The 225,690-nt window shown below is 72.2% G+C and carries 202 protein-coding genes, 1 tRNA gene and 3 pseudogenes (2 of these 206 only partly in view); 92 read left to right on the plus strand and 114 right to left on the minus strand.

Annotation, left to right across the window (positions count from 1 at the left end; translation table 11 throughout):
* On the minus strand, positions 1-36 hold the 5' end (the start) of the coding sequence (locus ACZ5XZ_RS06675; protein ID WP_468974993.1) for a helix-turn-helix transcriptional regulator. Its footprint begins 837 nt before the window's first position; the window shows 36 of its 873 coding nt (coding positions 1-36); its start codon is at positions 34-36; its stop codon lies beyond the left edge, outside the window.
* Positions 37-164: 128 nt separating this feature from the next.
* Here ACZ5XZ_RS06675 and ACZ5XZ_RS06680 point away from each other — a divergent pair, with 128 nt between their 5' ends.
* On the plus strand, positions 165-989 hold the full coding sequence (locus tag ACZ5XZ_RS06680) for an SDR family oxidoreductase (protein ID WP_468974994.1): 825 nt from the start codon (positions 165-167) through the stop codon (positions 987-989).
* An 18-nt stretch (positions 990-1,007) separates the two neighbouring features.
* Here the strand turns inward: ACZ5XZ_RS06680 and ACZ5XZ_RS06685 are convergent, their stop codons facing one another.
* Positions 1,008-2,825, minus strand: coding sequence for an SGNH/GDSL hydrolase family protein (locus tag ACZ5XZ_RS06685; protein WP_468974995.1), 1,818 nt, complete (start codon positions 2,823-2,825; stop codon positions 1,008-1,010).
* 214 nt (positions 2,826-3,039) lie between these two features.
* Between ACZ5XZ_RS06685 and ACZ5XZ_RS06690 the strand changes: the two genes are divergently transcribed.
* The 6 genes from ACZ5XZ_RS06690 (at position 3,040) to ACZ5XZ_RS06715 (ending at position 8,579) form a co-directional block, all read left to right on the plus strand.
* Positions 3,040-3,480, plus strand: a complete 441-nt coding sequence (locus ACZ5XZ_RS06690; RefSeq protein ID WP_468974996.1) for a DUF6278 family protein — start codon at positions 3,040-3,042, stop codon at positions 3,478-3,480.
* Between the two features lie 140 nt (positions 3,481-3,620).
* Entirely contained in the window at positions 3,621-4,364 is a 744-nt protein-coding gene (locus ACZ5XZ_RS06695; RefSeq protein ID WP_468974997.1) for an amino acid ABC transporter ATP-binding protein, read from the plus strand.
* Positions 4,365-4,377: 13 nt separating this feature from the next.
* A complete protein-coding gene (locus tag ACZ5XZ_RS06700; RefSeq protein WP_468974998.1) occupies positions 4,378-5,310 on the plus strand; it encodes a glutamate ABC transporter substrate-binding protein in 933 nt (310 codons plus the stop codon).
* A 19-nt stretch (positions 5,311-5,329) separates the two neighbouring features.
* Positions 5,330-5,974, plus strand: coding sequence for an amino acid ABC transporter permease (locus ACZ5XZ_RS06705; RefSeq protein WP_468974999.1), 645 nt, complete (start codon positions 5,330-5,332; stop codon positions 5,972-5,974).
* Positions 5,971-6,840 carry an amino acid ABC transporter permease gene (locus tag ACZ5XZ_RS06710; RefSeq protein ID WP_468975000.1) on the plus strand — a complete coding sequence of 290 codons (870 nt, stop codon included), beginning with the start codon at positions 5,971-5,973 and terminating at the stop codon, positions 6,838-6,840. Before ACZ5XZ_RS06705 ends, ACZ5XZ_RS06710 begins: the two co-directional genes overlap by 4 nt.
* 191 nt (positions 6,841-7,031) lie before the next feature.
* A complete protein-coding gene (locus tag ACZ5XZ_RS06715) occupies positions 7,032-8,579 on the plus strand; it encodes an alpha/beta hydrolase (RefSeq protein WP_468975001.1) in 1,548 nt (515 codons plus the stop codon).
* 85 nt (positions 8,580-8,664) lie between these two features.
* On the opposite strand, the gene ACZ5XZ_RS06720 is transcribed toward ACZ5XZ_RS06715, so the two are convergent.
* The gene (locus ACZ5XZ_RS06720) at positions 8,665-10,281 is read right to left on the minus strand and encodes a CocE/NonD family hydrolase (RefSeq protein ID WP_468975002.1); all 1,617 of its coding nucleotides are present in this window, start codon (positions 10,279-10,281) and stop codon (positions 8,665-8,667) included.
* A 206-nt stretch (positions 10,282-10,487) separates the two neighbouring features.
* On the opposite strand from ACZ5XZ_RS06720, the gene ACZ5XZ_RS06725 reads away from it, so the two are divergent.
* Positions 10,488-11,399 (plus strand): class I SAM-dependent methyltransferase, encoded by a 912-nt coding sequence (locus tag ACZ5XZ_RS06725; RefSeq protein ID WP_468975003.1) that lies wholly within the window; start codon positions 10,488-10,490, stop codon positions 11,397-11,399.
* Here the strand turns inward: ACZ5XZ_RS06725 and ACZ5XZ_RS06730 are convergent.
* A complete protein-coding gene (locus tag ACZ5XZ_RS06730; protein ID WP_468975004.1) occupies positions 11,374-12,180 on the minus strand; it encodes an alpha/beta fold hydrolase in 807 nt (268 codons plus the stop codon). The two genes, ACZ5XZ_RS06725 and ACZ5XZ_RS06730, sit on opposite strands and share 26 nt — an antisense overlap.
* A gap of 196 nt (positions 12,181-12,376) precedes the next feature.
* Between ACZ5XZ_RS06730 and ACZ5XZ_RS06735 the strand changes: the two genes are divergently transcribed.
* Positions 12,377-13,705, plus strand: a complete 1,329-nt coding sequence (locus ACZ5XZ_RS06735) for an aminotransferase-like domain-containing protein (RefSeq protein WP_468975005.1) — start codon at positions 12,377-12,379, stop codon at positions 13,703-13,705.
* 34 nt (positions 13,706-13,739) lie between these two features.
* Here ACZ5XZ_RS06735 and ACZ5XZ_RS06740 read toward each other — a convergent pair whose 3' ends face one another.
* Positions 13,740-14,039, minus strand: a complete 300-nt coding sequence (locus ACZ5XZ_RS06740) for a hypothetical protein (RefSeq protein ID WP_468975006.1) — start codon at positions 14,037-14,039, stop codon at positions 13,740-13,742.
* Between the two features lie 106 nt (positions 14,040-14,145).
* Complete coding sequence (locus tag ACZ5XZ_RS06745) at positions 14,146-15,201, minus strand: glutathione S-transferase family protein (RefSeq protein WP_468975007.1); 1,056 nt, start codon at positions 15,199-15,201, stop codon at positions 14,146-14,148.
* A gap of 383 nt (positions 15,202-15,584) precedes the next feature.
* Here ACZ5XZ_RS06745 and ACZ5XZ_RS06750 point away from each other — a divergent pair, with 383 nt between their 5' ends.
* Positions 15,585-16,526 (plus strand): hypothetical protein, encoded by a 942-nt coding sequence (locus ACZ5XZ_RS06750; RefSeq protein ID WP_468975008.1) that lies wholly within the window; start codon positions 15,585-15,587, stop codon positions 16,524-16,526.
* A gap of 91 nt (positions 16,527-16,617) precedes the next feature.
* Here the strand turns inward: ACZ5XZ_RS06750 and ligD are convergent, their stop codons facing one another.
* Positions 16,618-17,589: a non-homologous end-joining DNA ligase gene (ligD, locus tag ACZ5XZ_RS06755; RefSeq protein WP_468975009.1), complete on the minus strand. Its 972-nt coding sequence runs from the start codon at positions 17,587-17,589 to the stop codon at positions 16,618-16,620.
* A gap of 207 nt (positions 17,590-17,796) precedes the next feature.
* On the opposite strand from ligD, the gene ACZ5XZ_RS06760 reads away from it, so the two are divergent.
* Together ACZ5XZ_RS06760 and ACZ5XZ_RS06765 are read left to right on the plus strand one after the other, a co-directional pair.
* The gene (locus ACZ5XZ_RS06760; protein WP_468975010.1) at positions 17,797-18,390 is read left to right on the plus strand and encodes a TetR/AcrR family transcriptional regulator; all 594 of its coding nucleotides are present in this window, start codon (positions 17,797-17,799) and stop codon (positions 18,388-18,390) included.
* Positions 18,387-19,271: an alpha/beta fold hydrolase gene (locus ACZ5XZ_RS06765; protein WP_468975011.1), complete on the plus strand. Its 885-nt coding sequence runs from the start codon at positions 18,387-18,389 to the stop codon at positions 19,269-19,271. Before ACZ5XZ_RS06760 ends, ACZ5XZ_RS06765 begins: the two co-directional genes overlap by 4 nt.
* A gap of 21 nt (positions 19,272-19,292) precedes the next feature.
* On the opposite strand, the gene ACZ5XZ_RS06770 is transcribed toward ACZ5XZ_RS06765, so the two are convergent.
* Complete coding sequence (locus tag ACZ5XZ_RS06770; RefSeq protein ID WP_468975012.1) at positions 19,293-20,114, minus strand: alpha/beta fold hydrolase; 822 nt, start codon at positions 20,112-20,114, stop codon at positions 19,293-19,295.
* A gap of 161 nt (positions 20,115-20,275) precedes the next feature.
* On the opposite strand from ACZ5XZ_RS06770, the gene ACZ5XZ_RS06775 reads away from it, so the two are divergent.
* Entirely contained in the window at positions 20,276-21,013 is a 738-nt protein-coding gene (locus ACZ5XZ_RS06775) for an SDR family NAD(P)-dependent oxidoreductase (protein WP_468975013.1), read from the plus strand.
* A gap of 265 nt (positions 21,014-21,278) precedes the next feature.
* The gene (locus tag ACZ5XZ_RS06780) at positions 21,279-23,156 is read left to right on the plus strand and encodes an APC family permease (RefSeq protein ID WP_468975014.1); all 1,878 of its coding nucleotides are present in this window, start codon (positions 21,279-21,281) and stop codon (positions 23,154-23,156) included.
* Positions 23,157-23,191: 35 nt separating this feature from the next.
* Here the strand turns inward: ACZ5XZ_RS06780 and ACZ5XZ_RS06785 are convergent, their stop codons facing one another.
* Both ACZ5XZ_RS06785 and ACZ5XZ_RS06790 read right to left on the minus strand, forming a co-directional pair.
* Complete coding sequence (locus ACZ5XZ_RS06785; RefSeq protein ID WP_468975015.1) at positions 23,192-24,292, minus strand: calcium:cation antiporter; 1,101 nt, start codon at positions 24,290-24,292, stop codon at positions 23,192-23,194.
* 87 nt (positions 24,293-24,379) lie between these two features.
* Complete coding sequence (locus tag ACZ5XZ_RS06790) at positions 24,380-25,123, minus strand: hypothetical protein (protein WP_468975016.1); 744 nt, start codon at positions 25,121-25,123, stop codon at positions 24,380-24,382.
* A gap of 144 nt (positions 25,124-25,267) precedes the next feature.
* Here ACZ5XZ_RS06790 and ggt point away from each other — a divergent pair, with 144 nt between their 5' ends.
* Together ggt and ACZ5XZ_RS06800 are read left to right on the plus strand one after the other, a co-directional pair.
* Positions 25,268-27,100, plus strand: a complete 1,833-nt coding sequence (ggt, locus tag ACZ5XZ_RS06795; protein WP_468975017.1) for a gamma-glutamyltransferase — start codon at positions 25,268-25,270, stop codon at positions 27,098-27,100.
* A 174-nt stretch (positions 27,101-27,274) separates the two neighbouring features.
* Complete coding sequence (locus ACZ5XZ_RS06800) at positions 27,275-28,756, plus strand: amidase (RefSeq protein WP_468975018.1); 1,482 nt, start codon at positions 27,275-27,277, stop codon at positions 28,754-28,756.
* Positions 28,757-28,771: 15 nt separating this feature from the next.
* Here the strand turns inward: ACZ5XZ_RS06800 and ACZ5XZ_RS06805 are convergent, their stop codons facing one another.
* From ACZ5XZ_RS06805 to ACZ5XZ_RS06815, 3 genes are all read right to left on the minus strand, one after another.
* Positions 28,772-29,326 carry an isochorismatase family protein gene (locus tag ACZ5XZ_RS06805; RefSeq protein ID WP_468975019.1) on the minus strand — a complete coding sequence of 185 codons (555 nt, stop codon included), beginning with the start codon at positions 29,324-29,326 and terminating at the stop codon, positions 28,772-28,774.
* A 122-nt stretch (positions 29,327-29,448) separates the two neighbouring features.
* Positions 29,449-30,948: an MFS transporter gene (locus ACZ5XZ_RS06810; RefSeq protein WP_468975020.1), complete on the minus strand. Its 1,500-nt coding sequence runs from the start codon at positions 30,946-30,948 to the stop codon at positions 29,449-29,451.
* Positions 30,945-31,376, minus strand: a complete 432-nt coding sequence (locus tag ACZ5XZ_RS06815) for a MarR family winged helix-turn-helix transcriptional regulator (protein WP_468975021.1) — start codon at positions 31,374-31,376, stop codon at positions 30,945-30,947. Before ACZ5XZ_RS06815 ends, ACZ5XZ_RS06810 begins: the two co-directional genes overlap by 4 nt.
* A gap of 182 nt (positions 31,377-31,558) precedes the next feature.
* On the opposite strand from ACZ5XZ_RS06815, the gene ACZ5XZ_RS06820 reads away from it, so the two are divergent.
* Entirely contained in the window at positions 31,559-32,401 is an 843-nt protein-coding gene (locus ACZ5XZ_RS06820; RefSeq protein ID WP_468975022.1) for a nitrilase-related carbon-nitrogen hydrolase, read from the plus strand.
* A complete protein-coding gene (locus ACZ5XZ_RS06825; protein ID WP_468975023.1) occupies positions 32,398-33,720 on the plus strand; it encodes an aspartate aminotransferase family protein in 1,323 nt (440 codons plus the stop codon). Before ACZ5XZ_RS06820 ends, ACZ5XZ_RS06825 begins: the two co-directional genes overlap by 4 nt.
* A gap of 268 nt (positions 33,721-33,988) precedes the next feature.
* Here the strand turns inward: ACZ5XZ_RS06825 and ACZ5XZ_RS06830 are convergent, their stop codons facing one another.
* A complete protein-coding gene (locus tag ACZ5XZ_RS06830; RefSeq protein ID WP_468975024.1) occupies positions 33,989-34,873 on the minus strand; it encodes an ABC transporter substrate-binding protein in 885 nt (294 codons plus the stop codon).
* A 512-nt stretch (positions 34,874-35,385) separates the two neighbouring features.
* Between ACZ5XZ_RS06830 and hydA the strand changes: the two genes are divergently transcribed.
* Positions 35,386-36,777, plus strand: coding sequence for a dihydropyrimidinase (hydA, locus tag ACZ5XZ_RS06835; RefSeq protein WP_468975025.1), 1,392 nt, complete (start codon positions 35,386-35,388; stop codon positions 36,775-36,777).
* Positions 36,778-36,788: 11 nt separating this feature from the next.
* Positions 36,789-37,805 (plus strand): TIGR03842 family LLM class F420-dependent oxidoreductase, encoded by a 1,017-nt coding sequence (locus tag ACZ5XZ_RS06840; RefSeq protein ID WP_468975026.1) that lies wholly within the window; start codon positions 36,789-36,791, stop codon positions 37,803-37,805.
* Positions 37,806-37,831: 26 nt separating this feature from the next.
* Here the strand turns inward: ACZ5XZ_RS06840 and ACZ5XZ_RS06845 are convergent, their stop codons facing one another.
* The 8 genes from ACZ5XZ_RS06845 to ACZ5XZ_RS06880 form a co-directional block, all read right to left on the minus strand.
* Positions 37,832-38,257 carry a hypothetical protein gene (locus tag ACZ5XZ_RS06845; protein WP_468975027.1) on the minus strand — a complete coding sequence of 142 codons (426 nt, stop codon included), beginning with the start codon at positions 38,255-38,257 and terminating at the stop codon, positions 37,832-37,834.
* 123 nt (positions 38,258-38,380) lie between these two features.
* On the minus strand, positions 38,381-42,709 hold the full coding sequence (locus ACZ5XZ_RS06850; protein ID WP_468975028.1) for a golvesin C-terminal-like domain-containing protein: 4,329 nt from the start codon (positions 42,707-42,709) through the stop codon (positions 38,381-38,383).
* A gap of 207 nt (positions 42,710-42,916) precedes the next feature.
* Entirely contained in the window at positions 42,917-44,185 is a 1,269-nt protein-coding gene (locus ACZ5XZ_RS06855) for an ABC transporter permease (protein WP_468975029.1), read from the minus strand.
* Complete coding sequence (locus ACZ5XZ_RS06860) at positions 44,175-44,897, minus strand: ABC transporter ATP-binding protein (RefSeq protein WP_468975030.1); 723 nt, start codon at positions 44,895-44,897, stop codon at positions 44,175-44,177. The genes ACZ5XZ_RS06855 and ACZ5XZ_RS06860 overlap by 11 nt, the downstream gene beginning before the upstream one ends.
* On the minus strand, positions 44,894-46,213 hold the full coding sequence (locus ACZ5XZ_RS06865; protein ID WP_468975031.1) for a peptidoglycan-binding protein: 1,320 nt from the start codon (positions 46,211-46,213) through the stop codon (positions 44,894-44,896). Before ACZ5XZ_RS06865 ends, ACZ5XZ_RS06860 begins: the two co-directional genes overlap by 4 nt.
* Positions 46,214-46,217: 4 nt before the next feature.
* A complete protein-coding gene (locus tag ACZ5XZ_RS06870) occupies positions 46,218-47,105 on the minus strand; it encodes a hypothetical protein (RefSeq protein ID WP_468975032.1) in 888 nt (295 codons plus the stop codon).
* Between the two features lie 160 nt (positions 47,106-47,265).
* The gene (locus ACZ5XZ_RS06875) at positions 47,266-47,751 is read right to left on the minus strand and encodes a hypothetical protein (protein ID WP_468975033.1); all 486 of its coding nucleotides are present in this window, start codon (positions 47,749-47,751) and stop codon (positions 47,266-47,268) included.
* 867 nt (positions 47,752-48,618) lie between these two features.
* Positions 48,619-48,777 carry a hypothetical protein gene (locus ACZ5XZ_RS06880; protein WP_468975034.1) on the minus strand — a complete coding sequence of 53 codons (159 nt, stop codon included), beginning with the start codon at positions 48,775-48,777 and terminating at the stop codon, positions 48,619-48,621.
* A gap of 65 nt (positions 48,778-48,842) precedes the next feature.
* Between ACZ5XZ_RS06880 and ACZ5XZ_RS06885 the strand changes: the two genes are divergently transcribed.
* Positions 48,843-49,235 (plus strand): YunG family protein, encoded by a 393-nt coding sequence (locus ACZ5XZ_RS06885; RefSeq protein WP_468975035.1) that lies wholly within the window; start codon positions 48,843-48,845, stop codon positions 49,233-49,235.
* Between the two features lie 174 nt (positions 49,236-49,409).
* On the opposite strand, the gene ACZ5XZ_RS06890 is transcribed toward ACZ5XZ_RS06885, so the two are convergent.
* Together ACZ5XZ_RS06890 and ACZ5XZ_RS06895 are read right to left on the minus strand one after the other, a co-directional pair.
* Entirely contained in the window at positions 49,410-49,544 is a 135-nt protein-coding gene (locus tag ACZ5XZ_RS06890) for a hypothetical protein (RefSeq protein WP_468975036.1), read from the minus strand.
* A 542-nt stretch (positions 49,545-50,086) separates the two neighbouring features.
* Positions 50,087-51,621: pseudogene (locus tag ACZ5XZ_RS06895) on the minus strand (RHS repeat-associated core domain-containing protein); the annotation flags it as partial.
* 288 nt (positions 51,622-51,909) lie between these two features.
* On the opposite strand from ACZ5XZ_RS06895, the pseudogene ACZ5XZ_RS06900 reads away from it, so the two are divergent.
* Both ACZ5XZ_RS06900 and ACZ5XZ_RS06905 read left to right on the plus strand, forming a co-directional pair.
* Positions 51,910-52,061 (plus strand): annotated as a pseudogene (locus tag ACZ5XZ_RS06900) (dihydropyrimidinase); the annotation flags it as partial.
* A gap of 11 nt (positions 52,062-52,072) precedes the next feature.
* Complete coding sequence (locus ACZ5XZ_RS06905) at positions 52,073-53,074, plus strand: TIGR03842 family LLM class F420-dependent oxidoreductase (protein WP_468975037.1); 1,002 nt, start codon at positions 52,073-52,075, stop codon at positions 53,072-53,074.
* Between the two features lie 129 nt (positions 53,075-53,203).
* Here ACZ5XZ_RS06905 and ACZ5XZ_RS06910 read toward each other — a convergent pair whose 3' ends face one another.
* The 13 genes from ACZ5XZ_RS06910 to ACZ5XZ_RS06970 form a co-directional block, all read right to left on the minus strand.
* On the minus strand, positions 53,204-53,950 hold the full coding sequence (locus ACZ5XZ_RS06910) for a hypothetical protein (protein WP_468975038.1): 747 nt from the start codon (positions 53,948-53,950) through the stop codon (positions 53,204-53,206).
* A 139-nt stretch (positions 53,951-54,089) separates the two neighbouring features.
* A complete protein-coding gene (locus ACZ5XZ_RS06915; RefSeq protein WP_468975039.1) occupies positions 54,090-54,977 on the minus strand; it encodes a class I SAM-dependent methyltransferase in 888 nt (295 codons plus the stop codon).
* Positions 54,971-55,762 carry an alpha/beta fold hydrolase gene (locus tag ACZ5XZ_RS06920; protein WP_468975040.1) on the minus strand — a complete coding sequence of 264 codons (792 nt, stop codon included), beginning with the start codon at positions 55,760-55,762 and terminating at the stop codon, positions 54,971-54,973. Before ACZ5XZ_RS06920 ends, ACZ5XZ_RS06915 begins: the two co-directional genes overlap by 7 nt.
* Entirely contained in the window at positions 55,759-56,415 is a 657-nt protein-coding gene (locus ACZ5XZ_RS06925; RefSeq protein WP_468975041.1) for a LysR substrate-binding domain-containing protein, read from the minus strand. The genes ACZ5XZ_RS06920 and ACZ5XZ_RS06925 overlap by 4 nt, the downstream gene beginning before the upstream one ends.
* Positions 56,399-57,157 (minus strand): DUF6182 family protein, encoded by a 759-nt coding sequence (locus ACZ5XZ_RS06930; protein WP_468975042.1) that lies wholly within the window; start codon positions 57,155-57,157, stop codon positions 56,399-56,401. The genes ACZ5XZ_RS06925 and ACZ5XZ_RS06930 overlap by 17 nt, the downstream gene beginning before the upstream one ends.
* Positions 57,154-58,281: a hypothetical protein gene (locus tag ACZ5XZ_RS06935; protein WP_468975043.1), complete on the minus strand. Its 1,128-nt coding sequence runs from the start codon at positions 58,279-58,281 to the stop codon at positions 57,154-57,156. The genes ACZ5XZ_RS06930 and ACZ5XZ_RS06935 overlap by 4 nt, the downstream gene beginning before the upstream one ends.
* The gene (locus ACZ5XZ_RS06940; RefSeq protein WP_468975044.1) at positions 58,278-59,735 is read right to left on the minus strand and encodes an FAD-dependent oxidoreductase; all 1,458 of its coding nucleotides are present in this window, start codon (positions 59,733-59,735) and stop codon (positions 58,278-58,280) included. The genes ACZ5XZ_RS06935 and ACZ5XZ_RS06940 overlap by 4 nt, the downstream gene beginning before the upstream one ends.
* Entirely contained in the window at positions 59,732-60,589 is an 858-nt protein-coding gene (locus tag ACZ5XZ_RS06945; protein WP_468975045.1) for a class I SAM-dependent methyltransferase, read from the minus strand. The genes ACZ5XZ_RS06940 and ACZ5XZ_RS06945 overlap by 4 nt, the downstream gene beginning before the upstream one ends.
* The gene (locus ACZ5XZ_RS06950) at positions 60,586-62,283 is read right to left on the minus strand and encodes a GH3 family acyl-acid amido synthetase (protein ID WP_468975046.1); all 1,698 of its coding nucleotides are present in this window, start codon (positions 62,281-62,283) and stop codon (positions 60,586-60,588) included. The genes ACZ5XZ_RS06945 and ACZ5XZ_RS06950 overlap by 4 nt, the downstream gene beginning before the upstream one ends.
* Positions 62,280-62,909, minus strand: coding sequence for a hypothetical protein (locus ACZ5XZ_RS06955; RefSeq protein WP_468975047.1), 630 nt, complete (start codon positions 62,907-62,909; stop codon positions 62,280-62,282). Before ACZ5XZ_RS06955 ends, ACZ5XZ_RS06950 begins: the two co-directional genes overlap by 4 nt.
* Before the next feature lie 6 nt (positions 62,910-62,915).
* The gene (locus ACZ5XZ_RS06960; protein ID WP_468975048.1) at positions 62,916-64,409 is read right to left on the minus strand and encodes a class I adenylate-forming enzyme family protein; all 1,494 of its coding nucleotides are present in this window, start codon (positions 64,407-64,409) and stop codon (positions 62,916-62,918) included.
* A complete protein-coding gene (locus ACZ5XZ_RS06965; protein ID WP_468975049.1) occupies positions 64,406-65,257 on the minus strand; it encodes a holo-ACP synthase in 852 nt (283 codons plus the stop codon). Before ACZ5XZ_RS06965 ends, ACZ5XZ_RS06960 begins: the two co-directional genes overlap by 4 nt.
* Complete coding sequence (locus tag ACZ5XZ_RS06970) at positions 65,251-66,318, minus strand: ketoacyl-ACP synthase III family protein (protein ID WP_468975050.1); 1,068 nt, start codon at positions 66,316-66,318, stop codon at positions 65,251-65,253. The genes ACZ5XZ_RS06965 and ACZ5XZ_RS06970 overlap by 7 nt, the downstream gene beginning before the upstream one ends.
* 277 nt (positions 66,319-66,595) lie before the next feature.
* Between ACZ5XZ_RS06970 and ACZ5XZ_RS06975 the strand changes: the two genes are divergently transcribed.
* From ACZ5XZ_RS06975 to fabG, 3 genes are read left to right on the plus strand one after another with little or no spacing between them, the layout of a single operon-like run.
* Positions 66,596-67,033: a nuclear transport factor 2 family protein gene (locus tag ACZ5XZ_RS06975; protein ID WP_468975051.1), complete on the plus strand. Its 438-nt coding sequence runs from the start codon at positions 66,596-66,598 to the stop codon at positions 67,031-67,033.
* On the plus strand, positions 67,030-67,512 hold the full coding sequence (locus tag ACZ5XZ_RS06980; protein WP_468975052.1) for a hypothetical protein: 483 nt from the start codon (positions 67,030-67,032) through the stop codon (positions 67,510-67,512). Before ACZ5XZ_RS06975 ends, ACZ5XZ_RS06980 begins: the two co-directional genes overlap by 4 nt.
* 47 nt (positions 67,513-67,559) lie before the next feature.
* A complete protein-coding gene (fabG, locus tag ACZ5XZ_RS06985) occupies positions 67,560-68,300 on the plus strand; it encodes a 3-oxoacyl-[acyl-carrier-protein] reductase (protein WP_468975053.1) in 741 nt (246 codons plus the stop codon).
* A 303-nt stretch (positions 68,301-68,603) separates the two neighbouring features.
* On the opposite strand, the gene ACZ5XZ_RS06990 is transcribed toward fabG, so the two are convergent.
* From ACZ5XZ_RS06990 to ACZ5XZ_RS07015, 6 genes are all read right to left on the minus strand, one after another.
* On the minus strand, positions 68,604-69,203 hold the full coding sequence (locus ACZ5XZ_RS06990) for an RNA polymerase sigma factor (protein ID WP_468975054.1): 600 nt from the start codon (positions 69,201-69,203) through the stop codon (positions 68,604-68,606).
* An 85-nt stretch (positions 69,204-69,288) separates the two neighbouring features.
* Positions 69,289-70,464: a beta-ketoacyl synthase N-terminal-like domain-containing protein gene (locus ACZ5XZ_RS06995; RefSeq protein ID WP_468975055.1), complete on the minus strand. Its 1,176-nt coding sequence runs from the start codon at positions 70,462-70,464 to the stop codon at positions 69,289-69,291.
* Positions 70,461-71,693, minus strand: coding sequence for a beta-ketoacyl-[acyl-carrier-protein] synthase family protein (locus ACZ5XZ_RS07000; protein WP_468975056.1), 1,233 nt, complete (start codon positions 71,691-71,693; stop codon positions 70,461-70,463). Before ACZ5XZ_RS07000 ends, ACZ5XZ_RS06995 begins: the two co-directional genes overlap by 4 nt.
* The gene (locus ACZ5XZ_RS07005) at positions 71,690-71,962 is read right to left on the minus strand and encodes an acyl carrier protein (RefSeq protein WP_384436251.1); all 273 of its coding nucleotides are present in this window, start codon (positions 71,960-71,962) and stop codon (positions 71,690-71,692) included. The genes ACZ5XZ_RS07000 and ACZ5XZ_RS07005 overlap by 4 nt, the downstream gene beginning before the upstream one ends.
* 34 nt (positions 71,963-71,996) lie before the next feature.
* Positions 71,997-73,244 carry an NAD(P)/FAD-dependent oxidoreductase gene (locus ACZ5XZ_RS07010; RefSeq protein ID WP_468975057.1) on the minus strand — a complete coding sequence of 416 codons (1,248 nt, stop codon included), beginning with the start codon at positions 73,242-73,244 and terminating at the stop codon, positions 71,997-71,999.
* On the minus strand, positions 73,241-74,116 hold the full coding sequence (locus ACZ5XZ_RS07015) for an alpha/beta fold hydrolase (protein WP_468975058.1): 876 nt from the start codon (positions 74,114-74,116) through the stop codon (positions 73,241-73,243). Before ACZ5XZ_RS07015 ends, ACZ5XZ_RS07010 begins: the two co-directional genes overlap by 4 nt.
* Before the next feature lie 619 nt (positions 74,117-74,735).
* On the opposite strand from ACZ5XZ_RS07015, the gene ACZ5XZ_RS07020 reads away from it, so the two are divergent.
* The 9 genes from ACZ5XZ_RS07020 (at position 74,736) to lpdA (ending at position 84,415) form a co-directional block, all read left to right on the plus strand.
* A complete protein-coding gene (locus ACZ5XZ_RS07020; RefSeq protein ID WP_468975059.1) occupies positions 74,736-75,938 on the plus strand; it encodes a macrolide family glycosyltransferase in 1,203 nt (400 codons plus the stop codon).
* Between the two features lie 45 nt (positions 75,939-75,983).
* Positions 75,984-76,982, plus strand: coding sequence for an NAD-dependent epimerase/dehydratase family protein (locus tag ACZ5XZ_RS07025; RefSeq protein WP_468975060.1), 999 nt, complete (start codon positions 75,984-75,986; stop codon positions 76,980-76,982).
* Between the two features lie 14 nt (positions 76,983-76,996).
* Complete coding sequence (locus tag ACZ5XZ_RS07030; RefSeq protein WP_468975061.1) at positions 76,997-77,950, plus strand: 3-oxoacyl-ACP synthase III family protein; 954 nt, start codon at positions 76,997-76,999, stop codon at positions 77,948-77,950.
* Between the two features lie 3 nt (positions 77,951-77,953).
* Positions 77,954-79,225 carry a type III PLP-dependent enzyme gene (locus ACZ5XZ_RS07035; protein ID WP_468975062.1) on the plus strand — a complete coding sequence of 424 codons (1,272 nt, stop codon included), beginning with the start codon at positions 77,954-77,956 and terminating at the stop codon, positions 79,223-79,225.
* A 77-nt stretch (positions 79,226-79,302) separates the two neighbouring features.
* Positions 79,303-79,554 carry an acyl carrier protein gene (locus tag ACZ5XZ_RS07040; protein ID WP_384436271.1) on the plus strand — a complete coding sequence of 84 codons (252 nt, stop codon included), beginning with the start codon at positions 79,303-79,305 and terminating at the stop codon, positions 79,552-79,554.
* Positions 79,551-80,393 carry a hypothetical protein gene (locus ACZ5XZ_RS07045; protein ID WP_468975063.1) on the plus strand — a complete coding sequence of 281 codons (843 nt, stop codon included), beginning with the start codon at positions 79,551-79,553 and terminating at the stop codon, positions 80,391-80,393. The genes ACZ5XZ_RS07040 and ACZ5XZ_RS07045 overlap by 4 nt, the downstream gene beginning before the upstream one ends.
* A gap of 4 nt (positions 80,394-80,397) precedes the next feature.
* A complete protein-coding gene (locus ACZ5XZ_RS07050) occupies positions 80,398-81,678 on the plus strand; it encodes an MFS transporter (protein WP_468975064.1) in 1,281 nt (426 codons plus the stop codon).
* 42 nt (positions 81,679-81,720) lie between these two features.
* Complete coding sequence (locus ACZ5XZ_RS07055; protein ID WP_468975065.1) at positions 81,721-82,953, plus strand: MFS transporter; 1,233 nt, start codon at positions 81,721-81,723, stop codon at positions 82,951-82,953.
* A gap of 58 nt (positions 82,954-83,011) precedes the next feature.
* Positions 83,012-84,415 (plus strand): dihydrolipoyl dehydrogenase, encoded by a 1,404-nt coding sequence (gene lpdA / locus ACZ5XZ_RS07060; RefSeq protein ID WP_468975066.1) that lies wholly within the window; start codon positions 83,012-83,014, stop codon positions 84,413-84,415.
* A 137-nt stretch (positions 84,416-84,552) separates the two neighbouring features.
* On the opposite strand, the gene ACZ5XZ_RS07065 is transcribed toward lpdA, so the two are convergent.
* Positions 84,553-85,326: an SIR2 family NAD-dependent protein deacylase gene (locus ACZ5XZ_RS07065; protein WP_468975067.1), complete on the minus strand. Its 774-nt coding sequence runs from the start codon at positions 85,324-85,326 to the stop codon at positions 84,553-84,555.
* Positions 85,327-85,503: 177 nt separating this feature from the next.
* On the opposite strand from ACZ5XZ_RS07065, the gene ACZ5XZ_RS07070 reads away from it, so the two are divergent.
* The 7 genes from ACZ5XZ_RS07070 to ACZ5XZ_RS07100 all read left to right on the plus strand — a co-directional run bounded on the left by ACZ5XZ_RS07070 (position 85,504) and on the right by ACZ5XZ_RS07100 (position 93,806).
* A complete protein-coding gene (locus ACZ5XZ_RS07070) occupies positions 85,504-87,366 on the plus strand; it encodes a gamma-glutamyltransferase family protein (RefSeq protein ID WP_468975068.1) in 1,863 nt (620 codons plus the stop codon).
* 201 nt (positions 87,367-87,567) lie between these two features.
* Positions 87,568-88,401 (plus strand): inositol monophosphatase family protein, encoded by an 834-nt coding sequence (locus ACZ5XZ_RS07075; protein ID WP_468975314.1) that lies wholly within the window; start codon positions 87,568-87,570, stop codon positions 88,399-88,401.
* A gap of 49 nt (positions 88,402-88,450) precedes the next feature.
* Positions 88,451-89,863 carry a phytoene desaturase family protein gene (locus ACZ5XZ_RS07080; RefSeq protein WP_468975069.1) on the plus strand — a complete coding sequence of 471 codons (1,413 nt, stop codon included), beginning with the start codon at positions 88,451-88,453 and terminating at the stop codon, positions 89,861-89,863.
* A 112-nt stretch (positions 89,864-89,975) separates the two neighbouring features.
* On the plus strand, positions 89,976-90,515 hold the full coding sequence (locus ACZ5XZ_RS07085; protein ID WP_468975070.1) for an O-acetyl-ADP-ribose deacetylase: 540 nt from the start codon (positions 89,976-89,978) through the stop codon (positions 90,513-90,515).
* Between the two features lie 152 nt (positions 90,516-90,667).
* Positions 90,668-91,684: a prolyl aminopeptidase gene (pip, locus tag ACZ5XZ_RS07090; protein WP_468975071.1), complete on the plus strand. Its 1,017-nt coding sequence runs from the start codon at positions 90,668-90,670 to the stop codon at positions 91,682-91,684.
* 79 nt (positions 91,685-91,763) lie between these two features.
* Positions 91,764-93,236: an AlkA N-terminal domain-containing protein gene (locus ACZ5XZ_RS07095; protein WP_468975072.1), complete on the plus strand. Its 1,473-nt coding sequence runs from the start codon at positions 91,764-91,766 to the stop codon at positions 93,234-93,236.
* 9 nt (positions 93,237-93,245) lie between these two features.
* Positions 93,246-93,806 (plus strand): methylated-DNA--[protein]-cysteine S-methyltransferase, encoded by a 561-nt coding sequence (locus ACZ5XZ_RS07100; RefSeq protein ID WP_468975073.1) that lies wholly within the window; start codon positions 93,246-93,248, stop codon positions 93,804-93,806.
* A 60-nt stretch (positions 93,807-93,866) separates the two neighbouring features.
* On the opposite strand, the gene ACZ5XZ_RS07105 is transcribed toward ACZ5XZ_RS07100, so the two are convergent.
* Positions 93,867-94,520, minus strand: a complete 654-nt coding sequence (locus tag ACZ5XZ_RS07105) for a TetR/AcrR family transcriptional regulator (RefSeq protein ID WP_468975074.1) — start codon at positions 94,518-94,520, stop codon at positions 93,867-93,869.
* Between the two features lie 129 nt (positions 94,521-94,649).
* Here ACZ5XZ_RS07105 and ACZ5XZ_RS07110 point away from each other — a divergent pair, with 129 nt between their 5' ends.
* A complete protein-coding gene (locus ACZ5XZ_RS07110) occupies positions 94,650-95,285 on the plus strand; it encodes an NAD(P)-dependent oxidoreductase (RefSeq protein ID WP_468975075.1) in 636 nt (211 codons plus the stop codon).
* 19 nt (positions 95,286-95,304) lie between these two features.
* On the opposite strand, the gene ACZ5XZ_RS07115 is transcribed toward ACZ5XZ_RS07110, so the two are convergent.
* Positions 95,305-96,093 (minus strand): nucleotidyltransferase domain-containing protein, encoded by a 789-nt coding sequence (locus ACZ5XZ_RS07115; protein ID WP_468975315.1) that lies wholly within the window; start codon positions 96,091-96,093, stop codon positions 95,305-95,307.
* Between the two features lie 112 nt (positions 96,094-96,205).
* On the minus strand, positions 96,206-96,736 hold the full coding sequence (locus ACZ5XZ_RS07120) for an NUDIX domain-containing protein (RefSeq protein WP_468975317.1): 531 nt from the start codon (positions 96,734-96,736) through the stop codon (positions 96,206-96,208).
* Positions 96,737-96,929: 193 nt separating this feature from the next.
* Here ACZ5XZ_RS07120 and ACZ5XZ_RS07125 point away from each other — a divergent pair, with 193 nt between their 5' ends.
* Entirely contained in the window at positions 96,930-98,054 is a 1,125-nt protein-coding gene (locus tag ACZ5XZ_RS07125; protein WP_468975319.1) for a glycerate kinase, read from the plus strand.
* Positions 98,055-98,148: 94 nt separating this feature from the next.
* On the opposite strand, the gene pssA is transcribed toward ACZ5XZ_RS07125, so the two are convergent.
* The 9 genes from pssA to ACZ5XZ_RS07170 form a co-directional block, all read right to left on the minus strand.
* Positions 98,149-99,012, minus strand: a complete 864-nt coding sequence (pssA, locus tag ACZ5XZ_RS07130) for a CDP-diacylglycerol--serine O-phosphatidyltransferase (protein ID WP_451445921.1) — start codon at positions 99,010-99,012, stop codon at positions 98,149-98,151.
* The gene (locus ACZ5XZ_RS07135) at positions 98,999-99,646 is read right to left on the minus strand and encodes a phosphatidylserine decarboxylase (protein WP_030079423.1); all 648 of its coding nucleotides are present in this window, start codon (positions 99,644-99,646) and stop codon (positions 98,999-99,001) included. The genes pssA and ACZ5XZ_RS07135 overlap by 14 nt, the downstream gene beginning before the upstream one ends.
* Before the next feature lie 170 nt (positions 99,647-99,816).
* The gene (locus ACZ5XZ_RS07140; RefSeq protein WP_384432938.1) at positions 99,817-101,022 is read right to left on the minus strand and encodes an acyl-CoA dehydrogenase family protein; all 1,206 of its coding nucleotides are present in this window, start codon (positions 101,020-101,022) and stop codon (positions 99,817-99,819) included.
* A 6-nt stretch (positions 101,023-101,028) separates the two neighbouring features.
* Positions 101,029-101,553: a MaoC family dehydratase gene (locus ACZ5XZ_RS07145; protein ID WP_468975076.1), complete on the minus strand. Its 525-nt coding sequence runs from the start codon at positions 101,551-101,553 to the stop codon at positions 101,029-101,031.
* Positions 101,554-101,558: 5 nt separating this feature from the next.
* On the minus strand, positions 101,559-102,530 hold the full coding sequence (locus tag ACZ5XZ_RS07150; protein WP_468975077.1) for an HpcH/HpaI aldolase/citrate lyase family protein: 972 nt from the start codon (positions 102,528-102,530) through the stop codon (positions 101,559-101,561).
* Entirely contained in the window at positions 102,527-104,539 is a 2,013-nt protein-coding gene (locus ACZ5XZ_RS07155; protein WP_468975078.1) for a protein meaA, read from the minus strand. The genes ACZ5XZ_RS07150 and ACZ5XZ_RS07155 overlap by 4 nt, the downstream gene beginning before the upstream one ends.
* A 78-nt stretch (positions 104,540-104,617) precedes the next feature.
* The gene (gene ccrA / locus ACZ5XZ_RS07160; RefSeq protein ID WP_468975079.1) at positions 104,618-105,955 is read right to left on the minus strand and encodes a crotonyl-CoA carboxylase/reductase; all 1,338 of its coding nucleotides are present in this window, start codon (positions 105,953-105,955) and stop codon (positions 104,618-104,620) included.
* An 817-nt stretch (positions 105,956-106,772) separates the two neighbouring features.
* The gene (locus ACZ5XZ_RS07165; RefSeq protein WP_384432923.1) at positions 106,773-107,576 is read right to left on the minus strand and encodes a TetR family transcriptional regulator; all 804 of its coding nucleotides are present in this window, start codon (positions 107,574-107,576) and stop codon (positions 106,773-106,775) included.
* A gap of 136 nt (positions 107,577-107,712) precedes the next feature.
* Positions 107,713-109,533, minus strand: coding sequence for a 3-hydroxyacyl-CoA dehydrogenase family protein (locus ACZ5XZ_RS07170; protein WP_468975080.1), 1,821 nt, complete (start codon positions 109,531-109,533; stop codon positions 107,713-107,715).
* A gap of 395 nt (positions 109,534-109,928) precedes the next feature.
* Here ACZ5XZ_RS07170 and ACZ5XZ_RS07175 point away from each other — a divergent pair, with 395 nt between their 5' ends.
* Positions 109,929-110,624 (plus strand): HEAT repeat domain-containing protein, encoded by a 696-nt coding sequence (locus tag ACZ5XZ_RS07175; protein WP_468975081.1) that lies wholly within the window; start codon positions 109,929-109,931, stop codon positions 110,622-110,624.
* On the opposite strand, the gene ACZ5XZ_RS07180 is transcribed toward ACZ5XZ_RS07175, so the two are convergent.
* On the minus strand, positions 110,591-111,130 hold the full coding sequence (locus ACZ5XZ_RS07180) for a GNAT family N-acetyltransferase (protein WP_468975082.1): 540 nt from the start codon (positions 111,128-111,130) through the stop codon (positions 110,591-110,593). The two genes, ACZ5XZ_RS07175 and ACZ5XZ_RS07180, sit on opposite strands and share 34 nt — an antisense overlap.
* Positions 111,131-111,324: 194 nt before the next feature.
* On the opposite strand from ACZ5XZ_RS07180, the gene ACZ5XZ_RS07185 reads away from it, so the two are divergent.
* Both ACZ5XZ_RS07185 and ACZ5XZ_RS07190 read left to right on the plus strand, forming a co-directional pair.
* Positions 111,325-112,116: an SDR family NAD(P)-dependent oxidoreductase gene (locus ACZ5XZ_RS07185; RefSeq protein WP_468975083.1), complete on the plus strand. Its 792-nt coding sequence runs from the start codon at positions 111,325-111,327 to the stop codon at positions 112,114-112,116.
* Positions 112,117-112,204: 88 nt separating this feature from the next.
* Positions 112,205-112,564 carry a MerR family transcriptional regulator gene (locus ACZ5XZ_RS07190; protein ID WP_468975084.1) on the plus strand — a complete coding sequence of 120 codons (360 nt, stop codon included), beginning with the start codon at positions 112,205-112,207 and terminating at the stop codon, positions 112,562-112,564.
* 57 nt (positions 112,565-112,621) lie between these two features.
* Here ACZ5XZ_RS07190 and ACZ5XZ_RS07195 read toward each other — a convergent pair whose 3' ends face one another.
* Positions 112,622-113,659 carry an Rv2578c family radical SAM protein gene (locus ACZ5XZ_RS07195; protein ID WP_468975085.1) on the minus strand — a complete coding sequence of 346 codons (1,038 nt, stop codon included), beginning with the start codon at positions 113,657-113,659 and terminating at the stop codon, positions 112,622-112,624.
* A 157-nt stretch (positions 113,660-113,816) separates the two neighbouring features.
* On the opposite strand from ACZ5XZ_RS07195, the gene ACZ5XZ_RS07200 reads away from it, so the two are divergent.
* Together ACZ5XZ_RS07200 and ACZ5XZ_RS07205 are read left to right on the plus strand one after the other, a co-directional pair.
* Complete coding sequence (locus tag ACZ5XZ_RS07200; RefSeq protein ID WP_468975086.1) at positions 113,817-114,260, plus strand: SRPBCC family protein; 444 nt, start codon at positions 113,817-113,819, stop codon at positions 114,258-114,260.
* A gap of 303 nt (positions 114,261-114,563) precedes the next feature.
* The gene (locus ACZ5XZ_RS07205; protein ID WP_468975087.1) at positions 114,564-117,017 is read left to right on the plus strand and encodes an MFS transporter; all 2,454 of its coding nucleotides are present in this window, start codon (positions 114,564-114,566) and stop codon (positions 117,015-117,017) included.
* A gap of 71 nt (positions 117,018-117,088) precedes the next feature.
* Here the strand turns inward: ACZ5XZ_RS07205 and ACZ5XZ_RS07210 are convergent, their stop codons facing one another.
* From ACZ5XZ_RS07210 to ACZ5XZ_RS07220, 3 genes are all read right to left on the minus strand, one after another.
* Positions 117,089-117,964 (minus strand): class I SAM-dependent methyltransferase, encoded by an 876-nt coding sequence (locus ACZ5XZ_RS07210; protein ID WP_468975088.1) that lies wholly within the window; start codon positions 117,962-117,964, stop codon positions 117,089-117,091.
* A gap of 95 nt (positions 117,965-118,059) precedes the next feature.
* Entirely contained in the window at positions 118,060-118,935 is an 876-nt protein-coding gene (locus tag ACZ5XZ_RS07215) for a serine hydrolase (protein ID WP_468975089.1), read from the minus strand.
* Between the two features lie 135 nt (positions 118,936-119,070).
* Positions 119,071-119,949, minus strand: a complete 879-nt coding sequence (locus ACZ5XZ_RS07220; RefSeq protein WP_468975090.1) for a helix-turn-helix domain-containing protein — start codon at positions 119,947-119,949, stop codon at positions 119,071-119,073.
* Positions 119,950-120,320: 371 nt separating this feature from the next.
* On the opposite strand from ACZ5XZ_RS07220, the gene ACZ5XZ_RS07225 reads away from it, so the two are divergent.
* From ACZ5XZ_RS07225 to ACZ5XZ_RS07245, 5 genes are all read left to right on the plus strand, one after another.
* Positions 120,321-121,154: a M55 family metallopeptidase gene (locus ACZ5XZ_RS07225; RefSeq protein WP_468975091.1), complete on the plus strand. Its 834-nt coding sequence runs from the start codon at positions 120,321-120,323 to the stop codon at positions 121,152-121,154.
* A gap of 10 nt (positions 121,155-121,164) precedes the next feature.
* The gene (locus tag ACZ5XZ_RS07230) at positions 121,165-122,511 is read left to right on the plus strand and encodes a M20/M25/M40 family metallo-hydrolase (RefSeq protein ID WP_468975092.1); all 1,347 of its coding nucleotides are present in this window, start codon (positions 121,165-121,167) and stop codon (positions 122,509-122,511) included.
* A 43-nt stretch (positions 122,512-122,554) separates the two neighbouring features.
* Positions 122,555-124,582: a prolyl oligopeptidase family serine peptidase gene (locus ACZ5XZ_RS07235; protein ID WP_468975093.1), complete on the plus strand. Its 2,028-nt coding sequence runs from the start codon at positions 122,555-122,557 to the stop codon at positions 124,580-124,582.
* Positions 124,579-125,511, plus strand: a complete 933-nt coding sequence (locus ACZ5XZ_RS07240) for a S66 peptidase family protein (protein WP_468975094.1) — start codon at positions 124,579-124,581, stop codon at positions 125,509-125,511. The genes ACZ5XZ_RS07235 and ACZ5XZ_RS07240 overlap by 4 nt, the downstream gene beginning before the upstream one ends.
* Positions 125,512-125,672: 161 nt before the next feature.
* Positions 125,673-127,502, plus strand: a complete 1,830-nt coding sequence (locus tag ACZ5XZ_RS07245; protein WP_468975095.1) for a CocE/NonD family hydrolase — start codon at positions 125,673-125,675, stop codon at positions 127,500-127,502.
* Between the two features lie 13 nt (positions 127,503-127,515).
* On the opposite strand, the gene ACZ5XZ_RS07250 is transcribed toward ACZ5XZ_RS07245, so the two are convergent.
* The 3 genes from ACZ5XZ_RS07250 to ACZ5XZ_RS07260 all read right to left on the minus strand — a co-directional run bounded on the left by ACZ5XZ_RS07250 (position 127,516) and on the right by ACZ5XZ_RS07260 (position 128,873).
* The gene (locus ACZ5XZ_RS07250; RefSeq protein ID WP_384491206.1) at positions 127,516-127,710 is read right to left on the minus strand and encodes a ferredoxin; all 195 of its coding nucleotides are present in this window, start codon (positions 127,708-127,710) and stop codon (positions 127,516-127,518) included.
* A 36-nt stretch (positions 127,711-127,746) separates the two neighbouring features.
* On the minus strand, positions 127,747-128,157 hold the full coding sequence (locus ACZ5XZ_RS07255) for a hypothetical protein (RefSeq protein WP_468975096.1): 411 nt from the start codon (positions 128,155-128,157) through the stop codon (positions 127,747-127,749).
* Between the two features lie 110 nt (positions 128,158-128,267).
* Positions 128,268-128,873: a TetR/AcrR family transcriptional regulator gene (locus tag ACZ5XZ_RS07260; protein WP_468975097.1), complete on the minus strand. Its 606-nt coding sequence runs from the start codon at positions 128,871-128,873 to the stop codon at positions 128,268-128,270.
* A 45-nt stretch (positions 128,874-128,918) separates the two neighbouring features.
* On the opposite strand from ACZ5XZ_RS07260, the gene ACZ5XZ_RS07265 reads away from it, so the two are divergent.
* The 5 genes from ACZ5XZ_RS07265 to ACZ5XZ_RS07285 all read left to right on the plus strand — a co-directional run bounded on the left by ACZ5XZ_RS07265 (position 128,919) and on the right by ACZ5XZ_RS07285 (position 134,069).
* Entirely contained in the window at positions 128,919-129,839 is a 921-nt protein-coding gene (locus ACZ5XZ_RS07265) for a DUF2867 domain-containing protein (RefSeq protein WP_468975098.1), read from the plus strand.
* Positions 129,840-129,862: 23 nt separating this feature from the next.
* Positions 129,863-130,432: a GNAT family N-acetyltransferase gene (locus ACZ5XZ_RS07270; RefSeq protein WP_468975099.1), complete on the plus strand. Its 570-nt coding sequence runs from the start codon at positions 129,863-129,865 to the stop codon at positions 130,430-130,432.
* A 13-nt stretch (positions 130,433-130,445) separates the two neighbouring features.
* Entirely contained in the window at positions 130,446-130,844 is a 399-nt protein-coding gene (locus tag ACZ5XZ_RS07275) for a glyoxalase superfamily protein (RefSeq protein WP_468975100.1), read from the plus strand.
* Between the two features lie 141 nt (positions 130,845-130,985).
* A complete protein-coding gene (locus ACZ5XZ_RS07280; RefSeq protein ID WP_468975101.1) occupies positions 130,986-131,894 on the plus strand; it encodes an arginase family protein in 909 nt (302 codons plus the stop codon).
* 108 nt (positions 131,895-132,002) lie between these two features.
* A complete protein-coding gene (locus ACZ5XZ_RS07285) occupies positions 132,003-134,069 on the plus strand; it encodes a DUF5107 domain-containing protein (RefSeq protein ID WP_468975102.1) in 2,067 nt (688 codons plus the stop codon).
* 17 nt (positions 134,070-134,086) lie between these two features.
* Here the strand turns inward: ACZ5XZ_RS07285 and ACZ5XZ_RS07290 are convergent, their stop codons facing one another.
* Positions 134,087-135,415 (minus strand): aldehyde dehydrogenase family protein, encoded by a 1,329-nt coding sequence (locus ACZ5XZ_RS07290; protein WP_468975103.1) that lies wholly within the window; start codon positions 135,413-135,415, stop codon positions 134,087-134,089.
* A gap of 64 nt (positions 135,416-135,479) precedes the next feature.
* On the opposite strand from ACZ5XZ_RS07290, the gene ACZ5XZ_RS07295 reads away from it, so the two are divergent.
* Both ACZ5XZ_RS07295 and ACZ5XZ_RS07300 read left to right on the plus strand, forming a co-directional pair.
* Positions 135,480-136,133 carry a TetR/AcrR family transcriptional regulator gene (locus tag ACZ5XZ_RS07295; RefSeq protein WP_468975104.1) on the plus strand — a complete coding sequence of 218 codons (654 nt, stop codon included), beginning with the start codon at positions 135,480-135,482 and terminating at the stop codon, positions 136,131-136,133.
* A gap of 146 nt (positions 136,134-136,279) precedes the next feature.
* Positions 136,280-137,203, plus strand: coding sequence for an NADP-dependent oxidoreductase (locus tag ACZ5XZ_RS07300; protein WP_468975105.1), 924 nt, complete (start codon positions 136,280-136,282; stop codon positions 137,201-137,203).
* Between the two features lie 42 nt (positions 137,204-137,245).
* Here the strand turns inward: ACZ5XZ_RS07300 and ACZ5XZ_RS07305 are convergent, their stop codons facing one another.
* The 3 genes from ACZ5XZ_RS07305 to ACZ5XZ_RS07315 all read right to left on the minus strand — a co-directional run bounded on the left by ACZ5XZ_RS07305 (position 137,246) and on the right by ACZ5XZ_RS07315 (position 140,184).
* Positions 137,246-137,614: a VOC family protein gene (locus tag ACZ5XZ_RS07305; RefSeq protein ID WP_468975106.1), complete on the minus strand. Its 369-nt coding sequence runs from the start codon at positions 137,612-137,614 to the stop codon at positions 137,246-137,248.
* 162 nt (positions 137,615-137,776) lie between these two features.
* Positions 137,777-138,592 carry a class I SAM-dependent methyltransferase gene (locus ACZ5XZ_RS07310; protein WP_468975107.1) on the minus strand — a complete coding sequence of 272 codons (816 nt, stop codon included), beginning with the start codon at positions 138,590-138,592 and terminating at the stop codon, positions 137,777-137,779.
* A gap of 77 nt (positions 138,593-138,669) precedes the next feature.
* On the minus strand, positions 138,670-140,184 hold the full coding sequence (locus ACZ5XZ_RS07315) for a phosphatase PAP2 family protein (protein WP_468975108.1): 1,515 nt from the start codon (positions 140,182-140,184) through the stop codon (positions 138,670-138,672).
* Between the two features lie 48 nt (positions 140,185-140,232).
* Between ACZ5XZ_RS07315 and ACZ5XZ_RS07320 the strand changes: the two genes are divergently transcribed.
* From ACZ5XZ_RS07320 to ACZ5XZ_RS07330, 3 genes are all read left to right on the plus strand, one after another.
* Positions 140,233-140,676: a GNAT family N-acetyltransferase gene (locus ACZ5XZ_RS07320; RefSeq protein WP_468975109.1), complete on the plus strand. Its 444-nt coding sequence runs from the start codon at positions 140,233-140,235 to the stop codon at positions 140,674-140,676.
* A gap of 115 nt (positions 140,677-140,791) precedes the next feature.
* A complete protein-coding gene (locus tag ACZ5XZ_RS07325; RefSeq protein WP_468975110.1) occupies positions 140,792-141,994 on the plus strand; it encodes an aminotransferase class I/II-fold pyridoxal phosphate-dependent enzyme in 1,203 nt (400 codons plus the stop codon).
* 75 nt (positions 141,995-142,069) lie between these two features.
* The gene (locus ACZ5XZ_RS07330) at positions 142,070-143,320 is read left to right on the plus strand and encodes an MBL fold metallo-hydrolase (RefSeq protein ID WP_468975111.1); all 1,251 of its coding nucleotides are present in this window, start codon (positions 142,070-142,072) and stop codon (positions 143,318-143,320) included.
* 39 nt (positions 143,321-143,359) lie between these two features.
* Here the strand turns inward: ACZ5XZ_RS07330 and ACZ5XZ_RS07335 are convergent, their stop codons facing one another.
* Together ACZ5XZ_RS07335 and ACZ5XZ_RS07340 are read right to left on the minus strand one after the other, a co-directional pair.
* Positions 143,360-143,992, minus strand: a complete 633-nt coding sequence (locus ACZ5XZ_RS07335; RefSeq protein ID WP_468975321.1) for a DedA family protein — start codon at positions 143,990-143,992, stop codon at positions 143,360-143,362.
* A 53-nt stretch (positions 143,993-144,045) separates the two neighbouring features.
* Positions 144,046-144,822: an MBL fold metallo-hydrolase gene (locus tag ACZ5XZ_RS07340; protein ID WP_468975112.1), complete on the minus strand. Its 777-nt coding sequence runs from the start codon at positions 144,820-144,822 to the stop codon at positions 144,046-144,048.
* A gap of 146 nt (positions 144,823-144,968) precedes the next feature.
* On the opposite strand from ACZ5XZ_RS07340, the gene ACZ5XZ_RS07345 reads away from it, so the two are divergent.
* Positions 144,969-147,056, plus strand: coding sequence for a phage holin family protein (locus ACZ5XZ_RS07345; RefSeq protein ID WP_468975113.1), 2,088 nt, complete (start codon positions 144,969-144,971; stop codon positions 147,054-147,056).
* A 15-nt stretch (positions 147,057-147,071) separates the two neighbouring features.
* Here ACZ5XZ_RS07345 and ACZ5XZ_RS07350 read toward each other — a convergent pair whose 3' ends face one another.
* Entirely contained in the window at positions 147,072-148,052 is a 981-nt protein-coding gene (locus ACZ5XZ_RS07350) for an alpha/beta hydrolase (RefSeq protein ID WP_468975114.1), read from the minus strand.
* Between the two features lie 255 nt (positions 148,053-148,307).
* Here ACZ5XZ_RS07350 and ACZ5XZ_RS07355 point away from each other — a divergent pair, with 255 nt between their 5' ends.
* A complete protein-coding gene (locus tag ACZ5XZ_RS07355; protein WP_468975115.1) occupies positions 148,308-151,238 on the plus strand; it encodes an AfsR/SARP family transcriptional regulator in 2,931 nt (976 codons plus the stop codon).
* Positions 151,239-151,267: 29 nt separating this feature from the next.
* On the opposite strand, the gene ACZ5XZ_RS07360 is transcribed toward ACZ5XZ_RS07355, so the two are convergent.
* On the minus strand, positions 151,268-152,095 hold the full coding sequence (locus ACZ5XZ_RS07360) for a hypothetical protein (RefSeq protein WP_468975116.1): 828 nt from the start codon (positions 152,093-152,095) through the stop codon (positions 151,268-151,270).
* 370 nt (positions 152,096-152,465) lie between these two features.
* On the opposite strand from ACZ5XZ_RS07360, the gene ACZ5XZ_RS07365 reads away from it, so the two are divergent.
* Positions 152,466-153,830 (plus strand): amino acid permease, encoded by a 1,365-nt coding sequence (locus tag ACZ5XZ_RS07365; RefSeq protein WP_468975117.1) that lies wholly within the window; start codon positions 152,466-152,468, stop codon positions 153,828-153,830.
* Positions 153,831-154,549: 719 nt separating this feature from the next.
* On the opposite strand, the pseudogene ACZ5XZ_RS07370 reads toward ACZ5XZ_RS07365, so the two are convergent.
* Positions 154,550-154,660, minus strand: a pseudogene (locus tag ACZ5XZ_RS07370) (Rho termination factor N-terminal domain-containing protein); the annotation flags it as partial.
* 1,001 nt (positions 154,661-155,661) lie between these two features.
* On the opposite strand from ACZ5XZ_RS07370, the gene ACZ5XZ_RS07375 reads away from it, so the two are divergent.
* A complete protein-coding gene (locus ACZ5XZ_RS07375) occupies positions 155,662-155,973 on the plus strand; it encodes a 4a-hydroxytetrahydrobiopterin dehydratase (RefSeq protein WP_468975118.1) in 312 nt (103 codons plus the stop codon).
* Between the two features lie 16 nt (positions 155,974-155,989).
* Here ACZ5XZ_RS07375 and ACZ5XZ_RS07380 read toward each other — a convergent pair whose 3' ends face one another.
* Positions 155,990-156,934: a YihY/virulence factor BrkB family protein gene (locus tag ACZ5XZ_RS07380; protein WP_468975119.1), complete on the minus strand. Its 945-nt coding sequence runs from the start codon at positions 156,932-156,934 to the stop codon at positions 155,990-155,992.
* 200 nt (positions 156,935-157,134) lie between these two features.
* The gene (locus ACZ5XZ_RS07385) at positions 157,135-158,181 is read right to left on the minus strand and encodes a DUF1266 domain-containing protein (RefSeq protein ID WP_468975120.1); all 1,047 of its coding nucleotides are present in this window, start codon (positions 158,179-158,181) and stop codon (positions 157,135-157,137) included.
* A 120-nt stretch (positions 158,182-158,301) separates the two neighbouring features.
* Here ACZ5XZ_RS07385 and ACZ5XZ_RS07390 point away from each other — a divergent pair, with 120 nt between their 5' ends.
* A complete protein-coding gene (locus tag ACZ5XZ_RS07390; protein ID WP_468975121.1) occupies positions 158,302-159,216 on the plus strand; it encodes a class I SAM-dependent methyltransferase in 915 nt (304 codons plus the stop codon).
* Positions 159,217-159,318: 102 nt separating this feature from the next.
* On the opposite strand, the gene ACZ5XZ_RS07395 is transcribed toward ACZ5XZ_RS07390, so the two are convergent.
* The 5 genes from ACZ5XZ_RS07395 to ACZ5XZ_RS07415 all read right to left on the minus strand — a co-directional run bounded on the left by ACZ5XZ_RS07395 (position 159,319) and on the right by ACZ5XZ_RS07415 (position 165,251).
* On the minus strand, positions 159,319-160,110 hold the full coding sequence (locus tag ACZ5XZ_RS07395; RefSeq protein WP_468975122.1) for a VOC family protein: 792 nt from the start codon (positions 160,108-160,110) through the stop codon (positions 159,319-159,321).
* A 217-nt stretch (positions 160,111-160,327) separates the two neighbouring features.
* Complete coding sequence (locus ACZ5XZ_RS07400; protein WP_468975123.1) at positions 160,328-161,155, minus strand: aldo/keto reductase; 828 nt, start codon at positions 161,153-161,155, stop codon at positions 160,328-160,330.
* Between the two features lie 14 nt (positions 161,156-161,169).
* Positions 161,170-162,177, minus strand: coding sequence for a hypothetical protein (locus ACZ5XZ_RS07405; RefSeq protein ID WP_468975124.1), 1,008 nt, complete (start codon positions 162,175-162,177; stop codon positions 161,170-161,172).
* A 118-nt stretch (positions 162,178-162,295) separates the two neighbouring features.
* Positions 162,296-164,122: an AMP-dependent synthetase/ligase gene (locus ACZ5XZ_RS07410; RefSeq protein WP_468975125.1), complete on the minus strand. Its 1,827-nt coding sequence runs from the start codon at positions 164,120-164,122 to the stop codon at positions 162,296-162,298.
* A 265-nt stretch (positions 164,123-164,387) separates the two neighbouring features.
* Positions 164,388-165,251, minus strand: a complete 864-nt coding sequence (locus tag ACZ5XZ_RS07415; protein ID WP_468975126.1) for a LysR family transcriptional regulator — start codon at positions 165,249-165,251, stop codon at positions 164,388-164,390.
* Between the two features lie 140 nt (positions 165,252-165,391).
* On the opposite strand from ACZ5XZ_RS07415, the gene ACZ5XZ_RS07420 reads away from it, so the two are divergent.
* A complete protein-coding gene (locus ACZ5XZ_RS07420) occupies positions 165,392-166,597 on the plus strand; it encodes a bile acid:sodium symporter family protein (protein ID WP_468975127.1) in 1,206 nt (401 codons plus the stop codon).
* Here the strand turns inward: ACZ5XZ_RS07420 and ACZ5XZ_RS07425 are convergent.
* The 3 genes from ACZ5XZ_RS07425 to ACZ5XZ_RS07435 form a co-directional block, all read right to left on the minus strand.
* On the minus strand, positions 166,480-168,477 hold the full coding sequence (locus tag ACZ5XZ_RS07425; protein WP_468975128.1) for an exo-alpha-sialidase: 1,998 nt from the start codon (positions 168,475-168,477) through the stop codon (positions 166,480-166,482). The two genes, ACZ5XZ_RS07420 and ACZ5XZ_RS07425, sit on opposite strands and share 118 nt — an antisense overlap.
* 139 nt (positions 168,478-168,616) lie before the next feature.
* Positions 168,617-168,739: a hypothetical protein gene (locus tag ACZ5XZ_RS07430; protein ID WP_468975129.1), complete on the minus strand. Its 123-nt coding sequence runs from the start codon at positions 168,737-168,739 to the stop codon at positions 168,617-168,619.
* Complete coding sequence (locus ACZ5XZ_RS07435; RefSeq protein WP_468975130.1) at positions 168,736-169,677, minus strand: quinone oxidoreductase family protein; 942 nt, start codon at positions 169,675-169,677, stop codon at positions 168,736-168,738. The genes ACZ5XZ_RS07430 and ACZ5XZ_RS07435 overlap by 4 nt, the downstream gene beginning before the upstream one ends.
* Positions 169,678-169,838: 161 nt before the next feature.
* Here ACZ5XZ_RS07435 and ACZ5XZ_RS07440 point away from each other — a divergent pair, with 161 nt between their 5' ends.
* Positions 169,839-170,282, plus strand: a complete 444-nt coding sequence (locus tag ACZ5XZ_RS07440; protein ID WP_468975131.1) for a MarR family winged helix-turn-helix transcriptional regulator — start codon at positions 169,839-169,841, stop codon at positions 170,280-170,282.
* Positions 170,283-170,417: 135 nt separating this feature from the next.
* On the opposite strand, the gene fdhD is transcribed toward ACZ5XZ_RS07440, so the two are convergent.
* Entirely contained in the window at positions 170,418-171,275 is an 858-nt protein-coding gene (gene fdhD, locus ACZ5XZ_RS07445) for a formate dehydrogenase accessory sulfurtransferase FdhD (protein WP_468975132.1), read from the minus strand.
* A gap of 225 nt (positions 171,276-171,500) precedes the next feature.
* Here fdhD and ACZ5XZ_RS07450 point away from each other — a divergent pair, with 225 nt between their 5' ends.
* The gene (locus ACZ5XZ_RS07450) at positions 171,501-171,887 is read left to right on the plus strand and encodes a chorismate mutase (protein WP_468975133.1); all 387 of its coding nucleotides are present in this window, start codon (positions 171,501-171,503) and stop codon (positions 171,885-171,887) included.
* A gap of 187 nt (positions 171,888-172,074) precedes the next feature.
* Here ACZ5XZ_RS07450 and ACZ5XZ_RS07455 read toward each other — a convergent pair whose 3' ends face one another.
* Complete coding sequence (locus ACZ5XZ_RS07455) at positions 172,075-172,236, minus strand: hypothetical protein (protein WP_468975134.1); 162 nt, start codon at positions 172,234-172,236, stop codon at positions 172,075-172,077.
* A 159-nt stretch (positions 172,237-172,395) separates the two neighbouring features.
* Here ACZ5XZ_RS07455 and ACZ5XZ_RS07460 point away from each other — a divergent pair, with 159 nt between their 5' ends.
* On the plus strand, positions 172,396-172,866 hold the full coding sequence (locus ACZ5XZ_RS07460) for a pyridoxamine 5'-phosphate oxidase family protein (protein ID WP_468975135.1): 471 nt from the start codon (positions 172,396-172,398) through the stop codon (positions 172,864-172,866).
* 277 nt (positions 172,867-173,143) lie between these two features.
* Positions 173,144-174,703, plus strand: a complete 1,560-nt coding sequence (locus ACZ5XZ_RS07465) for an aldehyde dehydrogenase family protein (protein WP_468975136.1) — start codon at positions 173,144-173,146, stop codon at positions 174,701-174,703.
* A 107-nt stretch (positions 174,704-174,810) separates the two neighbouring features.
* On the opposite strand, the gene ACZ5XZ_RS07470 is transcribed toward ACZ5XZ_RS07465, so the two are convergent.
* Entirely contained in the window at positions 174,811-176,148 is a 1,338-nt protein-coding gene (locus ACZ5XZ_RS07470) for a DUF2254 domain-containing protein (protein ID WP_468975137.1), read from the minus strand.
* A gap of 105 nt (positions 176,149-176,253) precedes the next feature.
* Between ACZ5XZ_RS07470 and ACZ5XZ_RS07475 the strand changes: the two genes are divergently transcribed.
* Positions 176,254-176,341 (plus strand) — tRNA-Leu (locus ACZ5XZ_RS07475).
* Between the two features lie 392 nt (positions 176,342-176,733).
* On the opposite strand, the gene ACZ5XZ_RS07480 is transcribed toward ACZ5XZ_RS07475, so the two are convergent.
* Genes ACZ5XZ_RS07480 through ACZ5XZ_RS07490 form a run of 3 tightly spaced genes read right to left on the minus strand, consistent with a single transcriptional unit; the run spans position 176,734 to position 181,360 of the window.
* A complete protein-coding gene (locus tag ACZ5XZ_RS07480; RefSeq protein WP_468975138.1) occupies positions 176,734-178,296 on the minus strand; it encodes a GMC family oxidoreductase in 1,563 nt (520 codons plus the stop codon).
* 14 nt (positions 178,297-178,310) lie between these two features.
* Positions 178,311-179,894, minus strand: a complete 1,584-nt coding sequence (locus ACZ5XZ_RS07485; RefSeq protein ID WP_468975139.1) for an APC family permease — start codon at positions 179,892-179,894, stop codon at positions 178,311-178,313.
* Positions 179,891-181,360 carry an aldehyde dehydrogenase family protein gene (locus tag ACZ5XZ_RS07490; protein ID WP_468975322.1) on the minus strand — a complete coding sequence of 490 codons (1,470 nt, stop codon included), beginning with the start codon at positions 181,358-181,360 and terminating at the stop codon, positions 179,891-179,893. Before ACZ5XZ_RS07490 ends, ACZ5XZ_RS07485 begins: the two co-directional genes overlap by 4 nt.
* 216 nt (positions 181,361-181,576) lie before the next feature.
* Here ACZ5XZ_RS07490 and ACZ5XZ_RS07495 point away from each other — a divergent pair, with 216 nt between their 5' ends.
* Positions 181,577-182,110 (plus strand): DUF6314 family protein, encoded by a 534-nt coding sequence (locus ACZ5XZ_RS07495; protein ID WP_468975140.1) that lies wholly within the window; start codon positions 181,577-181,579, stop codon positions 182,108-182,110.
* A 27-nt stretch (positions 182,111-182,137) separates the two neighbouring features.
* Here ACZ5XZ_RS07495 and ACZ5XZ_RS07500 read toward each other — a convergent pair whose 3' ends face one another.
* Positions 182,138-183,022, minus strand: a complete 885-nt coding sequence (locus ACZ5XZ_RS07500) for a class I SAM-dependent methyltransferase (protein ID WP_468975141.1) — start codon at positions 183,020-183,022, stop codon at positions 182,138-182,140.
* A complete protein-coding gene (locus ACZ5XZ_RS07505) occupies positions 183,019-183,255 on the minus strand; it encodes a hypothetical protein (RefSeq protein WP_468975142.1) in 237 nt (78 codons plus the stop codon). Before ACZ5XZ_RS07505 ends, ACZ5XZ_RS07500 begins: the two co-directional genes overlap by 4 nt.
* A gap of 293 nt (positions 183,256-183,548) precedes the next feature.
* Between ACZ5XZ_RS07505 and ACZ5XZ_RS07510 the strand changes: the two genes are divergently transcribed.
* On the plus strand, positions 183,549-184,364 hold the full coding sequence (locus ACZ5XZ_RS07510; RefSeq protein ID WP_468975143.1) for an SAM-dependent methyltransferase: 816 nt from the start codon (positions 183,549-183,551) through the stop codon (positions 184,362-184,364).
* Positions 184,365-184,450: 86 nt separating this feature from the next.
* Here ACZ5XZ_RS07510 and ACZ5XZ_RS07515 read toward each other — a convergent pair whose 3' ends face one another.
* Together ACZ5XZ_RS07515 and ACZ5XZ_RS07520 are read right to left on the minus strand one after the other, a co-directional pair.
* On the minus strand, positions 184,451-185,356 hold the full coding sequence (locus tag ACZ5XZ_RS07515; protein WP_468975144.1) for a helix-turn-helix domain-containing protein: 906 nt from the start codon (positions 185,354-185,356) through the stop codon (positions 184,451-184,453).
* A 112-nt stretch (positions 185,357-185,468) separates the two neighbouring features.
* Complete coding sequence (locus tag ACZ5XZ_RS07520) at positions 185,469-185,711, minus strand: DUF397 domain-containing protein (RefSeq protein WP_468975145.1); 243 nt, start codon at positions 185,709-185,711, stop codon at positions 185,469-185,471.
* Positions 185,712-185,905: 194 nt separating this feature from the next.
* On the opposite strand from ACZ5XZ_RS07520, the gene ACZ5XZ_RS07525 reads away from it, so the two are divergent.
* Both ACZ5XZ_RS07525 and ACZ5XZ_RS07530 read left to right on the plus strand, forming a co-directional pair.
* Positions 185,906-186,457 carry an ATP-binding protein gene (locus tag ACZ5XZ_RS07525; protein WP_468975146.1) on the plus strand — a complete coding sequence of 184 codons (552 nt, stop codon included), beginning with the start codon at positions 185,906-185,908 and terminating at the stop codon, positions 186,455-186,457.
* Positions 186,458-186,502: 45 nt separating this feature from the next.
* Positions 186,503-187,405: a LysR family transcriptional regulator gene (locus tag ACZ5XZ_RS07530; RefSeq protein WP_468975147.1), complete on the plus strand. Its 903-nt coding sequence runs from the start codon at positions 186,503-186,505 to the stop codon at positions 187,403-187,405.
* Here ACZ5XZ_RS07530 and ACZ5XZ_RS07535 read toward each other — a convergent pair.
* The 4 genes from ACZ5XZ_RS07535 to ACZ5XZ_RS07550 all read right to left on the minus strand — a co-directional run bounded on the left by ACZ5XZ_RS07535 (position 187,402) and on the right by ACZ5XZ_RS07550 (position 193,059).
* Positions 187,402-187,758 carry a coenzyme f390 synthetase gene (locus tag ACZ5XZ_RS07535; RefSeq protein ID WP_468975148.1) on the minus strand — a complete coding sequence of 119 codons (357 nt, stop codon included), beginning with the start codon at positions 187,756-187,758 and terminating at the stop codon, positions 187,402-187,404. The genes ACZ5XZ_RS07530 and ACZ5XZ_RS07535 overlap by 4 nt on opposite strands.
* Before the next feature lie 173 nt (positions 187,759-187,931).
* Positions 187,932-188,933: a methylmalonyl Co-A mutase-associated GTPase MeaB gene (gene meaB / locus ACZ5XZ_RS07540; protein WP_468975149.1), complete on the minus strand. Its 1,002-nt coding sequence runs from the start codon at positions 188,931-188,933 to the stop codon at positions 187,932-187,934.
* 11 nt (positions 188,934-188,944) lie between these two features.
* Positions 188,945-191,155, minus strand: coding sequence for a methylmalonyl-CoA mutase (scpA, locus tag ACZ5XZ_RS07545; protein WP_468975150.1), 2,211 nt, complete (start codon positions 191,153-191,155; stop codon positions 188,945-188,947).
* Positions 191,155-193,059 carry a methylmalonyl-CoA mutase family protein gene (locus tag ACZ5XZ_RS07550; RefSeq protein ID WP_468975151.1) on the minus strand — a complete coding sequence of 635 codons (1,905 nt, stop codon included), beginning with the start codon at positions 193,057-193,059 and terminating at the stop codon, positions 191,155-191,157. Before ACZ5XZ_RS07550 ends, scpA begins: the two co-directional genes overlap by 1 nt.
* A gap of 143 nt (positions 193,060-193,202) precedes the next feature.
* On the opposite strand from ACZ5XZ_RS07550, the gene ACZ5XZ_RS07555 reads away from it, so the two are divergent.
* Positions 193,203-194,483: a hypothetical protein gene (locus tag ACZ5XZ_RS07555; RefSeq protein ID WP_468975152.1), complete on the plus strand. Its 1,281-nt coding sequence runs from the start codon at positions 193,203-193,205 to the stop codon at positions 194,481-194,483.
* A gap of 10 nt (positions 194,484-194,493) precedes the next feature.
* On the opposite strand, the gene ACZ5XZ_RS07560 is transcribed toward ACZ5XZ_RS07555, so the two are convergent.
* The 4 genes from ACZ5XZ_RS07560 to ACZ5XZ_RS07575 are packed head-to-tail and all read right to left on the minus strand — an operon-like array spanning position 194,494 to position 197,777.
* Positions 194,494-194,895: a DnaJ family domain-containing protein gene (locus ACZ5XZ_RS07560; protein WP_468975153.1), complete on the minus strand. Its 402-nt coding sequence runs from the start codon at positions 194,893-194,895 to the stop codon at positions 194,494-194,496.
* 37 nt (positions 194,896-194,932) lie between these two features.
* Positions 194,933-195,577, minus strand: coding sequence for a hypothetical protein (locus tag ACZ5XZ_RS07565; protein WP_468975154.1), 645 nt, complete (start codon positions 195,575-195,577; stop codon positions 194,933-194,935).
* The gene (locus ACZ5XZ_RS07570) at positions 195,574-197,061 is read right to left on the minus strand and encodes an ATP-binding protein (RefSeq protein WP_468975155.1); all 1,488 of its coding nucleotides are present in this window, start codon (positions 197,059-197,061) and stop codon (positions 195,574-195,576) included. Before ACZ5XZ_RS07570 ends, ACZ5XZ_RS07565 begins: the two co-directional genes overlap by 4 nt.
* Before the next feature lie 8 nt (positions 197,062-197,069).
* The gene (locus ACZ5XZ_RS07575; protein WP_384432714.1) at positions 197,070-197,777 is read right to left on the minus strand and encodes a response regulator; all 708 of its coding nucleotides are present in this window, start codon (positions 197,775-197,777) and stop codon (positions 197,070-197,072) included.
* 152 nt (positions 197,778-197,929) lie between these two features.
* Between ACZ5XZ_RS07575 and ACZ5XZ_RS07580 the strand changes: the two genes are divergently transcribed.
* Positions 197,930-198,706 carry a polysaccharide deacetylase family protein gene (locus tag ACZ5XZ_RS07580; RefSeq protein WP_468975156.1) on the plus strand — a complete coding sequence of 259 codons (777 nt, stop codon included), beginning with the start codon at positions 197,930-197,932 and terminating at the stop codon, positions 198,704-198,706.
* A gap of 122 nt (positions 198,707-198,828) precedes the next feature.
* Here ACZ5XZ_RS07580 and ssgD (ACZ5XZ_RS07585) read toward each other — a convergent pair whose 3' ends face one another.
* From ssgD (ACZ5XZ_RS07585) to ACZ5XZ_RS07595, 3 genes are all read right to left on the minus strand, one after another.
* Positions 198,829-199,242, minus strand: coding sequence for a spore wall synthesis regulator SsgD (ssgD, locus tag ACZ5XZ_RS07585; protein ID WP_468975157.1), 414 nt, complete (start codon positions 199,240-199,242; stop codon positions 198,829-198,831).
* Positions 199,243-199,377: 135 nt separating this feature from the next.
* Positions 199,378-200,982: a PH domain-containing protein gene (locus ACZ5XZ_RS07590; RefSeq protein ID WP_468975158.1), complete on the minus strand. Its 1,605-nt coding sequence runs from the start codon at positions 200,980-200,982 to the stop codon at positions 199,378-199,380.
* The gene (locus ACZ5XZ_RS07595; RefSeq protein WP_468975326.1) at positions 200,979-201,497 is read right to left on the minus strand and encodes a PH domain-containing protein; all 519 of its coding nucleotides are present in this window, start codon (positions 201,495-201,497) and stop codon (positions 200,979-200,981) included. Before ACZ5XZ_RS07595 ends, ACZ5XZ_RS07590 begins: the two co-directional genes overlap by 4 nt.
* Positions 201,498-201,657: 160 nt before the next feature.
* Between ACZ5XZ_RS07595 and ACZ5XZ_RS07600 the strand changes: the two genes are divergently transcribed.
* Entirely contained in the window at positions 201,658-202,287 is a 630-nt protein-coding gene (locus ACZ5XZ_RS07600) for a TetR/AcrR family transcriptional regulator (protein ID WP_468975159.1), read from the plus strand.
* A gap of 47 nt (positions 202,288-202,334) precedes the next feature.
* Here the strand turns inward: ACZ5XZ_RS07600 and ssgD (ACZ5XZ_RS07605) are convergent, their stop codons facing one another.
* Positions 202,335-202,760 carry a spore wall synthesis regulator SsgD gene (gene ssgD, locus ACZ5XZ_RS07605; protein WP_468975160.1) on the minus strand — a complete coding sequence of 142 codons (426 nt, stop codon included), beginning with the start codon at positions 202,758-202,760 and terminating at the stop codon, positions 202,335-202,337.
* Between the two features lie 400 nt (positions 202,761-203,160).
* Here ssgD (ACZ5XZ_RS07605) and ACZ5XZ_RS07610 point away from each other — a divergent pair, with 400 nt between their 5' ends.
* On the plus strand, positions 203,161-204,255 hold the full coding sequence (locus ACZ5XZ_RS07610; protein WP_468975328.1) for an oxidoreductase: 1,095 nt from the start codon (positions 203,161-203,163) through the stop codon (positions 204,253-204,255).
* Between the two features lie 151 nt (positions 204,256-204,406).
* On the opposite strand, the gene ACZ5XZ_RS07615 is transcribed toward ACZ5XZ_RS07610, so the two are convergent.
* Both ACZ5XZ_RS07615 and ACZ5XZ_RS07620 read right to left on the minus strand, forming a co-directional pair.
* Entirely contained in the window at positions 204,407-204,913 is a 507-nt protein-coding gene (locus tag ACZ5XZ_RS07615) for a MarR family winged helix-turn-helix transcriptional regulator (RefSeq protein ID WP_468975163.1), read from the minus strand.
* A gap of 193 nt (positions 204,914-205,106) precedes the next feature.
* The gene (locus ACZ5XZ_RS07620; protein WP_468975165.1) at positions 205,107-207,125 is read right to left on the minus strand and encodes an FUSC family protein; all 2,019 of its coding nucleotides are present in this window, start codon (positions 207,123-207,125) and stop codon (positions 205,107-205,109) included.
* A gap of 119 nt (positions 207,126-207,244) precedes the next feature.
* Here ACZ5XZ_RS07620 and ACZ5XZ_RS07625 point away from each other — a divergent pair, with 119 nt between their 5' ends.
* Entirely contained in the window at positions 207,245-207,862 is a 618-nt protein-coding gene (locus ACZ5XZ_RS07625; protein ID WP_468975167.1) for a TetR/AcrR family transcriptional regulator, read from the plus strand.
* A gap of 89 nt (positions 207,863-207,951) precedes the next feature.
* On the opposite strand, the gene ACZ5XZ_RS07630 is transcribed toward ACZ5XZ_RS07625, so the two are convergent.
* The 4 genes from ACZ5XZ_RS07630 to ACZ5XZ_RS07645 all read right to left on the minus strand — a co-directional run bounded on the left by ACZ5XZ_RS07630 (position 207,952) and on the right by ACZ5XZ_RS07645 (position 211,511).
* A complete protein-coding gene (locus ACZ5XZ_RS07630; RefSeq protein WP_468975169.1) occupies positions 207,952-208,266 on the minus strand; it encodes a hypothetical protein in 315 nt (104 codons plus the stop codon).
* A 488-nt stretch (positions 208,267-208,754) separates the two neighbouring features.
* Positions 208,755-209,558, minus strand: coding sequence for a DeoR/GlpR family DNA-binding transcription regulator (locus tag ACZ5XZ_RS07635; RefSeq protein ID WP_468975170.1), 804 nt, complete (start codon positions 209,556-209,558; stop codon positions 208,755-208,757).
* Positions 209,559-209,631: 73 nt separating this feature from the next.
* Positions 209,632-210,513, minus strand: a complete 882-nt coding sequence (locus tag ACZ5XZ_RS07640; protein WP_468975172.1) for a class II fructose-bisphosphate aldolase — start codon at positions 210,511-210,513, stop codon at positions 209,632-209,634.
* 92 nt (positions 210,514-210,605) lie between these two features.
* Complete coding sequence (locus ACZ5XZ_RS07645; RefSeq protein ID WP_468975174.1) at positions 210,606-211,511, minus strand: SIS domain-containing protein; 906 nt, start codon at positions 211,509-211,511, stop codon at positions 210,606-210,608.
* 403 nt (positions 211,512-211,914) lie between these two features.
* On the opposite strand from ACZ5XZ_RS07645, the gene ACZ5XZ_RS07650 reads away from it, so the two are divergent.
* Positions 211,915-213,381 (plus strand): sugar porter family MFS transporter, encoded by a 1,467-nt coding sequence (locus tag ACZ5XZ_RS07650; RefSeq protein ID WP_468975175.1) that lies wholly within the window; start codon positions 211,915-211,917, stop codon positions 213,379-213,381.
* A gap of 71 nt (positions 213,382-213,452) precedes the next feature.
* Here ACZ5XZ_RS07650 and ACZ5XZ_RS07655 read toward each other — a convergent pair whose 3' ends face one another.
* The gene (locus tag ACZ5XZ_RS07655; RefSeq protein ID WP_468975177.1) at positions 213,453-213,752 is read right to left on the minus strand and encodes a YciI family protein; all 300 of its coding nucleotides are present in this window, start codon (positions 213,750-213,752) and stop codon (positions 213,453-213,455) included.
* 135 nt (positions 213,753-213,887) lie between these two features.
* On the minus strand, positions 213,888-215,309 hold the full coding sequence (locus ACZ5XZ_RS07660; RefSeq protein WP_468975179.1) for an amidase: 1,422 nt from the start codon (positions 215,307-215,309) through the stop codon (positions 213,888-213,890).
* Between the two features lie 232 nt (positions 215,310-215,541).
* Between ACZ5XZ_RS07660 and ACZ5XZ_RS07665 the strand changes: the two genes are divergently transcribed.
* Complete coding sequence (locus tag ACZ5XZ_RS07665) at positions 215,542-216,246, plus strand: endonuclease V (RefSeq protein ID WP_468975180.1); 705 nt, start codon at positions 215,542-215,544, stop codon at positions 216,244-216,246.
* A gap of 29 nt (positions 216,247-216,275) precedes the next feature.
* Here the strand turns inward: ACZ5XZ_RS07665 and ACZ5XZ_RS07670 are convergent, their stop codons facing one another.
* Positions 216,276-217,466, minus strand: coding sequence for a saccharopine dehydrogenase family protein (locus tag ACZ5XZ_RS07670; protein WP_468975182.1), 1,191 nt, complete (start codon positions 217,464-217,466; stop codon positions 216,276-216,278).
* Between the two features lie 325 nt (positions 217,467-217,791).
* Here ACZ5XZ_RS07670 and ACZ5XZ_RS07675 point away from each other — a divergent pair, with 325 nt between their 5' ends.
* The 6 genes from ACZ5XZ_RS07675 to ACZ5XZ_RS07700 all read left to right on the plus strand — a co-directional run.
* The gene (locus ACZ5XZ_RS07675) at positions 217,792-219,303 is read left to right on the plus strand and encodes a sialate:H+ symport family MFS transporter (protein ID WP_468975330.1); all 1,512 of its coding nucleotides are present in this window, start codon (positions 217,792-217,794) and stop codon (positions 219,301-219,303) included.
* Positions 219,304-219,441: 138 nt separating this feature from the next.
* Positions 219,442-219,606 (plus strand): hypothetical protein, encoded by a 165-nt coding sequence (locus tag ACZ5XZ_RS07680; RefSeq protein ID WP_468975184.1) that lies wholly within the window; start codon positions 219,442-219,444, stop codon positions 219,604-219,606.
* A 177-nt stretch (positions 219,607-219,783) separates the two neighbouring features.
* Entirely contained in the window at positions 219,784-220,977 is a 1,194-nt protein-coding gene (locus tag ACZ5XZ_RS07685) for a CaiB/BaiF CoA transferase family protein (protein WP_468975185.1), read from the plus strand.
* A gap of 97 nt (positions 220,978-221,074) precedes the next feature.
* A complete protein-coding gene (locus ACZ5XZ_RS07690) occupies positions 221,075-222,217 on the plus strand; it encodes an acyl-CoA dehydrogenase family protein (RefSeq protein WP_468975332.1) in 1,143 nt (380 codons plus the stop codon).
* 49 nt (positions 222,218-222,266) lie between these two features.
* Positions 222,267-223,481 carry an acetyl-CoA C-acetyltransferase gene (locus ACZ5XZ_RS07695; RefSeq protein WP_468975187.1) on the plus strand — a complete coding sequence of 405 codons (1,215 nt, stop codon included), beginning with the start codon at positions 222,267-222,269 and terminating at the stop codon, positions 223,479-223,481.
* A gap of 33 nt (positions 223,482-223,514) precedes the next feature.
* Positions 223,515-225,690 carry the 5' portion of a 3-hydroxyacyl-CoA dehydrogenase NAD-binding domain-containing protein gene (locus tag ACZ5XZ_RS07700; protein WP_468975188.1) on the plus strand. It continues 29 nt past the right edge of the window, so the window shows 2,176 of its 2,205 coding nt (coding positions 1-2,176); the start codon lies at positions 223,515-223,517; its stop codon lies off the right edge, out of view.

Consider the following 225,690-nt stretch of genomic DNA (forward strand, 5'->3'; position numbering starts at 1 on the left):
ACGGAGGTACTCGCCGAGCGGGTTCGCGCTGTCCATGACCGCCACCCTAGGCGTGACGAAGCCGGTGGCGGGAGCCCGGAAGGTGGCCGTGGAACTCCCAGGATCGCTGCTCCCGGGAGAGGCGTTGCCTGGTCCCCGCGGCGGGCCCGCCGCAGGGTGAGGGCATGACTTCCCTCCCCTTGACCACCGCCTCTTCCTCCCTCACCACTGCCACCGGCGACGACCAGTTCATCCGGACCCTGACCGGCCGGGTCGCGGTCGTGACCGGTGCCTCCAGCGGGATCGGCGCGGCCACCGCCCGCCGCCTGGCCGCCGGCGGGGCGCATGTCGCCCTCCTGGGCCGCCGCGAGGACCGGCTGACGGACCTGGCTGATCGGCTCCGTCCCACGGCCGGGGGAGCCCTGCTGCCGGTGGCCGTCGATGTGACCGACCCCGAGGCCCTCGACACCGCCGCCCGCGCCGTCGTCTCGGCCCTCGGGCCCGTCGACCTCGTCGTGGCCAACGCCGGGGTGATGCTCGGCGCCCCCTTCGAGACCGCCCGGACCGACGAGTGGGACCGCATGATCGACGTCAATCTCCGCGGTCTGCTCCACACCGCGCGGGCCTTCACCGACGGCCTCCTGGCCGCCGCGGCCGACGGCCGTCCCGCGGATCTGGTGCAGGTGGGATCCGTCGCCGGCCACGCTCTCTACCCCAACTGGTCGGTCTACTGCGCCACCAAGTCCGCCGTCGCCCACCTGACCCGCAATCTGCGCGCCGAACTGGGGCCCCGCGGCGTCCGCGTGAAGAACGTGGAACCCGGCGTCACCGTCACGGAACTCGGCGCGGACCTGCACGACGCCGACCTGCGCACGTCATTGGCCCGTATGCGGACCGACCTGCGTCCGCTGGCCGCCGAGGACGTCGCCGAGGCCATCGCCTTCGCCGTCTCCGTCCCACCGCACGTCAACATCGCCGACCTGGTCGTCGTCCCCGTGCAGCAGGGCTGAGGCCCCGGGCGCCCGGCCTCACCCCCGCCGACCCGGCACCAGTGCCCGCAGGTCCACCGCATCGCCCAGCGCCTGCAGGCCCGCGTCGCCGGGGTGGAGGTGGTCGCCGCTGTCGTAGGCGGGCAGCAGGCGCTGGGGGCGCTGCGGATCGCGCAGTACGGCGTCGAAGTCCAGTGTCGAGTCGAAGACGGTGCCGGCGTCGCCGCGTACGAAGGCGTTGACGGCCTGGCGGCGGTCCTCCACCGCCGGGGTGCAGTCGCGGTAGCCCTCGCAGGGGGCGATGGTCGCGACCACGACCCGCAGTCCCCGCTCGTGCGCCCGCCGGGCGAGGGCCCGAAGGCCGGCGACGACCTCCTCGGCCGGGGTCCCCCAGCGCACGTCGTTGACACCCTCGAACACCACCACCGTCCGCACCGACGGCTGCGCCAGCACATCGCGCTCCAGTCGGTGCTCGGCGCTGACCCCGCCGGTGTCCGTGCTGACCCCGTCGCCCGGATAGCGGTCGGTGACGATCCGGTTCGCCGAGATGCCGTGGTTGAGCACGCCGTAACGGGGCAGCACGCTCTGGGTCTGGAAGCGGCGGGCGAGGACGTCCGGCCAGCGCCGGTTGGCGCCGCCGGTCGACTTCACCCCGTCGGTGAGCGAGTCGCCCAGCGCCACGATCGAGCCGGGCCCGCCGTCCACCTCGACACCCGTCAGGAACGGCCAGAAGGTCATCGTCTCCGGATAGCCGCCGCCCTCGGCGTCCGTCGTACGGTCCCCGCTGCCGTCCGCGCTCAGATACGACAGCTGGGCCGCCTCCTGGTGCACCGGCGCCGCCGTCACCGTGCCCGGCAGATGGATGCTCACCAGCAGATCGGTGCCGGCGGGGACGGCGAAGGGCGCCGGGTCGCTGAAGGCCTCGGCGCCGGCGGGTATCCGGGTGCCGGTCCGCCCCCGGCCGAAGGTCAGCGGCACGGGCTCGCCGTCCGCCGCCGCCCCCGCGCCGCGTACCGCGATGCTGGCCGCCCCGATGTCGACCGGCGCCGCCGCGAAGGTGTTGGCGATCCGGATCCGCGCCCGCGGCCCGCCCGCCCCGCTGTGGACGACCAGCCGCAGCGTACGGTCCCGCCAGGGGCCGACGGCTCGGTAGCCGGCAGTGCTGGCCGCCCAACTCCCGGTCCGGCCACGCCCGTCGTCCCGGACCGACACCGCGAAGACATGCAGTTCCGCACCCGTTTCCGGCGCCTTGGGCAATGCCACGGACGCCACCTCCCGCTCGGCCCGCAGCGGTACCGACACCGCGTACAGCCGCGCGGGCCCGACCGGCCCGCCGTCCGCGCCGTTGACGTGCGGCAGCGCCACCGCCTTGGTGCTGAGCGGGCCGGACAGCCAGTCGGGCGCGGTGAGTTCGTAGGAGCTGCGCGAGCCGTCCCGATAGCGCACGCTGCCGGTGCCGGACGCCGTGCCGCCCGTCCCGGCGACCAGGAACGTCAGCTTCGTGCCCCGCCCGCGCACGGCCACCGACTGCCCGTCCGCCCGCAGGTTGTCCGGTGTCCCGGCCGCTGTACGCGGCCAGGTGAGCCGTGTCGCGTCGATGGTCGGTGCGCTCCCGGGCGTCCAGCCGGCCGCCGCCAGGTCCTGCGCGGACAGCGAGTGGCCGGCGCCGTCGAAGTCGGCCGCGCCGGGTGCGGAGTCGTCGCTGACCGCCCTGTTGTCGAAGAGCCTCGCCAGCGGCAGCGGGTGGTGTGCCGGGCCGGGCGGGGTGGCCACGGCCGGGCCGGCGGAGATGGTGGCGGGCAGTGCCGTCGCGGTGAGCAGCAGGGTCAGGGTGGTTCCCCATCGTCGTGGGCGCATCGGTCGGTGTCCCTTCGGGAGCGTCAACGGGCAGGTGTGCACTGCGATCCGGCCGCTCCCTCAAGGCGCGAGGGGGCGGTGCCGGATCCGGCCGATCCGATCCGAGCGCCATGAAGGTAGGGAGGCCGGCGGGGAGCGTCAAGGTGACGAACCGGGTCCGCTCGCGCCGCGCGCCTGTGGCCCGCACCACAGGTCGGGTGGGACCCTGCACACCATGAACATGTCTTTCCTGGACAAGTGGCGTAGGCGTCAGCATGCGCACCGGTCCGTGCCGCTCGCGGAGTCGGTGCGCGCCGATCCCGGAAGCGTCGTCGAGCTGCTGTCCGAATGCGAGCTGCTGCGGGCCCAGGCCGCCACCGCGGGGGTGGAACTGGACGACTCCGTACGGTCGTTGGAGCGGCTGGACCAGTTGCAGCCGGTATGGCGGGATGATCCGGAGGTGGTGCCCTGGCTCGGCAACGACGCGGGTCTCTACCTCGGCACGGTCCTGGTGCGCACGGTGCGCGGCGCGGTCTGGCATGTCTGGCCCAACGGGCAGCCGGTGGTCCGGCTGGAGTCCGGGCGGGAGGTCGACGTGGTGGCGGCGGGCCATGAATGGGCCGATGTCGGTGCGCCGGAGCTGTCCCAGGTCTACGCCGAGGCCTCCGAGGCCTGACACCCGCCTGGGAGGTAACGGGCTTACCTGATTTATCCACTCCTATCCGCTGATACGTGCGTGTCAGCGAAGATGCGCCCCTTTCGCCCCGGTAGGTTGCGGGCTCCGCGCGGTACGGATGAGAGTGGGCAGGACTGCATATGGCCGGTGATGCGCTGATCGAGATGCGCGGGGTCAACAAGCACTTCGGAAATCTGCATGTCCTCCAGGACATCGACCTCACCGTCGGCCGCGGGGAGGTGGTCGTGGTCATCGGGCCCTCCGGGTCCGGGAAGTCCACCCTGTGCCGGGCCATCAACCGCCTGGAAGCCGTCGAGTCGGGCACCATCAAGCTGGACGGCCGACCGCTGCCCGAAGAGGGCCGCGCGCTGGCCCAGCTGCGTGCCGAAGTCGGCATGGTCTTCCAGTCGTTCAACCTCTTCGCGCACAAGACCGTGCTCGCCAACATCATGCTGGCGCCGATCAAGGTCCGTAAGAAGAAGAAGGACGAGGCCGCGCGGCGCGCCCGCGAACTCCTGGACCGGGTCGGGCTCGCCTCGCAGGCCGACAAGTACCCCGCACAGCTCTCCGGCGGCCAGCAGCAGCGCGTCGCCATCGCCCGCGCGCTCGCCATGGAGCCCAAGGCGCTGCTCTTCGACGAGCCTACCTCCGCGCTCGACCCGGAGATGATCAACGAGGTGCTGGAGGTCATGCGCCAGCTCGCCCGGGAGGGCATGACGATGGTGGTGGTCACGCATGAGATGGGCTTCGCCCGCTCCGCCGCCAACCGCGTGGTGTTCATGGCCGACGGCCGGATCGTCGAGGACCGCACCCCCGAGGAGTTCTTCACCGCACCGCGCAGCGAACGGGCCAAGGACTTCCTCTCCAAGATCCTCAAGCACTAACGGGGGCGCCGCGATGCCGCACCGTCATTCCACGCGCCTGCGCCGTGCCCTTGTGGCCTTCATGGCCCTCGCGCTCGCCGCGCTCGCCCTCGCGGGCTGCGGCCGGCCCGGCAGCCCGCCGGTCAAGGGCCCCAAGGGCAGCGAACTGCCCCAGTACCCCGTCGCCAAGGACTTCTCGCTGCCCGACTCCCCGACCTGGGCGCGGGCCAAGCGCCGCGGCCATCTCATCATCGGCGTCAAGGAGGACCAGCCCTACCTCGGCGAGCGGGACCCGGCCTCCGGCCGCTACTCCGGCTTCGACATCGAGATCGCCAAGATGGCGTCGGCCGCACTGGGCTTCCCGCCCAGCACCGTCGAGTTCAAGACGATCGCCTCCGCCAACCGCGAGACGGCCCTGCAGAACGGCCAGATCGACCTCTACGTCGGCACGTACACCATCAACGACAAGCGCAAGAAGCTGGTGGGCTTCGCGGGCCCCTACTACATGGCCGGCCAGTCGCTGCTGGTGCGCGCCGACGAGAACGACATCAAGGGGCCGCAGGACCTGGCCGGCAAACGCGTCTGCTCGGCCGCCGGCTCGACCCCGTACCAGCGCATGCAGACCGAGTACCCCAAGGCCGTCCTGGTCGCCTACGACACCTACTCGGTGTGCGTCGACAACCTGCTGACCTACCAGGTCGACGCGGTCACCACCGATGACGCGATCCTGCTGGGCTACGCGGCCAAGGTGCCCGACGAGCTGAAGGTCGTCGGCAAGCCGTTCTCCCAGGAGCCGTACGGCATCGGTGTCCCGCACGGCGACAACGCGCTGCGCTACGCGCTCGACGACGCGCTCGCCGCGGACGAGGCGAACGGCAACTGGCAGAAGGCCTACGACGCGACCCTCGGCCTGTCCGGGGTGCCCGCGCCCAAGCCGCCCCCGATCGACCGCTACCCGGCGGACTGAGGAGCCAAGGAACCGACCGATGAACGTTCTCCTCGACAACCTCTCCCTCTACGGGGAGGGCCTGCTGGGCACCGTCGAACTCACCGTCTACGCCTCGCTGCTCGCGCTCGGCCTGGGCTTCCTCATGGCGGCCTTCCGCGTCGCACCGGTCGGCTCGCTGCGGGCCCTGGGCACGGCATGGGTGATGGTGCTGCGCAACACGCCGCTGACGCTGCTGTTCTTCGCGGTGGTGCTGGGCCTGCCGCGCTTCGGCCTCGTACTGCCCTTCAAGCTCTTCGCCATCCTGGCGCTGGGCTGCTACACCTCGGCCTTCATCTGCGAGGCGGTGCGCTCCGGCATCAACACCGTGCCGGTCGGCCAGGGCGAGGCGGCCCGCAGCCTGGGCCTGACCTTTCCGCAGACCCTCGGCGACATCGTCCTGCCGCAGGCCTTCCGGTCCGTCATCCCGCCCATCGGCTCGACGCTGATCGCGCTCGCCAAGAACTCCGCGATCGCCGGCGCCTTCAGCGTCACCGAACTGCTCGGCGTCTACAAACCGCTCAGCGAGATGGGCTACAGCATCATCTGGTCCTTCGTCTGGATCGCCGTGGGCTATCTGATCGTGACCCTGTCCATCAGCGCGATCTTCAACGTGCTGGAGAAGCGCTTCGGAGCCGCCCGATGACCACCACCGCCCTGTACGACATTCCGGGCCCGCGGACCAGGGCGCGGCACCGGCTCTACGGCGTCGGGGCGACGGCCGTGATCATCGCCCTGGTCGTCTGGATCGTCTACCTCCTCTTCGACACCGGGCAGTTCACCGCGGCCAAGTGGAGCCCCTTCCTCTACAAGGGGATCCAGGAACTGCTGCTCACCGGTCTCGGCAACACGCTGCGGGCCTTCGGCCTCGCGGCGGTGTTCTCCCTGGCGCTCGGCGCGGCGCTCGCCACCGGCCGGCTCTCCGAGCACCGGATCGTGCGCTGGGTGTGCACCCTGGTGGTGGAGTTCTTCCGCGCGATGCCCCTGCTCGTCATGATCTTCTTCATCTATGTGGCGCTGCAGGTCGCGCCGCTGCCCGCCCTCGTCGCCGGCCTGACCCTCTACAACGGCTCGGTCCTCGCGGAGGTCTTCCGCAGCGGCGTCAACGCCGTCGAGCGCGGCCAGCGGGAGGCCGCGTACGCACTGGGCATGCGCAAGACCCAGGTCATGACGCACGTCCTGGTGCCGCAGGCGGTCCGCGCGATGCTCCCGGCCATCATCAGCCAGCTGGTGGTCGCCCTGAAGGACACCTCGCTCGGCTACCTCATCACCTACGAGGAGTTCCTGCACGCCGGCAAGCTGATCGCCTCCAACCTCGACTACGGCCTGCCGTTCATCCCCGTCGTCATGATCATCTCGCCGATCTACATCGGGATGTGCATGCTGCTGTCCTGGCTGGCCAACTGGGTCTCCCGGCGCCAGAAGCGCAACCCCAAGGTCGACGCCGCCGAGGTGGCCGCCGCCGAGCCCGGCACCCTGATGCCGGGGGACCACCGGCGCCACATGGGGTGAGCGCTTCAGGGCGCTGTCCCGGCACGTCGGTGCGCGAGGCACGGCCGTAGTGGTGCTGGTGCCACCCCGAGGACGGCAACCAGCATGATCGATCGAGGGTTCCCGGAGCGCGAACATCGCATCAGACGCCGCGCGGTCGAGCGCGGCCACCGGGAGGTTCGATGTCCACGTCCAGGAAACCGCGATGGCCCGTGGCCGCACTGTCGGGTGTGGTGGCCGCGGCCATCGCGAGCGCCGTCGCCCCGGCGGTCGCGGTGCAGTCCGCACCGGCGGGCGCCGCGGCCGGCGGCGTAGCGCCCGCGCCCGCGGCCGCGCGCTACGCCGGGCAGCGGCTCGACTGGAAGCCCTGCGAGCGGGAGCCCTCGCTGCAGTGCGCGGCGATGACCGTGCCCCGCGACTGGCACCACCCGGGGAAGGGCGCGGATCTGACCATCGCGGTGTCCCGGCACCGGGCCGCCGACCCGGCCAGGCGCCGCGGGGTGCTGATGATGGCCGCCGGCGGGCCGGGCGCCTCGGGGCTCACGCGGCCCGCGGGCTTCGTCAAGGCGTCGCCCGCGGTCGGTGCCGCCTACGACGTGGTGGGCTTCGACCAGCGGGGCGTCGGCAGCAGCTCGCACGCGACATGCCAGACCGACGCCGAGTTCCGCGACTTCTATGCCGGTGACTTCCGCGACCGCTCGCCCGCGGCGCTCCACGGCGTGGTGGACCGGTCCAGGCAGTTCTCCAAGGGCTGTCGGGAGCGCAGCGGCGACCTGGTCACGTACCTCACCACGGACCAGGCCGTACGCGACATGGACCTGTTCCGCGCACTGCTCGGCGTGCGGAAGATCTCGTACTACGGGCCGTCGTACGCCACCTGGCTCGGCGCGTACTACGCGACACGCTTCCCGCGGCACGTCGAGCGCGCCGTGCTGGACAGCAACCTGGCGTTCGACGGGACCTGGCAGCAGGCCGAACTCGGGCAACCGATGAGCTTCCAGCGCCGTTTCGAGCAGGACTTCCTGCCGTGGATCGCCCGGTACGACGCGGTCTACCACTACGGGAGCACCGCCGCCGAAGCGAAGGCGACGTGGGAGGCGCGCCGCCGGGCGCTGCACGACCGCCCGATCACCGTCGGCCCGCTGACGATCGGGCCCAACCAGCTCGACAACGCCACGCTCCAGGGGATGTACAACGCCGACCGGCAGTGGGACGGGCTGGCGACCGCGCTGGCCGCCCTGGAGCACTGGGAGACGGCGACGCCGGCCGAGCGCCGGCTCGCCCAGCAGGCCTTCGGCAGCTACCTGTCTCCCGGATTCGCCGCCACGTACTTCCCGGTCACCTGCAACGACACCCCGTGGAGCCGGGACCTCGGCTACTGGATACGGCAGAGCGCCAAGGACACCGAGAAGTACCCGCTGGTCGGGGCGCGGGAGCTGGCGTACGCCGCGACCTGCGTGTACTGGCCGGAGTCGGACGCGCCGCGGGTGAAGGTCACCGGCAAGGGCCTGCCGCCCACCCTGATGCTCAACTCCGAGCACGACCCGGCCACGTACTACGAGGGCGCGGTGCGGGCGCACCAGGCGCTGCGGGGCTCACGCCTGGTCACGGTCGCGGGCGGCGGCGACCACGGGCAGTACCAGAACGGCAATGCCTGTGTCGACCGCATCGTCGACGCCTACCTCCTGAACGGAACCGTCCCGGCGCACGACGCGACATGCCCCGCCAAGCCGCTGCCCGTACCGGCGCAGCGCGGGTAGGGGTGTTCCGTAGCTCGGAGGTCCAGGACGTGCCCTTAGGAACGTGCCCTTTGGAACGTGCCCTTCGGACCTCCGAGCCGCACCCTCAGTCGCGCACCGGCACCGACACATACGACGGGTCGTTCGCCGGGGAGGAGAACGTCAGCCGCGCGCCGCCCGGATTGTGCTCGATGTACAGCGGGTCGACGGTGTCCACGACCACCGCCAGCCGGTGTCCGGCGGGGACGTCGTAGGCCGTGGAGAAGAGATCCAGGTCCACGCCGAACGGCTGGCCGGGGGTCTTGTCGTGGAAGGTGAACGGCGCGTGGGTGACCAGCCTGCCGAGGCCCAGCGGCCCCACGTCGTAGAGGTAGGCGATGGCGGTGCCGCTCTCGGCGGTGCTGGTGAGGGTGGTGTGCAGCTTGGTGGTGCCGCGGACCCGCTGCCCGCTCTCGTAGCGCTCGGACTGCCAGACGGCGGCCAGGGAGCGCGGCAGCAGCGGGATCGAGGCCATCGGCGGCAACCGGAAGAACTGGTCCAGCATGCTGGAGAGGAAGATCAGCCCGCCGTTGGCGCCGGAGTCCCAGTTGGTGTTGATCTGCTTGCTGCCGCCCAGCTCGATCCTGCGCTGCGCGGACGGCACGTCCTGCCAGCTCTTGTAGCCCTCGTACGCGCCGGTGGAACGGGACTTGAGCAGCACCGGCGACTCGCGGTCGATGCCGTTGTCGGCGCCCTTGAGGTAGTGGTCGAACCACCGCTTGGTGTTGGTCCAGGTGTCGTTGGGCAGTCCGAAGAGCCCCGTCGCCTCGGCCGTCGCGTGGTCACCCGGGCGGAACTCCAGCCGTTTGGGGCCCTTGAGCTTCTCGTAGAAGTCGGCGTACTGGTTGGGCGGGAAGAGGGAGTCGCCCCAGGCGTTGCCGAGCATGATCGCGGCGCCGTTGGCGTTGATCTTGTCGAGGTAGGTGGCGGGGGAGCGCTTCTTGCCCCACGCGATCATGTCCTGTTCCTTGGCGAGGTTCGAGCCGAGGAAGTCCTTGAGGATGGTCCGCAGTTCGGGGCTCGGCCGTCCGGTCAGCTCGCCCGCACCGCCGAGCATCGCCGCCGCCTGCAGATGCTGGGTACGGCCGCTGTAGATCGAACCGATGAGGTCGCCCCAGCCGCTGAGCGCCGCGACCACCTTGATCCGCTTGTCGAACGCGGAGGCCAGCAGGCTGATGCCGGCGCCGTAGGAGACCCCGGCCATGCCGACCTTGTGCGGATCGGCCGGGGTGTTGGACAGCGCCCAGTCGATGACCTTCGACGCATCGGCGACGTCCTGCGGTCCGGCCGTCTCGATCTGCCCGCCGGACTGCCAGAACCCGCGCGAGTTGTAGCCGACCACCACATAGCCCGCGTCGGCCAGCTTCCTGGCCTGGGCCAGGTACTCGACCTGCGGCATGCCCCAGCTGGTCGGCAGCACGATGACCGGGTACCGGCGGGTCCCGTCGGCGCCGGCCGGGGTGAACACGTTCGCCTTGAGGGTGATCCCGCCGTCGCCCTCGATGTCGACGAACCTGACGGCGGACGAGGCGGCAACGGAGTCGGCGGACGCCGCCGTCGTGGGGACTGATGTCGGTGCCGCCGCCTGGGCGGTGGCCGGCGCACCGGTGAGAACGGTGGTGGCCAGCACTGCCGCCGAGACGGTGCCGATCGCGGCACGCAGAGTCGTGCGGGAGGGCGTCATCTTCTGCTCCAGATCTCGAAGCGAGCCCGCCGTACGCTGTCGGAAGACAGGAGGGGCGTACGGCGGCTCGAGTTGACTGGAGAGTAAGGTGCGGGCCTTACCTTAGGTAACCCGTCGGTAGGTTACGGGTGGGTAACGTCCTTGGGTCCAGGGGGAGTCGACGCGGCGGCGCGGCGGTGCGCGGGGCGAGGGGAGTGGGGAAGGCGATGGCCGACACGCCGTTCGACGACAGCGAGCGCCGGGTGTGGGCGGGGAGCGCGGCCGCGTACGAGGCCGGATTCGGCAGGCTCTGCGCGTATCCGGTCCCGCGGCTGCTGGACGCCGCGGGGGTGGGCGCGGGCATGCGGGTGCTGGACGTCGGGACGGGTACGGGAACGGTCGCCGCGGCCGCCGCCGTACGCGGGGCACGGGTGGTCGCCGTGGACGCCGAGCCCGATATGGCCCGGCGGGCCGCGCGCGCCGTCCCCGAGGCGTGCGTCCAGGTTGCCGCCCTGCCGCAACTCCCCTTCGCCGACGCCCGGTTCGACGCGGTCGTCGGCAACTTCGTACTCAATCACGTGGGGCGGCCGAGAGCGGCCCTCGACGAGCTGCGCCGGGTGACCCGGCCGGGCGGCCGGATCGCTCTGACGACCTGGGCGGTGCCCGCGGCGCCGGGGCAGGCGCTGCTCGGGCGCGCCGTGCGGGCGGCCGGGGTGGAGCGTCCGCCGCATCTGCCCGCGCTCGCACCCGAGGACGACTTCCCGCGTACGGTGCAGGGTCTGGTCGGTCTGCTCCGGGGCGCCGGTCTGGTGGACGCCGGCTGCCGTGCGGTGGTGTGGGACCACCGCACGACGCCGCGGGAGTGGTGGAGCGGGGCGGCGGCGGGAGTCGCGACGATCGGTCAGACCGTGATCAGCCGGGGGGCCGCCGTGGCCGAGCGCATCAGGCGCCGATTCGCCGTACTGGCAGGGGAGTTCACGGACTCCTCCGGCACCTTGGTGCTGCCGCATGCGGCGCTGCTGGCGTACGGGCGAGTGGCCGACGGGGATCGGGGAGACGGGGATCGGGGAGACGGGGATCGGGGAGACGGGCGCCGGTCGGCGCGTCCTGCCGTCAGGCGGTCCGTGGCAGGGTGCTGAGGAAGGCCTCCAGCGCGGCGTTGAACTCGTCCGCCCGCTCCAGGTTCGGCATGTGCGCCGCCTGCTCGATCACCGTCAACTGGGCGTGCGGAACGCGTCGGTGGATGTCGCGGGCGTCGCTCACCGGGGTGTACGCGTCCTCCGCGCCGACCGCCACCAGTACCGGAACCGATATCCGCGACAACAGCGCCGTGTAGTCGGGGCGTTCGGCGCGGCCGCGCAGCGCCGCCGCCGCGCCCTCGGGCGGCGTGCCCGTCATCATTCCCAGGACGTGCCGGGCGACGTCCGGCTGTGTGGCGATGGTGCGCGGCGAGATCATCTTCGGCAGGACCTCGTGTGCGTAGCCGGACATCCCCTCCCGTAGGAGCCGCTCCGCCATGTCGCGGCGCGCGGTCTTGCCGGCCTCGGTCTCCGCCGCGGGGAAGGTGTCCGCGAGCACCATGCCGCGGATCCGGTGCGGGAAGAGCCGCCAGAACTCCATGACGATCTGGCCGCCCATGGACAGCCCGCCGAGCACGAAGCGCTCGATGCCGAGACGGTCGAGCAGGGCGACGGTGTCGCGGACGAAGGTCTCCAGCGGGGTCGTGCCGGGGACGACGGAGCTTTCGCCGTAGCCGCGCAGATCCGGGGCGATCACCCGCCATCCGGCCCGGCTGAAGTGCTCGATCTGCGGGCGCCACATCGTGCGGTCGAACGGGTGGCCGTGCAGGAGCACCAGCGGCTCGCCGCTGCCCTCGTCCTCGTATCCGACGCTGATCTCTGCGAATCGGGCCGATCCCATGCCGTGCATCCCCTCTGCCGCTCAGTGGTTCCTCGATGCTATGAGGGGCAATCGCTCGGTGCAATATAAATAATGATCTCGGTGCAATGTCGCGTAAGGTGCATGTCGAGGAGCGCTCGTCGAGGGAGCGGGCGCGCTTGTTGAGTGACGGGCTCGGGTGCCTGACGGGCCTGTTGGAGGAGGAGCGGGAAGGGCGATGGACGACTATCGCGTGATCGCCGACGAGCTGGCGGCGGAGATCGCCGCCGGCCGGCTCCGGCCCGGCGACCGGCTGCCGCCGCTGCGCCGGTTCGCCCGCGACCGGCGGATCGCCGGCTCGACGGCGGCCCGGGTGTACCGGGAGCTGGGCCGACGGGGGCTGACGGTGGGCGAGGTCGGCCGCGGCACGTTCGTACGCACCGCCGCCCCGTCGGCCGAGCCCGCGCTCGCCGAGCCGGGCGATGCCAGGATCGACCTGGAGCTCAACTTCCCGGTGCTGCCGGAGCACCCGGCCCTGCTCGGCAGGAGCCTTGAGCATCTGCTGCGCCCCGACGCCCTGGCCGACGCGCTCCGCCCGGTGGGCGCCGCCGGTACGCCCGCGGCCCGGCAGGCCGCGGCGGCGCACCTCGCCCGTGCCGGCTGGGCCCCGGACCCCCGACGGCTGCTCTTCGCCGGCAACGGCCGGCAGGCGCTGGCCGCCGCGATCGCCTCGCTGGTTCCGGCCGGCGAGCGGCTCGGCGTCGAATCCCTCACCTACCCCGTCGTCAAGGGCATCGCGGCCCGCCTGGGCGTCACGCTGGTACCCCTCGCCATGGACGAGCACGGCCTGACGGCCGAGGCGCTCCGCACGGCCGCTCCACTGCGCGCCGTCTACCTCCAGCCGGCCCTGCACAACCCGCTGGGCATCACGATGCCCGACCCACGACGCCGGGAACTCGCCGGGATGTGGGGGGAGTTGGGCATCCACGCCATCGAGGACGCCATCTACGGATTCCTCCGCGACGATCTGCCGCCGCTCGCGGCGCTGGCGCCCGAACGCACCGTGGTCGTCGACAGCCTGTCCAAGCGGCTCGCCCCCGGCCTGTCCCTGGGGTTCCTCACGGTGCCCGCGGCCCTCACCCAGGACGTGGCGACGGCGCTGCGGTCGGGGACCTGGACGGCCTCCCGCTTCGCGCTCGACGCCGCGACCCGCTGGATGGCCGACGGGACCGCGGCGGCCGTCGAAGCGGACAAGCGCCGGGACGCGGCGGCGCGCCAGCGGATCGTCGCCGAACGGCTGGCCGGCTTCCGGGTGCGAGCCGACCCGCAGGCGTACCACTGCTGGTGGGAGCTGCCGGAGCCATGGCGCGCCGACACCTTCGTCGCGGCGGCCGCGCGTCGCGGGATCGCCGTCACGCCGTCGGGAGCGTTCGCGGTGGGCGCGGGCCACACGCCCAACGCCGTGCGGCTGGCACTCGCGTCGCCGCCCCTGGACGCCCTGGCCGAGGCGCTGGGCGTCCTGGGCGAACTGGCCTGCGGCACGCCGGAGGACGCCGGACCGGAGTGACGCGGACGGGCGGCGGGAGCGCCGGCGGGGGCGCTCAGGTGCCGCTCATCAGCTCACCGAGCCCCCTGCGCAGGTCGTCCGCGTTCATCACCGGCTGCAGGGTGACCTTGGCGTGCAGATCCATGAAGAACGACTCGACCAGAGCCGGCATCTGCGACGACTGCTGCATGTCGAAGTAGTAGAAGCAGGCACGGTCGCCGCCGTCGAGGGTGAAGTAGGCCGCCTCCGGTTGCAGCGCGGCGATCGCCGTCTCCAGGATCTTCGGCAGGGCGCCGTTCTTGATCAGTTCGTTGCCCACTTCGGTAGGTATGCGGGCCGTCAGAACCATCCTCATCGGGCTCACTCCTCGCGTGGATCTCGTGGAGTTCACAGTCCCTGTGTTCTCAGGGTCTCACGGTACGGGCGCGCCGGTCAGGCGGGCGGGGGAGCCGGGGCGGCGCTCAGGAGCCGAGCCGGAGGTGCTCGGGGCGGCCGCTCGGCGGTACCTCCTCGGCCGGCGGTACCGGCCCCGGCGGGGTGCCGTCGCCGAACGGCCGGCCGCCCAACTCCTCGCGGCGGTGCGGCGTCAGCCAGCCGGACAGGTCCGGGCCCAGGGCGACGATGCCGGTCGGGTTGATGCCGGTGTGCACCCGGTAGTAGTGCTGCTTGATGTGGTGGAAGTCGACGGTGTCGCCGAAGCCCGGCGTCTGGTAGAGATCCCTGGCGTACGCCCACAGCACCGGGGCCTCGGCCAGCTTGAACCGGTTGCACTTGAAGTGGCCGTGGTAGACGGCGTCGAAGCGAACTAGCGTGGTGAACAGCCGGATGTCGGCCTCCGTGAGGGTGTCGCCCACGAGGTAGCGCTGCTCGGACAGCCGCTCCGACAGCAGGTCCAGCCGCCGGAAGAGATCGCGGAAGGCGGCGTCGTACGCGCTCTGCTTCGTGGCGAAACCGGCCCGGTACACGCCGTTGTTGACGTCCCGGTAGACACCCGCCATGACCACGTCGATCTCCTCGCGCAGCCGCTCCGGATACAGGTCCGGAGCGCCCGGCCGGTGCAGCGCCGTCCACTGTGTCGACAGGTCGAGGGTGATCTGCTGGAAGTCGTTGGTGACCAGCTTGCCGCTGGGCACGTCGACGATGGCGGGGACGCTGACCCCGCCCGGGTAGCCTTTCTCGCGGGCGTCGTAGGCCTCGCTCAGGAAGCGGATGCCGAGTACGGGGTCGCGTCCGTCCGGATCGAGGGTGAAGCGCCAGCTGCGGTCGTCCTGGAGCGGATCGGGGATGGCGAGCGAGAGCGCGTCCTCCAGACCGAGCAGCCGCCGCACGATGACGGCGCGGCTCGCCCAGGGGCAGGCGCGGCTCGCCACCAGCCGGTAGCGGCCGGCCTCGACCGGCCAGCCGTCGCGGCCGTCCGCCGTGATGCGGTCCGCGAAGTGGCTCCGGGAGCGTTTGAAGGGCGCTCTGCCGTACTCGGTGTTGCCGCACCTGGCGTCGCCCTCGGTGGCGTGGGGCATCACCGGCTCCTTCCGTCCGGGCGTGGGTGGCTGCTCTTGTCGAGCCTTCCCGAACCGGCGCGGCCGTCCCGGTGCGTCAGCCGCCCGGCGCATCGCGCCGACCGGCGACATACCGGATATGGCGCACTCTGTCATTATCGCGCCGGTCATTCGGATGGATACGGATTGACGCGGAGCGATGCGGATTGACGCGGAGCGATACGGATTGACGCTGATCGATAAGGATTGCTGCGGATCGACAGCGGAATTGCGGTCCGGATGGGTATTCCGGCAGGAATCAGGAAATGGGGGGGGCGTCGGTGGATGATGATGGTCGTTGAATCTTTACGAAGTGCCCGTCGATCACTCGTCGGTAACCCCGGAATCCGCCCTACACTCGGCCGATGATCAAGAAAGTAATCAGTGCGGTCATAGCCGGCGCCACGCTCCTCGCGCCGGCTTCCGGTGAGCTGCCGGCGGACGACTGGCAGCGGGTCGGGGACGACATCACTTCCGGTGTCAGCGGCATCGTGGTCGACGGTCGCCGCGGCGATACCGTCGACGCCCTCGCCGTGCGCGACAACAAGGAGCCCGGCCAGCAGCGGCTGGTCGCCCTGCGGTCCAGCCGGCACGCGAAACCGCAGGTGAGGGCCGTCGAGTGGCTGGGTGAGCCGCCCGTCGACCTGGAAGCGATCGACGCCGTGCCGGGGCGGGAGGGGGAGTACGTGGCCCTCGCCAGCGACGGAACGGCGTACCGCGTCCGCCGGGAAAAGGGCGCCGTTCTCCGGGAAAACGGCGACCTTCGCCGGGTAAGGGACGCCGTACGCGTTATCCATGAATTCCGGCTGCCGGGCATTTCGCCGGACGGCAACTACGAGGGATTCGCGCTGGCCCGCACCGCCCGCGGCGGCGTCGTCGCGGTCTGGGCGGACCGGGGCGGCGACGATCGCCCGGCGAAGCTGACCGCGGCGACCTGGAATCCGGCCACCGACGCATTCGGCAAGCCCGATTCCGCGGAATTCAGCGTGCCCTACCCGGCCGAGAACGTGCGGCACGTCTCCGATGTGGAACTCTCCGCCCGCGGCGGACTGACGGTGTCGTCGGCCTCGGACCCCGGCGACGACGGGCCGTACGACTCCGCGCTCTACGCCGCCGGACGCCTCGTCGTCCGCGAGGACGGCGACGCCGAGCTGAGGCTGTCCGGCACGCCGGACCGGCTCACCACGTTCGCCGGGCACAAGATCGAGGCGCTGGCGTGCCTGCCGGATTCGCGCACGGGAATCCTCGGCACGGACGACGAGAACGACGGCGGCTCGGTGACCACGGCGACGTTCTGCCGCCCGTGACCTGACGGGGCCCTTAGGGCCTGTCCGATGGGTCATGGCCGGGTCCGCCCCGTTCCCGGGCCCTCCGGGGGCAGCCGTCCCTGCCCCCGCCTCAGCCCAGACGTGTCAGATCGGGCCGCAGCCGATGCCAGATCGGGTGCCGCAGCCGCCCGGCCGAGGTCCAGCCGGTGAGCATGACCTCGGCGACCAGCCGGGGCTCGGCCCAGTGCGCGCCCATGGTGTCCACCGGGTTGATGAACGGCGAACGGTCCATCGGGATCACCGCCAGGTACTGCGCCAGCTCCCGCCGTTCCCGGTCCGACAACCCCGAGCCCACGGAGCCGACGTACCGCAGCCCGGCCGGTTCCGCCACGCCCGCCAGGACGGAACCGGGAAGCCCCGCGAGAACGCCGTGCCCCTCCGTCCAGCCGCCGATGACCACGTCGAGGGTCAGCAGATGCTTCGTCTTGCGCCACTCGGGTGACCGGACACCCTGCAGATACGCCGAGTTCAGCCGCTTCGCCACGACCCCTTCGAGCCCGCCCTGCAGCGAGGCCTCCCACGCCTGCTGCGCATGGCCCCGGAGGTAGGCGGGCGAGGACCAGTTGGGGCCGCGCAGCCGCAGTCCGGACAGCACCGCCCGGCGTTCGTGATACGGCGAGCCGAGCAGCGACTCGCCCAGGTACATGAGGTCGAAGAGGACCAGGTGTACGGGGTGCTCCATGGCCAACCGGGCCGTACGCCGCGGGTTCACCACGCCCATCCGCCGCTGCAGCAGCCCGAAGTCCGGCCGTCCGCGCGCGTCCAGCACCACCACCTCGCCGTCGAGCACCGCCGGCCGGCCCCGCAACTGCTCGCCCAGCGGCGCCAGCTCCGGGTAGGTGCTGGTCGCGTCGTTGCCCGCCCGTGTGACCAGCCGGAGCGTGCCGTCTCCGGGGGTGTTGACGATGCAGCGCGCGCCGTCCCACTTGGCCTCGAACGCCCAGGCCGCCTCCTCGTCCTCGTCGGGCAGCGGCCCGACCGTGGCCAGCATCGGCCGGATCACGGGGTACGGGGTCGAGCCGTGCTCGGCGGTGGGGGCCATGGTTCGATGATCGGACGAGGCCGGGACGCCCGCAGATCGGCGCCGGCGCCACGACGCACGCGCCGCGTCCCTCTTCTTCCTCACCCTGCCTTCTCCCCTCCTTCTTCCCCCTCCTTGCCTCCCCTCCTTCCTCCCGTCTCGTCCGATTCCCGGTTGCCTTCCTAGGTGCCCTAGGATAAACCTAATACCCCTAGGAAGGAGTGGGCTATGGCACGGGCCGGGCTGACGGCGGAGCGGGTGACGATCGCGGGCGCCGAGCTGGCGGACGAGGTCGGGCTGGATCAGGTGACCATGTCGCAGGTGGCGCGGCGGCTCGGCGTGAAGGACGCGAGTCTGTACACGCATGTGCGCGGTCTGGAGGATCTGCGCGGGCGGATCGCCCTGCTGGCGGCGGACGAGAAGACCATCCGTATCGCGGAGGCGACCGCCGGACGATCGGGCAAGGACGCGCTGGTCGCGTTCGCCGACGCCTGGCGGGAGTACGCCCACGCGCACCCGGGCCGCTACATGGCGACGCAGACCCCCCTCCAGATCGATCCCGAGCTGGCCGCCGCAGCCCCAGGACCGCGACGCGCCGTCGAGCTGACCTACGGCATGCTGCGCGGCTACGGGCTGGCCGAGCCCGATCTGACCGACGCGGTCCGGTTGCTGCGCAGCACCTTCCACGGGTTCGTCGCCCTGGAGGCCGCGGGCGGGTTCGCGCACCAGCGCTCGCCGCAGCAGTCCTGGATCCGCGCCCTGGACGCCCTGCACTCCCTCCTGGAGCACTGGCCCCCGCTGACCGAAGGAGACCCCTCATGACCGACCCGACCATAGGCCGCCTGCGCGTGAACGGCGCGACCCTGCACTACGAAGTGCGCGGCCAGGGCCCGCTTGTGCTGCTGATACCCGGAGGGGCGGGCGGAGCGGCCGCCTTCGACGGCATCGCCGACGACCTGGCCACGGCATACACCGTCGCGACCTACGACCCGCGCGGTATGTCCCGCAGCACACTGGAGGACCCCGAGGCCGAGCAGTGTGTGGCCGAGCACGCCGACGACGCGTTCCGCCTGCTGGAGCTGCTGTCGCCCGGTGAGCCGGCCCGGGTGTTCGGCTCCAGCTCGGGCGCGATCGCCGCCCTGCATCTGCTCACCGCCCACCCCGACCGCGTCGCACGCCTCGTGGCGCACGAGCCGCCGGTGGTGGAGGTCCTCCCCGACGCCTTGGAACACCGCGCGCTCCTCGCGCGCGTGCAGGAGACGTTCCACGCGCAGGGACTCATGCCGGCGATGGAGGTGTTCGCCGCAGGGCTGAAGAAGGGCGAGGACACCACCGAGCCGAAGGCCGAGCTCAGGCTTCCGCCGCAGGCGGCGGCGCGGGCCGAGCAGACCATGGCCAACCTGCCCTACTTCGTCGGGCGCATCGTGCCCCGCTTCATGTCCTACGCCCCGGACGTCCCCCGGCTTCAGGCGCTCTCGGACCGGCTCGTCCTGGCCGGCGGCCAGGACTCCCGAGGCGAACTGCCCTACCGGTCGGCCGCATTCCTGGCCGAGCGTCTCGGCGCGGAATTCCGGCACTTCCCCGGCGGGCACACCGGCCTGACCACCCACCCCGCCGAGTTCGGCGAAGTCCTCCGCAAGGCCTTCGGAGGACAGGAGGCGTCCCGCCGCCCCATCGGCCCGCGGCCGGTGTCCATGACCTGAACCCGGGCCCGGCTCTTGGGGTCATGTCGTCGGTGCGTCGGTGAGGTGTGCGTGGGTGCGGTCCAGGAAGGATCGAATGGCGCGGGCGAACCCGTCAGGGTCGTCGGCGTGGAGCCAGTGTCCGCAGCCGGAGAGTTCGACCAGCTCCGTACCGGGCCGCTCCCGAGCCATCCGGCGGGCCGTTTCGCCGGTGAGGACGAAGCTCTCGCTCGCCCTGAGCAGCAGGGCGGGCTGCCTCGACGCGGCCCACGCGGCGGAGTGGTCCCCGGTCAGGGCGTGTTGAGAGGCCATCATCTCGGCGGTGTCGAAGAGCAGTCCGCAGCCGTCGTCGTACTCCGTCGCGCTGTCGAGGAAGTAACCGGCGTCGGGAACACCGTGCGCTTCGATCGCGGCGCGTAGTTCCTCGCGCGATGCCGCCCTGCGAGGCCAGCCCGAGACGTCGAGAACGGGGTGCGTCTCGGGCTCCTCGTTGCGAACGGTCATGTCCGCGACGACAAGTGCGGTGACGAGACGGGGGTGGCGCTCGGCGAGGAGGTAGGCGATGGCCCCGCCCATGGAGTGCCCCAGAACCGTGGCCGGCGCGAGATCCAGGGCGCGTAACAGGGCGGCCGCATCCTCGACGTAGTCGTCGGGAGTGAGCCCGCCGCCGTGGTCGGACAGGCCGTGGGCGCGCTGGTCGAGCGCGACGACGCGGTACCGTCCGGCCAGTGCCGCCGCCAGTGGGGCGAAGATCCGCCCCCTCCCGAAATGACCGTGCAGGGCGAGGACGACAGGTCCCGGGCCGCCGAAGTCCAGGAAGGCGAAGCGACGGCCACGAAGGTGGATGAACGACTCGGGCGGCATGGTGGGCTCCCTTGCTGTGGGTCGACGAGGCAGTGACCGGGTGATGGTGCACCCCCGGGTCGTGTCCGTCACGTGCGGCCCCCGCACTTCCCCGAGGTCCTGTCCTTAAGATCGTTTCCGGTACGGCAGGCGGAGATCGATGTGCTGAGGGAGGGCGTCCGATGAGCCGGGCGGTATTGGTGACGGGGGCTTCGCGGGGGATCGGACGTGCGGTCGCCGAGATGTTCGCGGCCGGCGGCGATCGCGTCGCGCTGCACTACTCCTCGCGCCGGGAGGCGGCCGAGGCCGCGTTCGGGGCGCTGGCGGGCAGTGGCCATGTGCTGGTGCAGGGCGATGTGCGGACGCCGGAGGGGGCGGCGGAGATCGTCGGGGCGGCGGTGGACGGGCTCGGCGGCGTCGATGTCCTGGTCAACAACGCCGCCGCGAACGTGGCGCACCCCCTGGACCGTACGTCGTTCGAGGACTGGCAGCGCGCCTGGCGGCAGGTCGTGGACGTGAACCTGCTGGGCGCGGCGAACGTCAGCTACTGCGCGGCGCGCAACATGATCGAGCGGGAGGTGGAGGGGCGGATCATCAACATCGGGTCGCGGGGAGCCTTCCGCGGCGAGCCGGACCATCCCGCCTACGGCGCGTCGAAGGCGGCCCTGCACGCGATGGGGCAGTCGCTGGCGGTCCATCTGGCGCCGTACGGGATCGGTGTGGCGTCGGTGGCGCCCGGGTTCGTGCAGACCGAGCGGGTCGCCGAGCGCCTCACCGACGAGGTGCGGCGGCAGAGTCCGTTCGGGCGGGTCGCGTCGCCGGAGGATGTGGCCTCGGCCGTCCACTACCTCGCCGCGCCGGAGGCGCTCTGGTCCTCGGGGACCGTGCTGGACGTCAACGGGGCGTCGCACCTGCGCTGAGAGGCCGCCGCGCCCGGACTCCGGGCGGTGCGCGCGCCCGGTACCAAGTGGGGGAGCCCCGGCCGAACGGGGGATTCCGGCCGGGGCTCGCAGCGGGCAGGGGGGAAGCGCCCGCCGCAATTGAACGATAAACCATCACGGGAATCGGCGGCCCGGCGGGTGGCCGCTCTCGCCCTCGGCACGGCTCCGCGAGCCTCCCTCCCGCCCCCTCCGACGGACCATAGTTTGTCCGGCTATGACCCCCCTTTTCTCCAGGACGAAGCGGATGATGGTAGGCCGCCCGCTGGACAGTGCGCGGCTCGGCGAGACGCTGCTGCCCAAGCGGCTGGCGCTACCGATCTTCTGCAGCGACCCGCTGTCCTCGGTCGCGTACGCCACCGAGGAGATCCTGCTGGTCGTGGGCCTGGGCGGGGTCGCGCTGCTGCATCTGACCTGGTACGCCGCGGCCGCCATCGTCCTGGTCCTGGTCGTCGTGGTCGCCTCCTACCGGCAGACCTGCTACGCGTACCCCGGTGGCGGTGGCGCCTACCTCGTCAGCGCGCAGAACCTCGGACGGGGCGCGGCGCTCACCGCGGCCAGTGCGCTGCTCGTCGACTACGTGCTGACCGTCGCGGTGTCCGTGGTCTCCGGCGTCGCCGCGATCACCTCCGCGATCCCCTCCCTCGGCGGCCACAACGTGGCGCTGTCCGTCGCGTTCGTGGTGCTGCTGACGCTGATGAACCTGCGCGGGGTGCGGGAGTCGGGCCGGATCTTCGCGCTCCCCACCTACGGCTTCGTCTTCTTCGTCTACCTGATGTTCGCGTTCGCCGCCGTACGGATGGCCACCGGCGCGACGATCCGCGCCGAGTCCGCGGACCTGCCGCTGCACGCCGAATCGGTCTACACGGGCCTGGCACTGGTACTGCTGGGGATGCGCGCCTTCGCCTCCGGGTGCACGGCGCTGACCGGAGTCGAGGCGATCAGCAACGGCGTGCCCGCGTTCCGCAGGCCCAAGAGCCGCAACGCCGCCACCACGCTGCTGGTCATGGGATTCTTCTCCGTCACCATGTTCGGCGGGATCACGATCCTGGCCATGCGCTACGACGTGCATGTCGCGGTGGACCCCACCGAGCTGGGGCTGCCGGCCGACACGCCGACCTCCACCGCGCTCGCCCAGATCGCCCGGGCCACCTTCGGCGACGTCGACGCCCTGTTCTACCTGCTGCAGGCCTTCACGGCCGGCGTGCTGATCCTCGCCGCCAACACCGCCTTCAACGGCTTCCCCATGCTGGCGTCGGTCCTCGCCGAGGACCGCTTCGCGCCCCGGCAACTGCGCAACCGCGGCGACCGACTGGTCTTCTCCAACGGGATCGTCCTGCTCGCGCTCGCCGCGATCGGGCTGATCGTGCTCTTCGACGCCGAGCTGACCCACCTCATCCAGCTCTACATCATCGGCGTCTTCGTCTCCTTCACCCTCTCCCAGACCGGCATGGTCCGGCACTGGCGGACGATCCTGGCCGCCCCGGGTCTGCGGCCCGGCGAACGGGCCCGACGCCGCCGTTCCCAGGCGATCAACGCGGTCGGCGCGGTGCTCACCGGGCTGGTGCTGATCATCGTCCTGATCACCAAGTTCACGCACGGCGCCTGGATCGTGGTGATCGCCATGCCGACGCTGTTCCTGGGGATGCGCGCGGTGCACCGGCACTACGAGCGGGTCGCGCGGGAGCTGTCGGCCACCCCGGACGCACGGCCCTGGGCGCCGGCCGGGAACGCGGTGATGGTGCTGGTCAGCGATCTGCACGTGCCCACGCTCAAGGCCCTGGGCTACGCCCGTACGATGCGCGCCACCTCACTGGAGGCGCTGACCGTCGCGATCGATCCCGCCGATGTGACGGGCCTGCGCGCGCAGTGGGACGCCCATGACATCGACGTACCGCTGCAGGTGCTCAGCTCGCCCTACCGGGACTTCACCCAGCCGGTGATCGACTACGTGGTCGGCGCCGGCGAGCGGTACCCCGGTGCCGCCGTCACGGTCGTCATCCCCCAGTTCATCGTCGGCCACTGGTGGGAGCAGCCGCTGCACAACCAGAGCGCCCTGCGGCTCACGGCGCGGCTGATGTTCACGCCGGGGGTGACCGTGGTCAACGTCCCCTATCGCCTGTAGCGGCGACCGCCGATGACGTGGGAGGCCGGCCGGCCCTACGGGCTCACCGCCAGGACGATGTAGGCCGCCAGCAGCGTGAGGTGCACACCGCCCTGGAGCAAGGTGGCGCGGCCGGGCACCACCGTCAGGGTGCCGACCGTCACGGTCAGCGCGAGCAGCACCAGGTGGCTGGGGCCCAGGCCCAGGACCAGTGGCCCCGGCAGCCGGGTCGTGGCGAGGGCGACCGCGGGGATGGTCAGGCCGATGCTGGCCATCGCCGAGCCGAGGCCGAGGTTCAGGCTCGTCTGGACGCGGTCGCGGCGGGCCGCGCGGACCGCCGCGATGGTCTCCGGCAGCAGCACCAGCAGGGCGATGACGATGCCCACGACCGACGCCGGCAGGCCTGCCGCGATCACCGCGGACTCGATGGTCGGCGACACCCCCTTCGCCAGTCCGACCACCGCGATCAGCGCCAGCGCCAGCAGCCCCAGGCTGCTCCACGCCGCCCGCGCCGACGGCGGGTCGGCGTGTTCCTCGGTGTCGATCACCTCGCCGGACGAGGTCACCGGCAGGAAGTAGTCCCGGTGCCGGACGGTCTGGGTGGCCACGAACAGCCCGTAGAGGATCAGCGCGGACAGCGCGGCGAAGACCAGCTGCGGGGTGGAGAACTGCGGGCCGGGGGCGCTGGTGGTGAACGTCGGCAGGGCCAGGCTCAGTCCGGCCACCGTCGCGACCGACGCCAGCGCCGCGCCGGTGCCCTCGGCGTTGAAGACGGCCACCCTCCGCTTGAGCGAGGCGACCAGCAAGGACAGCCCGACGATGCCGTTGCAGGTGATCATCACCGCCGCGAAGACGGTGTCCCGGGCGAGCGTCGCGCTCTTCTCGCCGCCGTCGGCCATCAGCGTGACGATCAGCGCCACCTCGATGATGGTCACCGCGACGGCGAGCACCAGCGACCCGAACGGCTCACCCACGCGCAGTGCGATCACCTCGGCGTGGTGCACCGCGGCCAGCACCGCCGCGGCCAGGAAACACGACACGAGGGCGACCAGGCCGCCCGGCAGCGACCGGCCCCAGGTCAGGGCCAGCAGGACCACCGCCAGCACCGGCAGCAGATCGCTCCAGTGCTGGGCGGTCGAACGGAGGCCGGCGATCATGCTGTCGAGCCTGGCAGATCGGCGGGGCACCCGCTCGTCCGGTCGGCCGGTCGGGCGGGTGCCCCGCCGCCCGACGGTGCGTCGGCCTCAGGCCGTCGCCCGGTGGCCCTTCACCTCGGCGGGCGTGATCGCGGCCTTGGTGACGTCGGCGACCAGCTCGACGACGTCCGGCCCGTACGCCTGCGAGTTGACCACCTTCAGCAGGAGGCAGAACTGGCCGTCGGTGCCGTGCTTACGGGCCAGCCGGGCACGGTTGCGTACCAGGTGGCGCACCGCGGCCCGGTGGGTGACCGGGCGCTGGCCGGCCGCCAGGAACACCGGACGGCCGCCTTCACCCGCCGTCAGACGGGCCAGCAGGACGTACTCCACCGCGCCGGGCTCCATCCGGTACGTCGAGCCGCCGACCGAGAAGGTTCCGCGGCCCGCACCGGATTCGTCACCCGGGTGCACCGCGATGCCCGGCAGCAGATTGGCCATATGGGCGGCCAGCCTGCGGTGCGCGGTGGGATCGCCGACGCAGAATTCGGTGCGCGCCCCGAAGCCCTGCAGGCCGGTGTCGTGCGGGGCGACCTCGGGGTGCGCGCCGCAGTTCTCCACCACCGCGGCCAGCCCCAGCAGCGCCAGTGCGTCATGGCGCGGGATGCTCCAGTGGGCCGAGGAGCTGTCCCGGTGGGTCACCAGGACGCACTCCGAGCCTTCCGGCAGCCCGAAGAAGCTCTGTTCCCGGGCGAGCTTCCGGCGGGCCGCCGCCGATTGCCCGGCCCAGCCGGCCGCCAGGCCCAGGACGAGGGCGGCGACCGCGACGGACAGGAGCAGCAGGGTGTCATCCATGGCCGGGGAGCGTAGCGGCTCTCCGGTTGTGCGTTCGAGGCCGGGGCCGGTAGCACCCGAAATGCCCCCTGTCGGCGCGCTGTTCGCCCGAGTAGGCTCCGGCCCCTGCCGTCCCTCGCGCACACCGTGGAGGAAACCCCGCTTATGACCAGATTCCGACGTCTCACCGTCCTGGGAGCGGCCGCCGCGCTGACCGGCTCCCTGGTGGCGGTCCCGGCCGTCGCCCAGTCCGCACCGCCGCGCCCGGCCCCCTCGGACCGGGACGGCGCCGCCCACGCCACACCGGACAAGACGCCGGTCGCCGTCGGCTACGGAGGGGCGGTCTCCAGCGTCGACCCGGACGCCTCGGCCGCCGGCATATCGGTGCTCAAGAAGGGCGGCAACGCCGTGGACGCCGCGGTCGCCACCGCCGCCGCCCTCGGCGTCACCGAGCCGTACTCCGCGGGCATCGGTGGCGGCGGCTTCTTCGTCTACTACGACGCCAGGTCCAAGACGGTGCGCACCCTCGACGGCCGGGAGACCGCACCGCGCTCCGCCGGCAAGGACCTGTTCCTGGAGAACGGCAAGCCGATCCCGTTCGACGACGCCGTCACCAGCGGGCTGGGGGTCGGCACGCCCGGCACCCCCGCCACCTGGGACGCCGCGCTGGACAAGTGGGGCAGCCGGTCCCTCGGCGACGTACTGGACCCGGCCCGCCGGCTGGCCTCCCGCGGCTTCACCGTCGATGCGACCTTCCGTCAGCAGACCGCCGACAACGAGGCGCGCTTCAGGGACTTCCCGGCGAGTGCCGGCCTGTTCCTGCCCGGCGGCAGGCTGCCGGTGGTCGGCTCGACCCTGAAGAACCCCGATCTCGCGCGTACCTACGCGGAGTTGGCCGAGCACGGAACGGGCGCGCTCTACAAGGGCGAGCTGGCCCGGGACATCGTCCGCACGGTCCGCAAGCCACCGGTGCGCGCAGGAGCCACCCGCACGGTGCGGCCCGGCGACCTCACCACGGACGACCTGCGGACCTACGAGGTGCTCAGCCAGGCGCCCACCCGTACGGCCTACCGAGGCCTCGACGTCTACGGCATGGCCCCCTCGTCCTCCGGCGGCACCAGCGTCGCCGAGGCGCTGAACATCCTGGAGAGGAGCGACCTCTCCCGGCTGAGCGAGAAGCAGTATCTGCACCGCTACATCGAGGCCAGCCGGATCGCCTTCGCCGACCGCGGCCGCTGGGTCGGCGACCCGGCCCATGAGGACGTCCCCACCAAGGGCCTGACCTCGCAGCGGTTCGCCGATTCCCGCGCCTGCCTGATCACCGACGACAAGGCGCTGACCAGCCCGCTCGCGCCCGGCGACCCGCGCCACCCCAAGCGCTGCGGCGCCACCGGCAAGGCCGCCCCGACGACGTACGAGGGGCCGAACACCACCCATCTGACCGTCGCCGACAAGTGGGGCAACGTCGTCGCCTACACCCTGACGATCGAGCAGACCGGCGGCAGCGGCATCGTGGTCCCCGGGCGGGGCTTCCTGCTCAACAACGAGCTGACGGACTTCTCGTTCGCGCCCGCCGACCCCGCGGTCCACGACCCCAATCTGCCGGGGCCGGGCAAGCGGCCGCGCTCGTCGATGTCGCCGACGATCGTGCTCCAGCACGGCCGGCCGGTGCTGGCGCTCGGCTCGCCCGGCGGCTCGACCATCATCACCACCGTGCTGCAGACGCTGCTGAACCACCTCGACCGCGGTATGCCGCTGGTCGACGCGATCGCCGCGCCCCGCGCCAGCCAGCGCAACGCGGCGGCCACCGAGCTCGAACCCGCTCTGTGGAACAGCCCGCTGCGCCGGCAACTCGAGGCGGTCGGACACGCGTTCAAACAGAATCCGGAGATCGGCGCGGCGACCGGTGTCCAGCGGCTGCCGGACGGCCGCTGGCTGGCCGCGGCCGAGAAGGCGCGCCGCGGCGGCGGCTCGGCGATGGTCGTACACCGGTCGTAACGCTCCCGGAACGGGTGCCGGACGCCACACCACCGACACCCGACCGGCCGCTGTGTGCCGTCCGTGTGTCGTCGATGTGCCGCGCCGCGCGGCGCCGTTGATGGGCACGGCGGCGACGATTAGCCTTGATGGGACCGTTCGTTCGAATGAGCGGTCCCATGGAGGGCACGCAGCGTGAGCGTTGACGAGAGCCAGGACAGGGAGACCGGGCCGGCCCCGGCACGGGACGTCGGAGCCGGCGAGTGGGAGGGCCTGGCCGAGCAGGCGCGGGCGCTGGCCCAAGGCAGGGTCACCTCGACCATGTTGGTGCGGCGGTCGCTGGAGCGCATCGCGGCCACCCAGGACACCGTCAACGCCTTCAAGCGGGTACGGGCCGAGGCGGCGATGGCGGAGGCCGCGGAGGCGGACCGCCGGCTGGCGGCGGGGGAGCGGCTGCCGCTGCTCGGGGTGCCCGTCGCGGTCAAGGACGACACCGATGTGGCGGGCGAGCCCACCGCGTTCGGCTGCGCCGGCGCGTTCCCGGTCAAGGAGCGCGACGCCGAGGTCGTCCGGCGGCTGCGCGCGGCCGGCGCGATCATCGTCGGCAAGACCAACGCCTGCGAGCTGGGGCAGTGGCCGTTCACCGAGGGCCCGGCCTTCGGCGACACCCGCAACCCGTGGAACCTCGCCCACACTCCGGGCGGCTCGTCCGGCGGCTCGGCGGCCGCGGTCGCGGCGGGGCTGGTGCCCGCCGCGCTCGGCACCGACGGCGCCGGCTCGGTCCGGATCCCCGCCGCCTGGTCCCATCTCGTCGGCATCAAGCCCCAGCGCGGCCGCATCTCCACCTGGCCGGACGCCGAGGCCTTCCAGGGGATCACCGGCATCGGCCCGCTGGCCCGTACGGTCGAGGACGCGGCGCTGCTGCTGGACGTGGCCAGCGGCAACCACGCCGGGGATCTGCACCGGCCGCCCGCCATCGCGGCGCGGCAGGCGGCCGGCCGCGACCCGGGGCGGCTGCGGATCGCGCTGTCCTGGAAGCCGGCCACGACATTCACGGCCAAGCCGCTGCACCCCGACGTACGCGCCGCGGTGACCGGCGTGGCCCGCACCCTGGCCCGCCTCGGCCACTTCGTCGAGGAGGCGGAGCCCGACTACGGGCTGGTCGGGCTGGCCTTCGTCCCGCGCGCCACCGCTGGGCTGGGGGAGTGGGCGGCCCGGGTGCCCGACCGCAGCCTGCTGGACCGCCGTACGCGGGGCGCGGCGCGGATGGGGCGGCTGCTCGGCGGGCCGGTGCTCCGTCGGGCCCGTTTGGTGGAGAAGCGCCAACAGCGGCGCATCGGCGCCCTGTTCGGCCCCTACGACGTGCTCCTGACGCCGACCACCGCCACTCCGCCGCCCCGGATCGGCACACTGGCCAAGCTCAACGGCTGGCGCACCGACCAGGCCATGATCGCCGCCTGCCCGTACGCCTGGCCGTGGAACGTCCTCGGCTGGCCGGGCGTGAGCGTGCCCGCCGGCTTCAGCACCGACGGCCTGCCCCTGGGCGCCCAACTCCTGGGCCCGGCCCATGGGGAGCCACGGCTGATCTCGTTGGCCGCCCAGCTCCAGGACGCGCTGCGCTGGCACGAGCGGCGCCCGGCCGGACACCCGGCGCCGCTCGACGGCGTACGGCGCTGAGGCGGGCGGTTCGCCTCAGCCGAGGAGCTTGATGATCGTCTCGGTGGTGTCGGTCTCGCCGAGCCGCGGGAAGATCTTCTCCAGGCTGTGGCGGTGCGCCGCCTCGTCCAGGTCGGTCACCGCGTCGGTGGCGATCGTGACGTGGTAGCCGTGCTCGTGCGCGGCGCGGGCGCCGGACTCCACGCCGATGCTGGTGGCGATGCCGGCGAGGACGATCTGGGTCACGCCGCGCCGGCGCAGCTCCAGATCCAGGTTCGTGCCGTAGAAGGCGCCCCACTGCTGCTTGGTGACGGTGATGTCGCCGGGCTGCCGGCCGAGCTCGGGCACCAGCTCGGCCCAGTCGGCGGGCGGGGTGCCGCCGCGCAGCACGGACTCCGTACGGCCCGGTGCGCCGCCCGTGACGTTCACCAGGACGACGGGCAGCGCGCGGGCGCGGAACGCGGCGGCCAGCCGCGCGCCGCGCTCGACGACCTCGGCGGAGGGCAGCGGAGCGGTGGGCAGACCGGCGATGCCCTTTTGAAGGTCGATCAGGACCAGGGCGGTGCGGGGGTCGAGGGCGGTGGCGGGCATGAATGCTCCCTGTCGTGGTGATGAGTGCGGATGCGTGGTGAATGAGGGCAGAGAAGGGGTGTGTGGGGGGCAGGGGACGGGCGGAGGTGTGAGCAGGTTGAACGGTCCGGCGGCGCGCGGACCTACGGCTGGTGGCCGGGGCGCAGGGCGCGGTCGGCGAGGGTCAGGGCGAGCAGCGGCAGCGCCAGTGCGATGCCGATCAGGGCGATCTCGTGCAGACCGGAGTCCGAGGCGCGCTGCCCGTACAGCAGCCCGATCAGACCAGCGGCGGTGATCGCGCCGAGGTACTGGGCGGTGCGCTGCAGCCCGGCGGCCGCGCCCACGCCGTCGGCCGGCGCCTGGGCGTAGACGGCGGCCTGGTTGCCGGTGGACGCCAGGCCCTGGGGGATGCCGAAGAGCGCCCCGGCACACAGCAGCGCGATCAGCGGACTGGTGCCCGCGAGCAGCAGGAAGACCGCGCTGCCGGCGGCGAGGCACCCCGCGGCGACGGTCAGCGGGGCCCGGATCCCCTTCGTCCGGGCGCCGGCCAGTGAGCAGCACGCGGCCGCGACGGACATCGGCAGCATGACCAGGCCGGCGTGGAACGGCGAGTAGCCGTGCGCCTGCTCCAGCCACTGACTGAAGCCGTAGAGCACGCAGTAGACGACCAGATACGTCAGGCCCTGCCGCAGGTAGGTGCGGACCAGCGCGCCGTTGCGGGCGAGCATCCGCAGGTCGATGAAGGGCTCCGGATGGCGCAGCTGCCACCACACCAGGACGGCGCCGAGTACGCCGGCGGGCGCCAGCAGCGGCCACGGTGGCTCGGCCGGCCGCAGCAGGAAGAACATCGCGCAGGTCAGCGCGCCGGCGAAGAGGGCGATGCCCAGCGGGTCGAGGGCTCCGGCGCGGCCGGCGGGGGAGGGTTCGCCGGGCCTGGTGCTTTTCTCGCCGAGCCCGGTGCCCGTCTCGACGCGGCCGGTGCTCCGGTCGGGCGGGAGCCAGGCGAGCGCGCCGGCGAGCGCGAGCAGCGCCAGCGGGACGTTGACCGCGAAGACCGCCCGCCAGCCCGCGGTCGCCGCCAGCAGCCCGCCGAGCGTGGGCCCGATGGCGGCGCTGGCCAGCGCGGCGAGCGAGAGCCGTCCGAGGACGCGGCGGGGGGTCGGCCGCCCCGTCCGGCGCGACTCGGCGCGCAGGATCGCCAGCGCCGCGGGGTAGGCGGCCGCGGTGCCGATGCCGAGGACGACCCGGGAGACGATCAGCAGCGCGAAGCCGGGCGCGAGGGCGCCGATGAGGCCCGCGGCGCAGACGGCCGACGCGCCGGCGACGAAGACCCGGCGCGGGCCGGCGCGGTCGGCGAGCCGCCCCATCGCCGGCTGGCCCACCGCGCTGGCGAGGTACATCGCGGAGATCAGCCAGGCGGTGTCGGCGGCGCCGACGTGGAAGTCCCGCCCGATGGCCACCAGGGCGGTGGCGATCATCGTCGAGTTGACGGGGTTCAGCAGCGAGCCGAGCAGCAGCGGCGTCATCAGACGGGCGCCGAAGGCGCGGCCGGGAGCGGCGGGCCGGCCCGGACCGTCCGGACCCTCCGGTGCGGCAGGAGCAGTCCGGGGCGTGGCCGCTGCCGCGGCAGCCGGGTCGCTCATTCCGGCATCAGCCGCCGGATCAGCGCGGTCGCCGCCGCCAGGGTCCGCTGCTCCTCGGGGCTGAGCCGGTCGGCGATGGCCACCGCGAGCCAGTTCTGCTTGGCCTGCCGTACGGCGGCGAGCATCCGGCGGCCCTCGTCGGTGAGCGCGAAGACCACTTGGCGGCCGTCGGTCGGATGCGGGCTGCGGGCGAGTATTCCGCGCTCCTCCAGCGCGCCGACGGTCAGCCGCATGGACTGCGGACGCACCAGCTCGGCGCGGGCCAGCGCCGCGATGGTGGCCGGTCCGCCGGTGTCGATCCGGGAGATCACCGAGCGCTGGGTGGGTGTCAGCTCGCCCTGCGGCGAGGCGGCGCGCAGATGGCGCATCAGCTGTGCGACGGTCGCGCCCAGATCCGTCGCCAGGCGTTCCTGGTCCTTTTCCGGCATATCTCCACCGTAGATATCAACAGGCAAACTTGCAAGTTTCCCTGTCGTGATCGTGGTGGAGACCTGGGCGCGCCACGGGGGAGATGGTCTTGCCACGGTGCGTGACGGGGCTTACGGTCACCTCCACACGCGTAGATCCCCCGCGTGGGCTGCAGGCAGACGCATCGACAAAGGAGCAGCTCATGGCCGATGTTGTGCGTGCCGCACTGGTTCAGGCGACCTGGACCGGCGACACCGAATCGATGATCGCGAAGCACGAGGAGTACGCCAGAGCGGCGGCCGCGCAGGGCGCGCAGGTGATCGGGTTCCAGGAGGTCTTCAACGCTCCGTACTTCTGCCAGGTCCAGGACCCGGAGCACTACCGCTGGGCCGAGCCGGTGCCCGACGGCCCGACCGTACGCCGGATGCAGGACCTCGCCCGTGAGACCGGCATGGTCGTCGTCGTACCGGTCTTCGAGATCGAGCAGCCCGGCTTCTACTACAACACCGCGGCCGTCATCGACGCCGACGGTACGGTCCTGGGCAGCTACCGCAAGCACCACATCCCGCAGGTCAAGGGCTTCTGGGAGAAGTACTACTTCAAGCCGGGGAACCTCGGCTGGCCGGTCTTCGACACCGCCGTGGGCAAGATCGGCGTCTATATCTGCTACGACCGCCACTTCCCGGAGGGCTGGCGGCAGTTGGGCCTCAACGGTGCCCAGCTGGTCTACAACCCCTCCGCCACCCACCGCGGGCTGTCGGCCTACCTGTGGAAGCTGGAGCAGCCCGCGGCCGCCGTCGCCAACGAGTACTTCATCGCGGCGATCAACCGGGTCGGCGTCGAGGAGTACGGCGACAACGACTTCTACGGCACCAGCTACTTCGTCGACCCGCGCGGCCAGTTCGTCGGCGAGGTCGCCAGCGACACCAAGGAGGAACTCCTCGTCCGCGACCTCGACTTCACGCTGATCGACGAGGTCCGCCAGCAGTGGGCGTTCTACCGCGACCGCCGTCCCGACGCCTACGACGGGCTGGTGCAGCCATGACCCGGACCCCCCAGGACACCGCGAGCCTGTACGCCCGTCACCAGGCCGTCCTGCCCTCCTGGCTCAGCCTCTACTACGAGCGGCCCATCGAACTCACCCACGGCGAGGGCCGGTACGTCTGGGACGCCGAGGGCAACCGCTATCTCGACTTCTTCGGCGGCATCCTCACCACCATGACGGCGCACGCGCTGCCCGAGGTGACCAAGGCCGTCAGCGAACAGGCCGGCCGCATCGTCCACACCTCGACGCTCTACCTCTCGCGCCCCATGGTCGAGCTGGCGGAGCGGATCGCCGCGCTCTCCGGCATCCCCGACGCCCGGGTCTTCTTCACCTCCTCCGGGACGGAGGCCAACGACACGGCCCTGCTGCTGGCCACCACGCACCGCCGCTCCAACCAGGTCCTGGCGATGCGCAACAGCTACCACGGCCGCTCCTTCTCGGCCGTCGGCATCACCGGCAACACCAGCTGGTCGCCGACCAGCCTCTCACCGCTCCAGACGCTCTACGTACACGGCGGGGTGCGCAGCCGCGGCCCGTACGCGGAACTCGACGACGCCGCCTACATCGCGGCCTGCGTAGCCGATCTGGAGGACATGCTCCAGCAGACCGCGGGCGGCGTCGCCGCGCTGATCGCCGAACCGATCCAGGGCGTCGGCGGCTTCACCCTGCCGCCCGACGGCCTCTACGCCGCCTTCCGGGAGGTGCTCGCACGGCACGGCATCCTCTGGATCAGCGACGAGGTGCAGACCGGCTGGGGCCGCACCGGCGACCACTTCTGGGGCTGGCAGGCGCACGACGCGAGCGGGCCGCCGGACCTGCTCACCTTCGCCAAGGGCATCGGCAACGGCATGTCCATCGGCGGAGTGGTGGCCCGCGCCGAGGTGATGAACTCGCTCACCGCGAACTCCATCTCCACCTTCGGCGGCAGCCCCGTCACCATGGCCGCCGGTCTCGCCAACCTCAACTACCTCCTCGAACACGACCTCCAGGGCAACGCCCGGCGGGTCGGCGGGCTGCTCATCGAGCGGCTGCGGGCGGTCACGGCCGGTCTCGACGTCGTACGCGAGGTACGCGGCCGCGGCCTGATGATCGGCGTCGAACTGATCCGTCCCGGCACCGACGAGCGCTCGCCGGAGGCCGCGTCGCTGGTCGTGGAGGCCGCCCGCGAGCGTGGTCTGCTGCTGGGCAAGGGCGGCCAGGGCGGGGCCTCGCTGAGGATCGCGCCCCCGATGACGCTGACCGTCGCGGAGGCGGAAGAGGGCGCCGAGCTGCTCGCGGAGGCGCTGCGGACGGCGCAGACGACACTCGCCGGGGCGTAGCCGGCGGCCCGGGATGCGCGGGCGGGGCGGTCGTCGCCGCTCCGCCTGACCGGTGTGCGCCCGGGGCGAGGGGCGCGCTTCGTGGCGGAAATCCGAGGTGGGGGGTGGCGTCGAAGCGGATGTTCGGATGCGCATGATGCGGATGACGTCTGGGACCGATGAGGATCGTTGATGACGTGAGCGATGTGAGCGACGTGAGCGACGTGAATGGCGTGACTGACGTGCGGTCAATCGCCGTCGCAGGCAGGGCCGTCGAGAACCCCCGCCGTCAGCCGCGCGCCGCGGCCTCGCGCACCGTGTCGGCGACCAGCGTGAAGAACCGGGTGTGCGCCCGGCGGCTGCACGGGGCCTCCGGGTTCCACGGCAGCAGCCGCGCCCCGGCCTCGATCGCCCGCCAGTGCTCGTCGGTTCGTAGCTCCTCGGGCCGGGTGGCGTTCGCCCGTACGTCCATGAGCACGATGTCCGGGGCCAGCGCCGCGGCCTCCGCCCAGCCGACCGTGGACCAGTTCACGCCGGCGCCCGCCGCCGGCTCCAGCAGGCCGACGCCGTGCTCGGTCAGCGCCCGCAGATCCGGCCAGGAGCTGGGCCGGGCCAGGTGCACCCGCTCCGGCCCCGCGGGCGACAGCGCCAGCACCCGGGGTCGTACCGTGCCCCCGGTCGCCTGCCGCAGCGCGTCCTCCGCGGCGTCCAACTCCCGTGCCGAGCCGAGGGGTTCGCCCCGTCCCAGCGACCCGGCCAGCGCCGCGAACCGCTCGCGTACCTCGGCAAGGCTCCGGCCCGGGCCGACCGCGACCGTGGCGAGCGGGACATGCGCCTCCAGCTCCAGCGCGGTCTTCTGCTCCAGCCCGTAGACCTGCTCTCCGTCGTAGGTCACCGCCACCACGAGGTCCGGCTCGGCCTCCAGCAGGGAGTCGGGGTGCAGCGCGCCACCCGAGCCGAGGTACGGGATCTCCGACAGCGGCAGCTCACCGCTCTTGGCGGGGTCGGGGGCGGCGCCGTCGTGCTGGGACCCGAAGAGTCCCACGGGGCGTATGCCGTGGTCCCACATCGTGGCCCCCGCCTGTATGTACGCGACGATCCGCAACGGCCGGCTCCCGGCAACCACCAGGCGCCCCCGGTCGTCGGAGAACTCCCACGGCGTGTTCCGCTCCATGACCTGCTGCCTTTCTGTATCGTTCCCAAGTCGTCCTGTCGTCCGTCCTGATGCTGTCCTGTTGTTCGTCAATGACGAATCGGCGCCGCGAGGATTGCCCGCCGGCGTCGGCGGATACCTGCCCATCCCGCCACCCCCGCACCCCTCCGGCGCGGCCCCCGCGTTGAACCGGCCGACTGATCGTCCGCGCAACACGAACGTCCTCGCCGATCTCCGGTCACGGTATTGCCACAGTGGGTGACATGCTTCTACGGTGTCTCCTTCTCAACCGGAATCTACGGGTGTAGACCAGCTGTGACGTGGCGTCAGGTAGGGAGCTGAGATGGTGATCGGTGCGAGTCGGTGTCTGCACGAGGCACAGCCGTCTCAGAGGCCGGAGTGTCACGACCGGTGTCAGGATCGGCTCCACCACCCGTACTGCGCCGCCCTCTTCGGGCACGCAGGACCACATTCGACTCGATGGCCGCATCGGGATCACGGAAGTACCCGGTGGGCGCAGGGAGGCGCGAAGGATGACCCGCACTCTGATCACTGGTGGCCTCGTCATCACGGCCGCCGAAGAGACCCACGCAGATGTCCTCATCGAAGACGGCCGCATCGTGGCCATCGCTTCCACCGGAACACAGCAGTGGACCGCGGACCGCGTCATCGACGCCACCGGCAAGTACGTCATCCCGGGAGGCGTCGACGCCCACACCCACCTGGACTTCCCCTTCGGCGGGACGTTCTCCTCCGACACCTTCGAAACCGGCACCCGCGCCGCGGCCTGGGGCGGCACCACCACCCTCATCGACTTCGCAGTCCAGTCCCGCGGCAAGTCGCTCCGTGCCGGCCTGGACACCTGGCACGCCAAGTCCGACGCCCAGTGCGCCATCGACTACGGCTTCCACATGATCCTCTCCGACGTGAACGAATCAACGCTGAGGGAGATGGACGGGCTCGTCGCCGAAGGAGTGAGCTCGTTCAAGCTCTTCACCGCATACCCGGGGGTCTTCTACAGCGACGACGGGCAGATTCTGCGGGCGATGCAGCGGGCCGCGGACAACGGCGGGCTGATCATGATGCACGCGGAGAACGGCATCGCGATCGACGTGCTGGTGCAACAGGCACTGGAGCGGGGCCAGACGGCGCCGCGGTACCACGGTGAGGTGCGCCGGGCGTTGCTGGAGGCCGAGGCGACGCACCGGACGATCCAGCTCGCCCGGGTGGCGGGTTCCCCGCTGTACGTGGTGCATGTGGCCGCGCAGGAGGCCGTCGCGGAGCTGACGGCGGCCAGGGACATGGGGCTGCCGGTCTTCGGGGAGACCTGCCCGCAGTACCTGTACCTGTCCACGGACAACCTGGCCGAGCCCGACTTCGAGGGCGCGAAGTACGTGTGCAGCACGCCTCTGCGGCCACGTGAGCACCAGGCCGCTCTGTGGCGGGCCCTGCGCACCAATGACCTCCAGGTGGTCTCCACCGACCACTGCCCGTTCTGCTTCGCGGGCCAGAAGGAGCTGGGCCGAGACGACTTCTCCAAGATCCCCAACGGTCTGCCCGGCGTGGAGAACCGCATGGACCTGCTCCACCAGGCGGTCGTGGACGGACACATCAGCCGCCGTCGGTGGATCGAGATCGCGTGCGCCGGCCCGGCCCGCATGTTCGGGCTGTACGGAAAGAAGGGCACGATCGCTCCCGGCGCGGACGCGGACGTGGTCATCTACGACCCGACCGCCGAGCAGGTCATGTCGGCAGCGACGCACCACATGAACGTCGACTACTCGGCATACGAGGGCAAGCGCGTCACGGGCCGGGTGGAGACGGTCCTGTCCCGCGGCGAATTCGTCATCGACCAGCGCAAGTTCACCGGGCACGCCGGCCACGGCCAGTACATGCCGCGTGCCACCTGCCAGTACCTGAACTAGGAGGCTCCACTGTGGATTTCGGACTCGTCCTCCAGACGGACCCGCCCGCGTCGACGGTCGTCGACCTGATGCAGCGTGCGGAGAACAACGGTTTTCGCTACGGCTGGACCTTCGACTCGGCGGTGCTCTGGCAGGAGCCCTTCGTCATCTACAGCCAAATCCTGGAACACACCACCGAGTTGACGGTCGGACCGATGGTGACGAACCCTGGGACGCGCACATGGGAGGTGACCGCGTCGACCTTCGCGACGCTGAACGACATGTTCGGCAACCGCACGGTGTGCGGTATCGGCCGGGGCGACTCGGCGATGCGGGTCGCCGGACGGAAGCCGAACACGCTGGCCACGCTCGGTGAGGCGATCCACGTCATCCGTGATCTGGCGGAGGGCCGCGAGGCCGAGGTGGACGGGCGGACCCTGCGGATCCCCTGGGTGCGCGACGGCCGCCTGCCGATATGGATGGCGGCCTACGGCCCGAAGGCACTGGCCCTGGCCGGCCGGCAGGCCGACGGCTTCATCCTCCAGCTGGCCGACCCGTATCTGACGGAGTGGATGGTGAAGGCCGTACGGGACGCGGCCGCTGCCGCCGGCCGCGACCCGTCCTCGCTGAGGATCTGCGTGGCAGCACCCGCCTACCTCACCGACGACACCTCTCCTGCCGCGCTGGCGCACGCACGCCAGCAGTGCCGCTGGTTCGGCGGCATGGTCGGCAACCACGTCGCGGACCTCGTCGCCAAATACGGCGAGCACTCCGCCGCCGTCCCCGAGGCCCTCACCGCCTACATCAAGGACCGCGACGGCTACAACTACGCCCACCACGGTCGCGCCGACAATCCTGACACCGCCTTCGTACCCGACGAGATCGTCGACCGCTTCTGCGTCATCGGCACCGAAGAGCAACACATCAACAAACTGCGGACGTTGCAGGCCCTGGGCGTCGACCACTTTGCGGTATACGCCATGCACGATGCCCGGGAGGACCTCATCGACGGCTACGGGGCGGCCATCATCCCTGCTCTGCGGCAGTGAGACCGGCGCCCCGACGTACCATTTTCCTACTCGTTCGCCATGCGCCCGCTTCTCTTCCGACGTCCATTACCGTCACGCCGGCGCAGCTCTGCAACCAGGTGGACCGTCGAGGCGAGTGCGCCTGGCCCGAAGAGCATGAGCCACAGGGCGATCACGTCGGGCTCCACGGCTGTGAAGCCGGCCGTCAGGCCTGTCTCTGTCAGCAGGACGGCGAGCAGCCACCGAACTCGGGCTGTGGGTGACTCGTGCGCGAACGGAGGAAAGGCGGCCAGCGCAACACCATATGCACTGATGGCGAACAGACTGGCCACTGGACCGATGAGGAAGGTGAGCATGAGAGCGCCCAGGGAAGTGGCGGCGATGGCCCATGCGAGATTCTTCAAGGTGCCTTGCGCTCCGATGGCCGTGACGGCGCCCCCCAGCCCGAGCAATGCGATGACGCTCAGTAGCAATTTTTCTCCCGATGACTCTTTGCTGAATTCTGTTGATCGATATGAAGGGGGGCCTGCCTGCGACTTCCACGCAGCAGGCGCAGGCAGGCCGAGCTCAGACCAATGGCCTTCGGCTAGTGGCCGCTAGCTACTGTAGTCGGTACTGCTTTCCAGGTTTTTGTCCAGGCAGAAGTGTGCTTTACCGGGATTGGTTCCGGGTGAGGCAGGTGGTATCGAGGTGATGTTCCACGGGTTTCCGCTCTTCCCGGTGGCCGCACCGCACGAACCGAATGGATTCGCCCAGAGCGGGAAATTGTCGTTTGGATCGGGGATCCTGCTGAACCGTTCGAAGTCGCCGTTGTTCACAGGCGCCTTCGAGTTGCTCGGACTGCCGTCCAGTCCCATGGCCTGACCATTGTGGTACAGGTACTGATCGGGCATGTGGCTGTACCGTAGCAGCGGGCGCTCACTGTTCTTCTTGATCGAACCATTGGCGCAGATCTTGAAGTTCAGTTCCTGCCAGATCGGCGGTGCCTGGCTGAAGACCGACCCGGTGGCCGGGCCTGTCAGGCCGCCGGTGTTGAAGAGGCCTTGGAACGTCTCCGTGGCCACCTTGACCATCGCGTGCGGGATCTTCTTGTTGTCGTAGACCCGCTTCTGCCAGTCGTCCATGGCCTTGGGGGCGGCCTTGGCGCCGATCATCGGCCGGTAGCCGATCGAGCCGCCCGAGGTGTAGAGCGCGGCGACACACGAGTTGTCGTCGGTGAGAACCGGGGCGCGCCCTGCGTATGCATAGGCCCGTCCTGGCATGACGCCGGTTTTGTTCGGTTGGGCAGTGGTCTTCTGACCGTTGTGAATGTTGAGATCCTCCGTGGTGTAGCTCAGGTCCGGCGGGGCGATGCCGTAGTCCTTCTGCAGGGCTTCGAACATCTCCGGCAGATAGCGAGGCAAGTGGGTATTGCCGGTGCGGTGCTCGTAAACGGCATTCTCACTGCCGTCGATGATCTTTCCGTCCTCGCCGACGACAAAGGACACGGTGGCCTTCGACTTGATCTTGTACGAGTTGTCGTCGCTGTCGAAGTGCGAAGGTTTCGCCGCGCTGGTCGGGCGGTCCTTGTAACTGTTCGCGAAGCCGATCCAGCGGGCGAGACTGGTACCGTCCGGGTGCTTCACGGGATCGGTTCCCGCCTCGGTGATCTGTTCTTTCCAGCGCTGCATCGCTTGCTTGCTGTACTTGCCGATGCACGTCGGGTCGTTGGCCGAGACGCTGCACTCCTTGAGGTTGGTCACACCCGAAGCGAGTCCCAGGCCCCAGTCGTAGAGCGACTTACGGGTCTTGAACGGGGAGTCGACGATCCAGGAGCTGGCGGTATCACCGTCGATGTTCTGGTTCTCATCGAATACGGCGACCGCTTCCACGCTGTGCTCGGCGTATTTACCCTTGATCGGTGCGACGGCCACGGCGTCGAACGCGACGTCCTGGTCGCCGGTGCCATCCGGGGTGATGCTGGTGAGCGTCACCTTCGGGTTGCCGTCGAAGAGGAAGGCTCCGATGGAGACCCAGCGGTTCTTGCCACCGCCGCCCTGGTTCTTCTGGTCGACGATGCGGGTGCGCTTGCCCTTGGCGGTGTCGACCTCGTACGCGGCGTACTTGGTCTGCGCACCGTGATCGGGGACGTGGACGAGCACCTTGGCCGGGCCGGAGACCTTCTGGTGGAAGTTCCAGGTGCCGGTCACCTTCATTCGGCGGCCCTCGGCGTCGTCCTTGCGGGTGTGGGCGAACCAGAAGTGGCTGCCATAGCCGGCGCCCAATTGCTGGAAGTCGATCCTCGCGGAGTCGGTGGCGAAGCCGAGGCGGAAGCTACCGCTGTTCTTCTTGGGCTGGGAGCAGCCGGGGCGGGCTATCGGGGTACCGTCGGGTACGTCATCGACGACCAGGGCATTGCCGGGAAGGCCGCTAGCGGCGCAATGCGGCGGGTAGGCGGTGCCATCCGGCTCTTCCTTGTACGTGTCGTTGAACCGGAGCAGTTCGTTGCCGCAGCCGCCCTTGTTGCAGTCCTTCCACTTGACGGGCCTGTTCCACCAGCACTTCAGGTCACCGCGGGTGCAGGCGCCCAGTCCCGGTTCGTTCTTGTCGTCAGGCCCGATCTTGCTGGGGTCGCACTCGTTGTCCTTGGTGCAGAACAGGTTCTCCGGTGGTTTGACCGCGGTGCGTGCGGGGTTGCTGGTCCACCAGGCGGCGCGGAAGCCGTGCACCATCTTGCCGGGGGACTCCAGTGCCTCCAGCGGGCGGGCGGCCCAGCCCAGGACCTTCTCCTGGTACGGCCAGTCCTGTGGGTGCGCGGCGTCCTTGTAGCTGTCTCCACCGCTCGGGCTCTCCAGGAAGGGAAGCCGGTTGGCCTTCCACAGCGGGTTGGCGGGGTTGTTGGTGAAGCCGACGCCCCACTTGCCGCCGTTCTTGCCCGCCTCCGACTTGGGGTAGTAGCCGGAGTTGTATGCCCACAGGGCGAAGAACCAGCTCTCCAGGTACTTCGGGTTGCCGCCGTTGATGGTCAGGCCGTCTTTGTGGGTCTGGTTCCACTTGTCGGCGAGGATGTTGACGCCGGCGGCGATGTTGGCGGTGTAGTCCAGTGCCGCGGCCTCTTGCTGCAGTTTGGTCAGCCGGCCCTCCTCAGGCTTCTCCTTTCCCCAGACGCGCATGCCGTCGGTGATCTGGGTGATGCCGTAACCGCAGTCGGCCTTGGCCCAGTTGATTCCCCACGGGTCGTTCTGCTGGCCGTTGGCCGCGTACTTGATGCCGTAGAAGTTGCCGACAAGCGGGTTGCCCGTGACGCCGGGGACGACGACGCGGGATGCCTGCCACATGTTGGATTCCTGTGCGGTGACGCCGAGCATCACTTGCGCCGGAATCCGTCCGCCGCCTTCCAGGAAAAGCAGGGGGAACAGGCTCTGCGGCTTGTAGGCGCCCATGCCCAGGTTCTTCCAGTTCGCCGGGCGCGAGATGTGCTTGTTCAGGTTGTTGGTGATGGCCTGGTCCACCGCCCACTCGACCTGCCGCGGCTTGGGCTGCATGGTCTGCTTGCGGGGGTCGTTGCGCGGCACCGAGCAGTAGCGTTGCGGCTCGGCGGTGTCGTCCAGGGATCCGGAAGCCGCCGCGGCGCGAAAGGCGGCCTGCTTGGCAACGGCACTCTGTGCGTGTGCGGGGACGGGCAGCGCCGGTGAGCGGTCGGCTCCCTTGGTGCCGTGCTCCTCGGGGGTGACGCGGAACTCGGCCTGCTTGCCGGTGTCGAGGACCTTCAGGTCGACATCGGCCGGGCGCGGGGCCATGGCCTCCTGCGGAGCGATGCGGGAGTCCTTGCCGTCCGACCACGCCGTCTTCGTGACCAGCGCCTCGCCGTGAGTGGAGGCGAGGGATTCCTTGGGAACGTCGGTACGGCGTTTGACGGGTGCGGGCAATGCCTGGCCGGGCTGAGTCCGGCCAGTGATGAACACCGTGCCGTTCGCGCTGCTGGAGACGTCCATCTTCGCCAGCGGGCCGTGGGCCAGCAACGGGGGTTTGGTCTTCTTGGCGTCCGCGGTGGCGATGTGCTGCGCGGTGATCCGCCGCACCTCGCCTTGGGCCCGGTCATTGGTCGGGGCCGGTGCCGCCGAGCGGAGCAGGGGAGAGGGCCCCGCCTTCGTCGTGGGGCGGTCCATGTAGACCACGCCGCCCTCAGCATCGGCCTTGAGCTGGAAGGGGATCTGCTCGGTTCGGGCGATGGTGCTGCGCTCGCCCGAAGTGGTGATCTTCACCAGCCGGTTGGTGTCGGCGGCGACGATGTCCTGGCCCACCGGTACTGCCGAGGTGACTTGCCCGTCCAGCTCGATCGGTGTGCGCATCTTCGCGGTTGCGGCGTCCACCTCGATGAGACGGGTGGCGTTCTTGTCCTCACCGCCTGCCTGGGTGAACACCGCTGTCTCGCCGGTGCCGCATCCGGGGCTGAAGTACGCCAGCGACGCCTGCCGATCCAGCTTCGTCACCTCACCGGAGCCGAGGTCGACCACGGCGGTGAACGCGCCGCGTGCCATCAGCTCCGGATTGTTGGTGAAGGCGCGAGGTGCGTACGCGACGACAGCGCGCTTGCCCGAACCGGTCACACACGCGTTGCCGATCCACATGTCGGCGTCGAAGCCGGGTTCCCGCAGCGTGGCCGCGGTGCGCCAGTTGTAGGCGTCCTTCTGGTCGGCGACCAGCACATGGAAGCCCTGCGCGTCGGCGCTGGTGGTCCAGGCACGGTCCTGGGAACGGTGCCAGTCCTTGCCCAGCACCTCGTCGCGATCGGCGTTACCGACGGCCGAGGGGCGGTCGAGCTTGGGGGATTCCGAGGGCGTGCTGTCGGCCGCCCAAGTGGCGGTCTGGAGGAGCGAGGTGAACATCGCGGTGGCTGCCGCCGCCGCGACAGGTGCCCGCAGTCTGGTGAAGCGGTGTCTCAAGGGGTGTCCTTCGTCGTCACGGCCAAGAGGGGCCATGTCGTACACGTGCCGTGGAGCAGACGAGGGCTCGGCGGCGCACGGGCACAACGCAACGGCATCAGGCGAGAACGCACCGAGGTCGTACGTGGGCAGGCTGGTGTGTGGGCAGGCGGCCGCAACAGAAACCCTTCGGTGAACGAGCGACAGTGATGGGCGGTCGGGGGCGGATCAGCGTCGGAGTGCTTCGGCCGGGGGAATGCGGGCGGCCCGCCAGGAGGGGTAGATGCCGGCGATCAGTCCGGTTGCCAGGCCCAGGACGGGTGCGACGGCGACGGCGAGCGGGTCGATCACGGGAGTCCACTGCCGGATGGCGGATACGACCACGACGGTCACGGTGCCCAGGGACGTGCCCACCAGTCCGCCGAGCAGCCCAAGTGCGGTGGATTCGGAGAGGAACTGGGTGGTGATGTGGATGCCACGGGCCCCCAGGGCTCTGCGCAGGCCGATCTCGCCGATGCGTTCCATGACCGCGACCAGGGTGGTGTTGGCGATGCCGACGGTGCCGATCACCAGGCACACTCCCGCCAGGAGGAGGAAGAGCTGGCCGAGGTCGCCGCCGACGGCCGAACGCAGGCCCTTGGGGTCGGGTGGTGAAAGGGCTCTGAAGTACTCCGGATGTTCGGGGCGTAGTGCTGTCGGGGCTTCGTCGGCTATCTGCTGGGCTGCGCCGAGACGGGTGGCGATCAGCATCGTTGCGCGTTCGTCGTCGGGTGGTCCCCAGATGCGTTCGGCGGTGGAGCGGGGCACCAGGACGGACATGAGCAGTTCGGGTTTGCGCTCGATGTCGTCGATGATGCCGATGACGGTGAAGGCGGTGTTCCCGATGAACACGGCGGGTCGGGTCTGCAAGGTGGTGATGCCCAGGCGGGCTGCGGTTGCGGAACCGATGACCGCGACCTTCTCGTGGCGGTGTTCGTGGAAGGTTTCGTAGGCACGACCTTGGGCGAAGGACGGGCTCACGGCCTGTAGGACTCCGGGGGAGGCGGCGACGACCTGGGTCTGCACGTCGCTGCCGCGCGTGTCGCTCGGTGCCGACCGGATGCGCTGAGTGGGGTCGAGGCGGATCTTCCAGTACACGCCGGCCGCGGTGACGCCGTTGAGGCGGCCGATCCGCGTGTCGGCATCGGCGGGGAAGGCGAGCGGGTCCGTGCTGGGGTCGGGGCCTCCCCTGTCCTGTACGGAGACCTCAGTTGCGGTGAGTTCGTTGAATCGTGTGTCGATCTGGGACGCCGCGGTACCGGTCAGGCCGAGCACCGCGATGAAGGAGCCCACACCCAGCACGGTTCCCAGCGCGGTAAGGGCCGAGCGAGCCGGACGTTGCAGGACGCCGGCCAGGGCTTCGGAGACCGCGTCACGGAGGGAGAGGGACGAGCGGCGAGGACGGCGCAGCCGCTGGGCCTCGACCGGTGCCTGGGAAGGTCGGCTGTCATCGCTCATGGGCGGTCCCAGCGCGGCTCGTGTCAGTGAGGACGCCGTCGTGGATGCTGACGGTGCGCTGCCCTCGGCGGGCGACATCCGGGTCGTGGGTGATGACCGTGATGGTCATTCCGTCGTGGTGGAGAGCGTCGAGGAGGTTCAAGATGGATTGGGCCGTCTCGGAGTCGAGGTTGCCGGTGGGCTCGTCACACAGCAGCAGGGAAGGGCCCGAGGCCACGGCTCGGGCGATGGCGACGCGCTGGCGTTCCCCACCGGAGAGCCGGCCGGGCAGAGCGTCCATACGGTGTGCCAGGCCCACCCGACGCAATGCGTGTTCGGCGCGTCCGCGGCGTCGGCGGCGGGGGACTCGCTGGTAGAGCATCGCCAGTTCCACGTTCTCCAGGGCGCTGCGGTGCGGCAGCAGGTGAAATGCCTGGAAGACAAAGCCGATCCGGCTCCCGCGCAGGCTGGTGCGCTGGGTGTCGCTGATCGCGCCGGTGTCGATGCCGTCGAGCAGGTAGCGTCCGGTCGTCGGCAGGTCCAGCAGTCCGACGATGTTCAAGAACGTGGATTTCCCTGACCCGGACGGGCCGACGACCGTGACGTACTCCCCCCGCTCGATCCGCAGATCGGCCGCCTGCAGAGCCTCCACCGGGGGCGGCCCGGGGTAGGTCAAGCCCGCTCCGCGGAATTCGACCACCGCGGGGGGCCCGCTGCCGTGTCCCGCCGTCACCGCGAGCTTCCTTCCGCGGAGTGCCGGGCATCGACGCCTACCACGGTCTGCTCACCCTCCGCGAGCCGTTCCCCGCCGACTGGGGTGACCTCGACGAACCCGTCTCCGGACATGCCCACCCTGACCTCGACTCGACGGCTTGTGCCGTTGCCCTCCCGCACGGTGACGGTCGTGCGGCCGTCTGCGCCGGTGGAGATGGCCGAGGACGGTACGGACAGCACCCTGGTGTGGGACGAGGCCGCCGAGATCGTCAGTCGCACGTCCTGGCCCGCCATGGTGACCGGGAGCCGACCGTTCGGCTTGATCTTCACCGAGTACTCCTCGGTGCCCCCGTTCTCTTCGCCCTCCTTGCCCTTCTTCACAGATGGCGCCTGCGCGACGGAGACCACCGACCCGGTTGCCCGTTCACCGGTGGACTCCGAGAAGATCTCCACCTTCTGTCCAGAGTGGATGAGCCCCTTCTCGTGCAAGCCGACGGCACCGTTGACCAGCAGATCACCGGCGGAAATCGTCATGAGCGTGCCGCTGGCCTCCGCACCCACCACGGCTGTGACTGAATCCGCCCGCGCCGGCGATGAGTTGAGGAACACCACCTCGGACACCGGCACCATGGGGCGCGTCGCAGTCGCTCCGGGCGCCTGCGGCGTCCCGCTCTCTGTTGCTTCCTTGCCCTCGTCAGCCGAGGTCGGCGAGTACCCCAGCCCGGTGTAGAGAGCCCGCACAGCACGTTCGGTGCCGGCGCCGAAGGCCCCTGTCCGGTCAGGCACGGTGGGATGGCCAACAGCAGCCAGAGCACGCTGGAGCTGTCGGACATCCTCCCCTCGGTCTCCCGGCTTCAGGTCCCGGTACGCCGGCAGTGCTCCCGGAAGGGCGAACACCGGACGCCCCGAGATCTCCAGCAACACCCGCCCGAACGCCACCGATTCACCGGACTTCACCCTCACCTTGGTCACCACCGAGTGCCCGGCACCCTCACCCGCCGGACCCGTCGAGGACACCTGCACTGACTGCGACGCCGAAACCTGTCCGCGAGTGACCACCGTCTCTGCCAGGACCTTGCGTTCCACCGCAGCGGTGAGCACATCCGGCGGTGGCGCCGATGTCTCTGCCGCCACCTGCGCCGGAGACTTGACGTAGGCAGCCGCACCCATGCCTGCGGCAGCAAGCAGCACGGCGCCGCCGCAGACACCGACGAGCACACGTCGACGGCGGCGTAGCGCCGAATGGTGGGGTGCGCAGCTCTTAGAAGGCTGCTGGGCCCTGCTGTCGCTGGGCACGGTGGGCAGTATCTCGGTGTCCGTGTCTTTCTTGGTCATTCTCTTACTTCGATCTGCCGAGCACCTGCGCTGCCTTCTTCACCGTGCTTGTCAAGTTCTTCTTGGCCTCAACCAGTTCCTCGGCATGCTTGTTGATAGCCTGTTCCTGAAGTTTGGACTCGACGTCGAACCAAGTCTTCGCGACGTGCGTCGTGCTGCGGCAGGCGATATCAGCCGTCGCGGTGGCAATCTCCAGCTTCGTCACCTCCGGTCCTGAAAACCGGGGGTCATCGCTGGCATCCAGTGGTGCCTTGTAGTTGTAGCCACGTTCCTTCATGCACGAAGACCACGCCGCGAACGCCTCGACAACCCTGCTGTCCTGCTTGGAGCGCAGAAACGCGTCATTGCTGAGCTCTTGCGCCTTGGCCGAGCGTTCCAGGGCACCGTCTGAGATCTCCCGGTTCGCTTGGCCGATGCAGCCGCCTGATGGGACGGACTTCCCGCTGACTTTCAGGGATCCGCCATTCAGGGCTTTCTCCTTGGCCCCGTCGTCAGTGGTGTCCTCCACCGCGCCTTCGTTCATGGCGCGGTCATAAGCAGCTTGTTCAGACGCATCCGGCCTGTATCCGCGCTTCTTCGCCAATACGACATCGTGGATTCCGTAACGCCAGTCAGTGAGTGTCTTGGGGCCAAGCTTTGGAAGATCAGGAGCGGGGCGCCACTCGAATCCGAAATCCTTCATGCAGTCGCCGATGAGGGTCGTTCTCGCTCTGCTCACCTGCCGCTCGTCATCGTCGGTAGGCAGGTATGCCTCAATCGGCAGCGTCCACGTCGCGGGGTCGGAGGCAACGAACTTCTTCTTCGGCGAGGTCGGTCTGTCCGCCGAGGCGACCTCACTGTGCCCCGGAGACCCGCACGCAGTGACCGCCAGGCCAACCAAGACTGCCGACACGACTCTCTTCCCGCCCGAAGTCTTCACTTCTACCTCTTCCGTATCGCATTCCGACTGCCGACGTATACGCAGGAACGGGACACCGCATCCCGCAACCATCTTGGGGACGGCGGGAGCAGCGAACTTCCGCTCCCGCCATCTGAGGCAACTTGAACCTGATTCAGCTCCACCTGAAGGATGCGTTGTTGTTGTACGTGTTCTTCAGCTTGGACATGGAACTGCCCGACCTCACACGGTCGGATGCCCCCTTGTAGCCGCTGTTGAAATACACCGTGGCGGCGTACTTGGAGTGCGTGTTCGATGCGGACGCCGCATTGTTCTTGATGGGCTTTCCGGCCCCGGTGCCGCCCGGGCAGAACTTCAGCGCATTTCCGCCGGACGGGTCGCCGGCCCCGATGTACACATGACTGAAGTCATAGACCGCGTAGCCGATGTTGCGGAACGCGCCAGTGTGCCCGGAGTTGTAGAAGACGTGGAACTTGAAGGACGAGGTCCCGGGGCTCTTGGAGCACGTTTCCATACTCTGCAGGTTCGCCGCTTCCTGGCTTCCCGCATAGGCGGCTGGTGCGCTCAGTCCTCCGACAACCGAGGCGGTGATGGTGCCGCACACGGCAAGACGGATGGTGCGCCTTGAAATCTTTGCCATAAGTGAATCCCGTAATGCTCTGTGTTGTGCAACCGAAAGGAATGCGGGGGCTCTTGGTGGCTGCCACGCCGTGCAGGGCCGAACGTGCGTCGACGCCGAAGCCGGCGCTTCGCACGCCACCGGTCGACTCGGATGCCGGAGCCCCCGTCTGAAGCGCCTCCGGTATGCCCCGAAGTGCGCGGATTAGCCCGATGGTCGGTCGGGCCGGGCATGACGTTAGGCGAGTCCAACATCCCACCCAAACGGTCAATTGGTGCAAGAGAAACCAAAGGGGGTGCATGGATGGAATCGTCCTATGTGGCTTGTCACGGTTGTGCCATCGCCGAACACGAACCCGTAACGGATCACGACAAACCGGCCGCATAGACGGTTTTCGCCCAATCAAGATGGCCGCGTAGTGCCGAGTTCGGAACGTCACAGGCTGCTGAGAGGCATCGAAGCGTGTCGGGTACCGACTGCCGGGGCCCCGTACTCCGTCATCGTGTGGGTTTCTGACCGGCCAGCACTTCCCAGCGCTCAGCTCCTGCCGGATGTACCGTCTTCCTGAGGAACTCGCTCAGCCAGGGGCCGGACCCGCCGATCGGTCGGTGGACGGACCCCGTTGCTGGAAACTGAGGCCGGGCCGGCTGGGTACGCTCATCGCCGTTGCCACGCCGGATCCAGCGGCCACAACGTGGGCCTGTGCGCCTTGGGGTTCCCATCCCTCGCTTGTGCGACGCCGTCCACCCGTTCAACTGATCGGCGAACCGGCCTCGGATCTGTTCCTGCACTTCGGGCCGACGTCATTCGAATCCATCGTCGGCCGGCATCGCCGCCTCACACACGCGCTTTCAGACTGGTGCCGCCGTGGCGGCTACTCAGTTTTGGTCATGGCCGGTTGGCGAGCTGGAACAGACGCGGCCGGTCACTGACCTGCTTGGCGATGCCCAGACCGACCAGCTTGTCGAGCGCGTCGGCCATGGTGCCTGAGGGCTGCGTTCTTCTCGTCACGATGCGGATGGCCTCCGCCGGTGTCGGCATCGTCATCGCGCTCGGTGCCCTGAGGTAGTTCGTCCTGGGCCGGGTCGGTTTCCTGCCCCATGCCAGTGTCCGTGCTGTCGGTGTCGGGTGCGGTGGTGTCCGCCCTGCCAGCCGGCTCGGCCGCCGACGCCTGCCCGCCCGATGACCTGGCCGACTGGCAGCAGGGCAACCAGGCCCGGGGGCACTGTGACATCACGGCATTGATCGTCAACGATGCCCTCGGCGATGACCTCATAGTCGGCGAGGTGCACCTTGACGGGATGCAGCACGGTTTCGACTGGTGGAACCGGCTGCACAGCGGAGTGCAACTCGACCTGACGCGCGAGCAGTTCCAGCACGGACAGACCGTCGCAGCCGCCCTGTCATCGAGCGCCCACCGGCCGCTGCCGCGTCGCTGGGAGGAGTACCTCGTTCTGCGCGAGCGCGTGATCAAGCACCTGGGCTCGCTGCCGGAGCCCGCCTGAGGGGGAGGGGTACGGGGGGCAGTGGAGCGGCAATCGAGTCGAAACCCGACGGGTGCAGGTTCGAGGTCACGCTCATGGGCCTGCGACCTTGTGGGTACAGCTGTGTCACATACCTTGCCACGAAAACGCGGATGAGTTCTGAAGCCCGTAGTAGAAATCTCATCCGAGATGAACTCAGTCTTTCGGGACCATGGAGATGCCGCCCGAGGCGATGGAGAATATTTTCGCAAGCGCCTTTCGAACCTGCGGATCCCGATCAATTCTTTCCATCGACGCGAGCGCCTCTGGGGCGATGTCGATTGTGGTCACGCCTCCTGCGGCATCCCCCTTCGCCGCCGGGAAAAGCACGAGGCATCGGTAGGCGTGAACTTCGCCATTTCGCTCCTCCCGCAATAGGGTGCAGAGAAATACGGAGTTCTCCTTCACCTGCCCACGCAGAGATTCCTCAGAGGACCAACGCGTTGCCCACCCTTCCCTCTCTGCCCGCGACTGCAGTTCGAGCAGATCCGTGAAGCGGACCTGGCACACGCGAAAATCAGGATCTGAAGACCGGACGAGTGACATAGGCGCTACTCCCCGCCAAGAACATCGACACGGATGGGAGTTTCGGGATCGATACGCCCATCGCCCACCCTGGTCATGAGCTCATCCCATCGGTGGTGCCCACCGAGCACTTGCCCTCCGGGTGAAACAAAGAATCCATCCCCTAGTCCAGCATTGTTGAATGACGCCACAAGCTCATCGTTACTCAGATACTCGTGATACCACTGTGAACTCGGATCGCGAGTACTCTGCCCTTCAGTGTACCGGGCAAGATCACGCGCTGGTTCATGGTGGCTTGAGAATTCGTCATCGTCTTCGCAGCCGAACAAGCCAAGGGGATCCCGCCAGCGTGAGGGGTTCAGCACATAGCTGATCGGATTGGGAGCCGGTCTGAGCCCGAGCGGGTCCGGGCTGGCGTACCGCCCGGTGCCCGGGTCGTAATGCCGGAAGAAGTTGTAGTGCAGCTCCGTCTCGGCGTCGGCGTACTGCCCGGGGTAGCGCAGGGGCGTGTACGCGGTGGCGTTGTGGTTCCAGGCGGCGGAACCCCAGGCGGTGGGGCGGGCTTGCCAGGCGACGTCGCCGTCCTCGCTGATGAGCTCCGTCGGCATACCGGTGAGGTCGGTGGCGATGGCGAAGAAGCGGGCGTCGACTTCGTCCTGGCAGAGGTGCTTGCGTTCGTACTGGGCGAGAGGGGTGTGTCCCTTGTGGTCCCAGGTGATGGTCGTTTGTGTGGAGTGGCCGTGGGTGATGGTGGTCTGCTCGCACAGCCTGGCGCCATCCCAGGTGAAGTTCACCTGCTCAGCGATGTTCTGGCCGTCGTCGGTCAGGCGTAGTTTGGCGGTGCGGCGGCCGAGGGGGTCATAGATGTAGCGCCAGGTCGTACCGTCGGGGGTTGTGCAGGCGGTCAGCCGGTTCTCGGCATCCCAGGTGTAGCGCCAGGTGTCGGGCTTGCGCGACAGGCGGGTCTTCTGGCGGAGGGTGGTGCGGCCGGCGGCGTCGTACTCGTAGCGGACGGTGCCGGCGCGGTTGAGGCGAGTCCCGGTGTAGGTGCGCTCGCCGCGGGCTTCGGGGGCGGGGTGGCGGTCGGGCCAGGTGGCGTGGGTTTGGTTTCCGGCGGTGTCGTAGGCGTAGGTCTCGGTCCAGTTGTGGGCCGAGACGGTGGTGACCCGGCCGATGGTGTCGAGTTCGAAGCGATGGGGGCCGTTGAGGTGGTCGTCGATGCCGGTGAGGTAGCCGTCGGCGCGGTAGGTGTAGGCGCGGTGCTGGAGGGTTTCGGCGGATGAGGTGACGTGTTGGTCGGTGAGGCGGCCGAGGACGTCGTAGGCGTGGGTGAACGTGATGTCGCCGATGGTGCGGGAGAGTTCCTGGCCGAGTGCGTCGTGGGCGAACGCCAGGGTGCGGCCGGAGGCATCGAGTCTGGTGCGCCGCCCCGCCACGTCGTAGGTCAGGTGCTGACCGCGCCGGTGGGGGTGGTGCGGGATATCCGACGGCCCAGGACGTCGTAGGTGAAGGTGGTGGTGCGGTCGTTCACCGTCTCGGCGACGACCCGGCCGACCTCATCCCGGCTGTAAGCGAGTTCGCTGTCCGGTCCAGTGATCCGAGCCGGACGGCCCGCGTCGTCGTAGGCGAAGGTGGTGAGCTGGCCGTCGACGTCTTTGGTGAGGAGCCGGCCAAGCGCATCGTGCTGGAAACGGGTGGTGTGGCCCAGCGGAGTGGTGCGGGAGGTCAGCCGCCCGGCCGCATCGTGTGCATAGCTCTGGGTGCGGTTGTCGAAGTCCGTCTCGGCGATCAGACGCCCGGCCTCGTCGTACTCATATCGCCAGGTCAGGCCATGCGGGTTGGTGGACCGGCCGCCTCGTCATGACGCCCACGGCCTGGATGCCGGACACGGCTGCGTCATCTGCGTGACCTCGCCGCCGTGTTGCTTCTTGGGACCCACCGATACGAGGGTAGGGTCCAAGAACTGCTTGAAGTGGTCCTTGATGGTCCTTGATGTGCAATCGCGCCTCGATAGCGTCAATAGCCTCAAGAACGATAAAAAGGCGGATCTGCTGGATCTCGTGGATATCAAGGTCCAAGTCGCCGGTGAAGTCCCGGCATGGTGCGGAGTGTCGGTTGCCCGTTCGAAGGAGTCGACTACTCGGCGTACGAGGGCAAACGGCTCACCGGCCAGGTCGAGACGGTGCTCTCGCGGGCGAACTCGTCATCGACCGGCGGGAGTTCACCGGGCGTGCCGGACGCGGCCAGTACATCCCGCGTGGCACCTGCCAGTACCTCATCTAAGGAGCGCCGCCGTGGACTTCGGAGTTGTCCTTCAGGCCGACCCGCCCGCCTCCGCCGTCGTGGCCCTGATGCGCCGTGCCGAGCGCAACGGCTTCCGCTACGGCTGGACCTTCGACTCGGCCGTGCTGTGGCAGGAACCGTTCGTCATCTACAGCCGGGTGCTGGAGCACACCGAGCGCCTGATCGTCGGCCCGATGGTCACCAATCCCTCCACCCGCACCCTCGAAGTCACCGCCTCCACCTTCGCCACCCTCAACGAGATGTACGGCAACCGCACGGTCTGTGGGATCGGCCGCGGCGACTCCGCGATGCGGGTGGCCGGCCGGCCACCCAACACCCTCGCCCGGGTGGGCGAGGCGATCGGCGTCATCCGCGACCTGGCCGAGGGCCGGGAGGCGGAGGTCGGCGGCCACCGCATCAAGATCCCCTGGATCAAGGACGGCCGGCTCCCGGTCTGGATGGCCGCCTACGGCCCCAAGGCGCTCGCCATGGCGGGCCGGCTGGCCGACGGCTTCATCCTCCAGCTCGCCGACCCCTTCCTCGCCGAGTGGATGATCAAAGCGGTACGGCAGGCCGCGGTGGACGCCGGACGCGATCCGGCCGCCCTCACGATCTGTGTCGCCGCCCCCGCCTACGTGGGCGACGACCTCGTCCACGCCCGGGAGCAGTGCCGCTGGTTCGGCGGCATGGTCGGCAACCACGTCGCCGACCTCGTCGCCCGCTACGGCGAGCACTCCGGCATGGTCCCCGACGAGCTGACCGACTACATCAAGGCCCGCAAGGGCTACGACTACTCCCACCACGGCCGGGCGGACAACCCCGACACCGCCTTCGTGCCGGACGCCATCGTCGACCGCTTCTGCCTGCTGGGCCCGGCCGCCGCCCACATCGACAAGCTGCGGGCGCTCCGGGAGCTGGGCGTCGACCAGTTCGCCGTCTACGCCATGCACGACGCCAGGGAATCCACCATCGACGCCTACGGAGCGGACATCATCCCCGCGTTCGCCGACTGAACGGGCGCCGCACGCCGCTGCCGCAGCCCGGACGCGTCTTCGCAAGCAAGCCGGGCTCTTTGGGAGCCCGGCTTGCCGCGGCGGAGGAACGCCGCTGAAGCGATCAGTCATCCCTCGACCTGGCCAGGCCTAGGCCAGGTCGAGCGTCTTGACTCCCGACAGGATGGGGACGAGGTTGTAGTTGCCGTCTCCCGCCCCGCAGTTCGGTTGGCTGTCCGCGGCGGCGGCGATGTTCGTTCCCGCCAGGAAGCGTCCGTCGCTGCTCGGCACCACCGTCGAGAAGTGGTTGGTGGCCGAGGCCGAGTAGTACATGCACTGGTGCAGGTTCACGTAACGCCCCGTGGTCAGGTCGAGCGTCTTGACTCCCGACAGGGTGGGGACGAGGTTGTAGTTGCCGTCCCCAGCCCCGCAGTTCGGTTGGCTGTCCGCGGTGGCAGAGACGTTCGTTCCCGCCAGGAAGCGTCCGTCGCTGCTTGCCACCACCGTCGAGAAGTGGTTGGTGGCCGAGGCCGAGTAGTACATGCACTGGTGCACGTTCAGGTAGCGCCCGGCTTGCCGGTCGAGCGCCCTGACCCCGGACAAGATCGGCACGAGCCCGTAGTTGCCGTCCCCGGCGCCGCAGTTCGGTTGGCTGTCCGCGGTGGCTGACGCATTGCTCCCGGCCAGGAAGCGTCCGTCGCTGCTTGGCACCACCGTGGTGAAGTGGTTGGTGGCCGAGGGCGAGTAGTACATGCACTGGTGCAGGTTGAGGTACCTGGCGGCGACTCGCCCGGGGTCGTGGGCGTGGGCCGTGCCCGGTGCGAGCAGCAGAGCTGCGGTGCTTAAGGTGGCGGCGAGGGCAGCCAGCCACGCCTTGAAGGGACCTTTCTTACGCACGATGTTCCCCCTCTCCAGTGCTCCTTCCGGTAAGGAGCAGGGAAAGCAGAGCACGGGGTGGTGCGCATTGACTGACGTCTGCTGTCCAATCCACCCAAAGGTGGGTAGTGCGGGCGATCACTGCAGGTCGGTCGCCGCGTCACGGGTTGCCGGTGGCCATCGGTGCGGTGCCGACGGTGATGACGTTTCCCTCGCTGATGTAGCCGAGCGGGTCGTTGAGTGGGTTGGTGGCGTCGTCGGGGTCCAGGAATGCCTGCCAGCCGCCGTCGAGGGCGGCGTCGGTGGCCTGTTGGGCTATGCGGGCGCAGGCGAGGCCGTAGAAGCGGCGGACGGCCGGGTCCATTGGGGCGTAGTGCTCCATCACGAGGGTGCGCTGTCGCACGCCTTGTAGTCCCGCCTCGGTCAGCCAGCGGTAGAGGTCGCGCGCCCGGAGGAGTTGGCGGGCGTATCCGGGGGTCCGTGCGGCCGTGCGGAAGAAGTCGGTGAAGAGGAAGGGGTCGGCCCCGGGGCGTGCCGTGATCAGGCTTGCGTCGAGGTCCTTGACGGCGACGACCCCGCCCGGGCGGACGACTCGGCGGAACTCCCTTAGTGCGCCGAGCAGTTCGGCGTCGTCCAGGTACTGGGTGGTGTTCGCGCACCAGACGGCGTCGAACGTTCCGTCCTCGTAGGGGAGGTTGAGGATGTCGCCCTGTTGGACAGCGGTGGGTGGGGTGGAGGGGCGGTCGCGCATCCGCTCGGCGGCCCGCGCGGCGTTCTCCTCGGCCAGGTCGATCGCCGACAGTCGGCCGGTGGGTCCGACCCGGTCGGCCAGCAGGGGGAGGAAGGAACCGCTGCCGCAGCCCGCGTCCAGTACGTGCCAGCCCGCCTCGATGCCCGCCTCGTCCAGGGCCTGGCGGTAGTACGGAGCGCAGGCCGCGAAGTGCGCCTCGACGATGTCGTTGCGGGTGAAACCCAGGCCGGTGGAGGAGGCGTAGCCCCAGGACTCGTGGTCGTCGCTCACCGTGCGTCCGCTCCCTTCCGTCAGCATGCGTCCGCTCCCTTCCGCTCCGCCGCACCGACGGTGTCGAGCAGCTCCACGAGGGCGTCCGTGGTGCGCTGCGGTGCCTCCACCGGCGGCAGGTGTCCGGCTCGGGCGACGGTGACGAGTCGTCCCTGTGGCAGCGCCGAGGCCAGCTGCCGCGCCTCGTCGAGGGAGACCAGCTCGTCCTCCTCGCCGGCGACGATCACGGCGGGTACCTCGGTCGTCCGCAGGTCGTCCAGGGCGCCCGGGCGGGCCGCGATGGCGCGCTGCGCCCAGGCGACGGCTTCCGGCGCCGCGGCCGCGGCCAGGGACACCACCCGTGCGACCGTGTCCGGTGCTTCGGCGCGGGTGGTGGCCCCGAGCAGCATCGGTGTCGTGTGGGCGACGAGTTGATCGCGCAGGGAGTCGTCGAGGATCCGCTCGGCGAACCCCCTCCGCTGGGCGGCGCCCTCCGCGGTGTCCGCGGTCCCCCTGGTGGACAGCAGGCCCAGACCGAGGACGCGGGCGCGGTGGCGGCGCAGGAAGGCCATCGCCACATAGCCGCCCATGGAGGCGCCGATGACGACGGCGCGGGGCATTCCCCGCTGGTCCATCCGGCGGGCGAGGTCGTCGGCCACCAGGTCGAGCGAGGGCGGGTCCGTGCCCAGGGGGGTGCCGCCGAAGCCGCGCTGGTCGTAGGCGAGCACCGGGTGCCCGCGTGCGCGGAGCCGGCGCGCCTGGGTGTCCCACATCGAGGAGTCGAGTGGGAGGGCGTGGAGCAGGACGACAGGGGGTCTGTTCGCCGGGGTCATCGTTGGGCACTCCGTTCGGCGTCGGTGATGAACTGCCTGACAGCAGTGGGTAGTTGTGCGTCGCGTCGCCAGGCGAGGGACACCGGGGCCGGTGGCAGGTCGTGGAGTGGGACGGCCCGGATGTGCGGGGGAAGGACGTCCCCGAGCGAGCGGAACGACGGGTGCACGGCGGTCGAGCGGGCGAGCAGGTCCACCATCTCCTCCACCGTGGTCATGGGATGGACCCGGCGCACCGGGCGGCCGCCGGGCGTGCGCGGCGGCACGACCTGGTCCCAGACGTACGGAGGGAAGTCGCCCGGGCAGCTGAAGGTGTCGTAGTCGGCGACCTCCTCGACCGACACGGTCGCGCGGGTCGCCAGGGGGTGGTGCGCGCCGAGGATCAGGGCCCGGCCGTCGAAGAGCACGGGTTCGCTGAAGGCGAGGTCCGGTTCCCGCAGCGCGTACTTGACGAGCAGGACGTCCATCTCGTCGGCGCGCAGCGGCCCGAACGGGTCGGCCAGGTCGTAGGGGACGAACTCCACGTCCCGCCGGTCGCGGCCCGCGGCGGCGACCAGCTCGTCGGCCAGGCGCGGTGAGCCGTGCGCGCCGAGGCGGACGGGGCGGCTCGCGGCGTCGGCGCCGGTGGTGGCGGTGGCGTCATGGGGAGGGGGCAACGCGGGTCTCCTCGGTCAGTCCGGCGTACGCCTGGAGCGCGTCCGGACGGTGGGTGTCGGTGTCGATCCGCAGGGCCGCGAACGGCTCGCCGACCCCGGCCAGCCGCGGCACCGCCCGCACGGTCAGCCGGTCCCCGCCGGCGATCAGCCCGTCCATGACGGACTCGGCGAGCAGATGGTTGAGCTGGACGAGCACCGTCGCGACGGTGGCCCCGGCCGTGGCGACGTACACGTCGCGGTGGACCGGCGCCCGCCCGCCCGGGACCGCGGCGGGGACGTCGACGGTCATCGGCCGCCAGGAGGCCAGCGGCTGCGGGCCGCTGAACGCCTTGAGCAGCCTGCGGAGGGTGGCCGTGGCGCCGTCCGGGGCGGGACGCGTCCAGGCGACCGCGCCGTCGTCGCCGATGTGGCCGAAGGCGAAGCGTTCCCGGAGGTTGTCGGGCCGGCCGGACAGGTAGACGGTGCGGGTGAACGAGCGCCGCCAGGCCGCGCTCTCGTCCGCCGGCAGGCCGAGCGCGAAGCGGCAGGTCTCCCGCACCCAGCTCCGCAGGTCGAAGCGGCTGACGACGGAGACGACCAGCGCCCCGTCGGAACCGTCCGGCCCGTCCAGGGCGGCGATCCGGCCCTTCGCCGCGCGCAGGGCCTGGGGGCTGGACAGGTCCAGGGGCCCGGAGAACTCGGGCCGGGCCGTGCGCAGGCGCTGCGCGGCCACACCGAGCAGGAGTTCGGGGGAGAGGGTCATAGGTACACCGTCGAGAGCAGTGCGCGGTCGGGGGCGGGGCCCTTCTTGCCGAGCAGGGACGAGGTCAGCCGGTAGGGGTCGACATAGGTGTGGTCGCGGCGGTGGCGGGCCAGGGCGGCCGGCACGTCGGGCGGGCCGTCGCTCCGCGCGGCCGCCTCCGACCGGTCGAGCAGCCGCTCGGCACGCAGCAGGCACTGCCGCAGGAGGTCGTGCCGGAACGACTGCGCCTGCCCCGGTCCCAGGGTCGCGATGAAGTACAGCCGTATGCCCAGGCGCCGTACCGCGGGTTCGTGGTCCTCGCCCACGGCCCGCAGCAGTGCGTCCACCGTGTAGGCGTGCCAGCCGCCGTGCCGGGCCGAGGTGATCTTCCCGTCGAGGGGTACCCGGCCGACCGGCACCCGGTGGACGGTTCGGTCCGGTCCGGCGAGCACCCGCTGCAACAGCTGGTAGTCGGGGTCGAGTTCGCGGTCGTAGAGCAACACGACCTCGTCGTAGTGGGGGACCAGTGGCAGCAGTTCGCGCAGCGCGCAGGCCAGGTAGTTGGGGCGCCCGTCGGGGGAGACGATCTGGCGCAGCGGCAGGCCGAAGCGCGTCGCGTCGAGGTAGACGGGGCCGCCGCAGTCCCGCTGGTCCAGCCCCGTGCCCGCCGAGACCAGTCGGCCGATCATCTCGTCGAGCCCTAGGCCGGGCGGCTGGTGCCGCTCCAGCCCCGGGTCGTGCAGCCCGAGCCGGGCGTAGTGGCCGGCCCACAGGCGCAGGACGCGCGCACTGGCGGGGTGCACCCAGCCGCCGCTCTCGACGGCCTCCTCATAGGGGCGCAGGTCCTCGGCGGGGGGACGGCGGCCCTCGGCCCGGTACCGGACGTAGAGCTCCCCGATCTCCTCCTCCGTGAGCGTGGTGTAGTCGGTGTCGCCGGCCGTGCGGTCCAGGAACTCCCAGAAGCCCAGGGTCTGTTCGGTGGGGTGGTAGGTGGTGTGGCTGTAGCGGTAGGTCACGTCGGCCAGCTGCGCGGTGGCCCGGAACATCACATCGGTCCACAGCAGGCCCTTGAGGTGGCTGGGGGTGAGCGGCTTGGCGGGGGTGACGGTGATCGGCGCCAGAAGCACGGTCGGGCGGCGGGTCACCGCTGCGCTCCTCGCCCGGTGGCCATGGCGTCCAGCAGTTCCTCCCGGGTCGGCGGCAGCGGTCCGGTCGGTTGGTCGCGGGGGCGGGCCCGGTGCACCCGTGCCCGGAAGTCGGGGTCGTCGAAGACCTCAGTGGGGGTGGCGAGGGTCATCAGCACGCGGGTGAGACCGCGCCACACGGTGAGGTCGGAGGCGGCCGCGGTCGCGATCGCCGCCATGGACGGCCGGGCGGTGGTGTCGGCGGTGCCCTGCCGAGGCGGTGGCGTCCCGTCGGCCGCCGCCCGCCACAGCGCGATACGCGTCAGGCCGTCCTGGGCCGCCTGCGCGTACCAGGGGCCGAACAGCTCCTCGGCGAGGTGCGCGGCCCGTTCGCTCTGTGCCGTGCCGACGGCCGGGTGGGAGTCCAGCAGGTCCGCCAGCGCGAAGGCGTGGGCGAAGGCGAGGGACACACCGCGTCCGTAGAGCGGGTCGGTGACACAGGCGGCGTCCGCGACCGGGAACAGCCCGGCCACCGGCTGCTGCCGGGCGGTGGCGGTGCCGCGCAGGATGTTCGGTGCGAAGGTGATCGCGCGCACGGCGGTGAGCGGTACGGCGACCCCGTCGGCCAACCAGGGCCCCAGGTACGGGGACAGCCGGGCGACGGCGGTGAAGGCGTCGGGGGAGGGGAGTCCCCGCGTCGCCGGGTCCCCGGTGAGCAGTCCCAGCGATACGGCGAACACGTCGCCGTCGGCGGGGTGCAGCACGGCGGCGTAGTGGCCGTAGATGCCGCCGGCCGCGTTGCCCCGGTTGAGCGGTCCGGGCCGCCCGGGGCCGGTCAGCCGGTAGAAGCGCGTGGCGGCGCGCACCGCCGTCGGGCTGGTCAGGTCCTCGGCCAGGGGGATGCCGGCGGCGTCGAGCCAGGACCGGGACGCGGCCTTGCGGCCGGAGGCGTCGACGACCACCCGGGCGGGGAGGTGCTCTCCCCGGTCGGTGACCACGCCGGCGACCGCGCGCCCGGACGGGGCCAGGAGGAGACCGCGGACCGTGGTTCGGTAACCGATCTCGATCCCGGGGGTGTCGCGCACCGCGCGGTGCAGCACCAGCTCCAGCACGGGGCGGCGCATGGCGAGCGCGACCAGGTGGTCGTCGGCCGGCTCCCGGGCACCGCCCGGTGCCGTGCGGGGCGCGGCGGCCGTGAGGTCGAGCGTATGGCCGCCCTCCGCCCGCAGGGCGTCGAGCAGGCCCGGCAGGCGCTCGGCCAGCACCCGCATGCCCAGGGAGGTCAGGACTTGGGAGTGGGCGCTCTGCGGCACGGTGGGCCGCCGCCACTCCTCGGCGGCCTTGGCGGCCGGTCCCTCCGGCGGCGGGCCGGACCGCTCCAGGATCCGCACGCGGTAGCCGCGCTCGCGCAGTGCCAGTGCCGTGGCGAGGCCGGCGATACCGGCCCCCGCTATGAGCACGGCGGGCGTGGTCAACGCCGCCGCCCGTGGACGAAGAACACCCGGCGGACGTCCCTGACGTCCCGCTCGGGCACCGGGTCCGGCCACCGGCCGAAGTCCGCCTCCGGCTCCCCCGGCTGTACCGCGCGGACCTCGTACCCGTAGCGGTCGAAGAGCGCCTCGGGCTCGTCGCTGCCGAACAGCCAGGGGCAGCCCCACCCCGCGAAGACGTTCAGCAGTCCCTGCATGTGGGGCAGGGTGAGGGCCGCCGCGTTGACGATGTCGGCGGCGATGCGGCTGCCGGGCGCGGTGAGGGCGGCGACCCGCTGCAGCATGCGGTGCGCGTCCGGCTCGGGGATGTAGTAGAGCAGCCCCTCCAGCAGCCAGGTGGACGGCAGGGCCGGGTCGTAGCCGGCCGCGACGAGCCGGCTCTCCCAGTCCTCGGCGGTGAGGTCGACGGCGACGGTGCGGTGGGCGACCCGTGGCGCGACGCCCCGGAGCCGCTGCTCCTTGAACGCCAGCACGGCCGGCCGGTCGACCTCGAAGTAGCGGATGTGGTCGGGCCACGGCAGCCGGTAGGCCCGGGAGTCCATACCGGCCGGGGCCAGCACGATCTGGGTCGTCTCCGGTTCCTGGGCGGCCTGCTGGAGGAAGTCGTCGAAGAACCGGGTACGGATCGCGTTGTAGTCGGGGGTGCTGGGAAGGGAGCGCGGCCGGTCGGGTGGGAAGGTCGCGGCACGGACCTCGGCGAGCAGTCCTTCCCCCGCCTCGCCCACGAGCCGGGCGGCGTAGGGGTCCTCGTACAGCCGGTCCGCGCGGCGGGTCTCCGCGGCGCGCAGGGCCGCGGTGAGCAGAGCGGTGCGCTCCACGGCGTTCAGCAGGTCGGTCATGCCGGTTCTTCCCCGTCCGTCGTGGTGTGGGTCAGGCGTTGCCAGAGCGCGTCGTCCTGCCGGAACATCCGGTCCTTGACCTGGGTCGGGCGGATGCCGCCGGCCACGGCCGTGTGCCAGTCGCGGTGGAAGGCGTCGCGGTCGAGGTGGCGCAGGACGGGGGCGTCGAGCCGGCCGTCGGCCCGCGCCCGCCCGTAGTCCGCGGACTCCGCGGTGAGGCCCTGGTCGAGCAGCGCGGCGAAGCGTGCGTTCTCCGCCGCGCTCCAGGGCGTGGTGGCGGCCAGGGCGAAGGTGTAGCGCACCGCGGCGCCGGCAGACGCCTCCACGCGGCAGGCGACATTGCGCAGTTGCAGGCCGGTGGCCCCCAGTGCGCGGTGCAGTGCCCGCACGACCTGGGCGTCGCGCAGCCGCTCCCCGGCCGCGTCGGAGCGGGTGTTGCGGCCGGCGTACTCCAGTCGCGGGACCCCGCGCACCCGGTCGACGACGCGCACCACGTCTCCGCCCGCGTAGCGGTACAGACCGCCGACGTGGCTGAAGACCACGTGGTAGTCACGGCCCGCTTCGAGTTCGTGCGGCAGCAGGGTCTGGGTGCCGGGCAGCAGGTCGTCGTCGGCGGGCACGAACTCGTAGACCGACGCGGACACCACCAGGCTCCCCGCCGAGCCGTGCCGGTCCAGCGCCACACCCGACGGCCCCTCAGACGCGGCCACCGGCGCCGGCAGTGCGGTGACGCCGGTCCCGAACTCCTCCCGCAGCGCGGGCATGTAGAGCGACGCCACTCCGGTCGTCCAGCAGAACAGGGCACGCAGCCGCGGCCACACATGGGCCGGGCGGACCACGCCGAAGTACTCCGCCAGCCGCTCCAGTTCGCGGGCGCGCTCCGGGTCGGGTGCCCGGTGGGCCACCCCGCCCAGGGTGCCGTCGCGCACCTCCCGCACGATCCGGGGCCACCACAGGTTCAGCTGGTACGGGACGGCGGCGATCATCGCCGGGTTGATGCCGATCAGGCAGCGCACATCGCTCTGCACCGCGAGCCGGAGCCGCAGATACATCTTCTGGAGGTGGTCGTCGGGAGCGACGTCGACCGGCAGGGTCGCCCAGGGCGCCTGCGTGCCGGGTTCGGCCGAGAGCGGTTCGCCGAACATCTCGCCGAAGTCCACCTGGCTGGCCCCCACATGCGGCCGCCCGTCCGCCGTGGTCGGCGGGGCCGACAGCGGGTCGTGCTTGAGGTTGAGCACGGCGTCCGGCCGGGCCAGCACCTCCGGGAAGTGCTCCAGCAGCGGTGCCCAGGCCGCGTAGTAGAACGGGAAGAAGGTGGTGCGCATGAAGCGCCGGGTGACCGGGATCTTCTTGTGCGCTCCGGTGCTGCCGCTGCTGGTGAAGTACACGACGGCCGGGTCCGCCGACAGCACATTGCTCTCACCCGCCGCCATGCGGTCGATGTAGGGGGCGTGCGCGGAGTAGTCCTGGAGGGGAACGGCCCTGCGGAAGTCGTCGATCGTCCGTATGCCGGCGAATCCGTGGCGCCTGCCGAATTCCGTTCCGGCGTTGAAGTCCAACAGGTCCTTAAGGACCCGCTGCTGCTCCTGCCGCATGTCGGCGAGCGACGCCATCAGGCGGTCTCGTTCCTCGAACACCCGCGCCCGGTACCGTTCGGCGTGGCCCGGGGCGCCCCATGATCCCGCCGTGTTCACCGGGACAGCACCTCCAGCACCTGCTCCGCGGTCCCCGCCACGCTGTCCTGCTCGTCGAGCATCTCCACCGGCAACTGCCGCACCTCTTCCAGCATCAGTTTCCGAAGCTGCTTCTGGTAGCTCTCGAAGCCGCCCCACACGGGGCGCGTTCCGAAGTACTCCAGGGGATTGAGCCGCGCCCCGTTCGCGCTGCGCCGCCAGGCGGACTCCGGCGCGACATCGAGGTAGAGGACCCCGCGCGGCTGCGGGAAGGACCGCCACCACGAGAACAGCGGACCGGCCCGCACGCCGGCCAGCCGGCACTTCGCCAGGATCTTGTAGTAGTAGGAGTCCATCAGGAGCGGGGTGCGGGGGTCCTGGGCGGCCATCTGGTCCCTCAGATGAACCACGGCGGTCTGCAGCAGACTCGCCAGGAAGTCGGCCGAGTACGCGCCGCCCAGTTCGGGCAGCACGTCCTCGACCACGTTGCGGCGCAACTGCGTGATCAGCGCGTACTTCTCGGCGGTGAGCTCCCGGTCCGTGGACAGGGTCCGCCACGCCGGCGCCCGCTTGGCGACCTCCGCCAGGACCGACGACTTCCCGGCGCCGTCCGGCCCCAGCAGAACGAAGAACTGGTGCTCCGTCACGGTGGCCTACCTCTCCGCCAGGGCCCGCAGGCGTGCGCGGTCGACCTTGCCGTTGCCGTTGAGCGGCAGTTCCGGCAGTAGCACGCAGCGGCGCGGGACCTTGAACGGTTCGATCTGTTGCCGCATCCGCTCCAGCACCTCCTCCTTGGACAGTTCGGTGACGGCGGCGAGCACGGAGGGGCGGCCGTCCGCCGGTGGCAGTACGGCGGCGGCCGTGACCTCCGCGATGCGCAGGGCGGCGGCCTCCACCTCGGTGCAGCTGACGCGGAACCCCCGCTCCTTGTAGAGGTCGTCGCGGCGGCCGGAGAAGTAGAGGTAGCCGTCCGCGTCGAGGTGCCCGTAGTCCCCGGTCCGCAGTTCGGGGAAGAGCCCCTCGCGGCGCCAGAAGCGCTGGGCGGTCAGTTCCGGGCGGCGCCAGTAGCCGGCCATGACGTGCGGGCCGCGGACGGCGATCTGCCCGATGTCGCCCGGTGGGAGTTCCGCGCCCTGGTCGTCGAGGATGACGATCTCCGTGCCGCGCAGCGCCCGGCCACAGGAGCCGGGCCGCTTCAGATCGCCGTCCGGCTCCATGATCGCCGCGCGTTTGCACTCGGTCAGCCCGTACATGACCTGGATGCGCAGCGCGGGCAGGTGCTCGCGCAGCTCGGCCATGGTGCGGGCGGGCAGGTCCGCGCCGGTGTTCGTCAGCAGCCGCAGCCCGGGCAGTGGCGTACCCGGGGCCCGTTTGGCCAGCCAGGCGAGGGTGCCGGAGACGGACGGGACGCCCGCCAGCACCGTGGCGCCGCTGCGCTGGAGGCTGCGCAGCAGTGGCGGGCCGGCCTCGGCGGTGGTCGCCAGCCGTAGTGTCGCGCCGCTGAGGGTGGCCAGGAAGAGCTGGTAGAGCCCGTAGTCGAAGGACAGCGGCAGCGGGCAGTAGACGATGTCGTCGGAGCGCAGGTGCAGTTCGGCCTGGATGGCCCGCATGGCGAACAGCATCTGCTGGTGCGTGCCGACCACGGCCTTGGGCAGCGCGGTGGTACCGGACGTGTAGATCAGGCAGGCCGGGTCGGTGGTGAGGGTGCCCGGGTCCGGCAGCTCGTCGGGGGCGCCGCCGGACCGCAGCTCCGCCGCGTGCAGGCTCGGCACATCCCGCTCGTGCGCGGTCCGTTGCGCCGCCTGGTCATCGGTGACCAGGAGGGTGGCTTCGGCGTCGTCGAGGACGTGGACGAGCGGCGCGCCGCGTACGTCCTCGTGGAGCACGCTGAAGACCGCGCCCAGGCGGGAGGCGGCGTACACCGCGGCGGCCACCGCATGCCCGTCCTCGGCGGAGACCAGGACCCGTGAGCCCCGCCGCACGCCGTGGGCGCGCAGGACGCTCGCGGCCGAGGTGCTGGCCGCGGCCAGTTCCCGGTAGGTGAGGGTGGTCTCCTGCCAGACGACGGCGGGCGCGTCGGGGTGGGTGCGGGCGGCGGCGTCGAGGATGTCGTGGAGGTGGACCGGTGTGGGGGGCTCCGGTGTCATCGCTGCTGCTCCTTCCGGGACGAGGCCGCGCCCATCGGCACGACGGTGGTGGCGGTCGCCCGGCAGACGAGTTCGGGCGCCGCGAGCAGCCGGGCGGCGCTGACCCGGTCGGCTCCGCCGGCGGCTATCACCCGGTGCGCCTCCAGGGCGACGACGCGGCGCAGCCGGGTCCGACGGACCAGGCGCGCGGTCGCCTCCAGGTAGTCGCCCGGGTGGACGGGGGCGGTGAAGCGGACGTCGGAGTACTGCGACAGCAGCCCTTCGTCGCCGTCCGTCCGCACGGTGATCTCGGTGAGCAGATCACCGAAGAGCTGCATGATCCGGGCGCCGTCGACCAGGCCGCCGCCGTAGTGGGCGTCGTGCGGGGCCATGCGCACCCGCAGGAACGCGGTGACGGGGGCCTCTTCGGCGGACGTCCGGGCCGGGGGGACCTCGGGTGTCGTGGACTGCGGTGACATGCCCTCTTCCTTTTGCGGGTGCTGGGTCGCCACGGCGGTGGCCACGACGAGTTCGTCCTTGTGGGCGATGGAGACCCTCATTTCCTGGAGGCGGAGCCGGGCGGCGATCCGCGCGGCCGCGCCGGACAGGTGGGCCGAGGGCGCCCCGTCCGTGGAGCGCCGTACGGTGACGTGGTGGGGGCGCACTCCGGAGCCGAAGCCGACGCCCAGGGCCTTGACCACCGCTTCCTTGGCCGCGAACCGGCCGGCGAGGAACTCCCGGGCCCGGGTGGGGCCGCAGGCCGCCGCGTGGTCGAGCTCTTCCGCGGCGAAGGCGTAGGCCCGGAACCAGGGGCGTTGCAGCAGCCGGTCCAGTTCCCCGATCCGCAGCACATCGACGCCGGTCAGCACGGTGCCGCTCCGTCCCCGGCGGAGCCGTCCGGCCCGGTGCCGCGGCCCACCACGGTGCACGACCAGGTGAATCCGCCCCCGCCGGACAGCAGCAGCGCCACCTCCCCGTCGGCGACGAGGGCTTCGCTGTGCACCACCGCGAGGTTGGCGAGGATGTCGCCGCTGCCCAGGTGCCCGGTGCGGGCGCCCGGCCGGTGCACGGTGGCGTGCGGCAACTGCCGCTCCAGGACGGGCAGGTAGGTGCGTTCCAGGGTCGCCGGGCCGAGCCGGGGGAGCAGCACATGCCGCACCCGGCGGTCGCCGGGCGCCAGGCCCGCCTGGGCGAGGGCGGCGGCGACCAGGTCGCCGATGGCGACCGGCGCCAGTTCCGCGAACCGGGCCATGCCGCCCGCCGCGGCGAACGCCTTCTTCGTGCGCCGGACGTCGACCGGGCGGCTGTGCTCCATGGGCGCCGGGCTGAAGGGGTCGTCCCCGCGGTACATGCTCTCCATGTCGGGGGCGGCGCGGACGGTCTGGGCCAGCAGCCGCAGGCCGCGGCCGGAACGGGAGAGCACCGCGGCCGTGGCGCCGTCCCCGTAGGCGACGTGCGAGTCGCTGGTCCAGCGGTCGAAGCCGGGCCGCTGGAAGCGGTCGCCGGTGGTCACCAGCGCGGCCCTGGCCGACGGGTCGGCGCACAGGTGCAGGGCGGCCTCGTGCAGGGCCATGGCGCCGCCGTGACACATCTGCGCGATGCCGACCGGTACCGCGTTGACCGCGCCCACCCCGTCGGCCACGTAGTGGGCCGGCGACCAGAAGTCGTGCCCTTGGTGGTAGGTCCAGCTGTGGAACAGCACATCGACGTCCGCGGGTGCCACCCCGGCCTGCCGCAGGGCCCGCCGTCCGGCCAGTACGGCCATCTCGGGTGCCGCGTGCGCGACGGCGACCGGCACCTCCACCACACCGGACTGCGCCGACTCCGCCGGGGTCAGCACGCCGTCGGACACCTGGGAGGCGGCGGACTGCCGGGTGGTGGGCAGCCAGCAGACGGCCGCGTCGATCGTCATGTTCTCGCCGAACCGCATGAGGGGGCTCCTGTGCTCCGGTCGTTCCGCGGAGGGTGGCTTCGCCTTTCGGGGATTCGCTGCGTCACTTACGCCACTACAGACCCGGCAGGCCCACCGGTGGATACACCCCCGGCCGTACGTTCCGGTGTGCGCGGCGACTTCGGGCCCGCGGTTCGCCGTTTCCCCCGCGGTGGTTTCTGGATGTATCCGGGTGACCGCCCGGCGGCTCTGTGTCAGAGGAAAGCCGCTCGGCGGGCTCTTTCGGCCCGTCGCAATCAAGGGAAAGGACCATCGAATGGCGCGCACAGCTGCCGAAGTGTGGGAAATCTGGCTGGAAATGTGGAACGAGGACCCAAAGGCCGCACTCAAGATTGTGGGCGACGACTTCCGCGTCCATCTGCCCTCCAAAGCGGCGGTCTTCGACACCTCGGGTATTCGTGACGGAGCGGCGCTGGCCGAATGGGTGGCCGGATTCCGGTCCAAGTTCGCGAGCCTGCGCTACGAGACCGACTTCGGTCCCGTACAGGACGGCGAACTGGCCGTCTGGCGCTGGTACGGCACCGCCGAGTGCCTCGGCCGCACGGGCTGGCCCTCCGACGTGCCCGGCGGGACCATCCACTGGTCGGGGGTGGACATCCTCCGGATCGTCGACGGCCAGGTCACCGAGGCCTGGACGCAGGGTGTGGAGACCGACGAGGTGCCCGGCACCCCCGCGGACCGGGAGCAGCGGTGAACGCGCGCGAGACCGCACGACCGCCGCGGGCCGCCGCCGACCTCTGGGAGCAGTGGCTGGGCATCTGGAACGGCCGCTACGACAACGCCGCGCGCATCGTCGCCGACAAGGTGACGCTGCACCTGCCCCGTTACGGGATGCCGGACCCCGCCGGCATCACCGACCGTGAGCGGATGGTCGCCTGGATCGACGCCTTCCGGTCCTCGTACGACCGGGCCCGGTTCCGCACCGCGCTGGGGCCGTTCACCGACGACGGCCACCTCATCGGCCGCTGGCGGTTCACCGGCGACTGGCGGTCTGGACGGCCCGAGGGCGCGACGGCCGCGCCCGGCACTCCCGTGGAGCAGCAGGGCGTCGACATCCTGCGCCTCGACGCGGCGGGACGGATCGCCGAGTACTGGCTCTCCGACGATCTGCTGGACGTCTATGTGCAGCTCGGGGCACCGCTGCCGGCGCACCGGACGGCGCCGGCCGAGTGAGGGCGCCGGCCGCGAAGGACAACCGCACATGTGCTGAGGAGGGAACCATGCCGGACAACCGGCGCCCCGTCGCCCTGGTCACCGGTGGTACGCGCGGCATCGGCCGGGCCGTTGCCCGCCGGCTCGCCGCGGACGGGTACGACATCGCCTTCTGCGGGCGCGGCGAATCCGCCGGCAGGACCGCGGAGTTGCTGACCGCACACGGCGCCGCCCACTTCTACCAGGCGTGCGACGTGGCGGACGGTGACGAGGTCGGGCGCTTTGTGAAGCGGGTCGGGCGGGAGCTGGGCCCGATCGACGTGCTGGTGAACTCGGCCGGCGTCGTCCGGGACCGGAATCTGGTGATGATGCCGTTCGAGGACTGGACCGAGGTCATCGACACGAACCTGACCGGCACTTTCCATTTCTGCCGGGCGGTGGGATTCCAGATGGTGCGGCGCCGCACGGGAGCGATCGTCAACATGTCGTCGGTGTCCGGTGTGCACGGCCACGCCGGGCAGGCCAATTACGCGGCGTCGAAAGGCGGCGTCAACGCCCTCAGCCGTTCACTCGCCAAGGAACTGGCCCGCTACGGCGTCCGGGTCAATGCCGTGGCGCCCGGATTCATCGAGAGCGATATGACGGACGAACTCACCGAGCAGACGAAAGAGCGCGCACTGGCCGGCATTCCTATGGCGCGATTCGGAACGACCGAGGAGGTCGCCGACCTGACCGCGTTTCTGGTCTCGGACCGGGCCGCCTACATCACGGGGCAGGTCCTGCAGATCGACGGCGGCATAAGTTTGTGAGGGCACCGGATCCGGGCACGCCGGAGGAGTCCGATGACACGGACGCCGACGGATGCGAAGACGAAGCGTGCGAGCCGGCGGACGAGGTGCCTCAGTACCTGGTCGAGTGCGTCGCGAGCTGGCCGATATCCGGCCGGTAGCCGGCGCCGGGTCCTCGACGGGCACCTGCGCCCGTCGCCCCGGCACCACGAGGGCGGGCCGCGCCTTCGGCCCCCTGCGCGCACACCGCGGTGGGGGGCCGAAGGCGCGGCCCGGTAGCCGGCTGACGGCTCTCGGCGGCCCCGCGCCCGAGGCGGGGCCGGTTCACCGCGTGGCGGACTCCGCGGAGGCGGCGGCCAGTTGCTTGGTCAGCCGCTGCAGCGCCCGCGCCCGCAGTGGGCCGACCGACCCGCGCGCCACCCCCAGCCGGCGGCTCACCTCGTCGTAGCTGCACTCCTCGTCGGCGCTGAGCATGCCCAGCAGCGCCTGGTCCCGGGCCGAGAGCCGGCCGAGGGCGTCGAGGACCTCGTCTCTGCGCTCGCTGGACAGCACCGCGTTCTCCGGGCCGGAGTCCGGGGCGGTGGGCCGGTCGAAGACCTCCGGCCCGCCCACCGGTACGTAACGCAGCGCGCGTTCACGCTGCTTGAGGCTCTCGCGCTTGGCGCAGGTGGTGAGCCAGGCGGCGAAGCGCTCGGGCGACTGCAGGGTGTGCAGCCCCTGGTAGGCGCGCAGCCAGGTCTGCTGGAAGACCTCTTCGCAGTCCGTTCTGCTCACCCGGTGCGAGCGGGCGACCGCCCACACCAGGGGCGAGAAGCGTCGCACCAGCGCCCCCCAGGCCGCCTGACTCCCCGCGCGGCAGGCCTCGATGAGGTCGGCGGTGGCGAGGGTGGTGGCATCGGACCGCTCCGTCAGCGACGGTGACATGGAATGTCCTTTCACAAGAGGTGGTGGATCGCTGTGGGGAGCGAAAGCCGCCGCCCGAAGTGCCGTGCTTCGTCGGGACGTCGTCTCACCTGGGATCGGCGCGGACCGCGGCGGCCGCGGGACCGCGCACCACGAGGCAGCCGACCGAGCCGTCGTGGCCCAGCGCAGTGATCAGCGCCGCCTCGCCGGACCGGGCGCCCCGCTGCCGCCAGGTCTCCACCAGCGCGGCGAGCTGGAGGGGGACCGTCGCGCTGAAGGTCTCGCCCACCGCCCGCCGGACGTCCACGGCCGACGGGAGGCCGGAGGTCCCCAGTGCCTGGCGCAGGGCGCGCAGTTCGAGGCGGTCGGCGCCGACCTGTCCCGTCGCCCCCGGGGCCACGGTCCGTACGTCGGCCGGCGCGACGCCGCTGCGCTCCAGCGCCCTGCCGATGCACCCGGCCAGGGCCGCGGTGCGGCGCCCGCGGGGCGCGAAGCCCACTTCGGCGGCGAGCACCCGGGCGAGGACCGGCCGGCCCGCGGCGCGGGCCCGCTCCTCCGGCTCGACGACCAGGGCGGCGGCGCCCTCCCCCAGCGGGAAGTCCGGCCGCAGCGCGCCGGAGCGCTGCCAGCCCCAGCCGCTCTGCGCGCTGAGCTCCTCCGCGCCGGCCACCAGGAGGCATTCGGCCTGCCCCTGCCGGATGGCGTTGCGCGCGTAGCGCACCGCCTGGATGCCGGCGAGCGCCCCGCCGGCGACGGTGGCGTTCACGCCGTGCAGTCCGTTGCGGATGGCGACCTGGCCGGCGGCGCAGTTCATCACGGTGTTGGGGAAGAGGCTGGGGTTGACCAGGTAGGGGCGGTCGGCCTGGAGGGTCCGCAGGGAGTACTCGCCGGAGCTGCGCACCGAGCCGCTCGCGGTAGCCATCACCACGCCCGCACCCGGGCTGACCGTCCCGGGGTACGACGCGAGCGCCATGTCGCACGCCACCAGGGCCAGCCGGGTCGTACGGTCCAGGTTGCGCAGGCCCTTGCGGCCGAGCAGCTCGTCGAACGCCAGCGGGGGGACGGCCCGCACGGGTCGCGGCGGCAGGGACTCCCCGCCGAGGTCCGGCAGGTCCTCGGCGGTCGCGGCGCCGGCGCTGTGGGTCCCGGCGAGGACGGCGGTCAGCGCGGCGCTGCCGACTCCGGCCGGTGACAGGGCCGCGGCGGAGGTCACGGCCAGCGTGGTCGGTGCCGGTGCGAGGTCGTCGGTGGACAGCGGGAGTCGGGCGGTGTCGGTGCTCATGCTGCCTTCCCCAGGATGACGATGGCGTTGTTGCCGCCGAAGGCGAAACCGTGGTTCTGGACCACCTGAGGCGCGGCCCGGCGCGCCGTGCCCGGCACCGGGTCGACGCCGGGACCCAGCTCCGGGTCCACTCGTCCGACGTTGGCCGTCGGCGGCAGAAAGCCGTCGTACAGGGCCCGGCAGCAGATCAGCGCCCCGAAGCCGCTGGCCGCCCCCATGGTGTGGCCGATCATCGACTTGATCGAGCTGATCGGCGGCATGCCGGACCCGAACACCTCGCGCACCGCGGCGACTTCGGTGGCGTCGTTGGTGCGGGTGCCGGTGCCGTGGGCGCAGATGTAGTCGATCTGCCCGGGGGTGACACCGGCGTTGTGGTGGGCCTGGCGGATGCAGCGGGCGATGGTGGCGGCGTTGGGGTGCACCATGTGGTCGGCGTCGCAGTTGAGGCCGTAGCCGAGGACTTCGGCGTAGATCCGGGCACCCCGTGCGACCGCCCGTTCGTACGGCTCCACCAGCAGGGCGACGCCGCCCTCGGCGGTGAGGATGCCGGCCCGTTCGGCGTCAAAGGGGCGACAGACCTCCTCGGCGAGGGCACCGAGCCGGTAGAACCCGGCGTGCGCCCAGCGGTTCACCGAGTCCGCGCCGCCGGCGAACATGTAGTCGGCCTCGCCCTGCGCGACCATGTCGCAGGCGTAGCCGAGCGCGTAGTTGCTGGCCGAGCAGGCGGTGGCGAGGGTCAACGCCTCGCCCTCCAGACCGAGTTCGGTGTTGACGGCGGCGGCGATCCGGCCCGCCGGCACCGACTGGACCACGGCCGGGGTCAGGGACTTCAGCCCGTCGCCGCGCCACTCGGCGACCAGCTGCTCGACGGCGGCCGACTCGCCGCTGGTGGTGCCCATGACCGAGCCCGCCCGGGCGCGGGCCAGGTCCTGGGGACCCAGGCCCGCGTCGCGCGCCGCCAGCCGGGCCGCGGAGGCGGCGAACTGGCTGCTGCGGCCCCACCGCTCGGGATCGACCCGCGACAGCCACTCCCGCGGCCGGAAGCCGGTGACCTCGCCGGCGTTGCGGTGGGGGAAGCCGCCGGCGTCGAAGCCGGTGATCGGGCCGGTGGTGCACCGGCCGGCCCGGATGGTCGCGGTGAAGTCGTCGGCGCCGATACCGGCACTGCTCACGGCCCCCAGCCCGGTGATCACCACGCGCCGGCCCGGCCGGGTCGCGGTCCGGGTCACCGGCCCGCACCCCTTTGGTTGCGGGCGAAGACGTCCCGCACACCGGTGAGGTTGACCATCTCCGGGAGCTGGTCCTGCGGGATCTCGACGTCGAGGTCCTGTTCGATGCGCGCGAGGATCTCGATGGCCAGCAGGGAGTCGGCCTCGTGGTCGTTGACGAAGTGGCTGGTCTCCGTCAGCTCCTCGGGCTCCAGCTCCAGGACGTCGATGACGATCTCACGCAGCTGCCGGGCCTGCTCTTCGGTCACGGCCGGGTGGGACGGGGTCATGGTTGCTCCTCGGGGTTCGGGGGATTCGGCGGGTTCACGCGCTGCGGTGCCGCAGGTTCACGGCGGCGGCCCGGCCGAGGGCGGTGGGACTGAGGAAGCGCGCCGGGCCGATCAGCCGGGACGCGAACAGGTGCATATGGCGAGCCATCGACGCGTCCCGGGCGGCGGCGGAGAACATCAGCCGCTCGAAGGGGTTGAAGGGGCGGGCCTTGGCGTAGTCGGCGGCGAGGAACTGGTGGCCGCGCAGCTGTCGCCGGTGGCGCCGGCGGTAGGTGTCGAGCGCCAGGTCCATGGCCTCGCGGCTGCCCGAGACGGCGGCCGCGCGGGCGGAGGTGGCGAGCCACTGCGCCGACTCGAGCGCCCATCCGCAGCCGACCCCCCACAGCGGGTCGCCGGTCAGGGCCGCGTCGCCGATCAGGGCGACACCCGGCGCGGTCACCTGTCGGCTGACCAGCGGGTAGTTGGTGGTGCCGACGATCTTCGAGACGCGTTCGGCGGCACTCAGGTCGGGGGCCTCGGGCAGCCGGCCGACGAAGTCGAGGAAGCTGCCTTCGAGGTCCGCCCGGAAGGCGGGCAGCCGCTTCTTGTCGGGGATGATGGCGATGACGGTGATCCCGTCGTCGTTCGGCATCGCATAGGCGACGTCCGGGTCGAGGAACCAGCAGTGCGACTCCTCACGCGCCATCCGCACGCCGCGGAAGTGCGCGAAGTAGCTGAACCGGTTGTTCTTGTGCGCGCGTTCGCGTACCCCGGCGAGCTTGGCGACGGTGGAGTCCTTCCCGTCGGCTCCCACCACCAGGCGCGCCCGGATCTCCTGCTCGCCCTCGGCGGAGCTGGTGCGCACACCCGCGGCGCGGGATCCGTCGCGCAGCAGCGCGGTGACGGTGTGCCCCGAGAGGAGGTCGACCCCGGGCCGGTCGGCGGCGTAGGAGCGCAGCAGCGGGTCGAGCGTGCTGCGCCGCACGTTGTAGCCGTGCGCCAGCGGTACGCCGTCCCGGCCGGGGCGCGGCTCGATCCAGCCCCAACGGGTGTACCAGCGCGGCTGGTTGGCGAGGGCGCCGGCCTCGCGCAGCAGGGGGGAGAGGCCCAGGTCGTCGAGCACCTGGTAGGCGCACGGCTGGAGGTAGTGCGTGCACAGGACCTTGTGCGCCTCGGGCGAGGAGCGCCGTTCGAGCAGGGCCACCCGCGCGCCGGCCCGGGCCAGGAGGACCGCGGCGGTGCACCCCGCGATGCTGGCACCGCTGATGGCTACGTCGTATTCCCTTACCTGTGGGGAGGTCACGCTGTCCTCATCTCCTCGGCTGAGTGGGGAAGTCGGAGCATCGGAAGGAAGTCGGTGAGCTGTTCGGCCACCTGGGCCGGCTGCTGGGTCTGGCAGAAGTGGCCGAGGTCCGGGGCCCGGTGGACGGTGACGTCGCGGGCGCGGCCGCGCAGCACTTCGAGGTCGCCGCCCGGCGCGGCGGTGTCACCCAGCCCGCTGATCACGAGCAGGGGCGCCACGATCTTCTCCACGGGCAGGTCGGGCAGCCGGGCCAGCTCCAGATAGAACTGCAGGAAGCCCTCCGGCTCGACGCGCTCCAGCACCTTGCCGGCCATGATGCGCAGCAGCTCGTCGTTCACCGTGCGGCCCCGGGTGTGGAGTTGGACCCGCAGGCCCTCGGTGATGGTGTGCCGGAACCGGGTCCTGGCCTCGGCGAAGAACTCGGGGGTCAGCGACGGATCGCCGACCCGCCACACGGGCGCCACCAAGGCGGCCGGGACGGCGCCGCACGGGTGGTCGGGGTGGCGGGCGAGCAGCTGGAGCAGGGCGCAGGCGCCGAAGGAGTGCGCGACGACCAGGTCCGGGGGCCGGTCCAGGGCGTCGAACGCGCGCAACAGCCAGGTGGCGGCGTCCCCGTGGCGCGGCCAGGTGTGCGCGGCGCCGGCCCGCCAGGGCAGCGAGAGCGCGGACGCCTCTACCGTCCGCGGCAGGTGCTCCAGCAGCGGTTTCCAGCCGTCCCAGCGCTCCTCGAAACCGTGGACGAGCACCACATGGGGCGCCGGCGCCGTCCCGGCCCCGGTGTCCTCCCGCCGCCCCCACACCGCCAGTTCCGTGCCGTCGGCGTGAACGGTGCGCTCCTGCCGCCAGCGGGCGGCGGTCACCGCGCGGTGCATCACGACGAGCGGAGCGCGGCCCGGGGGGACGCACCGCCGGTTCTCTTCGAGGCGGCTGCCGCGGCACGGCGCAACGGACTACGCGCAGCCTGCCGCGCGCTTTCCACAGGAATTTGGCAAAGCATTCTGCATCTGGAATACATAATCCCCCACAAAACCCTTTCCCCGTATGCGGTCGACCCGAATAACCGAGGCCCCGCGCCGCGGGGGAAGCGAGCGCAGGTGGATAGCTGAAAACGCGTCCGTGAGTTCGCAGAATGAATCCCCCGAGGCGAATGCAGCTTCACAAGGCGGCGCGGCACTGTCAAGGTGACGAAACCCATAGTTCAGGTTGCTGCCATCCGGTGGCCCAGCGGGTTTTCCGGCGGATCGAGAGACGCCGCAGGCGGCGCCGGGCCGCCCGGTACCACCGGCCCCGGCGCCCGGACTGCCGAAAAGAATCGGCCCTCGGGGTGTATCCAAAGGTGCTTGTGAATGCACTGTAGGGACGCAGGCTCTTCCCTCACGGATTTTCCCGCGAAGCGCTCTGGGCGCCAAAGGAAGGCCGTGGCATCCACTGTTCTCCACGATTCACGACGACCTACCGCGCAGTAACGACGAGTTCGCGAGGAGCCCGCAATTGACTTCGAAGTCGCACATCGCCTTCACGAATATCGGATTGCACGGCCATGTGCTCCCGACGCTGCCCGTCGCCCGTGAACTCGTCTCCCGGGGCCACCGGGTGAGCTACGCGGTGCCGGAGCGGTTCGCCCCCCTGGTCGAGGCGACGGGGGCCCACCCGGTCCCCTACCGCTCGGCCTGGCGCGCCGACGACGACGCGACGAAGTCGCTGACCGGTTTCACCGCGATCGTCTCCGCCATGCTGGACGAGGCCGAGTCCGCGCTGCCCCAGCTCGCCGGGGCCTTCGACACCGACCGCCCGGACGCGATCGTCTACGACGTCTTCGCCTACGGCGCACGCGTCCTCGGCCTGCGCTGGGACGTCCCCACCCTCAACTTCTGGCCGTTCGCCGCCCCCTACCAGGGTAAGGACAACGGCATCGCGGCGGTCTACCGCGGCCTGCTCGACGACCCCGCCGCCCACCGCCTGCGGGACCGCTTCTCCCGGTGGCTGGCCGGCAACGGCGTCGACATGACGGTGGCGGACTTCGGGCTCGTTCCCGAGCACGGCATCGCCTCGATCACCCGGACCCTGCAACCGCACGCCGACAAGGTCGACGCCTCCCGCTTCTCCTTCGTCGGACCGTGCTTCGGACCGCGCGGCGACACCGCGGCCTGGACCCCGCCCGCCGCCCGGCGCACCGTGCTCGTCTCCCTCGGCTCGACGTTCACCAACCGGCCGGACATCTACCGGCGGCTGGTGGCCGCGTTCGCCGGCTCCGACTGGCATGTCGTGCTCCAGACCGGCAAGTTCGTCGCCGCCGAGGCGCTCGGCCCGATCCCGGACAACGTGGAAGTCCACGAGTGGCTGCCCCAGCTCGACGTCCTGGCGCACACCGACGCCTTCGTCACCCACGCCGGGATGGGCGGCACCGTCGAAGCGCTCAGCCACGGGGTGCCGATGCTCACCCTCCCGCAGGGCGCCGACCAGTTCTTCATCTCCGACCGGCTCGTCGAACTCGGCGTCGCCAGGCGCCTGCACGAGGACGAGCTGACCGGGGGCACCGCCCGTACGGCACTGGAGGAGTTGCTCGCCCGCCCCGGGCTCACCACCCGGCTGCACCGGATGCGCGAGGAGATCCGCGCCTCCGGCGGCGCGCCGGCCGCGGCCGACCTCGTCGAGCGGCGCCTGCGCCGAGGGCCGCAGCACCCGCAGACCTGACCTCGCCCGGCCACACCTGGCCCTCTCCTGATGAACGGGGAAGACGTGACACTCAACATCGCGATCATCGGTGCCGCGGGATTCGTCGGCACGAACCTCGCACTCGCCGCCGAACAGCGCGGACACCGCCTCACTCTCGTCGACGTCAGCGACCGCCTGGGGCGCCTGGACGCCTCCGGCCTCCTGGAGCGCGCCGACTGCCACTTCCTGGACCTGTCGCGGCCGGGCGCCCGGATACCCGACTGCGACGTCATGATCAGCCTCGCGGCCCTGCCGCAGGTGGACTTCTCGCTCCACCACCCGGAGCGCACCTTCACCAACAACATCGGCATCATGTCCGCCGTCCTGGAAGCGGCCCGGCTGCGCCGGGTCCCGCTGCTCTTCGCCTCCTCCATCGAGGTGTACGGAGGCAACGACGGCGACCTGCTGACCGAGTCCAGCGCACTGCGGCCCCTGTCCCCCTACGCCGCCTCGAAGATCGCCTGCGAGAGCCTCACCGAGTCCTACCAGCACGTCTACGACACCGTGTCGACGACCGTGCGGCTCACCAACCTCTACGGACCGTGGCAGGCCCCGGACCGGATCATCCCCCGTATCACCGCCCAGGCGCTGCTCGGCATCGAGTCGGAGGCCGTCACCGGCCGCCTGCGGGACTTCCTCGCCGTCCAGGACGCCGTGGGCGTGCTGCTCGACCTCGCCGAGAACGGGCCCTGGGGCGAGACGTTCAACCTCGCCGCGGGCCGCCACACCCCGCTGGAGGAGGCGGCGGAGGCGGTGATCGGCACCGCCGGCCGTGGCGCGTTCGTGACCCGGGACGTGCCCCAGGCCGACGGCCGCGGCAGCTCCCTGGTGGCCACCTCCGCCCACCTGACCGAGGCCACCGGGTGGAAGCCCACCACGGACCTGTGGGACGGGGTGGGCCTGACCACGGACTGGTACCGCGACCACCGCGCGTGGTGGGCGCCCTTCGAGGCCCAGGTACGCGCCGACCGCAGCGGCCCGGACTTCCTCCTCGACCACGCCTTCCCGTTCTGGGCCAACTGACGAGGACACCCCACATGACGCACTCCCTCGTCACACTGGAAGACATCGCCGCGCACACACCGCAGCGCACGGTGACGGTGCAGGACCTGGCGGAACCTCTCGGGCTCAACCCGTCGAAGGTGCGCCTGTTCACCACCATGCAGGGGCTCAAGGAGCTGCGCCAGGACCCCGCGGCCGACCTCTTCCAGCTGGTGCTGCCCGCGGCCCGCCGGGTCCTCGACGCCCTGCCGTCGAAGGAACGGGTGACGTACCTGCTCTTCGGCCACGCCACCCAGCAGATCGCCCCGCACGGCATCTGCCCCGCGCGGGTCCTGCGCAAGGAACTCGGGCTGGACCACGCCGTCGCCTTCGCCGTCACCCAGCAGAACTGCGCGACCGGCATGGCCGCCATCGACATCGCCGGAGAGCTGCTCCGGTCGGACGGCGACCCGGACGCCAGGGCCCTGGTGGTCACCGGCGAGAAGTCCTTCACCCCCGGGGTGCAACTCGTCCCGGACACCGCGCTGATGGGGGAGGCCGCGGCGGCCTGCCTGGTGGCCGTCGACGGCCCCGGCGACCCCGTGCGCTCGTATGTGACACGGACCCTGGGCGCGTACGCCAACGGTGTCCGCCTCGGCAAGGAGAAGGCCGCCGAGCTGGGGCAGATCTACCCCGACCGGTTCGCGGACGTGATGCGCAAGGCCGTCGCCGACGCGGGCCTGACGCTCGACGACATCGACCTGCTGATCCCGCACAACGTCAACATGATGTCGTGGCGCCAGACGATCAAGGCGATGGGCTTCCCCCGGGAGCGGACCTACCTCGACAACATCCCCCGGTTCAGCCACTGCTTCGCCTCCGACGTACTGCTGAACTACACCACCCTCAAGGCAGAAGGGCGCCTGGTGCCCGGCCGCCACTACCTCATGGCCTCCGTCGGTGTCGGCACCACCTTCGCCGCCATGGTCTTCACCCACCGGGGGAGCTGACGGATGCCGGACACACCAGCGACGGTGCAGGGCATCGCCGTCACGGACCTGGCCGAGGAGTTCGGCACCCCCTTCTTCCTCTACGACGCCGACGTCCTCGAACGCGACTATCTTCAGGTCCGCCGACTGCTCCACCCCGGCGTGGAGCTGTTCTTCTCCCTCAAGGCCAACCCGAACGTCAGCGTGTGCGCCGTGCTCGGCGCGCTGGGCTCCGGCGCCGAGGTCTCCTCGCTGGCGGAACTCAGGACCGCGCTGTGGGCCGGCATCGCGCCGCAGGACGTGATCTTCCTGGGGCCCGGCAAGACCCCGCGCGAGATCGAGGCCTGTGTACGCACCGATCTGCGTGCCGTCGTCTGCGAGTCGCCGGCGGAACTGCAGCGGCTGGAGCGGGCGGCACGGGACGCGGGCCGCACCGACGTGCCGGTGCTGCTGCGCCTCAACCCGGACTTCACCACCAAGGGGTCGGGGCTGTCGATGGGCGGCAAGCCCCGCCAGTTCGGCATGGACACAGCGCAGCTGCGAGAGCAGCGGCACCTGCTGGGCGACCTGCGGCACCTGCGGATACGCGGCTTCCACGCCTACATGGGAACCCGCTTCCTGCGGCACGAGGACATCGTCCACAACACCCGCGAGATCCTGCGGCTGGCGGCGGAACTCGCCGCCGAACTGGACCTGCCCTGCGAGATCGTCGACATCGGCGGCGGGTTCGGGGTGGCCTACTTCGACAACGAGACGGACCTGGACCTGCCGGCCCTCGCAGCCGGCGCCGACGACGTCATCGGCGGCTTCCTCCAGGCACACCCCGGCTCCCGGGTGATCTGCGAACTGGGCCGCTACCTCACCGCGCGCTGCGGCACGTACGTCAGCCGGGTCCTGGACGTCAAGGAGTCGATGGGCACCCGCTTCGCCGTCACCGACGGCGGCACCCACCACCACATGGCCGCCGTCGGAGTGGGCAGCTTCGTCAAACGCAACTTCCCCATGCGCGCGCTGACCCGGCCCGCCGGGAGCGGCGAGCGGCCCTACACGGTCACCGGTCCGCTGTGCACACCGAACGACGTGCTCGGCAAGAACGTCCTCCTTCCCCCGCTCGAACCCGGCGACCTGATCGGGGTCGAGCGGTCCGGGGCCTACGGCCCCACCGCCTCCCCCGGGCTGTTCCTCAGCCACGGATTCCCCGCCGAGGTCATGGTCCGTGCCGGCCGCGCCCATCTGGTGCGGGTCCGCGACACGGTGGAGGACCTGCTGAGCCGGCAACGGCTCATCCCCGTGTGACCCCGGCCCGCCGGGCCGGCCCGAGCCGCCCGGCCGGCCGAGAAACCCCGCCCACCACCGAGAACGCAGGAGATGTGATGGACCGCCAGCAGATGGTCGGCACCATTCAGTCCGCCCTCAGCGGCGTCCTGGAGCGTGACGTGCCCGGAGTGTCGGAGGAGACGAGGTTCTTCGACGACCTCCACCTGGACTCCACGTCGATCCTGGAGTTGCTGATGGCCCTTGAGGAGGAGGTCGGCTTCACCGTCGACCCCGAGGAGATCGACATGGACGACTTCGTGTCCGTGGCGACCTTCATCGACTACCTGGAAAGGGTGCAGACCACATGATGCCCGGCCTGGAAGGAGCCGCGGCCGTCCTCGACCCGCCGGCCCGGCAGCACGAGGAGAACCCGCACAGCCAGGCGTTCTACCGCGATCTGTACGCCGCGTTCGACCAGACCGCCGACCTGGACCGGTTCGCCGCCGGACCGCAGAACACCCACCGGCACCTGACCGACCTGCTGGCCGGCCACCCGTCGCTGCGCGGGCGCTCGGCGGACCTCGTCGTCGTCGCACACGCGCTGCCCGACTCCCAGCCGTACGGGGTGACCGCCTCCTACGCGGGTCTGCTCTTCGGCGACGACTCCCACGGTTTCGCCGTCTCCGAGCAGGGGCCGGCCGCGCCCTTCACCGCGCTGCGCATCCTGTCCGGCTTCTGGCGCAGCGGGCGCACCCGGCGGCCCGTCCTGCTGGTACTGGAGCAGACCACGCTTCCGGTGCGCGACCCCGCCGTACACGGCGAGCGCCCCCTCGTGGACTCCGGCGCCCTGCTGGCCTTCGGCGGCGAGGGGCGCCTGGGGCTGCGGGACGCCAAGGACGTCCGTCTGGAGGTGACCCGCGAGGAACTTGCGGCCCGGCTCAACGCCCTGGTCGACCAGGACCCCCAGGGAACGCTGGTGGTGCTGGGCACCTCGGCGGCCCACCGCCTCGGCCCGGCCCTACGAGGGCGGAACCGCCACGAGGCGGCCCCCGGCACCCACGCCACCGGCGTCTGGGTGGCGCTCGCCGACAACTGGCTTGACTGGCAGGCCCGTTACCGCCGCATCGCGCTGTGTGATCTCGAACTCACCACGGATCAGGGGTGCATGGCCGTCCTATACGGTGATCCCGATGCATCGGGGGGTTGAGGCAGTGACCGCTGGGGAAGCCGCGAGCGCACCGCCGCAGACCCCGCCCGCCGCGGACGCCCGCCTCCCGGAGCGCACGGCCGGCCCCCTGCTCGTCGGGCTCTTCGCCGCGGCCTACTGCGGCGTGTACATCGCGCTGGTGACGCCCGTGACCGTCACCCTCGCGGTCAAGGCCCAGCAGATCGCGCCGCACGACAAACAGGCGGTGCTCTCGCTGGCCCTGGGGATCGGGTCCGTGCTGGCGATCCTGGGCAATCCGCTGTTCGGCAGGCTGAGCGACCGGACCACCTCGCGGTTCGGGATGCGCCGGCCCTGGCTGGTGGGTGGGCTCGCCGGCGGGCTGGCGGGCCTGCTCGTCTGCGCGACGACCCAGGACGTCGCCACCCTGGTGGCCGGCTGGTGCCTGACCCAACTCGGGTTCAACGCGGTGCTCGCGGCGCTGATCGCCGTACTGCCCGACCAGATACCCGAACACCGGCGGGGCGCCGTCTCCGGCGTCCTGGGACTGTGCCTGTCGGTCGCCCTGGTGGTCGGCAGCTTCCTGGCGCAGGCCGTCTCCTCGTCGGTGGTGCTGATGTTCATGGTGCCGGCCGGGGTGGGCGCGCTGACGGTGCTCGCCCTGGTCGCCGTACTGCGCGACCGCCGCCTCACCGAGCGCCCGCCCTTCGGCGTGCGGGAACTGGCGCGGAGCTACTGGGTGAGCCCCCGGCGTCACCCCGACTTCGGGTGGGCCTGGCTGAGCCGCTGCCTGATGTTCATGGGGACGTCCGTGCTCAGCGCCTACAAGACGTTCTACCTCTCCGACCATCTGGGATACCCCGCCGCGCAGGTGCCGCGGCTGGTGTTCTGGGCCCTGCTCACCCAGACCGCCGTCACCGTGGTCAGCAGCCAGCTCAGCGGCTGGCTCTCCGACCGGCACAAGCGGCGCAAGCCCTTCGTGGTCGGGGCGGCGGTGCTCTACGGGCTCGGTCTGCTGGTGATCTCACTGGCCGACTCCTTCGCGCTGTTCCTCCTGGGCATGGCCATCACCGGCATCGGCTTCGGAACCTACCTCTCCGTCGACCTCGCGCTGGTCACCGACGTCCTGCCGAGCCGCGCGACGGCCGGCCGGGACCTCGGCGTCTTCAACATCGCCACCGCGCTGCCGCAGTCCCTGGCCCCCACGCTCGCGCCCGCCGTCCTGGCCGTCGGCGGCGGCGAGAACTATGCCCTGCTGTTCCTGCTCGCCGCCCTGTGCGCGGTGGCGGGAGCGGCAGCACTTCAGCCCGTGCGGGCGGTCCGGTGAAAGGTCCGCCGCGCGGGTCGCACCTGATCCCAAGGAGTACACGTGACAACCTCTCCCCCCACCACGGCGCAAGGGGCACCCACCGACGCGAGGCGCTTCCCCCTGTGGCTGGTGTGCCTGTGCGTGGCGTCCTTCACCGCCGGTACCGACAACTTCGTCATCGCCGGTGTGCTGAAGGACATCGCCCAGGGCCTTTCCGTCTCGGAGGCCGTGGCGGGGCAGCTGATCACCGTCTTCTCGCTCACCTACGCGTTATCGGCGCCCTTCGTGGCCCTGCGGACCGCGCGCTACCCACGGCGGCGGGTGCTGATCACCGCGCTGGTGGTCTTCGCGGCGGCTAACGTGGGAGCCGCCCTCGCCCCCACCTACGGCGTGCTGGTGGTCTTCCGGATCCTCACCGCCCTGGCCGGTGCGTCGATCATGCCCGCGGCGTTCTCCACCGCCGCCGCACTGGCGCCCAAGGGGGCCGTGGGCCGCTATCTGGGCTCCGTCACCTTCGGGCAGTCCGTGGCCCTGGTCGTCGGCGTCCCGGTCGGTACGGCGATCGCCGGCGCCTTCGGCTGGCGCGCCACAATGATCTTCGTGGGCGCCCTGGCGCTGGTGGTGATCGCCGGAGTCGCGGCCTTCCTGCCCGCGCTGCCCGGCGTTCCGGCCATCCCGCTGCGCCGCCGGCTGGCCCCGCTGGGACACCGCCCGGTGCTGCTGGGCCTGGTGGGCACCGTCGTCGGCGCCACCGGCAACTTCATGACCTTCAGCTACATCGCGGTCATCGCCGACGACCTCGGCCGCTCCGGCCCCGGCCAACTGGCCTTCCTGGTCTCCCTCATGGGCATCGCCAGCGCCTGCGGCGCCCTGATCGGCGGGCGCGCCGCCGACTCCTGGGGAGCCGGCCGCACCATCGTGCTCGCCCTGTCCCTCCAGGTCTCCTCGACCCTGCTGCTCGCGGTCCTCGGCTGGGTCTGGCCGGGCGGCGTCTCCGTCGTCGCGGTGGCCCTGCTGCTGGCCGGCTGGGGCATCTTCGGCGGCGCGCTCAACCCGCCCCTGCAGACCCGGCTGCTGTCGCTCGCGGGCGACGCCGGCAACGAGGTGGTGGCGCTCAACAGCAGCTGCCTGTTCCTGGGCATCTCGCTCAGCGGCGGGCTGGGCGGACTGGTCCTGGCCGGCCTCGGGCCGGTCGCGGTGCTCGCCGCCGCCGGCGCGGTGGGAGCCGTGTCCGTCCTGATCCTGTCGTGGTCGATCCATGGGGACAAGGCGGCGAGGAGCCAGAATGCCTGAGAGGCCCTCAGGTCAGCACTCCGGCGCCCCGGCCGGGGCGGGAAACAAGGAGTTGTCGATGGTTGACCACTATGACGTCGTCGTGCTGGGCGCCGGTCCCGGGGGCTATGTCGCGGCCATCCGGGCGGCCCAGCTGGGACTGCGCGTCGCCGTCGTCGAGGAGAAGTACTGGGGAGGCGTCTGCCTCAACGTCGGGTGCATCCCCACCAAGGCCCTGCTGCGCAACGCCGAGTTGGCCCACATCTTCACCCACGAGGCCGGCACGTTCGGTATCAAGGTCGACGGCGAGGTGCGCTTCGACTACGGCGAGGCCTTCCGGCGCAGCCGCCGGGTGGCCGACGGCCGCGTCAAGGGCGTGCACTACCTCATGAAGAAGAACAAGATCACCGAATACGACGGCCGCGGCACCTTCGTGGACGCCACCAGCCTCCAGGTGGCCCATGCCGACGGGACCACCAGCACCGTCGGCTTCGACCACTGCATCATCGCCACCGGCGCCACCCCGCGCATGCTGCCCGGCACCGGCCGCACCGAACGGGTGGTCTCCTACCAGGAGCAGATCCTCGACGGGACACTGCCGGAGAGCATCGTGATCGTCGGCGCCGGTGCGATCGGCGTCGAATTCGCCTACGTTCTGCACAACTACGGCGTGCGGGTCACCCTCGTGGAGTTCCTCGACCGTATCGCCCCCCTGGAGGACGAGGAGGTCTCGGCGGAACTGGCCCGCCAGTACCGCAGGCTCGGCATCGGGGTCATGGCCGCCACCCGCGTCGAATCCATCGACGACTCCGGGCCCCGGGTCCAGGTGCACGTCCGCACGAAGGACGGCGCACAGCAGACCCTGGAGGCCGGCAAGGTGCTGGTGGCCATCGGCTTCCAGCCGAACGTCACGGGCTACGGCCTGGAGAACACCGGCGTCCGGCTCGCCGACGGCGGCGCCGTCGCGGTGGACGAACGGTGCCGCACCTCCGTACCGGGCATCTACGCCATCGGCGACGTCACCGCCAAGCTCATGCTCGCGCACGCGGCGGAGGCGATGGGGGTGGTGGCGGCGGAGACCATCGCCGGTGCGGAGACCATGGAACTGGACTTCCCCATGATTCCCCGCGCCACCTACTGCCAGCCGCAGATCGCCAGCTTCGGCTGGACGGAGGCGCAGGCCCGGGAGAAGGGCTTCGACGTGCAGGTGGCGAAGTTCCCCTTCGCCGCCAACGGAAAGGCCCATGGGCTGGGCGACACCACGGGCTTTGTGAAGATCCTCAGCGACGCCGAGCACGGCGAACTCCTCGGCGCGCACATGGTGGGCCCCGACGTCACCGAGCTGCTGCCGGAGTTGACCCTGGCCCAGCAGTGGGACCTCACCGTGCACGAGGTCGCCCGCAACGTCCACGCCCACCCCACGCTGTCCGAAGCGGTCAAGGAAGCGGTGCACGGCCTGGCCGGACACATGATCAACTTCTAGGGCGGGTCGGCCCCGGCGTCGGTCCGGTGGATCATGGGCCGGCGGGGACCGGGCGGCCGGCGACGGCATTACGGCGGGGCGCCGGGGCGGGCGGGAGCGCCGCCCGCCCCGGCCTCCGCCGCGCCGCCGGCCGTGCCTCAGGCGCGCTCCGCCAGCCCCGCCAGCAGCCGGGGCAGCGCGCTGCCGATCGGCTCGCGGATCACCTCGGCGGCCAGCTCGTCGTACGGCGTCGGTTCGGCATTGACGATGATCAGCCGCGCGCCGTGCTCGGCGGCCACCCCGGCGAGCGAGGCGGCCGGCTGCACCTGGAGTGTGGTGCCGACCGCGAGGAAGAACTCGGCGGCCTTGGCCACGCCCAGTGCCGTGCCGAGCACCTGCGGATCGAGCCGCTCGCCGAACATCACCGTCGCCGACTTCAGGATCCCGCCGCACACCAGGCACGGCGGATCGGGCTCGCCGGCGGCCACCCGCGCCAGTGCCCGGCTCATCGACGACCGGGCGTGGCAGCGGGTGCAGACGACCGCCCGCACGGTGCCGTGCAGTTCGAGCACCTTGCGCTCGGGCATACCCGCGCGCTGATGCAGCCCGTCGACGTTCTGCGTGATCACCCGCACCGGCGTCCCGGACCGCTCCAGGCGGACCACCGCCTCATGCGCGGCGTTCGGCCTCGCCCGGAAAGCCGGGCTCTCCTGCCGCATCCGCCACGACCGCCGCCGGATCTCCGGGTCGTTCATATACGCGTCGTAGGTGACCAGCTTCTCGGCCTCCGGGTCGCGCCGCCACAGCCCGTTCGGCCCGCGGTAGTCCGGAATGCCGGAGTCCGTGGAGATCCCGGCGCCGCTCAGGATCGCGACGAGGGGGCGGCGGGACGCCGGGACGTGGTGGTCGTGCGACGCATCGGTGCCGGTCATGCAGCGAGCGTACGCAGCCCGCCGCCTCGCCGTCCCGTCAAATATCTTGCCGATGGGCGGCCGCGCGCGGGGGAATGGGCAGCGAAGGATCAGGGGAGGTGTAGCCATCCGCGGACCGTCGGGCCACCCCACGCGCCACCGGGGCCTCAGGTGCCACCACTCGAAACAGGAGCCGCCGTGTTCACCACCCGCCCCACCCTGCAAGGCACCTTCGGGATGGCCGCCACCACGCACTGGCTGGCGTCCCAGTCCGCGATGGCCGTGCTGGAGGACGGCGGCAACGCCTTTGACGCGGCCGTGGCGGCCGGGTTCGTCCTGCACGTGGTGGAGCCGCATCTGAACGGGCCCGCCGGCGAGGTGCCGATCATCCTGGCCCCCGCGGACGGTCCGGTACAGGTGCTGTGCGGCCAGGGACCGGCGCCGGCCGGGGCGAGCGTGGCGCACTACACCTCGCTCGGACTCGACCTGGTGCCCGGTACGGGGCCGCTCGCCGCCGCGGTCCCCGGGGCCTTCGACGCCTGGATGCTGCTGCTGCGCGATCACGGCACCAAGACCCTCGCCGAGGTGCTCCGGTACGCCATCGGATACGCCGAGCACGGCCACCCCGCCGTCGAGCAGATCGGCGAGACCGTCGAGACGGTGCGGGAGCTCTTCGAGACGGAGTGGACGTCCTCCGCCGAGCTCTACCTCCCGGGCGGCACCTCCGTCGCCCCGGGCGGGCTGCTCAGGAACCGGCCGCTGGCGGCCACCTGGCGCCGACTGACCACGGAGGCCGAGGCCGCCGCGGCCGGCCGGGAGGCGCAGATCGACGCCGCCCGCCGCATCTGGCGCGAGGGCTTCATCGGTGCGGCGCTCGCCGCGTTCGCGGCCCGCCCGGCCATGGACACCTCCGGTGAACGGCACGCCGGCACGCTCACCGGAGACGACCTGGCCGCCTACTCCGCCACCTACGAGGCGCCCGCCACCTACGAGTGGAACGGATGGACCGTCGCCAAGGCGGGCGGCTGGTCCCAAGGCCCCGCATTCCTGCAGCAACTCGCCCTGCTGCCAGACGAGTTGCCCCCGTACGGCAGCCCCGCGTACGTGCATCTGCTCATCGAGGGCGGCAAGCTGGCGATGGCGGACCGGGAGGCCTGGTACGGGGACGCCGCGCAGGTGCCGCTCGACGCCCTGCTGAGCGACGGGTACAACGCCGCGCGGCGGACGCTGATCGGCGAGCACGCCTCGTTCGAGCTGCGCCCCGGCAGCCCCGACGGGCGCGCTCCGCGGCTGGGCGCACACGCGGCGGCGGTCGCGGCCGGCGCGGCCGGCGCGGCCGGGGGCGACGCGCGGGCCGGCGCCGCGAGCGGCGCGGGCGAGCCCACCGTCGCCCGCGCGGGCCGGCCGGTGGGCGCCCCCGCACAGACGGCGCCCGAGGTCGACCGCAGCGGTGCCACCCGGGGCGACACCTGCCATCTCGACGTCGTCGACCGCTGGGGCAACCTGGTCTCCGCCACCCCCTCCGGCGGCTGGCTGCAGTCCAGCCCCGTGGTCCCGGCCCTCGGCTTTCCGCTCGGCACCCGGCTGCAGATGACCTGGCTGGAGGAGGGCCTGCCCAACTCCCTCACCCCGGGCCGGCGGCCCCGCACCACCCTCTCGCCGTCCCTCGCGCTGCGCGACGGGGCCCCGGTGATGGCCTTCGGCACGCCGGGCGGTGATCAGCAGGACCAGTGGCAGGTGCACTTCTTCCTGGCCGTGGCGCTGCGCGGCCGGGTCCGCGGCGGGCTCGACCTCCAGGGCGCCATCGACGCGCCGAACTGGCACCAGGACTCCTTCCCCGGCTCGTTCTTCCCGCGCGGGATGTGGCCGGGGAGCGTGACGGTGGAGTCCCGGATCGGCGACGAGGTCATCGCCGGACTGCGACGGCGTGGCCATCTGGTCACGGTGGGTGACGCCTGGTCCGAGGGTCGGGTGTGCGCGGTGGCACGCGACCCGGAGAGCGGGGTGCTGTCCGCGGCGGCCAATCCCCGGGGGATGCAGGGGTACGCGGTCGGGCGCTGAGGCGGTGCGGCGCGGGAACCGCGGTCGCGCCACCGGCCGCCCGTCCGCCGCCCGCGCACCCTCGCCGTGCCCTCCGCAACACCGGGAGTTCACCTGCGATCCAGCTGCCGTGTCAGTGGCTCATGTTTCCATGGACACATGATCGAAGCACTTCGTACCGAAGTTTCGGGAGAGACCACGAACATCACCGATGCCGCCGCGATGCCCTTCTCGCCGGACCTGACCGGGTTGAACCTGGCCGCCGTCGAGGCCGCCGTCCGCCGCGCCGCGGCCGACGAGATCATGCCGCGCTTCCGCCGGCTCGCCGCCGAGGACATCGTCGAGAAGAACGGGCCGCACGACCTCGTCACGATCGCCGACCGGCTTGCCGAGGAGCACCTCACCATCGCCCTCACGACCCTGCTGCCCGGCTCCCGGGTGGTCGGGGAGGAGGCGGTGCACGCCGACCCGGCCGTGCTCGAGGCGCTGCGCGGCGACGACCCCGTCTGGATAGTCGACCCCGTCGACGGCACCCGCCAGTTCGTGCACGGCGACCCCGGCTTCGCCACGCTCGTCGCGCTCGCCCACCGCGGCGAGGTGCTGGCCTCTTGGACCTACGCCCCCGCGCTCGGTCTGATGGCCATCGCCCGCCGCGGCGCCGGCGCCCGGCTCAACGGCGTACCGCTGCGTGCCGGCAGCCCGTCCCCGGACGCGGTCCTCGATGTCGCCACCTCCCACTTCGACTTCACCGACGACGACCAGAAGCGGGTGCTGGCCGCGCTGGAGACCGGGGGCATCGCCCCGCGGCCGTGCGGTTCGGCGGGCCTGGAGTATCTGCACATAGCCCGCGGCGAGCTCGACGCCACGGCCTTCAGCTGGGAGAACGCCTGGGACCACGCGGCCGGGCTGCTGCTGGTCCATGAGGCGGGCGGCGCCAGCGGCACGGTCGCCGGGCAGCCGTTCCGCATCGAGGGCGGCAATGCGCTGCCCTTCACGGCGGCACGTGACGCCGAAACCGCGCGGCGTATCCTCGGACTGCTGGCGGCCGCCAACTGATCCTCACCGACGAGGGTCGGACACGAGGGGAGTGGCGCAGGTGCCGAGGATGCTCGATGCCGTGGTGATCGGGGCGGGACCCAACGGCCTGACGGCGGCCGTCGAACTGGCCCGCCGTGGCATGTCCGTTGAGGTCTTCGAGGCCCGCGACACCATCGGCGGCGGCGCCCGTACCGAGGAGCTGACCCTCCCCGGTTTCCGCCACGACCCCTGCTCCGCCGTGCATCCGACCGGCGTGGGCTCACCCGCCTTCGCCAGGATGCCGCTGGAGCGCCACGGTCTCGAATGGCTGCACCCGGACCTCCCGATGGCGCATCCGTTCCCGGACGGTACCGCCGCCGTGCTCGCCCACTCCGTCGGCGAGACCGCGATGTCCTTCGGCCCGCGCGACGCCGGCACCTACCGCAGGCTCGTCGCGCCGTTCATCGGCAAGTGGGAGGCCATGGCCCATGACTTCCTGCGCACCCAGTGGCTCGGCCTGCCCTCCGACCCGCTGACCTACGCCCGCTTCGGCCTGCTCGCGGCGCAGCCGGTCACCCTCCTCAACCGCCGCTTCCAGGACGAGAAGGCCCGCGGGCTGATGGCCGGCCTCGCGGCGCACGCCATCGCCCCGCTCGGCGGCGTCGGCACCTCCGGCATCGCCCTGATGTTCGCGCTCGCCGCGCACGCCAAGGGCTGGCCGGTGGCGCGCGGCGGCTCGCAGGCCATCTCCGACGCGCTCGCCGGGCTGCTGCGCGCCCACGGCGGAGCGGTGCACACCGACTTCGAGGTCAAGCGCCTGGACGACCTGCCGCCGGCCCGTGCGTATGTCTTCGACACCTCCCCGACCGCGCTGGCCCGCATCGCCGGCCTGGGCAACGCCTACCGCGACGTCACCTACGGACCCAGCGTCTTCAAAATCGACTACGCGCTCTCCGGCCCGGTGCCGTGGACGGCCAAGGCCGCCCACCGCGCCGGCACCGTCCACATCGGCCCCACCAGCGGCGAGATCTCCGCCGCGCTGGACGCCGCCAGCCGCGGCCAGGACCCGTCCGTACCCTTCCTGATCACCGCTCAGCCCAGCCTGATCGACCCCACCCGCGCCCCCGAGGGCAAGCATGTCTTCTGGGCGTACGGGCATGTCCCCAACGGCTGGGAGGGTGACGCGACCGAGGTCGTCGAGCGGCAGATCGAGCGCTTCGCCCCCGGCTTCCGCGACCTCGTGCTGGCCCGCGCGGTGGCCGGACCGCCGCAACTCGCCGCCCGCAACGCCAACTACGTCGGCGGCGACACCGCCACCGGCTCCGCGGCCGGCCTGCGGCTGCTGATCCGCCCGAAGCTCACCCGGGTGCCCTACGAAACCGCCCACCCCGCCGTCTTCCTCTGCTCCCAGGCCACCCCGCCCGGCCCGGGAGTCCATGGGATGTCGGGCCATTACGCGGCCAAGACCGTGTGGCGCCGGTTGCGCGCGGCTCGTCGTTAGGGTGCGGCAGCGCGTGGGGCGCAGGTTGCGCGCGGCCCGCCGTCAGGGCCTGTCCGAGGGGTCAGGGCCGGGTCCACGGACAGAGGCGGCCGAAGGCCTACGCTCGGACCCCATGAGCGCCAAGAGCACCTCCCTCACCCTCATCCAGGGCGACATCACCGAACAGGCCGTCGACGCCGTGGTCAACGCCGCCAACTCCTCGCTCCTCGGCGGCGGGGGAGTGGACGGCGCGATCCACCGGCGCGGCGGCCCGGAGATCCTGGCCGAGTGCCGTGCGCTGCGGGCCGCGCAGTACGGGCGCGGCCTGCCCACCGGCCAGGCCGTCGCGACCACCGCCGGGCGGCTGCCCGCGCGCTGGGTGGTCCACACCGTCGGCCCGGTGCACTCCGACAGCGAGGACCGCACCGACCTGCTCGCCTCCTGCTACACCCAGTCGCTCCAGGTCGCCGCGGGGCTCGGCGCCCGTACCGTCGCCTTCCCCGCCATCTCCACCGGCGTCTACCGCTGGCCGGTCGCCGACGCCGCCCGGACCGCCGTCGCCACCGTCCGCGCCGCGGTCGCCGCGTCCCCGGACGCCTTCGACGAGATCCGCTTCGTCGTCTTCGACGACCGCGCCCGCGAGGCCTACGAGGCGGCCCTGGCCGAGTCCTGACGACCACTCACATGCGGCGACGGACGGAGCGTCGTCAGGCGGTACCGCCCTCCCGCCGCCATGGTCTCCCGCCGCCATGGTCTCCTGCCGCCATGGCCCCCGCCGCCGTGGTCCGCCACCGGCCCGCATCGACGACATGACACCCTGTCGGCATGGTCGACGTGCAGGTGTCAACGCCCTCCGAAGAGACGCTCCGTGAGCCGTATCCGCCGCTGGAGCCCCACGACACCGGCATGCTCGACACCGGTGACGGCAACCTCGTGTACTGGGAGGTCTGCGGCAACCCGGAGGGCAAGCCCGCACTGGTCGTCCACGGCGGGCCGGGGTCGGGGTGCACCACCGGGGCGCGCCGGTACTTCGATCCGGACCGCTACCGGATCGTCCTGTTCGACCAGCGCGGCTGCGGGCGCAGCACCCCGCACGCGAGCGATCCGGCCACGGACCTGCGGCACAACACGACGGACCATCTGCTCGCCGACATGGAGCGGCTGCGCCACCACCTGGGCATCGACCGCTGGCTGCTGTTCGGCGGCTCCTGGGGCTCGACGCTGATCCTGGCGTACGCGCAACGCCACCCCGGGCGGGTGTCGCAGATCGTCATCCCCAGCGTCACCACGACCCGGCGCTCGGAGATCGACTGGCTCTACCGGGGTGTCGGCCGGTTCTTCCCCGAGCAGTGGGAGCGCTTTCTCGCCGGTGCGCCCGGGACGGACCGGGACGGTGACATCGTCGGTGCGTACGCGCGCCTGATGGCGGACCCCGACCCGGCGGTACGGGAGCGGGCCACTGCCGACTGGTGCGCCTGGGAGGACGCGGTGCTCTCCCTGGAGCCGTCCGGCCCGGCCAACCCGTACCGCGACCGGCCGTCGAGGGCGCGGCTGGCCCTGGTGCGGATCTGCTCGCACTACTTCTCGCACGGCGCCTGGCTGGAGGAGGGTGCCCTGCTGCGCGACGCCGGGCGGCTGGCGGGCATCCCCGGCGTGCTCGTCCACGGCCGCCAGGACCTGGGCACGCCCCTGCACACCGCCTGGGAACTGGCCCGCGCCTGGCCCACCGCCCGGCTGATCGTGATCCACGACGCGGGGCACAAGGGGAGCGGGATGATGCGGCACGAGGTGATCGGGGCGCTGGACCGCTTCGCGGCGAACGGAACACCTGAGCCCGGGTGACCTGGGCCAGTCCTGGTCACCCGACGTTGATGTCGGATTCCCGCCAGCCGTGACCCGCCCCCTGGGCAATCCTGGGGGCATGCACACCGACACCGAGCGCTGTCTGCGCGCCGTGCAGTCCAAGGACGCCCGCTTCGACGGCTGGTTCTACACGGCGGTGCTCACGACCCGTATCTACTGCCGCCCCAGCTGCCCCGTGGTGCCGCCCAAACCCGAGAACATGCGCTTCTACCCGAGTGCCGCCGCAGCCCAGCAGGCCGGGTTCCGGGCCTGCAAGCGGTGTCGCCCGGACGCCAGCCCCGGGTCCCCGCAGTGGGACGAGCGGGCCGATCTCGTCGCCCGCGCCATGCGGCTGATCGCCGACGGCATCGTCGACCGCGAGGGCGTCCCCGGCCTCGCGGCCCGGCTCGGCTACAGCACCCGGCAGATCGAGCGGCAGCTGCTGGCCGAGCTGGGCGCCGGGCCGCTCGCCCTGGCCCGCGCCCAGCGCGCACAGACCGCCCGGCTCCTGGTGGAGACCACCGCACTGCCGATGGCGGACGTCGCCTTCGCCGCCGGCTTCGCCAGCATCCGCACCTTCAACGAGACGGTACGGGAGGTCTTCGCGCTCTCCCCGACCGAACTGCGGCAGCGCGCCAGGCCCGGCCCGCGCGCGGCGGTCCCCGGCACGCTCGCGCTGCGACTGCCCTTCCGTCAGCCGCTGAACCCCGACAACCTCTTCGGGCATCTCGCGGCCACCGCCGTCCCCGGCGTCGAGGAGTGGCGGGACGGCGCCTATCGCCGCACCCTGAGCCTCCCCTACGGGCACGGCATCGTCGCGCTCGCACCCCGGCCGGACCACATCGACTGCCGGCTCGCCCTCACCGACCTGCGCGACCTGGCCGGCGCCATCGCCCGCTGCCGCCGGCTGCTCGACCTCGACGCGGACCCGGAAGCCGTCGACGGGCTGCTGCGGGAGGACCCGCAGCTGGCGCCGCTGGTCGCCAAGGCGCCCGGTCGCCGGGTCCCGCGCACCGTCGACGCCGCCGAGTTCGCCCTCCGCGCGGTCCTCGGCCAGCAGATCTCCACGGCGGCCGCCCGTACCCACGCCGGACGGCTGGTGCGCGCCCACGGCGAGCGGGTCGACGACCCGGGTGGTGGCCTCGGCCACCTCTTCCCGTCCGCCGCCGCGCTCGCCGAACTCGACCCGGAGTCACTGGCCATGCCCCGCACCCGCCGCGCCACGCTCACCTCGGTCATCGCCGCCCTCGGCTCCGGAGCGCTGCAACTCGGCGTCGGCAGCGACCGGGACGAGGCCCGCGCCCAGCTCGCCGCGCTGCCCGGCATCGGTCCCTGGACCGTCGAATGCATCGCCATGCGCGGCCTCGGCGACCCGGACGCCTTCACCCCGACCGACCTCGGACTGCGTCGCGCGGCCGCCGGCCTCGGCCTGCCGCACACCCCGGCGGCCCTGGTGCGGCACTCCGCGGTCTGGCGCCCCTGGCGTGCCTACGCCGTCCAGTACCTCTGGGCGACCGACGACCACCCCATCAACCACCTCCCGACGAACTGAGCCGCAGCCATGACCGTGCACACACCCGGACCCCGGGACGACACCGCCCCCCTCACCCACACCGTCCTGACCGGCACCCCGGTGGGAACCCTCACCCTCGTCGCCGCCGGAGCGGCGCTCACCGGCCTCTACATGACCGACCAGCGCCATCGCCCGCCCCAGGAGACCTTCGGCAGCCCGGCGGACCCCGGCGAGCCGCCGTTCGCCGCGGCCATCGCCCAGCTCCAGGCCTACTTCCGCGGCGAATCGACCACGTTCGACCTGCCGCTCGCGCTGCGCGGTACGCCGTTCCAACGCCGCGTCTGGGCGGCGCTGCGCACCATCCCGTACGGCGAGACGCTCTCGTACGGGGAGCTCGCCGAACGGATCGGGGCACCGTCGGCGGCCCGCGCGGTCGGCCTGGCCAACGGGCGCAACCCGATCGGCATCATCGTCCCCTGCCACCGCGTCGTCGGCGCCGACGGCAGTCTCACCGGCTACGGCGGCGGCCTGGACCGCAAGCGCCGGCTGCTCGCCTTCGAACGGTCCGAGGAGGCGGACACGCTGTTCCCGGCGGAGGCGTGCGGCTGACGTGAGCCCCGTGAGCCCTGTGCCACGGGGGCGCCCCCGGTGGGTCAGGCGAAGGCGCTCCTAGACCCGCGGGGTGAGGCCGTCGAGCAGGGCCCGTGCGGTCTGTGCCGCGAACTCCTCCTCGGTCTCGGGCAGCAGTGCGCCGGCCGGCGCCTCGGTGCCGAAGAACAGGTCGAGGAAGGCCCGGTGGAAGCAGGCCCCGATGAGCAGCGTGGCGGCCGCGTGCGGGTCGACGGCGGACGAGACCCGGCCCAGCGCCTGCTCGGCCCGCAGGTAGTCGGCCAGATGCTGGCTGGCGTTCTGCGGCCCGGCGGTGCCCAGCTCGTCCAGCTTGCGGCGGTGCGTCGCCAGCAGCTCCGGACTGGCGAAGAGCGACGCCGCCATCGGGAAGGCACGCCGGTAGAAGCGGACGGCCGCCAGCGCCACCTCCTGAAGGTGCCCGGACGGGCCGCGCTCGTCGCCCACGACGTCCGGCAGCTGCTCCAGCGCCGTGGAGAACCGCGGGGCGCGCTCGTGCAGCACCCGGACGAAGATCTCCTCCTTGTCGCGGAAGTGCTTGTACAGCGCCGCCTCGGAGCACCCGGCCTCCCGGGCGATCTGCTTCGTCGTCGTGCGGGTCAGCCCCACGGTCGCCATCAGCGCGGCGGCGGCGTCGAGGATGCGGGCGCGCGTGCGGGCGCCTCCGGTCAGGGGAGCGTCGGCGTCTTGGGGCATGGCCCCGATCCTACATTGACAGGTGAGTGGGTACTCACTCACACTGACGCAGGTGAGTGAGCACTTACCCACTCACCTGCGCGTGCGCATCCCGCATCCACGCGACACCCACTCATCCCCTGGAGAGGCATGAAGCTCACCGTTCTCGGCGCGTCGGGCGGCGTCGGCCGGCACCTCGTCCGCCACGCGCTGGCCGACGGGCACGAGGTGACCGCCGCGCTGCGCAGCCCGGAGAAGCTCACCGAGCGGCACGACCGCCTGACCGTCGTCCGCGCGGACGCGCTCGACGCCGCCTCCGTCGAGGCCGTGGTCGACGGGGCCGACGCGGTGCTCTCCGGTATGGGCCAGGCCGGCCGGCACGACCCGCTGCGGCCCGCTTCCACCTCCGCCCGCGCGGTGGTCGAGGCGATGAAGGTCACCGGCGTACGGCGCGTGCTCATGGTCAGCGCGGGCCCGCTCAACCGCGCCGGCACCGGCCAGCCGTTCGTCAGCCACCGGGTGTTCGGGCCCCTGCTGTGGGCGGTCCTCAAGGAGCTGTACACCGACCTGGAGCGCATGGAGGCCGTACTGCGCGGCAGCGGCCTCGACTGGACCGCGGTCCGCCCGCCCCGCCTGCTCGACAAGCCGGGCGAGGGCCGCTACCGCCACGCCGTCGAAGCCGGCCCGGCCGGAGCGTCCATCGCCCGCGCCGACGTGGCGCGCGCCATGCTCGATTTCCTCGCCGATCCGCAGACCTACGGCCACGCGGTCGGCGTCAGCCGCTGAGCCACCGCCGCCGCCGGGCTCAGTCCGCTGTTGACGCGGTGGGCGGACTCTGGCCGTCCACCACCGCCCGCACCTCCGCCACCAGCCGCTCCGCCCCCGCCAGCGCGCGGCGCAACTCCTCCTCCGCGGGCCCGAGCCGGGACAGCACGGCGGCGGCGCGGTCACCGAAGCCGGACGGGGTCTGCGGCAGCGCCGCGGCCGCCGCCAGCGCCCCCTTCTCGTTGAGGCACCAGACACCGTGGTGCGCGTGCAGCGCCTGGACGAGGTGGCCGACGGCGCGGGACAGGCACAGCGCCGCGTGCAGCACGTCCCGCGTCGCGTACGACCGGCCCGCCATCGCCGTCGAGAACCCGGCGTCCCAGACCGCGGCATCGGTCAGCGCCGTGCGCAGCGCCGGCGGGTAGTCCTGGGCCGCCTTCTTCAGACGGGCCAGCTCCCCGTCGGTGTCGGCGAGCACCCGGCCCAGCGCCGCCTCACCCGGGTAGGCGGGTGACCAGAAGCCGAGCGGATGACCGGCCTGGACGCCGATCTCGAAGCGGCCCGCGCGGCACTCGTCCCACACCCGCCACACCCGGTCGACGTCCCGCAGGATCCAGTCCATACGGCTCCCGTCGGGCAGTACGAGCCAGGCACCGCCGTTGACCCATGCCCCCCAGGACCCCGGCGCGTACACCTCGACGGGCTCGCCGGTCAGCTCCGCGGCCAGCGTCCCGAGCGCCGCCAGATCCGGCTCCCCCCGGTAGTAGAGCCCCAGGTCCCAGTCGGAGTCCGGTCGATGCGTCCCCCGCGCCCGGCTCCCCCCGAGCATCACCCCGACCACTCCGGGCACCCGCGCGACCTTGGCGGCGATCTTTCCCACGGTGTCTTCCACGCTGTCTTCCACGGGAGCAATCTAGGCGCGCGGGCAGCCGCCGCTCACGTCATTTTTCCCGGCTACCGCCGGCCCACCGTCCCCGTGCACCGCCGGCGACCACCGGTGGCACCCCGTCCTCCAGCTCCGCCGGTCCGAGGCCGTCCGCCAGGGCCCTGAGGGCGGCACCGATGCGCAGCGCCATCGCCCGGTTCACCAGGGTCTGGGCCTCGTCCCAATGGACCAGCCGCCACGACAGCAGCTCCTCCTCCTGCAGCCGGATGGCGGCGAGCCGGTCCGCGTCCAGCACTCCGCCGTCGAAGAGGTACGACACCAACGGCGGCCGCCCCTCCCCGCGCACCCAGTCGACGGCGAGCAGCGGGCCCAGCTCGACGTCCAGGCCGATCTCCTCGGCGGTCTCGCGGCGCGCGGCCTGGCGGGGCGACTCGCCGCGGTCCGACTCGACGGTCCCGCCCGGCAGGATCCAGGTGTCGCGATAGTTGGGCTCCACGAGCAGAATGCGACCCTCCGCGTCACGGAAGATCGCTCCCGCCCCCGTGAGAACACGGGGCAGACCGGCAAGGTACGTGGCGTAATCCATGGTCGTCACGGCGCGAGCCTAGAGCCTGCCCGGCTGATCTTCGAGGGCGCACTTCGGTGCGTTCGGGAGCGCCCGCGACCGATGTGCCCTGTTCGTCGGGCCGCTGGCCGGATAAGGTCACAGCGGCGCGACTGCCAGTTCGAAAGCAAGGGGAAACACGGTGGCGGACGCAGCAAGGACACACACAGCACATGTGCTGATCGCCGCGGACAAGTTCAAGGGTTCGCTCACGGCCGTCGAGGTCGCCGAGCACGTCACGGCCGGTCTGCGGCGCGTGGTCCCCGATCTGGACGTGGCGGCCGTCCCGGTCGCGGACGGCGGCGACGGCACGGTCGCGGCGGCGCTCGCGGCGGGCTTCACCCGCCACGAGGCGCGGGTCACCGGCCCCACCGGCGTGCCGGTGACGGCCACCTTCGCGCTGCGCGACGACGGCACCGCGGTGGTGGAGATGGCGGAGGCGTCCGGCCTCCAGCACCTGCCCGGGGGCGCCTTCGCCCCCCTGACGGCCACCACGTACGGCACCGGGGAGCTGCTGCTGGCAGCCCTGGACGCGGGCGCGACCACCATCGTCTTCGGCGTCGGCGGCAGTGCCACGACCGACGGTGGCGCGGGCATGCTCGCGGCGCTGGGCGCCCGCTTCCTCGACGCGGACGGTGCGCCGGTCGCCCCCGGCGGCGGCCCGCTGCGCGATCTGGCCACGGCCGACCTGTCCGGCCTGGACCCCCGGCTGGCCAAGACCGAGATCGTGCTCGCCAGCGACGTCGACAACCCGCTGACGGGCCCCAAGGGCGCCCCGGCGGTCTACGGGCCGCAGAAGGGCGCCAGTGCGGACGACGTGGCCACGCTCGACGCCGCCCTCGCGCACTACGCCGAGGTGCTGGCGCGCACGGTCGGCCCCAAGGCCGCCGAGCACGCCCTGGCACCCGGCGCGGGCGCGGCCGGCGGCATCGGCTACGGCGCGCTGGTGGGTCTGGACGCGGCGTTCCGGCCGGGCATCGAGGTCATGCTCGATGTGCTGGGCTTCGCCCCGGCCCTGGCGAAGGCCACCTTCGTGATCACCGGCGAGGGCTCGCTGGACGAGCAGACCCTGCACGGCAAGGCGCCGGCCGGTGTCGCCGCCGCGGCCCGGGCGGCCGGCCTGGACGTGGTCGCGGTCTGCGGCCGGCTCCAGCTGCCGCAGGAGGCCCTGAGCCGGGCCGGTATCCAGCGCGCGTACGCCCTGACGGACCTGGAGTCCGACCCGGCCCGCTGTATGGCCGAGGCGGGCCCGCTGCTGGAGCGGGCGGCACAGGACCTGGCCCGCGACTTCCTGGTCTGAGGCCGGCCCCGGCGCATACGCCGCACACGCCGAGAGCCCCGAGCGAACGATTCGCTCGGGGCTCTCGGCGTGTGTACGGGGCGCCGTGCCTGCGCTAGGGCAGCTGCGCGGCGCGCGACTCGGCCCGCGACTCGCGGCGGTTGTCGCGGAAGGTGTTGACCCTGCGGGCCGTCGCGAACAGCGGGATCATCGCGCCCAGGACCACCTGGAGGGAGCAGCCGGTCTGCAGCAGCAGCTGACCGCCGGGGGCGTCCAGCGCCCAGGCCGCGAGCATGCCCATGCTGAGCACGATCCAGCTGAGCATCGCCACCGCGAGCCTGCCGCGCGGCTTGGGGTACTCGACCCGGCTCACCATCAGCCAGGCCACCCCGATGATCGCCAGCAGCGTCGGCAGGAACGGCAGCTCCAGCAGCACGATCGCCACGACGGTCAGCGCACCGAAGGGGCTCGGCATGCCCTGGAAGATCCCGTCGCGCAGGGTGACACAGGAGAACCGCGCAAGCCGCAGCACCACCGCCAGCAGCACCACGACCGCGGCCACCAGGGAGACCCGCTGGTGCGCGTTTTGCAGGGCGACCATGCCCCAGGTCACGACGAAGTACGCGGGTGCCAGCCCGAAGCTGATCAGGTCGGAGAGGTTGTCGAGCTCGGCCCCCATCGCCGAGGCCCGCAGCTTGCGTGCCACCAGTCCGTCGAAGAGGTCGAAGACCGACGCGAGCAGCATCAGGATCACGGCCATGGCCGCGCTGTGCCGGGCCATCCCGCCGTCCTCGGTCCCCGTGAGGTGCGGGATGAGGACTCCGGTGGTGGTGAAGTACACCGCCATGAAGCCGCAGATCGCGTTGCCGAGGGTGAGGGTGTCCGCTATTGACAGCCGCGTGGACAGCGGCATGTCGTCCTCGTCCTCGTCGGTCTCGGGCGCCCAGCCGGCCTGTGTCTCGGGATCAATCACGGTCAAGTCGAGTCACCCCCGCGGTGGTGGCCTGGCCGACCTCGACCGCCACCTCGACGCCCTCCGGGAGGTAGACGTCGACGCGCGAGCCGAAGCGGATCAGACCGATCCGCTCGCCCTGCTCCACCTTGGTGCCCTCGGGCACGTAGGGGACGATACGGCGGGCCACCGCACCGGCGATCTGCACCATCTCGATGTCGCCGAGCTCGGTGTCGAAGTGCCAGACGACCCGCTCGTTGTTCTCGCTCTCCTTGTTGAACGCCGGAACGAACCCGCCGGGGATGTGCTCGACGGAGGTCACCGTGCCGGCCAGCGGCGCGCGGTTGACGTGGACGTTCAGCGGGCTCATGAAGATCGCGACGCGGGTGCGTCCGTCCTTCCACGGCATGATGCTCTGCACCACGCCGTCGGCCGGGGAGATGACGCGACCCTGAGCGATCTCCCGCTCGGGGTCGCGGAAGAACCACAGCATGCCCGCCGCCAGTGCGGTGGTGGGCACGGCAACGGCGGCCCAGCGACCCGACCGGCGGGACCGGGCGAGGCTGACCGCTGCCGTGGCAACGGTCGGCAGGAGCCACGGCGACGCTCCGCGCGCGAGGCGGACGCGACCGCGTTGTGCAGAGGATTGGCTGTGGGGCATGAATGACCTTCGTAGCGGAGGATGCCGCGTATGGATATGGGGGACGGCGGCTTTCCAAGGATGCTATCGGTTGCGAGCGGCAACTGGCCAAGAGCCAGAGCCAATCCGTGGCCGAAGTAGGATGACGGGGTGTGATCTTCGTCTAGGGTAAATCGGCCCAAACCGGGCGTTCACCCCTGGATTCGGTACTCCTCCAGTAGCCGGCGACCAATGATCATTTTCTGGATCTCGGCGGTACCTTCACCGATCAGGAGCATCGGGGCCTCGCGGTAGAGGCGCTCGATCTCGTACTCCTTCGAGAAGCCGTACCCGCCATGGATGCGGAACGCGTCTTCCACTACCTCCTTGCAGTACTCGGAGGCCAGGTACTTCGCCATGCCCGCCTCGAGGTCGTTTCGCTGGCCCGAGTCCTTTTTGCGAGCGGCGTTAACCATCATCGCATGGGCTGCTTCGACCTTTGTCGCCATTTCTGCCAATTTGAACTGAATGGCCTGATGCTGGGCGATCGGCTTGCCGAAGGTGTGTCGCTGCTGCGCGTAGGAAACGCCCAGCTCGAAGGCGCGCTGGGCGACGCCGCAGCCCCGTGCCGCCACATTGACCCGGCCGACCTCGACGCCGTCCATCATGTGATAGAAGCCACGCCCGGTCTGGCCGCCGAGCACCCGATCGGCGGGAATGCGCAGCCCGTCCATGATCAGTTCGGTGGTGTCGACGCCCTTGTAGCCCATTTTGTCGATCTTGCCCGGGATGGTCAGGCCGGGGCGCACCTCGCCGAACCCGGCCTCCTTCTCCACGAGGAAGGTCGTCATCGACTTGTGCGGAGCGGTGCCCTCCGGGTGGCCCTCGTCCGTACGGCACAGCACCGCCACGAGGGTGGACGAACCGCCGTTGGTGAGCCACATCTTCTGGCCGTTGAGGACGTAATCATCGCCGTCCCGCACGCCCTTGGAGGAGATGGCCGACACGTCCGAGCCCAGCGCCGGCTCCGACATCGAGAAGGCGCCGCGGATTTCACCGGCCGCCATCTTCGGCAGGAAGTAGTCCTTCTGCTCCTGCGTGCCGTGCTGCTTGAGCATGTACGCCACGATGAAATGGGTGTTGATGATGCCGGAGACGCTCATCCACCCGCGGGCGATCTCCTCGACGGTCAGCGCGTAGGTGAGCAGGGACTCGCCCAGCCCGCCGTACTCCTCCGGAATCATCAGGCCGAACACGCCGAGTTCCTTCAGTCCCTCGACGATCTGCGTCGGGTACTCGTCGCGGTGTTCGAGCTCGGTGGCGACCGGCAGGATCTCCTTGTCCACGAAGTCGCGGACGGTGGAGAGGATTTCCCGCTGGATGTCGGTCAGGCCCTCGGTCTGCGCAAGACGGCTCATGGTGACTTACTTCTCCTTCTTGGCCGGCGGGGCCTTGAGCTCCGGGCGGCCGGGCTGTTCGCCGCCGCGCTCCTTGATGTAGGTGGCCGTGGGGACCATCACCTTGCGCCGGAAGACGCAGATCAGGGTCCCGTCCTGCTTGTAGCCCTTGGTCTCGACGTACACGATGCCGCGGTCGGACTTGGACTTCGACGGCGTCTTGTCGAGCACCGTGGTCTCGCCGTAGATCGTGTCGCCGTGGAAGGTCGGCGCCACGTGCTTCAGCGATTCGATCTCCAGATTGGCGATGGCCTTTCCGGAGACGTCCGGCACCGACATGCCCAGCAGCAGGGAGTAGATGTAGTTGCCGACGACGACGTTCTTTCCGAAGTCGGTGGTCTGCTCCGCGTAGTTGCTGTCCATGTGCAGCGGGTGATGGTTCATCGTGAGCAGACAGAAGAGGTGGTCGTCGTATTCGGTGACGGTCTTCCCCGGCCAGTGCTTGTACACGTCGCCGATGGTGAACTCTTCATAGGTACGGCCGAACTGCATCGCGCTTATGCCTCCGGGGCCTCGAACTTGGACGTACGGATCATGCCGGCGGCCCGGCCCTTGCCGGCGATCACCAGCGCCATCTTCCGGCTCGCCTCGTCGATCATCTCGTCGCCGAGCATCGCGGAGCCCTTGGCTCCGCCCGCCTCCGAGGTGTGCCACTCGTAGGCGTCCAGGATCAGCTCGGCGTGGTCGTAGTCCTCCTGGGAGGGGGAGAACACCTCATTGGCGGCCTCGACCTGACCCGGGTGCAGCACCCACTTGCCGTCGAAGCCGAGCGCGGCGGCGCGGCCGGCCACCTCGCGATAGCCCTCAATGTTCTTGATCTGAAGGTACGGACCATCAATTGCCTGCAGATCGTAGGTCCGGGCCGCCATCAGGATGTGCATCAGAATGTAGTGATAGGCGTCCGCGCCATAGCCGGGCGGCTGCTCGCCGACCACCAGGGACTTCATGTTGATGGACGCCATGAAGTCGGCCGGGCCGAAGATGATGGTCTCCAGGCGCGGTGAGGCACCGGCGATCGCATCGACGTTCACCAGGCCCTTGGCGTTCTCGATCTGCGCCTCGATGCCGATCCGGCCGACCTCGAAGCCCATGGTCTTCTCGATCTGCGTCAGCAGCAGGTCCAGCGCCACGATCTGCTGGGCGTCCTGGACCTTCGGCAGCATGATGCAGTCGAGGTTCTGCCCCGCGCCCTCGACGACCGTGACGACATCGCGGTACGTCCAGTGCGTCGTCCAGTCGTTGACCCGTACGACCCGTGTCTTGCCGGTCCAGTCGCCGCCGTTCAGTGCGTCGACGATGGTGTGCCGCGCGCCCTCCTTGGCGAGCGGGGCGCAGGCGTCCTCCAGGTCCAGGAACACCTGGTCCGCGGGGAGGCCCTGGGCCTTCTCCAGGAAGCGCGGATTGCTGCCGGGGACCGCGAGGCACGAGCGGCGCGGCCGCAGTCGGCTGACAGGCGCTGGCGCTGTCATGCGGGGACCTCCAGGGGGTCGAGCTGGTTCGCTTTGCGGATCTCGTCGACGATACGGCCGATGATCTCCGTGATACCGAAGTCCTTCGGTGTGAAGACGGCCGCCACTCCGGCTTCCTTGAGCGCGGCCGCGTCGGCGGAGGGGATGATGCCGCCGACGATGACGGGCATGTCGTCCACGCCGGTACGGCGCAGCCGGGCCAGGACGTCCGGGACCAGCTCGGCGTGCGAGCCGGACAGGATCGACAGGCCGACGCAGTGCACGTCCTCGGCGACCGCCGCCGAGACGATCTGTTCCGGGGTGAGCCGGATGCCCTGGTAGATCACCTCGAAGCCGGCGTCCCTGGCCCGTACGGCGATCTGCTCGGCGCCGTTGCTGTGCCCGTCCAGGCCGGGCTTGCCGACCAGCAGCCGCAGCTTGCCGCTGCCGAGCTCGGCCGCGGTCTTGGCGACCTTCTCGCGGACCGCTGCCAGCGGGCTGCCCTCCTCGGCGGTGACCGCGAGGGGGGCGCTGGAGACACCCGTGGGTGCCCGGAACTCGCCGAAGACGTCGCGCAGGGCCCAGGCCCACTCGCCGGTCGTCACGCCGGCGCGGGCGCACTCCAGGGTGGCCGCGAAGAGGTTGGCGTCACCGGCCGCGGTCTTCTTCAGGGTCGACAGCGCCTCCTGGGCGCGCACCTCGTCGCGGTTGTCCCGCCAGTCGTGCAGGGCCTGCACGACCCGCGCCTCATTGGCCGGGTCGACGGTCATGATGGCGGTGTCGAGGTCCGCGGTGAGCGGGTTGGGCTCGGTGGACTCGAAGCAGTTGACGCCGACGATCTTCTCCTCGCCCGCCTCGATCCGGGCCCGCCGCTCGGCGTGCGCGGAGACCAGCTGCGACTTGAGGTAGCCGGACTCCACCGCGGCCATCGCGCCGCCCATCTCCTGGATCCGCTCGATCTCGGCGAGGCAGTCGGTGACCAGGGCGTCGACCTTGGCCTCGATGACATGCGAGCCGGCGAAGATGTCCTCGTACTCCAGCAGGTCGCTCTCGTGCGCCAGGACCTGCTGGATGCGCAGCGACCACTGCTGGTCCCAGGGGCGCGGCAGCCCCAGTGCCTCGTTCCAGGCCGGGAGCTGCACGGCCCGGGCGCGGGCGTCCTTGGAGAGGGTGACGGCCAGCATCTCCAGCACGATCCGCTGGACGTTGTTCTCCGGCTGGGCCTCGGTCAGGCCGAGCGAGTTGACCTGGACGCCGTAGCGGAAGCGGCGCTGCTTGGGGTTGTCGATGCCGTAGCGCTCGCGGGTGATCCGGTCCCAGATGCGGCCGAAGGCGCGCATCTTGCACATCTCCTCGACGAACCGGACGCCGGCGTTCACAAAGAACGAGATACGGGCCACGACGTCGCCGAACTTCTCCGGCGGCACCTGGCCGGAGTCGCGCACCGCGTCCAGCACCGCGATGGCGGTGGACATCGCGTACGCGATCTCCTGGACCGGCGTCGCCCCGGCCTCCTGCAGGTGGTAGCTGCAGATGTTGATCGGGTTCCACTTGGGGATGCTGGCCACCGTGTACGTGATCATGTCGGTGGTCAGCCGCAGGGAGGGCCCCGGCGGGAAGACGTGCGTCCCGCGCGAGAGGTACTCCTTGACGATGTCGTTCTGGGTGGTCCCCGACAGCTTGGTGATGTCGGCACCCTGCTCCTCGGCGACCACCTGGTACATCGCCAGCAGCCACATCGCCGTCGCGTTGATGGTCATCGAGGTGTTCATCTGGTCCAGCGGGATGTCCTGGAACAGCCGCCGCATGTCACCCAGGTGCGACACCGGGACCCCGACCCGGCCGACCTCGCCGCGGGCGAGGATGTGGTCGGGGTCGTAGCCGGTCTGCGTCGGAAGGTCGAACGCGACCGACAGCCCGGTCTGCCCCTTGGCGAGGTTGCGCCGGTACAGCTCGTTGGACGCCTCGGCGGTGGAATGCCCGGCGTAGGTCCGCATCAGCCACGGACGATCCTTCTGACGCTCAGTCATATCAGGCCCGAATCTTCGAGGTTCGAAACGTCCGAGGTGTCTCAGGCGTTCCGGCCGGTGTCTGTGGTTCCGCGCCGCTTACGCGTCGCGGAACCGGTTGATGGCGTCCAGGTGCTTGGCGCGCATCTCCTCGTCGCGCACACCCATACCCTCTTCGGGCGCCAGTGCCAGCACGCCGACCTTGCCCTGGTGCAGATTGCGGTGCACGTCGTACGCCGCCTGACCGGTCTCCTCAAGGGTGTAGGTCTTGGAGAGGGTCGGGTGGATCTTGCCCTTGGCGATCAGCCGGTTGGCCTCCCACGCCTCGCGGTAGTTCGCGAAGTGCGAGCCGACGATCCGCTTCAGCGACATCCACAGGTAGCGGTTGTCGTACTCGTGCATGTAGCCCGAGGTCGAGGCGCAGGTGGTGATGGTGCCGCCCTTGCGGGTGACGAAGACGCTCGCGCCGAAGGTTTCCCGGCCGGGGTGCTCGAAGACGATGTCGATGTCCTCGCCGCCGGTGAGCTCGCGGATGCGCTTGCCGAAGCGCTTCCACTCCTTCGGGTCCTGGGTGCGCTCGTCCTTCCAGAACTTGTAGCCCTCGGCGCTGCGGTCGATGATCGCCTCGGCGCCCATCTTCCGGCAGATCTCCGCCTTCTGCTCACTGGAGACGACACAGATCGGGTTGGCGCCGCCGGCCAGCGCGAACTGGGTGGCGTAGCTGCCCAGCCCGCCGCTCGCGCCCCAGATCAGGACGTTGTCGCCCTGCTTCATCCCGGCACCGTTGCGGGACACCAGCTGGCGGTAGGCGGTCGAGTTGACCAGGCCGGGCGCCGCCGCCTCCTCCCAGCTCAGGTGCTGGGGCTTGGGCATCAGCTGGTTGGACTTGACCAGGGCGATCTCGGCCAGACCGCCGAAGTTGGTCTCGAAGCCCCAGATGCGCTGCTCGGGGTCGAGCATGGTGTCGTTGTGGCCGTCGGAGGACTCCAGCTCGACGGACAGGCAGTGCGCCACGACCTCGTCGCCGGGGTTCCAGGCGTTGACGCCGGGCCCGGTGCGCAGCACGACACCGGCCAGGTCGGAGCCGATGACGTGGTACGGCAGGTCGTGCCGCTTGGCGAGCGGGGAGAGGCGGCCGTAGCGCTCCAGGAACCCGAACGTCGACAGCGGCTCGAAGATCGAGGTCCACACCGAGTTGTAGTTCACGGAGGAGGCCATCACGGCCACCAGCGCCTCACCGGGGCCGAGCTCGGGCACCGGCACGTCGTCGACGTGCAGCGACTTGCGGGGGTCCTTCTCCTTGGTGGTGAGGCCGTCGAACATCTCGACCTCGTCCTTGTGCACGGTCACCGCGCGGTAGGACTCGGGGATGGGCAGCGCGGCGAAGTCGGCGCTGGTGGTGTCAGGCGCGAGGATTGCGTCCAGGATTTCGTTCACGGGGTGCCTCCGGCGGTTGGGGCCTCCCCTCGCTCGAGCGCAGTGGAGCTTGGGGAACCGTTGAGGGAAACGGCTTGAGGGGACGTCGGGGGTGGAGCGGAGGGTGGTGCCGTCGGTTCGGCCGGGGGTGGCGCCGTTTCCGTCGTCTCCGCGGGGCGCGGAGTCGTCGGTCGCGGTGCCTGGCAGCGCTGGTGTGCGCGGGTCCAGCCGCAGCTGGGTTTTCGCCTGTGACGCAGGCGTCCGGGCGGACAGCCACGTAGGGCTGGTGGGACAGCCGGCGCGCGTGGGTTCGCTACGCGCCGGCCGCCCGGACACGCTCAAGGTATGACACCGCGTGCCAGTCGACAAGACACTGAGTGCCAAGAATTTCTCTCAGATGTCATCCGGGCGGCACGCATGAGCGACGGATGACCGGATCGGAGGCGTATTCGACACACAGGGAAATCATTCCTGTACCCGGCGTTAACACGGCAGCGGTTAGGCCATTCGGGTTACGGCCGGGTCGGCTCCGGGACCTCAGCCGCGCGCGGACCCCCGGCGAGCAGCGTGTGGAAGCGGTACAGGAAGACCGCGGCCGGATCGCCGAGCCGGCTGCCCCGGCTCTGCTGCCACGGCGCAGCGGGCGGACTTCAGCCGGCCGTACGCGGCGGCCGCGTGGTCGCCGCTCTTGGCCACCGCGGCCACCGCCGTCTGGTACGACCGCGCCGCGTCCTGGGCGCGTTCCAGCCGCCGGCCCCGAACGCCCGCCGCGCCGGGTCGAGTTCGGCGCGCCACGTGGACAGCACGAGCGAGCCGGGCCTGACAGGCCGTCAGGAGATCACTTACGGTCCTTGATCGCCTTGCGGATCGTGCGCATGACCTCGTCCAGCGGGGCGTCCGTGCGGGCCACCGCGACCAGGACCTCGCCCTCCCGTGAGACGGCCGCCGGGGGCTGCTCCCCCGTAGTGGTGCGGCCGGCGCCGATACCGGCGCCGAAGGTCTCGCGGACGATCTCGAAGGCGTGGTCCAGCTGCGCCTCGACGTCGCCCTCCGCGCCGGCCCGCAGCCAGCGGCGCAGTACGTGGTTGTGCGCGGTCACCACGGCGGACGCGGCGACCTCGGCCAGCAGCGGGTCGTCGTCGCCCTCGCGGTGGGCGCCCTCGTCGAAGTGCCCCAGGAGATAACGGGTGAACAGCCGCTCGTAGCGGGCCACCGAGGCGATCTCGGCCTCCCGGAGGGTGGGTACCTCGCGGGTCAGACGGTAACGGGCGACCGACACGGCCGGGGAGGCCGCGTACATCCGCATGACCTCCTTGATGCCGCGGCAGACCGTGTCGAGGGGGTTCTCGTGCGGCGGGGCGGCGTCCAGGACGGCCTCGGCGCGTACGAGGGTGTCGTCGTGGTCGGGGAAGATCGCCTCTTCCTTCGAACGGAAGTGGCGGAAGAAGGTGCGCCGGGCGACGCCCGCGGCCGCCGCGATCTCGTCGACCGTGGTCGCCTCATAGCCCTTGGTCGCGAACAGTTCCATGGCCGCCGCCGACAGTTCGCGGCGCATTTTGAGCCGTTGCGCGGCCGCCCGGCGGGTGCCGGGAGTGCTGGTCTCGGGGGTCTCGGAGGGCTGCGTGCGAGCGGGCTGGGACATGTGGGGACGGTACTGCATATCTACGCGACCTGCGGCATGAGGTGCCACCTCCGCCCTTGTGAGCGGGGGTGGACCGCCGTCGGGCTCCAGCAGTCCACCCCAGCCTCCCCCTCCCGGGCGGGGGCGCCGCCACGCGTCAGCGCCGGGCGTACTCACGGAAGCCGCGGCCGGTCTTGCGGCCGAGGCAGCCCGCGGCGACGAGGTGCTCCAGCAGCGGGGCCGGGGCGAGCCCCGGGTCGCGGAACTCGGCGTGCAGCACCTTCTCGATGGCCAGGGACACGTCCAGCCCGACCACGTCGAGGAGTTCGAACGGGCCCATCGGGTAGCCGCCGCCGAGCTTCATGGCGGCGTCGATGTCGTCCAGGGACGCGTAGTGCTCCTCGACCATCTTGATCGCGTTGTTCAGGTACGGGAACAGCAGCGCGTTCACGATGAAGCCGGCCCGGTCGCCGCAGTCCACCGGGTGCTTGCGGACCTTGGTGCACACCGCCCGCACCGTGGCGTGCACGTCGTCGGCGGTCAGGACCGTCCGCACGATCTCGACCAGCTTCATGGCCGGCGCCGGGTTGAAGAAGTGCATCCCGATGACGTCCTGCGGGCGCGAGGTGGCGCGGGCGCAGGCGACGACGGGCAGCGAGGAGGTCGTGGTGGCCAGGACGGCGCCCGGCTTGCAGACCTTGTCCAGCGCCTTGAACAGCTCCTGCTTGACCGCCAGATCCTCGGCCACCGCCTCGACCGCCAGGTCCACGTCGGCGAACGCGTCGAGCGAGCCGGCCGGGGTGATCGCCGACAGCGCGGCGTCCCGGGCCTCGGCGGTCAGCCGGCCCTTCTCCACCGAGCGGCCCAGCGACTTGGCGATCCTGGCCTTGGCCTTCTCGGCCTTCTCCAGGCTGCGGGCGGCCAGCACCACGGAGTAGCCGGCCTTGGCGAAGACCTCGGCGATGCCGCTGGCCATCGTCCCGGAGCCGGCGACGCCGACACGGGAGACCGCCCGCCCGGTGGCGTCCCCGCCGGCCGCCGCCGGGCTCTCGGCGTCCGGCACCACCGTGGGGCTGCCCGGAGCCTCGTACGTGTAGAAGCCGCGCCCCGCCTTGCGGCCGGTCAGCCCCGCCTCGGCCAGCTGGCCCAGGATCGGCGCGGGGGCGTGCAAGCGGTCGTGGGACTCGGCGTACATCGCCTCCAGGACCGTACGGGCGGTGTCCACGCCGATCAGGTCGAGCAGCGCGAGCGGGCCCATGGGCAGACCGCAGCCGAGCCGCATCGCGGCGTCGATGTCCTCGCGGGTCGCGTACTTCGCCTCGTACATCGCCGCGGCCTGGTTCAGATAGCCGAAGAGCAGGCCGTCGGCGACGAAACCGGGCCGGTCGCCGACCGAGATCGGGTCCTTGCCCAGGTCGTGGGCGAGCTGGGTGACGGCCGCGACGGCGGTCGGCGCGGTGAGCACCGAGGAGACCACCTCGACCAGCTTCATGGCCGGTGCGGGGTTGAAGAAGTGCACGCCGAGCACCCGCTCGGGGCGCTGCGAGTCGGCGGCCAGCCGTGTCACGGACAGCGCGTTGGTGCCGGTGGCCAGGATGGCGTCCGGACGCACGACGGCGTCCAGTCCGGCGAAGACCTGCCGCTTGAGCTCGTAGTCCTCGGGCACCACCTCGATGACGAGGTCGGCGTCCGCGGCGGCCTGCAGGTCGGTGAAGGTGCGGAAGCGGGCCAGGATGTCCTGGCGCTCGCGCTCGGTGATCCGCTCGCGCTGCACCGCGCGGGCGGTGGCGGCTTCGAGCGTGGCGACGGCGTGCCGGGCCGCGGCCTCGTCGGTGTCGATGCCGACGACCTCGCGGCCGGCTCGGGTCAGCACCTCGGCGATACCGGTGCCCATGGTGCCCAGACCGATGACGGCCACGGTGGAAAGGGACGGTGGGGAGGCTTCAGTTGAGCGATCTGGGGTGGACTGAGGGCCCATCGCGAGACTCCTGAGGGTGTTCCCCTGAAGGCAGGGGAGAAGTGACGACTGAGGGGTGTCCGCGCGGACGCGAGGCGTAGCAAAACGCAGCGGCGGGAAAATACGGCGGTGGGCCGAGAGAGCCGCAGCGCTGCTGGCAGCGCCGGCGGTGTCCGGAGGTGCGGCGGGCCCTGTCCCGGGGCCGTGCCGTCGCTCCGTACTGGTGTCGTGCTGTGCGGTGCCGAACCGACTTCACTCTGTGGCGGCTGCGTCACCAGGCCGCCTGAGCAGTGGTGCTGCTCGTTCCAGCAGGTTAACCGGTGGGTAACCGAAGCGCCAGGGGTAGTGCGGGTCATTAGGCTGTGGTGCAGGCCACGTCGCAGGGACCGGGGCGGCCCGGCGGGAGGGAGCGACAAATGGAAGAGGAATTCCACGAGTTGACGGACCGGGTGCGGGCCGAACTCCGCTCCCCGCAGGATCTGGTCGCCTACGAGCGGTTACTGGGGCTGGCCCGTAAGAACACCCCCGCCGGGCGGGAGGAACTGGCCCGGATGCTGGTCGCCGTCGAACGCCCTCTGTGGGCCCGGGAGATCGCCGCCTTCATTCTCGGCTGCGCCGGCGACAAGCGCGCCTTCGAGACGCTCGTACTGCTGCTGAACTACCGCGACCCGGTGCGCTGCGCCACCGCCGCGCACGCCCTGAGCCGGCTCGGCGACCCGCGCACCGCCCGCGCCGCGGCCGCGCTCGCCACCAACCCGCTGCGCACCGCCTACGCCCTGCACCCGGTCCGGCTGCTCGCCGAGCTCCGCGCGCCGCAGTCCGTACCGGCGCTGATCGCGACCCTGGAGCGGCTGCTGACCCCGCACAACCCCTATTGGCGGGTGGCGCTCGCCTGCGTCGAGGGCCTGGGGGCGCTGGGCGACCGGCGCGCCGTCCCCGCGCTGGCCGCCGCCGTCGCCCACCCCCGGCTCGCGGCGGCCGCGGCGGCGTCGCTGGCGCGACTGGGGGTCCATGAGGTGCCCGGGCAGGACGGGCCCGAGGCGAAGGGGGGCGGCGGCCGGGACGGGGCCGGCGACGCTCAGCGCGGGCCCGGCTCCAGCGGGCGCCAGTAGCGCACCTCCGGGACGCTGCTGCCCGCCACCTCGAACGCCTCCTGCGCCCCGTCCGGCATGAAGCCGGCCCGCTCGTAGAACCGCCGGGCGCGGGTGTTGTCGCGCAGCACCCACAGGTACAGCGCGCGGAATCCGCCCGCCCGTGCGCGTGCCGTACCGGCCGCCATCAGGGCGCGCCCGACACCGGTGCCGATCAGCCCCGGCGCCACATACAGGGCCAGCAGCTCGCCCGCGGCCGGGCGGGCCGCGGACGGCTCATCGGCGCCCGGGGCGACATCGGGGTCGCGGCAGGGCCCGACGCACGCCCAGCCGACGACCGCGCCGTCCCGCTCGGCCACCAGATCCGAGACCGCCGGCGATCGACGCGCGCACCACGAGCGCCGCTGCGCGGCATCCGCCGCCACGCTCATCGCGTCCAGATACGCCTGCGGCATCAGCCCCCGGTACGCGGCCTGCCAGCCGCGGACCCGCACGGCGGAGACCGCGTCGATGTCGGCCTCGGTCATCTCCCGTATCCGAACCCGGTGCGGTGCTCCCGCACCGGACCCGCCCCACGGTCCGTCCCGTTCCCCGTTCATGGACCCGTTCATGACGCACAAGCCTAGGAGGCCGGTCCAAGGGGTTTTCGGGCCGGGGAAAGCGCGCGGCCGCGGGTGTCCGCTTGACCTTGCCCCAGGCGTCAAGGTTCGAGACTCCCGGCATGGAACACCTCACGCACACCGGGCCGACCATGCCCGGAACGGACCACAGGGTCGTGATCATCACCGGGGCCGGCACGGGAATCGGGCGCGCCACCGCCCGCGCCTTCGCGGCGGAGGGGGCGCGGGTACTGGCGGTGGGGCGCCGGGCCGAGCCGCTGGCGGAGACGGCGGCTCAGGCCGCAGGCGCGGGCGGGGAGATCGTCCCGTACGTCGCGGACATCACCGCGGACGGGGCACCCGAGGCCCTCGTGCGCCACGCCGTCGACACCTACGGCCGACTCGACGTCCTGGTCAACAACGCGGCGGTGGTGGGCAGCGGGGCGCTCGGCACCTACACCAAGGAGGGCATGGCGCCGCAGCTGGCGACGAACCTCGTGGCGCCCGTGCTGCTGACCCAGGAAGCGGTGCCCCACCTGGAACGGACCGGCGGTGTCGTGGTCAACATCAGCACCTCGGTCGGCCAGCGGGGGTGGCCGGGCAACTCGGTCTACGCGGCGACCAAGACCGGACTCGAACTCCTCACCCGCAGCTGGGCGGTGGAGCTCGCGCCGCGCGGCGTACGGGTCGTCGCGGTCGCCCCCGGCGCGATCGACACCCCGATCGCGCTGCACCAGGGCTGGTCGCCGGAGCAGCGGACGGCCATCCGGAAGTGGCAGATCGAGCACACCCCCATGGGGCGGGTCGGCCGTCCCGAGGAAGTGGCCTGGGCGGTCACCCGGCTCGCCGCGCCGTCCGCGTCGTTCGTGACCGGGGTGGTCCTCCCGGTCGACGGGGGAGCGGTGGTGGGCTGATCCGGGAACCGGCGTCCCCCGCCGGGCGTTCACTCGGCAGGCAGGAGGGGCCGGCCGCTGTCGGCGGTCGTGGCGGAGAGGGGGACCGGTGCGGATCGGCGAGTTGGCGGCGCTCACGGGGGCGTCGACGCGTGCGCTGCGCAACTATGAGCGCGAGGGGCTGATCGCCTCGCAGCGGGCGGCGAACGGCTATCGGGTCTACGACGAGCGCGCGGCCGTACGGGTGCGCAACATACGGCATCTCCTGGAGGCCGGGCTGACGCTCGCCGACGTCCGGTGCTTCGGCCCCTGCCTGGACGGGGACATGACCACCGCCCCGCCGTCCCCCGTGGGCCTGCGCATCGCCCGTGAGCGGCTCGCCGCCATCGACGAGCGGATAGCCGCCCAGCTGGAGGCGCGCGACCGCCTGGCGCGGGCCCTGGAGGCGGTCCCGGCCGCTTCGGCGTAGGCGTCCGGCCGGGGCGGAGCGGAGCGTACCGCGCGCCCTGGAGGAGGGCGCCGGGGCTCACAGCAGCGTCAACTGGACGGGTTCGGCAGGGGCGTTGGGGGTGTGCCCGCCGGGTGCGGGGGCCGGGGGCGGTGGCGCGATCCGGCGGTGCTCGCCAGGGCGGGCGGGTCCGATCCCGTACTCGGCGGCGAGTTCATGGACCTGGCGGGTGATCCGGCGCTGGTACCACTTCGGGGCGTAGGCGCCGTCCGCGTACATCGTCTCGTAGCGCCGTACGAGCCGCGGGTGGTGGTGCCCCAGCCAGGCCATGAACCACTCGCGGGCGCCGGGCCGCAGATGGAGGACGAGCGGGGTGACGGACCCGGCGCCGGCCTCCGCGACGGCCCGGACCGTGGCGCGCAGCTGCTCCGGTGCGTCCCCGAGGAAGGGGATGACCGGCGCCATCAGCACACCGCACGGGATGCCGTGCGCGGTGAGCGTGCGCACCACGTCCAGCCGGCGCTCCGGGGCGGGCGTGCCGGGCTCGACCGTGCGCCACAGCTCGCGGTCCAGGAAGCCGACGGAGACGGAGATGCCGACGTCGGTGACCTCGGCGGCCTGCCGCAGCAGCGGCAGATCGCGCAGGATCAGCGTGCCCTTGGTGAGGATCGAGAAGGGGTTGGCGTGGTCGCGCAGCGCCGCGATGATGCCGGGCATCAGGCCGTAGCGGCCCTCCGCGCGCTGATAGCAGTCGACGTTCGTGCCCATGGCTATGTGGTCACCGCGCCAGCGGCGCCCGGCCAGCTCGCGGCGCAGGAGGTCGGGAGCGTTGACCTTCACCACGATCTGCGAGTCGAAGCCGAGCCCGGTGTCCAGGTCGAGGTAGCTGTGCGTCTTGCGCGCGAAGCAGTAGACGCAGGCGTGGCTGCAGCCGCGGTAGGGGTTCACGGTCCACTCGAACGGCATCCGGGAGGCGCCCGGGACGCGGTTGACGATCGAGCGGGCGCGCACCTCGTGGAAGGTGATGCCGCGGAACTCGGGGGTGTCGATCGTGCGGCTGACGACGTCCGCGCCGAACAGGGCGGATCGGCTTTCGCCCAGATTGTCCCAGCGCATCGGGCCTCCTTCTGCGTGCTGCCGAGCCCCCCGTTCGCCATAATAGAACAAGTGTTCCCTTGTGGTCCGTCGACCCGGATTTTGGGCGTGCCGCCCAGTGGTGGTTGGCTTGGCGCGCATCGCAGGACCGGCAGCCGAGTACTGGAGGAAGACACACATGGGTCAGGTCGAGGCCACCACGCAGCGCGAGATCGCGGCGGACCCGGAGGACGTGTTCGACGCGCTCGCCGACTACACCGGCACGCGCCAGCAGCTGCTGCCCGAGCACTTCAGCGAGTACGAGGTCCGCGAGGGCGGCGACGGCAAGGGCACCGTCGTCCACTGGAAGCTGCAGGCCACGAGCAAGCGGGTGCGCGACTGCCTGCTGGAGGTCGACGAGCCGACCGACGGCCAGCTGGTCGAGAAGGACCGCAACTCCTCCATGGTGACGACCTGGGTCGTCACTCCGGCCGGCGAGAAGCGGGCCAGGGTCGTGGTCACCACCACCTGGCAGGGCGCCGGCGGTATCGGCGGCTTCTTCGAGCGGACCTTCGCGCCCAAGGGACTCGGCCGGATCTACGACGCCATCCTCGCCAATCTCGCCGCCCGTATGGAGAAGTGACCCCCGCACGGAAGGGCGGCCGCACGCGGAGGCGACGGTGAAGTGGAGTGATCCGTCGTCACTTCCGTCACCCTGAGTGTGTGTCGTCACGCTCACCGGTTCGGGTGGTTTCCGGCGGGCCGAAGTGTCCGGCCCGCCGGATCGCTTCCGTTCGGAAAGCCCTGATGGGAGCCCAATAGGCCGCCGGGGAAAGGCACTTGACGTCCGTTCCCGCCCCGCGCGCCCCCTTTCGTCGCGCTTGAACGCTGTTGTCGCCCAATGCGAGAAATTGGGCGGCAGCAGGCGTGACGAGGGGAGCAGCACGTGGGCGGGACCACCCTGGGCGAGCGGACCGACGCGCCCGCTCCCGGCGCGGCGCCGGTGCCGCTCAGCTCCCGCCGCGTCCGCACGGTCGTCGCCGGCCTGCTGCTGACACTGCTGCTCGCCGCCCTCGACCAGACCGTGGTCGCCACCGCGCTCCCGAAGATCGTCGGTGAGCTGCCCGGCCCGGGCCGGATGTCCTGGGTGGTGACCTCCTACCTCCTGGCGTCGGCGATCGCCCTGCCCCTCCACGGCACACTCGGCGACCTCTTCGGCCGCAAGCCCGTCCTGCTCTTCGCGATCGTCGTCTTCACCGCCGGCTCGGCGCTGGCCGGCTGGTCGCGCACCATGGACGAACTGATCGTCTTCCGGGCCGTGCAGGGCCTCGGTGGCGGTGGGCTCATGATCGGCGCCCAGGCGATCACCGCCGACCTCGTACCGGCACCGGCCCGCGGCCGCTCCATGGGCCTGATCGGCGCCACCTTCGGCCTCGCCGTCGCGGCCGGGCCGCTGGTCGGCGGCCTCTGCGCCGACCACGCCGCCTGGCGCTGGTGCTTCTACCTCAACGTCCCTCTCGGTGTGGCGGCCCTCCTGGTCCTCGCCTTCGCCCTCAGGCTGCCCCGGCCCGCCGGCCGCCGCCGGCCCGACATCGCCGGCGCGCTGCTGCTCGCCGCGTTCTCCACCTGCCTTGTCCTGCTGGCCAGTTGGGGCGGTACCGCGTACGCCTGGAACTCGCGGACCGTTCTCGGCCTCGGCGCCGGCGCGCTCGGTACCGCCCTGCTGTTCCTGGCCGTCGAGTACTTCGCCGCCGAACCGCTGATCCCGCTGCGGGTGTTCCGCGTCTCGGTCTTCCACGTCACCGGCCTGATCGGCGCCGCCGTCGGCCTCGCGCTCTTCGGCGCCGCCGGCCATCTGCCGACCTTCCTCCAGGCGACCGACGCGGCCTCGGCCACCGAGTCCGGGCTGCTGATGCTGCCGGTGCTGGGCGGCATCGTGCTCGCCACGGCCGGCTCGGCCCGGCTCATCGGCCGCACCGGCCACTACAAGGCCTTCCCCGTCCTGGGCTGCGCGGTGGCCGCGGCGACGATGTGGCCGCTGTCGCGGATGCGGCCGGACACCTCACACGAGGTGTGGGGCCTGTGGACGGGCGTCCTCGGCCTCGGCATCGGCCTGGTCGTGCCGGTGCTGGTGCTCGCCGTACGCACCTCCGTACGCGGCCGCGGCCGCACCACCGCGATCAGCGCCCACCACTGCTTCCGGCAGCTCGGCGGCAGCGTCGGCGCGGCCCTCTTCTGCGCCCTCCTCGTCGACCGGCTCCTGCGCCGGCCCGGCGACCGGCTGCCGGGGCCCGCCGCGCTGCCCGACCCGGAGTCGATCACCCCCTACCTCGTGCGCGCGCTGCCGGCCCCGCTGCGCGACGGCCAGGTGGCCGCCTACGCGCACGCCGTGCCGGGGATCTTCTTCTTCCTCGTGCCGGTGCTCGTCCTGGGCCTTGTGCTCGCCTTCTTCCTGAAAGGGAAACCACTGGTGTCCCACACCTCTCCTGCCCCGCAGGCCTCCTCGACCCCGCACGCCCCGTACGGCGAACCGGCCGCCCCTGCCGCCGTACCCCCGGCCCGCCCCGCCACCGACGCGGCAGCGGTCGGCTCGTCCGGCCGCGCGTCCGCGTACGCCCGGCCCCGCGCCCACACGGGGCACCCGGGCGTCCCCGTGTGCGGCACCGTCCAGCACCACGACGGCTCCATCGTGCCGCGCGCCGCGCTCACCCTCATCGACGTCGACGGGCGGCAGATCGGCCGCGGCGCCACCGGCGAGGACGGGCGGTACGCGCTGAGCACACCGGGCGCCGGTTCGTATGTGCTGGTCGCGGCCGCCGGCGGGCACCAGCCGCAGGCCGTCATCGTCACCGTCGGCGAGCGGCCGGTCGAGCTGGACGTGGTGCTCGGCGGCGCCGGGCGCCTGGCCGGTGCCGTCACCACCGCCGACGGCACGCCCGTACGCGACGCCATGGTCACCCTCACCGACGTCCGCGGCGAGGTGGTCGCGACCACCCGCTCCGGGCGTGAAGGGGGGTATGTCATGGGGGAGTTGGTGGCCGGGGAGTACACCCTCGCCGCCAGCGCCCCGGCGTTCCGGCCGACCGCGCTGCCGGTCACCGTCCAGGCGTCGCGCGAGACCCGCCAGGACGTCGAACTCGCCGGTGGCGCGGTGCTGCGCGGGACCGTACGGGCCGGTGGCGGCCGCCCCGTCGAGGACGCCCGGGTGACCCTCCTGGACACCGCCGGCAATGTCGTCGACACCGCGACCACCGGTGCCGACGGGCTGTTCCGCTTCGTGGATCTGTCGGCCGGCGAGTACACCGTGATCGCCGCCGGGTACCCACCGGTGGCCACCGTCCTGCAGATGGCCGGCGGCGGTCGGACCGAACGCGACCTGCAGTTGGGGCACGAGGACTGAGCACCGCCCCGGGGCGGCGGCCGGCGGGCCCGATGCGCGGGCCCGCCGCCCCTCCGGGACGTCGCCCGCGGTCAGCGCGGAGCGTGCGCAGCGGCTCGCCGAGCGGGGTGTGGCGGCCGGTGCGGTGCGGTCTCGGCACAGAAGCTCAGCCGGGTGATCAGGGGCCGGTCGCCGCGGAGCAGCGGCAGGGACCCGATGCGGGGGGCGAGGTAGCCGAGGAGGCCGCGGCCCGCGGGGAGCGGGACGTCGACCACGTCGCCGACGGCGGGGTGGGCGCCGCGGAGCCGGTCCCGCTCGTGCGCGTCCATGCCCCAGGCCATCGGGGGCAGGCGGTGGCCGCCGGGCCCCTTCGCGCCGGCGCGGGTGCGGGTGGAGAAGCGCCGGGAGACGGAGTCGAACACCAGCGTGCCGCCGGGGAACGCGTCGGCGCAGGCGGCGATCAGCTGGGTCACCTGCGCGGGCTGCAGGTACATCAGCAGCCCCTGGGCGGTCACCAGGACCCCGCGCGCGGCGTCGATGCCCGTCGTCCACCGGCTGTCGCGGACGTCGCAGGCGACGAGCCGCTGCCGCGCGCCGTGGGGGAGTACGCGCCCGCGCAGCTCCAGCGGGTCGCTCAGGTCGACGGTGACCCATCGGGCGCGTCCGTTGTCCACCCGCCAGAACTGGGTCTCCAGGCCCTCGCCCAGCGCGATCACGGTGCCGTCCGGGTGGGCGGCGAGGAATGCCCGCACCACCTGGTCGAAGGCGAGGGCGCGCAGGGCGAGGGCCTGCGCCACCCAGGGGCGGGCGGCGCCCAGCCGCTCCCGGAAGGGGAAGTCCAGTTCGGTGACGAGCTGTACGGCGCGGGGGTCGGGCAGCACGGTGTCGGGGCGGGCGGCCTCGGCGGCCCGGTGATAGAGGGTCCACAACGCCGTCTCGGGAACTCCCGTGAGGTCTGCCTTGATCATGCGGCGTTGATATCGCCGGTCGCGCCGCCCGTGGGGGACATCGGGGCGCCGGTCACCCCGGGGAGTGCAAAGTCGTACCGCAGGGACCGGGGCGGTCAGCGTGACAGGTCGCGGTGGATGACGCGGGCGGCGCTCTCCACGGCGTCCACGCCGTCGTCCATGGTGCGGTTTCCGGTGGACAGCACGGCCATGCCGTAGTCGTGGGCGCCGCCGGTGAAGGCGCCCACGCTGTTCACCCGCCAGCCGTCGGTCTTGCGCGGCAGCCAGCCGTTCTTGACGTGGACGGTCGCGGTGGCCGGTGCGCCGGCGGGCGTCCCCCAGCGCTGGTCGGGGACCACGCGCCCCATCAGGGCCAGCGCATAGCCGCGGGAGGTCCGGGTGAGCACCGGGTTGTCCGTCGTCAGCAGCTGCATCAGGGTGAGCTGGTCGGCGGCGGTGATCTGGGTCAGGCCCCAGGCCCCGTCCGCGCCGGGGACGGTGTGCCGCATCCCGGCCAGGGTCAGGAAGCGCTGGATGCCGGCGGGGCGCACCTGACGCCACAGCGCGTTGGTCGCGGCGTTGTCCGACTTGGTGATCATGGCGGTGGTCAGCCGTACCTCGCGCGGGGTGAGGCGGCGGTGCGCCTCCTCGGCCTGCCGCAGCAGCGCCCCGAGCACGGTCACCTTCACCACGCTCGCCGAGTCGAAGTGCGCACCGGCCTTGAAGTCGCAGCGGGTCCTGGTGCGCCGGTCGTAGACGGCCAGCGCCGAAGCGCCCTCGTGGCTGTCGAGGGCGGCGGCTATGTCATGGGACAGGGCGGGGGCCAGGCCCGGTTTCTGCGAGGTGCACACGACCTTGGCGCCGTCCACCGGCGTGCTGGCGGTGCCGGCCGCGGCCGGGGTCGCCGTGGTGAGCACCGTGAGCAGCGACCCGGCAGCCACGACGGTGGCCAGCCCGCGGCGCGCGCAGGTCGATATGCGTGATCTGTGCATGGGGGTGGACGATACGGGGCGGCTGCGCGGCACCCTCGGGCACTTGGGATGGATTGTCCGAATTTGACGGTGTGGGGTGGCGTGTGACATTCGCCAAATCGGACACGGGGCGTGTGGCGTCTTCGGCGGGCCGCTCTAGGAGCGCGGCAGCGGGCGGCGGGTCCCGGTCGCGGCTCGTCGGCGGGTCGCGGCCGCGCGGCGGCGGTGGGCGGCCCCAAGTAGCCGGCGGCTGCGGAGCGCCATCTCGATCTCGAAGCGGGCCAGCGGGTCGCGGAGCCGGGCGCCGAAGAGCTTCTCCAGCTGGCGCATCCGGTAGCGCACGGTCTGCGGATGGATGCCGAGCGCCTTGGCGATCTCCGGGGCGCCCATCCCGCCGAGCCACGCCAGCAGGGTGGCTTCCAGGCGCTCGCACCGCTCCGGAGACAGGCCCGCCAGCGGGCGCAGGCGGCGCGCGACGAGCGTGCGGGCCAGCGACTCGTCCTGCAGCAGGACGAGGGAGGAGAGGTGGTCGTCGACGAACATCACTCCGGCGTCGGGGCCGTCGTGCGCGGACGCCAGGGCCAGCAGGCGGGCCGCGGACCGTACGGAGGTCGCGGCGTCGTGCGCCGGCACCGCATGGCCGACCGCGGCGGCGCGGTGCCGCAGCACGCCCTTGAGCCGGGCGCGGCCGCCGCTGTCGTCGGCGAGCGCGCCGGGGATCAGCAGGCCCGGTGCCTCGCCGGGCGCGCTGACGAGGCAGTCGCCCAGTGCGGACGCCACGAGGTGGATGTCGGTACCGGTCCCGAGCATGACCGCTCGTACGGTGCCGGGCAGCGGGCGGCCGTTGCGCAGCACCTCCTCGATCAGCCGGGTGACCTGCGCGCGGGTGTCGTGTTCCAGGCAATCCCGGAAGCGTGGATTGCGGTCGCAAAGCGATTGCGTGATCAGGTCGGTGAGGATCGCGAGCTGATCGGTGTCGTCGGCCCGCGTGTCGCCGGGCTGCGCTAACCAGACGCCGTTGAGTGCATTGCTCATCGTTCTGCCTCTGTCTCATCATGTGGGAGGCCGGTCCGGGCTGTTCTATCTCACCCGGCAAGTGCCGACGGCAGCTGACAGATGTCCGTCGGAACTCAGTCCGAATTCTGGCGGAAGACGTTCCGCTTTGCGACAGAAACTGCATAGGTCGCGGCGCCGCGCGAGCGTTCCGGTGCGTCGGCGGCGTCCGGACGGCGGCGTTGCGGCCAACTGGCCGGTCCTGGAAGGCGCTGGACGGGGCGTCACACCGAAGGCCCTGGTTAGGGTCTGTCCCTAGGGTGGGGAATCCGTTCGCCGCCTCGAAACTGGTGTTGACGAGTGATGTCGGGAATCGTGCGTACCGCCGCCCAGCCGCGAGAGGACTGGTGAATGTGAAGATCCTCATCTCCGCCGACATGGAGGGCGCCACCGGCGTCACCTGGCCGGCCGACGTGCTGCCCGGCACCCCGCAGTGGGAGCGCTGCCGCCGGATGTTCACGTCCGACGTGAACGCGGCGATCGCCGGATTCTTCGACGGCGGCGCCGAGGACGTGCTGGTCAACGAGGCGCACTGGTCGATGCGCAATCTGCTGCTGGAACAGCTCGACGAGCGCGCGCAGATGCTCACCGGCAAGCACAAGTCGCTCAGCATGGTCGAGGGCGTACAGCACGGCGATGTCGACGGCATCGCCTTCGTCGGCTACCACACCGCCGCCGGAACCGAAGGCGTCCTCGCGCACACCTACCTCGCCAACACGCTCACCGGTGTCTGGGTCGACGGCACCCGCGCGAGCGAGGGCTATCTGAACTCCCTTGTGGTCGCCGAGTACGGCGTGCCGGTGGTGCTGGTCACCGGCGACGACCGCACCTGCCAGGACGCGCTGGGCTATGCCCCGCAGGCGCCCGGTGTGGCGGTCAAGGACTATGTGTCGCGCTATGCGGCGGTCTGCCGCCCACCGGCCCGTACGGCGGCCGACATCCGGGCCGGGGCACGCAAGGGGGCGGCGCTCGCGGTGCGCCACGAACCGGTCCGGCGCGGACCGCACCGCTTCGAGCTGGAGTTCGACGCCGAGCATCTGGTGGTGGTCGCGACCTGTGTGCCCGGCGTGGAGCGCAGCGGGGAACGGCGCGTGGCGTATACCAGTCAGAACATGTACGAAGCCATCCGGTGCTTCAAGACGGTCACCACCGTCGTGTCGTCGGCCGTGGAGGAAGCGTATGGCTGAGGTGGACCTCATGACGAACCCCGCTGCCGGGCCCACCCCGGGCGTCGACCAGCAGGCGCTGGACGAGGTGGTGCGCTTCACCTCGGACCTGATCCGGATCGACACCAGCAACGCGGGCGACGGCGCCTGCCGGGAGCGGCCGGCCGCCGAGTACGTCGCCGAGCACCTGGCCGCCGCCGGACTGGAGCCGACGCTGCTGGAGCGCACCAAGGGCCGGACGAACGTCGTCGCCCGCATCGAGGGCACCGACCCCGCGGCCGAGGCCCTGCTGGTCCACGGCCATCTGGACGTGGTGCCCGCCGAGCCCTCCGACTGGAGCGTGCACCCCTTCTCGGGGGAGGTCCGCGACGGCGTGGTCTGGGGGCGGGGCGCCGTCGACATGAAGAACATGGACGCGATGGTGCTCTCCGTCGTACGGCACTGGGCGCGCACCGGCGTGCGGCCGCGGCGCGACATCGTGCTGGCCTTCACCGCCGACGAGGAGGCCAGCGCCGACGACGGATCGGGCTTCCTGGCCGATCGGCACGCCGGTCTCTTCGCGGGCTGCACCGAAGGCATCAGCGAGTCCGGGGCGTTCACCTTCCACGCCGGCGGCGGGATGCGGCTGTACCCGATCGCGGCCGGGGAGCGCGGTACGGCCTGGCTGAAACTGACCGCACAGGGCCGGGCGGGGCACGGCTCGAAGGTCAACCCCGACAACGCCGTCACCCGGATCGCCGCCGCCGTGGCCCGGATCGGCGCGCACTCCTGGCCCGTCCGGCTGACCCCGACCGTCCGCGCCGCGCTGCGCGAACTCGCCGCGCTGTGCGCCGTCGACGTGGACGTCGACGCGCCCGGCTTCGATGTCGACGCGCTGCTGGGCGCGCTCGGCCCGTGCGCCAAGCTCGTCGAGCCGACGGTCCGCAACAGCGCCAACCCCACGATGCTGACGGCCGGTTACAAGGTCAATGTGATCCCCGGGTCCGCCGTCGCCTACGTGGACGGCAGGGTCGTCCCCGGTGGTGAGGCGGAGTTCCGTACGACCATGGACGAGCTGACCGGGCCCGACGTGAGCTGGGAGTACCACCACGGCGAGGTCGCCCTGCAGGCCCCGGTCGACTCCCCGACCTATGCCGCGATGCGCACCGCGATCGAGCGCTTCGACCCGGACGGTCATGTCGTCCCGTACTGCATGTCCGGCGGTACGGACGCCAAGCAGTTCTCCCGGCTGGGCATCACCGGCTACGGCTTCTCACCGCTGAAGCTGCCCGTGGGATTCGACTACCAGGCGCTCTTCCACGGCGTGGACGAGCGGGTACCGGTCGAGGGACTGCACTTCGGAGTCCGGGTGCTGGACCACTTCCTGCGCCTGGCCTGACCGGACGGGACCCGCCCGACCGGCGCACGAGAGGAACTGCTGCATGGTGACCACCGCTCCCTACGGCACCTGGGCATCCCCGATGGATGCCCGCACGGTCGCCGCACACGACGGCCGGCCGGCCTTCGTCGGTGTGGTCGGCGACGAGGTGTGGTGGACGGAGCCGCGGCCCGACGAGGGCGGCCGGCGGGCGCTGGTCCGCCGGCTGCCGGACGGCACCCGGCAGCCGGTGCTGCCGGCGCCCTGGAACGTCCGCAGCCGGGTGCTGGAGTACGGCGGCCAGCCCTGGGCCGGCACCGTCACCGACCGCGGCCCGCTGGTCGTCTTCAGCGACTTCGCCGACCAGCGGCTGTACGCCTACGAGCCGGACAGCGGCGCCGCGCCGCGCCCGCTCACCCCGCTCTCCGGCGTCGGTGACGGGCTGCGCTGGGTCGATCCGGTGCTGCGCCCGGAGCTCGGCGAGGTGTGGTGCGTCCTGGAGGAGTTCACCGGCGACCGGCCGACGGATGTCCGCCGGGTGATCGCCGCCGTGCCGCTCGACGGCTCGGCGGCCGAAGACCGCGACGCGGTACGGGAGTTGAGCGACGACCGGCATCGGTTCGTCACCGGCCCGCGGATCTCCCCGGACGGGAGCCGGGCCGCCTGGATCGCCTGGGACCACCCCCGGATGCCCTGGGACGGCACCGTGGTGATGGTCGCCCGGATCACCGGCGGGGGCACGTTCGAGGACATCCGGCCGCTCGTCGGCGATCTGGGCACCGACGCCCGGGGCGACGCGGAGAGCGGTGAGTCCGTCGCGCAGATCGAGTGGGCCGCCGACGGCTCGCTGCTGTTCGTCTCGGACCTCAGCGGCTGGTGGGAACTGCAGCGCATCGACCCCGACCCGGCCGGCGACGGCGTGGTCGCGAGCCGCGCGCTGTGCCCCGCCCGTGAGGAGGAGTTCGGCGGCCCGCTGTGGAACGTCGGCCAGCGCTGGTTCCTGCCCCTGGACAACGGCACCCTCGCGGTGGTCCACGGCCGTGGCGCGACCGCCCTGGGCATCCTCGACCCGGTCAGCGGCGACCTGGTCGACGCGGCGGGGCCCTGGACGGAGTGGGCGCCCACCCTCGCCGTGCACGGCAGCCGCGTCATCGGCATCGCGGCCGGCCCGCACCGCGGTTACGAGATCGTCGAGCTGGACACCTGCACCGGACGGGCCCGGGCGATCGCCTGCCGGCATGTCGACGTACTGGACCCCGCCTACTACCCGCGACCGCACAGCCGCACCTTCACCGGGCCCGACGGGCGGGACGTCCACGCCCACATCCATCCGCCGCACAGCCCCGACCACACCGCCCCCGAGGGCGAGCTGCCGCCCTTCGTGGTCTGGGCGCACGGCGGCCCCACCGGCCGTGCCCCGCTGGTGCTCGACCTGGAGATCGCCTACTTCACCTCCCGGGGGATCGGCGTCGCCGAGGTCAACTACGGCGGTTCGACGGGCTACGGCCGCGCCTACCGCGAGCGGCTGCGCGGCCAGTGGGGCGTGGTGGACGTCGAGGACTGCGCGGCCGTCGCCCGGGCCCTCGCCGACGAGGGCACCGCCGACCCCGCCCGGCTGGCGATCCGCGGCGGCAGCGCCGGCGGCTGGACCACCGCTGCCTCGCTGACCGCCACCGACCTCTACGCCTGCGGCACCATCAGCTACCCGATCCTGGACCTCACCGGCTGGGCCGGCGGCGAGACCCACGACTTCGAGTCGCAGTATCTGGAGTCGCTGGTCGGTCCGCTCGCCGAGGTTCCCGAGCGCTACCGCGAGCGCTCGCCGCTGCACCGCGCGGACCGGATCGCCGCACCGTTCCTGCTGCTCCAGGGCCTGGACGACGTGATCTGCCCACCCGCCCAGTGCGAACGCTTCCTCGCCGCGGTCGCCGGGCGCGGCATACCGCACGCCTACCTGGCGTTCCCCGGCGAGGGCCACGGCTTCCGCCGCGCGGAGACCATCGTCCGCGCCGTGGAGGCCGAACTCTCCCTCTACGCCCAGGCCTTCGGGTTCACCCGCGGCGACATCCCGGCGCTGGAGCTGCGCGGATGACGGCGGCAGCGCTGCGCCGGCCCCCGCGGCTGCGGGCCGGCGACCGGGTGGCGGTGGTCGCGCCCAGCGGCCCCATCGTGGCCGACCGACTGGACCGCGGGCTGGACGTGCTGCGCGGCTGGGACCTCGATCCCATCGCCGCGCCCCATGTCCTGGGCACGCACGGCACGCTGGGGTACCTCGCGGCCGGTGACGAGGAGCGGGCCCGCGACCTCCAGGCCGCCTGGTGCGATCCCTCCGTCAAGGCGGTCTTCGCGGCCCGCGGCGGCTACGGCGCACAGCGGATGGTCGACCTGCTGGACTGGTCCGCCCTCCGGGCCGCGGCCCCCAAGCCGCTGATCGGCTTCAGCGACGTGACGGTGCTGCACGAGGCCTTCGCGGTACGCGCCGGTGTCTCGACGCTGCACGGCCCGGCCGTCGCCGGCGAGGTCTTCCTCAAGGACGACGCCACCCGCGAGCAGCTGCGGCGCACGCTCTTCGCGCCGGAGACCGTCCGCACGCTGGCCTCGGCCACGGCCCGCCCGCTGGTGCCGGGCCGGGCCCGCGGGGTCACCGTCGGCGGTTGCCTGGCCATGCTCGCCAGTGAGCTGGGCACCCGCCAGGCCAGGCGTGGCACCGGGGGCGGCCTGCTGCTGCTGGAGGACGTGGGCGAGCCGCCGTACCGGATCGACCGTGCGCTGACCCAACTCCTGCGGGCCGGCTGGCTGGACGGCGTCGCCGGCGTCGTGCTCGGCTCCTGGGCGGGCTGCGGGCCCTACGAGCGGGTCCGGGAGGTGCTGCGGGACCGACTGGGCGGGCTCGGGGTGCCGGTGGCCGAGGAGTTCGGCTTCGGCCACGGGGAGTCCGCCCTGACCGTTCCGCTGGGCGTCGCCGCGGAGCTGGACGCGACGGCCGGCACGCTGCGCTTCACGGGGCCGGCGCTGGTCTGACGCGGCGGGCCGCCGGACTCCCCGTCCACCCTTTGGACGCCTGCGAACTGATGTCCTGTCAGAAACGCCGGCCGCGAGCGTTGACTTCACCGTTACTCGTGTCACAACATGAGCGCGCCGCTACCGACTGGTTGGTACGACGTGTCCTTGTGGAGGTCCTGGTGCCCAGCGAGTCCCGAGCACTCTCCCGCTCCCTGCTCCGCACATCCCTCGCCCTGCTGGCCGGCACCGCCCTCGCTGCGCCGCTCGTCCTCTCCGCCCCCGCGGCCGCGGTCGTCGCCGGGGACCCGTACACCGTCACCGAACTGAAGGTCACGGTCCGGGCCGGCGACCGCAGGTGCACCCTGGACACCGACGTCTACCGCCCGGCCGGAGTCGACGCCGCACACCCCGCGCCCGCCGTGCTGACCACCAACGGCTTCGGCGGCAGCAAGGCGGACGGCGCGACCGACGCCATCGCCAGGGCCTTCGCCTCGCGCGGCTATGTGGCGCTGGCCTACTCCGGCCTCGGCTTCGGCAAGACCGGCTGCCCGATCTCGCTGGACGATCCGCGGGTCGACGGCCGGACGGCGAGCCGGCTGCTCGACATGCTGGCCGGCACCCGCAAGGCCGACGACGGGACCCGCGTCGACTACGTCACCAAGGACGGCAACAGCGATCCGCGGGTCGGCATGATCGGCGGGTCCTACGGCGGGGCGATCCAGATGGCCACCGCCGCCGTCGACCACCGCGTCGACGCGCTGGTCCCCCTCGTCACCTGGAACGACCTCACCTACTCCCTCGACCCCAACAACGCCGGCCGCACCGAGGGCGTCAGCGGGCCGCTGCCCGGCGCCTACAAGTGGCAGTGGACCAACGGGTTCTTCCTCCTGGGGGAGTCGCAGGGGCTCCTCCACCCGAACCTGGACGGGTCGCGGACCGGCGGCGCGGGCTGTCTGCACTTCGTCGAGCGGGCCTGTGCCACCAAGCGGCTGCTGGACTCGGGGACGTACCCGGCCGAGCAGACCCAGGCCATGCTCGCCTACGCGCGCAGCGTCTCCCCGGTCTCGTACCTGAAGTCGGTCACGGCTCCGACGCTGCTGATCCAGGGACAGGCGGACACCCTGTTCAACCTCAACGAGGCCACCGCCACCTACCGCACCCTGGCCGCACAGGGCACCCCGGCCAAGATGATCTGGCAGTCGTGGGGCCACAGCGGCGGGATGCGGAAGCCGGCGGCCGGCGAACTCGACCTGGCCGAGGGCAACGTGGGCAACAGCTACGTCGGACGGCGGATCCTCGCCTGGTTCGACCGCTATCTGCACCACCACAAGAAGACCGACACCGGGCCGGCCTTCGCCTACTACCGGGACTGGGTGACCGACGGCCCCACCTACGCCACCTCGTCGACCGTCCCGGCGGGCGACGGCCGGCGGCTGTACCTCTCCGGGGACGGCACGCTCGTCGACGACCGCGCCAAGGTGGTGCCCGGCAGCCGTACGTACCGCAATCTGCCGATGGCCACCAGCCATTCGGAGAGCTCGCTGTCCAGCATGCTGGGGCTGCCGGACCCGCCGCCGTCCGACGCCGCGGGCACCCATCTGGCCTGGACGTCCCAGCCGGTACAGGGCCGTCCGGTGGACGTGGTGGGCGCGCCCAGGGTGACGCTGAGGGTGGACTCGCCGGCAGCCGAGCAGGCCCAGGAATCCTCGGACGCGGCCGACCGGCTGGTGCTCTTCGCCAAGCTCTACGACATCGCGCCGGACGGCAGCAAGACCCTGGTGCACCGGTTGGTGGCCCCGGCGCGGGTGTCCGATGTGACCCGGAGCTTCTCCGTCGAGCTGCCGGGGATCGTGCACCGCTACGAGCCGGGGCACCGGCTCGGCTTCGTCATCGCCGCGAGCGACGACGCCTATGCGGGCAATCGGGGGGTGAAGCCGGTGACCGTCACCAGCACGCCCGAGGACACCGGTGTCCTCGAACTCCCCGTCACCCGAGGGGGACTGCGGTAGCGGACGGGGTGGCTCAGTCGTCCGTGATCGTGATGGCCTGCACGGGGCAGGCGCGGGCGCCCTCGCGCGCCAGCGGGTCGCCCGCGCCGTCCTCACGGCCGGGCTGCACCGTGCCGTATCCGCCGTCGTCCTGGGTGAACACTTCCGGCGCGGTCAGGGCGCACTGACCGGAGCCGATACAGACTTCGCTGTCGATGGTGATCCGCATCCCGGACCCCTTTCCTTCCGTCTCCTGTCCTGGCTGTTACCAGGTCAGCGGCAGTTCGATCAGGCCTTGCACAGTATCGTCACCGGGCTTGTGGGGGACCTCGTCGGCCGGTACGGCGAGTCGCAGATCAGGGATCCTGGTGAACAGGGCGCGCAGCGAGATCATGTTGGCGGTGGTCTCGTGACCGGCCATCAGCAGGACCATGGCCGGCCGGACCAGCTCGTCGTGGGCGAGGGCGCCGGCCCGCAGCCGGTCCTCGATCAGCTCGTCCAGTAGCCCTCGCCCGGTTCCCGCTCCTTGTGGGCGATCAGCCCGGCCAAGTACCCCTCCGGATCCACCCGGGCGGCCGCCGCCTCTTCGGTGGTACGGCCCCGCAGCCGGATTCTGCCGGTCGGACGACACCCGGGGGTCGCCCAGCAGGGTCCGGGCCTCGGCATGTCCGGTCACCGCCCAGACCGTGCGGCCGTCGTAGCAGGTGACGCGGTGGACGGGGCGCCCAGGTCGATACGGGACGTGCCCGGCCGTGTCCGGTGTCCCCGTCGCTCGCCCGGTGGCGGTCAGGCCGGGCGCATCAGGGTGTCGATCACGCCGTCCAGATAGTGGTCGCGTGCGGCTCCGGCCGGCAGGGACTGCGGGACCGCGTGCGCCAGTTGGGTGTGCCCCAGATAGGCGGTGTAGGCCATGAGGCCGCGGCGCCGTGCCTCGTCCTTCGAAAAGCCCAGCTCCGTGAAGAGCGAGGCGATATAGCCGATGCGCCGCTCGGTCACCCGGGCGAGCGCGGCGGCCACCCGCGGCTGCGCGGCGGTCGCCAGCAGGGAGACCTCCAGGGGGTCCTCGGCGGCCGACTCCGTGGCGCGGTGCAGCAGCCGGCGCAGCCGCTCGACGGGGTCGGCCTCGGCCTCGACCTCGCTGATCACAGCCTCCGTGCCGAGCTCCTCCCAGCGCTGCAGCGCGGCCTCGACCAGTGCGTCCCGGTTGGCGAAGTGCCAGTAGAAGCTGCCCTTGGTGGTGCCCAGCCGGGCGGCCAGCGGCTCCACCGCCACCGCCGCGAGCCCGCCCTCGCCCATGGCCGCCAGGGCGGCATCGGCCCAGTCCCGGGTCGTCAGCCGCCGCCGTGCACCGCTGCCGCCGGTCTCCCTCGCGCGTTGTCGCACCATGTCCATACGGTACCGTATGGAAAAACATACGCCACCGTATGGAGGTGTCCCGTGCGTACCGTCCGAGACGTCCATGTCCGCACCGTCGCAGCCCCGGCCGAGTCCGTCGGCGCCCTGCTCGACCGGATCGGCAGCGACCGCGACCCGCTCTTCCCGACGCCCGTGTGGCCGGCGCTGCGCTTGGACCGCCCGCTGGGCGTCGGCGCCGACGGCGGGCACGGCCGGGTCCGCTACCGCGTCGGCGCCTACGAGCCCGGCCGCCGGATCCGCTTCGACTTCACCGACGGAGCGGGCGGCTGGCATGAGATCGGCGTGCGGCCCCTGGGTCCGGACACCTGCCGGGTGGAACACGTCCTTGAGGACCGACTCCCCTTCGGGCAGCTGCTGTTGTGGATCACGGCGATCCGCCCGGTGCACGCCACCATGGTCGAGGAGATCTTCGACAACATCGAACGGGCCGCCACCGGCCGCCTCGCCGCCCCGGTCCGCCGCTCACCGCGCGTCCGGCTGCTCCACCGCCTGCGGTGGGCCCGCCCCCGGGCCGTCGCGCTGCCCGCCGCCGCCCGACTGGCCCACCAGGCCTTCTCGCGCACCGACTTCCAGGACGCCTGGCAGATGGAGCTGCTGCCCGGTATGCCGCACGAGCCGGAGGCCTGGCGGGACATGCTGCGGGGTGCCTCCTTCCCCGAAGTCGGGCGCGCCGACCTCGGGGACCGCCCCGCGGCGGCCGGGGGCGAGATACTGCTCGGCACGGACGCCCGGCACCTGGACTTCCGCGCCTCGATCCTGGTCGCCGACGGCCGGGTCACGCTCGGCACGGTCGTCCGCGTCCACAACACCGCGGGCCGGCTCTACTTCGCCGTCGTCCGCCGTATCCACCCCTTCATGGCCCGCACGATGCTGCGCCGCACCCACCGCCGGCTGGCGCTCACCGCACCGAGCGCCGCGGAACGGGACGCGGCGCACGGCTGACATCGGGCACGTACGATCTGCCGATGACGATCAGCGACTCCTATCTGGCACGAGGTCCGCGGGTGGGCATCCGGCCCTTCACCGCCGCCGACCGGGAAGAGTTCACCGCCGCCGCACGCCAAAGCGCCCGGATACACCACCCGTGGCTCTTCCCGCCGGCCACCGACGCCGCCTACGACGCCTATCTGCGAAGGCTCCAGGAGCCGTCCCGCGAGGGCCTGTTGATCTGCGAGCTCGCCGACGGCCGGATCGCGGGCTATGTCACGATCAACAACATCGTGCACGGCGCGTTCCGTTGCGGCGCGCTCGGCTACGGCGCCTTCGCCCACGCGGCGGGCCGCGGACTGATGGGCGAGGGCCTGCGGCTCGTGCTCCACCACGCCTTCGGGCAACTGGGCCTGCACCGCCTGGAGGTCAACGTCCAGCCCGCCAACGAACGGTCGATCGCCCTGGTCAGGCGGGCCGGCTTCCGGCTGGAGGGCTTCTCCCCGGACTTCCTGTTCGTCGACGGCGCCTGGCGTGACCACGAGCGCTGGGCGATCACCGCCGAGATGCTGCCCGACGTCGAGCAGGCGCCCGGCGAGCAGGTGTGATTCCCTGTCCGGCATGGACATCGTCTTCCGCCGCACCGTGCCGGTCTTCCGGATCTTCGACGTGGCCAAGGCCCACGAGTTCTACGTCGACTACCTCGGCTGCACCGTCGACTGGGAGCACCGCTTCGAGCCCGGCATGCCGCTGTACACGCAGGTCTCCCGCGGCGGCCTGGTGCTGCATCTGTCCGAGCACCACGGTGACGCGACGCCCGGTTCGACCGTCTACACCGAGCTGAGCGGAGTACGCGCGCTGCATGCCGAGCTGGCCGGCAAGGACTATCCGTACCTGCGCCCCGGACTGGAGCACGACGAGATCGGCACCTGCCTGACCCTGACCGACCCCTTCGGCAACCGGCTGCGGTTCAACGAGCCGGGCCCGGACGACGCCGGTCCTACCGGCCCTTGCGATTGACCTTCATGGTGTCCATGTCGGTCGCCGTGGACCGCGGTTCGCGAAAGCCCAGGCCGGCGGCGCGCAGCGGACCGACAGGGCATTTCGGCTGATCTTCCGGGGGCGCTCCATTTTCCCGGGGCCCTGTGTGACGATTTCCGCATGCGCCGCACCGTAGTGATCGATGCCCCCTCCAACCTGGGACTGCGACCGCCCGCGCCCGGTACCGTCCCCGGCTGCCACAAGCTCGCCGGCGCGCTGCGCGAACAGGGGCTGCTGCGCCGGCTCGGGGCGCTGGAGGGCGGTGTGGTGGTGCCGCCGCGCTACGACCTGGGGGACTGGCGGGAGGGCGAGGACGGGGACTTCAACGCCGCCGCCATCGCCGCGTACACCGTCAAGTTGGCGGCGCGGGTCGAGGGGCACGTACGCGGTGGGGACTTCCCGGTGGTGCTCGGCGGGGACTGCAGCATCCTGCTCGGGGCGGTGCTCGGGCTGCGGCGGCTGGGGCGGTACGGCGTGGCCTATCTGGACGGGCACGGCGACTTCCGGCATCCGGGGAACGTGGCGCTGTCCGGACCGCTGGGGGCCGCGGCCGGGGAGGGCGTCGCGCAGATCACCGGGCGGGGGCAGGCGGATCTCACGGACATCGACGGGCTGCGGCCGTATGTACGGGACGAGGACGTGAGCCTGCTGGGCATCCGGGACGCGGACGAGGACCAGGAGGAGCTGGCGGGGCTGGGCATCAGCCACACCCCGGTCGGCGAGATCCGGCGGCGCGGCGCGCAAGCGGTGGCGCGGGAGGCCCTCGCCCACCTCCAGAAGCCGCCGCTCGACGGCTTCTGGATCCATCTCGACGCCGATGTCCTCGACCCGTCCGTCATGCCCGCCGTCGACAGCCCCGATCCGGGCGGCCTGCTGACCGGCGAACTCGCCGAACTGCTGGGACCGTTGGCCGCGTCGCCGCGCTGCGTCGGCATCAACGTCACCATCTACGACCCGGATCGTGATCCCGAGGGGACCGGCGCGGCCCTGCTCACCGGCCTCCTTGAGGGTGTCTTTGCGCAACCCTGACCTCGGCCGGCCGCAAGAAGGCCTGTTCAGACCGGCGATCGCGAGGTTCCATGGGCAATCGGAGGCCGCCGCAGCCGAGGCGGCCCGGTCCAGCATTGCGAGGCAGCCGTGGCCACGACTGTGCGACGCACCACCCTGACCCTTCCCGCCGCCCCTCTCGGTCCGGACAACCCCCTCCCGGCGCTCGACGGCGGCCAGGACCCGCACCGCGTCGAGGTCCCCCGGGACGCCCGACTGCCCGCCGACATGGCCCGTCAGATCGGCTGTCAGCCGCTGCGCTCGATCCTGCCGACCGCCATGCGCGACGGATACGGCCGTACCCGCCGCAGCACCGACCTCGACGCGCTGGTCGTCGAGAACGACCGGCTGCGCGCCACGGTCCTGCCCGGCCTCGGCGGGCGGGTGCACTCCCTGCACCACAAGCCCACCGACCGCGAACTGCTCTACCGCAACCCGGTGTTGCAGCCCGCCGCCTTCGCGCTCAACGGCGCCTGGTTCTCCGGCGGCATCGAATGGAACATCGGCGCCACCGGCCACACCACCCTCTCCTGCGCCCCGCTGCACGCCGCCCGCGTCCCGGCGCCGGACGGCGGGGAGATGCTGCGCCTGTGGGAGTGGGAGCGGCTGCGCGATCTGCCCTTCCAGGTGGACCTGTGGCTCCCGGAGGGCTCCGACTTCCTGTACGTGGGCGTGCGGATCCGCAATCCGCACCACCACACCGTCCCGGTCTACTGGTGGTCCAACATCGCGGTCCCCGAGGCGGCGGGCAGCCGGGTACTGGCGCCCGCCGACGAGGCCTGGCACTTCGGCTACGAGCGGGTGCTGCGCCGGGTGCCGGTCCCCGACTCCGGCGGCGTGGACCGGACCTACCCGCTGCGCAGCGAGTTTCCGGCGGACTACTTCTACGAGGTGCCCGACGGCTCCCGCCGCTGGATCACCGCGCTCGACGAGGACGGCCGCGGGCTGGTGCAGACCTCCACGGACGCGCTGCGCGGCCGCAAGCTCTTCCTGTGGGGTGCCGGGCGGGCCGGGCGCCGCTGGCAGCGGTGGCTCACCGAGCCGGGTACCGGCGGTTACGCGGAGATCCAGGCCGGGCTGGCCCGCACCCAGCTGGAGCAGCTGCCGCTCGACGGGGGTGGGGAGTTCACCTGGCTGGAGGCCTACGGGCCGCTGGCCGCCGATCCCTCGGCGGTGCACGGCGCCGACTGGGCGGCGGCCCGCGGCGAGGTCGCCGCCCGGCTGGAGCAGGCCCTGCCGCGCGCCGACGTCGACGCCGCCCACGCCGCCTGGCTTCCGTACGCGGACCGGGACCCCAAGGAGTCGCTGGCCACCGGGTCGGGCTGGGGCGCGCTGGAGGTCGCCCGGGCCGGTCTGGACCTGCCCGGCACGCCGTTCGACGCGGCCACCCTCGGGCCGGAGCAGGAGCCGTGGCTGACGTTGCTGCGGACCGGTGACCTGCCGGCCGCCGGGCCGGTGCCCGGACCGGCGCTGACCGCACCGGCCTGGCGCGATCTGCTGGAGTCCGCACCGCCGGGCCCGGCCACCGACTACCACCTGGGCCTCGCCCAGTGGCAGGCCGGCGACCGTGCCCAGGCCGTCCGCAGCTGGGAGCGCGCGAGCGGGTGCGGCGGTGGCGCGCTGCCGGTGTACTGCCTGGCCGTCGCGGAGCTGGCGGCGGGCGAGCCGGCCCGCGCGGCCGACCGGTTCGCGCAGGCCTGCGCCGCGGCGGCACAGGCGGCCGCGGCGAACGGCCCCCAGGCGCGCGCCTGGCGTGCGGTGCGCACCGCGCTCGCCCGGGAGGCGGTGCCGGCGCTGCTCGCGGCCGGCCGCGCCGAGGAGGCCGCCCGGCTGCTGTCCGGGCTGCCGCCGGCCGAACTGGCCGACGGCCGCTTCCGGTTGCTGACCGCACGGGTGGCGCTCGCCCAGGGACGGCCGGCCGCGGCCCGCGAGGTCTTCGACGCCGGCTTCGAGATCGCCGATCTGCGGGAGGGCGACGAGACGCTGAGCGACACCTGGTACGCCGTCGCCGAGCAGCTGGTCGCGGCCGGCGGGCCGGTCACCGAGGAGGTCCGCGCCACGGCCCGGTCCGTTCATCCGCTCCCGGAGCGGTACGAGTACCGGATGCGGCCGGTGCCGGCACCGGGTGGGGCCGAGCAGGATCCCGCCGGGGGCTGATCGCCCCATCCCTCCCGTCACCCCAGCGGCTTGTCCAGCACCGCCTTGGTGTGGCTGAAGGTGTCGAGCGAGTACTCGCCGTGGTAGCGCCCCATGCCGCTCTCGCCGACCCCGCCGAACGGCAGGCCGGGCGCGGTGAGATGGGCGACCGGCAGGCCGAAGGTGAGGGCGCCCGAGGAGGTCTCGGTCAGCAGCCGGTTCTTGGTGTCGTCGGAGTCGGTGAACGCGTACAGCGCCAGCGGCTTGTCGCGGTCGTTGATGAAGGCGATCGCCGCGTCCAGGTCGGGCACCGGCACGATCGGCAGGACCGGGCCGAAGATCTCCTCCTGCATGACGGGGGAGTCGGGGGAGACCTCGGCGAGGACGGTGGGCGCCAGGTAGCGGGTGGCGCGGTCGTGCGTTCCGCCGACGACCGTGCGGCCGCTGTCGAGCAGCGCGGTCAGCCGGTCGAAGTGGCGTTCGTTGACGATCCGCCCGTACTCGGGCGCGGCGGCCGGGTCGGTCCCGTATGCCTCGCGTACGGCCTCGGCGAGGTGCGGCTCGACGGCCCGGGCGGTCTCGCCGATCGCCAGGACGTAGTCGGGGGCGACGCAGGTCTGGCCGGCGTTGAGGAACTTGCCGGCCACCAGCCGCCGGGCGGCCGCGGCCAGGTCCGTGCCGGCGTCCAGGACGACCGGGCTCTTGCCGCCCAGCTCCAGCGTGACGGGCGTCAGATGCCGGGCGGCGGCGGCCATCACGATCCGGCCGACGGCGCCGTTGCCGGTGTAGAAGATGTGGTCGAAGCGCTGGGCCAGCAGGGCGGTGGTCTCCGGGACCGCGCCCTCGACGACGGTCACCGCTTCGGGGTCCAGATGGCGCGGCAGCAGCCGGGCGATCGCGGCGGAGGTCGCGGGGGCGAGTTCGCTGGGCTTGACGACGGCGCAGTTGCCCGCGGCCAGCGCGCCGACGAGCGGGGCGAGCGCCAGCTGCAGCGGGTAGTTCCAGGGGGCGATCACCAGGACGACGCCGAGCGGCTCGCGGACGACCCGCGCGGTCGCCGGGAGCAGCCGCTCGGGCAGCTCCGCCGGGCGCGGCGCCAGCCAGTCGTCGAGCCGGCCGAGGGTGTGGTCGATCTCGTTGAGGGTGAAGCCGATCTCGGTGCGGTAGGCCTCCTCGGGGCCCTTGCCGAGGTCCGTGGCGAGCGCGGCGAGGAGGTCGTCGCGGTGGTCGGTGAGCAGCGTGCGCAGCGCCGTCAGCTGCCGGCGCCGCCAGTCCGGCGAGGCGGTGCGACGGGTGGCGAAGGTGGTGCGGAGCCGGTCGACGACGGCGGCGGCGTCCAGGTCGGGGGTGGAGGCGTGGGATGTCATGGCGCCGAGGCTACACGAAACGAAAACTTTTCGTTTCGCAATTGGAGGTCGGTAGACTCCCGGTGTGGGCGAACGTACCGAGAGCAACCAGACCGCAGCCGGGCCGACGCGCGGCCGGGGGCGCCCGCGGGACGCCGGACGCGACCGGGCCCTGCTGGAGGCCACCGTCGAGGTCCTCCAGGAGAGCGGCTACGGCGGGCTGACCACGGCGGCGGTCGCCAAGCGGGCCGGCGTCTCCACCGCGACCCTCTACCGCCGCTGGCGCTCCAAGGAGGACCTGGTCGTGGGCACCGCCGTCCGCTGGGCGAGCGACCTCGGCCCGCAGCCGGACACCGGCGGCCTCGAAGGCGACCTGGTCGCGCTGCTGCGGGACAAGGCCGAGACGCTGGAGGGTCCCGGCGGCCGGCTGCTGCACGTCCTGATCGGCGAGTCCGCGCACAACGAGGCGCTGGCCCGGGTGCTGGACACCGCGATCATCCAGCCGGTCCGCGACCGGGCCGCCACCGTGGTGCGCCGCGCGGTCGCCCGAGGGGACATCCCGCCGCTGGAGGACGCCCATGTGCTCGCCGATCTGGTGGTGGGCTCGATGGTCAGCCGCCTGTTCCTGACGCCCGACGCGGCGCACGGCCCCGCCACGGACGGTCCCTCCTCCGGCGAGGCGGCGATCCGCGAGCTGCTGCCGTTCCTGCTGCGCTCGCTGGGGGCGCGGTCCGGCTGATGAGGGCCCGTCCGATGGGTCATGGCCGGGTCCGCGGCGTCCGGCCCATCGGACACCCCCAGGGCTCGGTGCCACCTGGTACGCCGATCCAGTGATCGTCGGCACACGCCGGAATGTTCCCCGGCCGTCCCGCGTTGGGGCGGACCATGAAGGCAATCAGCACCAACAGCTACGGCGGTCCCGAAGTCCTCGTCTACTCCGACCTGCCCGACCCGAAGGTGGCTCCGGACTCGGTACTGATCCGGGTCAGGGCGGCCGGGGTCAACCCCGTGGACTGGAAGATCGTCGCCGGCTATCTGGACCCGATCATGAACATCCACTTCCCGCTCGTCCCCGGCTGGGACGTGGCGGGGGTCGTCGAGGCGGTCGGCGCCGACGCGACCGAGTACGCGGTCGGTGACGAGGTCATCGGCTATGTCCGCAAGGACGAGGTCCAGCACGGCACGTTCGCCGAGCTGGTCGCCGCGCCGGTCCGCACCCTGGCGCCCAAGCCCGCCGCGCTCGACTGGCAGCAGGCCGCCGGGCTGCCGCTCGCCGGACTGACGGCCTATCAGTCGATCAGGCGGCTCGGCACGAAGGCCGGCGAGACCGCCCTCGTGCACGCGGCCGCCGGCGGCGTCGGGTCGCTCGCCGTGCAGATCCTGGTCGCCCAGGGCACCCGCGTCATCGGCACGGCCAGCGAGGCCAACCACGACTTCCTGCGGTCCCTGGGCGCCGAGCCGGTCACCTACGGCGACGGACTCGCCGACCGGGTGCGCGCGCTGGCACCCGAAGGCGTCGATGTGGCCCTGGACTTCGTCGGCGGCGGCGCCGTGGACGTCTCGCAGGAGCTGCTCAAGGACCGCGGCCGGGTGGCGTCCGTCGCCGACGGCGAGGTCACGGCGAAGGGCGGCCACATGGTGTGGGTGCGCCCGAACGCCGACGATCTGGCCGCGCTCGGCGCGCTCGCGGACTCCGGGAAGCTGACCGTTCCGGTCGAGGCGGTCTTCCCGCTGTCCGAGGCCGCCGAGGCGTTCCGGCGGAGCATGGCCGGCCGGTCCCGCGGCAAGATCGTCCTCGAGGTGTCCTGACGGCCGGTCGGCGACGACGGCCCGGGACGGTGCGGAGGCCGCTCAGGCCTCCGCACCCTGCTCTCCGCCCTGGCGGTCGACGTACTCGAAGATCGAACCGTCCGGGTGGCGGGCCACGAGATTACGGCCGATGGGGGTCGGCAGCGGGCCGGCGATGATGTCCGCGCCGACCGCCGTCAGATCGGCCAGCGCCTCGTCCACGTCCTTGACGGCGAGGGTCGCGGTGATCTTCCGCAGTACCGACAACTCCGCCTCGGGCCCGCTCATCAGGAAGAAGCACCCGACGGCCGCGACCGCCACCCCGCCGCGCTGGAAGCGGATCGCCTCGGCGCCGGTCAGCCGCTCGTAGACGTCGATCGCGGCATTGAGATCACCGACGCACACCCGCAATGAGGTCCCCAGAATGTCCATACGGGCAACCCTAGTTGGGCGGCCCGCCGGTACGCGATCACTTGGCCCTGATCCGTCCGCTCTTAGAGCCTGTCCGATGGGTCAGGGTCGGAAAGGCCCTAGCCGCGGACCCGGCCATGACCCCATCGGACGGACCCTGAGAGCCGTGTGGTGCGCGCCCGTTCAGACGCGGCACAGGATCTCGCCGTGCAGGACGGCGAACCAGCCGTCCTCCTCGGCGCCCCAGGCCCGCCAGGCCGCCGCGATCCGCCGCAGTTCCTCCTCGGTGGCGTGCCCGCGCTCCACCGCGATCCGCGCGTACGCGGAGCCGACCGTGCGGTCCGCCCACAACTCGCTCCACCAGGAGCGCTCGTCCGGGGTCCGATAGCACCAGGTGTCGGCGGTGGCGGTGACGGCGTCCGGCGCGAAACCCGCCTGCCGGGCCCAGGCGTGCAGCCGGCGTCCGGCGTCCGGCTCGCCCCCGTTGGCGCGGGCCACCCGCAGATACAGCCGCTGCCAGTCGGCCATCCCCGCGACCTCGGGGTACCACGTCATGGCCGAGTAGTCCGCGTCGCGCACGGCGACGATCCCGCCGGGCCTGGTGACCCGGCGCATCTCGCGCAGCGCCTGGACGGGGTCGCCCACGTGCTGCAGTACCTGATGGGCGTGCACCACGCAGAAGGTGTCGTCCGGGTAGTCCAGTGCGTGGACGTCACCGACCTCGAAGCGGACGTTCGTCAGGCCGCGCCCGGCGGCGGTGTCGCGCGCCTGCGCCAGCACCTCCGGCGCCCGCTCCAGCCCGGTGACCCGCCCCTGCGGCACCAGCGCCGCCAGGTCGGCGGTGATGGTGCCCGGGCCGCAGCCGACGTCCAGGACCTGCATATCCGGCTTCAGCGAACCCAGCAGGTATCCGGCCGAGTTGGCGGCGGTGCGCCAGGTGTGGGAGCGCAGTACGGACTCGTGGTGGCCGTGGGTGTAGACGGCGGACTCCTGCGGCATGGCCGACTCTCCTTCGCGTGCTCCGACGGGTGGGTTCACCGTACGCGCGTATCTCGCATCATGAGAGTAGCGTCTCGCTATTCGGGCAGTGAGGGGTGGGCGACGGTCGGCCGGTCGGGCAGCAGGCGATAGACGGTCAGTGCCTCGTGCTCCTTCTCCAGCGTCAACTCGCCTTCCCCGGACGTCACTTCGCCGTCGAACGCGACGGTCGCGCCCTGCGGCAGCCCGGAGAGCCGCAGTCGCGACAACCGCGCCTCGCCGAGCACCGGCGTGCTGCGCGGGGAGCCGGTCAGGGCGGCGACGAGCAGCCGGGTGCGGGCCAGCCGTCCGCCGTGCACCACCCGCACGTCGAGCACCCCGTCCGCCAGGTCGTGCCGGCGCACCGGCGACACCCCCAGCCCCCGGTACTGGCAGTTGCCCACGAACACCATCCATACGGCGCGCCGCTCACCGTTGATCCGCAGGGTCAGCGGCTCGGCGGTGCGCAGCACCTCCCACGCCGCGAGGACCCCGGCCGGCCAGGCCCCGATCCGGCCGGCCCACCGCTCACGGATCCGCACCAGTTCCGGATACACGCCGACCGAGAAGGTGTTGACGAAGTACCGCGCCTGGCGATGCGGACCGGCGCCGAACCGCGCCAGGTCCACCGCGACGGCCTCCCCGCTCTCCACGGCGTGCGCCGCCGCCGCATGCGTCTCGATCCCCAGGTCGTACGCGAAGTGGTTCAGGCTCCCGCCGGGCAGCACCGCCAGCGGCAGCCCGTAGCGCACCGCCACCGCCGCCGCGGCGTTGACGCTGCCGTCCCCGCCGAGCACCCCCAGCGCGCCGCCGAGCTCCCGGGCCCGCTCCGCGGCCTGGGTCAGCGCCTCGTCCAGCGGCAGCCCGCCCGGCCCGCCGCACACCGTCACCTCGGCCTGCGGCAGCACCCCGTGCACCTCACCGACCCGGTCCGGGCGGGGGCCGGTGCGCGGACCCGAGCCCTGGTTCGCCACCACGACCAGGCCGCGCCCCCCGGGCAGCGCGGGCGCCGGTGCCCGCGGCCGGGCGGGCGGCGCCAGCTGGGCGCGGGTCGGCGCGATGCCCCGCACCGCGAACGCCGCACCCGCCCCCAGCGCGGCCCCCGCCAGCACATCACCCGGATAGTGCACGCCCGTATAGACGCGGGAGAACGCCACCGAAGCGGCGAGCGGCGCCAGCGCCAGACCCCACCACTTGTTCTCGAACGCGACGCCGGACGCGAAGGCCACCGCCGAGGCCGCGTGCCCGGACGGGAAGGAGGAGGTGAAGGGCTGACGGGTCAGCTGCCGTATCACCGGCACCGGGTCCAGCAGCGGGCGCCGGCGCCGTACGGAGCGCTTGCCGAGCGTGTTCACCGTCGCCGACGCCACGGCCAGCGAGGCCACACCGCGCAGCGCGGCACGACGGGCCGGCCGCCCGCCCAGCGCGGCCGCACCGGCCGCGAGGCCGAACCACAGCAATCCGTGGTTGGCGCTGCGGGTCAGCCGGGGCAGCACCTGCTGGGCCCCCGGCCACTCGCGTGCCGCGATGAGATCGAAGGTCCGACGGTCGAGACGGGTCAGTAGCGATCGCATGGGCCTCCTTGTACCCCGTGGGGTGCGAAACCGTGCTTCGATTCCCCGATGATCCGCAGACGACACGACACCGACCTCGACGCCTGTGTGGACGTTCTGGCCCAGGTGCACACCCACAGCGGCTATCCACACCACTGGCCGCAGGACCCGGTGCGCTGGCTGACCCCCGACGGACTGACCGCGGCCTGGGTCGCCGAGACGGCCGGCCGGGTCGTCGGCCATGTGGCGCTGTGCGGCCGCGAGGTCAGCCGGCTCTGCGTCGCCCCCGCGGCCCGGGGCGCGGGCCTGGGCGGCCGGCTGCTGCGGGCCGTCGAGGCGGAGGCGGCTGCCCGCGGGCTGCGCCCCGTACTGGAGGTGAAGACCACCGACACCGCGGCCATCGCCCTCTACGAGCGCCTGGGCTGGGTCCGCCGCGCCACCGAGCGGCAGGAGTGGGGCGCGGGCGAGGTGGTGGCGGTGCACCGCTACGAGAGGGCGCGCTCGGGCCATTAGGCCGCCGCTGACGTGTCGCCCCCGGGCGCCACCCCAAGGATCTGCAAAGGTGGTCGGGGCCGCCCATCATGTGATGGGCCCACGATCGACCCGCCGTCGTGGAGTGGAGGTACGGATGCAGCGGACCGCCCCGGATCCGCGGCCGGAACCGCCGGTGGGCCTGCCGGTCCTCCCGGAGCTCGCCGCACACCTCTCCGCGGCCGCCGACCGCACCGAACCCGAACCCCCGGGCGGCGCCGCCCCCCTGCGCACCGCCGCCTGCGGCTACTGGGCCCGCCGCGGCCTGGTCACCGACCCCGGGCAGGTGCTCGCCGCACCCGGGGTGGCCGCCCTGCTCCTCGCGCTGTACGCCGCGGCCGACGGCGGGGTGGTGCTGCCGCGCCCCTGCTCCGAGGTGTACGCGCCACCCGCCAGGCTGCTCGGGCGGCAGGTGCACCTGGCGCCCGTACCCCCGGAGTCGGGCGGGGTGCCCGACCCGTTCGCGCTGCTGGAGACCGTCCGCCGGGCGCGGCTGCACGGGGACACACCACGCGTCCTGGTCCTGTCCGTCGCCGACGACCCGACCGGTACCTGCCCGGCCCCGGAACAGCTGTACGAGGTCTGCGAGGCGGCGGCCGGGGAGGGGATGTGGGTCCTCAGCGACGAGACCCGCCGCGATCTGCTGCACGATCCGCACGACACCGTGCTGCTCAGCCCCGCCGAGATACTGCCCGACGAGGTCGTGGTGCTGACCGACCTGGGCGCCACGCTCGTGCCCGCCTCCTGGCCCGCCGCGCTGGCCCGCTTCCCGGCCACCGACCCCGGCACCGTCCTGCGGGCCGCCGCACTGGACGCGCTCACCGCGCTCGGTACGCCGCTGCCGGGCCCCGTCGGCTGCGTCGTCGCCCACGCACTCGGCGAGCCCGACGCCCTGCGCGCCAGAACGGCCGCGGCCGCCCGGGTCTACGGCACGCTCGCCGCGGCCCTGCACCACGTCGTCACCGAGGCCGGTGCGGTCTGCCGCCCACCCCGCTCCGGCAGCCACCTCTACGCCGACCTCGAACCGCTGCGCCGCCCCCTGGCCGCCCGGGGCATCGTCGAATCCACCGCGCTGGAACGGAAGTTGGCCCCTTGGGCGGCGCTGGGCGGGTACCGCTTCGGCGACGACCCGGGCGCCCTGCGGGTACGGCTGGGCGCCGAGGCGCTGCTGGGCGTCGAACGGGAGCTGCGGCAACGCGCCCTGGACGCGCCGGACCCGCTGGACCTGCCGCACATCACCGAGGCGCTGACCGCGCTGTCGCGCGCACTGGCGGGCCTCACGGCCTCCGCGGCGGGCTGATCCGCCCGCCCGCGAACGCCGCCCACGCCCCCGCCCCGCACCCGCCATCGTTCCGTCCACCGAAAGGGCCCCTCGATGACCGAGCAGACCGAGCGCTCCCTCGCCGAGCAGTCCTCCGGCACCGAGCGACTCCCGCACGCCCAGCCCGGCGGCGCCGACCGGGGCGGCGATGCCGGCGGGGGAAGCGGCATGGATCAGGGCGAGGGCGCGGCGGGCGGGGGAGCGGACCGCAGCCGGAGCCCGGCCGCCGCGGGTCCCGCCACCGCCGCCGCGGGTCCCGCCACCGCCGACGCGGGTCCCGCCGCCGTCGCCGCGCCGGTCCTGCCGCACGCCACCCCGCCCCCACTGGCCGAACCCCGCCCGCTGAACGCACCACGCAGCTGGCCACGGGACTTCACCGACCGGCTGACCGCACCCCTGCCCGGAGTGCGGGCACTGGCCAGGATCGCCCGGGAGGGCAAGCTGCGCCCGGCCCCCGAGACGCTCCTGGAGATCCAGCAACTCCCCTTCGAACCGGGCCCGATGCCGGCCGCCACGGCCACCACCATCGCCCTCACCTGGGTCGGGCACGCCAGTTGGGTCATCCGGATCGCCGGTCTGACGGTGTTGACCGACCCGGTCTGGTCCCGCAAGATCCTCGGCACCCCCGCCCGGGTCACCCCCGTGGGCGTCCGCTGGGAGGACCTGCCACCGGTCGACGCGGTCCTGATCAGCCACAACCACTACGACCACCTCGACGCGCCGACCCTCAAGCGGCTGCCGCGCCACACCCCGCTGCTGCTCCCCGCCGGACTGGCCCGCTGGGCCCGCCGGCGGGGCTTCACCCACGTCACCGACCTGGACTGGTGGGAGGCGGTCGAACTGCCCGCCCCCGGTGGCCCCGTACGCCTCGACTTCGTCCCCGCCCACCACTGGAGCAAGCGGACCCTGATCGACACCTGCCGCTCCCTGTGGGGCGGCTGGCTGCTCACCGCCCCCGACGGGCGGCGGATCCACTTCGCGGGGGACACCGGCTACGGCCACTGGTTCGAGGAGATCGGCCGCCGCTACCCCGGCATCGACCTGGCGCTGCTGCCCATCGGCGCCTACGACCCGCGCTGGATGCTGCGCCCGGTGCACACCGACCCCGAAGAGGCGGTACGCGCCTGCCAGGACCTCGGCGCCCGGTCCCTGGTCCCGATGCACTGGTCGACCTTCCTGCTCTCCGGCGAGCCGCCCCTGGAGCCGCTGCGCCGGGTGCGCGCCGCCTGGGCCGCCACCGGCCGGCCCCGCGAGGAACTGTGGGATCTGCCGGTCGGCGCGTCACGGGTGCTGGCCGAGCGCTGAAGGAATGTGCGGGGCCAGGCGGGACTTTGCGGACACCCCCTAGCGCCTGTCCGATGGGTCATGGCCGGGCCCGCCCCCGTCCGGTCTGACGCGTCGCCAGACGGCCGGCACGGCGGCGATGGCCATCGTCACCACGATCGCCATCGCCACACCCGCCCACGGCCTGCTGAACAGCGAACCGCTCAGCAGCCCGATGAGCTGGTACGTCGCCGCCCAGGCCAGACACGCCGGAGCGGCACCCCGCACGAACCGCCGCAGCGGCATCGCCGCGAGCAGACACGCCAGCATGACCGGGATCCGTCCGGCCGGCACCAGCCGGGACAGCACCAGCACCAGGACCCCGTGCTCCCGCAGTCTGCGCCGCGCCAGTTCCAGCCGTTCCGGCGCGGCGCGGGCGCGCAGCCGCGACAGCCAGCGCGAGCCGCCCCGCGAGTGACTGCCGCGCCGCCCGAGGCAGTACAGCAGCACATCGCCGAGGAACGCGGCGCACGACGCCACCGCGAAGACCATCAGCAGGGAGAACGGCGAGGCGTGGTGGAAGGCGACCACCGCCGCCGAGCTGACCACCGCCCCGGTCGGCACCACCGGCACCAGCGCCCCCAGCATCACCAGCAGGAACAACGAGGGGTAGCCCACCGCCTGCTGCGTCGACTCCGGCGGCACGCTCCGCAGCAGCCCACCGGCCGGTGTCAGCGCGGCCAGCCCCGCCAGCGCCGCCGGCGCGGTCACCGCACCGCCTCCGGGCGCACCGACTCGCCGTGCCCCAGCCGATGGACCGTCACCTGCGGTGCCATCAGCCCCATATGGCGCTCGAACTCCAGGCCCGGCGCATGGAATTCATGCGGCCGCACGGCGTCCAGCCCGATCGGCCAGTACGTGCCGTAGTGCACCGGGACCGCGCAGCTCGGTGCCAGCCGGGCCGCCACCTGCGCCGCCCGCCGCGCGTCCAGGTGGCCCGGTCCGAGGAACGGCCCCCAGCCGCCCACCGGCAGCAGTGCCACATCGCACGGACCGACCTCCTCCGCCAGCTCCTCGAACAGGCCGGTGTCGCCCGCGAAGTACGTACGCGCCCGGCCGTGCACGACATAGCCCAGCGCCGGCACCCGGCGTGGCCCGCAGGGCAGCCGCCGTCCGTCATGCGCCGCCCGCACCGCCCGTACCGTCACCGCACCGGCCCGGCACTCCTCGCCCGCCCGCAGCTCGACGACCCGCAGCCTGCGGGCCGCGGCCACCCTGCGCAGCCCCGGCACCGCCGCCATCGCGCCGCGCGGCACCACCAGCGAGGTCCCCGGCGCGAGCCGGGCCAGCGACGCCGGGTGGAGATGGTCGGCGTGCAGATGCGAGACCAGGACGAGATCGGCCCGCGCGGCCTCCGGCGGCGGCAGCGCGCCCCGGCGGCGCCGCAGATGGGCCAGCCGGCGCACGAAGAGCGGGTCGGTCAGTACCCGCACCCCGGAGTCCTCGACCGTCGTGGTGGCGTGCCCCCACCAGGTGACCTCCATGCTCCGATCTTCCACCATCCGGCCGGGAACGACGGGCGTACGCCGTACATCGGGCATCACTCGTGCGTCGGACGCGGTGTGACACGCTGGGCGGCGGATCCGCGCAGCCGGCGCGGGCCGGGGCGGGAGAAGGGACGGCGTTGCGGATGCCGCGGTGGAAATCCCTCGGCGGCGCCCTGTTCCGGGTGCTCGCGGTCTGGGCCGTCTCCAGCCTCACCCTGCTCGTGCTCGCCGCGCTGCTGCCCGACTTCCGGCTGCAGTCCGCCGGCGGGGACAGCCTCACCCGTACCGCCCTCGCCGCCGCCCTGGGCGCCGGAGCGTTCGGCCTGCTCGGCGCGCTGGTGTGGCCGGTCCTCGTACGCGCCCTGCTGCTGGTGCCGGCCCTCGTCCTCGGTCTGCTGGTCTTCGTCCTCAACGGCTCGCTGCTGCTGCTCGCGCTCGATCTGCTCCCCGAGGGGCAGGGCCAGGCCGCCCCGCAGACCGCGGTGATCGTCGCGGCGGCGATGTCCGCGGCCTCCTCGGCGACCTCCGCCTTCCTCGCCGTACGCAACGACGACGCCTACCACCGCCGGCTGGTGCGGCTCGCCGGCCGCCGCCGCGGCCGCGCCGCACCCCGCCCGGACACCCCCGGCACGCTCTTCCTCCAGCTCGACGGCCTGGGCCACGACCTGCTGCGGGAGGCCACCCGGGGCGAGCGGCCGCTGATGGCGACCGTCGCCCGCTGGATCGACGACACCCACCGCCTCACCCCCTGGCGCACCGACTGGTCCAGCCAGACCGGCGCCAGCCAGCTCGCCATCCTGCACGGCAGCAACGAGGACCTGCCCGCCTTCCGCTGGTACGAGAAGGACACCGGCACCCTCGTCGTCAGCAACCGGCCCAGCAGCGCCGCCGAACTGCAGCGCCGCGCCGTCGAGCGCACCGGCGACGGCGGACTGCTCGCCCACGACGGCGCCAGCCGCGGCAACCTCTTCAGCGGTGGCGCCGGCCAGGTCGCGCTGGTGATGTCGGTGGCCGCCCGGCGCGGCCGGCACAATCGCTCCCGGGCCGGATACTTCGCCTACTTCTCCGACCCCGCCAACGCCACCCGCACCGCCGTCTCCTTCGGCGCCGAGGTCGTCCGCGAGATCGCCCAGTCGCTGCGCAGCCGCCTGCGCCGCGAGCGGCCACGGGTCAAGCGCGGCGGCCTCTACCCCGTCATCCGGGCCTTCGCCACCGTCGTCGAGCGCGATGTGGTGGTCGCCGCCGTCATCGGCGACCTGCTCGCCGGCCGGAGCGCCGTCTACGCCGACCTCGTCGGCTACGACGAAGTGGCCCACCACTCCGGGCCCGCGCACCGCGACACCCACCAGGTGCTGCGCAGCCTCGACCGGGCCGTCGCGCTGATCGCCAAGGCCGCCCGGCACGCCCCGCGCCCGTACCGCATCGTGCTGCTCTCCGACCACGGACAGAGCCACGGCCCGACCTTCCTGGAGCGCTACGGGCTGAGCCTGGGCGACCTGGTACGCGCCGGGTGCGGCCTGCCGGTGCCGCGCCGCGCCGGACGCACCCCGAGCGGGGCCGAGGCCAGGGAAGCCGCCCGCGCCGCCCTCCACCGCCCCGAGGGGGCGCAGGGCCACCGCTCCACCACCCAGCCCGTCGTACTGGCCTCCGGAAACCTGGGGCTGGTGTCCTTCCCGGACGTGCCCGGCCGGATCACCCGCGAGGAGCTGGACCGGCGGCACCCCGCCCTGCTCGGCACTCTCGCCAACCACCCCGGCATCGGCTTCCTGCTGATCCGCTCCGCCGCGCACGGCCCCGTGGTGCTCGGCCCGGCCGGCGCCGAGCACCACCTCGACACCGGCCGTATCACCGGCAGCGACCCGCTGGCCCCCTTCGGCGCCGGCGCGGCCGAAGCCGTACGCCGCACCGCCCGCTTCCCCCACGCCGCCGACCTCATGGTCAACTCCGCCTACGACCCGGCGACCGGCGCGGTCCACGCCTTCGAGGAGCAGATCGGCTCGCACGGCGGGCTGGGCGGCGCTCAGAGCCGGCCCTTCCTCCTCTGGCCCGCCGAACTGACCCCGCCGACCCCGGACGGCCGGACGCCGACCGGCGCCGAGGAGGTGCACCGGGTCCTGCGGCGCTGGCTGCGCGAGGCCGACGGCCCGCACCGGCCGGTCGGCCCCGCCCGGGACGCGGCCCGGCACCGGGCGGCCGCCCCCGACGGTGTTCCACCACCGGACCAGGGGTGACCGCCCGCGCCTGCCCTATGCCTTGCGGAGCCGGTCGAGGATGCCGTCGAGATCGCGGGTGAACATCTCGGGGCGGATGAAGTGCCCGCCGGGCTGCTCGTGCGACTCGTGCGGGATGCCGGCCTTGTCGAGCTCGGCCCGGAACTCCCGCTGGCCGGCGAGCACCTCGGTCTCGTTGAGCAGGTCGAACGGGTCGACCGGATTGGGGCTGGTACCGGCGACCAGGAAGACCCGCTTGTCGCGGTAGCGCTCGATGTGCTCGATCGGGTTGTCGGCGCTGACCCGCGCCTCGTCCCACGGCTCGCCGTAGATCGTGCCGCCGGCGAGGTCCAGGGCCGCGGAGGACACGTTGGCCCAGTGCGCGACCGCGCCGAAGTCGCGGCGCAGGCTGGGCGGGCCGGAGTGGGCGCTCACCGAGGCGAAGTGGCCGTAGTACTTGGCCGCGTACTTCAGCGCGCCGAAGCCGCCCATCGAGAACCCGGCGACGGCGCGGCCGTCGAACTCGGCGTACGTCCGGAAGTTCGCCTCGACCCACGGCAGCAGCTGGGCGATGTGGAAGGTCTCCCAGTTGCGGGGGCCGGTGTGGGAGCTGACCGGGTTGGAGTACCAGCCCGCGTGACCGCCGTCGGGCATCACGACGATGATCGGCTTGCCGGCGGTCAGGTCGCGGATGCCCGCGCGGTCCCAGGTCATGAAGTCCTGGTCGGTACCGCCGCCGTGGAACAGGTACAGGACGGGGTAGGTGCGTCGGCCGGAGTGGTAGTCGTCGGGGAGCAGGACGTTGACGGCGGGCTGCCAGCCGATCGCGTCGGTCGCGAAGCGGTAGTACCACATGCGGGGGTCGTCCTCCCGGCGGTCCACGACGCGCAGTTCGTTGTCGGCCGCACCGGCCGGCGAGGCCGCCGCGAGGACGCTCGCGCCGCCGAGAGCCATCGCCGCGGAGACCCCGCCGACGGCCCTCAAGACACTTCTGCGGGTGGGGCGGTGCTCGCTCAAGATGACCTCCAGGTCGGGAAATGACACATACGCAGGGCGCGCCGTCGACCGCCGCGGAGGGAACGGCGCGACGCCCGGCGCGACGCCCGGCGCGTCGCGGGCGCACCGCGCCGCGCCCGGTGCCTTCCCGCCCGCGCCGTTCCCCCTGCTTCCCCGCGGTTCTCGGTGGTGACTTGCCAACCCTTGCGGGAGACGCTGAAATGCCGATGAAATCGCGGTGATGCCGACGGCGGCGCGGGGGCGGAGGGGTTGGCTGTGGACGGGGGATCCCCCCAGCGGCTTCGGATCGAGGTGCTCGGCCCGGTGCGTGCCTGGCGTGACGGGGCGTCACTTGACCTCGGACCGATCCGGCGACAGGCGGTGCTGGCCGCGCTGGCGCTGCGGCCGGGCACGCTGGTCAGCCATGAGCAGCTGCTCGTCGACGTGTGGGGCACCCAGCCGCCGAAGACCGGTCACCGGGTACTGCCCAGCTACGTCTATCCGCTGCGCAAGGCGCTCGACGCGGCGGGCGCCGGACCGGCCGGGTCGGTGATCCGCGGCGGCCGGGGCGGCTACCGCTTCGTCGGCGACGAGGTACGGCTCGACGTGGCCGAACTGGCCGAACAGTTCGGTGAGGTACAGCGCGCGCGGGCCTCGGAGGACCCGGCCACCGCGATGGCCCGGTCCTCCCAGGCGCTCGGCCTGTTCCGGGACGAGCCGCTGGCCGGGCTGCCGGGGCCGTTCGCGCAGGACGAGCGGCGGCGGCTGTCGCAGCGCCGGCGCGCGCTGCGGCGGGAGAACCTCGAATGCCTGGTCCTGCTCGGCCGCTCCGCCGACGCCCTGGACGGCCTCGCCGCCCTGTCCGCGTCCGACCCGTACGACGAGTCGCTGACCGCACTGCGGATGCGCGCCCTGTACGGCAGCGGACACCAGGCCGCGGCGCTGAGCGCCTATCAGGACATGCGTACGCGGCTGCGCGACGAACTCGGGGTCGATCCCGGCGAGGAACTCAGCCGGGTGCACCAGGCGGTGCTGCGCCGGGACGACGCGCGGCTCCTCGCCCCGGCGGCCCGCCCGGCCGCCGTGCCGCGCCGGCCGCGCCGCGCGGTCAACGAACTGCCGGGCGGCACCGGCCGCCTCATCGGCCGGGAGCGCGAACTGGCGCTGCTGACCGCGCCCTCGCCGCCCGCATCCGTGTCGGTCGTGGCGGTGGACGGGACCGCCGGGGTCGGCAAGACCGCGCTCGTCGTCCACGCGGCCGGTGTGCTGCGCGCCCACCACCCGGACGGCTGCCTGTTCGTGGACCTGCGGGCGCACAGCGCCGGACGGCACAGAATCTCCCCCCAGCGCGTGCTGCGCAGGTTGCTGCGCTCGCTCGGCGCCGCCGACAGCGAGGTGCCCGACGACCTCGACGAGCTCACCGCGGCGTGGCGGGCCGCGACCAGCCCGCTGCGGCTGCTGCTCGTGCTGGACGATGTGCCCGGCGCGCGGCAGATACGGCCGCTGCTGCCCGCCGGACCGGGCAGCACGGTGCTGGTGGCCGGCCGGCGGCGGCTGGCCGGCCTGGACGCCGACCGACGGATCACCCTGGAGCCCCTGGAGACCGGCGAGGGGCTGTCCCTGCTCCGGCACATCGTGGGGGAGGAGCGCGCGGACCGGGAGCCGGCAAAGACCCGTGAACTGGTCCGGCTGTGCGACGGGCTGCCGCTGGCACTGCGCATCGCCGGGGCGCGGCTGCAGACCCGTCCGGCCTGGACGCTGGCGTATCTGGTGGAGCGGATGGCGGGCGACGAGCACCGTCTCGGCGAGCTCAGTGCCGGGGACCGCAGCGTGGAGGCGGCCTTCCGCCTGTCCTACGACCAGCTCGCGCCGGAGCAGCGGCTCGCCTTCCGCACCCTCGGCCTGTCGCCGACGGTCGAGTTCGACGCGCTGACCTCGGCGGCCATGCTGGACCGGTCCCCCCGGGACGCCGAGCGGATCCTGGAAAGCCTGGTCGACGCGAGCCTGGTGCAGCAACCCCGCCCGGGCCGCTACCGCCTGCACGACCTGGTCCGGGTGCACGCACGGCGGCTCGCGGAGGCCGCACCCGCCGAAGCCCGCGCGGCGCGCACCGCCGCCCTCCGCCTCTACCTGGACGCGGCCCGGACCACCAGCGACTGGGGCCCCGGCGGTTTCCCCACCGGGCCGCGACCCGGCGATGCGCCGTTCGCGGACTGGAAGGAGGCCGAGGGTTGGCTGGACGCGGCCGGCGCGGAGCTCGCCGATGTCGTCGGGCACGCCGCGGCGCGCGGTGAAGCCGACTACGCGTGCTGGATCGCCGAGGCCCTGAGCGACTACTTCACCCGCCGGGGCCGCTACCACGAGGGCCGGACGGCCCTGGAGAGCGCGCTCGCGCACGCGGACCGGGCCACCGACCGGCGGATGGCCCCCGCACTGCGCAACTGCCTGGGCATCGCCGACATCTACCAGGGGCGCATTCCCCAGGGCCGGGTCTGGTTCGCCGAAGCGCTGGACCTCAGCCGCCGCCGCGCGGACCGGCGCGAAGAGGCCGTGGCCCTGGGCGGGTTGGGGGCCGCCGACCTGAACCTGGGCCGGGCCGACGAGGCGATCCCCCCGCTGACCGAGGCGGTGGAGCTGGCCCGGCGGCTCGACGACGACTGGGTCGCCGCCATGGGACTCTCCCTCCTCGGCGCCGTCCACCACAGCCGGCAGCGCTCCGAGGAGGCGCTCGGCTGCTTCGCCGCCGCCCGTACCCACGCCGAGACCAACGGCCGGCCACGCGTGATCGGGATGGCCCTGGCCAACGCCGCCGGGGTCCACCTCGACCTCGGCCACTACGGCGAGGCCAAGACCCTGTACCGCCACGCGGCGGAGCTGGCGCAGCGGGTCGGGGACGTCCTGCTGCAGGCGATCGTCCTGACCCGACTGGGCACGGCGGAGCAGGGCGAGGGCAACCTGAGCGCCGCCACGGCCCTGCACCACCAGGCCCTCTCCCGACACCAGACGCTGTCCCCGCTCACCGAACCCCATTACGACCGGCTGGAGATGGACATCCGCTCCCGGCTGGGCCGCGCCTACTGTGCGGCAGGCCGCGTCGCCGAGGCACGCGCGCAGTTCCGGACGGCGCTCGCCGTGCCCGGAGCCGCCGACCACCCCGTGGAGCGCGCGCTGGCGACCGCGGGGCTCGACGAGTGCGGCGACGGCTGAACGCGCGCCGCGCCCGCCGCCCGGAGGGGTCACGCCAGCGAGACGGTCACCACCACCGGCGCCGGCCGCCCTGCCCCGCGCACCCCCTCGGCCACCATCTCCAGCAGCCACACCGCGACATCCGGCGACCACTCCCGCGTACGGCAGCCCAGCCGCAGCACCTCACGCATCCCCTCGGTGTGCAGGGCACCGTCGAGATCGAGGTCCACTCCCGTGAGGTCCCCGCCGGCCGCAGCGCCCTCCGCCACGGGCACGAAGACCTCCACCGCCCCCTGTGCCATGTGCCGCACCGCCTCGCACACGGCCACCGCGTCGTCGGCGCCCACCCCGCCCGCGACGCCGGTACGGCGCGCGACCGTGACCACCACCTCGTGCCGGGCGTCCGGATCCGCCAGGCCGAACCACGGCGCCAACTCGATCTGGTGGAAAGCCGTGTTGCGCCCGACCGCCTGCAACGGCAGCAAGGCGTGCAGCCCGGTGAACGTCACCGCACCCACACGGGCCAGCGTCTCGGACAGGACCAGGACGACGGGCCGGACGGGAAGACCCGGGCGCGGCGGATCGGTCAGCACTCCCGCCTGCAGCCAGGCCAGTTGGTGGACCGCGCCGTCCTGGGTCCAGTCACCGCCGACCTCCTCATGGGCCCACGCCGTGGGCTCATGGCGGGCCGTGATCCGTCCGCCCTCGTGCAGCGCGCTGCTGACGGTCTGCCAGCCGTAGGAGCCGGCCCGGTCGACGGCACGACCGAGCAGGTCCTCCTCGACCGTGCCCTCGGCGTCCTGCTCGACGACCCGGTCGAACCACGGATGCCGCGTGAGGGTCCCGTGCAGGCCGATGACGACGGTGGGGGGAAACACAGGCACTCCCGGAGAGCGGACGGCGCTGGAAGCCTGTCCTCGGGGCCGCGCCCCTGCGGGGCCGCCCGTAGGACGAAGGCCGATAGTAGTGCCGACAGCGGTGGTCGGTGCCGGCCGGCCCGGCACGCGGTCCGGGTGGGGCTTACTGCCGGCTGCCCGTCGGGCCGAAGATCCTTCGCTCCAAGGTGCCCCCGGCCGGAGTATCACCGGCGATTTGGAGCGTGCCCTCCAGGCAGTGACCATGTGCCTTGGCCCGGCGACCTCGGGCACCGGCACGACGAGAGACGCACGATCCATGCACCGCAGCCCTGCCGCTCAGGACCCCGAGACCGGCTCTGACCTGCACAATCAAGCCAAGCAGCCGTTTCGGATGAGCTTGCTGACCGCCACCTGCCTGGTGATGGGCAACATCATCGGCGGCGGCATCTTTCTGCTGCCGGCTTCGGTGGCCCCGTTCGGCACCATCAGCCTGGTCGCCTTCGGCGTCCTGACGATCGGCGCCGTCGCGCTCGCCCTGGTCTTCGGCCGGCTCGCCGAGCGCCATCCGGACACCGGCGGCCCGTATGTCTACGCGCGCGAGGCGTTCGGCGACTTCGCCGGCTTCCTGTCCGCCTGGTCGTACTGGACCATGACCTGGGTCAGCAACGCGGCCCTCGCGGTCGCCGCCGTCGGCTATGTCCACGTCCTCTTCCCCGGCAGTGCCTCCGCCGGCACCGACCTCGCGGTCGCCCTGGGCGCGCTCTGGCTCCCCGCTGTCGCCAACTTCGCCGGCACCCGCTACGTGGGCGCCGTGCAGCTGGTCTCCACCGTCCTGAAGTTCGTCCCGCTCCTGTTCATCGCCGTCGTCGGACTGTTCTTCTTCGACCCCGACAACCTCGGCTCGTTCCACGCCGGCGGCGGCAGCGCGGTCGGCGGGATGTCGGCGGCCGCCGCGATCCTCCTCTACTCCTACGTCGGGGTGGAGTCCGCCGCGATGAGCGCCGGCGAGGTCCGCGACCCGGAACGGAACGTCGGCCGGGCCACCGTCCTCGGCACCATCGGCGCCGCCGTGGTGTACCTCCTGGGCACCCTCGCCGTCTTCGGCAGCGTCGCGCACGACAAGCTGGTGAAGTCCAAGGCGCCGTTCTCGGACGCGGTCGACGCGATGTTCGGCGGCCACTGGGGCGGCACGCTCGTCGCCGGCGCGGCCGTCGTCTCGATCATCGGCGCGCTCAACGGCTGGACCCTGATGAGCGCCCAGTCCCCGTACGCCGCCGCCAAGGACGGTCTCTTCCCGGCCCCGTTCCTGACCAAGCGGCGCGGCGTACCGACCTTCGGCGTGCTGGCCGCGGCCGTCCTGGCCAGTGTCCTGACGGTGATCAACTACTTCATCGGCAGCGGCGGCGTCTTCGAGATCCTCGTCCTGATCACCACCTTCTCCGCCACCGTGCCCTACCTCCTCGCCGCCGGTGCGCAGGTCTACTTCCTGCTCACCGGCCGCCGCGACAAGGTCCGCCCCGCCCGCTTCGCCCGGGACCTGACCCTCGCCCTCGTCGCGTTCGGCTTCACCTTCTGGCTCGTCGCCGGGGCCGGCTACGCCGCGATCTACCAGGGCGTGCTGTTCCTCTTCGCCGGCATCCTGGTCTACGCCTGGATGGCGGCCCGCCGGGCGGGCCGCCAGGACCAGGCGGGCGACTCGGAGACGCAGCCCACCCACCGGCCGCAGCGCGACGCGGTCCCCGAGAAGGTCTCCTGAGGGGAGCCTCCAGCTGCCCGAGCCGCTGTGCCGGCTCAGACAGACGCCGAAGGCGCCCTGATGCACGAGGAGGAAGACCAGCGCCTTGCCGGGCGACAGCACCAGGAACAGCGCACAGAGGTAGAGCGTGATGTGCGCCAGCAGCAGCACCGCCTCCGTCCCCCACGCCGGCATCGTGGGGGAACGGAGCGCCCTGACGCTCGCCACCCGCAGCCGGAAGCCCTCCAGCGCCAGCAGCGGAAGGAACAGCCCCGCCTGAGGGCGCCCGCGGAACGGGGGCGGCCCGGCCGGGTGCCGGGGGTGCTCGCTCGTCCACCAGCCGTACGACATCCCCACGCCGAGGTTCCCCCACAGCCGCCCGCCGATCTCGCTCGGCCGCCGGCCCCGGCCCACCCGCCGCCCCGCCGTCTCACGGGTGACCAGCGCGACCTGCCCGGACACCAGTGCCAGCAGCCCGGCCACCGCCGGCTGCCACCAGCTGTCGCCCAGCGTGAAGAACACCGCCCAGCCCCCGGCGAGCACCACACCCGCCAGTGACCGCCGCCCAAGCCCCGTCGTCATACCGGCGAGTCTTCCGCCCCGGCCCGCGGGCCGACAGCCGGTGCACCCCCCGGACCGGCCGGGGGGTTACCGCCACCAAGGGGTGGGGCTGGCTCCACCCCGCCGTCGTCGTTCCGCGGCGCGGCGGCCGTTCCACCCCGCCCGCCCGGTCAGTTCTTGCTGCTCTGCTTCTCCCTGATCGACGCGATCAGCTGGGACTTCCGCATCCGTGTCGTGCCCCTGATGCCGAGCGCCGAGGCCACCTGCTGAAGCTCCGCCAGAACCAGCGAGTTGAGATTGTCCGTTTGAGTCGTCCGCTCCTCGGTGACGCGCACGGTGGTCCGCTCGTTGAGCGGGCTCAGAATCCGTGGGGACGTCGCGGACCAGATCGCCTCGGCCGCCTGCCCCAGGACGTATTCGATCTCGCCCGGACTCATATCGGCGATGTTCTCGCGGAGCGTCTTCAGCTTCTTGAGGGCGTAGCGCAGCGCGAAGTCCTCGCGCTCGGTTTCCTTTCGCGCCTGAGCGATACGGCTCAGGTCCACCGCGATATGGCGTTGGGTCCGCGCGATCTCTTCGACGCTGGTCACCATCTCGGCCACGCTCCGCTCCACGGGACTGCCCATTTGCATGGACTGCACGTCGAGGGTGGTGGAGATCGGGCTCTCCGAATTGCCGCTGGTCAACGCCTGGTTCAGATGGGTGACGATCTGCTGCCGGCAGTTGTCGGCGCTGCGCAGATCGGTGTGGTCGAAGAGGATGACACGCATCTGGGCGATGTCGAACGGCAGGTCGCAGGACTTGTCCGCGATCAGCGCCACCGGCAGCTTGGCGGTGTGCCGCACCGCCAGCTCGTAGAAGACGTTGGGGTTGAGCCCGGTGAGATCCGCCACCGCCACCTTCGCCCGCAGGATGTGGTCCAGGACCTGCAGATTGATCTGCCCCGGCTCGGCGATCTGATCTCCTCTGACCGCGGTGAGACCTATCTCCTGCGCGGCACGCTGCACGATGAATTCAAGAATGCCGTCGGAGCGGTTGCGGATGTCCGAACCCTCGTCTCCGATGGGGGCGATGAAGAAGCATTCCTGATCAGGTTCCGGAAGGCTGGAAGCTGCCAAGCTGATCTCCGAAGTGCCGGGTGAAGCAAAACTGATCGGCCGTCAGCGCCGATTATATGGTCTGCGTCTCACCCCGACGGCCGGACGGGGCACTCCCGGCACCCGGCGGAAGCGTCCGCGTCGTGACAGGCTGGAGCCGTGAGGCAGTCGACACACCGCGCGAGGAGAACACCGTGAACGCTCGGCCCGCACCGCTCAGCGCCCAGGAGATCGAGGACGGCCTCGCGGAGCTGCCCGGCTGGTCCGCCGAGGACGACCTGCTGCGCCGGACCTATTCCTTCCAGGGGCACCTGCCGGCCGCCGTGATGGTCGTCCATATCGCGCGGATCCAGCAGGAGTTGGACCACCACGCCGAGCTGACCCTGGGCTACGACCGGCTCGCCGTCGCGGTGAACACCCACAGCGCCGGCGGCCGGATCACCCCCCTCGACTTCGGCCTCGCCCGGAGGATCGAGGAGATCGCCGCGGCCCACGGCGCCCACTGACCGGCGGCCTCGCGGGTCAGTCGCCCGAGCGCGGTCTGACCACCCGGCCCGCGCGCGCCAGCTCCACGTTGAACTGGGCGCCGCACAGCAGCGACAGGTGGGAGAACCACAGCCAGATCAGGAACACCACCGGTCCGGCCAGCGAGCCGTAGAGCCGGTTGAAGGTGCCGACGTACGAGGCGTAGAGCGCGAAGCCCGCGGACGACACCAGCCACAGCAGCACCGCGACCACACCACCGGGCGCGGCCCGCCGCACCCCGCGCGAGCTGGGCGGCCCGGAGCGGAACAGCACCATCGCCAGCACCGTGGCCAACAGCAGCAGCAGCGGCCACTTCAGCAGGTTCCAGGTGGCCTCGCCCGCCTCACCGAACCCGAGCGCCCGGCCCAGCGCGGTCGCGATCGGCCCGCTCACCAGCAGCGCCACCGCACTGCTGATCAGCAGCGCCATCAGCAGCAGCGCCGTCACCAGGATCCGTGGCGCCTTGCGCCACGGCGGCCGGTCGTCCTTCGTCCGGTGCATGGCGTGCAGTGCCCGGCGGAACACGGCCAGATAGCTGCACGACGACCACAGGGCGCTGGCCAGGGCGCCGCCCACCACCACCCACGCGGCGGTGCGCTGGTGCGCCATGCCGACCAGCGCCCGGCGGACCGTCGGGCCCGATTCGGCCGGGGCGATGGCGCTGATCTGGTTGATGAGCTGCTCGGTGGCCGCCGGGTCGGCGAGCCCGATCAGCGACACCGTGACGATCAGCGACGGCAGCAGTGCCAGCACCGAGTAGTACGTCAGGCTCGCCGCCCAGTCCGTCACATCGTCGTGCCAGACGGACAGCGGCGTACGGCGCAGCGCGGTACGGCACTGGGCCCAGGTCGGCCGGGCGGCCGGCGGCTTCGGCCCGACAGCGCCGAGCGCACGGTCCAGCAGCGTCCGGTTCATCCCCCGGCGCGTACCGCTGTCGCCCATGTCGTTGCGTCCTCTCCTCGATACGTCCTGCATCATCCCCCGCGCCAGGACTGTCCGAAGACGACCGGGCGGCCACCGCCCGCCGGGGGCACCCCCGCGTCCGGCGGTGGACACACCTCACGGTCCCGGTCCGCACCGCCACCCGTCAGCTCTCCGCGGCCACATCCCCCGTATGGACGAGGGGCCGGTGGCCCGCCCGCTCACGCGAAGGGCAGCACCTGCCACGGCGAGGACGGGTCCTGCGTGAGCACACGGTGCAGATGCGCCGCCTCGGCGTACTGCGGGCCGAACCAGCCGTGGTCGAACGCCAGCATCCGGCCCAGCAGATAGCCCGCGGCGAACTCGCCCCACGAGCCGTAGACCTCCCCGGCCCGCGCGCCGACCCGCTGCACCGCCTGCTCGGCCTGCGGCGGCGCGCACAGCCGGGCGCCCAGGCCCCAGCGGACGAGATTGACGGCGTGCACGAGATCCAGCGCGAGCAGGGACACCAACCGGCCGTCGGCCGGCAGCAGCCCGTCCGCGCGGAACCGCTCCTCGTACCGGGTGACGAGTTCGGGGAGCTCCGGCGCGTCGGCGGCGCCCTCGTTCCCCTTCCCCGGGTCCGCCGCCGCCCGCGCACGCAGCGCCCGTTCGGTGTCGGCCGGTACGAACTGCCCGGCCAGGAGCTGGTCCAGACGCTGCTGCCAGCCGGCGGGGTCGGTCACCGACCACTGGTCGTGCAGCGTCCGGGCGTCCGCGGCGTGGTCGAGGAAGGCCGTACCCAGCTCGTTCCACGGCACGCTGTGATGCACCGCGAGCGGCGCGCCGCAGGCCAGCCCCTGTGCGACGGGGCCGTGCAGCGGCCCCCCGAAGTGGGTGACGAGCAGACCGCCGGGCCGCACCCCGACCTGGGCGCGCAGCCGCAGCCAGCCGGCGCGCGCCTGGGGGACGGCGGCCAGATACGCCGCGCACGGCGTCCCCGGGTTGATCGCCAGCCGCCACCTGTCGTTCGGCCAGTCCTGCGCCAGCTCCTCCAGCGAGACCCGGTCGAAGAACTGCTGCGGCTGCCACGGCGGCAACATGCCGCGGGTCAGGACGGGAATGCACCTACCACCCGTCACCGGGTCGTCGTAGACGGGCAGCGGGTCCTGCCCCGGCTGCGGCGCCGCCAAATACAGGTCCTCGCCGGCGACCGCGGCGACCTGGCCGTCCACATCACCACGCGCCGTCGCTTCGCACAGCCGCCGCTCGGTATCCGTCGGCGGCATCCATCCCGGAGTAGCCACAGGCCAAGACCCTACGATCACCTCCCGGCCCGCCGAAACCGGGGGTTGCCGGGACGTCAGGGGAGATTGCACCGGAGTCACCCGTAACGGAGGCTCGATGTCATGAGCGACCACGACCGCACCGGACCCGGGCACCACCACGCCCGCCACGACAGCGCGCAGATCGACTGGGAGGCGCTCGGCCCCATCCTCGAACGGGGCGCCGAACTGCACACACCGCTCCATCAGCAGATCGCGGCCTGGCTGCGGGAGCTGCTCACCGGCGTGGCCGGCACCGGCCCCGACGGGGTGCGCCGGGTGCTCGACGTCGGCAGCGGGCCGGGCGTCGTCAGCTGCCTGCTGGCCCAGGTCTTCCCCGCGGCCGAGGTGGTCGCGGTGGACGCGGCCGGGGCGCTGCTGGAGCGGGCCCGCGCCCGGGCCGGCCGCCTCGGGCTCGGCGACCGGATCCACACCCATCCCGCCGAGGTCCCGGACGGGCTCGACGCCCTCGGCGGCGCCGACCTCATCTGGTCGAGCAAGGCCCTGCACCACGTGGGCGACCAGCGCGCCGCGGTCGCCGCTCTCGCCGGGCATCTGCGGCCCGGCGGACTGCTCGCCGTCTGCGAGGGTGGCCTCGCCCCGCGCTACCTGCCGCGCGACATCGGCATCGGCCGCCCGGGGCTGCAGTCCCGGCTCGACGCGGCCGGCGAGGAGTGGTTCACCGCGATGCGGACGGCGCTGCCCGACGCCGCCGACGACATCGAGGACTGGCCCGCCTTCCTCGCCGACGCGGGCCTTGGCACCCCGCGCACCCGCAGCTTCCTGCTGGACCTGCCGGCCCCGCTCTCCGCCGAGGCCCGCGGATACGTCCAGAGCCGTCTCACCCGCTCCGTCGACCTCTACGGCGACCGCCTCGACGCCGACGACCGCACCACCCTCGCCCGTCTCACCGACCCCGACGACGCGGCCGGCGTCACCCGCCGCCCCGACGTCTTCCTGCTGTCCGCGCAGACCGTGCACACGGCCTGCGCGCGGTAGGCCGGATCGATCCGACCGCCCCGCCACCCGGCGCCCGGCCGGGAAGTACGCCGGCCGGGCCCGGGCAGGACAGGCGGGCAGGGCATCAGGGGCGCGGCGAGGTCACCCCTGGCCCATCGGCTTCGGGGTGATCACGGCGAAGGTGGCGCCCTGCGGATCGGTCACCACGGCCATCCGGCCGGCCATCATGTCGAAGGGCTCCTGAAGTGCCGCCCCGCCGGCCGCGGTCACCTTGCCGACGGTCTCGTCGGTGTCCGCCACCGAGAAGTACGCCAGCCAGTGCGAGGGCGTGTCGGGCGGCATCTGCTCGGACATCGGCTGCATACCGCCCACCGGGCGGTCGCCCACCTTGAGCGCGTAGTAGTTCTCCGCGCCCTCCATGGCGGCGCTCTCGACGCCGAAGGCGGCCTGGTAGAAGGCAGCGGCGGCGGAGCGGTCGGTGGTGTTGAGCTCGTTCCAGATCAGCGCGCCGTGCTCGTTGACGATGCCGGCGCCGGGGAAGTCCACCGCCTGCCAGACGCCGAACACCGCGCCGGTGGGGTCGGCGGCGATACACATCCGGCCGAGCGTCATCACGTCCATCACCGGCATCAGGATCGTGCCGCCGGAGTCGCTCACGGCCTGGGAGGTGGCATCCGCGTCCGCCGCCGCCAGATACGTGGTCCACACGGTGGGCGGCGGGGGCTGGCCGCCCATGGCCATCGCGGCCATGATGCCGGCCACCGGCTTGCCGTTCAGCTCGCACACGGCATAGCCGCCGGTCTCGGGCGGCCCGATCTCCCCGGTCCACCCGAAGACGCTGGAGTAGAAGTCGATGGCGGCTTGCTGGTCCGGGGCCGCGAGATCGACCCAGCAGGGGGTCCCGGGCTGATAGGCGGAGGTGACTTCGGGCATCGTGGCCTCCTCGATGGGGGCGCCTGCCGCGTCCGTGCGGCGGGAGGGAAGCAGGGCAGGGCGCCACGGTCGTCGGCCCCGCCGGCGCGCCGCGGGGACACGTGGCGCTCACCCTCCACACTTCCCGCCGTCCGCCGAGCCCGCCACTCGGGTACGCCACGGCGCCGCCCGTACGAGCGGACGGCGCCGTGGCAGCGCGGTGGTCGGGCCGGGGCCGTCAGGCGAACGTGGCCGGGTCCGGGCCGAGGCGGTTGCCGGCGTCCAGACCGGCGAGGGTGGCCAGATCCGCGTCGTCCAGCGTGAAGTCGAAGACGTCGATGTTCTCGGCGATGCGCGAGGGGGTGACGGACTTCGGGATGACGACGTTGCCGATCTGGAGGTGCCAGCGCAGCACCACCTGGGCGGGGGTCTTGCCGTGCTTCGCGGCGAGCCGGGCGATCGTCGGGTCCTCGAGGAGGCCCCTGCCCTGGCCCAGCGGCGACCAGGCCTCGGTCGTGATGCCGTGCCGGGCGTGGAAGGCGCGGGACTCGGCCTGCTGGAACTGCGGGTGCAGCTCGATCTGGTTGACGGCGGGGACGACGGAGGTCTCGCCCAGCAGCCGCTCCAGATGGGCGGGTTGGAAGTTGGAGACACCGATGGCCTTGGCGCGGCCGTCCGCGTAGATCTTCTCGAAGGCCTTGTACGTGTCGACGTACGCGTCCCGGGCCGGGACCGGCCAGTGGATCAGATAGAGGTCCACGTACTCCAGGCCGAGCTTGGCCAGGGAGGCGTCGAAGGCGCGGAGCGTGGAGTCGTAGCCCTGCTCGGAGTTCCACAGCTTGGTCGTGACGAACAGTTCGTCACGGGGGAGGCCGGAGGCGGCGAGCGCCTTGCCGGTGCCCTCTTCGTTGCCGTAGATCGCGGCGGTGTCGATGCTGCGGTATCCGGCGGCCAGGGCGTGGCCGACCGCGGTGGCCGCCTCGTCGTCGGGGATCTGCCAGACACCGTAGCCGAGCTGGGGCATCGCGATGCCGTTGTTGAGCGTGATGGACGGAACCTTGCTCACGGGGGAATCGATCCTTACGTATACGTTCGTGTTCCAGGACGTTCAACGATCATCCGCCGCTGTGCATTCCCGCGCATGTCGGTGGTGAGTTCGCCGAGCGTGAAGGCACCGGCGCAGAGCACCGTCAGCCCGGCGCAGAGTTCCAGGGCGCCGACCAGGCCGGGAAGCCCACCGGAGACGGCGGGCGCGCCGGGGGAGAGGCCGTCGGTCACCGCCCGCACCAGCCACATACAGCCCCCGCAGGCGAACGCCGCGCCGCCGCCCGTCCAGGCCGCCGCGAGCGGCCAACGGACCCGCAGCCCGGGCGCCAGGCGGGGGAGGAGGAGCAGCAGCAGTCCGACGGCGGCGAGGAGCGAGAGCAGGCCCTGCGACCAGTCCGAAGCCGAGCTGATCACGGTCCCGGCGGCCGCCTCGGCGGCGTCCATGCCCAGCGTCGAGCCCGCGCCCCACAGGACGTGGACCGAGCCCAGCGCCGCCAGCAGCACCGCGGCCGGCGCGAGGAAGATCCGCCGCACCGTCCGGGTTCCGGTGTCCGCGAGTCCGCCCAGCGGGGCGCGCAGCAGACCGCCCCAGCGCTGGTGCGCGTACACCGCGAAGGCGCCGAGCAGGGTGACGCCCTCGACGAGGAAGCCGCCGTAGACCACGCCGAAGACCCAGGGGGCGATGAGGTCGTCGGAGCCCATCGGGTTGCGGGCGCCGGTGACCAGGCCGGCGAGGCTGCCGCCCACGACGCCGGTGATCAGCGGGACCAGCAGCCCGGAGGCCATCCACAGCGGCAGGAGCAGCAGCCACGCCGGGGCGCGCCGGCCGGTCGGGCGGGTGAGGGTGTGGGCCACCACCGCCGCGATCGCGTCGAGGAGGAAGGTGAAGACGTTGGCCGCGACCCAGACGGCGCGGCCGATGCGATCGGGATCGACGACACCGACGTCGAAGCCCAGCACCCACAGCAGCTTGAGGGTCAGGTACGGGGCGCAGGCCAGGACGGCAGTCCGGCCCAGGAGCGTGAGGCGGCGAGAGGGCATGCACCAGAGTCTGCGGAGCGCCGGTGCGGTCGGCGTCGGGCCCGCGGACGATCCGGCTCCGCCGTGCGGCGGAGGTGCGGCAGCCGGTACGGACGGGGCACGGCGGCCCGCCGCCCCGTCACGACCCGTACAGCGCGTCCACTTCCGCCGAGTACGCCGTCTCGATCGCCTTGCGCTTGAGCTTCAGCGACGGCGTCAGCAGCCCGTGTTCCTCGCTGAACTGGTTGGCCAGTATCCGGAACGTACGGATCGACTCGGCCTGGGAGACCAGGGTGTTGGCGGCGACGACGGCGCGCCGGATCTCGGTCTCCAGGTCCGGGTCGCGCACCAGGTCCGTCGGCGGCATCTCCGGCTTGCCGCGCATGGCCAGCCAGTGCGCGACCGCCTCCGGGTCCAGCGTCACCAGCGCGGCGATGAACGGCCTGTCGTTGCCGACGACGATGCACTGGGCGACCAGCGGATGCGCCCGCACCCGCTCCTCCAGGCCCACCGGAGAGACCGTCTTGCCGCCGGAGGTGACCAGGACCTCCTTCTTCCGCCCGGTGATGGTCAGATAGCCGTCCTCGTCGAGGGCGCCCAGGTCACCGGTGGCGAACCAGCCGTCGTGCAGCACCGCGTCGGTCGCCTTGGGGTCGTTGTGGTAGCCCTGGAAGACCTGGCCGCCGTACAGCCAGATCTCGCCGTCCTCCGCGATGTGCACGGTGGTGCCGGGGATGGGGGTGCCGACGGAGCCGAAGCGGGTCCGCTCGGGCGGGTTGGCGGTGGCGGCCGCGGTGCTCTCCGTCAGGCCGTAGCCCTCGAAGATCCGCACTCCGGCGCCGGCGAAGAACAGCCCCAGCCGGCGCTCCATCGCGCTGCCGCCGGACATGGCGTACCGCATCCGGCCGCCCATCGCCGTACGGACCTTGCTGTAGACGAGCTTGTCGAAGAGCTGATGCTGCATCCGCAGTGCGGCGCTGGGGCCGGACCCGGTGCCGAACGCCTTGTTCTCCTGCGCCTCGGCGTAGCGCACCGCGATGTCGACGGCCTTGTCGAAGGGCCCTTCCTTGCCGTCCGTCTCCGCCTGCCGCCGGGCCGCGGCGAAGACCTTCTCGAAGATGTACGGCACCGCGAGGATGAAGGTGGGCCGGAAGGCCTGCAGGTCGGGCAGGAGTGCCCGGGCCGCCAGCTCGGGCTGGTGGCCCAGCTTGACCCGGCCGCGGACCGCGGCGACCTGCACCATCCGCCCGAAGACGTGCGCCAGCGGCAGGAACAGCAGGGTCGCGGCCTCCTCGCCGCCCTTCGAGGTGAAGACCGTCTCGTAGCGCATGACGATGTTGTCGGCCTCGGCCATGAAGTTGGCGTGGGTGATGACGCAGCCCTTGGGGCGGCCGGTCGTGCCCGAGGTGTAGATGATCGTCGCGATGGCGTCCGGCGTGACGGCCATGCGGTGCCGGTGGACCACGTCGTCCTCGATGTGCGCGCCGGCCGCGGTCAGCTCGGCCACCGGGTCGGCGTCCAGCTGCCACAGCTTGCGCAGGTGCGGGAGCCGGTCGATGACCGAGCCGACGGTCATCGCGTGGTCCTCGTGCTCGACCAGGCACGCCGAGACGCCCGCGTTGTGCAGCATCCAGAAGACCTGCTCGGCCGAGGACGTCGGATACAGCGGTACGGACTGCGCGCCGATCGACCACAGCGCGAAGTCGAACAGGGTCCACTCGTAGCGCGTACGGGACATGATCCCGACGCGGTCGCCGAACCGGACGCCCTGCGCGAGCAGGCCCTTGGCCAGCGCGATGACCTCGTCCCGGAACTGTCCGGAGGTGACGTCCTGCCAGTTCCCCGCGTCGTCCTTACGCCCGAGAGCGATGTGTCCGGGGTCGGCCTCGGCGTGGTCGTAGACGGCATCCGCCAGCCCGCCGACCCGGGGCGCGGTCGCCAAAGGCGGGACGGTGAACTCGCGCAATGACCCAGCTCCTCGTGGTGTTGCTCACAAGGCCGCGACCGTACCCCACGGGGACGGCATCCGGCAGGGCAGTACCACGGCGTGAACGCGCCCCCACGGGAACTGGCCAAGCGAAGAAATCGGGCTACTTCGGAGAAGAGCGGACATGATCCGGCTAATTCGGCGCCGTACGATCACGACGCCGGGACCATATCTGCACCAAATCTCTGCACCTGCCACCTGGTCGTACGCTTGATCATCCGACCCGCCCGGAACGGGCCCGCGGCTACGGGAGCTGCAGTCGGTCACCGCCCGCGAGGATCGCGTCCGCCAGTGCCTCCGCCGGGCCCCGCGCCGCGCGGTCGCGCTCCCCGTGCAGGAGGACGAAGTCGACCCCGCCCAGTTCCGGCAGTCCGGCACGTGGCGGGATCTGGACCAGACCAGGCGGAATCATGCCTCTGGTATGTGCCATGACGCCCAGACCTGCCCGGGTTGCGGCGATCAGTCCGTTCAGGCTTCCGCTGGTGCAGGCGATCCGCCACTGCCGGCCCTGGCGCTCCAGCGCCTCCAGCGCACGGGCCCGGGTCACCGCCGGCGGCGGATAGACCACCAGCGGGACCGGCCGCTCCGGGTCCAGCCGCAGCCGCTCGGTGCCCACCCACACCAGCCGGTCGCGCCACACCAGGCGCCCGCGCGAGTCCTCCGGGCGCCGTTTGGCGAGGACGAGATCGAGCCGCCCGGCCGCCAGCAGCTCGTGCAGGGTCCCCGACAGCTCGACGGTCAGCTCCAGATCGACCTCGGGGTGCTCCCGGCGGAACCCTTCGAGCACCTCCGGCATTCGGGTCAGCACGAAGTCCTCGGAGGCGCCGAAGCGGAGCCGGCCGCGCAGCCTGGTACCCGCGAAGAAGCCCGCGGCCCGCTCGTTCGCCTCCAGGATCGTGCGGGCGAAGCCGAGCATGGCCTCGCCGTCCTCGGTCAGCTCCACACCGTGGGTGTCGCGTGCGAACAGCCGCCGGCCGGCGGCCTCCTCCAGCTTCCGTACGTGCTGGCTCACGGTCGACTGCCGCAGACCGAGCCGGTGCGCGGCCTGCGTGAAGCTCAGCGTCTGCGCCACGGCCAGAAAGGTGCGCAGCTGCACGGGCTCGAACATGGGCCCTCCGGTGCTCATCATGCTGTGCGATGACAGTCACCACGGTAAGAGGGGTTCCCGATCGCCGCACGGACCGGCACGCTGAAGACGGCGCCGTCCACGCCGCCGCCCGAGAGCCGCCCGACGACCGAAGAGAGACCATGCGCCGCCCTTCCCTCAAGCCGCCTTCCTGGCTGCCCGTGGACGGATACCTCCTGGCCCTGGTGGGCACCGTCGCGCTGGCCGCGCTGCTGCCCGCCCGCGGCGTGGCCGCCACCGTCGCCGACGGCGCCTCCACCGGAGCCGTCGCACTGCTCTTCTTCCTCTACGGCGCCCGGCTCTCCACCCGCGAGGCGATGGACGGACTGCGCCACTGGCGGCTCCACCTCACCGTCCTGGCCGCCACCTTCGTGATCTTCCCGGTGCTCGGCCTGGCCGCCCGCGGCCTGGTCCCGTACGTCCTGCCGCCGACCCTCTACACCGGGCTGCTGTTCTTGTGCCTGGTGCCCTCCACCGTCCAGTCCTCGATCGCCTTCACCTCCCTCGCCCGCGGCAATGTCGCGGCGGCGATCTGCGCCGGCTCGTTCTCCAGCCTCGCCGGCATCGTCGTCACACCGCTGCTGGCGGGGCTCGTGCTGCACGGAAACGGCGGCGGCTTCTCCGCCGACTCGCTGCTCTCGATCGTCGGCCAGCTGCTGCTCCCGTTCGCCGCCGGGCAGCTGTTGCGCCGCTGGTGGAGCCGGCGGGGCCGGGCGCGGCGCGGCGGGCAGGACGCCGGCGGGCGACCGGAGGGCGGCTTCCTCGCCCGCCACAAGAAGGCCCTCGGCTATGTGGACCGCTCTTCGATACTCCTGGTGGTCTACGCCGCGTTCAGCGCCGGCGTGGTCCAGGGCGTCTGGCACCAGGTCTCCTGGCTGCGGCTGCTGTGCCTGCTGGGTGTGGAGGCCGCGCTGCTCGCGCTGATGCTGACCCTCACCTCCTACGGCGCGAAGCGGCTCGGCTTCCCCCGTGCGGACCGCATCGCCATCACCTTCGCCGGTTCCAAGAAGAGCCTGGCCGCCGGCCTCCCCATGGCCAGCGTCCTCTTCGGAGCCCAGGCGGGCCTGATGGTCCTGCCGCTGATGCTGTTCCACCAGATGCAGCTGATGGTGTGCGCGGTGCTGGCGAGGCGGTACGCGGCCGGTGCGGAGCCGGAGCCGGAGCCGCGGCGGGAGGCCACCCCCGCCGCGGCAGCGGTCGGTCAGGGGCACTACCGGCCCGGTCCGCGCACCCGGTCCAGTGACAGCCCCAGCACCAACGGCGCGGGCACCGAGGCGTCGTCCGTGCGTACGGCGGACAGCTCGGCGTCGGTCAGTGCCCGCCGGTAGACCCGTACCGCGTCCAGCGCACCGGTGAACTGGGCGCGGGCGTCCGGCTTCTGACCGAGGTGGACGCCGAAGACCGACCCGCGGCTGACCGAGCCCGGGACGTCGGCCACGACGGTGCTCTCGGCGCCGTCCACGGTGAGCAGCAGCCGGCCACCGGTGCGGCGCAGCGCCAGATGGTGCCAGTCGCCGTCGTTGTAGGCCGCCGCGGTCGCGGCCTGGGCGGTGGCGGGCGGCAAGGCACCGTCGACGGCGGTGACGCGGGCCAGCAGCCGGCCGTTGCGGGGGTCGCCGGTCAGCGCGACCTGGGGGCTCCTGGTGCCCACACCGCCCATCCACAGCAGCGGCTGCTCGCCGGTCCGGGCGTCGTAGCGGAACCACAGGCTGCAGGTGAAGTCGTGGGCGCCCAAGGGGAGGGAGCCGCGGAACGGCAGGCGTACGGCGTCGTCCTTGCCGTCGAAGGAGAGGGCCTGGCCGAACCGGCCGTCCGTGGGGCTCGCGCCGCCGAGGACGAGGGCGGGCCGGGCGCCGGGGGCGGCGTCACGGGTGGTGGGATCCGGGGCGCGGCGCGGGCCGAGCCAGTCCTGGGTGAAGCGGACGAAGCGGATCTCGTCCCGGGCGTCGACCGCGCCGCCCTCGTACATCAGGCCGGTGACGTCGGGTGAGATGGCGACCAGGTCCGAGTAGCCGGACCAGTCGGTGGTGACCCGGGCGCCCCGGTCGACGCCCTCCCAGGTGCGGCCCTCGTCCCAGGAGGAGCGGATGGTCATGGTCCGGCGCCGGTCGGGATCGGCGGGGGCCGCGAACAGGGTGCGGCCGCGGCCGTCGTGCGGATGCGACAGCCGCAGCGCCGAGCCCTGCACCATGGGGGAGTAGAGGTCGGGCAGGGCGCGGAACGGGGCGGTGAAGGAATCGCCGCCGTCACGGCTGACCGCGGCGTCGCGATGGCCCAGGTCGGTGCCGTCCTGTTCGCGGCCGTTGACGTAGATCGAGCCGTCGGAGCGCTCCAGGAGGGTCATCTCCGAGGGCTTCTGACGAAACGTTCCGCTCTCCGACGAGTTCTTGGAAGCGGAGCTCGCCGCGATGGGCCAGCTGTCCAGCGCGCCGACCTTCCAGGTGGCGCCGCCGTCGTCGCTGTGGATCAGTGCGGCGTGGTTGGCGGTGACCCGGTTGTCCGCGTAGCTCTCGGCGTTGATGCCGAAGACCAGCCGGCCGGTGTGCCGCCCGTGGGTGAGCTGGATGCCGTGCACGGGCCCGGTGGCGTACCAGGAGTTCCACTGCGGGGGACGGATGGCCGGGGTCAGGTCGCGGGGCGCGGACCAGGTCGCGCCGTCGTCGTCGCTGTACTGCAGGTGCGGGGTGCGGTCGCAGGGGACATCGCAGCTGAGGCCGTCGTCGCGGCCCTTGTTGTAGGTCTCGGCGAGGACGATCCGGCCGGTGCGGCGGTCGACGATCGGCGCCGGGTTGCCGTGGGTGTCTCCGCCGCCCTGGTTGACGACCTGGAGCGGGCCCCAGGTGCGGCCGCCGTCGGTGGAGCGCTTGAGGACCAGGTCGATGTCGCCGGAGTCGCCGCAGTCGTGCCGGCGGCCCTCGGCGAAGGCGAGCAGGGTGCCGCGTACGGACTGCACGACGGCTGGTATCCGGAAGCAGAAGTAGCCCCGTTCCTGGGAGGCCTTGAAGAGGATCTGCTGCTCGAAACCGCCCGCGGGCGGCGGTGCCGTCGCGGCGGGGCCGCCGCCCGACGCCTCGTCAGGCACGGCGTGTGCGGGGGCGGTCGGCAGCAGCGCGAGGACCGAGGCGGTCAGCGCGGCGAGCATGCCGGTGGCGCGGCGGTGCCGGGGTCTGCGGCGGGGGCTGGGGTGTGCGCGGAGAACTGACGTCATGGTCCGGCCTGCCCTTCGAGGGATCGGCGGTCGGGTCATCAGGACATCCCACGTCCTATGTGCATCCCTGACGGAAGCTACTGCCGCGTGCGGACCGCGACAAGGAGCCTGCATCGGTTCTCGGCGCCACAGCCGGAATTCACTCACCCGGCCCGCAGGCACTGCGCCGGGTGCGCCGGGTGCGCTGCGCGAGCCGGGTGGGCCAGGTGTGCCGCAGGACCGGGGCATACGGCACGCCCGGTCCGCGCCCGCGGTGCGTCACGGCCGCAGCACCACCTTGCCGAGATTGGCCCTGGCCTCGATGATCTCGTGTGCCTTGGCGGCCTGGTCCAGCGGCAGTTCGGCGTGGACGGCGGCCCGCAGCCGGCCGGACCGCGCCAGCTCCCACAGCTGCGCGTGGTGCTGCTCGTACAGCTCCCGGTGGACGGTGGCGAACCGGCGCATCGTCAGCCCGGTGACCGTCTTGGAGCCGGCCAGCAGGTCATACGCCGGGACCGTGCCGCCACCGGAGTTGAAGAAGACCAGTCGGCCGCCCTCCGCCAGGGCGGCCAGCGCCCGCGGTAGCAGCTCCCCGCCGACGCCGTCCAGGACGATGTCGACCGGCTTGCCCCAGGACTCCTGGTCGTAGGTCACCACCTCATCGGCCCCGAGCCCGTGGAGGAACTCCGCCTTGGCGGCCGAGCCGACCGCGGCGACCACCCGCGGCACCCCTTGGAGCTTGGCCAGTTGGACGGCGAGGTGCCCGGTGCCGCTGGCCGCACCGGTGATCAGTACGGATTCGGTGCCCCGCGGTGCGGCGGTGCTGAGCGCGGCGAGCGCGACATGCCCGCTGCGCACCAGCGCCACCGCCTCCACGGCGCTCGCCCCCTCGGGTATCCGGCTCGCCAGGAAGGCGGGCGCGAGGGCGAGTTCGGTGTACGAGCCGGTGAGGGTGAGCGAGGTGACGCGGTCGCCGACGGCGAAGCCGGTGACGTCCGGGCCGAGCGCGACGACCTCGCCGGCGATCTCCCCGCCGGGCGTACCGGGGAGCGGATCGCCGCCGCCCTTGCCGTCGCCGCGCAGGCGCCGTACGCACGGCAGCGTGACACCGATCGCCTCGGTGCGCACCAGGAGTTCACCGGGGCCCGGCACCGGGGCCTCGGCCTCCTCGACGCGCAGGACTTCCGGACCGCCGTAGGCATGGAATCGGACTCGGCGCATGGGCCGCCGCCTTTCGTGGGAATCGGGCCGGCGGACACCGGCCGTTCGCTTCATTGGGTTCCCCAACGATAAGCCGAAACCGTTGGGGAAGCCAATGGATTTCGATGGATCTCCGCGATTTTTCGTAGGGAGACCCAATGGATTCTCGATACGGTGGACCCATGGCCGACACCTCGTACGCCCCCAGCCGCGTCCGCGCGCTCCCCAGCTGGCTCCTGGGCCGCGCCGCCGCCCGCGGCCACCGCCTGGTCGCCGAGGCCCTCGCCGCCGAGGGCATGCGGATGATGCATCACGCCGTCCTGTCGGCGGTCGACGAGCTCGGTCCGGTCTCCCAGGCGGAGCTCGGCCGGACCCTGGGCATCGACCCCAAGGACATGGTCGCGATCGTCAACGACCTGCAGAAGGACGCCCTGGTCACCCGCACCCCCGACCCCAAGGACCGGCGCAAGAACGCCGTCGAGATCTCCGCCGACGGCAGGCGGCGCCTGCGCCGCACCCAGCGGCTCGGCGACGAGGCCAACGCGGAGCTGACCGCGGCGCTCACCCCCGCCGAGCGCGAGCAGCTGATCGCGCTGCTGACCCGGATCGCGCTGCCGGGGGAGTGAGCTGCTGGTAGGGGAGCAGTCGCTGCCCGGTGGGCTCCGGATGACGTACGCGACGTACGGATGCCGCCCGGCTGATGTGCGCGGGGACGCGTCCCGCCGGTGGCGAAGCCGGCCGACCGGCCCCCGCGTGCCGCCTCAGCCGGTGGCGGCCGCGGCGCTCAGGGCGAGGCGGTGCTCACCGGCGTACACATTCATCGAGGAGCCGCGCAGAAACCCGACCAGGGTCAACCCGGTCTCCTGGGCCAGGTCGACGGCGAGCGAGGACGGGGCCGAGACCGCGGCCAGCACCGGAATCCCCGCCATCACAGCCTTCTGCGCCAGCTCGAACGACGCCCGCCCGGAGACCATCAGCACGCACGAGGACAGCGGCAGCAGCCCCTGCTGCAGGGCCCGGCCCACGATCTTGTCCACCGCGTTGTGCCGACCCACGTCCTCCCGTATGTCGAGCAGTTCCCCGTCCGTGGTGAACAACGCCGCGGCATGCAGACCGCCGGTCCGGTCGAACACCCGCTGGGCGGCCCGCAGTCGGTCGGGGAGGGCGGCGAGGGTGGCGGGCGCGAGGCGGGCCGGGGTGGCGGGGGAGGCGTCCAGCGGCCAACGGGTGGTGGTGCGCACCGCCTCCAGGCTGGCCTTGCCGCACAGTCCGCACGACGACGTCGTATAGACGTTGCGCTCCAGGGTGATGTCCGGGACCGGCACCCCGTCCGCGAGCCGCACATCGACGACGTTGTACGTGTTGGCGCCGCCCTCGCCGGTCGCCCCCGCGCAGTAGACGATGTTCGCCAGCTCGTCGGCGCGCGCCAGGACGCCCTCGCTGACGAGGAAGCCCGCGGCCAGCGCGAAGTCGTCACCGGGCGTACGCATCGTGATCGCCAGCGGCTTGCCGCCGAGCCGGATCTCCATCGGCTCCTCGGCGACGAGGGTGTCCGGGCGGGTGCTCACGGCACCGTCGCGGATACGGATCACCTTGCGTCGTTCCGTGACACGTCCCATGGCTTGATCAGTCCCACTCGTTCCGGTGACCTTGGCACCCTCATTGTCCTGCATACGGCGGGCGTGCCGGCCGCCGGCGGCGTGGGGCGGGCACCCGGCCCCGGGCCCGCCCCCGACAGGCGTCCGATCCGCGAGACCAGCCCCGGGCGCCTGCCGCCGGCCGGGTAATCTTCAGCCGATCAGGACCGAAGCACCCGACGACCGACCAGGAATGGCGAGAGGTACATGAGCGAAGGGACAGCACCGGCGGCCGGCGAAGCGGCCTCCGTCGCCGACGAGGCGGCCCGCGAGCGGCTGGGCTACCTGCGCAGCAGCATCGACAACCTCGACGCCGCCCTGGTCCATCTGCTCGCCGAGCGCTTCAAGTGCACTCAGCAGGTCGGCGAGCTCAAGGCTCGGCACAGCCTGCCGCCCGCCGACCCGGCCCGTGAGGCCGCCCAGATCGAGCGGCTGCGCCGACTGGCCGAGGACGCCCGACTGGACCCGGCGTTCGCCGAGAAGTTCCTGAACTTCATCATCGATGAGGTGGTCCGCCACCATAAAGCGATCGCGAATCAGGGCGCTGCCGGGAACGGATCTCGCGACGGCGCAGGCGCAGGACCCGAGAGCTGAACACGCGGCGCGTCGATCATGAGGTACGTCGCCTCACGAACGGCCGGCTCGTAGCCTTCCCACCGCCGACTGGCTGACCCGCGCTCTGGTGGTCAAGTTCCCCCAGGGGCAAGGCGAATGAGACAGCGCCATATCTCGGCGCGAGACGAGGCCCGGTGGAGACTCTCCGAACCGCAGCGGCTCGGCGTCAGCGGTTCGTTTCCCTTCGTGCCGAAGCGGCCCATGCTGCGAGCAACTGCTCGTACTCGGCCTGCTCGTCGGGCCACAGGGGCCGACCGGTGCGGGCGGCCATGAACGCGCGTATGCGCTCGTTGGCCTCGGCGGCGTCTGGGACGCATGTGGTCGCCATGGCGCGAATCGTACGGCCGGTCACTGACAAACGCACACGGATTACTCGCTCTTGGGCTGTTCGGGGTGCGGACCCCCCGACTCTCGGCCCTGACCCATCGGACAGACCCTAGTTCCGGTGACGGATGTGGTGGAGTGCCACCCGCCATAGCCTCGCTCCATGACGTCAGTTGATTCTTCGCCACGCGGACCCCGGAGCCCAGAGCAGCGCAAGGGCGAGGCGCTGGAACGGCTCGCGCGGGACAACGATGTATGGGTCGCCACGGCCGACGCCACCGGCGAGCCGTGCCTCGTTCCGCTTGCCTTCTGGTGGGACGGGGAGGCCGTGTGGCTGGCCACCCGCGTCACCAACCCGACGGGGCGCAACCTGACCGCCAACGGACGGGTCCGCCTGTGCTTCGGCCATACCCGGGACGTGGTCCTGGTCCACGGCACCGCGCGCATGCTGACCCGAGAGGAGCTTCCCGCCGAGGTGGGCGATGCCTTCGCGGCCAAGGACGGTTGGGATCCTCGCAAGGATCACTCCTCCTACGTCTTCTTCCAGGTCGTACCGGAGGTTCTGCAGGCGTGGGGAACGGTTCCGGAGATGACGGGACGGACTCTTATGCGTGAGGGGAAGTGGCTGCTCTAGGGCCTGGTACGGGCCTGCTCGGACGGGTGGGCAGGGGATGGGCCACCGGCGGCCGGGGCGGGTGGGTGCCGTCCGGCCAGGGGCGGGAGCGACCCGCCCACCACTCGCCTCACCCAGGTGGCCCCGCCGCCCACGAAGAGTGACACTCGCCATACCTGACGCCGGACCGCCCCCCGGTGCCACCCCGCCCACTACCGTCCGGTAACGGCTTCTCAGGAAGCCGCCCGAGCGCCACCACCCTGCCCCTCCGGCCGTGCACCGAGAGCGGAGACAACCGATGGCACCCACCTCCGACACCACCCCGACCCTGGCCCTCAAGCCCGGTACGTCCTGGCAGGACGCCTGGCAACGCAGCCTGGCGGCCGCCCCCGAGGCGTTCCGCGACGAGCACGCCCTCAACCTCTGGGCCGCCGCCTGGCACCCGGACGGCGATCCGCTGCCCGCCACCAGCCCGATCGACGGCACCCCCATCGCCGGCCCGCCCCGCCTCGACGCGGACACCGCGCGGCACGCCGTACGCGCCTCCCTCGACCAGCACCGCGCCTGGCGCCAGGTCCCCCTGGCCGAGCGCAAGGCCCGGATCTCCGCCACCCTCGACGCCCTCACCGAACACCGCGAGCTGCTCGCGCTGCTGCTGGTCTGGGAGATCGGCAAGCCCTGGAAACTCGCCCAGGCCGATGTCGACCGCGCCATCGACGGCGTCCGCTGGTACGTCGACGAGATCGACCGGATGCTCGCCGACCGCACCCCGCTGCCCGGACCGGTCAGCAACATCGCCAGCTGGAACTACCCCATGTCGGTCCTGATCCACGCGATGCTCGTCCAGGCGCTGGCGGGCAACGCCGTGATCGCGAAGACGCCCACCGACGGCGGCCTGGTCTGCCTCACCCTGGCCTGCGCGCTGGCCGCCCGGGAGGGCGTCCCGGCCACCCTCGTCAGCGGCAGCGGCGGCGAGCTCTCGCCCGCCCTCGTCCGCTCACCCGAGATCGGCTGCGTCTCCTTCGTCGGCGGCCGGGACACCGGCGCCCGCGTCGCCACCGCCGTCGCCGACCTGGGCAAACGCCACATCCTCGAACAGGAGGGCCTCAACACCTGGGGCATCTGGAACTACACCGACTGGACCTCCCTCACCCCCCTGCTGCGCAAGACCTTCGACTACGCCAAACAGCGCTGCACCGCCTACCCACGCTTCGTCGTCCAGCGCGACGCCTTCGCCGACTTCCTCGCCGCCTACCTCCCGGCCGTACGCAGCGTCCGCTTCGGCCACCCCCTGGCCGTCGCCGACCCCGCCGACCCGCTGCCCGAACTCGACTTCGGCCCCCTGATCAACGCGGCCAAGGCCAAGGAACTCGCCGACCTCACGACCGAGGCCGTCTCCCGGGGCGCCGTCCCCCTGCACCGGGGCGTCCTCGGCGACGGCCACTTCCTGCCCGACCAGGACACCTCCGCCTACCTCCCGCCGACCACCCTCCTGGCCCCGCCGCCCTCCTCGCCCCTCCACCACGCCGAGCCCTTCGGCCCTGTCGACACCGTCGTCCTCGTCGACACCGAGGCCGAACTGCTCGCCGCCATGAACGCCAGCAACGGCGCCCTGGTCGCGAGCCTCTCCTGCGACGACAAGGACACCTACCACCGCCTCGCGCCCCAGATCCGCGCCTTCAAGGTCGGCCACAACAAGCCCCGCTCCCGCGGCGACCGCGATGAGCTCTTCGGCGGCTTCGGCAACTCCTGGAGCGGCGCCTTCGTCGGCGGCGAGCTCCTGGTCCGCGCGGTGACCGAGGGGCCGGCCACCGAGCGCCTGCCGGGCAACTTCCCGGACTACCACCTGATGCCGTAGCCGGACGCCGGCCACGGGGCGGCGGGCACCCGGGGCCCGCCCGGTGGGCCGGGGCGGACAGCGCACCCAGCGCATGCGGGCGGACGACGGGACTTTGCGGAGACCCCCTAGCCGATCCCCTGCCGGTCGGGGCGCGCGGCGAACCGCCGGTCCGCCGCCTCCGGCACCGCCTGCTCCAGCGCCTTCAGCAGGAGCTCGCGGTGCCTCACCAGCGGCTCCCGCCGCTGGTGAGGTGCGAGCAGCAGCAGATCGTCGATGCCGGCCAGCAGACGTCGCGTCACCTGCGGACTGTGCACCGAGGCGGCCCGGACCTCGGTCAGCCCCAGATCCACCAGATCCGGCCACCCCGGAACCCGCTGTGTCAGCCGCACCACACCCTGGCGGTCGCGGTGGTGCACCGTCCCGAGCGGCCGGTGCACCACCGCCGCCAGGATCTGCACGATCCGGTCCAGGCACTGCACGGCCGTGGTCGGATCGTTCACCGCCGGCGACAGCCCGCGCAGCGCGATATCCGCCAACTGCCGCAGCCCCAGCCCGAGATCCTGGTGGAAGGTGCGCTCCACGCCGACCGAGACCGTGTACCGCAACAGCGCCCGCCGCGGCGGCGTCCCGCCGTGCACCGCGAGCACCGGCGTCCCCGGCGTCACGAAGTCCCCGATGCGGGGGATCAGCCGCAGTACGACGCCCTGCCGCCGCGCCACCCGCACCAGCCGCGCCACATGCACATCCCGCACCACCCCCGCCCGCCCCTCGTGCGCCAGCCAGCCGGTCTCCGGTGCCCGCACCCCCGCATCGTCCTCGCCGTCCTCGCTGCCCGGAGCCTGCCGCGCCAGCATCCGCAGCGTCTCCCGGGTGATCCGGTCCACCACCGGCCCCACCTGCATCAGCCGCAGCGTGGCGGACACATACGCGATGAACAGCACCAGACTCAGCCCGACCAGCACCAGCGTCAGCAGGCTCTGCACGACCGGTACGGAGGTGACCTCCCGCGCGCTGCTCTCGCTCTCATAGGAGGTGAGCACCAGCAGCGAGAACAGGAACGTCGCCAGGAAGACGGTGAGCGTGATCTTGCTGATCCGGCTCCGGACGAAGATCCGCACCACCCGCGGGGTGAGCTGTCCGCTGGCCATCTGCACCGCGACCAGCGAGATGCTGAAGACCACGCCGATGAAGGTCATCATCGCCGCGCTGATCGTCGTCACGATCGTCTTGGCGTCGTCCGCGATCGACATCAGCTCCCGGACCGCGCCGTACGCCCGCTCGCGCTGCAGCAGCGCGACGATCTCCAGGTCGACGGCCGACGCCGCCCACCACAGCAGCACCGCACCGAGCAGCCCCGCGGTCGGAGCGAACCAGAAGGTGTCCCGCAGATGCTCCCGCAGCGGTGAAAGAGCCCGTGGCCTGCGCGGCCCAGTGAGATGAGCGATGTGTCCGTCATTGCCCATAAATCGAGGTTATGCCCCGCACGGATACGCAGGTGAAAGGCACTCCGAAACCTTGGTATTGTTGTCCATGTCGCCGCGGGGAACGCCCCGTGAAGATCACACCTAGTCCGGGTGGCGGAATGGCAGACGCGCTAGCTTGAGGTGCTAGTGCCCTTTATCGGGCGTGGGGGTTCAAGTCCCCCCTCGGACACCAGCGAAAGACCCCTGTTGATCAGGGGTTTTCGTCGTTTTGGGGGTCGGGGTGGAGTCCCCTTCGGGAAATCCCGGCAACTTATCCGATTTGACTGTTCCATTCCCCTTGTCCGGGAGTATCCTGAAGACCGGCCTACGGGGCGAGCGAGGGAGTTCGACCGGACTGGCCTCGGGGTAAGGGAGCTCTGGCTCTCGCCGAGGACAAGAAGAAAGGTCGGGCTGAGAGGCTGAAAGGTCGGGAGACCGGACGGCGACCCCCAAGCACCTGATCCGGACAATGCCGGCGAAGGGAGCCCACCTCGTAGGTCTTTGTCGTGCCGTGATCCGCGAGACCGGCCCAGGACCCGCGCGGCCGTGCCGGGAGCCCCAAGGGCGGCCGGGCGGTGCAAGCGCTCAGCCGCCCCGGATCATGTCGGCGCACTTCTCCCCGATCATCATCGTCGTGATGCAGGGGTTCACGGTCGTCAGGAACGGCATCACCGAGCCGTCGGCCACCCGCAGGCCGGTGACGCCCTTGACCCGCAGCTGCGGGTCGAGCGGGGCCGCGTCGTCGCCGGGAGCGCCCATCTGGACCGTGCAGGCGGGGTGGTAGACGGTGTTGTGGGTGTCGCGGATGTAGGCGAGCAGGTCGTCGTCGGAGTGGGCGGAGGGGCCGGGGGCGAGTTCGACGCCGGCCCAGCTCGCCATCGGGGCCTGGGCGACGATCTCGCGGGCGAGGCGGAGGCCGTGGGTCATGACCCGTACATCGTGTTCGTGGGTGAAGTAGCGGGGGTCGACCTTGGGCTTGTCGCGGAAGTCGCGGGTGCGCAGGCGGACGGTGCCGCGGGAGCGGGCGCGGGTGACGTTCGGGGTCAGGCAGAAGGCGTTGTCCGAGGTGGGGTAGCCCCGGCGGTAGGTGTTCATGTCGAAGGGCACGGAGCCGTAGTGGAACATCAGGTCGGGACGGTCCAGGCCGGGCTCGGTGTCGGCGAAGATGCCGATCTCCCACCACTGGGTGGAGGAGGTCACCATGGGCTGCTTGGCCTCCCACATGATCACGCCCTCGGGGTGGTCCTGGAGGTTCTCGCCCACGCCCGGTGAGTCGACGAGCGGTTCGATGCCGATGGACCTCAGGTGGCCGGCCGGGCCGATGCCGGAGAGCATCAGCAGCTTGGGAGTGTCGATGGCCCCGCAGGAGACGACGACCTCGCGGCGGGCGTTGACGGTACGGCTGTGGAAGAGGTCGGGGGAGAGGTACTCCACGCCGGTGCAGCGCCGGGAGGGGGTGAAGTTCAGGCGCTTGGCCTGCAGCCCGGTGCGTACGTCGAGATTGCGGCGGGCGTCCATGACGGGGTGGAGGTAGGAGACCGACGCGGAGGAACGGGTGCCGTCCGGGCGGCAGTTGATCTGGAACCAGTGCGCGCCGCGGACGACGGTCTTGCCGGTGTTGAACGGGGTGGTGGGGATGCCGGACGCCGCACAGGCCTCCAGGAGCGCCACCCCGCACGGGTCGCCCGGCGGGATGGTGCGCAGGGTGACCGGGCCGGAGCGGCCGTGGTGGTCGCCCGGTGCGTCGTTGCTCTCCAGCCGCTGGTAGAGCGGGAAGCAGTCCGCCGCGCTCCAGCCCTGGCAGCCCCGCGCGGCCCACTCGTCCAGGTCCTCGGCCGGAGCCCAGAAGGCGATACAGGAGTTGTGAGAGGAGCAGCCGCCGAGCACCTTGGCACGGGCGTGCCGCATGAAGCTGTTGCCGTTCTCCTGCGGCTCGACGGGGTAGTCCCAGTCGTAACCGGACTCCAGGAGGGCCATCCAGCGATCCAGGCGCAGCACGTTGTCATCGCCGACATCGGACGGACCGGCCTCCAGCAGACAGACCGTGACCGAGGGGTCCTCGCTCAGCCGCGCCGCCACGACGGCGCCGGCCGTGCCGCCGCCGACCACGACATAGTCGAACTCTTCCACGGGGGTCTCTTGGGGCATCGCGCCGTCTCCCGTCAGGGGGTGGGGGTGGTGGAGGAGCCCGGGCCGCCCGGGCCGCCGTCGTCGTGGCCGACGGCGGCGTGCATGGCCAGGACGCCGGTCCGCTTGCGCTGGACGAACCAGTAGTAGGTGAAGCCGCCGATCGCCACGACGCCGATGAACAGGAACGCGCCCCAGCGCAGATACCAGTGCTGCGGGCCGGTCGCGTTGTAGACGGCGGCGCGCGGCCAGGCGAGGTTGAGGGACATCCCGGCGCCCCAGAGGACGGCGAGGATGTTCACCGGCAGGCCGAGCCTGCCCAGCGAGAACCTCCCCTCCAGCGGGGTCCACTTGCCGCGCAGCCGCTGGACGAGCATCGGCAGGGTGACCGACAGATAGGCCAGATAGATCATGATGATCGCGATGCTGGTGATCACCGAGAAGATCTGCGGCTGGTTGACGTTGATCAGCAGGATGCCGATCGCCACCAGACCGATCACGACGGCGGGCAGCACCGGCGTCTGGAAGCGCGGACTGACCTTGGCGAGCAGCGAGGCGGCCGGCAGGTTGTTGTCCCGGGCCATCGCGAACGCCAGCCGGATGCCCGCGGTGTGCACCGCCAGCTCGCACACGGTGATCGCGATGACCACGCACCAGAGCACGATCTGCCCCACCGTCGAGCCGAGGGTGGCGAGGACGACGTACTGCAGTCCGTCCACGGACAGCTCCTCGGCGTGCAGGTCGGGCACCGACAGCAGGGCGAAGAGCAGGATCAGCCCGCCGATGAGGAAGGACGCGACCAGCGCGCGCAGGATCGCCCGGGGCGCGTTGCGGCCGGGGTCCTTGGACTCCTCGCCGAGCGACGAGGCCGTGTCGAAGCCGTACATGACATACGCCGAGGCCAGCGACGCGGTCAGAAACGCCCCGAAGTAGCCGAGGGTTTCGCCCTTGCCCAGCCCGAAGGTGTTGGTCACCGCTCCCGGGCCGCGGGTGATGTGCGCGGCGAGCAGCACGATCAGGACAATGGCGGCGATCAGCTCGATGGCCACGCCCGCCGAGTTGATCCGCGCCATCAGCTTGACGCCGAACGCATTGACCAGGGTGGTGAAGGTGACGAGTACGGTGCCGAGCACCACCGCGTTGGCGGCCGCCGACTGCCCCGTGCCGTCGCCGATGAACTGGAACCACGACGAGATCTGCGGCAGCGTCACCTGATAGGCGAGCGCCACCGCCGACAGCGAGACCATGGTCGCGGTGAGCATCATCCAGCCGCCGAGCCAGCCGATGTGCGGGCCGCCGAGCTTCTTGGCCCAGTTGTAGATCGAGCCGGCCACCGGATAGCGGGCGGCCAGTTCGCAGAAGCACAGCGCCACCATCAGCTGCCCGACGAAGACCATCGGCCAGGACCACCAGTACGCCGGGCCGCCGTGGGCGACACCGAAGTAGAACAGCTGGAAGGTACCGGTGAGGATCGAGATGTAGCTGATGCCGGCGGCGAAGGTGTGGAAGTTGCCCAGGGTGCGCTTGAGTTCGGGCTTGTAGCCGAGTTCGGCGAGCGAGGCGTCGTCGTGCGAATGATCGTCCCCGGCCGGGGGGCGCACGGATCCGGGATCCGTCACTCGAACCACCTCTGCGGCCGTGGCGCGGTATTGCGCCAGACGTGCTTGGCCTCCTGGTACTCCGCCAGCCCGGCGGGACCCAGCTCCCGCCCCACGCCCGACTGCTTCATCCCGCCCCACTCCGCCTGCGGCACGTACGGATGGAAGTCATTGATCCACACCGTTCCCGCGCGCATCCGGGCCGCCACCCGGTGGGCGCGCTCGCTGTCCTGCGTCCACACCGCTCCGGCCAGCCCGTAGACCGTGTCGTTGGCGAGCGAGACCGCCTCGTTCTCGTCGCGGAACCGCTCGACGGTCAGCACCGGCCCGAACGACTCGTCCCGTACGACGGACATGTCCGGGGTGCACTCGTCCAGGACGGTCGGCAGGTAGTAGAAGCCGTTCGCCAGCGACGGGTCGTCGGGCGCCGAGCCGCCGCAGAGCAGCACGGCCCCCTCTTCGAGCCCGGCCGCCACATACGCCTCGACCTTCGCGCGGTGCGCGGCCGAGATCAGCGGCCCGGTGCGGGCGTGCTCGTCGAACGGCCCGCCCAGCCGGATCCGCTGGGCACGGGAGACCAGCTCGTCGACGAACGCATCGTGCAGCTCCTCCTGGACCAGGAGCCGGGCGCCCGCCGAGCAGACCTGCCCGGAGTGCAGGAAGATCGCCGTCAGGGCGTAGTCGACCGCGGTGTCGAAGTCGGCGTCCGCGAAGACGATGTTCGGGTTCTTCCCGCCCAGTTCCAGGGCGATCTTCTTCACCGTGGGGGCGGCCGCGGCCATGATGCGCCGGCCGGTGGCCAGCCCACCGGTGAACGACACCATGTCCACCCGCGGGTCCTCGGTCAGCGGCGCGCCCACCTCCGGGCCGGTGCCCAGCACCAGATTGCCGGCGCCGTCCGGCAGCCCGGCCTCGGCCAGCAGCCGCATCAGGTGGATGGCGGTGTGCGGGGTCAGCTCGCTGGGCTTGAGGATGAACGTGTTGCCCGTGACGAGCGCGGGCGCGACCTTCCAGGCGGTCTGCAGCAGCGGATAGTTCCACGGGGTGATCAGCGCGCAGACGCCGACCGGCTCGTGCCGCACCGTGCTGTCGGTCTCCGCGATGCCGGTGTCCACCACCCGGTCGGTGCCGCCGGCCGCGCCCAGGTTGCCGAAGTAGCGGAAGCACTTGGCGATGTCGTCCATGTCGTAGGCGCTCTCGACCAGTCGCTTGCCGGTGTCCAGCGACTCCGCCCGGGCCAGCGCGTCCTTGTCGCGCTCCAGCAGCTCGGCGACGCGCAGCACCAGCCGGCCGCGCTCGTCCGTCGGGGTCCGCGGCCAGGGCCCGTCGTCGAACGCCAGACGGGCGGCGCTGATCGCGGCCGCCGCGTCCTTGGGCCCGCCCTCGTCGACGGTCGCGACCAGCGTGCCGTCCGCCGGGCAGCGGATCTCCCGCACCTGCCCGTCGGCCGCTGCGGTCCACTGACCGCCGATGAACAGCTCCGGCATGGGGGCCTCCGGTCTCCGGGCTCGTACGAGGCGGCGGCGAGCGGGCGTGCCGCCCTGGCCGACGGCGTACGGCCACCGGACCTCGGTGACGATCACTGCACCGAGCGTAAGGCGGGCACCGCGGGTCCGCACGGTACGAGGGGCCGGAGACCGAGCAGACACCCCCTAGGTGGGGCCGATGGGGTGACGACAGGGGGCGGGCGGGAGAATGGGGGCATGTCGGGGATGTCGTCGAGCGGGCCGGTGCCGGAGGCGGGGACGCGGTGCGCGCCGGAGGCGGTGCCGTACCCGGTCACCGACGTGCCGTACCCGGTCACCGACGCCGCCGCCTACCTCGCCGGCCACTGGCGCGTCGAGCGCACCGTGTACGACCTGCGGGCCGGCGTCGAGGGCTCCTTCCGCGGGACCGCGGAGTTCCGGCCGGCCGGGGGCGGGGAGCCGTCGGCGGGCGAGGAGCTGCTGCACGTCGAGGAGGGGCGGCTGACGTGGGACGGCACGGAGTACCCGGCGAGCCGCACGCTGCGCCTTCGCCCCCGCCCCGACGGCACCGCCGAGATCCGCTTCGCCGACGGCCGGCCCTTCCACGACCTCGACCTCAGGGGCGGACGGTGGACCGCCGTCCACCCCTGCTCCGCGGACCGCTACGCGGGGACCTTCACCACCGTCGCGGCGGACGAGTGGCACCTGCGGTGGCGGGTCACCGGGCCGGCCAAGGACCAGCTGCTGCGTTCGGTCTACCGCCGGGCGTGAGGCGCTCGGCGGGCCCGGTCCGCGGGCTCAGGCCGCCGGCTTCACCGCACGCAGGGCGTACAGCAGCGGGATGATCGGCTCCGAGGGCGGCAGCCGCCACCAGCCGTTGTCGGCCGGCACCATCGAGTCGAACCGCTTCCAGGGCAACAGCTCGGTCTCCCGCACCAGTTGGACGCTCAGCCCCGCGCCCACCACGGCGGAGAGGACCTCGCCGAGCCCGTGGCGCCATTCGTAACTGGTCGTCGCCCCCTGCACCGGCGGTCCGTCGGTGTAGGTGCGGGGCGCATCGCTCCGGATGGCGCCGCGCCCCGCCAAGTAGTCGTAATGGAGCGTCAGTTGCTGCCGTTGGGGGTCCGGGCTCGGCGCCGGACCGAGGGCGTCCAGCAGCGGATGGAACTCGACCAGATACAGCGTCCCGCCGGGCCGGAGCAGCGCGCTGACGATCCCCGCCCAGGCCGTCAGATCCGGCAGGTAGCACAGCGCCCCCTTGCCGGTGTAGACCACGTCGAACCGGCGGCCGCCCAGTGCCTCCACGGCCCGGTGCACATCCGCCTGGACGAACTCCACCCGGCGACCGGCCGCGTCGGCGAGCCGCCGGGCCGCCTCGACCGCCGCGGCGGAGAAGTCGAGCCCCACGGTGCGCGCGGCGCCCCGCTCGGCGAACGCGGCGGTCTCGGTGCCCAGATGGCACTGCAGATGCAGCACCTCCCGCCCGGCCAGATCGCCGAGGTCCGTCCACTCGAACGGCGCGAACCAGTCCTCGGCGGTCCGGGAGCCGTCCAGCCCGTAGAACGCGCTCGCCACATGGATCGGCGTGCGGGCGTCCCAGTTCGCCTGATTGGCCCGGACCATCTCCGCGATGCCGGGTAACGCCTCCGCCATGGCCGCCGGCTCACTCAGCTCTTCTGTCATCCCTCCCTTGTACCGGCCGGGTGGCCGGGCGACCAGAAGGGACCGCGCTCCCGCGCCGCGTCGATGCTCCAGGGCCTCACCCTCCCCCGCGAGAGCGTCGCCAGCCGCGGCGCGTGCCGGGCGAGGGCCTCGTCCTCCGTGGCCACGACGCAGGCGAGCCGCCGCTCGCTCCACAGCCGCGCGAACACCGCGACGACGCCGGCGCGGGCGTCGGCGGCTGCTCCGCGCGACACACCCCGGGCCCCGGCCGGGTGCACGACGAGCCTTCGGCGACCGTACGAACCGGGGGTGAGCGGTCGGTAAGCGCCGGGTGAGAGAGGGATGAGAATCGGCGGGGCGCGGCCGCCCCGCGCCGGCGGTCCGCGGCCGGGTGTGCGGCCGTGAACCCGGGAATTATCCCGCTGCTCGTCTGCAACAACCGCCCACGCGTGGGTATGTTGGACACTGCGCCGCGTGGTCGTTCCGACACGGAACGGCTTCGGCGGCGCCATGGACGATGGCTGTCGAAGCGACGGGAAAGCATGGAATGAGCCAGGGAACACCACCGCAGTCGAGCGCCGTCGACGTCACCATCCCGAGCGTCGCGCGGATGTACGACTACTACCTGGGCGGCAAGGACAACTACGCCGTCGACCGCGAGGCCTGCGACGAGCTGAGCAAGGTGGTGCCCAGCACGCAGGTGCTGGCGATCAACAACCGGCGCTTCCTGCAGCGGGCGGTCCGCTGGCTGGCGAGTGAACACGGCATCCGGCAGTTCATCGACCACGGATCGGGCCTGCCGACCCAGGACAACGTCCACCAGGTCGCGCAGCGGATCGATCCGCAGTCGCGGGTGGTGTACGTCGACAACGACCCGATCGTGCTGGCGCACGGGCGGGCGCTGCTGGAGGAGAACGCCCACACCGCCGTCATCCAGGCCGATATGCGGGACACGGAGGGCATCTTCAGCAGCCCCGAGGTCGAGCGCCTGATCGACTTCGACCAGCCCGTCGCCGCGCTCTTCGTCTCCGTGCTGCACTGCATCCCGGACTCCGGCGACCCAGCCGGTCTGATCAAGCGGGTCGCCGACCGGCTGGCGCCCGGCAGCTTCCTGGTGGTGTGCCAGTTGGTGAGCGAGGACGCCGCGACCCGCGATTTCGTCACCGAGTTCATGCGGGTCAGCACCCACGGGCAGTGGGGCCGGGTGCGCCAGGCACACGAACTGGCCGGCTTCCTGGAGGGCCTGGAGGTCGTGGAGCCCGGCCTGGTGGAGGTCTCCACCTGGAAGCCGGACGCGGACATCGGCCCCAAGCAGCTCACCCAGGAGTGGATCGAGTACGGGGGCATCGCCCGCAAGCCCTAGGGCCGATGGGAGCGGCGGGAGCGGTGGCCTTCGGGCAGCCGCCCTCGTCGCCTGACGGAACGGGCCGGACCGGCCGTCGCGGGCGGTCAGCTCTCCTTGAGCATCCGCTCCAGCATCGCCAGCGACTCGCGCGGTGACTCCGACTGCGCGCTGAGCCGGTCCATCACCGCGAGGTAGTGATCGACGTCATCGCGCTTGTCCAGATAGAGCGCGCTGGTCAGCTGCTCCAGATAGACGATGTCGGGCAGATCCGGCTCCAGGAACCGCAGGATCGTGATCGGGCCACCGGCCGCGGCCAGGCCGCCGAGGCTGAACGGGGCGATCTGCAGCGTGACATTGGGCAGCTCGGCCAGCTTCAGCAGATGTCTGAGCTGCCCGGCCATCACCTCCGGTCCGCCCAACGGCCGGCGCAGCGCCGCCTCGTCGAGCACCGCCCACACCCGCGGCGCGTCGGGGACGGTCAGCAGCTCCTGGCGGTGGACGCGCAGCCGCACCCGCCGCTCGATCTCCTCGGGCGTGGACCGCGGGTGGCCGAGCTGTGCCACCGCACGGGCGTAGTCCGCCGTCTGCAACAGGCCCGGAACGAACTGGACCTCGTACGTACGGATCACCGAGGCGGCCTCTTCGAGGCCGAGATGCGTCTCGAACCAGCCGGGCAGCACATCGCCGTACTGATGCCACCAGCCGGGACTGCTGGTCCGGCCGGCCAGCTTGAGGAAGTCGGAGCGGACCGCCTCGTCCGTGACGTGATAGAGCGTCAGCAGATCGGCGACGTCCCGCTCCTTGCAGCTCACCCGCCCGAGCTCCAGGCGGCTGATCTTCGCATGTGAACCGCGGATCGCCTCCCCGGCGGCCTCGCGGGTGATGCCGGCCGCCTCCCGGAGCCTGCGCAGCTGGGTGCCCAGCACGATGCGCAGGACGGTCGGTCCGCCCCGCGGGTGTTCGAGGTACCGGCGCAGGGACGTATCACTGCTCGACTGCGCGGCGCACATGCTGACTCCCCTGAGTGGTCGGGCGAACGCCCAGTGTCCCATCGCCGCGAGGCTTCGTACAGTTGCGGCGACTATCCGAACGACATATGCGCCAATCTCGGCGGCATATGCCTCAGTCGCGAGCCGCGAGATCGTCGAAGTCGCCGTCCTTGGCGCCCTGGACGAAGGCCGCGATCTCGTCGCGGGTGTAGATCAACGCCGGCCCCGAGGCGAACCGGGAGTTGCGCACCGCCACCCCGCCGTCCGAAAGGACGGCCAGCTCAACGCAGTTGCCGCTGGGGTTGCTGCGGCGGCTCTTGCGCCAGACGGCGCCTTCGATGCTGGTCGCCTGCATGCCGTTGGTCACCGGCTCCATAACAGCTGCTCCCTTGCTGGAGGAGAGTCCTCCGACCGATCCCGAGCCCGCGATCACGGTGGCGTGAACGAGCCCCTGTGCGGCCGTCCTTACCGATGTAATTGCAGATGCACTTGCATCAAGGGACGGTTGACGAGGATATTAGCCGTCCCAGGCAGTTCGGCCCAGACCCGAAATCCCTCGCGGAGACGTTGATGACCGCATATCCGGCAGAGACCGTGCACGACGCCCTTCGGGAGGAACCGTGTGAGGAATCCTGGTGGATGCCCGGCCCCGACGACTTCGCCGCCTGCGCGCTCAGCAGCTCCGCGCACACCGTCGCGGAGGCCCGCAGATTCACCCGGGCGACGCTCGGCAACTGGCGGTTGTGCACCGGAGTCACCGAGGACGCGGCGCTGGTCGTCACCGAACTCGTCAGCAACGCGCTGCGCCACGGCATCCGGGGCGAGGAGGGCGGCGCCCCCACCGACCCGAATGCCCCCGATGCCCCCGATGACCCCGGTGCCCTCGCGCGCTGCCGCCCCGCATGGCTGGCGCTGACCCGGCAGGACGGCGCCGTGCTGTGTGCGGTCTCCGACGCCGGTACCGGCGTCCCCGTCGTCAGGCCCCGGGACCCGATGGCGGAGTCCGGGCGCGGGCTGCACCTCGTCGACCGGCTCAGCGAGGCCTGGGGGTGGACCTCGCCGGACCGTTCGGGCAAGACGGTGTGGGCCACGGTGTCGCCGCACGGCGGAGGCGGTGTGTGACCATTCCCGGGTCGCCGACACCCGAGCGGGAGGCCCGAGAAGCCGATGGATCTGCTGTCCCTGCGCTACTTCCGGGTGGTCGCGCGCCGTGAGCACATCAGCCGGGCCGCCGAGGAGCTACGGGTCGCCCAGCCCTCGGTGAGCCGTACGATCGCCCGCCTGGAGGCCGAGTTGGGGGTGCCGCTCTTCGACCGGCAGGGACGGGCCATCCGCCTCAACCGCTACGGCGCCGCGTTCCTGACCCGGGTCGAGCGGGCGCTGGACGAACTCGACGACGCCCGGCGGGAGCTCGCCGATGCCGCCGGACTCGACCACGGCAGCATCGCCGTCGCCGCGGAGACCCTGCTGCCGCTCACCGAGCTGCTCGCCGGATTCCGGGCCGCGCACCCCGGAGTGGCCGTCCGCTGTTTCCAGTCCACACCCGAGGTGATGCGTCATCAACTGCGATCGCGCGAGGTCGACTTCTGCGTCGCCTCGCAGCCGCTGACCGGGCCCGGGCTCGGCGCGGTGCGGCTGCTGCACGAGGAGGTGCTGCTCGCCGTGCCGGCCGGCCATCCGCTGGCCGGGCAGGGGCGGATCACGGTGGCCGACATCGCCCAGGAGCCCTTCATCACCACCGGGCCGGGACACTGGCAACGCGCCCTGCTGGATCGGCTGTTCGCGTCGATCGGGCGCCGTCCGGTCATCTCCTACGAGGGCGACGAGCCCGGCGCCACCCACCATCTGATCGCGGCCGGCCTCGGCATCGGCCTGATGCCCTCGCTCGCCCGTCCCGACCTGGCCCGGGCGCCGCTGGCCTGGCTGCGGCTGGATGCCCCCGACTGCGTACGGACCCTGAATCTGGTCCGCCGCGAGGACGGCTATCTCTCCACGGCCGCCGAGCGGTTCCGCGACATGGCGGTCGCCCACTTCGCCGCGCGGGCGGCGCTGCGTCCGGACACGCCCTAGGTTCCGGACCGGCCCCGGTCGCCCAGGGGTCCGCCGGAGAACGGGCCCGCGCCGTACGGATGCAGAGTGATCGCGATCTCGTGGGCCGACGGGCAGTCCTCCGGCAGCAGTCCCATGTCCCGGGCCGCTGCCGCGAGTTGGCGGCGTACGCCGTGCTGGCAGGCCTTGGCCAGCCGGTCGGCCTCCACGGCCGACAGCCGCACGCCGGGACGCAACTGGACGTGGATGACCGGCCGGGACTCCAGCGCACCGTCCGCGGCCGGTGCCAGACAGAAGCTCTCGATCAGCTCGGCCAGCGGATTGTCGTCGTACAGCCCGTGAGTGACGTCCTGCGGATTGATGGTGGCCCCCATGGAAGATGCGGAAAGCGTCCCGCCCCTACAGTCATCGACATACTCGGGGCCGGGCGCGGGGGCGTCATGAGTGCGGCTACTCAGGTCCGCGGCTGAGTAGCACGAAACCCGTCACAGCGGCGTGGCGGAGCGGCGGAGCCGCCGGGCGTCGGCCGCAAAGGCTCCGCCGGCCGTCAGTCCTGTGCACCGTCCGCCACCCCGAACGCCGTCAGCAGCCGCTGAGCCGCCAGTGTCGCGGTGATCTCGCCCTCGCGTACCGCGCGCTCGACGTCCGGGCTCAGCCGGCGGACCTCCGGGTGCTCCTGGAGGCGGTCGATGAGCTGTTCGCGGACCATCGACCAGGTCCAGTCGACCTGTTGGGTGCGGCGGCGCTCGGCCAGCGCACCGGTCGACTCGAGGAGGGTGCGGTGCTGCTCGACGCGTTCCCAGAGCCCCTTCAGACCGGTGCCCTCGCGGGCGCTGCAGGTCAGTACGGGCGGCGTCCAGACCGCGTCGGCGGGCTGCAGCAGCCGCAGCGCGCCGGCCAGTTCGCGGGCCGCGGAGCGGGCGTCCCGCTCGTGCGGACCGTCGGCCTTGTTGACCGAGACCAGGTCCGCGAGCTCCAATACGCCCTTCTTGATGCCCTGGAGCTGGTCGCCGGTGCGCGCCAGGGTCAGCAGCAGAAAGGTGTCGACCATGTTGGCCACCGTGGTCTCGGACTGGCCGACGCCGACGGTCTCCACCAGGACGACGTCATAGCCCGCGGCCTCCATGACGACGATGGACTCGCGGGTCGCGCGCGCCACGCCGCCCAGCGTCCCGGACGTGGGGGAGGGGCGCACGAACGCCGCGGGATCGGTCGCCAGCCGCTCCATCCGGGTCTTGTCGCCCAGGATGGAGCCGCCGGTCCGGCTGGAGGACGGGTCGACGGCGAGCACCGCCACCCGGTGCCCCATCCCGGTCAGCAGCGTGCCGAGCGCGTCGATGAATGTCGACTTGCCGACGCCCGGCACCCCGCTGATGCCCACCCTGCGCGCCGAACCGGAGTGCGGCAGCAGCTCGACCAGCAGCCGCTGGGCCGCCGCGCGGTGGTCGGGCCGGGTGGACTCCACCAGGGTGACGGCGCGGGCGATCCAGGCCCGGGAGCCCGCGCGAACCCCCTGGGCGTACCGTTCGACATCGATCGTCGCAGGCATGACCCCCCGCTCTACAGCTCGTGGCCGAGGACCGACGCCAGGTCCCGCACCAGGTCGTGGGCCGCGTCGGGGATGACCGTGCCGGGCAGGAAGACCGCGGCGGCGCCCATGTCGCGCAGCGGCTGTACATCCTGCGGCGGGATCACCCCGCCCACCACGATCGTGATGTCCTCGCGCTCCTCCGCGGCCAGCGCCTCCTTCAGCGCGGGCACCAGCGTGAGATGGCCGGCGGCGAGCGACGACACCCCGACGATGTGCACATCGGCCTCGACCGCCTGGCGGGCCACCTCCGCCGGCGTCTGGAACAGCGGGCCGACATCCACGTCGAAGCCCAGGTCGGCGAAGGCCGTGGCGATCACCTTCTGGCCGCGGTCATGGCCGTCCTGGCCCATCTTGGCCACCAGGATGCGCGGTCGGCGCCCCTCGGCGCGCTCGAACTCGGCCACCAGCGCCCGGGTGCGCTCGACACCGGAGGAGGGCCCCGCTTCGTCTCGGTACACACCGGAGATCGTACGGATCTGGCCGGAGTGCCGCCCGTAGACCGCCTCCAGTGCGTCGGAGATCTCGCCCACGGTCGCCATCGCGCGGGCCGCGTCCACGGCCAGCGCCAGCAGATTGCCCTCAAGTCCCTTGCCGGGAGTGGACTTCGCCGCCTGGGTCAGTGCCCGCAGCGCGTCCTGGCAGGCGGCCTCGTCGCGCTCGGCGCGCAGCCGCTTGAGCTTGTCTATCTGCTGGGCGCGCACCGCGGAGTTGTCGACCTTGAGGACCTCGATCTCCTCGTCGGACTCCACCCGGTACTTGTTGACGCCGATCAGCGCCTGCCGTCCCGAGTCGATCCGGGCCTGCGTACGGGCCGCGGCCTCCTCCACGCGCAGCTTCGGGATGCCCGCGTCGATCGCCTTGGCCATCCCGCCGGCCGCCTCGACCTCCTCGATGTGCTGCCAGGCCCGCCGCGCCAGATCGTGGGTGAGCTTCTCGACGTACGCGCTGCCGCCCCACGGGTCGATGACCCGGCAGGTGCCCGACTCCTGCTGCAGGAACAGCTGGGTGTTCCGGGCGATGCGGGCGGAGAAGTCGGTGGGCAGGGCCAGCGCCTCGTCCAGCGCGTTGGTGTGCAGCGACTGGGTGTGGCCCTGGGTGGCGGCCATCGCCTCCACACAGGTGCGGGTGACGTTGTTGAAGACGTCCTGCGCGGTCAGCGACCAGCCGGAGGTCTGCGAATGAGTGCGCAGGGAGAGGGACTTGGGGTTCTTCGGGTCGAACTTCTGGACCAGGCGCGCCCACAGCAGCCGGGCCGCGCGCAGCTTGGCGATCTCCATGAAGAAGTTCATGCCGATCGCCCAGAAGAAGGAGAGGCGAGGGGCGAAGGAGTCCACGTCCATACCGGCCGCCATGCCCGCGCGCAGATACTCCACCCCGTCGGCGAGGGTGTACGCCAGCTCCAGGTCGGCCGTCGCGCCCGCCTCCTGGATGTGGTAGCCGGAGATGGAGATGGAGTTGTAGCGCGGCATCTTCTGCGAGGTGTACGCGAAGATGTCGGAGATGATCCGCATCGAGGGCTGCGGCGGATAGATGTAGGTGTTGCGGACCATGAACTCCTTGAGGATGTCGTTCTGGATGGTCCCGGCCAGCTTCTCGGGCGGTACGCCCTGCTCCTCCGCGGCGACGATGTAGAGGGCGAGCACCGGCAGCACCGCGCCGTTCATCGTCATCGACACGGTCATCTTGTCCAGCGGGATGCCCTCGAAGAGCTGCCGCATGTCGTAGATCGAGTCGATGGCGACGCCCGCCATGCCGACATCGCCGGTGACGCGCGGGTGGTCGCTGTCGTACCCGCGGTGGGTGGGCAGGTCGAAGGCGACGGACAGGCCCTTCTGGCCGGCCGCGAGGTTGCGCCGGTAGAAGGCGTTGGACTCCTCGGCGGTGGAGAAGCCGGCGTACTGCCGGATCGTCCAGGGCTGGTTGACGTACATCGTCGGGTACGGGCCGCGCAGATACGGCGTGACCCCCGGGTACGTCCCCAGGAAGTCCAGGCCCGCCAGGTCCGCCTCGGTGTACAGCGGCTTGACGTCGATGCCCTCCGGCGTCTCCCAGGTCAGGGCCTCGACGTCCTTGCCGGTGGTCTGCGCCACGGCCTGCGCCCACCGCCCGGCGTCGGCCGGGGTGGCTGCTGCGGCCGGTTCCCCCAGCTCGATCCCGCTGAAGTCGGGGATGTTCACCATCACGCCACCTCCATGGCGTCCAGGGCCGAGGACAGCGCCTCGACCGCGTCGCAGCCCGCGAAGACGAAGCCGTCCACCCCGGCCGCCACGAATTCCTCCCGGTGCTCACCGGGCTTGCCGGCCAGGTGCACCTGCCGCGCACCCGCGGCCTTCAGCGCGGCCGCCACCGCCGCCGCCTGCTCGCCGTACACCGCGTCGGCGGAGCACAGGCAGGCGATGGTTGCGCCGCTGCGGGCGAACGCCTCGGCCACCGACGCCGCGTCCACGGTCTCCTGAACGGTCTCGATGCCGCCCGCCTGGAAGAGGTTGGCGGCGAAGGCCGCCCGGGCGGTGTGTGCCGCCACCGGGCCGAGCGCGGCCAGGAACGCCTTGGGGCGGCCCCCGGTCGTCGCCAGATGCGCGTCGGAGCGCGACCGCAGCCGTTCGTACGCGTCGTCCCTGCGCACCCGCGGCAGCCCTCCCCCCGACTCCGCCCGGGGCGACTCCCCGCCGACCGGCGCGGGTGCCGGCTCGCGGCGCACGGGCGCCTCGGCGAGGTGCGGGAACTCGCTGACCCCGGTGATCGGTTCGCGGCGGTGCGCCAGGTCCTCGGTGCGGCGCTGCCAGGTGCGCGCGAGGCGCCCGCCGAGCATCCCCGAGCGCAGCGCCGCGGCCTGGCCGCCCGCGCCCTCGATCTCCTGGAAGAACGCCCAGGCCGCGCGGGCCAGTTCGTCGGTGAGGTGCTCCACGTACCAGGAGCCGCCCGCCGGGTCGATCACCTTCGACAGATGCGACTCCTCCAGCAGCACCGACTGGGTGTTGCGGGCGATCCGGCGGGCGAAGGCGTCGGACAGGCCCAGCGCCGCGTCGAACGGCAGCACCGTCACCGCGTCCGCGCCGGCCACGCCGGCCGACAGCCCGGCGACGGTGGTGCGCAGCATGTTCACCCAGGGGTCCCGGCGGGTCATCATCACCGTGGAGGTGACCGCGTGCTGGACCTGCGCGGACGCGTCGGGCGCGGCCCCGCACACCTGCGCGACCCGCGCCCACAGCCGGCGGGCGGCGCGCAGCTTGGCGATCGTCAGGAACTGGTCCGCGGTCGCGGCGAAGCGGAACTCCAGCTGCCGGCAGGCCTCGTCGACGCCGAGTCCGGCACCCGTCAGCTGCCGCAGGTAGGCGACGCCGGTGGCCAGCGCCGCGCCCAGTTCCTCGGCGGCCGAGCCGCCCGCCTCGTGGTACGGCAGCGCGTCGACGGCCAGGGCGCGCAGCGCGGGCGCCTCGGTGGTGCAGCGCTGCGCCAGCCGGGCCGCCGCCTCCAGCTGGACCCGGAGCTTGCTGTCGTCGCCCGTACGGGCCAGCAGGCCGAGCGGGTCGGCGCCCAGACAGCCGGTGGCCTCCCGCAGCGGGGCACCGGACGCGGCGTACAGCCGCAGCAACTCCTCGGCGGCCGGGGTGAAATCGGCACCCGCGTCCAGGACCACCGCGGCCAGGTCAAGATAGACGCCCTGCAGCGCCTCTTCGAGACCGGTCACCGGTACCCCGCCGTCCCCGACGGTCAGCCAGACCGAGGTGGCGCCGTTCTCCAGGTCGGCGAGCACCGCCTCGTTGGCGCGCCGCGGATCGGTCTGGACATGGCGCTGGCGTACGTCCCACCCGGCGACGGCGGTGCCCTCGGGGCGGCCGCCCCGCACGAAGGGCGCGAACCCGGGAAGGCCCGGGGCGGCCGCGCCGTCCTCGGCGGTGTACAGCGGGCGGATGCGGATTCCGTCCTGGAGATCGGTGGCGAGCGCGTCCTCGGCGGCGGCGCCGGTTGCCTCTGTGACGCCCGATTTGCGCAGCACGCCTTCGACGAGGCGCTGCCACTGCGCTCGGTCGGCATCCGGGAATGCGGCAGCCAGGGGGAGTTCGGGGGACTCGGCGGTCATGGCAGCAGGCTAGGCGAACGACCGTTAGCTGGAGCAGGGGCTCCAGCTGTGACGTTGCACTCGTTGACCTCTCATTGATGTTCATATCTATGCGTCGGTGACCGGTTCGCTACGGTGGGCCCGGCACCCGAGCAAGGAGCGCGATGTCCAAGGCGCCGGTCCTCCGCACCACGGCCGTCGCCGCCCTGCTCCTGGCGGTCGCCGCGCTCCTGTGGGCCCTGCCGAGGGCGACCGCCCCGGACCGTGCCGGAGGCTGCGCCGGGCGCCGGATCGCCTCCTGGTCGGTCGATTCCCGACATACCGCCGAATTCGCCCGCTACGGCAACGACAACACCCGGGTGGACGACTGGACCGGCGGCGACGGCACCCACTCCGTGCGCCTCCCCGACGGCCGTACGCTCTGGCTCTTCTCCGACACCTTCCTCGACCGGATCCAGCCACCGCCCAACTCCCAAGGGGAAACGCGCCGTTGGCGCACCGCCGACGCCGGCGGCACCCCCTTCCTGCGGCACAACTCCGCCGTGCTGATGTCCCGTTCGGGCCGGCTGGAGCGCACCCTGACCGGCGGGACCCCGGCCGCCCCCGGGCCGTTCTTCCCGGACCCGCCCGACGGCGGCTGGCGCTGGCCGGTCCACGCGAGCGTGGAGCCCCGTACGCCCGGGGCGCGCGAGAAGGTCGTCCGGGTACTGCTGTGGAACCGCGCCCCCGGCACCGGACCGTGGCTCTTCGGGGTGCCGCGCAGCACCGAGGTCGCCACCCTCTCGCTGCCCGGCCTGCGCCTGGAGGGCATCGAGGAGACCGTCGGCCCCGGCGCCGTCGCCGACCCGGGGCGGCGGGTCCTCTACGGCACCGCGGCGGTGCGGGACGGCGGCTGGACCTATGTCTTCGGCGGCGACGACCCGCCGTCCGCGCCGGGCTCCAGCGCCTTCGTCGCCCGGGCCCCGGCCGGGCGGCTCGCGGACCGGGACGGCTGGCGGTTCTGGGACGGCGCGCGCTGGCAGCGGCGGGCCGAGCGGGCCCGGCCGGTGCTGCGCGGCGGCGGCCGGCGCGGCGTCGGCAGCGCCTTCACCGTCCTGCGCGACGGCCCCGCCACCTGGGTGCTGTTCACCATGGACACCGGGCGGGGCGGCACGGCCGGCCTGCGGACGATCACCGGCTACTGGGCCTGCTCGCCGCGGGGCCCCTGGCGCGGCCCGGTCGGCCGTCTCACACCGCCCCGCCCGCCCGCGCCCGACCCGCACTACGTCGCCGCCTACAACCCCCAGGCGCACCCGGAACTCTCCACGGACGGCGGACTGCTGCTCAGCTACGACATCAACTGGCTGGGGCCGCCCGGGGTGCCGGCCGATGCCCGGCTCAACGGCGACGTGGCGCTGTACCGGCCGCGGTTCGTGCGCGTACGGATGGCGGACACCGGGCGCTGAGTCGGCACGGTCAACTCCCGTGCCGCTCCCGCCACTTACCGGCCTGCTCGTCGATGTCGAACGGCACGAGGTTCAGCGGGGGGCCTTCGAGCGGGGTCCGCAGCGCCGCGCGGATCCGCTCGTTGACCGCCGCCAGGATGCGCCGCAGCGCGGCCTCGGTGGGGGCGTTCGCCGCGGCCTCCAGGGCGTCCTCGGCCTCCTTGCGCAGAGCCAGGCTCGGCGGCAGGTAGGACAGGTGCTCCCGGCTCATCTTCTCCTTGATCCACCACATCTCGTCATACGGCTGGTCGAGATGGCGCAGGGGCTTGCCGGCCCCGGGGAGGTCGGCGAAGTCGCCGCGCTCCGTCGCCTCGCGGATCTGCTTGTCGATCCACGACTCGAAGGTGACTCCGGGTGGCTTGCGCTCGGTCATCGCCTCTCCCCAGGATGCGGCCCTTACGTCAGCGCTGTCAGCCTACGCCGCTGCCGCCCGCTTCGCCGCTGTCGCCCGCGCCGCCGGAGCCGCTGTTCGCCGAGCCCCCTGGAGTGGGCTGGACCACCGGCAAGGCGTTGTTCCCGCCGCACACCATGGGGCCGACCCGGACCGCATCGCCCACCACGGTCACGGCGACCTGCCCCGGCGGCTTGTCCCCGGGCACGCGGGCATTGGCCGCGGTGCACACCAGCTGGTTCAGGGAGGCGGAGTCCAGCAGCTTGGCGTTCATCGGCAGGGTGATCACGACCTTGCCCTCGCTGCTGGAGGCGGTGAGCGGGGCGGGGAACTTCGGCAGCACGCTGGACAGGCCCCGCATCCGCTCGGCGTGGTTCGGCCCCTCCATCAGCAGCTCGATGGCCTGCTCCGGGTCGACCGGGGCCTTCGCCGGGCGGGTCGCGGAGCGCAGCCCGGACGGCCCGTAGAAGAACAGCTGGACATCGGCCACCTGCTGGCCCGGCGACTTCACGCCGCCGGCGGGCTCACCGGCGTCGATCACGTCGGTGGGCGCGATACCGCAACCGGCCAGCGCCACGGCGAGCGCGCCGGTGGCCGCGCCGCCCAGCATCCGCCGCCGGGCCCGCACCGCGCGCGGGGTGTTCGCGGTCCGCGTCGTACTCATGCGTCGTTCTCTCTTCCGCCGCCGGCCGCCTCGGCGCCCGTCTCGCCCGGCTCGTCGTGGCGCAGCGGCAGATCCACCGTGAACACCGCCCCGCCGTCGGGGCAGTTGGCGGCGCGCAGGGTGCCGCCGTGCAGTCGTACGTTCTCCATCGCGATGGCCAGGCCCAGGCCGCTGCCCTCCGAGCGGGCACGGGCGGAGTCCGCCTTGTAGAAGCGCTCGAAGACATGCGGCAGGACCTCGGGGTCGATGCCGGGGCCGCTGTCGGAGATCTCGATCAGCAGCCGGTCGGCGCCCGGCTCCGGCGCCTTGAGCGCCACCCGGACCGGCTCGCCGCCGTGGTGCAGCGCGTTGCCGACCAGGTTGGCGACCACCACGTCGAGCCGCCGCGGGTCGAGCCGGGCCCGCACATCCGCCGGCAGGTCCGCCGCCACCCGCTTCTGCCAGGCCCTGGCCTGCAGCGTCTTGCGGATGGTCTCGGCGACATCGACCTCGTCCAGATGCAGCGCGGCGGCCCCCGCGTCGAACCGCGAGACCTCCATCAGGTCCTCCACCATCCGCGCCAGCTTGCCGGTCTCCTGGCTGATCAGCCGGACCGCGGAGGCGGTGTCGGGGTCGAGGGAGTCGGCGTCCTCGTCGAGCACGTCGGTGACCGCGGTCATCGCCGCCAGCGGTGTCCGCAGCTCGTGCGAGACGTCGGCGGCGAACCGCCGGGAGTTGGACTCCAGACGGCGCAGCTCGGCCATGCTCTCCTCCAGCCGGGCCGCCATGTCGTTGAACGTCAGGGACAGATCGGCGAGCTCGTCGGCGCCCTTGACCTCCAGCCGGGTGTCCAGCTTGCCCTCGGCGATCCGCCCGGCGGCCTGCCGCAGGCCCCGCACCGGCCGCAGCACCCCGCGCGCGGCCAGCAGCGCCGGGATCACGGCGAGGATGAGCACCGGCAGCGCGCCCCGCTGCGCGGCGGTCACCAGCGCCTCGACGTTGGACTCCTCGGCGCTGAGCGGGAGCTGGGCGTAGACGGACAGCGCGGAGGCCTGGCCGTCGGACTGCCGGACCGGCATCCCGATCAGCAGCCAGGGGGCGCCGCCGCGGTCGATGCGCTGGAACGCCGGGACATGGCGCTTCTCCACGCTCGCCTTGAGGTCGGCCGGGATCACCACACTGCGCCGCAGACCGCCCTCGTCGCTGTCCGGGACCCCGCGATAGTGCACGGAGATGTCCCAGTCGCGGGACTTCCCGGAGCGCTCCAGCTGCACCCGGAAGTTGTCCAGGTCGGCCTGGGCCGGCGGCACCGTCAGCTCCGGCGCCAGCGAGTTGACCTGCGCCCGCAGATCGTTGACGGCGATGTCCTGGGAGCGCTGGAGGATCGCGTTGCGGGCCTCGCGGTAGGTCAGCAGCGCGGTGGTCAGCGCGCTGACCGTGGCCACCACCAGGAACCCCACGACGAGTCGGGCCCGCAGACCGCGCAGCAGGGTGCGGGAGGGCACCAGGCGGTTCACAGCGGCCCGAAGCGGTAGCCGAAGCCGCGCACGGTCTGGACGTAGCGGGGGCTGCGCGGGGTGTCCTCTATCTTCGTCCGCAGCCGCATGACGCAGGCGTCGACCAGTCGCGCATCGCCGTGGTAGCTGTGCTCCCACACATGCTCCAGCAGCTGCTGGCGGCTGAAGACCTGCCCGGGGGTGGCGGACAGGAACAGCAGCAGCTTCATCTCCGAAGGCGCCAGGGCCAGGTCCTGGCCGCCCTTGGCGACGACCAGACCGGCCCGGTCGATGGCCAGTTCGCCGTAGGTCTCCACGGGGGCGGGGCCCGGCTCCGCGGCGGCCGGCGCACCGTCCGCGGGCAGCGCGGTGCGGCGCAGCACGGCACGGATGCGGGCTTCGAGGACCTCACCGCGGGCCGGCTTGACGATGTAGTCGTCGGCCCCGGCCTCCAGCCCGAGCACCACGTCCAGATCGTCGCCACGCGCCGTGAGCATGATGATCGGCAGCTGCCGCTCGGCCCGGATCAGCCGGCAGACCTCGAAGCCGTCCTTCCCCGGGAGCATCAGATCCAGCAGCACGATGTCGGGACGGAAGGCCGGCAGGGTCGCCAGGCCCGCCTCGCCGCTGGCCGCGGCCGCCACTTCATGGCCGCGCCGCCGTAGCGCGAGGGTCACTCCGTCGCGTACGGCGGCGTCGTCCTCGATCAGAAGTACACGTGGCATGGGTCGAGTATCAATCAGTTTCATGATGGATCCGTAACAGGAGCAGCCTGCCCGGTCCCGGGCGCATCTGTCGTGGTGGAAGGCGGCGGGCACCGGCATCGCCCACCGCCTCCGCTATGGACACCAGCACGGCGTGAGGGGACGGGATCGGCATGGCACGGCGCTTCGGAATCGAGGGCGGGATCATCGGAGTGGCCGCGGCGGCAGTGGTGTCGCTGGCGGTGGCGGGGGCGCTGGCCTTCGCCCAGCCGCAGGTCTCCGAGGCCGAGGCGGACAGTCCCGGCTCCGCGCAGCAGCGGGCCGAGCGGGCGCCGAAGCTCGCGCCCGTCGACCCGTCCATCGCCCATGCCTCGGACCGCCCCGGCCGCAGCCTGAACATCACCATCGACGACGGACCGGACCCGGTCTGGACCCCGAAGGTCCTGGAGGTGCTCAAGCGGCACGACGTCAAGGCGGTCTTCTGCATGATCGGCCCGCAGGCCAAGGCCCACCCGGACCTGGTCAAGCAGGTGGTGGCCGCCGGGCACAAGCTCTGCGACCACACCACCGGCCACAACACCGGCATGGACCACCAGCCGCAGAGCTACCAGTCCCAGCAGATCCTCGACGCGCAGAAGATGATCGAGGACGCGGCGGGTGGCGCGAAGGTGGAGTACTACCGCGCCCCCGGCGGCGCCTTCACGCCCTACAGCCGGCAGCTCGCCGCCGACCACGGCATGCGCCCGCTGGGCTGGAACGTCGACAGCAAGGACTTCGAGGGCGGCAGCGTCGAGTCGATCGAGGCGACGGTGCGCGGGGAACTCGCCAACGGGCCGACGGTCCTCTTCCACGACGGCGGCGGCAACCGCGCCCGGACCGTGGAGTCGCTGGAGCGGCTGCTGCCGTGGATGAAGCTGCAGGGTTACGGGTTCGGATTCCCGGTGCGGTAGGGAGCGGGGTTCTGCCCAATGGGACAGGCCCTAGCCGGAACGCCGTGCGGGCCGTCGCACTCCGGATACCCGGGGCGGCGGCCCGCACGGCGTTCCGGCGCGTGCCGAGCGGGGCCCGCGCGTCAGGCCGCGCCGAACAGCTCCGCCAGTCCGCGCTCCAGACCCAGGTACGGCGACTCGCCGCCGGCGGGCACGGCCGCGTAGGACCGGGCGAGGAACCGCAGCACCTCCGCGGTCCTCAACTGGACCATCGCGATGCCCTCGTCGGCGTGGAACTCCATCACCGTGCGGTCCGGGCCGCACGGCCGCACCCGGACATCGCCCCGCCCGGCCGGTGTCCGCAGCCCCTCGTCCAGCAGCTCGCGGGCGAACGTCCAGTCCACTGCGGAGCCGTCCAGCGAGATCTCCGGCGGGAAGGACATCCGCACCGCCAGCGGGTCGGCGGGGTGGTAGCGCAGCACGGCGGGGACCGCGTATGTGCCGGGGGTGGTGGCGATGAGGCGGACCTGGACGGCGTGGTCGATGACGGTGTTCATCGCGCTGCTCCCTCACGGCTGTCGGTCATGGGCAATGGCTCGTCCAGTAGGACGCCGTGCCCACTCCCGCCGTGCACGCGAGGGGTGTGTGAGGTGCGTCACGTTTCAGGCGTGCCGGTCGGCTGCCCTTACCCACTACGGCAGTTGCCCCCAGACCTGGTGCCGCTCCCCGGGCCGGACCAGGAACTCGTCCAGGATGCCCGGGGCCGCCGCCGCGGCGAACGCCGGAGCGTCGTCGGCCGCGAGGTCCCGGATGCGGTAGCCGTCCTCGCCCGCCGCGACCGCCGCGGTGAGCGTGACCAGGCCCGACCGACGGGTGAACGGCGAGGTGGAGAACGTCCAGGCGGCGACCCCCTCGCGCTGGAGGGCGAAGGTGTCGCGGCTGAAGGTCCCCGAGCGCCCGACCAGGTACCGGCCCTCGACGGCGTGCCCCAGGCTGCGGTACGCGTCCCCGGCCAGCCACAGCGTCAGCGGCGTGCCGAGCACCGCGTAGATCCACGCGCAGTGCAGCAGTACGGGGGTCAACGCCGCACCCAGGCCCGCCAGCACCGCGGTACCGGGCAGCACGACGAACAGCAGGCCCCGTACCCGGCGTCGGCGCAGGGCGGCGCGCGGATGCGGCGCCAGCGCTGCCGGTGCACAGCCGCCGGGGAACGGTGCGCCAAGCGCCCCGCCCGCCACCCGCAGCGCCTGCGCGCGGGGCGCCGGCGGCAGCAGCCCGCTGCGCTTGCGGTTCTCCTCGCGGTTGCCCAGGCCGCCGGCCACCGCGCGCACCAGCGCGCCGCCGCCGGCCCGCAGCAGCAGGGGCTCGCGCAGCACCACCCCGCGCAGCCGGGCCCGTTCGATGGTGACCGAGCGGGTGGTGAACAGCCCGCGGCGGACCCGCAGGGTGCGGGCGTCGGTCCACTCCAGGCGGTAGCTCCACCAGTTCTCGACGTACAGGGCGATCGCGCCGAGCGAGCCGAGGGCGAGGACGACCAGCAGCGCCGCCGGGACCGTCAGCCAGAGCGCGCTCGCGCCGAAGTCGACGAACGCCTGCCGGACGAAGCCGATCTTCCACGGCTCGACGCCTATCCCGTCCAGCACCCGGTAGATGGATCCGGCCACCACGAACACCCCGCCGACGACCCAGAAGGTCAGCGGTGCGTAGCGCAGCCAGCGCCAGTTGATGCGGGCCAGGACCGGATCCTGCGCGGCCCCCTCGGTGTCGGCGCGGGCGAGCAACTCCGCGCGCAGCCGGTCGGCTTCCCGGGTCGTGAGCGCCTCCAGTGACAGCTCACCGCCACCGTTCCCCGAGCCCGCCGTGCCGGCCCGCAGCACGGTGACGCCCAGCAGCCGGTGCAGCGGTGTCGCCGTCAGATCGACGGTGCGGATGCGGTGCAGCGGCACACTGCGCAGCCGCCGGTTCAGCAGCCCGGTCCGTACGTCGAGGGAGTCGGCGGTGACCCGGAAGTCCGTACGCGCCCAACGGATCAGGCCCGTCGTGGTGACGACGGCGAACGAGGCGGCGATGGCGGCGAGGGTGATCCAGGCCTTGGTGCCGATCCGGCCCCCGGTGGCCAGCGCGGTGAGCGCCAGGGAGGCCAGCGGCGCGCCCATCCAGCCGCAGTGCACCAGCAGGGTGCGTGGGTCCAGCCGCCGCCAGCGGGGAGCGGTGGAAGGGGCGGCGCCGGGGGCGGTGCGGGCGTCGCGGTACCCGTCGGACACGCCGGGCACCTCGGGAGGCAGCGGTGCGCTCATGCGGCATCACCCGGCACGGCCTGCGCGGCCTCGCCGATCCGCCGGGACAGCTCCTCGGCGTCGGCGTCGGACAGTCCCGCGATCTTGATGTCGCCGGCGGTCGAGGCGGTGGTGACGGTCACCGTCGCCAGTCCGTACCGCCGCTGCAGCGGACCGCGCACCGTGTCCACCGTCTGCACCCGGGACAGCGGCGCGATCCGCCGCTTCTGCCAGAACCAGCCGCCCGCGGCGTAGACCGCGCGGCCGCCCAGCTCCCAGGCGTGTACCGCATACCGCCAGCGCGGCATCACCACGAGATAGCCGACGGCCGGCAGGACCAGCGTGACCAGCAGCAGCGGTCCCAGCCAGGGCAGCGCGCCGGGGAAGAACAGCAGGGACAGCACCGCCATGACGAGCGCGGTGAGCAGCATCGGGCCGCTGAGCGTCAGCAGGGCCTGCAGGGTCCACCAGGTGCGGGCCCGGGGATCGACACGGTGGCGGGGCGGGCGCAGGAGCGGGGCGGCGTGCTCGGGCATCAGGGTGTCACCGGTTTCCAAGTCAAGCGTATTGAGTGGCGGTACGTTATAACGGTACAAGCGACTTGTAAAAACCGGCAGGGGGTCGCGGCAGCCGGAGTCATACGGGAAGAACGGCGCCCCGCGAAGGGCGCGCGGTGTGAGAAGGAAGGGCTCGTCCGTGCCCAAGAAGGTGGACCACGAAGCCAGACGGCGGGAGATCTCCGAGGCGCTCTGGCGGATCACCGGCAGCCGCGGACTGGACGCCGCGAGCCTGCGCGACGTCGCCGCGGAGGCCGGCATCTCGCTCGGCCGGCTCCAGCACTACTTCCGCACCAAGGACGAGATGCTGATCTTCGCCCTTAGGCACATCAACCAGCTCGCCGCCGACCGCATCCGCGCCAGGATCGAGGCGCTCGCCGAGGAGCCGACGCCGCGCGAGGTCCTGCGCGCCTGCCTGACGGGCATGCTGCCGCTGGACGACAACAGTCGCATCGGCGTGCTCGTCGGCGCCGCCTACTACGCCCGCGCCGTCCATGACGCCACCCTGCGCGCCGAGGCCCGCGACGGCATTCCCCAGCTCGGCGCCTTCTTCGCCGACCAGCTCCGGCGCGCAGCGGAACGCGGGGAGCTGCCCCCGGAGCGCGCGACCGAGGACCAGGCGATGCTGCTGATCAGCGTCGCCGACGGGCTCGCCAGCTACGTCCTGCTCGAAGTGCACGAGCCACAGGCCGCGGTGCGGCTGCTGGACCTGCACCTGGCGAACCTCTTCGGGGACGCCGCCGAGGGGCGGGCGCCGGCGCCGGAGTGAGCCGGGGGTGGTTCGGCGTCAGGGGGGCGGCCCCGGTGGCCGGGGGGTTACGCCTCGCGCAACAGGGCGTCGAGATCGGCCTCGACGTCCAGATACCGCGCCTCGTCACCCTTCGCGACGACCTCGTAGGACCGGCTCAGGAAGCCGCGCAGCTCCGGCGCGTCGAACTGCACCACCGCCATTCCGCCCGCGGTGTGCAGCTCCACCACGACGACGTCGTGCTCACCGTCGGGGTTGCTCGGCCAGATCTGCACATCGCCCGCGCCCGCCGACCTGTACAGCCCCTCCTCCAGCAGCTCCCGGCCGAACGTCCAGACCACCTCCGCGCCGTCCAGCGACGCGACGGGCGGAAAGACCAGGCGTACCGCGAACGGATCGGCGCGGTCGTAACGCAGGTTCGCCGGAATCACCCGCGACCGGGGAGTGGTCGCGATGAGACGGGCCGAAACGGCTTGGTCGATGACGCTGGACATCGCCGGCTCCCTTGCAATTGGTGCGGATCCCTGGGTGTACAACCACTAGGACGGCAAGGCCATTGCCGCGGGTGCATTGGAATCCCATGGATTCCTGCGTGACCTGCATCACGAGGCGGAGGAATGTATCCCCATGCGCCGCCATATGCCCTCTTTGCTGTCCGGGGATCCAGGGCCCCGGTGCGCGACGCCGCGACATGACGGTACGTCAGTTTTCGGACGGACATCATGAACTCGCCCTCGGCGGCCGCCCGGTGGCCTGGACGGAGCCGCCGCGCTGGGCTAGCTTCCAGCGCACAACACGAGCGGGGTGGGGCGAATGCGGCGCATGGTGCACAGCGGGTCGTTCTTCGGCGGCGTGCGGAGCGGGGCTCCGCTCGGGCGGCGGGTGGCGCGCCGGATGGCGGCAGCGGCGCTGGCGGTGACGGGCGCGGTCGCCGCCGCGCCCGGCCCGCCGGCCGTGGCCGCCGCCGTCACCCATGAGCCGGCGGCGGCAGCGCAACGCACCACCCCGCTCGCCGGCGCCGGCTGGCAGCTCAAGGACAGCGGCAGCACCGCCCGCTTCCGCGGCCTGGCGGCCGTCAGCCGCAGCACCGCCTGGGTCGCCGGTACGGGCGGCACCGTGCTGCGCACCCACGACGGCGGCAAGCACTGGAGCGACGTCTCCCCGCCCGGTGCCGGCGCGCTGGAGTTCCGCGACGTCGAGGCGTTCGACGGCCGCCGCGCGGTCGTCCTCGCCATCGGCGAGGGCGAGGCATCGCGCGTCCTGCGCACCGACGACGCCGGCGCCACCTGGCGCGAAAGCTTCCGCAACACCGACCCCCGCGCCTTCTACGACTGCCTGACCTTCTTCGACCAGCGGCACGGCATCGCGCTCAGCGACCCCGTGGACGGCAGGTACCGCATCCTGTCCACCGGGGACGGCGGCCGCAGTTGGCGCCTGCTGCCGTTGGACGGCATGCCCCCGGCGCAGCCCGGCGAGGCCGCGTTCGCCGCCAGTGGCCAGTGCCTGGTCTCCACCGGCAGCCATGACGCCTGGATCGCGACCGGCGGCGCCGCCACCACCGCCCGCGTCCTGCACACCGCCGACCGCGGGCGTACCTGGTCGGTCGCCGACGCTCCCCTTCCCGCGGGCGATCCGGCACGCGGCGTCTTCGCCCTCGCCTTCCGCGACCGGGCACACGGCCTCGCGGTCGGCGGGGACTACCGCCCCGACCAGCTCTCGCCCCGCGCCGCCGCGGTCAGCGCCGACGCCGGCGCCACCTGGACGGCGGCCGCCGAACCCCCCGAGGCCTACCGCTCCGGTGCCGCCTGGCTCCCGCACTCCCGCCGCCTGGCCCTGGCGGTCGGCCCGTCCGGCAGTGACCTCACATTCGACGGCGGCCGGACCTGGCACCCGTTCGACCAGGGCTCGTACGACACCGTCGACTGCGCCCCTGACCTGGGCTGTTGGGCAGCGGGGGAGCGGGGCCGGGTCGCACGACTGGGGTGGTGAGCGGCGCGGGCGGGGCGGTGGGCCGAGGCGGCGGGCGGGAGCCCTTCGGAGCGGTGGGCCGGGCCGGCGGGCGGGAGCCGTTCGGAGCGGTGGGCCCAAGCGTCCAAGGGCGCTTTCCCCGCACCGTCCCCGCACTCCCTGGCACCCGCGGTCACTCCATGAGACTGCCGAGCCGCCCCTCCAGCACGACCAGCAACTCACCCAGCGCCACGGAGAGTTCCTCCTGCCGCTGATCACCGATGCCGTCGAGCAGCGCCGCCTCGTACCGCAGCTGCTCCGGCAGCAGCCGGTCGATGGTTTCGCGGCCCTCGTCGGTGAGCGAGAGATGCGCCACGCGGCGGTCCCGGTCGTCCGGCCGACGGGCGATCAGCCCCCGCTCCTCCAGCTGCCGTACGCGCTTGGTCACCGCCGCCCCGGAGGCGAAGGTCTCCCGGGCGACCCGCCCAGGGGTCAGCTCGCGGTCCATCCGGCGCAGGGTGCCGAGGATGTCGAACTCGGGCCGGGTCAGCCCGGCGCGCCGCAGCGGCGCATCGGCCGCCTGCTGCAGCAGGGCGGAACAGCGGTTGAGCCGCCCGATCACCGCCATCGGGCCGGTGTCCAGCCCCGGGTGCACCTGCTGCCACTGGCGCAGCACCCCTGCGACGATGTCCTCGGTCACCCGCACTCTCCTCTCGGCCAGGCCCTCCGCCGCTCGGTCCCCTCCGAGCGGTCGGCGCCGGGGTCAGGCCCGGGACCGCGGCGTCCGGCGCGGCCCGTCCGCTGCTGGTCACCCGGTCCGCTGCTGATCACCCGGACAGGACCTCATTGTGCCTGCCGCACGGCGCCGTCCGCCGCGCGGGCAGGCGTACGGGTCAGGCGGCCGGCGCCGGTGCCGGCGCCGCGGCGCCCGTCGTCCGCCCCCGACCCATCGAAGACGCCGCAAGACCCACCGAAGAGGCCCCGAGCCGCCGGACGACTCCGGCCAGTGCATGGTGCCCCCGCTGCTCGGCACCGGCGATCCGCTCCTGCGGGACGGCGCGCTGCCACCACTCGCCGGCCGCCACCTCCGCGGCCTCCCGCAGCTCGACCAGGCAACCGGCCAGCCGGTCGCGCGCCCAGCAGATCTCCCGAGCCTCGTCGGCCTTGGGCGTCGCTCCCGCCGCGAGCAGCCGGAGCACGGCGGCCTCCGCCTCCGCCAGCCGCTCCAGCGCGCCCTCGACACGGTCCGCCGCCCGCCGGTTGGTGACCACCACACAGCACACCAGGCCCACCGTCGCGCCCACCACGGTGTCGATCCAGCGGTCCGCGATCAGCGTCGCCGCCGGCCGATGACCGCCGAACTCCGTCAGCAGCAGCGCCATCGGCGTGACCCACACGGAGCCCAGCCAGTAATTGCGGCTGATGCAGGCCTCCGCCCCGAGCTGGCAGGCCAGCGCCAGGGCGACCATCGCGAGCGGCCCGGTGCGGATCACCGGCAGCAGCGCGGTGAACAGCAGCAGACCGAGCAGATTGCCCAGGGTGCGCTGCAGCGCGCGCTGCCAGGAGAGCGTGGTGTTGGCCTGGTAGATCGAGGCGGCGGTCACCACGGCCCAGTACGGGTGCCCGACGCCGACCACCATCGAGGCCCAGCCCGCCAGTACACACCCGGCGGCGACCCGTACTCCTATGGGCAGCAGCGGTGAACCCGGCGCCAGGCGGGAGGCCACCGCACGCGGCCCACGCGGATGATCGGGGGCAGGCCGCCGCGGGCCCACCACTTCGGCGCCGGCGCCCGCCTTGGGTCCCCCGGACCGGCCGCCGCCCCGCGCCTCGACGGCGACGCCGATCCCTTCCCCGGCCTGTGCCACCGAGAGCGAGACAGGGGGGAGCGGGCGCCCGCGCCGGAGGTCACGGGCCCAGGTGGCGAGGACGGCGGCTTGGGCTTCGGTTTGGGCTCTGGATGGGGCTTGGGCTATGGATCGGGCTTCGGCCTGGGATTCAGCTCGGGCTATGGATCGGGCTTCGGCCTGGGATTCAGCTCCGGCCCCGGCTCGGGCTTCGGTGCCTCCGGGCTCTGGGTCACCCGTATCCGCCAGTACCGCCTCCGCCCGCATCAGCAACCGTTCGAGCCCGGTCCGCGCCGCCGCCTTCTTCGGGGCGCGGGCCGCCGGGACCAGGAACAACGTGTGCCAGGCCGCGTTCACGGTGGCCGCGGCCGCATGCCGGGCGTGCGCCGACCCGGCCGCCGCCGTGCCGCCCGCATCCGGCTTCGCACGCAGCAGACCGGCGGCGGCCTCCAGCGCACGGGCGGTCGCGATCCGCTCGGGACCCTGCGGACGGACCAGCGCCGGCGCCATGCACACCAGCCAGGCGAGCACGCCGGCGCCGAGAGCCAGCGCCAGGTGCCCGGGGACCTGCCCCAGGCGCTGCGGCACGAAGAACGCCGACGCGGCGACGAAGGTCAGGATGAGGTTCCCCGGCGGGCCGATGCGCGTCGCGTCGCAGACCATCTTGTGGACCGCGGCGAGCAGCGAGGCCAGTACGACGAGCAGCGCGGCCGAGGAGATCAGCGAGGCCGCGGTCAGTGCCACACCCAGGCTCGTGACCATGCCGAGCACGACCCACGACAGCGTGCGGGCGCGGGCGGCGTACGGCAGACCGTGCGCGTACAGGGCGCACATCGCCCCGGCCGAGGTGTAGAGGATCAGATCCAGCCGGCCCAGGACGAGAAGCGTGAGGTCGGGGATCGCCAGGGCGACGACCGCGCTGAGCGCCGGCTTGTGCCAGATGTCGACGGGGCGGCGCAGCCGCACGGTGCTCTTGATCGGCAACGGCCGGGTGCGCACCACGCCCGTCGGCTCGACGCTCCCTGTCCTCCCACGCTTCCCGGCGGGCCTGGCATGCTTCCCCATGGAAGGAAGATTAGCAGGTGTTTTACTCGTGAAGAGTTTTGCGGTGTCGCGCCGCTCCGCCCCCGCCACCGCCCCCGCCCGGGAGCGGACCTCGCCCGGCGTAGAGCGACAATGTGCGGGTGCCAGCCGCCAAGAAGAAGACGACCACCGCGAACGCGTCCCCGGAGCGCCGCCGCGAACTGCTCGACACCGCGGCCGAGGTCTTCGCCGCGCAGGGCTACAACGCCACCACCGTCCGCCGGATCGCGGACGAGGCCGGGATGCTCGCGGGCAGCCTCTACTACCACTTCGATTCCAAGGAATCGATGCTGGACGAGATCCTGTCCACGTTCCTGGAGGAGCTGTGGGACGGCTATGACGCGGTGCTCGCCGCGCGGCTCGGACCGCGGGAGACGATCGAGGCGCTGGTCACCGAGTCCTTCCGGGAGATCGACCGGCACCGCGCGGCCGTCGCGATCTACCAGAAGGAGGCCAAGCACCTCGCTGGTCAGCCCCGCTTCGGCTACCTCGCCGACTCCCAGCGGAAATTCGAAAAGGCCTGGCTGGGCACGCTGGAGCGGGGAGTGGCCGACGGGGTCTTCCGCGCCGACCTCGACATCCGGCTGACGTACCGGTTCGTCCGCGACACCGTCTGGGTGGCCGCCTCCTGGTACCGGCCGGGCGGGCTGCACAGCCCCGAGGAGATCGCCCGCCAGTACCTGTCGATGGTGCTGGACGGCATTGCCTTACGCGAATGATCAGCCGGTCGGGCGAGGGGCGACGGCCCGAGCCGCGGCGGCGCGCTCTCCGGCCCCCGGGCTCGGCCGGCGCATGACGCTGAGGCCGTTCAGCAGGAGACGTTCTTCACGTACAGCGCCCGCGGCGTCGTCGCCGTCTTGCCGTAGCGGACGTTCTTCGTCGTACCCCCGGAGAGGCGGCCGCGTGGGTCCTTGTGGTGGGGGATGACGACGGTGAAGCACGAGGTGCGCAGGGCGCACAGATTCGCCAGGCGTACGTACCGCTGACCGTCCTTGTCGAAGTACTTGCGCACCTTGACGCACCGCGGCGGATGGCCGGCGGCTGCCGCTTCCGCGGCGGTGGTCAGTGTCAGTGAGGCGCTGCATGCCACTGCTGCCAGCGCTATGGCCAGAAACTTCCGCACGTCATCTCCCCCGAGAGAAACTCAGACTCAGACTCCCCCTGCGAAACCCGTACTGGGTTCGCACGTTCATTCCCCATTGTCCACACCCGCACCGCAAAATCAGCCCCGGGTGCCACACGGGGACACAGATGCGACACAAGAGCGACCTTTTCGATACCGGGTGGGACGGTAGCGAAACGCATGGAAACGGGGCAAACGGCTAGGTGCTCGGTCGCACCCTGCCGGGGTGCCGTCACCGTCCGCCACCGCAACTTGTCTCCGCGTCCGGGCCGGGTCGCGCCGCGGGGCCCGCACGTGGCGGCACGGTGACACGCCGCCCGGCCGCGGCTCCATCTCATCGATGCGCAGCTAGTCCAACGCCAGCCGGGACGGTCGCGCCAGCCGGGACGGTCGCGCCAGCCGGGACGGTCGCGCCAGCCGGGCCGGTCGCGCCAGCCGGGACGGCGGGCCGCCTGCCGTCGACCCGAGGTCTCCAACGGGCCGGAGCCTCATTCGCCGGCAGACGGACGTGCCGTCACCACCCTCAGCCCCCGGTCGGCGAACTCGCGACGGGTTGCCTCCTTCGCGCCGCCGTCGGTGATGAAGGTGTCGAAGACATCCGCATCGCCGACCCGGGCGAAACAGCGCTCGCCGATCTTCGACGAGTCCGCGACGACGACGGCGCGCCGGGCACGCTCGGCCATCAGGCGGTTGACCCGGGCCTCCGCCTCATCGTGCACCGTGGCCCCCATCAGCGGGTCCATTCCGTTCGCCCCGATGAACGCGATGTCGATCGAGATCTGCTGCAGTACCAATTCGCTGAACGGGCCGACGAGTTCGAACGACCGCGAGTGCGCCACCCCGCCCGTGAGCACGATCTTGATCTGCGGCCGCACGGCCAGCTCGTTGGCGATGTTGAGGGAGTTGGTGACGATGGTCAGATGCGGCTGCGGTCCCGCTTCGGCGAAGTCCGGACGGGTGGCCAGTACCCGGGCGATCGCCGTGGTCGTCGTGCCACCGCTCAGGCCGACCACGTCGCCCCGCTCGACCAGCTTGGCCGCGGCCCTCGCCACCGCCTCCTTCTCCTCCGACCGGTGCGCGTGCTTGTAGCGGATCGGCAGGTCGTACGCCACCGAGCTGAGCACCGCCCCGCCCCGTGTGCGGGTCAGCAACTGCTGCTCGGCGAGGGCGTCCATGTCGCGCCGCATCGTGGCTGCCGAGACCTCCAGAGCGGTCGCCGCCTCCTCGACGTCTACCCGACCCCGGTCCCCGAGCAGCTCGAGCAGTGCGTTCATCCGTTCATGGCGCTTCATGGCGCGAGCCTAATTCGTTTCCCTCGGCCACTGTGACGCCCAGTGGGCGCCCCGCTCTGGGGCGGCCGCCTGCTCACCCCCGAGCCGGCGCCTGGGCCGCGTACTGGACCGGAACCGTCGTCGGAGTGCCCAGCACGCCCAGCAGCCTCGCGGCTTCCTCGGCCACTGCCTCGCGGGCCGGTTTCACATACTTCCGGGAATCCACCAGCGACGGATCCGCGCCCAGGGTTCGGCGTATCGAGTGGGTGAAGACGGATACCAGATGAGTGGAGATATTGATCTTCGTCATTCCGGCGGCGATGGCGCGGCGCAGCTCCTCGTCCGGCACTCCGGAAGAGCCATGGAGCACCAACGGCACCGGCAGGGCGGCGTGCAGCGCCCTGATGAGGTCCTTGTCCAGCACCGCCGTACGCTCGTGCATGGCATGCGACGAGCCGACGGCCACCGCGAGGGCATCCACACCGGTGGCACGGACGAAGGCCAGGGCCTCGTCCGGGTTCGTGCGCACTCCCGGTGCGTGCACGCCGTCCTTGCCGCCGACCTCGCCGAGCTCCGCCTCGACATAGGCGCCCCGCTCGTGGCACCAGGCGGTGAGTTCAGCGGTGGTGGCGACGTTCTCCTCGTACGGGAGCGCGGAGGCGTCCACCATGACCGACCCCACTCCGGCCCTGATGCCTTGGCGGACCAGGTCCGCATCGGTGATGTGGTCGAGGTGTACCGCGATCCGGGCGCTGGAGCCCTCGGCGAGAGCGAGGGTGGCGCGGGTGATCGGCAGCAGACTGCCGTGGTAGCGGATGCAGTTCTCGCTGATCTGCAGGATCAGTGGGATGCCGGTGTGCTCGGCGGCGGTGACCAGCGCCTCGGCGGTTTCCAGATGGATGACGTTGAAGGCCGCCGCGCCGACCTGGGCCTCACGCGCGGCGTCGACGATGGATGAGGTGGGAACGAGGGGCATGGCGCGCTGACTCCCTTGCGTGCGGGGTGGATTGGAGTGCGGGGCACAGGCGATGGCTAGCCCTGTCCGATAGGCCAGGGGCCAGACAGGCCCTAGGAGGCGGCTGGTGCCTCGAGCATCACCGAACGGGTCAGGCTGCGCGGGTTGTCCGGGTCCAGGCCGCGGGCTCGGGCCCGTTCCAGCGCGACCCGCTGAACCAGCACAAGATCGGCCAGCGGATCGCGGGCATGGCACACAAAGCGCGCACCGGTCCGCGCCACATCGGCCTCCAGCCCCTCCGGTGCCCGGCCGAACAGCCAGGTCACCCGGCCGGGGGCGGCTATCGCGATCGGGCCGTGGCGGTACTCCATCGCGGGGTAGGACTCCGTCCAACTCTGCGATGCCTCCCGCATCTTGAGCGCCGCCTCATTGGCGAGGCCAAAGGTCCAGCCGGTGCCGAGGAACGAGAACTGCTCGGCGTCCACCCACTCCTTGTCCAGCGGCGCGGCCAACGCTTCCCGGGCGTCGGACACCGCCTGCGAGACGTCCTCACCCAGGTGGGCGCGCAGCAGTGTGAGCGCCGTCGTCGCGAAGCGGGTCTGCACCACCGACTTCTCGTCGGCGAAGGGCAGCGCGACCGTCTCGTCGGAGATCGCCGTCGCCGGCGTCTCGGGGTCGCCGATGATCGTCACCGTCGGGATGCGCCCCTTGACCGCGTCGAGCACGCGCAGCACCTCGGTCGTGGTGCCCGAGCGGGTGATCGCCACCACCGCGTCATAGCCGCGGTCGCCGCCGAGGAACGCCTCCGAGGCGGCGAAGGGATCCGTCACGCCGAGCCCCGCCCCCTCGCGCAGCGCCGCGTACGACTGCGCCATGAACCATGAAGTGCCGCAGCCGATCACGGCGACCCGCTGCCCGGCCGCGGGCAGTGTGCCGACCGCCGCTCCGATCCGCGCGGCCTCCTGCCAGGTCTCCGGCTGGCTGTGCAGCTCCTGCTCCATGTACGAGGTGTCGTTCATGGCCACCCTCCCGTGATGCGTAAAAGGATCTGGATCATCCTGTGCTGCGATGCAGCGATGCTGCGTGAAACTGCAACTTTTGGCTTCGTTGCAATCGACTGTACGCAGAATCTTGCTCGGGATCCATCCCTCGTATGGGTGGATGCGCCAGAGGGAGGGGTGGTGGGTCGGCGCTGGTCGGGGCGATGCAGGGGTGCTGGGAGAGGTGTGGAGAGGGATGTTGGGAGGGGTGAACGCGGTGGATGTGGAGGTGGGCGGCGGGTGGTGGGGTAGAAGTTGGCTGTTGACAGCTGCGTGAAAGAGGCTGGATATTCGCAAGATCAATCAAGCAGTCACGCACTCATGCGCTCACGCAGATCGGTCGGTCATGCAGTAGACCGCTCCGCCGTACAAAGGACTTCGCATGTCCATTGCCACGCTCTCCGCGACGCCCCCGCCACCGTCCTCCCGGGCCGCACGCCGCAGCGGCAGGATGTTCGCGCTCACCGGCGCCGTCGTCGGCGTCATCTACGGCTACGACACCGGCAGCATCTCCGGTGCCCTGGTGTTCCTGAGCCGGGACTTCCACCTCACCGAGGTCGAGAAAGGCCTGGTCAACAGCATCCTGGTGTTCGGCTCCATCGTGGGCGCCCTGATCGGCGGCAAGCTCGCGGACGCCCTGGGACGCAGGGCCGCGATGCTGATCGTCGCGAGCTCCTACGCCGTGTTCGTCGCCTTCTCCGCCCTCGCGCCCAACGTCGTCGTGCTGGACATCGTCCGGTTCCTGCTGGGCGTCGCCATCGGCATCTCGATCGTCGCCGCCCCGCTCTATGTCGCCGAATCGACGCCGGCCCGGATCCGGGGCGCCTCCGTCGCCGCCTATCAGGTGGCCACGGTCGCCGGCATCGTCATCACGTACTTCGTCAACTGGGGCCTGTCCGGCGGCGGCCACTGGCGCTGGATGCTCGGCCTGTCGGCGATCCCCGCGGCGCTCGTCCTGATCCCGTTGCTCCGGCTGCCGGACACCCCGCGCTGGTACGTCCTCAAGGGGCGCACGGAGCGAGCCGTCGAGGTCATGGCGACGACCGATCCGGACGTCGACCCGCGCGCGGAGGTCGCGGCCGTGAGTGCCGCGCTCGCCGAGGAGAGCGGCGGATCGGCAGGCTCGCTGCTGCGCAAGCCGTACGCCCGAGCGGCGTTCTTCGTCGTCGGCCTCGGCTTCTTCTGCCAGATCACCGGCATCAACGCCGTGACCTACTACAGCCCGCAGATCTTCGAGGAGATGGGCTTCACGGGCGACGGCCAGAACTTCCTGCTGCCGTCCTTCGTGCAGCTCGCCTCGCTGGCTGCGACGGTTCTCGCCATCCTCGTCATCGACCGGCTCGGCCGCCGCGCGGTGCTGCTCTGCGGCATCAGCACGATGGTCATGATGCTCGCAGTGCTGACCGCGGTCTTCGGGACGGGGGATCTGCGCGGCGCCACGACCTGGATCGGCTTCGGCGCCATCCTCCTGTTCACCGCGGCCTTCAACTTCGGCTTCGGATCGCTGATCTGGGTCTATGCGAGCGAGGCGTTCCCTGCCCAACTGCGCTCCACCGGGGCGTCGGTGATGCTCACCGCCGACCTGGTCGCCAACCTCCTGATCGCCCAGTTCTTCCCGTCGCTGATGGCCTGGGCCGGCGCGGCCCGGACGTTCGCGGGCCTCGGAGCCCTCGCCCTCGCCGCCCTGGTCTTCGCTTCCGCCACGGCGCCCGAGACCAAGGGACGCCAACTGGAGGAGATCCAGGGCTACTGGCGCAACGGGGGGCGGTGGCCCGAGGCGCCCGAGCCGGGTGAGGCGAGCCCCGGCCCACTCGGTACGTCACCGGCATCGACGACCACCTCGTCGTAGACCGGCGCCCGGGCACGAGGTGCCGTGCCGGGCGTCGCGGGTCCGGCCTCGCCGCCCCCCCCGGACACCCCCTAGGAAGGCAGCTGCTCCCGGTACGTCTCCAGTGCCGGTGCGGTCGTCGTCGCCACGAACTCGGTGATCCGGTACTCGCACACCCCGGCGAGGGTGAACGGGTCCTCGGCCACGATCCGCTCCACGGCCGCCCGGTCCATCCCGGCGGCCAGGATCACGCCCCCGTCACGCGGGACCTTGCGGCCGGCCGCGATGAAGTGCCCGGCGGCGTACTCCTTCTGCAGCCACTCCACATGCTCCGGAAGGGCGGCGTCGACGCGTTCGAGGGGCGCGGTGTAGGTCAGTTCCAATACGAACATGGCTGCAATATAGAGCAGGCCCCGCTCGCCGGCCGCGCGCCCTCCCGACCGTCAAGACGCAGGCCGGAACGTGTGTGAGGCCGGGCGGACGGAGGCTCGCGGCGGCCCGGGGGCGGACCGGCGGGCCGCGGCGGATCAGGATATGGGCGGTTCGGGGCGGCGCCGGGCGTGCCCTGTCGCCTGCTCGTAGGCATGGCCGGCCTGGAGGACGGCGAGATCGGCGCGCGGCGCACCGATGAACTGCAGCCCCACCGGCAGACCACCGGGAGTGAACCCCGCGGGGACCGAGAGGGCGGGCACACCGAGGACGGAGATCAGGTAGGCGGACCGCATCCAGTCCAGATACGTGTGGGTGGGGCGGCCCGCGACCTCCCTCGGATACTCCAGCTCCGCGTCGAACGGCGTGACCTGGCTGACCGGGGCCAGGAGGAGGTCGTACCGGGAGAAGAAACCGACCACGTCGAGGTGCAGCCGGCTGCGGGTCGCGGTGGCGGCCTTGAGATCGGCCGCGCTCAGGCGGCGGCCCTGCTCGATGTTCCAGACGAGGCTGGGCTTGAGGGACTGCCGGTCGGAGTCGAGCAGATCGCCGAACGCCAGGTCGAAGCTGTGCGCCCGCAGCGTACGGAAGGCCTCGTCGGCGCCGGTGAGGTCCGGGCAGGCCGGGTCGACATGGCAGCCGAGCTCCTCCAGGACGCTCAGTGCGGGCTCCAGAACGGCGAGGACATCCGGATCGGCCGGTGCGTGTCCGCCGAGGTCGGGTGCCCACGCCACGCGCAGGCCGCGCAGATCGCGGCCGAGCGGGACCCGGAAGGCGTCGCCGGGGGTCTCCAGGCTGATGGGGCAGCGCGGATCCGGCCCGGCCATCGCCGACAGCAGCAGCGCGGTGTCGGCGACGGTCCGCCCCATGGGGCCGGGGACCGCCAGGGTGTCCCAGAGGTTGCCGCCCGGGTGCGGTGGGACGCGGCCCGGCGTCGGCCGCAGACCGACCACGTTGCAGAAGGACGCGGGGTTGCGCAGCGAGCCGCCCATGTCGCTGCCGTCGGCGAGCGGCTGCATCCCGGTCGCGAGCGCCGCGGCGGCGCCGCCACTGCTGCCGCCCGCCGAGCGCGTGGTGTCGTACGGATTGCGGGTGGTGCCGAAGACCGGGTTGAAGGTGTGCGAACCGGCGGCGAATTCGGGGACGTTGGTCTTGCCCAGGCGGATGGCGCCGGCCCGCTGCAGCCGGCCGATCACCAGGTCGTCCTCGTCGGGGATGTGGTCGGCGAAGAGCGGTGAACCGAAGGTGGTGCGCATACCGCGGGTGAGATGGGTGTCCTTGAACGCGATCGGCAGCCCGTGCAGGGGTGGGGTGGCGGCGCCCCGGGCGAGGCGTTCGTCGGCGTGCGCCGCGGCGGCGAGTGCGCCCTCGGGGTCGAGGGTGACGATGGCGTTGACGGACGGGTTGACCCGCGCGATGCGGTCCAGATGAGCCTGCACCACCTCCCGGGCGGAGATCTCGCGACGGTGTAACCGCGCGGCGAGGTCGATGGCATCGAGTTCGTGGAGAGCGTCGGACATAGGGGCCTCCGGTGGTCTCCGGGCGGACGGGTGAGGGGGCGGCAGGGAAGGAGCGTGCACGTCCATGGCGTCAGCACCGGCCGGGCTCGGTCCGGGCGGGCTCGGTACCGGCCCGGTACACGATCAGCCGGGGCAGCCCGCCGGGTGCACACTCATCACGGTACCGAGCCCCACTGACAGGGCATCGGCCCGATCATCGCTCGATCGGCCGTTCGGTAGCGTGGCGGACACCATGGACACTTCCCGAACGATCTCCTGCGACGAGGAACGGCGGCACTGGCCGACCGACGAGGCCCAGGCACGCGCGGTCCAGGACCGGTTGCGGTCCCACGTACGGCTCGACGAGTCCGGGCCCGAGCCGGGCTTCGAGGGGACCGTGGTCGGGGTGGACGTCGCCTACGACGACGAGCGCAACGTGGTCGCCGCGGCCGCCGTCGCGCTGGACGCCCATACCCTCGCCGTCGTCGACGAGGCCACCGCCGTCGGGCAGGTCTCCTTCCCGTACATCCCGGGGCTGCTGGCATTCCGCGAGATCCCGACCGTGCTCGACGCCCTCGCCGGCCTCGCCCGGGTTCCCGACCTCGTGGTGTGCGATGGATACGGGCTGGCGCATCCGCGCCGCTTCGGGCTCGCCAGCCACTTGGGCGTGCTGACCGGGCTGCCCACGATCGGTGTGGCCAAGAATCCCTTCACCTTCCGGTACGAGCCTCCGGGGCCCGAGCGCGGCACGACCTCTCCGCTCCTGGATGGCGACGAGGAGGTCGGACGTGCCCTGCGCACCCAAAAGGGCGTCAAACCGGTCTTCGTCTCCGTGGGGCACCGCGTGGACCTCGACCGGGCCTGCGCGCACACGCTCCGGCTGGCGGCGGCATACCGGCTCCCGGAGACGACCCGGGCCGCCGACGCACTGTGCCGCAGGGCGCTGGCCGGCGCCTGACGACGGCGCTGCCGGGCTCGGGCGCCGGGTCATCGCTCCTGGACCACGCGGAACGTGAGGCCCGCCTTCTGGAGGCGGGTCGTCAGCGCGTCCCCCATGGCCACCGCGGTCGTCACCTGGCCCGCGGTCTCCGGGAGTTCGTCGAAGGCCAGGCTCAGCGCCGATTCGGCGAGCATCTTCGCCGTCTCGTCGTAGCCGGGGTCACCGCCCGACACCTCGGTGATCAGGCGCTCGCCGCCGCCGGAGGCGACGAAGCGCACCGTGAACCAGCTGCGCGCGCGGCGCTCCGGGCTCGGACCGTCGCCCGGCTCCAGACGGCCCGACAGCCAGCGCCGTGCGGGCGGCAGCTGCGCGAGCGCGCACAGGGCGCCCATTCCCAGTGCCCCGCCGACGGCGATCGGCAGCCGCCGTACGCCGGCGTAGTGGCGGTAGCGGAAGTCGGGCCCGTAGCGGTCCAGCGCGGCGGCCGAGCGGGCGATGACCTGCGGGTCGAGGGTCGGCAGCGGCACACCCCAGGTTCCCGTCTCGGCGCTCTTGACCGGCGCCCCGAAAGGCGCCCGGACCGTGCGCCCGGCCGGTCGCGGCTCGACCCGCTGCCTGGCGCGGGCGGCCCGCGCCATCGCGACCGGGCGCGACACGGCGGTCAGCGTGGAGGACAGCGTGCCGCCGGAGAACGTGGCGTTGGTGCGTACGAAGCCGTCGATGCGCAGCGGGACGCCCTCAGGGAGCAGACCCACCGTGTAGTGCACTCCCAGGTCGTGCGGAACGGAGTCGAACCCGCTGGCGTGGACCAGGCGGGCGCCCGAGGCGCGGGCCGCCGCATCGTGCCGCACATACATCCGGTCGATGAACTCGGGCTCTCCGCACAGGTCGAGATAGTCGGTGCCGGCGGCCGCGCAGGCGGCGACCAGCCCTTCGCCGTGGATCAGATACGGGCCGACCGTCGTGGCCAGCACCCGGGTGCCGGCGGCGAGGGCGCGCAGGGCGTCCGGGTCGCCGCTGTCGGCCCGCAGCAGCGGCAGGTCGGAGCAGGCCGGGTCGATCTCCGCCAGCCGGTCGCGCAGTTGCTCCAGTTTGGCGAGGTTGCGTCCGGCCAGCGCCCAGCGGCAGTTCTTGGGGGCGTGCCCGGCCAGATACGCGGCGGTGAGTGCGCCGGTGAAGCCGGTCGCGCCGTAGAGAACGAGGTCATACGCCCGTCCGGAGGTGTCCTGCCGTCGCATCCCGCATCCTCTCGACCGCCCTGTTGACATGGTGTCCGGGACCCTAGGCAGTTGCCGTCGACGCGTCAACGATCGGTCCGGTACCACCCATTGGCCCCCTCCGCCGCCTTGGTCCTCCGGTGGCGGGCAGGGGCCGGCGTGCGGTCTTGACAGGGCGTCGTGGTCGCGCCAGATTCGCCGTGAGCGTCGATGACATGGGACGTCCCATGTCTGGATCGCCGGTCATGGTTCGCCGGTGTGGTGCGCTCGTCGCCGCCTGCGGTGGCTGCTCTTCGGTCGTTGCACGACTGCTGGAGGAGGCCGATTTGCCGTGACCAAGCGCCCCATGGAGACACCGGACAACGCACGGAGCTGGTACCGGGAGGTCACCCCGCGGCAGTGGAAGGCGATGGCCGGCGCCTGGATCGGCTACCTCCTCGACGGTTTCGACTTCGTGCTCATCACCCTGGTGCTGACCGAGATCGCCGAGGACTTCCGTCTGAGCACCGCCACCGCCGCCTCGCTGATTTCGGGGGCCTTCATCACCCGATGGCTGGGCGGTGCCGTCCTGGGGGCGCTGGGCGACCGCCACGGCCGCAGGACCGCCATGATCGCCAGCATCCTGCTCTACTCGCTCGGCACCTTCGCCTGCGGGTTCGCCTGGGGATACACCAGCCTGTTCGTCGCCCGGCTGGTGATCGGCCTGGGCATGGCGGGGGAGTACAGCGCCAGCGTGACCTATGTGCTGGAGAGCTGGCCCACCCGATGGCGCAACCGCGCCTCCGGGTTCCTGATCTCCGGCTACGCGGGCGGGACCGTCCTCGCGGCCGAGCTGTACCAGTGGGTGGTTCCCCACTGGGGCTGGCGCTGGATGTTCTGGATCGGCGTGCTGCCCGTCCTCGTCGCCCTGTGGGTGCGCCGGTCGCTGCCGGAGGCCGGGGACTGGAAGAGGGAGATCGGTGCCACTACGGGACGCTCGGCGCAGGAGCGTCCGAACCCGTTCCGGCCGTTGTTCACCGGCCGCATCCGGTCGTGGGCCAACGCGGCCCTCGCGGCGGGTGCCTCGGTCGCGCTGTTCTGCGTCTTCACACCCGTCGGGGCGGGGGCGCGCCCCTGGCTGGCGGGCGTCGCGACGCTCTGCCTGATCGCCTTCGCCGCGCAGCTCGGCGGCCGCCGGGGATGGCTGCTGTACGTGTCCCTGACGGCGACGGTGTTCTGCGCCTTCCTCTACAGCTGGCCCATCCAGGCCCTGCTGCCCACCTACCTCAAGACCGGCCTCGGATACCGCCCCGACCAGGTCACCGACGTGATGTTCTACGCCGGCTTCGGCACCATGGCGGGCTGCTGGCTGGCCGGCTTCGTCGGTGACCGGTGCGGCACCCGGCGCGCCTATGCGGGCACACTGCTGGCCTCGCTCGCCTTCGTCTTCCCGGTCTTCGCGGTGCACGACAGCCTGCCGGCGCTCGGCGTGCTGCTGTTCGTGCTGCTCGCGCTCAGCCAGGGCATCTCCGGCATCCTGCCGAAGTACCTCGCCGGCCACTTCCCGACCGCGCGCCGCGCCGCGTCGCTGGGCTTCGTCTACAACGTCGGGGCGCTGGGCGGAGCGGTCGCCCCCGTTCTCGGCGCCCATCTGGCCGAGGGCATGCCCCTGGGGCAGGCGCTCGCCGTGCTCACCTTCGGGCTGACGCTCGTCGTCATCCTCCTGGTGGGCGGCAACGTCCCCCAGCGCCTCGGAAGGCTGGTGGACCGTCAGGCACCCGATGATCACCTCGTGCCGGAGGCCGACGAAGCGAAGGCCGTCGTGCCGGGGGCGCCGGACGGTTCCGCCGCCGGGGAGGTGTCGAACGACTCGGCCTGACGCCGTTCGTCCCTCCGTCGGCCGGGTGTCCGGCGCTGCGCGGGCCGTTGTCAGTGCTCGCCGTTAGCGTGGGATGCGTGGGTCGGCCCGCGCGCGACAGGCGCGGTGCCGAACGGGGGAACGGACGTGGAGGAGCGCATGGCGAAGGCGGCGGATCCGGCGGCGGCGCGGGAGCGCGTGCTCGGACTCGGAATCGGGCCCGGAATCGGGCTCGGGCTCGCCGGGATGCTCTGCGACGGGGCCGCGGAGCCCTTGCGCGGCATAGCCCCGGCGAAGCTCATCGCCGGGCTCGACGGGGGATAGCGGCGCAGCGGCAGTAGGCGCGCAAAGGCCCGTGGCGGCGATGGCAGTTGAGCATCGCCGGCGCGGGCCTTTTTGGCGCGTACCACTTGGTGCGGGGGCTTGTGGAAAGTGGAACACGTTCTTAACATCACGAGTGTTACATCAGAAGTGTCACAGTGCGGAAGGGCATGGGGCGCGATGACAGAGCCGGACAACGGCCCGCTGAGCGGGGTGCGGGTGGTCGAACTCGCGGGCATCGGCCCCGGCCCGTTCGCGGCCATGCTGCTGGCCGACCTCGGCGCCGACGTCGTCCGCGTCGACCGGCCGGGAGGTGCGGGCCTGCGCATCGATCCGGCGTACGACGTCACCAACCGCAACAAGCGCTCGGTGCTGGTGGACCTGAAGACACCCGAGGGAGTGGCGCAGGTACTGGAGCTGGCCGAGCGCGCCGATGTGCTGGTGGAGGGGTACCGCCCCGGAGTGGCCGAGCGGCTCGGCGTGGGCCCTCAGGAGTGCCTCGCGCGCAACCCCCGGCTGGTCTACGGACGGATGACCGGCTGGGGACAGCAGGGCCCGCTGGCCGACACCGCGGGACACGACATCGGCTATATCGCCATCACCGGCGCCCTGGGCATGATCGGCCCGCCCGACGGCCCGCCCGCCATCCCCGCCAACCTCCTCGGCGACTACGCGGGCGGCTCGCTCTACCTCGTCATCGGTGTCCTCGCCGCCCTGCAGCACGCCCGCTCCGACGGCGGAAAGGGCCAGGTCGTGGACGCCGCGATCGTCGACGGCACGGCCCATCTGACGGCCATGATCCACGGCATGCTGGCGGCCGGCGGCTGGCAGGACCGGCGCGGTGCGAACCTCCTGGACGGCGGGACGCCCTTCTACGGCGCCTACGAAACCGCCGACGGCGGCTATATGGCGGTCGGTGCGCTGGAGCAGCGGTTCTACGGCGAGTTCATCCGGCTGTTGGGGATCGAGCAGGAGGCACCCGGCCGGGACGACCTCGCCGCCTGGGGCGAGCTGCGCACCGCCATCGCCGCCCGCTTCAAGACCCGTACGCGGCAGGAGTGGACCGCGGTCTTCCAGGAGTCCGACGCCTGCGTGGCGCCCGTGCTCTCGCTGCGCGAGGCCCCGCAGCATCCGCACCTCGCCGCCCGCGGCACCTTCGTCGACCACGGCGGGATCACCCAGCCCGCACCGGCGCCCCGCTTCTCGCACACCCCGGGCACGGTACGCAGACCGCCCGCCCGGCCCGGCGCGGACACCGAAGGAGTCGCCCGCGACTGGCAGGCCCCCAGCCTCCTCGCCCCGCCGCCGGCCGGCCGGGCCGGCACCCCGGATACGTCCGCGAGCGGACCACGGCGCTCCGGGACGACGGCGTGACGAGGCTCGACGTCCACCCGGTGGGACCACAGCCCGCCAAGCCGACCGAACCGTCAGGAACTGGCTCTGAGGAGGGCCCGCAGAGATGAACGCCCAGATGAAGCGCCGCCTCTTCACCGCCGAGCACGAGGCCTTCCGCGAGACCGTGCGCACCTTCCTCGCCAAGGAGGTGACGCCGTATTACGAGCAGTGGGAGAAGGACGGCATCGTCAGCCGGGACGCCTGGCGGGCGGCCGGGCGGCAGGGGCTGCTGGGCCTGGCGGTGCCCGAGGAGTACGGCGGCGGGGGCAACGCCGACTTCCGCTACAGCGCCGTCCTCGCCGAGGAGTTCACCCGCGCCGGGGCCGCCGGGCTCGCGCTGGGGCTGCACAACGACATCATCGGCCCCTATCTGACCTCCCTCGCCACCGACGAGCAGAAGCGCCGCTGGCTGCCCGGCTTCTGCAGCGGCGAGATCATCACCGCCATCGCCATGACCGAGCCCGGTGCCGGCTCCGACCTGCAGGGCATCCGCACCACCGCCGAGGACCGGGGCGACCACTGGCTGCTGAACGGGTCCAAGACCTTCATCTCCAACGGCATCCTCGCCGACCTCGTCATCGTCGTCGCCAAGACCACGCCGGAGGGCGGTGCCCACGGGCTGTCGCTGCTCGTCGTCGAGCGCGGCATGGACGGTTTCGAGCGCGGCCGCAACCTCGACAAGATCGGCCAGAAGTCCCAGGACACCGCCGAGCTGTTCTTTGACGACGTACGGGTACCCAAGGAGAACCTGCTCGGTGAGCTGAACGGCGCGTTCGTCCACCTGATGACCAACCTCGCGCAGGAGCGCATGGGCATAGCCGTCGCCGGGATCGCCGGCGCCGAGCATCTGCTGGAGATCACCACGCAGTACGTCAAGGAACGCGAGGCGTTCGGCCGGCCGCTGGCCAAGCTCCAGCACATCCGCTTCGAAATCGCCGAGATGGCCACGGAGTGCGCCGTCACCCGCGCCTTCCTCGACCGCTGCATCGCCGATCACTCGGACGGCACGCTCGATGCCGTGCACGCCTCCATGGCCAAGTGGTGGGCCACCGAACTCCAGAAGCGCGTTGCCGACCGCTGTCTCCAACTCCACGGCGGATACGGCTATATGACCGAGTACCGCGTCGCCAAGGCCTTCACCGACGGCCGCATCCAGACCATCTACGGCGGGACGACCGAGATCATGAAGGAGATCATCGGTCGCTCCCTGCTCGGCTGACCCTCCTGCTGTGACCTCCCGCTGTGTCCTCCCGAAAGGCGCTTACCCAGTGAGTACCGAAGCGTATGTTTACGACGCGATCCGCACCCCGCGCGGCCGCGGCAAGGCCAATGGCGCACTGCACGGCACCAAGCCGATCGACCTGGTCGTCGGCCTGATCCACGAAGTGCGCCGCCGCTTCCCCGGACTCGACCCGGCCGCCATCGACGACATCGTGCTCGGCGTCGTCGGACCGGTCGGCGACCAGGGCTCCGACATCGCCCGGATCGCCGCGATCGCCGCCGGACTGCCCGACACCGTCGCCGGCGTCCAGGAGAACCGCTTCTGTGCCTCCGGTCTGGAGGCCGTCAACATGGCCGCGGCCAAGGTGCGTTCGGGCTGGGAGGACCTGGTTCTGGCCGGCGGCGTGGAGTCCATGTCGCGGGTCCCGATGGCCTCCGACGGCGGCGCCTGGTTCGCCGACCCGATGACCAACTTCGACACCGGCTTCGTCCCCCAGGGCATCAGCGCCGACCTCATCGCCACCATCGAGGGCTACGGCCGGCGCGATGTCGACGAGTTCGCCGCGCTGTCGCAGGAGCGCGCCGCCGAGGCCTGGAAGGACGGCCGCTTCGAGCGCTCCGTCGTCCCGGTGCGCGACCGCAACGGCCTGATCGTCCTCGACCACGACGAGCACATCCGCCCCGGCACCACCGCCGACTCGCTCGCCGGCCTCAAGCCGTCCTTCGCCGCCATCGGCGACGCCGGCGGCTTCGACGCCGTCGCCCTGCAGAAGTACCACTGGGTCGAGAAGATCGACCATGTCCACCACGCCGGCAACTCCTCCGGCATCGTGGACGGCGCGGCCCTGGTCGCCATCGGCTCCAAGGAGGTCGGCGAGCGCTACGGCCTGACTCCCCGGGCCCGCATCATCTCCGCCGCGGTCTCCGGCTCCGAGCCGACGATCATGCTCACCGGCCCCGCACCCGCCAGCCGCAAGGCCCTGGCCAAGGCCGGCCTGACCGTCGACGACATCGACCTGGTCGAGATCAACGAGGCCTTCGCCGCCGTGGTGCTGCGCTTCGTCAAGGACATGGGCCTCAGCCTGGACAAGGTCAACGTCAACGGCGGCGCCATCGCCCTGGGCCACCCCCTCGGCGCCACCGGCGCGATGATCCTGGGCACCCTGATCGACGAGCTGGAGCGGCAGGACAAGCGCTACGGCCTGGCCACCCTCTGCGTCGGCGGCGGCATGGGCGTCGCCACCGTCATCGAGCGCCTCTGACCCCTCGTCCCACCCCACTACGGAGTACGCACCATGAGTGAATCCGCCGCTTTGTCGACCATCCGCTGGGAACAGGACGAGACCGGCATCGTCACGCTGGTCCTGGACGACCCCGACCAGTCCGCCAACACCATGAACAACGCCTTCAAGGCCTCCCTCACCGCGGTCGCCGACCGCCTGGAGGCCGAGAAGGACAGCATCCGCGGCATCATCTTCACGTCCGCGAAGAAGACCTTCTTCGCCGGCGGCGACCTGCGCGACCTGATCGCCGTCACGCCCGCCCAGGCGCAGCAGGCCTTCGAGGCGGGCAACGGCATCAAGCGCGATCTGCGCCGTATCGAGACGCTCGGCAAGCCCGTCGTCGCCGCCATCAACGGCGCGGCGCTGGGCGGCGGCTACGAGATCGCGCTCGCCTGCCACCACCGCATCGCCCTCGACACCCCCGGCACCAAGATCGGTCTGCCCGAGGTCACCCTCGGCCTGCTGCCGGCCGGCGGCGGCGTCACCCGTACGGTCCGGCTGCTCGGCATCGCCGACGCGCTGCTGAAGGTGCTGCTGCAGGGCACGCAGTACAACGCCACCCGCGCCAAGGAAGCCGGGCTGATCCACGAGGTCGCGGCCACCCCCGAGGAACTGCTCGCCAAGGCCCGCGCCTTCGTCGAGGAGCACCCCGAGTCCCAGCAGCCCTGGGACGTCAAGGGCTACCGCATCCCCGGCGGCACGCCCGCCCAGCCGAAGTTCGCGGCCAACCTCCCGGCGTTCCCCGCGAACCTCAAGAAGCAGCTGGGCGGCGCGCCGTACCCCGCCCCGCGCAACATCCTCGCCGCGGCCGTGGAGGGTTCCCAGGTCGACTTCGAGACCGCGCAGACCATCGAGGCGCGGTACTTCGTCGAGCTGGTGACCGGCCAGATCTCCAAGAACATGATCCAGGCCTTCTTCTTCGACCTGCAGGCCGTCAACTCGGGCGCCAACCGGCCCAAGGACATCGCGCCCCGCAAGGTGGAGAAGGTCGCGGTCCTCGGCGCCGGCATGATGGGCGCGGGCATCGCGTACTCCTGCGCCAGGGCCGGGATGCAGGTCGTCCTCAAGGACGTCTCCCTGGAGGCGGCCGAGAAGGGCAAGGCGTACGCGGAGGGGCTGCTCGCCAAGGCGCTCTCCCGGGGCCGTACGACCGAGCGGCAGCGCGACGAGCTGCTGGCACGCATCACGCCCACCGCGGAGCCGGCCGACCTCGCGGGCTGTGACGCCGTCATCGAGGCGGTCTTCGAGGACGTCGGTCTCAAGCACAAGGTGTTCAAGGAGATCCAGCACATCGTCGCGCCCGACGCCCTGCTGTGCTCCAACACCTCCACGCTGCCCATCACGCTGCTGGCCGAGGGGGTCGAGCGCGACCAGGACTTCATCGGGCTGCACTTCTTCTCGCCGGTCGACAAGATGCCGCTGGTGGAGATCATCAAGGGTGAGCGGACCGGCGACGAGGCGCTGGCCCGCGCCTTCGACCTGGTCCGCCAGATCAAGAAGACCCCGATCGTGGTCAACGACTCGCGCGGCTTCTTCACCTCCCGTGTGATCGGCCACTTCATCAACGAGGGCGTGGCGATGGTCGGCGAGGGTCTCGACCCGGCCTCCGTCGAGCAGGCCGCCGCCCAGGCCGGCTACCCGGCCAAGGTGCTGTCCCTGATGGACGAGCTGACCCTCACCCTGCCGCGGAAGATCCGCCAGGAGACCAGGCGGGCGGTCGAGGAGTCCGGCGGCACCTGGCAGCCGCACCCGGCCGACGAGGTCATCGACCGGATGGTCGACGAGTTCGGGCGTCCCGGTCGCAGTGGCGGCGCCGGCTTCTACGAGTACGGCGAGGACGGCCGGCGCGCGGGCCTGTGGCCCGGACTGCGCGAGCACTTCGCCGAGGAGGGGGCCGGTATCCCCTTCATCGACATGCAGGAGCGGATGCTCTTCGCCGAGGCGCTGGACACCGTCCGCTGCTTCGAGGAGGGCGTGCTCACCTCCGTCGCCGACGCCAACATCGGCTCCATCTTCGGCATCGGCTTCCCCGGCTGGACCGGCGGCGTGATCCAGTACATCAACGGATACCAGGGTGGTCCGGGGCGGGAGGAACGCGTCGGCCTGCCCGGGTTCGTGGCCCGCGCCCGCGAACTGCAGGCGGCCTACGGCGACCGGTTCGCGCCCTCGCCGCTGCTGGTCGAGAAGG

Source organism: Streptomyces sp. NPDC033270 (genome assembly GCF_055576575.1).

Coding starts and splice junctions, on each gene's coding strand:
- ACZ5XZ_RS07140 (WP_384432938.1), bottom strand. CDS start 101,022: ATGAGCCGTCTTGCGCAGACCGAGGGCCTGACCGACATCCAGCGGGAA.
- ACZ5XZ_RS07470 (WP_468975137.1), bottom strand. CDS start 176,148: ATGGGCAATGACGGACACATCGCTCATCTCACTGGGCCGCGCAGGCCA.
- ACZ5XZ_RS07690 (WP_468975332.1), top strand. CDS start 221,075: ATGAAGCGCCGCCTCTTCACCGCCGAGCACGAGGCCTTCCGCGAGACC.
- ACZ5XZ_RS06945 (WP_468975045.1), bottom strand. CDS start 60,589: ATGACCGACCTGCTGAACGCCGTGGAGCGCACCGCTCTGCTCACCGCG.
- ACZ5XZ_RS07300 (WP_468975105.1), top strand. CDS start 136,280: ATGAAGGCAATCAGCACCAACAGCTACGGCGGTCCCGAAGTCCTCGTC.
- ACZ5XZ_RS07575 (WP_384432714.1), bottom strand. CDS start 197,777: ATGCCACGTGTACTTCTGATCGAGGACGACGCCGCCGTACGCGACGGA.
- ACZ5XZ_RS07015 (WP_468975058.1), bottom strand. CDS start 74,116: ATGCACCGCGCGGTGACCGCCGCCCGCTGGCGGCAGGAGCGCACCGTT.
- ACZ5XZ_RS06990 (WP_468975054.1), bottom strand. CDS start 69,203: ATGTCACCGTCGCTGACGGAGCGGTCCGATGCCACCACCCTCGCCACC.
- ACZ5XZ_RS06690 (WP_468974996.1), top strand. CDS start 3,040: ATGAACATGTCTTTCCTGGACAAGTGGCGTAGGCGTCAGCATGCGCAC.
- ACZ5XZ_RS06970 (WP_468975050.1), bottom strand. CDS start 66,318: ATGCGGTTCGGCGAGAACATGACGATCGACGCGGCCGTCTGCTGGCTG.
- ACZ5XZ_RS06805 (WP_468975019.1), bottom strand. CDS start 29,326: ATGCCCGCCACCGCCCTCGACCCCCGCACCGCCCTGGTCCTGATCGAC.
- ACZ5XZ_RS07640 (WP_468975172.1), bottom strand. CDS start 210,513: ATGCCCCTCGTTCCCACCTCATCCATCGTCGACGCCGCGCGTGAGGCC.
- ACZ5XZ_RS06725 (WP_468975003.1), top strand. CDS start 10,488: ATGGCCGACACGCCGTTCGACGACAGCGAGCGCCGGGTGTGGGCGGGG.
- ACZ5XZ_RS07045 (WP_468975063.1), top strand. CDS start 79,551: ATGATGCCCGGCCTGGAAGGAGCCGCGGCCGTCCTCGACCCGCCGGCC.
- hydA (WP_468975025.1), top strand. CDS start 35,386: ATGACCCGCACTCTGATCACTGGTGGCCTCGTCATCACGGCCGCCGAA.
- ACZ5XZ_RS07425 (WP_468975128.1), bottom strand. CDS start 168,477: ATGACGTCAGTTCTCCGCGCACACCCCAGCCCCCGCCGCAGACCCCGG.
- ACZ5XZ_RS06705 (WP_468974999.1), top strand. CDS start 5,330: ATGAACGTTCTCCTCGACAACCTCTCCCTCTACGGGGAGGGCCTGCTG.
- ssgD (WP_468975157.1), bottom strand. CDS start 199,242: ATGAACACCGTCATCGACCACGCCGTCCAGGTCCGCCTCATCGCCACC.
- ACZ5XZ_RS07530 (WP_468975147.1), top strand. CDS start 186,503: ATGGATCTGCTGTCCCTGCGCTACTTCCGGGTGGTCGCGCGCCGTGAG.
- ACZ5XZ_RS06815 (WP_468975021.1), bottom strand. CDS start 31,376: ATGCCGGAAAAGGACCAGGAACGCCTGGCGACGGATCTGGGCGCGACC.
- ACZ5XZ_RS06780 (WP_468975014.1), top strand. CDS start 21,279: ATGATGGTAGGCCGCCCGCTGGACAGTGCGCGGCTCGGCGAGACGCTG.
- ACZ5XZ_RS07185 (WP_468975083.1), top strand. CDS start 111,325: ATGGAACACCTCACGCACACCGGGCCGACCATGCCCGGAACGGACCAC.
- ACZ5XZ_RS06700 (WP_468974998.1), top strand. CDS start 4,378: ATGCCGCACCGTCATTCCACGCGCCTGCGCCGTGCCCTTGTGGCCTTC.
- ACZ5XZ_RS07490 (WP_468975322.1), bottom strand. CDS start 181,360: ATGCCGGAGCTGTTCATCGGCGGTCAGTGGACCGCAGCGGCCGACGGG.
- ACZ5XZ_RS07260 (WP_468975097.1), bottom strand. CDS start 128,873: ATGGACATGGTGCGACAACGCGCGAGGGAGACCGGCGGCAGCGGTGCA.
- fdhD (WP_468975132.1), bottom strand. CDS start 171,275: ATGGGACGTGTCACGGAACGACGCAAGGTGATCCGTATCCGCGACGGT.
- ssgD (WP_468975160.1), bottom strand. CDS start 202,760: ATGTCCAGCGTCATCGACCAAGCCGTTTCGGCCCGTCTCATCGCGACC.
- ACZ5XZ_RS06785 (WP_468975015.1), bottom strand. CDS start 24,292: ATGATCGCCGGCCTCCGTTCGACCGCCCAGCACTGGAGCGATCTGCTG.
- ACZ5XZ_RS07065 (WP_468975067.1), bottom strand. CDS start 85,326: ATGACCGGCACCGATGCGTCGCACGACCACCACGTCCCGGCGTCCCGC.
- ACZ5XZ_RS06695 (WP_468974997.1), top strand. CDS start 3,621: ATGGCCGGTGATGCGCTGATCGAGATGCGCGGGGTCAACAAGCACTTC.
- ACZ5XZ_RS06920 (WP_468975040.1), bottom strand. CDS start 55,762: ATGACCCCGGCGAACAGACCCCCTGTCGTCCTGCTCCACGCCCTCCCA.
- ACZ5XZ_RS07120 (WP_468975317.1), bottom strand. CDS start 96,736: ATGGATTACGCCACGTACCTTGCCGGTCTGCCCCGTGTTCTCACGGGG.
- ACZ5XZ_RS07580 (WP_468975156.1), top strand. CDS start 197,930: ATGGCACGGCGCTTCGGAATCGAGGGCGGGATCATCGGAGTGGCCGCG.
- ACZ5XZ_RS07105 (WP_468975074.1), bottom strand. CDS start 94,520: ATGCCCCAAGACGCCGACGCTCCCCTGACCGGAGGCGCCCGCACGCGC.
- ACZ5XZ_RS06880 (WP_468975034.1), bottom strand. CDS start 48,777: ATGACGATGCCGACACCGGCGGAGGCCATCCGCATCGTGACGAGAAGA.
- ACZ5XZ_RS07240 (WP_468975094.1), top strand. CDS start 124,579: ATGACGGCGGCAGCGCTGCGCCGGCCCCCGCGGCTGCGGGCCGGCGAC.
- ACZ5XZ_RS07680 (WP_468975184.1), top strand. CDS start 219,442: ATGGCGAAGGCGGCGGATCCGGCGGCGGCGCGGGAGCGCGTGCTCGGA.
- ACZ5XZ_RS07685 (WP_468975185.1), top strand. CDS start 219,784: ATGACAGAGCCGGACAACGGCCCGCTGAGCGGGGTGCGGGTGGTCGAA.
- ACZ5XZ_RS07635 (WP_468975170.1), bottom strand. CDS start 209,558: ATGAAGCGCCATGAACGGATGAACGCACTGCTCGAGCTGCTCGGGGAC.
- ACZ5XZ_RS06750 (WP_468975008.1), top strand. CDS start 15,585: ATGATCAAGAAAGTAATCAGTGCGGTCATAGCCGGCGCCACGCTCCTC.
- ACZ5XZ_RS06960 (WP_468975048.1), bottom strand. CDS start 64,409: ATGACACCGGAGCCCCCCACACCGGTCCACCTCCACGACATCCTCGAC.
- ACZ5XZ_RS06770 (WP_468975012.1), bottom strand. CDS start 20,114: ATGCCGCCCGAGTCGTTCATCCACCTTCGTGGCCGTCGCTTCGCCTTC.
- ACZ5XZ_RS07145 (WP_468975076.1), bottom strand. CDS start 101,553: ATGCAGTTCGGCCGTACCTATGAAGAGTTCACCATCGGCGACGTGTAC.
- ACZ5XZ_RS07095 (WP_468975072.1), top strand. CDS start 91,764: ATGCACACCGACACCGAGCGCTGTCTGCGCGCCGTGCAGTCCAAGGAC.
- ACZ5XZ_RS07215 (WP_468975089.1), bottom strand. CDS start 118,935: ATGCACAGATCACGCATATCGACCTGCGCGCGCCGCGGGCTGGCCACC.
- ACZ5XZ_RS07465 (WP_468975136.1), top strand. CDS start 173,144: ATGGCACCCACCTCCGACACCACCCCGACCCTGGCCCTCAAGCCCGGT.
- ACZ5XZ_RS07210 (WP_468975088.1), bottom strand. CDS start 117,964: ATGATCAAGGCAGACCTCACGGGAGTTCCCGAGACGGCGTTGTGGACC.
- ACZ5XZ_RS07555 (WP_468975152.1), top strand. CDS start 193,203: ATGTCCAAGGCGCCGGTCCTCCGCACCACGGCCGTCGCCGCCCTGCTC.
- ACZ5XZ_RS07200 (WP_468975086.1), top strand. CDS start 113,817: ATGGGTCAGGTCGAGGCCACCACGCAGCGCGAGATCGCGGCGGACCCG.
- ACZ5XZ_RS07320 (WP_468975109.1), top strand. CDS start 140,233: ATGATCCGCAGACGACACGACACCGACCTCGACGCCTGTGTGGACGTT.
- ACZ5XZ_RS07110 (WP_468975075.1), top strand. CDS start 94,650: ATGAAGCTCACCGTTCTCGGCGCGTCGGGCGGCGTCGGCCGGCACCTC.
- ACZ5XZ_RS07460 (WP_468975135.1), top strand. CDS start 172,396: ATGACGTCAGTTGATTCTTCGCCACGCGGACCCCGGAGCCCAGAGCAG.
- ACZ5XZ_RS07230 (WP_468975092.1), top strand. CDS start 121,165: ATGACGAACCCCGCTGCCGGGCCCACCCCGGGCGTCGACCAGCAGGCG.
- ACZ5XZ_RS07520 (WP_468975145.1), bottom strand. CDS start 185,711: ATGGAGCCGGTGACCAACGGCATGCAGGCGACCAGCATCGAAGGCGCC.
- ACZ5XZ_RS07115 (WP_468975315.1), bottom strand. CDS start 96,093: ATGCTCGGGGGGAGCCGGGCGCGGGGGACGCATCGACCGGACTCCGAC.
- ACZ5XZ_RS06720 (WP_468975002.1), bottom strand. CDS start 10,281: ATGACGCCCTCCCGCACGACTCTGCGTGCCGCGATCGGCACCGTCTCG.
- fabG (WP_468975053.1), top strand. CDS start 67,560: ATGCCGGACAACCGGCGCCCCGTCGCCCTGGTCACCGGTGGTACGCGC.
- ACZ5XZ_RS07595 (WP_468975326.1), bottom strand. CDS start 201,497: ATGCCCGAGCACGCCGCCCCGCTCCTGCGCCCGCCCCGCCACCGTGTC.
- ACZ5XZ_RS07655 (WP_468975177.1), bottom strand. CDS start 213,752: ATGTTCGTATTGGAACTGACCTACACCGCGCCCCTCGAACGCGTCGAC.
- ACZ5XZ_RS07325 (WP_468975110.1), top strand. CDS start 140,792: ATGCAGCGGACCGCCCCGGATCCGCGGCCGGAACCGCCGGTGGGCCTG.
- ACZ5XZ_RS07415 (WP_468975126.1), bottom strand. CDS start 165,251: ATGTTCGAGCCCGTGCAGCTGCGCACCTTTCTGGCCGTGGCGCAGACG.
- ACZ5XZ_RS07005 (WP_384436251.1), bottom strand. CDS start 71,962: ATGACCCCGTCCCACCCGGCCGTGACCGAAGAGCAGGCCCGGCAGCTG.
- ACZ5XZ_RS07310 (WP_468975107.1), bottom strand. CDS start 138,592: ATGCCGCAGGAGTCCGCCGTCTACACCCACGGCCACCACGAGTCCGTA.
- ACZ5XZ_RS07235 (WP_468975093.1), top strand. CDS start 122,555: ATGGTGACCACCGCTCCCTACGGCACCTGGGCATCCCCGATGGATGCC.
- ACZ5XZ_RS07345 (WP_468975113.1), top strand. CDS start 144,969: ATGCCGCGGTGGAAATCCCTCGGCGGCGCCCTGTTCCGGGTGCTCGCG.
- meaB (WP_468975149.1), bottom strand. CDS start 188,933: ATGCCTGCGACGATCGATGTCGAACGGTACGCCCAGGGGGTTCGCGCG.
- ACZ5XZ_RS07135 (WP_030079423.1), bottom strand. CDS start 99,646: ATGCCCCACAGCCAATCCTCTGCACAACGCGGTCGCGTCCGCCTCGCG.
- ACZ5XZ_RS06875 (WP_468975033.1), bottom strand. CDS start 47,751: ATGGCAAAGATTTCAAGGCGCACCATCCGTCTTGCCGTGTGCGGCACC.
- ACZ5XZ_RS07480 (WP_468975138.1), bottom strand. CDS start 178,296: ATGCCCCAAGAGACCCCCGTGGAAGAGTTCGACTATGTCGTGGTCGGC.
- ACZ5XZ_RS07340 (WP_468975112.1), bottom strand. CDS start 144,822: ATGGAGGTCACCTGGTGGGGGCACGCCACCACGACGGTCGAGGACTCC.
- ACZ5XZ_RS07645 (WP_468975174.1), bottom strand. CDS start 211,511: ATGAACGACACCTCGTACATGGAGCAGGAGCTGCACAGCCAGCCGGAG.
- ACZ5XZ_RS07650 (WP_468975175.1), top strand. CDS start 211,915: ATGTCCATTGCCACGCTCTCCGCGACGCCCCCGCCACCGTCCTCCCGG.
- ACZ5XZ_RS07550 (WP_468975151.1), bottom strand. CDS start 193,059: ATGACCGCCGAGTCCCCCGAACTCCCCCTGGCTGCCGCATTCCCGGAT.
- ACZ5XZ_RS06830 (WP_468975024.1), bottom strand. CDS start 34,873: ATGGAGCGGAACACGCCGTGGGAGTTCTCCGACGACCGGGGGCGCCTG.
- ACZ5XZ_RS06995 (WP_468975055.1), bottom strand. CDS start 70,464: ATGAGCACCGACACCGCCCGACTCCCGCTGTCCACCGACGACCTCGCA.
- ACZ5XZ_RS06745 (WP_468975007.1), bottom strand. CDS start 15,201: ATGCCCCACGCCACCGAGGGCGACGCCAGGTGCGGCAACACCGAGTAC.
- pip (WP_468975071.1), top strand. CDS start 90,668: ATGGTCGACGTGCAGGTGTCAACGCCCTCCGAAGAGACGCTCCGTGAG.
- ACZ5XZ_RS07080 (WP_468975069.1), top strand. CDS start 88,451: ATGCTCGATGCCGTGGTGATCGGGGCGGGACCCAACGGCCTGACGGCG.
- ACZ5XZ_RS06740 (WP_468975006.1), bottom strand. CDS start 14,039: ATGAGGATGGTTCTGACGGCCCGCATACCTACCGAAGTGGGCAACGAA.
- ACZ5XZ_RS07675 (WP_468975330.1), top strand. CDS start 217,792: ATGGAGACACCGGACAACGCACGGAGCTGGTACCGGGAGGTCACCCCG.
- ACZ5XZ_RS06765 (WP_468975011.1), top strand. CDS start 18,387: ATGACCGACCCGACCATAGGCCGCCTGCGCGTGAACGGCGCGACCCTG.
- ACZ5XZ_RS07610 (WP_468975328.1), top strand. CDS start 203,161: ATGGCGGCAGCGGCGCTGGCGGTGACGGGCGCGGTCGCCGCCGCGCCC.
- ACZ5XZ_RS07670 (WP_468975182.1), bottom strand. CDS start 217,466: ATGCGACGGCAGGACACCTCCGGACGGGCGTATGACCTCGTTCTCTAC.
- ACZ5XZ_RS07250 (WP_384491206.1), bottom strand. CDS start 127,710: ATGCGGATCACCATCGACAGCGAAGTCTGTATCGGCTCCGGTCAGTGC.
- ACZ5XZ_RS07280 (WP_468975101.1), top strand. CDS start 130,986: ATGCGCCGCACCGTAGTGATCGATGCCCCCTCCAACCTGGGACTGCGA.
- ACZ5XZ_RS07150 (WP_468975077.1), bottom strand. CDS start 102,530: ATGACAGCGCCAGCGCCTGTCAGCCGACTGCGGCCGCGCCGCTCGTGC.
- ACZ5XZ_RS06865 (WP_468975031.1), bottom strand. CDS start 46,213: ATGACCAAGAAAGACACGGACACCGAGATACTGCCCACCGTGCCCAGC.
- ACZ5XZ_RS07155 (WP_468975078.1), bottom strand. CDS start 104,539: ATGACTGAGCGTCAGAAGGATCGTCCGTGGCTGATGCGGACCTACGCC.
- ACZ5XZ_RS07565 (WP_468975154.1), bottom strand. CDS start 195,577: ATGAGTACGACGCGGACCGCGAACACCCCGCGCGCGGTGCGGGCCCGG.
- ACZ5XZ_RS07405 (WP_468975124.1), bottom strand. CDS start 162,177: ATGCCCTCTCGCCGCCTCACGCTCCTGGGCCGGACTGCCGTCCTGGCC.
- ACZ5XZ_RS07385 (WP_468975120.1), bottom strand. CDS start 158,181: ATGCCGCCGACGGATACCGAGCGGCGGCTGTGCGAAGCGACGGCGCGT.
- ACZ5XZ_RS06790 (WP_468975016.1), bottom strand. CDS start 25,123: ATGGATGACACCCTGCTGCTCCTGTCCGTCGCGGTCGCCGCCCTCGTC.
- ACZ5XZ_RS07290 (WP_468975103.1), bottom strand. CDS start 135,415: ATGACATCCCACGCCTCCACCCCCGACCTGGACGCCGCCGCCGTCGTC.
- ACZ5XZ_RS06775 (WP_468975013.1), top strand. CDS start 20,276: ATGAGCCGGGCGGTATTGGTGACGGGGGCTTCGCGGGGGATCGGACGT.
- ACZ5XZ_RS07390 (WP_468975121.1), top strand. CDS start 158,302: ATGAGCGACCACGACCGCACCGGACCCGGGCACCACCACGCCCGCCAC.
- ggt (WP_468975017.1), top strand. CDS start 25,268: ATGACCAGATTCCGACGTCTCACCGTCCTGGGAGCGGCCGCCGCGCTG.
- ACZ5XZ_RS06735 (WP_468975005.1), top strand. CDS start 12,377: ATGGACGACTATCGCGTGATCGCCGACGAGCTGGCGGCGGAGATCGCC.
- ACZ5XZ_RS07450 (WP_468975133.1), top strand. CDS start 171,501: ATGAGCGAAGGGACAGCACCGGCGGCCGGCGAAGCGGCCTCCGTCGCC.
- ACZ5XZ_RS07075 (WP_468975314.1), top strand. CDS start 87,568: ATGCCCTTCTCGCCGGACCTGACCGGGTTGAACCTGGCCGCCGTCGAG.
- ACZ5XZ_RS06825 (WP_468975023.1), top strand. CDS start 32,398: ATGACCCGGACCCCCCAGGACACCGCGAGCCTGTACGCCCGTCACCAG.
- ACZ5XZ_RS07420 (WP_468975127.1), top strand. CDS start 165,392: ATGCGCCGCCCTTCCCTCAAGCCGCCTTCCTGGCTGCCCGTGGACGGA.
- ACZ5XZ_RS07180 (WP_468975082.1), bottom strand. CDS start 111,130: ATGACCGAGGCCGACATCGACGCGGTCTCCGCCGTGCGGGTCCGCGGC.
- ACZ5XZ_RS07365 (WP_468975117.1), top strand. CDS start 152,466: ATGAGCTTGCTGACCGCCACCTGCCTGGTGATGGGCAACATCATCGGC.
- lpdA (WP_468975066.1), top strand. CDS start 83,012: ATGGTTGACCACTATGACGTCGTCGTGCTGGGCGCCGGTCCCGGGGGC.
- ACZ5XZ_RS07380 (WP_468975119.1), bottom strand. CDS start 156,934: ATGGGCGACAGCGGTACGCGCCGGGGGATGAACCGGACGCTGCTGGAC.
- ACZ5XZ_RS07500 (WP_468975141.1), bottom strand. CDS start 183,022: ATGACAGAAGAGCTGAGTGAGCCGGCGGCCATGGCGGAGGCGTTACCC.
- ACZ5XZ_RS07510 (WP_468975143.1), top strand. CDS start 183,549: ATGAGCCAGGGAACACCACCGCAGTCGAGCGCCGTCGACGTCACCATC.
- ACZ5XZ_RS07175 (WP_468975081.1), top strand. CDS start 109,929: ATGGAAGAGGAATTCCACGAGTTGACGGACCGGGTGCGGGCCGAACTC.
- ACZ5XZ_RS07330 (WP_468975111.1), top strand. CDS start 142,070: ATGACCGAGCAGACCGAGCGCTCCCTCGCCGAGCAGTCCTCCGGCACC.
- ACZ5XZ_RS07515 (WP_468975144.1), bottom strand. CDS start 185,356: ATGTGCGCCGCGCAGTCGAGCAGTGATACGTCCCTGCGCCGGTACCTC.
- ACZ5XZ_RS07100 (WP_468975073.1), top strand. CDS start 93,246: ATGACCGTGCACACACCCGGACCCCGGGACGACACCGCCCCCCTCACC.
- ACZ5XZ_RS07030 (WP_468975061.1), top strand. CDS start 76,997: ATGACGCACTCCCTCGTCACACTGGAAGACATCGCCGCGCACACACCG.
- ACZ5XZ_RS07525 (WP_468975146.1), top strand. CDS start 185,906: ATGACCGCATATCCGGCAGAGACCGTGCACGACGCCCTTCGGGAGGAA.
- ACZ5XZ_RS07165 (WP_384432923.1), bottom strand. CDS start 107,576: ATGTCCCAGCCCGCTCGCACGCAGCCCTCCGAGACCCCCGAGACCAGC.
- ACZ5XZ_RS07560 (WP_468975153.1), bottom strand. CDS start 194,895: ATGACCGAGCGCAAGCCACCCGGAGTCACCTTCGAGTCGTGGATCGAC.
- ACZ5XZ_RS06685 (WP_468974995.1), bottom strand. CDS start 2,825: ATGCGCCCACGACGATGGGGAACCACCCTGACCCTGCTGCTCACCGCG.
- ACZ5XZ_RS07620 (WP_468975165.1), bottom strand. CDS start 207,125: ATGGGGAAGCATGCCAGGCCCGCCGGGAAGCGTGGGAGGACAGGGAGC.
- ACZ5XZ_RS07170 (WP_468975080.1), bottom strand. CDS start 109,533: ATGGGCCCTCAGTCCACCCCAGATCGCTCAACTGAAGCCTCCCCACCG.
- ACZ5XZ_RS06975 (WP_468975051.1), top strand. CDS start 66,596: ATGGCGCGCACAGCTGCCGAAGTGTGGGAAATCTGGCTGGAAATGTGG.
- ACZ5XZ_RS07665 (WP_468975180.1), top strand. CDS start 215,542: ATGGACACTTCCCGAACGATCTCCTGCGACGAGGAACGGCGGCACTGG.
- ACZ5XZ_RS07535 (WP_468975148.1), bottom strand. CDS start 187,758: ATGGGGGCCACCATCAATCCGCAGGACGTCACTCACGGGCTGTACGAC.
- ACZ5XZ_RS06855 (WP_468975029.1), bottom strand. CDS start 44,185: ATGAGCGATGACAGCCGACCTTCCCAGGCACCGGTCGAGGCCCAGCGG.
- ACZ5XZ_RS07590 (WP_468975158.1), bottom strand. CDS start 200,982: ATGAGCGCACCGCTGCCTCCCGAGGTGCCCGGCGTGTCCGACGGGTAC.
- ACZ5XZ_RS07270 (WP_468975099.1), top strand. CDS start 129,863: ATGACGATCAGCGACTCCTATCTGGCACGAGGTCCGCGGGTGGGCATC.
- ACZ5XZ_RS07220 (WP_468975090.1), bottom strand. CDS start 119,949: ATGAGCAATGCACTCAACGGCGTCTGGTTAGCGCAGCCCGGCGACACG.
- ACZ5XZ_RS06820 (WP_468975022.1), top strand. CDS start 31,559: ATGGCCGATGTTGTGCGTGCCGCACTGGTTCAGGCGACCTGGACCGGC.
- ACZ5XZ_RS07440 (WP_468975131.1), top strand. CDS start 169,839: ATGGCCGACACCTCGTACGCCCCCAGCCGCGTCCGCGCGCTCCCCAGC.
- ACZ5XZ_RS07085 (WP_468975070.1), top strand. CDS start 89,976: ATGAGCGCCAAGAGCACCTCCCTCACCCTCATCCAGGGCGACATCACC.
- ACZ5XZ_RS07455 (WP_468975134.1), bottom strand. CDS start 172,236: ATGGCGACCACATGCGTCCCAGACGCCGCCGAGGCCAACGAGCGCATA.
- ACZ5XZ_RS07495 (WP_468975140.1), top strand. CDS start 181,577: ATGTCGGGGATGTCGTCGAGCGGGCCGGTGCCGGAGGCGGGGACGCGG.
- ACZ5XZ_RS06760 (WP_468975010.1), top strand. CDS start 17,797: ATGGCACGGGCCGGGCTGACGGCGGAGCGGGTGACGATCGCGGGCGCC.
- ACZ5XZ_RS07040 (WP_384436271.1), top strand. CDS start 79,303: ATGGACCGCCAGCAGATGGTCGGCACCATTCAGTCCGCCCTCAGCGGC.
- ACZ5XZ_RS07315 (WP_468975108.1), bottom strand. CDS start 140,184: ATGCGATCGCTACTGACCCGTCTCGACCGTCGGACCTTCGATCTCATC.
- ACZ5XZ_RS06710 (WP_468975000.1), top strand. CDS start 5,971: ATGACCACCACCGCCCTGTACGACATTCCGGGCCCGCGGACCAGGGCG.
- ACZ5XZ_RS07275 (WP_468975100.1), top strand. CDS start 130,446: ATGGACATCGTCTTCCGCCGCACCGTGCCGGTCTTCCGGATCTTCGAC.
- ACZ5XZ_RS06930 (WP_468975042.1), bottom strand. CDS start 57,157: ATGACCCTCTCCCCCGAACTCCTGCTCGGTGTGGCCGCGCAGCGCCTG.
- scpA (WP_468975150.1), bottom strand. CDS start 191,155: ATGGTGAACATCCCCGACTTCAGCGGGATCGAGCTGGGGGAACCGGCC.
- ACZ5XZ_RS07305 (WP_468975106.1), bottom strand. CDS start 137,614: ATGGACATTCTGGGGACCTCATTGCGGGTGTGCGTCGGTGATCTCAAT.
- ACZ5XZ_RS06915 (WP_468975039.1), bottom strand. CDS start 54,977: ATGCTGACGGAAGGGAGCGGACGCACGGTGAGCGACGACCACGAGTCC.
- ACZ5XZ_RS06810 (WP_468975020.1), bottom strand. CDS start 30,948: ATGAGCGACCCGGCTGCCGCGGCAGCGGCCACGCCCCGGACTGCTCCT.
- ACZ5XZ_RS07035 (WP_468975062.1), top strand. CDS start 77,954: ATGCCGGACACACCAGCGACGGTGCAGGGCATCGCCGTCACGGACCTG.
- ACZ5XZ_RS06730 (WP_468975004.1), bottom strand. CDS start 12,180: ATGGGATCGGCCCGATTCGCAGAGATCAGCGTCGGATACGAGGACGAG.
- ACZ5XZ_RS06680 (WP_468974994.1), top strand. CDS start 165: ATGACTTCCCTCCCCTTGACCACCGCCTCTTCCTCCCTCACCACTGCC.
- ACZ5XZ_RS07195 (WP_468975085.1), bottom strand. CDS start 113,659: ATGCGCTGGGACAATCTGGGCGAAAGCCGATCCGCCCTGTTCGGCGCG.
- ACZ5XZ_RS07660 (WP_468975179.1), bottom strand. CDS start 215,309: ATGTCCGACGCTCTCCACGAACTCGATGCCATCGACCTCGCCGCGCGG.
- ligD (WP_468975009.1), bottom strand. CDS start 17,589: ATGGCCCCCACCGCCGAGCACGGCTCGACCCCGTACCCCGTGATCCGG.
- ACZ5XZ_RS07435 (WP_468975130.1), bottom strand. CDS start 169,677: ATGCGCCGAGTCCGATTCCATGCCTACGGCGGTCCGGAAGTCCTGCGC.
- ACZ5XZ_RS07395 (WP_468975122.1), bottom strand. CDS start 160,110: ATGCCCGAAGTCACCTCCGCCTATCAGCCCGGGACCCCCTGCTGGGTC.